The following is a 222,027-nucleotide window of genomic DNA, read 5'->3' as shown; positions in this document are numbered from 1 at the left end:
AGGACTGGAAGCGGGCGTTGGCATCCCTGGCGATGCCTTTGACCGTCATGAGCGTGATGTTGGGGGGCAAGGTGTGGCAAAGGCGCGCCGGGGCCCTGCCCAAGGCGGCAGACGAACTGATGATCCATTTCCGCCGAAGCGCGACGGCTTGGTCATTCCGGGTTTCGCTGGCGTCCGTGGCTGTCCTCTATGTCGCCGGTCTTTTTCAGCCGCCCCTGACGGTCGCGGGGATGCCCGCTGTTTTCGAGGTCGCGGCGATGACCGCCGCGCTGCGTTACTGGTGGCTGGACCGGCAGGCTTCGCGTGGCTGAGCCCCGGCTGGCCGTGCGGTTGAAGGAGGTGCGGACGGCCGCCGGTCTGACGCAGCAGGAGCTGGCGGACCGGGCCGGGCTGTCGCGCAAGACGGTGAACACGATTGAAAACCGGGTCTTCACCCCGTCCGTGGTGGTGGCCCTGGCCCTGGCGAAGGCCTTGAATGTCCCGCTGGGCGATCTGTTCGAGCTGATCGACTGAACAATCCGCTTGCGCCCGTCCCCCATCGGCCTACATTGGTTCTGCTTATGCTAACTTTGAGCATAAGGGTCGATAGGAGAGGATCATGGCCGACGGCGCCTTTGGTCTGACGCAGGAACTGGAGCGGGAGACCGCCGGGGTGTGGGCGAAGGTCAAGGACCACGTCACGCCGCTGGAGTGGCCCGAACAGGCGCGGTTGATCAGCGCGATCAACCGGCTGAAGCGCGAGCGCGACGCCGTGATCCTGGCCCACAACTATATGACGCCCGAGATCTTCCATGGGGTCGGCGACTATGTCGGCGACAGCCTGGGCCTGGCCAAGGAGGCCGCGCGGTCGGATGCGAAGGTGATCGTCCAGGCGGGCGTGCACTTCATGGCCGAGACGTCCAAGATCCTGTCGCCTGAGAAGACCGTGCTGATCCCCGACCTGCGGGCGGGATGTTCGCTGGCCTCGTCGATCACGGGGGCGGACGTGCGGCTGATCAAGCAGCGCTATCCGGGCCTGCCGGTCATCACCTATGTGAACACCACGGCCGAGGTGAAGGCCGAGACCGACATCTGCTGCACGTCCGCCAACGCCGTTCAGGTGGTGGAATGGGCGGCGAAGGAATGGGGCGTGGACCGGGTCATACTGATCCCCGACGAATTCCTGGCGCGCAATGTGGCGGCCCAGACGACGGTGGGGATCATCGCCTGGAAGGGCCACTGCGAGGTGCACAAGCGCTTCACCGCCCAGGACATCGCCGACATGCGCGACGCCTGGCCCGACGCCGAGGTTCTGGCCCACCCCGAATGCCCGGAAGAGATACTGGCCGCCTCGGACTTCGCCGGATCGACGGCGGCCATGACCGACTATGTCGAACAGCGCCGGCCCAAGCGGGTGGTGCTGATCACCGAATGTTCGATGGCCTCCAACATCAAGGGCGATGTGCCGAGCGTCGAGTTCGTGGGCCCCTGCAACCTGTGCCCGCACATGAAGCGGATCACGCTTCAGAACATCCACGACTGCCTGCTGAACATGCAGTTCGAAGTGACAGTGCCCGAAGAGATGATCGAACGCGGGCGGATGGCCGTGCAGCGGATGATCGACCTGCCGCCGCCGACGATCCCGGCGCGCTATGACATCGTCAAGGCGCGGCATCACGTCGATGTGGAGCTGATCTGAGCGACGCGGCGATCGGTCCCCTCGCCGGGGCAGGGCGCCGCGCCCATCTGGACGCCATGAGCAAGACAGACACACCCGCCCCCGCGCCCGACCGTCCCCTGGGGCCCTGGGACATCAAGCCCGAAACGGCGGGCGCGCGACCGGCCCAGACCGAGGCGGTCGCCGAAGAACCGGTCGAGAAGGATCAGAGCCTGGTCTGGTCCGTGCTGTCCACGGCCCTGATGGCGGGCTTCCTGTGGTGGGTCACCGGCAGCGTCATCGTGGCGGGGGCGGTTCTGATCGGCCTGTTCGTGCATGAGGCGGGGCACGCCCTGGCGATGAACCGGCTGGGCATGGGTCCGGCGCGCATCTACATCATTCCCTTCCTGGGCGGACTGGCCAAGGGACGGCGCGCGCCCCGAAGCGAGTGGGACGGGGTGCTGGTGTCGCTGGCCGGGCCGGCCTTCGGTCTTCTGGCCATGATCCCCTTCGTCGCCGTCGGCATGGCGACGGGCCAGGGCGAATGGCTGGCCGGCGCCTTCTTCATCGCCATGCTGAATCTGGTGAACCTGGTTCCCGCCCCGCCGCTGGACGGGTCCAAGGCCCTGGGGCCGGTGCTGACGCGGGTTCATCCGCGGCTTGAGCAGATCGTCCTGCTGGTCATCGGCGTGGCAGTGGTGTGGTGGGGTCTTTCCACGGGCCGGTTCATCCTGGCCGCCTTCCTGGCCCTGTCGGTGTTCAGCCATCTGAAGCGCGGCGTCTGGCGCGCGGCGTGGGGCACGCTGAGCTGGCCCGAGGCGGGCAGGAGCCTGGGGCTTTATCTGCTGACCCTGGCCCTCTGCGCGGCGGCGGCGGTCGGCGCCCTGATGCCCGTGACCGAGGGTGATCCGGCCGGCGCCGTTCGGCTGGGCCTGAACTATCTGGGGATCGGACGATGAGCCGCGTGCGACATGAGGGGCCGGTGATCTTCGGCGCCGGACTGGCGGGGCTGTCGGCCGCGCTGGAGGCCGCGCAGGCTGGGGCGAGGGTTCTGGTCCTGACGCCGGAGCCGCTGCTGAGCGGCTGTTCGTCCGCCTGGGCTCAAGGCGGGATGGCGGCGGCCCTGACGGCTGTGGACTCGGCCGAGCTGCACGCTCGCGACACCGAGGCGGCCGGGGCGGGTCTGGTCGATCCGGGCGCGGCCCAGGCCTTGACCGAGGCCGGGCGCGAAACCGTCGAATGGCTGGCGGCCCTGGGGGCGCCGTTCGACCGGTATGGGGACGGCAGCTTCGTCGTCAGTCTGGAGGCGGCCCATTCCGTGGCGCGCGTGGCGCGGGTCGGCGGCGACGGCGCCGGACGCGCCATTCTGTCGGCCGTTGTCGCAGCCGTGCGGGCCGAGGCCCGGATCGAGGTCTGGGAAGACGCCCGGCTGAAGGGGCTGATGCAGGATGAGACCGGCCGGGTGGTCGGGGCGGTCGCCGCCCGCGGCGAACGGCTGGTCGAGGTTACGGCCTCGGCCGTGGTTCTGGCGACCGGGGGCGCCGGGGGGCTGTTCGCCGCCACCACCACCCCCGCCGCCTTGAAAGGCGAGGGCATGGCCCTGGCGGCGCGGGCGGGGGCGGAGATTCTTGACCCTGAGTTCGTGCAGTTTCACCCCACGGCTATCGACGTCGGCCTGGACCCCGCGCCCCTGGCGACCGAAGCCTTGCGCGGCGAGGGGGCGCGGCTGATCGACGGCGCGGGCGCCTTCCTGCTGGGTGAGGAGGCCGACGCCGATCTGAAGCCCCGCGACGTGGTGGCCCGGGCCGTCCATGCCGCGCGAATCGAGGGCCGGGGCGCCTTTCTGGATGCGCGCGCGGCTGTGGGGGAGGCCTTTCCGCACGAGTTTCCGGCCGTCTTCGCCGCATGCATGCGGGCCGGGCTGGACCCGCGCGTCAGCCCCATTCCGGTGATGGCGGCCTGCCACTATCACATGGGCGGGGTCGCCGCCGACGCCGACGGGCGCACGACGGTTCCGGGCCTGTACGCCGTCGGCGAATGCGCGGCGACGGGGGTGCACGGCGCCAATCGCCTGGCGTCCAACTCCCTGCTTGAGGCCGCAGCCTTCGGACGGCGGGCCGGGCGGGCCGCGTCGAGCGAGACGGGGGGCGGACGGCCGGTCCCGACGCCCCTGGCGCCCGATCTGCCCGAGGCGGCCCTGGCGGAGCTGAGGACGGCGATGACGGCCCAGGCGGGGGTGGTGCGCGATGAGGCCGGTCTGACGGCCCTGATCGCCCTGATCGACCGGCTGGAGGCACTGCACGGGCCGGCGGCCTGTCTTCTGGCGGCGCGGCTGATCGCCCAGGCGGCGCTGGATCGGCATGAGAGCCGGGGTGGCCATTACCGCGCGGATTATCCGCAGACGGCGGCGAACGCTGCGCATACGCGGATCAGACTGGCCGGAGACCTCGCCCTGGCGGCGGAATGACGGCCTCTATGGAGACTCCCCGAGACATGGCCCTGAACCGATCCCTGCCGGACGTCCTGATCGAACCGGTGGTGCGGATGGCCCTGGCGGAAGATCTGGGGCGGGGGGGCGACGTCACGGCCCTGGCCTGCATTCCCCCAGGGGCGCGGATGAAGGCGGCCTTCACGGCGCGCAAGGCCGGCGTTCTGGCCGGAATTCAGGCCGTGCGGCTGGCCGTGCAGGCGATGGACCCGACGGCCGACGTTGAGCTTCGGCTGGCCGACGGGGCGGCGTTCGAGACGGGGGCCGTGCTGGCGGTGGTCGAGGCCGACGCGCGCGCCTTCCTGTCCGCCGAGCGGACGGCCCTGAACCTGGTCGGACGGCTGAGCGGGGTGGCGACCCTGACGCGGGCCTATGTTCAAGCCGTCGCCGGGACCAGGGCGCGGATCGCCGATACCCGCAAGACGACGCCGGGCCTGCGGGCGCTGGAGAAACATGCGGTGGCCTGCGGCGGCGGGGTGAACCACCGGTTCGGCCTGGATGACGCCATCCTGATCAAGGACAACCACGTCGCCGTCTGCGGCGGGGTGGGCGAGGCCGTGCGGCGCGCCAAGGCCTTCGCCCCTCACCTGATGAAGGTGGAGGTCGAGGTGGATGGGCTGGATCAGCTGAGCGAAGTCCTGGCCCTGATCAATGAGGACCTGGCGCCGGACGTGATCATGCTGGACAATTTCAGCCTGGCGGACCTGAGGCGGGCGGTGGCCTGGACCGGGGGGCGCATCCGGCTGGAGGCGTCGGGCGGGGTGGATTTGACGACGGTGCGGCCGATCGCGGAGACCGGGGTCGATGTGATCTCGGTCGGGGCCCTGACCCATTCGGCGCCCGTGCTGGACATCGGCCTGGACGCCCTGTGAGGCCAGGGGAACAGCCCGCCGCGCGCGACGTTCAGACGATGAACCGCGCGAGGAGCGACCGATGTCCCAGACGCCCCAGACGCCCCAGACCCTGCGGGTGCGGCGGGCGCCCGCTCAACCGCTCAGCGTCGGCTACGATCGGCTGAGCATGATCGAGGTCGGTCGGGAGCAGACCTCAAGCCCGGACAAGCCCGGCCGTCGGTTCGGCGAATTCGATCAGAACCGGACGACACGGGGGCCTTTCGGCCAGGACTGAAGCGCCTTTGCGATCAGACGGGGTTGGAGGCGTCCGCCGTTTCCGTCCTGGCGTCCGCCCGGGGCGCAGCGGCGCGCGGCGCCGAGGCCCCCGTGGGCCGGGCGGCGGGCGGGGGGGAAGCCTGGCCGGACGCCTGGGTGGCGACGGCCGCATCCGCAGGCTTGGCGGCGGGGCGGGCGTTCGTCGTCGGCGCAGCCTGGGGCTCGGCGCCGCCCTCCTGGGCCAGGATCAGGGAATAGGCCACGGCCTGTCCGGCCTGGCGGGCCGCTTCGACGGGATTGAGACCCGCCTGGATCAGACGGGGCTGATCGTCGGCCTGAGACGGACGGGCGGCGTAGGTGAAGGCCCCGCCTGAGCCGGCGCGACCGCCGAACCGATAGAAGAGATGGCTGCCCACCTGGTTCACCCGGATCAGGGTGTTGCGCCAGTCGGGCGACACGCCGGTGGTGTGGAAATGGGTGGCGTTGCCGACGCCCGCATAGACCGATCCGGACAGGGCCGAGGAGGCGATGCCGCGCGCTCGGTTCCAGGCGGCCTGATTGATCCGGCCGCGCATCACGCCGTTGCAGGTGAAGGAGAACTGGCAGCCGGTGCGGCGCGCGGCGCCCTGATAGACGACGGCGCAGATGCTCTTGGGGAAGGCGGGGTGGCGGACGCGGTTCAGGACGACCTGGGCCACGGCCCGCATGCCGTCGCGGCCCTCGCCCCGCGCTTCATAATAGACGACCTGGGTCAGGCAATCGAGGTCGCGGCTGGCGTCAAGGGCGTGATCCAGGCGGAAGGGCTTGGCGCCGACGGGGGTGGAGAGATTGGCGTGGCGCAGCTTGGGATCGCGGTTGGCGTCCAACTGATCCAGACGGGCCGCCAGAAGTTCGGCCTGGCGATCGCGCTCGGCGGCGCCGGCGCTGGTGTAGGGGTCGTGCCGACGAGCGATCGACAGGGCGCTGGCGTCCAGACCGCCGGCGGCGGCGGACAGGGCTTCTTCGGTGAAGCCGGCGGCGGTGGCGCCCTGGATCCGTTCGGCCTGGGCCCGCAGCGTCGCATTGCGCGCCATGGTCCCGCCCAGATAGGCGCCGCCGATCGCCAGTCCCACCAGACAGCCGAAGGCCGCGGCCGCCGTCACGGGCTTGATCTTCGCCACATGATCGGTGCGGGCGGGGCCGCGCGTCTGCGAGGAATGCGACAACGAGTTCATCCTGTTCAGCAGGGCGAGAAACGCTGCCCCCGGGTAGTCTCGCCGGCGGGGCGACCCGAAACGGTCGCCAGCCCAGCCGGCATTCGGCGCGCGGCACATACAGCCCGTGCGTCGAGGACGGGCCTATATAGCGAAGTTTGTGACCTGAATGTGGCTGATTCGCAAGCGGCTGGTTAAGGCGACGAAAGGATTAGGTATTTTTACGATATTGCCCCGGCGGCATGACAATATGGGCCGGATTGCGACAGTGGATAGAGCGAATACTGTATTGGGTTGCACGGCGTCTCGGCTGTAGATTGTCACATTTCCCCGTATCTGCTGAATGGCGCGCGGATTGTGTTGTCCGTTGGTCCGTTTTCCGTATTCGCCAGTTCTGGATCGCGCTGGGAACCTCAAGCGCGGCGCGGCGTTCAAGCGTGACCTTTTTGGAGAGACGCCATGTCGCGCATGATCATCACGACCTGCATCGCCGCCGGCGCCCTGGCGCTGACGGCTTGCGGGACCACAATCGAGCAAAAGGCCGCCAGCGGCGCGGTGGCGGGGGCTGTGGTGGGCGGACCCGTGGGCGCCGCCGTCGGTGGAGCGGCCGGAACCGCCGTCGGCCAGGCGCAGAAGCCCAACTGACGAACCCGCCGTTGCGCCTGCTCTTGTAACGGGGCGGGCGCGACCTATCTGCATCACTGGAGCAGGTAAGGGCGCCTTAAGCGCGCCATTTCGTGCGCGCGGCCGATTTCGTGGCGGCGAACCTTGCTTTTGGTCCCTGCATAGGCTTTGTGCGCCCCGCTTCGGGACGCGCGCGTTCTCCGCCGCCCGACCCCCGATGGCCGCTGGCCGATCACAAGGAACCCTGACGCTTTCGCATGAAAGATTTGAAGACCGGATTTACCGACCGCCTGACCGCCCAGCAGGAAGCCAAGAAGGCTCTGCTCGCCAAGTTCAAGCCCAAGCCCGCCGCCCCCGATCCCGAATTCGAGCGCCTGGCTGAGAAGCGCGCCGCCGAAAAGGAAGCCCTGCGCCAGCAGCACGAACTGGCCAAGGCGGAACAGCGCCGCGAGAAGGCCGAGAAGGAGGCTGCGCGCCTGGCCGCCGAAATGGCCGCTCAGGAAGCGATCGAGGCCGAGAAGCGGGCCGACCGCAAGGCGCGCAAGCAACTGACCAAGGAAGAGCAGAAGGCCCGGCGCGACGCGCGCTACGCCGCCCGCAAGGCGCGCCGCTGAGGCGGCCTTGGAACTGACGAAGAAAAACGCGCCGCAGCCTCTGCGGCGCGTTTTTCTTGGATCTAATGGTTTGGCCGCGGCCCCGCCGTCGAAAGAACGGCGCGCAATTGTTCGGGCGAATAGGGTTTGCGCAGGAAGGGCCAGGGCGTGTCGGCCAGAACCTGATCCACATCGTCGCCCACATAGCCCGAGGTCAGGACGATCCGCATCTGAGGCCGGTCCCGCGCCGCCTGACGCGCCAGGTCCACGCCGCTCATGCCCCCCGGCATGACCACATCGGTCAACATGACGTCGAAGCGCGCCCGTTCCAGGGCCTCCAGCGCCTCGGGACCGGTCTCGACCCATTCGACGTGCAGGCCGAAACTTTCCAACTGATCAAGGGCGATGGCCGCGACATCCGCGTCGTCCTCCACCAGCAGCAGGCGGTGGCCGTTCGGCAGGGCGGCGCCGACGCCGCCCGGTTCGGGTGACGGGGCGGCCTTGTCCGCGATCAGCGGCGGCAGATAGAGGCGGATTTCCGAGCCGCGGCCGGGGCTGGAAGCGATGTGGACCCCGCCGCCCGACTGTCGCGCGAAGCCGTAGACCTGGCTGAGGCCCAGGCCCGTGCCCTTGCCGATCGGCTTGGTGGTGAAGAAGGGTTCGAAGACGCGGTCGATGACCTCGGCCGACATGCCCGATCCGTTGTCGGACACGGCGACGCAGACATAGTCGCCCGCCGCCAGTTCCGGGATCTGCCCCGCCGCGACGGAACAGGCCTGGGTTTGGATCGTGATGCGGGCGCCGGCGCGGACGGGGCCGTCTCGACCCGATCGAGGCGGGCCGCCGGCCTCTTTCGTCGCATCGGCTGATGCGGCGTCGCGCCCGGTCACGTCGCCCAGGGCGTCGCGGGCGTTGACGACCAGGTTCAGCAGGGCGGCCTCGAACTGAGCGGGATCGACGTTGACGCGAACGCCGCCGCGCTTCAGCCGGATCTTGAAGTCCACGGCCTCGCCGACGGCCCGGCGCAGCAAGGGCTCGCCCTCGCGGATCAGGCCGTTCAGATCGACCGCCTCGGGACGCAGGGCCTGACGGCGCGAGAAGGCCAGAAGCTGGTGGGTCAGGCTCTCTCCCCGACGGGCGGCGGCCAGGGCGGCCTCGCCCAGCTTCTTGCGTTTTGCGGCGTCGTCGGAGCGCAGGATGATGTCCAGCGCCCCGATCACCACCGTCAGCAGATTGTTGAAATCGTGGGCGACACCGCCGGTGAGACGGCCGACCGCCTCCATCCGCTGGGCGTGCATCAGATGGGCCTCTGCGGCGGCCTTTTCGGTCAGGGCCTCCGCGACCCGTTCCTCCAGCAGCTCATTGATGTGCTTCAGGTCGTCCTCGGCGCGTTTGGCGTCGGTGACGTCGATGGTGGCGCCCACATAACCCTGGAAGGCGCCGGCCGCATCGAAGCGGGGCACGCCCTCGGTCCGGAGCCAGCGCAGCCCCAGGGTCGGATGATTGGCCCGGCTGAGCGCCTCGAACCGATCCCGCGCCTGGAAGGCCCGCAGGAAGGCGGCGTCGAACACCGTCTCATCGTCCGGATGCATCAGCCTGCGCCAGCCGTCCAGCAGTTGGCGCTGCGAGCGGATGTCGCAGAACAGACGATAGCGCTTGTTGGCGAAGACGATCCGGGGCGTCGCATCCGTCATCCAGATCATGGCCGGAGCGCTGTCCGCGACGGTGCGGAAGCGGCTTTCGGATTCGGTCAGGCGGGCTTGGGCTTCGCGCATGTCGGTGACGTCGAAGGCGACGCCGACGAAGCCGATCAACTCGCTTCCGGCCATGCGCGGACGAGAGAAGGATTTCAGCCAGCGCCACTCGCCGTCATGACGCCGATATCGTGCCTCTAGAGAAAACGGTTCTCTCGTCGCCTCTCCGGCCAGGGACTCTCGAAGGATGCGGTCCTGGTCGTCCGGGTGCAGTCGGGCGCGCCAGTCCGCCGCAAGGGCCGTCTCATAGTCCGCGCCGAAGAAGTCCGCATAGGCCTGGTTGATGAAGGCGCGGCGGCGATCCTGGCGCGTGACCCAGATCAGGACCGGCGCGGTGTCGGCGATGGCGCGGAAGCGCTGTTCGCTCTCGCGGGTCTCGGTCTCGGCGCGGGCGCGTTCGATCTCGACCCAGGTGCGGGCGGCGACCTCCTCGACCAGCTGGACCTCCGCGTCAGTCCAGCGTCGGGGGGCGGCGGCGTGGACATAGAGGAAGGCGCGCAATCGGCCGTTGCGGATCAGCGGCGCTCGGATCACGGCGCGGGTCTGGATCTCGGCGAATGCGCCGGCGATGGGGGCCGACCGGGGGTCGTCGCGGACGTCGTCGATGCGGATGGTCCGACCGTCCAACAGGTCGGCGACGAGGGCGGGATTGAAGACGCTCGGCGCGCGCCCGTGAACGCTGGCGACGCCCTGAATCCAGTCGCGGCTCAAGGAGACGACTTCGCCCGTCTCGTCCACCTCGCCGTAGCCGACGCGGTTCGCGCTCAGCAGGCCGCCCAGGGACGCCTCGACCTCGGCCATCATCCGCTCCGGGTCGGACAGGTCGCGCAGGCGGTCGCTGAGGTTCAGAAGGAAATGCTGGCGGCGCTCGGCGCGGGCGGCCTTCTCCAGAGGTTCGCGCGCCCCGTCCACGTTCAGGTTGATCCCGGCATAGCCCAGAAAGGCGCCGGTCTTGTCAAACCGCGCGTTGGACAGGGACAGGGCCGAGACGACGGAATCCAGCCGGATCAGGGTCTGGCGCAAGGAGGCGCCCAGCCAGGTGCAGAACAGGCCCACCAAGACGAAGTTGGAGGTGGCGACCACGCCCAGATGCGGGGTCGTCGGGCCGGGGTTCAAGGCGACCAGCGCCCAGCCGCCCAGCAGAGACCCCGCAACCGCCGTCAGACCCGCCAGACGTCCGCCGGCCAAGGCCGCCAGAATGACGCCCGGCAGAAGGATCATGAAGCCGGTGATCCCGCCGTAAAAGCCGGCGCTGGCCGCCCGCACCGCCAGTCCTGCGCCGGCGCCGGCCAGTCCGACTAGAATTCTCCGCCAGGCGGGACCGGACTTCAGACGGGCGAGAACGAGGAGACCGGCTTCGGCGTTCAGAAATCGGCGGAAGACCGCGCCTGGCGTCATACTGTGCCTATCCCCTCAACGTCGTTCGATGCGACGTTATGTGATGCAACGCTTGTTGCGGTTTTGCGTTCCTGCCTGCCGGATTCCGTCTAGATTGCCGGCGACGACCTCACACCCACGGAGCGTATTATGACCGCAACCATTGACACCGGATTGTCCCAGAGCGAGCGCGGCGACGTGGTTGAGCAGCTGACCCGGGTTCTGGCGGACGCCTACGCCGTCTATCTGAAGACCCACGGCTATCATTGGAACGTGCGGGGGCCTGAATTCTTCTCCCTGCACAATATGCTGGAGCAGCAGTATCGCGACCAGTGGGCGGCCCTGGATGACATCGCCGAACGTATCCGCGCCCTGGGCGAGTTGGCGCCGCAGGGCTACGGCGCCTTCGCCAACCTGACCAGTATTCGCGACGGCGAACCGGAAAAGGACGCGCCCGACATGCTGCGTGAGCTGATGCGCGATCATGAGACCCTGATCGCCACCATGCGCTCCGCCCTGGACGTGGCGGACGGCGACGGCGACGATGTGACCGTGGATCTGCTGACCCAGCGTCTGGCGGCGCACGAGAAGTTCGCCTGGATGTTGCGGGCCAGCCTGGGCGGTCGGTAAGGCGGATCGGCGGTCCGCCTGAAAACGGCCCCGAAATGCGGGCACGGTCCGGGCCTCCTGCGTCCATGACCTGGTCGCGCCTGCTGTGGAACAGAATGGTCCTTACCCATTGGAACCGGATTTGGGCGGCGGTCAGGCGCTCGGCTGCGGCCTTGCCCGCCGCCGCCGCCGTGCTGGGCGTCGCCCTGTCGGCCGGCTCGGCCGTGCGGCCGGACGCGGATCGGACGGCGGAGGCCGTGGCGCGGATCACCCGGGGCGATCTGGGGCCCCACGGCCTGGCCGCTCTTGAGGGGCGGCTGAGCGCCTCGCAGCTGGCCCTGGCGCAGCGGCACGATCCGGCCCTGACCCGGGCGGCCTTCACCCCAGGTGCGACCCTGGCGACGGCCGGAGCCCTGCGTCCGGCGCGGCCCTTCGTCTTCAAGGGCGGGGCCGAGGATCGCCGTCGCGCCCTGCGGTGCCTGACCCAGGCGGTCTATTACGAGGCGGCGCTGGAGTCCGACGAGGGCCAGGCGGCGGTGGCTCAGGTGGTGCTGAACCGCGTGCGCGATCCCAACTACGCCGACACGGTGTGCGGCGTTGTGTTTGAAGGCGCCGAGCGTACGACCGGGTGCCAGTTCAGCTTCACCTGCGACGGCGCCCTGTCCCAGGCGCCGGTTCCCTGGGCGTGGGAGCGGGCGCGCAAGGCGGCCGAAAAGGCCTTGAACGGCTATGTGGCCCAGACGGTGGGGACCGCCACCCACTATCACGCCGACTATGTGGACCCCTGGTGGGCGCCGACCGTCTCGCGCGTCAACAAGATCGGGACGCACGTCTTCTATCGCTGGAAGGGTCTTTACGGGGAGACGGCCGCCTTCCGCGCCGTTTACAAGGGACGCGAGCCCCTGATCGATGAAGCGCGGTTCGCCCGCCCCCGACCCGGCGTTCAGCCCGGCCAAGGGACCGGAGGCCCGGACCCGGACGCGGTCCCCGCCGAGGCAGGGCAGGCGGCCCCGCTTAAGACCGTCGAGGTCGATGGACGTCAAAGGGTGGTGGGCGTGGTCAGCCTGGGCGGGCGTCGTCTGCCCACCCAGGAAGAGGTCGCCGCCATCAATGCGCGGCTTCAGGCCCTGGAGGCCAAGCCGGAGCCGGAGCCCGCTCCGGCAGGCGTCGCCGTGATGGCGGTGGAAGAGGTCGGACGCCCCGCCAAGTGAAGCGACGGGCCGCTCTAATGCAACGCTTGTGTGGGTCGAGCATTGAAGCTGCTGATCCCGCTTACGGCCTCGAAAGGACGCCTGTTTGACCGACCCCATTGCTGAACCTGCACGGTGGGATGAGTCCGAGCGTCTGGCGGCCCTGAGAGACTACGGCATTCTTGATACGGCGCGCGAGGCCGCCTTTGACGACGTGGTGGCCTTGATCGCCCGCATCTGCGAGACCCCGATCGCGGTCGTCAATCTGATCGACTCCGGACGGCAGTGGTTCAAGGCCGAGGTCGGGCTGGGCGTGCGCGAGACGCCGCTGGCGACCTCCTTCTGCGCCCACGCCCTGTTGAATGAGGACGGGCTGGTGGTGCCGGATGCGACAAGGGACGCCCGGTTCGACGGCAATCCTCTGGTTCATCAGGAGCCGGGGCTGCGCTTCTATGCGGGGCGGTTGCTGAAGACGCCCAGCGGCCTGCCCTTGGGCACCCTGTGCGTTCTGGACACCCAGCCCCGGCCTGAAGGTCTGACTGAGCTGCAGGAGACGGCGCTCAAGACCCTGGCCGGTCAGGTGATGTCGCAGATGGAACTGCGCCGCGCCCTGCGTCAGAGAGACGAGGGCCGGGACGCGCTTGAACGGGCCTTGGAGGCGTCCGACGACGTCGCCGCCCGGCTGAGGGCCAGCGAGGCCCAGTTCCGCGTCTTGGCCGACGCCATGCCCCAGATGGTCTGGTCGACGCGCCCCGACGGCTTCCACGACTACTACAATGCACGCTGGTACGAGTTCACCGGCGTGCCAGCCGGATCGACGGACGGGGAAGGCTGGAACGACATGTTCCATCCTGACGATCAGCAGCGGGCCTGGGCCCGCTGGAGCCGGTCGCTGGAGACGGGCGAACCCTATGAGATCGAATATCGGCTGAAGCACCATTCGGGGGTCTATCGCTGGACCTTGGGGCGGGCGGTGGCGATCCGCAACGAGGATGGCGAGATCACCCGCTGGTTCGGCACCTGCACCGACATCGACGAGCTGAAACGGCTGGAGCAGGGTCGCGAACTGGTCAGCCAGGAGCTGAGCCACCGGATCAAGAACATCTTCGCCGTGGTCACGGCGCTGGTGGCCCTGTCGGCCCGTCAGTATCCTGAGGCCCGGGCCTTTGCTTCGTCTCTGCGGACCCGTATCGCCGCCCTGGCCCGCGCCCATGAGTTCGTCCGACCGCACACGGAGGCGTCTCAGCCGACGGTTGGGGCCACCACCCTGCACACCTTCCTGGCGGATCTGTTCAGGGCGTACAGCGATGACACGGGCGCCCCGCGCGTTCACATCAGCGGCGACGACGCCGTGTTCGACGACCAGGCGGCGACCTCCGTCGCCCTGCTGTTCCACGAACTGGCCACCAATGCGGCCAAGTACGGCGCCCTGGCGGCGACGGCGGGTCGGGTGGAGCTGGCCACGCGCCGCGACGACGACCGGTTCATCCTGACCTGGACCGAGATCGGCGGCCCGGCGATCGAAGGGCCGCCCGAGCGCCAGGGGTTCGGCTCCTCTCTGGCCAATCTGTCGGTGGAGGGCCAACTCGGCGGGCGGCTGCACCGCGAATGGGCGGCCGACGGTTTAAGGATTGTTGTGGATTTGCCCGCTACGGCGCTCTCGCGCCGCAGGGCGGCGGAAAAGGACCGCCTTCAGCCACTCTGACGGAAACCGATCGCCTGTCCCCGCGTTGTGTCCGCCACAGAACATAAAACCGCCGCCCATGACCGCCCGCATCCTGATCATTGAAGACGAAGCGCTCGTCGCTATGGAGCTGCGTTTCGTCCTGGAAGACCTGGGCCATAAGGTCGTGGGGGTGGCGTCGACGTCGAAGTCGGCCCAGAATCTGGCGCGTGAAAATGAGGTCGATCTGGCCCTGGTCGACATCCACCTGTCCGACGGCCCCACGGGCATAAGCCTAGGGCGCGAGCTGGGCCAGGAGATGGGCGTGACCGTCCTGTTCATGACCGCCAATCCGGGCATGGTGCGCGACGGCGTCGCGGGCGCCATTGGCGTCCTGTCCAAGCCGACCGACGAACAGGCGGTGCAGACGGCGGTCGATTACGCCCTGCGCCGCCGCACAGGCCAGCCGGTCCAATATGCGCCGCCGGGTCTGCAGCTGTTCGCCTGACTCCGCCCGTCCGGACGTTCACCAGACGCCGATCTTCTCGGCTTCCTTATGGCTGATGGGATGGTTGGCCTTGGCGTGGTCTTCCTCGGCCAGGAAACGGCTGGCTTCGAGCGCGGCCATACAGCCCATGCCCGCCGCAGTCACAGCCTGGCGATAGACGTCGTCGGTCACGTCGCCGGCCGCCCACACGCCCTCGATTGCGGTCTGGGCCGTGCCGGGTTTGACGCGGATATAGCCGCCCGAATTGGTCTCGAGCTGACCCTTGAACAGGTCCGACGACGGGGCGTGGCCGATGGCGATGAAGACGCCGTCGGCGGGGATCTCCTGGGTCGAGCCGTCCTGGACGTTCTTCAGCCGAACGCCGGTGACGTTGCGGGCGACGCCGTCCACGACCCCCAGCACCTCTTCGACCGCCACATTCCAGATCACCTCGACCTTGGGGTGGGCGAACAGGCGGTCCTGCAGGATCTTTTCGGCGCGGAACTCGTCGCGACGGTGGACCACCGTGACCTTGGCGGCGAAGTTGGTGAGGAACAGCGCTTCCTCTACGGCCGTGTTGCCGCCGCCGACCACGACCACGTTCTTGCCGCGATAGAAGAAGCCGTCGCAGGTGGCGCAGGCGGAGACGCCGAAGCCCTGATAGGCCGCCTCGGACTCCAGACCCAGCCACTTGGCCTGGGCGCCCGTGGAGATGATGACCGTCTCGGCCAGGATTTCCTCGCCGCCGTCCAGCTTCAGCCGGAACGGGCGCTGCGACAGATCGGCGGAGACGACGATGTCGTGGATGACTTCCGTGCCGACGTGCAGGGCCTGGGCCTGCATCTGCTCCATCAGCCAGGGGCCCTGAATGGTCTCGGCGAAGCCGGGATAGTTCTCGACGTCGGTGGTGATGGTCAACTGGCCGCCGGGCTGGAGACCGGCGATGACGACGGGGTTCAGCGAGGCGCGGGCGGCGTAGATGGCGGCGGTCCAGCCGGCGGGGCCGGAGCCGATGATGGCGACGCGGACGGTACGAGCTTGGGTCATGCGCCTATTTAGGGGCTGATTCCCGTTTGCGCGATGATAGTCTCGCCGAAGATGAAGGGGAGATGAGAATGACCAACAAGAACGCGGCCTTCCTGCCGATCGGGATCGGCATGGGTCTGTCGATCGGCGTGGCCCTGGGCGTCGCGATGGACAATGTCGGCCTGGGGCTCGCCCTGGGCACGGCCATCGGATCGGGCCTCGGCGTGGCCTTGATGGGCGCGGCGAACGCCAAGGCCAAGAAGGGCGACGGTTCGGACGGCGGCGCCGTCCCGCCGACGTCGGACACGTCAGGCTGCGCCGACTCCAGCGCGGACGGCGGCTGTGACAGTGGCGGCGGAGGGGGCGGCGACTAAAGGCCACTCCAAATTTTTTAGTGCACTTTCGTGCAGATTTTTGCGAGCGGTTCTTAGTTTTCCTCCTGACGCCAGCGGGTGGCTTGCACCACGGCTGCGTCAGAATCGGACGCAGAAGATTATCTCTGTTGCGCTCATGCCGGCGAAAGCCGGGATAAGCGGAGTGAGTGGCTTAGCGCGCCCCCATCGCCTCCAGCACCGCCCGCGCCGCGCGCTGGGTTTCGGCCAGGGGGGCGTAGGTCCATCCGTCCAGCGTTCCGTCGAACGGCCGGGTCGCGCCGCGTTCGGCCAGATCGTCGTGCAGTCGGGCGAACTTGTCGCCGGACCTGAGCGCGACCATGGGCAGGATGTGGACCGGCTTGCCGGTCGAGGCGGCCTCGGCGGCCATGTTGGCGCTGTCCTCGGTGACCAGGATGTGGTCGGCGAAATGCAGGAAGCCGAACAGGGGGTTGTCGCCGGCCCCGTCCCAGATCCAGCCGGGCAGGCCGGACAGGCGTTCGGTCATCACGGCCTTGGCGGCGTCCGGCGTCCGGCGCGAGAAGGTCAGCAGCAGGGAACCGCCCGAGGCGTGAACGGCGGCGGCGATCCGGTCGGCCAGGTCCGCCGCATGGGCCTGGGTCAGGTCGAAAGCCTTGGACCGGCCGCCGATCAGGACGGCGACGCGGGGATGGGGCAGGGGGGCGATCCGGTCGGCGAAGGCCGGAGCGGCCTGGGCGATCCGCTCCGGCGTGACGCGATGAGGGGAGCCGGTGATTTCAAAGACATTGTCGCCCGACAGGTCGTCATGGGCCGGGGCGACGATCAGGTCGTAGCGGTCATTCGCCCAGCGCGGGTCCTGGGTCTGAACCACGAAGGTCTTGCCGCCGCTCCAGCGCTTGATGCGGGTCGAGAGGGGCAGGGTCGCACGACCGGTGGCGATCCAGAGATCGGGCCAGGGCGCCGCGAGCGGGGCGGACGCCAGCATGGCCGGGGTCTTCAGCGCCGACGGCAGGCGGTCGAACAGCGGCCGCCAGCGGATCTGTTTGACCGTGATCTCGGCGGGGGTCAGGCGCTGGACGGCCTCGGCGAGGCCCAGGGCCTGGTTCTCGATACCCGCACGTCCGTCCGAGACAACCCAGATGGAGAGGCGATGGGGCGGCGGCTCCCCGGTCACGCGGGCGTCGCGTCGACCCAAGCCAACGCCTCGACCTTATTGCCGTCCGGATCGCGCAGGAAGGCGCCGTAGTAGCCGGGTGCGTATTCCAGACGAAAACCCGGCGCTCCTGCGTCGGCGCCCCCCGTTGCCAAGCCGGCAGCGTGAAAGGCGTCAACCGCCTGTCGGTTCTGGGCGGCGAAACAGACGTGGACGCCGTTGCCGGCCGAGGCGGGGGCGCCGTCGTGCGGAACCGAAGCCCAGAACTCAGGAAACCCACGGCCCCAGCTCACACCCAGCGCATGTTCCATGGTCCGGCCGACGCCCAGCGGCGCCAAGGCGGCGTCATAAAATGCAGCGGCCCGATGCAGATCAGAGACGCCGACCGAAACGTGCGACACTAGGCGCGGCGGCGTTTCGGCGGCGTTCGTCACGATCCTATTTCCACTCGACCTTCAGGATCTCATAGGCCTTGACCCCGCCGGGGGTGTTGACCTCGACCACGTCGCCGACCTCCTTGGAGATCATCGCGCGGGCGATCGGCGAGGCGATGGAGATCTTGCCCTTCTTCACATCGGCCTCGTGTTCGCCGACGATCTGATAGCAAGCCTCTTCTTCCGTGTCCTCGTCGACCACGGTGACGGTGGCGCCGAACTTGACCTGATTGCCCGACAGTTTCGACACGTCGATGACCTGGGCGCGGCTGATCTTGTCCTCGATCTCGGCGATCTGGCCCTCGATCCAGCCCTGACGCTCCTTGGCGGCGTGGTATTCGGCGTTTTCGGACAGGTCGCCGTGCTCGCGGGCCTCGGATATGGCCGCGATGACGGCCGGCCGCTCGACCGACTTCAATTGCTTCAGTTGATCGTCGAGGACACGGTAGCCCTCGCCCGTCATCGGCACTTTTTCCATTGGTGTCGTGATTTTTCTGGTTCGCCCGGAGACTGGAAAGACGCGAAATAGGCAGACAAAAGGCCGCGGGGCGGGCGCGGCCGGGCATAGACAATAGGGCTTATCGCGCCGCAATTCAAGGGCGCGCCTCCACGCCCGATCGAGATCAGGCGCGGGCGGGGGGTTTGGTCTTGCCGCTGCGGTGGGTGACGCTCTTGATGAGGCTGTAGGCCAGCCAGGCGACAGCGGCTAGGCCCATCAGCATGAACAGGCTCGACGCCACCGCGGCGCCGGCCGCCATGAAGGCCAGGATGAAGGCGACGGCCGCGACGAGTCCGGCCACGATCTGAATGGTTTGAAGGCGCATGAGACCTTAACGCCTTCATCCCCTTCGGGTTGCGCGGCGCGTCCCCGCGACGCCATCACGCATAGGTGTAGGGGCCGCCCCGTTCCAGCGCCCGCTGATAGGCGGGACGGGCGTGGATGCGTTGCAGGAAGGCGGCCAGGCGCGGCTTGGTCGCTATGTCGAAGGCCCGGTCCGCCCCGGCCTCGACCGGGAAACTCATCATGATGTCGGCGGCGGTGAACTGATCCCCGGCGAACCATTCGGACCGGCCCAGCTCGTCCTCCCAGAAGCCGATATGGGTGCGAAGCTGCGGATCGACGAAGCCGCTCTGGGCCTTGGCGGCGATTCCGTTGACGAGGGGTTTGAGCAGGGCGGGGGCGCGGCGGGGCAGCAGGCCGAACACCAGTTTCAGCAGCAGGGGCGGCATGGCCGACCCTTCCGCATAGTGAAGCCAATAGGTGAAGCGCCGCGCCTCTTCCGTGCCGGGAGGCGGGCGCAGCCGGCCCCGGCCGTGGGCGTCCAGCAGATATTCGACGACGGCGCCGGTCTCGGCGACCTTGATCGCCCCGTCCTCGATGACGGGGGACTTGCCCAGCGGATGGACGGCGATCAGTTCGGGCGGGGCCAGCCGGGTCTTGGCGTCGCGTTCGTAGCGCACGACCTCATAATCCAGCTCCAGCTCCTCCAGCAGCCAAAGGATGCGCTGGGACCGGCTGTCGTTCAGATGGTGGACCTTGATCATCGGGCGGCTCCTGATGCGGCGGAACGGACTATTCCGCCTCACCGTCGGGGAAGTCCAGACCTATCGCGGGGACCGGCCGCTCCATCGCGATCGCGGCCGGGGGCGCGGCTCGGACGTCGTCTGATCCTGGGTCTGACCCGCCTTCTGACGGCGGTTGCGCCAGACCTCCAGCGCCAGTGTGGCCAGGGCCAGTTTGCTGGCGTGACGTCCGGCCAGACGACGGCCGCCGCGCGACAGCAGCAGGCTGCCGACCAGGGGGACGATGGAGTTCAGACGCGGCATGGAAGCCTCCTTTGTTTCCGGCTCAACGCGCGGCGGCGCCGGCGTTTCCACCTGCGACGACATGGGCTGACGACGGGCGATAGAAGGTTTGACGCGCGCGCGGACGAAACCGGTGCTAGCCGTGGCGTATGCGCTCTTCCCGACTCGCCGCCTTCTTCACCTCGCTCAGCTTCGCTGTGATCGCCGCCCTGGTCGCCGGGGTGGTCGTCGGCGCCTTGGCGCAAGGCGCCGACGCGCCCCTGCTGACCGGAGGGTTGGGCGTGATCGAGAGCCTGGGCCAAGTCTGGCTGAACGCCCTTCGAATGACCGTCATCCCACTGGTCTTCAGCCTTCTGGTGACGGGGATCGTCTCCATCGCCGATGCGGCGGCGACGGGGCGGATCGCGGCGCGGGCCCTCATGGTGTTCGGCGTCCTGCTGGTCGGGGCGACGGTTTACGCCATCCTGGCGGGCCTGGGGCTGCTGGCCCTGTGGCCCATTGACCCTGAGGCGGGCCGCGCCCTGCTGGCCGGGGTCTCCCCCGACGTGGCCCAGACGGTGGGCGAGGCGGCCCGGACCGACGGGTTCCGCGCCTTCCTGGCCAGTCTGGCGCCGGCCAATCTGATCAAGGCGGCGGCCGACGACGGGGTTCTGGCGGTCGTGGTCTTCGCCGTGGCCTTCGGCTTCGCCGCGACCCGGATCAAGCCCGAGCTGCGCCGCCCCCTGGCCGGCTTCTTCGAGGCGGTGGCCGAGACCCTGGTGGTGATCGTGCACTGGGTGCTGCTGGCCGCGCCTTTCGGGGTCTTCGCCCTGGCGCTCGGCGTGGGCTTGCGGGCCGGCCTGGGGGTGGCGGGCACTCTGGCCCACTATGTCGCCGTCGTCTGCCTGAGCCAGATCGGCCTGATCCTGATCCTCTATGTCGTGGCGACTTTGTGGGGGCGGATGTCGCTGGGCCGGTTCGCCCGCGCCGTGGCCCCGGCCCAGGTGGTGGCCGTCTCGACCCAGTCTTCGCTGGCCAGCCTGCCGGTGATGATCGAGCGGGCGCGCGACTGGCTGGGCGTGCCCCAGACCTCGGCGGGCCTGGTGCTGCCCCTGGCGGTGGCGGTGTTCCGCATCACCAGCCCGGTCGCCAATCTGGCCGTCTGCCTCTATGTTGCCCAGCTGAACGGGGTGGATCTGAGCCTGTCCGCCCTGGTCGCCGGCGGACTGACGGCCATCGCCGTCTCGATCGCCTCGGTCGGCCTGCCGGGGCAGGTCAGCTTCTTCGCCGCCATCGGCCCCATCTGTCTGGCCATGGGCCTGCCGCTCGGCGTCCTGCCCCTGCTGCTGGCGGTCGAGGTCATCCCCGACATCTTCCGCACCGTCGGCAACGTTACCGCCGACCTGGCCGCGACGCGGATCGTGGCCGGCGAAGATGGGGCGGGGGAGGACGCCGCGCCGGAGACCGACCCGGCGTCCTGACGCCCTTCAGGCGTATTCCTGGATCGCCTTGACGTCCAGGTCGCCGGCCTTGATGGCGCCGATGGCCTGGGCGGCGGCCAGGGCGCCGGCGGTGGTGGTGTAGTAGGGGATCTTCATCATCAGGGCGGTGCGGCGCAGGCTGAAGCTGTCCTGCAGCGACTGCTTGCCCGAGGTGGTGTTGAAGACCAGCTGGACCTCGCCGTTCTTCATGGCGTCGACGATGTGGGGACGGCCTTCCAGCACCTTTCTGACCAGGCCGACCTCAAGCCCCTGGGCGGCCAGATAGTCGCGGGTGCCGCTGGTGGCGATGATGGAGAAGCCCTGGGCCAGCAGTGTCTTCACCGCCTCGACGATGAAGGGCTTGTCGTCCTCCTTGACCGAGACGAAGGCGCAGCCGGAGGTCGGCAGATGAGTGCCGCCGCCGATCTGGGACTTGGCGAAGGCGCGGGCGAAGGCGGGGGCCATGTCGGCCTCGCCCTCGCGCTTCCAGTCCAGGCCCATGACCTCGCCGGTCGAACGCATTTCCGGGCCCAGGATGGTGTCCACCCCGGCGAAGCGGGCGAAGGGGAAGACGGCTTCCTTGACCGCGATGTGGTCATAGGGGGCGTCGGTCAGGCCGAAGGAGGCCAGGGGCGCGCCCGCCATGACCTTGGCGGCGATCGAGGCGATGGGCCGGCCGATGGTCTTGGCCACAAAGGGGGCCGTGCGGCTGGCGCGCGGGTTGACCTCCAGCACGAAGATGCGCGGGTTATCGCCGTGCGGCTCTTCGATCGCAAACTGGACGTTCATCAGGCCGCGCACCTTCAGGGCCTTGGCCATTTCGGTGGTCTGGCGCTTCAGCTCGGCCACCGTCTCGGGGCGCAGGGACCAGGGCGGCATGGAGCAGGCGCTGTCGCCCGAGTGGACGCCGGCTTCTTCGATATGCTCCAGCACCCCGGCGACGAAGACGGTCTCGTCGTCGCACAGGGCGTCCACGTCCACCTCGGTGGCGCGGTTCAGATAGTGGTCGATCAGGACGGGATCATCGCCCGAGACCCGCATGGCCTCGTGGACGTAGCGGTCCAGCTGCTCGCGGTCATGGACGATCATCATGCCGCGGCCGCCCAGGACGTAGGAGGGGCGCAGGACGACGGGATAGCCGACGTCCTCGGCCTTCTGCGCGGCTTCTTCGGCGCTGCGGGCCAGGGCGTTGGGGGGCTGACGCAGGCCGATGGCCTCCAGCATCTGCTGGAAGCGCTCACGGTCCTCGGCCAGGTCGATCGAGTCGACGCTGGTGCCCAGGACGGGGATGTCGTCCTCCTGAAGCGCATGGGCCAGTTTCAGCGGGGTCTGGCCCCCGAACTGGACGACGACGCCGATCAGCTCGCCCTTGGAGCGTTCGACCTCGATCAGCTCCAGCACGTCCTCGGCCGTCAGGGGCTCGAAATACAGGCGGTCGGAGGTGTCGTAGTCGGTCGAGACGGTCTCGGGGTTGCAGTTGACCATGATCGACTCGACGCCGATGTCGTCGAAGGCGAAGGCCGCGTGGCAGCAGCAGTAGTCGAACTCGATCCCCTGGCCGATCCGGTTCGGGCCGCCGCCCAGGATGACGGCCTTCTTCTTGTCCGACGGTTCGGATTCGCACTCGGGAACCTGGCCCAGGGCGCCGGTCTCATAGGTCGAGTACATATAGGCGGTGGCGCTGGCGAACTCGGCCGCGCAGGTGTCGATCCGCTTGAAGACGGGGCGGACGTTCAGGCCGCGACGGGCGGCGCGGACCTCTTTCTCGGTCTTGCCGGTCAGGGCGGCCAGACGGGCGTCGGAGAAGCCCTTGGCCTTCAGGCGGCGGAACTCGGTCGGGTCGGTCGGCAGACCCTTGACCCGCACATGGCCCTCCTCGCGCACGATGTCGGCGATCTGGCGCAGGAACCAGGGCTCGTAGGCGCAGGCGGCGTTGACCTCTTCCACCGTCAGACCGTGGCGGAAGGCCTGGGCGATGACGCGGATCCGGTCGGGCGTCGGAACGCCCAGGGCGCGGACCACGGCGGCGCGGGCGGCGCCGGCGTCCTCGACATCGGCGACGCCGTCGATCTCGATCTCGTCGAAGCCGGACAGGCCGGTCTCAAGCCCGCGAAGGGCCTTCTGCATCGATTCCTGGAAGGTGCGGCCGATGGCCATGACCTCGCCGACCGACTTCATCGAGGTGCCCAAGAGGGGCTCCGAACCGGGGTATTTCTCGAAGGCGAAGCGGGGGATCTTGGTGACGACATAGTCGATCGACGGCTCAAAGCTGGCCGGGGTGACCTGGGTGATGTCGTTCTGCAGCTCGTCCAGGGTGTAGCCGACGGCCAGACGCGCGGCGACCTTGGCGATGGGGAAGCCGGTGGCCTTGGACGCCAGGGCGGACGAGCGCGACACGCGCGGGTTCATCTCGATCACGACCATGCGGCCGTCCTTGGGGTTGATCGCCCACTGGACGTTCGACCCGCCGGTCTCGACGCCGATCTCGCGCAGGACGTTGATCGAGCCGGTCCGCATCCGCTGATATTCCTTGTCGGTCAGCGTAAGCGCAGGGGCGACGGTGATGCTGTCGCCCGTATGGACGCCCATCGGATCGACGTTCTCGATCGAGCAGATGATGATGCAGTTGTCCGCCGTGTCGCGGACGACCTCCATCTCGTATTCCTTCCAGCCCAGCACCGATTCCTCGATCAGCACCTCGGTGGTCGGCGACAGGTCCAGGCCGCGCAGGACGATCTCCTCGAACTCTTCGCGGTTGAAGGCGATGCCGCCGCCGGTGCCGGCCAGGGTGAAGGAGGGACGAATGACGGCGGGCAGGCCGACGTACTCCAGCCCTTCCAGCGCCTCTTCCATCGAATGGGCGGCCTTGGAGCGGGGGCTCTCCAGCCCCAGCTTGTCCATGGCGTCGCGGAACTTCTGGCGGTCCTCGGCCTTGTCGATGACCTCGGCTTTCGCGCCGATCATCTCGACCCCATACTTCTTCAGCGCGCCCGAGGCGTCCAGGGCCAGGGCGGTGTTCAGCGCGGTCTGGCCGCCCATGGTGGGCAGAAGGGCGTCGGGGCGTTCCTTGGCGATGATCTTCTCGACCATCTGCGGGGTGATCGGCTCGATATAGGTGGCGTCGGCCACCTCCGGGTCGGTCATGATGGTGGCGGGGTTGGAGTTGACCAGGATGACCCGGTACCCCTCGGCCTTCAGCGCCTTGCACGCCTGGACGCCCGAATAGTCGAACTCGCACGCCTGACCGATGACGATGGGGCCGGCGCCGATGATGAGGATCGACTGGATGTCTGTGCGTTTGGGCATGGGGAGGGCCTCTTCTTTTTGTTCTAGTGGGTCACGACCGCGCATTCCCAGCCGTCGTACTCCAGCTGGAAGGCCGCGGCCCAGGTCTGCATCATGGCCGAGACGGGCGCAAAGCTCGCCGCATCGACCGCCATGGTGGTTTCGAGAATCGTCATGTCGCCCTCGCCGCGCGCGATGAAGCCGGCGCGCCGCGGCACCTCGCACAGATCGCCGTGGGCGTCCTCGTCGCCGAGGAAGAAGAACAGCGTATGGCGCGGCGTCACGCCGCTGTCGCCCTGTTCGGCCAGCGCCGCACGCACCATGGCGTCGCGTTCGTCATGACTGATGTCCGAGGCGTGCACGGGGCGAGGGGATCCTTGGTTCTTTGCGCGCGCGTAGCCGCCGCAGGGCGTCGCCATGCGGAGCTTGCGTTGGGTTGTCGGTTAAGCGGCCCGTTTAGAGAGGGAGGGGCGGGGGGGCAAGAGCTTATGCGTCGCCGATCGCCGCGATCCAGTCGGGCAGTTCGGCGATGCGCGAGAGGGAGACGTAGCGCGGCTCGTTCACCGGGGCGTCGGCTAGCTCATGGGCCCAGGTGACATGGTAGGGGATGTGGACGCCGAAGGCGCCGGCGGCGATGGCGGGCAGGACGTCGGACTTCATCGAATTGCCGGCCATGACGGCTTCGGCCGGGCCTGTGCCGTGGCGGGTGAAGACCCGTTCATAGGTGGCCCGGTCCTTTTCCGAGACGATCTCGACCGCCGCGAACCGGTCGCCCAGGCCAGAGGCGGCCAGCTTGCGTTCCTGGTCCAAGAGGTCGCCCTTGGTGATCAGGACCAGGCGGTAGTTTTCGGCCAGTTCGGCGACCACCTCGTCCACGCCGGGCAGGGTCTCGACCGGATGGGCCAGCATTTCGCGGCCGGCGGCCAGGATCTCGCGCACCACCTCGGGCGGGGCGCCGCCGTCGCACAGCTCCATGGCCGTCTCGATCATCGACAGGGTGAAGCCCTTCACGCCGTAGCCGTAGAGGCGCAGGTTGCGCTGTTCGGTCTCGGCCAGGCGCGCCTCGATCGTCTCGGCGTCGCCGTGGTCGTCCAGCAGGTCGACGAAGCGGGCGTGGGTCAGACGAAAGATCGTCTCATTGTGCCAGAGGGTGTCGTCGGCATCGAGGCCGACCGTGGTGATGCTCATGACGCGCCCCTATCATGAGCCGCGTCGGCATGGGAGATGAAGATGAGCGGATCGGCGGTGGTGATCGGCGCCTCGGGCGGGATCGGGCGGGCCCTGACGCAGCGTCTCGTCGCCGAGGGCGGGTTCGAGGCCGTCTGGGCGGTGTCGCGTTCGGCGGCGGCGGTTCCCGGCGCCCAGGCCCTGGCGGCCGATCTGGAGGACGAGGACAGTCTGGCCCAGGCGGCGGCGCGGATCGCGCAAGGCGCCGCGCCGACCCTGGTGCTGGTCGCGACCGGCGTCCTGCACGACGGTTTCCAGCCCGAGCGGTCCCTGCGTCAGCTTGAGGCCGAGCATCTGCTCAGGGACTATCGGATCAATACGGTGGGGCCGGCCCTGGTCGCCAAACATCTCCTGCCCCTGCTGCCGCGCGACCGGCGGGCGGTGTTCGCGGCCCTGTCGGCGCGGGTCGGTTCGATCGGGGACAATCGGCTGGGCGGCTGGCACGCCTATCGGGCGTCCAAGGCGGCGCTGAACATGATCCTGCGCAATCTGGCGATCGAGACGGCGCGGACCCACCCCCTGGCGGTGGTCGCCGGGCTTCATCCCGGCACGGTGGACACGGGGCTGAGCGCGCCGTTTCAGAAGGGGGTGGGGGAGGGACGGCTGTTCAGCCCGGACCATTCGGCCGAACGGCTGCTGGCGGTGGCGGCGGGGTTGACGCCGGGGGACAGCGGCGGGGTCTTCGCCTGGGACGGGGTGCGGATTCCGGAATGAGGACGGCCGAAGGCCGGGCCGTCAGCTCAGCAGCATTTGAAGCCGCCGGCGCCGCCGAAACGGCGCTGCTCGTGCAGGCGGAAGAAGGCGATCTTGTCCAGAGGCGGCTGGTCGGGGTGGGTCGCGGTCGCATGCCGGACATAGGCCTCATAGTCCGGCTGGCCGATCATGGCGCCGGCCGTGCGCCGGACGCCGCGACCCCACCGAACGGCGGCGTCGCGGCACAGGCAGAGCAGATCGTCCTGAACGTCAGGCACGGGCGACGTCCGCCGCATCGTCGGCCGGGGTCAGATCGTGCGCCTCGGGATATTCGCGCACGGTCGGCCGGCTGTTCAGATAGGCCTTGCGGCAGGCCAGGACGCCATAGATCACCATGGTGACGACCACGAACAGGAAGCCCGCCGTCAGGGTGGAGTTGACGTAGTCGTTGACGATGATCCGGTGCATGTCGCCCGCCGCCTTGGCCGGGGCCAGCAGTTCGCCGGCGCCCAGGGCCTCCTGGTATTTGCGGGCGTGGGCCAAAAAGCCGATGCGGACGTCCGGGTGGAACAGCTTCTGGAAGCCGGCCGTCAGGGTGCAGATCAGCAGCCAGGTCGCCGGGACCACCATGACCCAGGCGAACTTCTCGCGCTTCATCTTGAACAGGACGACCGTGCCCAGGATCAGGGCGACGGCGGCCAGCATCTGATTGGCGATGCCGAACAGGGGCCACAGGCTGTTGATGCCCCCCAGCGGATCGACGACGCCGGTGTAGAGGAAATAGCCCCACAGGCCGACCGTAAGCGCCGTGGCGACGACATTGGCGCCCCAGGACTTGGTCTCGCGCATCCTGGGCACGGCGACGCCCAGCAGGTCCTGGATCATGAAGCGGCAGACGCGGGTGCCGGCGTCGACCGTGGTCAGGATGAACAGGGCCTCGAACAGGATGGCGAAATGGTACCAGAAGGCCATCATGGCCTTGCCGCCGATCACGCCCGACAGGATGTGGGCCATGCCCACGGCCAGGGTGGGGGCGCCGCCCGCGCGCGACAGGATCGAATGCTCGCCCACGTCCCGGGCCAGCTGCTCCAGCTCGCCGGGGGTGATGTGGAAGCCCCACTGGGCCACGGCGGCGGCGGCCGAGGCCGCGTCCTTGCCGATGACGGCGGCCGGGCTGTTCATGGCGAAATAGACGGCCGGGTCCAGAACCGTGGCGGCGATCAGGGCCATGACGGCGACGAAGCTTTCGCACAGCATGGCGCCGTAGCCGATCATCGGGATCTGGGCTTCGTTCTCCAGCAGCTTGGGCGTGGTGCCCGACGAGATCAGGGCGTGGAAGCCCGACACCGCGCCGCAGGCGATGGTGATGAACAGGAAGGGGAAGAGGGCGCCGGCGAAGACCGGGCCGGTGCCGTCGATGAAGGGGGTGATCGCGGGCATCTGCAGGTGCGGACGCACGATCAGTATGCCGATGGCCAGGGCGACGATGGCTCCGATCTTCAGGAAGGTCGACAGATAGTCGCGCGGCGCCAGCAGCAGCCAGACCGGGATGACCGAGGCGATGAAGCCGTAGACCATCATCAGTATGGCCAGGGTCGGACCCGTCAGGGTGAAGGCCGGGCCCCAGAACGGGTCAGCCGCCACATGGCCGCCGCCGATGATGGCCAGGATCAGCAGGACCACGCCGATGACCGACACCTCGCCCACGCGGCCCGGCCGCAGGAAGCGGGTGTAAAGGCCCATGAAGACGGCGATGGGGATGGTGGCGGCGACGGTGAAGGTTCCCCACGGGCTCTCGGCCAGGGCCTTGACCACCACCAGGGCCAGGACGGCCAGGATGATGACCATGATCATCAGCACGCCCACCTGGGCGATGACGCCGGGGATATTGCCCATTTCGGTGCGGATCATGTCGCCCAGGGACTTGCCGTCGCGCCGGGTGGACATGAACAGGACCATCATGTCCTGCACCGCTCCCGCCAGCACGGCGCCGACCAGGATCCACAGCACGCCGGGCAGATAGCCCATCTGGGCCGCCAGGACCGGCCCGACCAGAGGCCCCGCGCCGGCGATGGCGGCGAAGTGGTGGCCGAACAGGACGTTTCGGGGCGTCGGCACATAGTCCAGGCCGTCATCGCGCCGCACCGCCGGGGTCGGGCGCGAGGGCTGCAACTGCATGACCTTGTTGGCCAGGTAGCGACTGTAGAAGCGGTAGGCGATCGCATAGGTGCAGACGGCGGCGACCACCATCCAGACCGCGCTGACGCTTTCGCCCTGGTGCAGGGCGATGACGCCCAATGAGACGGCCCCCAGGATCGCGATGACCCCAAATACCAGAGGGGTTCCAAGTTTGCCCACGACCTACTCCTACTCGACCGGACGACTGACGATTTCGCGTCCTGTTTGCACGATAGGCCCGCCGAAGGCCAATCGACTAAAGTCGTAGGCAGGGCCCGGCGTTCCGGCGCGCGATCCGTTCGCGCGGCTTCGAAACTTGGATACACGCCCCCCCGTGCAATCCGCCAAATCTATTGCTAAGCGCATCGGATGATCGCTCGCCTTCGCCCCGTCCCGTTCGACCTCGGTCCCGTCCATTTCGTCGGCATCGGCGGCATCGGCATGAGCGGCATCGCCGAGATCATGCTGAAGATTGGTTATTCGGTTCAGGGCTCTGACGCCAAGGCCAGCGCCAATACTGAACGGCTGGAGAAGCTGGGGGCCCGGATCTTCATCGGTCACGACGCGGCCCATGTCGGCGAGGGCGTCTCGGCCGTGGTCTATTCGACGGCGGTCAAGGCCGACAATCCCGAGATGAAGGCCGCGCGCGAGCGTCGCATCCCCCTGGTGCGCCGGGCCGAGATGCTGGCCGAGCTGATGCGGCTGCAGTTCTCCATCGCGGTCGGGGGCACCCACGGCAAGACCACGACGACCTCCATGGTCGCGGCCCTGCTGGACGCGGCCGGTCTGGACCCGACGGTGGTCAACGGCGGCATCATCAACGCCTACGGCACCAACGCCAAGGTCGGCGACGGCGACTGGATCGTGGTCGAGGCGGACGAGAGCGACGGCAGCTTCCTGCGGCTCAAGTCCACTGTTGCGATCGTCACCAATATCGACCCGGAGCACCTGGACCACTACGGCGACTTCGACGCGGTGCGGAAGGCCTTCGTCGATTTCGTCGAAAACATCCCCTTCTACGGCTTCGCCGCCGTCTGCCTGGACCATCCCGAGGTGCAGAAGCTGGTCGCCTCGATCGATAACCGGCGGCTGGTGACCTATGGGACCAATCCCCAGGCCATGGTGCGGGCCGAGGGTTGCCAGATGGGGCCGGACGGCGCCCGGTTCGACGTGGTGATCCAGAACGGCGAAACGCACCGGATCGACAATCTGCACCTGCCGATGGCGGGCTGGCACAATGTCTCCAACGCCCTGGCCGCCATCGCCGTGGCGCGCGAGCTGGACGTATCCGACGAGGCGATCCGCGAGGGCCTGGCCGGGTTCGGCGGCGTCAAGCGTCGCTTCACCACGACGGGCGTGGTGAACGGGGTGCGGATCGTCGATGACTATGGCCACCACCCGGTCGAAATCGCCGCCGTGCTGAAGGCGGCGCGTCAGGTTAGCGAGGGCCGGGTCATCGCCGTGGTCCAGCCGCACCGCTACACCCGTCTGCGCGACCTGATGGACGAGTTCTCGACCAGTTTCTCCGACGCCGACAGCGTGATCGTCGCCGACGTCTATCCGGCGGGCGAACAGCCGATCGAGGGGGTGGACAAACACGCCCTGACCGACGGCATCCGCCGCTACGGCCACCGCCATGTCCAGGCGCTGGAGAACGCCGCCGTCCTGCCGCGCCTGATCAAGGAAGAGGCCCGGTCGGGCGACGTGGTCGTGCTGCTGGGCGCCGGCGACATCACCAGCTGGGCCTATGGCCTGCCGGCGCAGCTGGAGGCGCTGGGCTGACGCCCGGCTTGTCCGGCGGGGTCTGGAAAGTATATACTTCGGCGTGACGGTATATCCTTGGAGGATGCCATGGCCCTTTATGTGAAGGACCCCGAAGTCGATCGGATGGCCGAACGCCTCAGCCGCATCGGAGGCATCAGCAAGACCGAGGTCGTTCGCCGCGCCCTCCGCCGCCAGCTGGAGCAGGTTGAAGAGCCCGGCGATCTGGTGAAACGTATTGAGGCGTTCGTTAGCGATCTGCAGGCGCGGGCCCCGCGCGAACGCGGCGAGCCGATCGACAAGGCGTGGATCGACAGCCTGTATGAGCGCGATTGATGTTCATCGACGCCTCGGCGCTGACGGCCATTCTGATCGATGAACCAGACGCAGGCGACTTGCGTGTGCGCCTCGCCGCGAGGGTCCCAAGATCGACGTCGCCCATGGCGGTTTGGGAGACGGTGTTGGCGGTGTCGCGCCGCAGAGTGATGGAAATCGAAGACGCCGAAGGCGTGGTCGAGGATTTCCTCCGTCTCGCAAAGATCGAGGTGGTCGCCATTCCCGCCGAGGCGCGGCGCGAGGCGATCCGCGCTCACGCCCGATACGGCAAGGGCCGTCACCCCGCGGCATTGAACTTCGGCGACTGTTTCGCCTATGCCTGCGCCCGCCACGCGCGGTCGCCCCTGCTGTACAAGGGCGACGACTTTTCCCGGACCGACATCGAAGCCGCATGACCGAGATCACCCTTCCCCCCGTTCGCGGCAAGCTGCTGCGGGACGAGCCGCTCGGCCCCTACACCTGGTTCCGCGTCGGCGGCGCGGCCGAGGCCCTGTTCATTCCGGCGGACGCGGAAGACCTGGCTGATTTCCTCAAAGCCCTGGACCCGTCCGTGCCCGTGACCGTGCTGGGCGTCGGATCGAACGTCATCGTCCGCGACGGCGGGGTCGAGGGGGTGGTGATCCGCCTGGCCGGCCGGCCCTGGGCCCAGGTGACGACGGACGGCGACACGATCACGGCCGGCGCCGGGGCGCTGGACTCCATGGTGGCCAAGGCCGGCGCCAAGGCCGGGATCGCCGGGCTGGAATTCTACGCCGGCATTCCGGGTACGGTCGGCGGCGCCCTGACCATGAACGCCGGCTGCTATGGCTCGGAGACCAAGGATGTGCTGGTCTCGGCCTGGGGGCTGAACCGCAAGGGCGAGCGGGTCGATTACGCCCTGGCCGATTTCGGCTACACCTATCGCCATTCGCGGGCGCCGGCCGAGATCCTCTGGGTCGAGGCCGTCTATCGCGGAACGCCGGACGCGCCCGAGGCGGTGCAGGCCCGGATCGACGAGATCACCAGCCGCCGCGAAACCACCCAGCCGATCCGCGAAAAGACCGGGGGATCGACCTTCAAGAACCCGCCCGGTCACTCGTCCTGGAAGCTGGTGGACGAGGCGGGCTGGCGCGGCAAGCTGCACGTGGAGACCGGGGGAGGGGCCATGTTCAGCGAGCTGCACTCCAACTTCATGATCAACCCCGGCGAGGCGACGGCGGCCGACATCGAGGGCCTGGGCGAGGCGGTGCGGGCGGACGTCCTGAAGAAGACCGGCGTTCAGCTGGAGTGGGAGATCAAGCGGATCGGGCGTCGCCTCTGATCACCGGCGTTTGACGCACAAATTTCACCTCGCGCGGGCGACAAGGTTGACGGCCTGTTAAACATCTCGGCCGCAATCGGAGAGCCCATGACCCGCGCATTCGAAGACCTTCATGTCGCCGTCCTGATGGGCGGCCTGTCCGCCGAGCGGGAGGTGTCGCTGACCTCCGGCGAACAGTGCGCCCAGGCGCTGGAGCGGCAGGGGGTGCGCGTCAGCCGCGTGGATGCGGGGCGCGATCTGGCGAACGTCTTGTCGGGCCTGATCAAGCCGGACGTGGTGCTGAACTGCCTGCACGGCGCCTGGGGCGAGGACGGCTGCGTCCAGGGCGTTCTGGAGACCCTGCGGATTCCCTATACCCATTCCGGCGTCCTGGCCTCGGCCCTGGCGATGGACAAGAACAAGTCCAAGGCCGTGCTGAGGGCGGCGGGGATCAAGGTTCCGGGCGGCGGCCTGTACAACCGGCATGAGGTGGCGGCGCGTCATGTGATCGAGCCCCCCTATGTGGTCAAGCCCAACGCCGAGGGCTCGTCCGTCGGCGTCTATCTGGTGCGCGAGGGGGCCAATCGACCGGTCGCCGAGGTGGGCGAGCCCGGCTGGGCCTATGGTGAACAGGTGATGGTCGAGCCCTATATCGCCGGCAAGGAGCTGGCCGTCGCCGTGATCGGCTATGCGGACGGGCCGCGCGCCCTGACCGTGACCGACATCACCCCGACCAAGGGCTTCTATGACTACGAGGCCAAATATGCGCCGGGCGGTTCGGTTCACGTCCTGCCCGCCGTCCTGCCGCCCGCCGTTTTCGAGGCGGCCCTGCGCCAGGCGGAGGCGGCCCATGTCGCCATGGGTTGCAAAGGCGTGTCCAGAAGCGACTTCCGTTATGACGATGTTAAGGACGATCTGGTTCTGCTGGAGGTCAACACTCAGCCGGGCATGACGCCGACCTCGCTCGTCCCCGAGCAGGCCGCCTATGCCGGAATGAGCTACGAAGATCTGGTTCGGTGGATGGTGGAGGACGCCTCATGCCCGCGGTAGTTCGCGGCGGTCGGCGACAGAGTACGGGTTCCTCGCGTGGCGCAGCCCCCAAGAAGGGAGGGCGTTCGCGCGGCGGCGCGCCCCGGCCTGCGTCCCCCATTCCCGGCAAGATGGCCGCCATCGGCCGGATCGACGTCTCCCCCCGCACCGTTATGATCGCCCTGGGCGCCGGCGCCCTTCTGGTCGTCGGCATTCTGGCGACGGGCGCGCGGGCCGAAAGGATCGGCCAGTCCGTCTCCCACGGGATCGACGGGATGACGGCCGGCATGGGACTGTCGCTGAAACGCGTTCACATCACCGGCGCCTCGGCCGAGGCCGAGCCGGCCATTCAGCAGGCCCTGGGTCTTTATTCGGGCCAGCCGATCACCAGTCTGGATTTGGACGCCATTCGCGACCGGGTGCAGGGCGTGGGCTGGGTCAAGTCCGCGCGCGTCGTGCGCCTGTTGCCCGACACCCTGATCATCGAGGTCAAGGAGCATGACCGCCTCGCCGTCTGGCAAGAGGCCGGTCAGATCAAGGTCATCGACACCCGGGGCCAGGTGATCAAGGGCGCCGACGCCCGCCGCTATCCCACCTTGCCGCTGGTCGTGGGCAAGGGCGCCGATCAGGCCGCCGCCGAAATCCTGCCTCTGCTGGCTCAACGGCCGCGTCTGATGAGCCGGGTGGATGCGGTGGTGCGGGTCGATGAACGCCGCTGGGATCTGCGCCTGAAGGACGGCAGCCTGATCCAGCTGCCCGCCACGGAACAGGAGGCGGCCCTGATCCGCCTGGATGCGCTGGATCAGCGCGAACGCCTGCTCGACCTGGGCTTCGCCCGGGTCGATCTGAGAACGCCGGACGAGATTGCGGTGCGCCCCGCCGCCGACGCTTAACAGGGACCAGTAGAGAGTATGGCGGGAATGCAGCGTGGATCGGCGAACGACCAGGGCCGGGTGATGGACCCCCGCGCCGGCCGCGCGCCGGTGATCGCCGCCCTGGACATCGGCCAGTCCAAGGTCTCGTGCTTCATCATGAAGCCGGACGGCGTGCGCCATGCCGACCGCACCATCCGTGTCGCCGGCGCCAGCCACGTCCAGTCCAAGGGCGTCAGGGGCGGGGCCATCATCAATATGGATGAGGCGGCCCAGGCCATCGGCCACGCCGTCGAGCGGGCCGAGCGCGCGGCCCAGAGCCCGGTCTCGGGCGTGGTCGTCACCACCGCCATCGGCCAGATGGCCAGCCACAGGGTCCAGGCCCGGGTGTCCCTGGGCGCCAATCCCGTCGGCGACGCCGATCTGGCCCGCGCCATCGGCATGGCCCTGGCCCAGATCCGTCTGCCTAACCGCCGGCCGATCCACGTCCTGCCCATCGCCTGGTCGGTGGACGGGGCGCGCGGCGTTCATGATCCGCGCGCCATGCGCGGCGGCTCCCTAGGGCTGGACCTGCTGGTCGTCTCCATGGCCGAGAATGTGTTCACGACTCTCAGCCACTGTCTGGAACTGGCGCATCTGGATCTCCAGGGGGTGGCCGCTGCCCCCGTCGTTTCGTCGCTCGCCGCCTTGGAAGAGGACGAGATGGACCTGGGCGCCGTCTGTATCGACATGGGCGGCGGCTCGACCAGCGCCGCCGTCTGGGGCGGGCGATCACTGTTGCATGTCGAAAGCCTGAACGTCGGCGGAGACCATGTGACCTCCGACATCGCGCGGGGTCTGTCCACGTCCAAGGCGGGCGCCGAGCGGCTGAAGACCCTGCACGGTTCGGCCATGGCCAGCGCCAATGAGGACCGCGAAATGCTGGAGGCGCCGCCGCGCGGCGAAGACGCCTCGGCCGGCCCGGTGATCGTGCCGCGCGCCATGCTGAAGACGGTGATCGCCCCGCGCGTGGAAGAGACGCTGGAACTGCTGCGCGACCGGCTGAAGGCGGCGGGGGTCGGCCTTGAGCCCGGCGCCGGCCTGGTCCTGACCGGCGGCGCCAGCCAGCTGAACGGCGTGCGGGAACTGGCCGTGCGCGTCTTCGACCGCCCGGTCCGCCTTGGAAAACCCCAACGGGCGCCACATTTGGCCGACGCGGCGTCAGGACCGGCCTTCTGCGCCACCGCCGGGGTGCTGTTGCGGGCGGCCTATGGGCCCCGCGAGGCGGTGTCCGCCAGGAAGCTGATGGCGCGCCAGATCACCGCTGCGGATGCGCCCAAGGTGCACCGCGGCAATGTGGTGGGCCGTGTGGCGGGGTGGCTGCGGGATAATTTGTAGATCGTAGGTCTGCGGAATGAGGCCATATTGTCGCATTCTCGCTGCAATCCCGCCATGACGTATTGCCGCGCTGATACAATTCCGTAAACGTCCTCGAAACAGTGCCGCCCGTGGGGGGCGGACATGCTGCCTCGGGGCTATTTATGCGACACAAACCATACTTGTTGAGCACTTCGGTTTTGGCTGGAGTCCTAATCGTAGCCTCGGCTGCGGTGGCTCAAACGGCTCCGCAGACGCCCGCTGATGACGGCGCGACCAGCGAAGTCGAAGAGATTGTCGTCACCGGGAGCCGCATTCGCCGCCCCCAATACGAGGGAACCATCCCTGGCGCCCAGGTCGATCGTCAGGCGATCGAAGATCGCGGCTTCACCAACGCAATCCAGATTCTGAACGACATTCCGCTCGTAGGCCCGCCCGTTTCCGCGGTGTCGACCGGCACGGCTCAACCGGCCAACCTTGGCGCGCAGTATGTGGACCTTCTGGATATCGGGTCTTCGCGCACCCTGACGCTGGTCAACGGCCGTCGAATGGTTTCGAACAACGGCGGCACCATCTTCGTGGCGGGCAACGAACCTGGCAATCAGGTGGATGCGGGGACGATTCCTGCGGCCCTTATCGACCGCGTTGATGTTCTGACTGTGGGCGGCGCTGCCGCCTATGGCTCGGACGCCATCGCCGGCGTGGTCAACTATATCCTGCGTGACGACTTTGAAGGTCTGGACGTCCGCACTTCGATCCGTGGTTATGAAGGCGGGCAGGGTGAAACCTACTCCTTCGGCGTCACCACCGGCCGAAACTTCTTGGACAATAAGCTCAACGTCACCGTCGCGGCCGACATCTCCGAGACTGATGCGCTGTACTCAAAGGATTTCGACTTCCTGGGTAGAAACTCGGGCCTGTTCACCCAGCCCTATGGCGTGCGCAACCCCGCCTATACTCTGGGCGTGAGGCCATCGACGGCTCTAGGGGTCTTCCTTCCGGCCAATGCGGACGGGCTCTTCCCCAGCGTCTTCATTGACAGCTTCCGCTCGCACACGGCGCTGCCCGGCGGAACGATTTTCCGTGCGAACCCCGTGCGGACGCTGCAGCCCGGAGCGACGGCGCAAGTCTACGAAAATCCCTCCGCCGGCGGCGGCTTCAACAGCAACACGTCTCTGGGCTCGTTGGATGCGGCCGGATATTATTCCGGGAGCTATTTCCCTTCGGTCCCGAGCCTTTGTAATGCCGGCGCCTTCTCGGCGGCCCAAGCCCAGGCGGCGGCGGCCTCGAACGCCAGGATCTGTAACTTTGCTCCAGCCTCACTGCCGGGGACCACGGCGGCGCAACAGAATGCAAATGCGGCGCGGGTTTTCGCGGCGTATGGCGTGACGCCTCCCGCCGGCGCCACCCAGTCCGATTTGAACCGACTGGCGCTGGACATTTTGCAATCGCGGCTGCCGACGGCGCGGGAATACTTCCTTGCGAATCCCAACCTCGATCCGAATCTCTTCATCGGATCGTTCATTCAAGGTTATCCGGGCGTAGCCAGCGGCAACCCGCTGCTGCCGATCATCGCTCAGCCGCTGCGCTTCGACGCCAACGGCAATGTGGTGCAGTTCGCAGTTGGAGACCTGAGCTCGACCTCGCCGGGCAGCTTCGGCAGCGCCCCCGGCAGCAATCCTGATCTCTACAACGCATCCGACCGTAACGTTCAGCGCTTCAAGCAGCAGCGCTCGATCTTCAACGTCAACGCACGTTACGACATCACCGACAACATCACCTTCTTCACCGAAAACCTGTATTCGGAAATCACCAGCATCAACCCGGTGAACCAGCAGTCCGCCTTCAATTCTGTCGGCTCTGCGGGTATTGAGAACGGCGGTATCATTGTCAGTGTCAACAACCCCTTCCTGACGGCGCAAAATCGCGCTGATCTGGCCGCGCGTGGGATAACCTCTACTTTCGCTCTCTCCACCGATTTCTACGACATCTTCGGTGAAAACAACGAGGCGCGCGGCAAGTCGAAGACCTGGCGCTCGGTCAACGGCCTGCGGGGCGATTTCCGCGCCTTCAACCGCAACTTCAACTGGGACTTCGCCTATTCGACCGGCGGATCGGACTTCCGTTACGAAACCAAGTTCATCAAGGATGTGGAGTTCCTGCTCGCCATCGACGCCGTTGATGTCGGGGGCGTGACGCGGTGCCGCAGCCAAACGGCTCTCGGCGCCGGCATCGTCGGCACCAGCCCTCCCGGTCTGACCAACAACGTTGTGCGCGTCCCCTACGCCGTCAACGCCAATCCGACCGTGCCGGTCGTGGGCGATGTGCCCCAGGATCAGAACTATCAGCCGGTCGTGACCCAAGCCCAGGTCGATGCTTGCCAGCCGCTGAACCTCTTTGGCGTCGGCCGCTCCTCGCAAGCTGCGCGCGACTACATTCTGGCGGATACCTTCATCACCAATGAAGCCCGTCAGGATTACTTCCAAGGCACCTTCGGTGGTGAGATCATCCAACTGCCCGCCGGCGCCTTGGCGTTCGCAGTCTCGGGCGAGCATCGCAATGAAAGCCTCGTCTATAGCGGCGATACGCTCGGCCAGCTTGGGCGGTCACGTTCCGCGCCGACCGCATTGACGGACGCCGAGATCAAGACGACCGAATACGGCGTCGAGTTGAACGTGCCCTTCGTCAGCCCGGACATGAATATTCCCTTCATTCACCGACTGGATGTGAACCCCGCATGGCGCTGGGTGAAGCAGGAGGGGTCGGCCGCCGCGTTCCGTAACGCCAACGGCGTGTTGAATTCGCCGAAGTATGACGGTGACGTTCAGGACATCTATTCGATCGCCGTCAGCTATGCGCCCATTCAAGACATCACGTTCCGCGGCAACATTTCCCGCTCCGTGCGTCAGCCGGGCATTGTCGACCTGTTCCTCGGCAGCCAGCCGGCGTTCCTGAACAACTCGACCGACGTCTGCGGATCGACGAACATCGACTCGGGCCCGAACCCTGCAAAGCGCCGCGCGAACTGTGAAGCTCTGGTTCGGCAGCTCAACCCGGTTTCGAACGTCTATCAGAACGGCGTGATCGATCCGACCCTGTCGGACGCGGACAATACGGCGCGGGTCAAGAACTTCCTGTCTACCTTCGCGTCGGGCGTGCCGTCGTTCCAAACGATCGTCGCGGGCGAGCCGGGGCTGCAGCCGGAAATCGGCAACAGCTACACCTGGGGCTTCGTCGCTCAGCCACGCTTCATCCCGGGCCTGGTGTTCTCGGCTGACTATGTGAAGATAACCGTCAAGGGCCTGATCTCCAACCTGTTCGCCACGACCGCCAACCAGTTCTGCATGGACAGCAACACCTATCCGGACACGCGCCCTGACGTGAATGGTCTGGATCTGTGCCCCTATGTCGTTCGTGACTCGCAGTTCACGATCACGAACGGCTCCATCTCCGGCTTCTGGAACCAGGGTGGTATTCGCGTCCAATCTTTGAACCTTAACGCCGCCTACAACTTCGAGATCGGTGATCTGCTCGGCAACGGCCAGACCGATTTCGGCCGTATGGGTCTTCGTGCGTCGGCCTATCACCTGATCAAGTATCAGAGCTCGCCGAACGGTGAGTTCGACGGCACGACGACCTATTCTCAGGGCACTCTCGCTCGTCCGGATTGGGAGGTGCAACTGGGCGCCAACTACACCAAGGGCGATCTGCGCATGTCATGGACCGGCAACTGGCAAGATACGACCAAGGTGTATGCCGGTAACGGCACGCTGTTCCCGACGATCGACCAAGCGACCGTTCGGCAGTATCGTTCCTACTGGATCCATTCCGCCACGGTCGCCTATGACGTGACGAAGGAGGCGCGGGTCCAGCTGACGGTCGATAACCTGTTCGACACCGTCTATCCGGGCACCCAGTACGAGATCGGCGGGCAGCCGCAGAGCCTCGGCCGCACCTTCCTGGGGCAGTTGATCTATCGCTTCTGATCTAACGCCAGGAACCTCGACACGAGGGGTCAGCTTCGGCTGGCCCCTTTTGTTTTGAGCGTTGCCGCAATTGGGGCGTTGATCCAATCCCGACTCACATTATCGCCGTAACCATCTCTTAACCCTCGTGGGTGCAATCCTTAACGCGCTCATAACCAAGGTGATTCGGCGGGGTGTTCGCCTTGGGACGAGGGGCAGGGTCGGAAGGTCGGAAAACAGAATGTCGCTCTCATTGGTCAAGCCGCAACACACTGAACTGAAGCCCCGCATCGTCGTGTTCGGCGTCGGCGGAGCCGGCGGCAACGCCGTGAACAATATGATCGACGCCGGCCTGGAAGGGGTCGAGTTCGTCGTGGCCAACACCGACGCGCAGCACCTCAGCTTCGCCAAGACGGATCGCCGCATCCAGCTGGGCGAGACCATCACCCAAGGCCTGGGCGCCGGCGCCCACCCCGAGGTCGGCATGAACGCCGCCGAGGAATCCGCCGACGAGATCCATCAGCACCTCGAAGGTGCCCATATGGTGTTCATCACCTGCGGCATGGGCGGCGGCACCGGCACGGGCGCGGCGCCTGTCATCGCCAAATGCGCGCGCGATCGCGGCATTCTGACGGTCGGCGTGGTGACCAAGCCCTTCACCTTCGAAGGCCGCCACCGGATGCGCCTGGCCGATGCGGGCGTCGCCGAGCTGCAACGCTATGTCGACACCCTGATCGTCATTCCGAACCAGAACCTGTTCCGCGTCGCCAATGAACGCACCACCTTCGCCGACGCCTTCGGCATGGCCGACCAGGTTCTGCACTCGGGCGTGCGCTCGATCACCGACCTGATGATCCTGCCGGGCCTGATCAATCTGGACTTCGCCGACGTGCGCGCCGTCATGTCCGAAATGGGCAAGGCGATGATGGGCACCGGCGAGGCGTCGGGCGATGATCGCGCGCTGATGGCCGCCCAGAACGCCATCGCCAATCCGCTGCTGGACGAGACCAGCCTGAAGGGCGCCAAGGCCGTGCTGGTCAACATCACCGGCGGTCTGGACATGACCCTGCTGGAAGTGGACGAGGCCGCCAACGCCATTTCCGCCGAGGTGGACGGCGACGCCAACATCATCTTCGGCGCCGCCTTCGACCCCGCGCTGGACGGCAAGATCCGCGTCTCGGTCGTCGCCACCGGCATGGACGAGAGCGTGGTGCAGCGCGCCGAGCCCTCGGCGCCGACGGCCCCCCTGGCCGATCACAGCGCCCGCCGCTCGGCCGGCGGCCTGTACGGCGCCCAAACGTCGCGGGCCGCCCCTGAGCCCGCCCGTGAGACCTATCGCGAGCCGGTCCGCGCCGAACGCGCCCCGGAGCCGCGCGTCGAGGCCCGACCCGAACCCCGTATCGAAGCCGCCCCCGTCGTCCCCAGCTTTCAGGCCCCGGCTGCGGCCGAACCCCGTCCCGAACCGGTGATCCGCGTCGCTGAACCGGCGCCGCGCACCCTGGAGCCGATCGTCGATCCGTGGGTCGAGGAGTATGAGACGCGCGCCCCGGCGGCCTCCGCCCAGCCGAGCCGCGCCCCGGTCGAACCCCAGGGGGATCTCTACGCCGCGCGTTCGCCCGAGCCGACCGCCGACGACTATGACGACCGCGACCATCGCCGCAGCGGCTGGAGCCTGTTCGGTCGGGGCAAGCGCGCCCAGCCGCAGCCCGAGCCGGTCTACAGCCGCACCCAACCCCAGATGCGCCAGTCGGCCCAGCCGCAGTCGACGCCGGAGCCGGAAGCGGGCCAGGCCGACGACGATCTGGAGATTCCCTCTTTTCTCCGCCGTCTCGCCAACTGACCGCCGGAAAAACTGACGACGACGCCCCGAAGCCCGGCTTCGGGGCGTTTTTCGTTCCGTCCGTATCAGAACGAAACAATCCGAAACCCGACTTTCATTTTCCTGTTGCCGGCCAGCCGTTAGACCGGGCCTGTGCCGCAGTCCGTCCCCATGGGCTGTGGCGGTAACCAAGCGAGTTTGCCTTTGCCGGTCCGGAACGACCATCAGGAACGCACCCTCATCGCGCCGGCGATCATCGCCGGCGTGGGCGTGCACACGGGCCGCCGGGTGCGGCTGGCGGTGCGGCCTGCGCCTGCGGGGACGGGGATCGTCTTCGTGCGCACGGACGTCGCCGACCGCGACAACCGTATCCCCGTTTCGGGCGAGGCGGTCGTGGACGCCCGGCTGAACACCATGATCGAGAATGCGGCGGGCGTGCGCCTGTCGACCATCGAACATCTAATGGCGGCCTTCTGTGCGCTCGGCGTATCGAACGCCGTGGTCGAGGTGGACGGTCCGGAGTTGCCGATCCTGGACGGGTCGGCGCTGGAGTTCGTGCGGCTGCTGGACCGGGCCGGCTTCCGGCCCCAGGCGCTGCCGCAGCGCTATATCGAGATCCTGGAGACGGTTCATGTCGTCGAGGGCGACAAACACGCCGCCCTTCTGCCGTGCGACCGCTATGAGATGCGGTTCGAGATCGACTTCCCCTCGGCCGCCATCGGCAATCAGGTGATCGACTTCGTCGTGGACGAGGCGACCTTCCGCCAGGAGATCATGGCCTGCCGCACCTTCGGCTTCGCCCATGAGGTCGAGGCCCTGCGCCAGGCGGGTTTGGCCCGCGGCGGTTCGCTGGAGAACGCCGTGGTCATCGACGGTGACGAGATTCTGAACCCCGGCGGTCTGCGCATGGAACGCGAGTTCGTGCGGCACAAGGCGCTGGACGCGATCGGCGACCTTTACGTCCTGGGCGCGCCCCTGCTGGGCCGATACGAGGGTTACAAGGCCGGCCACGCGGTCAACAACAAGCTGGTCCGCGCCCTGCTGGCTGCGCCGCATGCGTGGCGGGAAGTGACGCGCGTACCGGAGTTGGCCCAGGCGGGGTGATACACCCTCTCCCTCCCCGGACGGGGAGGGAGAGGGTAAGCGGATTAAGTCAGACCCCGATCACGGAAATCAAGCGCCCGAAATCCGGCTCTCCGCGTTGGAACGCCCTGCGGTTGGAATAGAAGCGGTCCGCGTCGGCGCAGGTGTCGTGGCCGGTCCAGACGGCCTGGCCGACCCTGGCCTGTTGCAGACGCCACAGGACGAAGCCGGGCAGGTCGAACAGGCGCTTGTCATCCGCCGCGCCGGGCTTGAAGAAGCGTTCGCTGCCGGGGTCGTGGTGGACGAACCGCTCCTGGAAATCGACGCCGACCTCATAGCTGGCCTGGGCGATGCACGGGCCGACGACGGCCAGGATGCGGCGCGGCGAGGCGCCCAGGGCCTCCATGGCCGAGACGGCGGAATGGACCACCCCGCCCAGGGCGCCCTTCCAGCCGGCGTGGACGGCGGCGACGATCCGGGTCTCAGGGTCCGCCATCAGAACGGGCGCGCAGTCGGCGGTCAGGACCGAACACAGCAGGCCGGGCTCGGCCGACACGACCGCATCGCCCTCGGGGCGGTCGCCGCGCCACGGACCATCGGCGACCCGGGCGACGGCCGAGTGGATCTGATAGCAGCCGTTCAGATGATCGGCGTCAGCCCCGAAATGGGCCGCCACGCGGCGGCGGTTCTCGGCCACGGCGGCCGGGTCGTCCTTGGAGCCGACGCCGGTGTTCAGGCCCTTGTATATGCCGGTCGAAACGCCGCCCGCGCGGGTGAAGAAGCCGTGGTCGAAGCCGGCGGCGGTCAGCAGCGGATGGGTGATGGGGGCCAGGCTGGTCATCGGGTCGCTCATTGATCCCATCCCGGCACGATCAGCGAGCGGGGGGAGAAGATTGCGGCGGCCTTGAACAGGCGTCCCATCTGGTCCTCGGCGGTCAGGCGGTGCAGTTGGCGCTCGATGACGGGGGCCGCATCGGGGCGCCCCGCTTTCAACCGTTCCGCGCGGGCTTCGATCCCCAGACGGCGCAGGAAGTCGCCCTGTCCCAGGCAGCCGGTGACGTCGGCGCCGGCGCGGACGGCGGCCTCCAGCACGCGCGGGAAGTCGGCCCACTGGGTCAGGTCGGCCTCGCCGGGACTGTCCAGCGGATCGACCTTCTGGTGGCGGCGCAGGGCCTGCAGAGTATCGCCGGCCTCGGGCCGGGCGCGGCCGTAGTCGATCAGCAGGGCGGCGCCCGAGGCGGCCTTCATCAGCAGGGCCAGGTCGCGGCCGAAGATCGCCTGCTGTTCGGAAATCTCGAAAGTCTGACCCGGCGTCATGTCGAAGCCGGGCTTTTCGAAGCCGCCGGTGATCGCGGTCAGGCCGAAGATCAGGTCGTTGTCGTCGGTGACGCCGATCCGCCGCTCGGCCCAGCCGTCCTCGGTGCGGACGAACTGGCGGGCGGGCATACAGTCCAGCACCTCGTTGGCGATCAGGACGACCGGAGCGTCGGTCTCGATCTGGGTCAGGTCGCGCACCCAGCGCGGCGACAGGTCTGCGCCGGCCAGGGCCCTGGCCTGCAGATCACGCAAAGGTCCGCTGGGCTCGATCAGGATCAGGTCGCAGGCTTCCAGAAAGCCGGGAACCAGGCGGGCGGCCCTCAGGGCGTCGCTGATCAATGTCCCGTCGCCCGGCCCGACCTCGACCAGACGGAACCGCTCGGGCGCGCCCAGCCGGTTCCAGGTCTCGACCGCCCACAGGCCGATCAGTTCGCCGAACATCTGGCTGATTAGGGGGGCGGTGATGAAGTCGCCGCCCTCTCCGAGGGCCGGGCGCGAGGCGTAGTAGCCGCCCTTGGGATCATGCAGGCAGCGGGTCACATAGTCGGCGACCGTCATCGGCCCTGTCAGGGCGATCTCGCGCGCCAGACGGGTCTTCAGGCTCTCGGCTTCGCTCATGCGGCGACGGGCGGCCGGTTCCAGGCGCGCCAAACCAGCCAGGCGCCGACCAGGATCATCGGGATGGACAGCATCATCCCCATGGTCAGGCCCAGGGGGAAGTCGGGCATGCCGTAGTCGGGTTCACGCACATTCTCCAGCGCCGCGCGGCAGACGCCGTAGCCGACCAGGAACAGGCCGGTGATATAGCCCCGCTTCTTCAGCAGGTCGAACTTCCAGACGCCCAGCGACAGGATGGACAGCAGGACGATCCCCTCCAGACCGGCCTCATAGAGCTGGCTGGGATGGCGCGGCGCGTCGCCGGCGGGACAGAAGCCGTACATCTGCTGGATACGGGCGTTGCAGAAGCGGATGGCCCAGGGAACGGTCGTCTCGCGGCCCCAGAGTTCGCCGTTGATGAAGTTGGCCAGACGGCCGAACATCAGGCCGATCGGCACCACCGGCGCGACGACGTCGCCCAGACGCAGCATGTCGATCTTCTGGCCGCGCGAATAGAGGACGATGGCCAGGCAGACGCCCAGGAAGCCCCCGTGGAAGCTCATGCCGCCGGTCCAGAGCTGGAACAGCTCGAACCGTTCGCCCAGGGTCTGGCCCGTGAACAGCTGGGCGTACATGACCGGCTTGTAGAAGAGGGCGTAGCCCAGGCGGCCGCCCAGGATGATACCCAGCACGATCCACAGCACCAGATCGTCCAACTGGGTCGTGCTGATCGGCGGCTTGCCCGGCGCCCACAGGCGTTCGGTCTTGATCAGTCGGGCGGCGTACCACCAGCCCAGGACGATGCCGGCCACATAGGCCAAGGCGTACCAGCGGATCGGAAGCGGTCCGAGATGGATCAGGACCGGATCGAATTCGGGAAAGGGCAAGGGGATTTCCTGTGCTGGCCGTTCTCTTGACGGGCGGTTTAGCAAGCGTCGCCGCCTACGTCGCCTGTGAAGACGCATCACGACGCCTTGATGGCGCCGCCGAAGCAGCAGAAAGAAAGGTTTCGTTCACCATAGTCGGTGACCCTCCGTTAACGACGTTCGAGTCGGAGCCTTTCGATGCAGACCCGCAATCCCCTTCTGGATGAGTTCGCCAAACTGACGACGGGCGCCATGGGCCTGGCCCAGGCCGCCGGCGAAGAGGCCAAGACCGCCTGGCGCGCCCAGACCGACCGGATCGTCGCCGAGATGGACCTGGTCCGGCGCGACGAGTTCGATGTGCTGAAGGACGAGATCGCCGCCCTGCGGGCCGAGATCGCCGAGCTGAAGGCCGGGAAGAAGCCCGCCGCCAAGGCTTCGACCAAGCCCGCTGCGGGAACGTCCACAGATGGAACTCAACCCGGGGACGCAGCCGGTTGAGCCGAATCCGCGAACAGGCTTACCACTCTGTTAACGGCCGTGATTCTGGCGGCCGCAGCCCGAACTGAGAGACTTGATGGACATCGCCCGGCCCGAGGAAACGGACGTGCCCTTCGACCCGCTGGAGGTCGTGGAGCATGTTCTTACGGCCGAGAACCTGCCGTTCGACCGCACCGACGACGGTGATCTGGCCTTTGCGCTCGCAGGGGACTGGAAGGATTACGAGCTTTGGTTCGCCTGGCGACCGGAGGGCGACTGCCTGCAACTGTGCTGCGCCCTTGATCTGAAGGTGGCCAAGAGCCGCAAGACGGCCGCCCACGAACTGGTCGGCCTGATCAATCAGCGCACCTGGATGGGCCATTTCGAGGTCTGGGCCGAGGACGGCGAGATCGTCTTCCGCCATTCCCTGGCCCTGCCCATGGGCGAGCGGCCGACCCTGGCCCAGGCGGCCTCGATGATTGATGCGGCGATCGAGGCGGCGGACCGCTATTACCCCGCCTTCGACTTCATGGTGCGCGGAAACAAGAAGCCCCAGGAGGCCATAGAGGCCTGCCTGTTCGAGACGGTCGGCAACGCCTGATGCCTGATCGCCAGCCGGTGGAAGGCCCCCTTGTCCTGGTCGGTTGCGGCCGGCTGGGCTCGGCCATTCTGGAAGGCTGGCTGCTGAGCCAGACGGTCGCAGCCTCCGATCTGATCATCCTCACGCCCTCGCAAAAGCCCGCCGCAGAAGCCGCCCGGGGTCGAGGCGCACGGATCAATCCGCCCCTGGAGGCCCTGGCCGAGGCGCGCGTGATCGTTCTGGCGGTCAAGCCCGCCCTGTGGCGCGACGTCATGACGCCGCTTCTGCCCTTCCTGGGCGATCAGGCGGTGATCCTGTCGGTCATGGCGGGCGTCACGGCGCCGACCCTGGCCGAAGGGATCGGCGGCTGGCCCATCGTGCGGGTGATGCCGACCACCGGCGTCTCGCGCGGACGCGGGGTCGCCTCGGTCTGGTCGGCCGATGATCGGGCGCGCGCCCTGGGCCGCGCCCTGTTCCAACGGATGGCGGAGACGGTCGATCTGGCGGACGAAGCCCTGATGGACGCGGCGACGGCCGTGGCCGGATCGGGCGCGGCCTATTTTTACGCCTTCACAGAGGCCCTGGCGCGCGCCGGGGAGGCGGCGGGACTGGACGCGGGCACGGCTGACGTTCTGGCCCGCGCCACCCTGCGATCCGCCGCAGAGTCGATGGGCGATGATCCCTTGGACGCCCTTATCGGCCGGATCGCCTCGCCCGGGGGCTCGACCCGCGCGGGGCTGGAGGCCATGGCGCGGGACGGCCGTGTGACGGAGATGCTGAACGACACGGTCGCGGCGGCGGTGCGCCGCAACCGCGAAATGGGCGCCTGAGACCCTTTAGAAGCGGCCGCGTTCGATCTGGTCGCCGAACCGCTCGAACGCCCGGTCGGCGTCGCGCCAGACGCTGTAGCCCCAGACGTCGCGGATGTTCGGCGAGAAGTAGGAGAAGTCCACCGGCCGCGACTGGCCGTCGGCGGTGACGATTTCGCCCTTGATCGCGGCGCCGCCGATCGAGACGCTGCGGATGGGGTCCAGGCTCGGGTTCTGGCGGATCTGCTCCATGGTCGGCCGGTTCGGCTTCAGATCGTTCAGGACCAGATTGGCCTTGGCGCCGGGATAGCGTTGCTCCAGCGCCTTGCCCACCTCGGCCTGAAGGGCGGCGATCTGTTCATTGACTTCGCGATCGCCCAGTTTTTCGACCTGGCGCTGCAGGTCGGGGCCGATCGTGACGTTGACGTTCGGGTTCTGCGCCTGAGCCATGGCGGCGACGGCCAAGGTCGCGGCAAGCGGCGCAAGAAAGGCGAGTTTACGCATCGTGTTCATCTCCATGCCCTGTCCGAACTGAAGATGCGCCCTGGCCCCCCGTTTCGCTAGAGGGGGCGACGATGGAGGCCTGTCCGGGCAGGCGGATGATCGCCTTCAGTCCGCCCATGTCGCTGCGGTCCAGGGTGACGTCGCCGCCGTGTCCCCGCGCGACGTCCCTGGCGATGGCCAGGCCCAGGCCGACACCCTTGCGGTTCTGATTGCGGGATTCGTCCAGGCGCGAGAAGGGTCGGAAGGCTTCCTCATACATGTCTTCGGGAATGCCGGGCCCGTCGTCCTCCACCGCGATCTCCAGCCCGCCCGAGGCCAGGGCGCGGGCGGACAGCCGCACCCTTTCGCCGTGCGAAGCGGCGTTGCCCGCCAGATTGACCAGGGCCCGCTTGAAGGCCAGGGGGCGCAGCGAGGCCGTCAGCCCCTCCGGCGCCGCCAGCTCGACTTCGGCGCCGGCGCGTTTCGCGTCCTCGCCGGCCGTCTTCAGCAGATCGCGGATGGACACCGGCTTCGGCGGCTCGCCGGCTTCGCCGCGGGCGAAGTCCAGATATTCGTCGATCATATGCTCCATCTCGTCCAGGTCGCCGCGCATGGCGGACTGACGCTTGAACGGCGGGGCCAGGGCCAACTCTAGTCGAAGCCGGGTCAAGGGCGTGCGCAGATCGTGGCTGACCGAGGCGAGCAGGGCGGTGCGCTGGTCGATATGACGCTGGATGCGGTCGCGCATGGACAGGAAGGCGGTCGCGGCGGCCCGCACCTCGCGCGCGCCGTGCGGCTTGAACCGGGGCACGGTCTCGCCTCGACCGAAGGCTTCGGCCGCGTCGGCCAGACGTTCGATGGCGCGGACCTGGTTGCGGATGAACAGGATCGCCACCCCCATCAGCAGGATGGTGGCGACGGCCAGCCACAGGACGAAGATGTGGGCTTGGGTCGCCACCGCGCGCTCACGCGGGGCGATGATCCGCAGCACCCCTTGCGGCTCCTGCACCTGAATGTCGACATAGGCGGGGTAGCGGGTGGTGTCGAACCAGTAGGGACGGTCCAGGCGGGCGTCGAGGGCCCGGTCCAGCACCCGGTCCACCACCCCGATCGGCCCGCGTCGCGTTTCGGTCGGCAGGGTGCGCCCCTCCTGCAAGGCGATCGACAGGGACATGGAGCGTTCGGCCCGGCTGGCCAGCCGCTCCAGATTGCGGGGGCTGGGGTCGTCCTCATAGCTTTCGACGGCCCAGGCGATGTCGCCCGCCAGCCCCTCCGACAGGCGCGCCGTGACCGTCTGCCAGTGGGCGTCGAAGAAGATCCAGGTCACCACCACCTGCATCACCAGCACGGGCAGGACGATGATCAGCAGGGACCGCCCCCAGAGGGAGGTCGGCAGGCGCCGCTTCAGAAAGCGCGGCCACAAAGGGGCGGGCAGCAGCCGCATGGGCGGGTCTCGGCCTCAGTCGGGGGCGAGCATATAGCCCACGCCGCGCACCGTCTGAAGATAGCGGGGGTTCTTGGGGTCCGCCTCCAGCTTGCGGCGCAGGCGGGTGACCTGAACATCGACGGCGCGGCCGGTGATGTCGGCGGTGTCGGGCGACAGGCTCATCCGCTCGACCGGCGCATGGGCGTGAAGGGCCAAGGTCTTCAGAAGTTGGGCCTCGGCCTCAGTCAGGCGCTGGGGCGCGCCGTCGCGGATCAGCTCCAGCCGCTCCATGTCGAAGATCGCCGTCCCCAGCTTGATCTCGCGGGGACCGATGGGCTTGCCGCCCGTGCGCCGCAGGATGGCCTCGATCCGCAGCACCAGTTCGCGCGGTTCGAACGGCTTGGACATATAGTCGTCGGCGCCGCGCGACAGACCCTCGATCCGGTCCTCAGGGTCGCCCCGCGCCGTCAGCAGCAGGACCGGCGTCTTCGAGGTCTCGGCCTTGGCGCGAACCCAGGAGGTCAGGTCCAGGCCGCTTTCGCCCGGCATCATCACGTCCAGCACGACCAGGTCGAACTCGATCAGCTCCATCATCCGCTTGGCCGCCGCCGCGTGGGCCGCCCCGGTGACGCGGTAGCCCTCGCGCGACAGATACTCCTTCAGCAGTTCGCGGATGCGGTCGTCGTCATCGACGATCAGCAGATGGCGGCCCACCCCCGGTCCCGCGATCGGCCCCGAGCGGCCGTAAGAGCGGGTTTCGGCCAGGCTCATGCGCGATTCTCCCGATCCCAGCCGTTGACCTGAGCGATTCGGGGAGCTCTAACAGGCAGACTTCTGTAGGAGACGTGTTTCAATGGCCTTCGTTCCTTTCGACGATCGTGATGGATGGATCTGGTTTGACGGCGAATTCGTGCCCTGGCGGGAAACGAAAACGCATATTTTGACCCATGCCCTCCACTATGGCTCGTCGGTATTCGAGGGTGAGCGTATGTACGGCGGCGAAATCTTCAAGCTGACGCCGCATTCGGAGCGCCTGAAGCGGTCCGCGAACCTGCTCGATTTCGAGATACCCTACAGCGTCGCTGAAATCGACGCCATCTGTAACGAAACCTGCGCCAAGAACGGTCTGACCGACTGTTACGTGCGTCCGGTCGCCTATCTGGGGCCGGAACAGACCAGCGTCTCGGCCCTGAACAACAAGGTCCATCTGGCGGTCGCCGTCTGGGATTGGCCCAGCTATTTCGATCCCGAGGTCAAGGCGCGCGGTCTGAAGCTGGAATGGGCCAAGTGGCGCCGCCCCGACCCGGCGACGGCCCCGACCACGGCCAAGGCCGCCGGCCTCTACATGATCTGCACCATGTCCAAGAACACGGCTGAGCGGAACGGTTTCGCCGACGCCCTGATGCTGGACTGGCGCGGCTATGTGGCCGAGGCCACCGGCGCCAACGTCTTCTTCGTCAAGGACGGCGTGCTGCACACCCCCAGCGTCGAGCACATTCTGGACGGCATTACCCGTCAGACGGTGATCGAGATCGCCAAGGCCAAGGGGATCGAGGTCGTGGTGCGCGACATCCGCCCCGAAGAGCTGTCGGACTTCTCCGAATGCTTCCTGACCGGCACCGCCGTCGAGGTGACCCCGGTGGCCGAGGTGGGCGACTACCGCTTCACCCCCGGCGCCCTGTCGCTGGACCTGATGGAGACCTACGGCAAGCTGGTGCGCCGCCAGCTCTGAGGGCGGCTCACCAACGCAGGGCGAAGCGGCCGACGGCGGCGCCGATCAGGCCGGCGGCCGCGATCCCCAGCGTGTACCAGGTGGCGACGAAGGCGGCGGTCGCCTCGCCGCAGTGAAGCAGGCCGTAGGCGGTGGCGGCGAGGCCGCCGGTCGCCAGGCCCAGCGCCAGACCCGCCGTCGCCGGCCGCGTCGGGGCCAGTTTCCGCGCCGAGAGAAAGACAAACGGCGCGGCGAAGGCCGAGACCAGCACGATGTTACGGCCGCAGATGGTCCAGGTTCCGCCCAGCCAGTCGTCCATGCGCTGCTCAGGCGAAGTCAGGCTCATCTCAATCAGGCCCCACAGTCCCGCCGCCGCCACAACGGCGAGCAGGGCGAAGACCGCCGGGCGCGGATCGACGCCGGGGCGCCCCAGCCGTATCGCCAGCCAGATCCCGGTCCCCGCAAGGGCGGCGGTGTAAATCCCTTTCAGCCAGGGGATCGGCCCCTGAAGCGCCTGGCCCAGATCAGGCCGGAAGCCCAAGAACAGGCCGACCGCCGCCACGGCCGCCACGGCGGCGGCGGCCAGCAGGACAGGGCTGGGCATGGCGGGCTTGGCCGGCTCCAGCCCGGCGGCGAGGGCGTCGATCAGGTCGTCAGTCTTCATCGGGCGATACGCTGGCGACCAGCGTCTTCATGCTGCGGTGGACGCTGACCTTGGCCGCGCCCTCGGTAAAGCCGTTGCGCTTGGCCGCTTCGGCCAAGGAGAAGCCGCCGATCCGAACGTCCTCGATGAGGCGGCGCTGACGCGGCGGCAGAATGGACAGGACCTTCTTCAGATCGCGGCGCACGACGCCGTCCTCGACCGTGTGTTCGGCCAAAAGGACCGACGCCTCCTCCAGCGGCACGTCGGCGCGTCGTCCCAGGCGGCGGAAATGGTCGATCAGCTTGTAGCGCGCGATCGCGTAGGCCCAGGCCGTGAAGGGCAGCGACCGGTCGTAGGTCGCCCGCTTGGCGTGGATGGCGATCAGACAGTCCTGCACGAGATCCTCCGCGTCGGCCTCGCAGCCGGTCAGGCGACGTTTGAAAAAGGGGGTCAGGGCGCCGCGCATTTCGGACAGCAGGGCGCGCCAGGCCACGGGGTCGCCGTCGAGACCCCGCAACATCAGACGTTTGAGCTCGGCTTCCTTGTCGACCACGCCCCAACCCATTCGCGTCGGACAGGGCGGAGGTTACACGGCGGACGACAATCGGCGAGAATTCTTTTTCTGATGGCGCCGGTAACCTTCGCCGTGCGGGCGTCGAAACCCTTCCTGTCAAGCGGGTCCGCTCCGGGCCGCTGTCACACAGGAAATGATCCCATGACTATCTCCGCCAAGATCCTGGTCGGCGCCGGCGCCCTGCTGGCCCTGGGCGCCAACGCCGCCGCTGCACAGAACCGCCCGACCGCCCAGCAGGAAGCCGCCATGGAGAAGTGCTACGGCGTGGCCAAGGCGGGCAAGAACGACTGCGCCGCCGGCCCCGGCACCACCTGCGCCGGCACCTCGGTGCGCGACTATCAGGGCAATGCCTGGAAACTGGTCGCCAAGGGCACCTGCACCTCTATCGAGACGCCCAGGGGCAAGGGTTCGCTGAGCCCGATCCCGAACCGCTGATGTCCCCCGTTCCGACCGCTGGACTGGGCCTGAAGCCCCAGCACTATTCGGAGGCTGCGGCCTGTCCGGCGGCCGGAGCCCAGCGCGGCCTGTGGTTCGAGGTTCATCCCGAGAACTATATGGTCGCGGGCGGGCCGCGCCTGTCCTGGCTGGAGACGATCCGCGCCGCCCGACCGTTGTCGCTGCACGGGGTCGGCCTGTCCCTGGCCGGTGACGAGCGGCCGGACCGCGAACATCTGGCCCGTTTTCGCGCCCTGATCGATCGGTTCGAACCCTTTTTGGTGTCCGAACATCTGGCCTGGTCGCGACGCGGCGGGGTCTATCACCCCGATCTGTTGCCTGTCCCGCGCAGCCGCGAGATCCTGAACCTGGTGTGCGACCATGTCGACGAGGCGCAGCAGGCCCTGGGACGGCGGCTGCTGATCGAAAATCCGTCCGCCTATCTGGCCCTGGCCGGACATGACTGGGACGAGGTGGATTTCCTGGTCGAGATGGCCCGGCGGACCGGCTGCGGCCTGCTGATCGACGTCAACAACGTCCATGTCAGCGCCTCCAACATGGGGTTTTCGGCCCAGGCCTGGCTGGACGCCGTGCCCGGCGGGCTGGTGGGCGAGGTGCATCTGGCGGGCCATAGCCCCGATCCCGTCTGGGGCGAGGCCCTGCTGATCGACAGCCACGACACGCCGGTTTCCGAGACCGTCTGGGCGCTCTACGACCGTCTGATCGCGCGCATCGGTTCCCGGCCGACCCTGGTCGAACGCGACGGCGATGTTCCGGAATTTTCGGTCCTGCTGGATGAGCAGGCGCGCGCCGCTGCGGCGCTGACCGCTGCGGAGGCGGTGGCGTGACCGGGTTTCACGCGGCTTTCGACAGGGCGCTGACCGGCGATCTGGAGTCTCTGCGGCCTCACCTGGAGCCGGGCGACCGGACGCTGGGTGCGCTGGCCGTCTATCGCAACACGACGATCAAGGGCCGTATCGACGCCCTGGAAGCCAACTATCCCACCGTGTTGCAGATGGTTGGCGAAGATTGGTTTCGCGCGGCCGCCGCCGCCTTTGTCGCCGACCAGCCGGGCGACACCCCGGTGCTGGTCGATTACGGCGAAGGCTTCCCCGATTGGCTGGCGCGTTTCCAGCCGGCGACGGACATGGCCTATCTGGCGCCCTGCGCCCGGCTGGATCGGGCCTGGACCCAAGCTCATCTGGCCAAGGACGCAGCGCCGTTCGAGCCGCGCGAGGCCGCCGCGCTCGGCCCCGCCTTGGCGGGCGTAACGGCCAATCTGCACCCGTCGGTTCAGTTGTTCTGGTTCGAGTGGACGGCGCCCTCGCTCTGGCTGGCGCATCGTTATCCGTCCCCGGACGCGTCTCTCGAGTGGCGGGCCGAGGCGGAAGGCTTGCTGGTGCACCGGCCGGGCGCCGAGGTGCAGGCGCGGCGGTTGAGCCGCGCGGAATGGGTCTTCCTGGACGCCTGTCGCCTTCATCGACCGTTCGGCGTCGCTGCGGCGGCGGCCCAGGCCGCTGCGCCCCACTTGGATCTGTCCGCCCTGTTCGCCGGCCTGATCTCGCTCGGCGTCTTCCTCTCACCCTCGATCCCGAAGGACCAACCATGAACCGTATCGCGGACATTCATCGACGCATCACCGCCGCCGCGCCCGAGGCCGCCCTGGCCCTGCTGCTGCGCGTCGGGATCGCCACGCCCTTCTTCCTGTCGGGACGGACCAAGGTCGAGGGGCTGCTGACGATCACCCCCTCGACGCGCTATCTGTTCGCCGAGGAATACCGCGTGCCCCTGCTGCCCGCTGACCTGGCGGCGAATCTGGCGACCTATTCGGAACATCTGCTGCCGATCCTGCTGGTGCTGGGTCTGGCCACGCGGTCGGCGGCGGCGGGCCTGCTGTTCATGACCCTGGTGATCCAGGTCTTCGTCGAGCCGGGTGGTTGGCCCGTCCATCTGCTTTGGGCCGGGCCGCTGGCCTATCTGATCGCGCGCGGACCGGGCGCCGTCAGTCTGGACCGTGTGCTGAAGATCGACTGATACGCGCACGCCTCTTGTCAGCCGCGTCACTTTGTCCTTGAAGCGGATGAAGCCGGCGCGGGCCGGGCAGGGATCGCCGTTTCATGTTCAGCCTTCTGAACCTCCAGAGCCTGTTCGGCCTGGTCGTCATCATCGCCGTCTGCTGGGCGATCTCGGAGAACCGGCGGGTCTTCCCCTGGAAGCTGGCGATCGGCGCCGTCGCCGTTCAGGCGGCGCTGGTGCTGGCCCTGTTCGCCATTCCGGGGTCGCGAACGGTGCTGGCCGCCGTCACGGGGGCGATCGACGGCCTGGCCGTGGCGACGGCGCAGGGCACGCGATTCGTCTTCGGCTATCTGGGCGGGGGCGATCAGCCCTATGCGGTTCAGAACGAAGGCGCCCTGTTCACCTTCGCCTTCAACGTCCTGCCGCTGATCATGGTGATTTCCGCCCTGTCGGCCCTGTTGTGGCACTGGAAGATCCTGAAGTGGCTGATCCGGGGCTTCGGCTTTCTGTTTCAGCGCACCATGGGGCTGGGCGGCGCCTCGGCCCTGGCGGTGGCGGCCAACATCTTCCTGGGCACGATCGAAAGCCCGATCGTCATCAAGGCCTATCTGGACAAGCTGAGCCGGTCCGAAATCTTCCTGATGATGACCGTCGGTCTGGCGACGGTGGCGGGATCGACCATGGTGGCCTACGCCAGCATCCTGTCCCAGACCCTGCCGAACGCGGCCGGCCACGTGCTGGTCGCCTCCATCGTCTCGGCCCCGGCCGGGGTGCTGCTGGCGCGGATCATCGTGCCCGAGCCCGACAAACAGGCGGCTCAGGCCATCAGCTATGACTCGGCCCTGAAGTACGACAGCGCCATCGACGCCATTTCCAAGGGCACCTCGGACGGGCTGATGGTGGTGCTGAACATTTCGGCCGTGCTGATTGTGTTCGTCGCCCTGGTCGCCCTGGTCAACATCATGCTGGGCGGTTTGATCGTCTTCGGCGAGCCGCTGACGGTCGAGCGGATTCTGGGCGTCCTGTTCACCCCCCTGGCCTGGCTGATCGGGGTGGATGCGCGCGAGGCGGGCCTGGGCGGCTGGCTGCTGGGCGTCAAACTGGCCCTGACCGAATTCGTCGCCTTCATCGACCTGGGCAAGATACCGGCCGAGGCGATGAGCGAGCGGACGCGGATGCTGATGACCTATGCGCTGTGCGGCTTCGCCAACATCGGTTCGGTGGGCATTACGGTGACCGGCCTGTCGGTCCTGATGCCCGAGCGTCGTCATGAGGTTCTGGGGCTGATCTGGAAGGCCCTGTTCGCCGGCTTCATGGCCACGCTGATGAGCGCCGCCATCGTCGGCGCCTTGCCAGCGGCGGTGTTCGGGCAGTAGCGTTTCTCAAAACAACGGAGGCGTTCCGATGAAGCTCTACACCTCACACCGCGCGCCCAATCCCCGCCGGGTCCGATGGGTCCTGGCGGAGAAGGGGGTCGAGGACGTCGAACTGGTCGAAATCGACATCATGACCGGCGAGCACCGCAAGCCGGACTATCGCGACAAGGTCGGGGTGCCGCATCTGCCGGCGCTGGAGCTGGACGACGGCACGACCATTTCCGAATCCGTGGCTATCGGCCGCTATCTGGAGGCCCTGTATCCAGAGCCGAACCTGTTCGGCCGCGACGCCCGCGAACAGGCGGTGGTCGAGATGTGGACGCGCCGGTGCGAGTTCTATCTGTCCAATCCGCTGATGCTGAACGTGCGCCATTCCCACCCGGCCCTGGCCGCGCTGGAGGCGGTGCAGATCCCACAGGTGGCTGAGTACAATCGGGTTTCGGCCGAGCGGTTCATGAAGACCCTGGACCGGCATCTGGCGGAGCGGGAATTCATCGCCCTGGAACGGTTCACCATCGCCGACATCGTCGCCGTGGTCGGTTTGGACTTCGCCCGGCTGGTCCGCTACCGCCCGCCCGCCGAGTTCGAGAACCTGCACCGCTGGTTCGACGCCTGCCGCGAGCGCCCGGCCGCCAAGGCGGGGGTCTGAGCCGCCTTGCGGTCGCTGACGCGATCGGATCGCTGGCTGGCCCTGCTGCTGGCGGGTCTGGCCGGCTATGTCGACGCCCTCGGCTTTCTGCACCTGGGCGGCGTGTTCGTCTCCTTCATGAGCGGCAATTCCACCCGGTTGGCCGCCAGCCTCGCCGAAGGGCAATGGCCGGCGGCCGCCCATCTGGCGGCCATATTGGCCTTGTTCGTCCTGGGCTCGTTTCTCGGCGCCCTGGTCGCCGGCGGCGAGGACGCTCCTTCGCGCAGCCGGGTCCTGATGTTCGAGGGGCTGCTGCTGGCCTTGGCAGCTGCTCTTGCGGGCGCGGGGCTGACGCCTGCGGCCGTCGGCCTGATGGTCATGGCCATGGGCGCCGAGAACTCGGTCTTCCTGAGGAACGGAGAGGTCGGGGTCAGCCTGACCTATATGACCGGAACCCTGGTCAAGCTGGGTCAGGCCCTGGCGGGCGCTGTAAAGGGCGGAGACCGGCACGCCTACAAGGCCTATCTGACCCTGTGGGCGGGGCTGAGCGTCGGGGCGGTGCTGGGCGCCCTGACCTTCGGCCGTCTGGGACTGGCGGCCCTCTGGCCCGCCGCCGGTTTCGCCCTCTTGATGGCTCTGATCGTGCGGTTCAGCCGCGCGGCGTGAACTTGCGGATCACGCCCGAGAAGGTCATCAGCAGCCGTTCGCCGGTGTTGATCTGGCCCCGCACGAAGATCAGGCTCTTGCCCGCCTTGGTGACCTGACCGGTCGCCTCGATCAGTTCGCCGACATAGGCGCCGTCGATGAAGGTGGAATCGAGCTGGACCGTCACGCCCGAGGCGCCCTCCATCTCCTGATAGGCGATCTGGAACATGGCGATGTCGGCGAAGGTCATCAGACAGCCGCCGTGCATCCGGCCGCCCGCATTCATATGCTTTTGCTCGGCGCGGAAGGCGCAGCGCATGTGGCCGTCGGGATCGAGCTTGCCGTAAAAGGGGCCGACCACGACGTCGAAGGTGTCGTGCAGGTCATAGGTCTGCCAACCGGCGAACTCGCCCTCGGTGACGGTGATTTTCTTCGGCATGACGACTCGGCCTTACTTCTGGTCTCGCGGTGCAGCATATAGGCGCAATGAGCGATCCGATCGAAACCGCAATCTTGAATAAACTCGCCGGGCTTGAGCCGGGCAAGAGCATCGAGCCGGCCGAGGTGGCCAAGGCGCTGCAGCCGGAGCAGTGGCAGCGCATGCTGCCCAAGGTGCGGGCGACGGCCCTGGGGCTGATGCGGCAGGGCAGGCTGACCATCACCAAGAAGGGCAAGCCGGTCGATCCGGACAATTTCCGCGGCGTGACGCGCCTGCGCCTGCCGACCGAGGAGGAAACGGCCCTGGCGCTCAGCCGCCGTCCGCCGGTCGCCGAGGACGACGTCGAAGATTGACCACTCCGCTCATCCCCGCGAAGGCGGGGCCCCAGTCCTTTTCTTGAGGCAAGGCTTTTGGGATCGGCATCGCTGAAAATCGGCGAGAGGAAAGCCCCCAATGATCTGGGTCCCCGCCTTCGCGGGGATGAGCGGGGCGTGGGAAGTCTCGACGCCCTTCTGAGCGACATCCGCGCCTGTCGCGCCTGCGCGGGCGTGCTGCCGCATACGCCGCGCCCGGTCGTTCGGGTCTTTCCCGAGACGCGGCTCTTGATCTGCGGCCAGGCGCCGGGGCGGCGGGTGCATGAAAGCGGCCTGCCCTTCACCGATCCGTCTGGCGACCGGCTGCGCGACTGGATGGGGGTGGACTATGAGACCTTCTACGCCGACCGCCGCATCGGGGTGGCGGCCCAGGCCTTCTGCTATCCCGGCACGGCGCCGAAAGGGGGCGACTATCCGCCGCCCGCGCACTGCGCCGACCTGTGGCGGCCGTCGCTGATGCAGGCCCTGCCGCAGATGGAGCTGACGCTTCTGGTCGGCGGCTACGCCCAGGCCTGGGCCCTGGGCGCACGGACCCGACGCAATATGACCGAGACGGTGCGAGCCTGGCGAGACTACGCCCCCGACCATCTGGTGCTTCCGCACCCGTCCTGGCGCAATACCGCCTGGCTGAGACGGAATCCGTGGTTCGAGGAAGAGGTGATCCCCTATCTGCGGATGCGGGTCGCCTCGATCCTGGCGTCGATGAGGATGTGCACATGACCTCCAGAGGGCTGATCGCGGCCGCAGGACTGGTCTTGGGCCTGACCGGTTGCGTCGCGCCCCACATCCAGCCGCCGATGACGCCGCCGGCGGGCTTCGCCGGACCCCATGTGGAGGATCGCGCCCTGGTCATGTCGGACGGAGCGCGGTTGCCTCTGATGCGCTGGGGGCCGACCGACCGTGAGCCCTGGGCGGTCATCGTCGCCCTGCACGGCATGAACGACCACGCCGCCAGCTTCCGACTGGCCGGACCCTGGTGGGCCGAACAGGGAATCGAGACCTGGGCCTATGACCAGCGCGGCTTCGGCGCCGCGCCGGGGCGGGGCGTCTGGGCGGGGACCGCCAAGATGACCCAGGACCTGCGCGAGGCGACGGCCCTGGCCCGCGCGCGCCATCCCCATGCCGTCATCGCCGTGGTCGGCGAGAGCATGGGGGGATCGGTGGCCGCCGCCGCCTTCGGATCGGACGATCCGCCCGACGCCGACCGGGTGGTGCTGCTGGCGCCCGGCGTCTGGGGCTGGTCGACCCAGGGGCCGTTGAACAGCGCCGTCCTGAACATCGCCGCGCGTCTGGCGGGCGGCGTGGCCCTGGAGCCGCCCAGCTTCATCACGCGCGACATCCACGCCTCCAGCAACACGCTGGAGCTGGTCCGCAACGGCCGCGACCCGCAAAGCATCCTGGCCACCCGGTTCGACACCATCTACGGCCTGGTCGATCTGATGGAGACGGCGTCGCGCAGCCTGGGCCGCATCCGCGGCGACGCCCTTCTGATGTACGGCGCGCACGATCAGATCGTGAAAAGGGATCAGATGAAGAAGGCCCTGCAAAGGGCCGTGGCCGAGGGCGGCGGCTTGAAGACGGCCTGGTATCCCGACAGCTGGCACCTGCTGGACCGCGATCTGGACGCCGAGATCGTCTATCGCGACATCGCCGCCTGGCTGAAGGATCCCAGGGCGGCCCTGCCGTCCGGCGCGCCACCGGTCCTGACTGAGCTGGAAGCGGCGGTTCGCCCGTAAAGGTCTCTTAACGGCCCATTTACCATCGACACGGCATTTTCTGCCTAGCGGGGCGTCGGTGTCTCCCGTGAGTTTGGGGCGTGGGCGCGTGGGCGGCTTTACGGCGGCGTTGCAGAAGTTCGGGATCGGTCGTCTGGCCGCCGTCCTCGGCGTCGCCGCGGGCGTGACCGCCGTCCTGGTCGCCGTCATGCTGCGCGTGGGCCAGGCGCCGGACGCCTTGCTCTATTCCAACCTCGATCTGCGCGAAGCCGGCGAAATCACCGCCGCCCTGCAGCAGGCCGGCATCAAATACGCCTCCAAGGGCGACGGCTCGACCGTCATGGTCAATCGCGACGACGTGGGCACGGCGCGGATGCTGATCGCCGAAAAGGGGCTCGTGACCTCCGGCTCGGTCGGCTACGAAATCTTCGACAATCAGTCGGTCCTGGGCCAGACCGAGTTCCAGCAGCAGCTGAACGAACAGCGCGCCCTGCAAGGCGAACTGGCCCGCACCATCATGTCGATGCGCGGCATCACCGCCGCCCGCGTCCACATCACCATGCCGCGTCGCGAGATGTTCACCGCTGCTGCGGGCGAACCCACCGCCGCCGTGCTGGTCGGCCTGGGCGGGCGGGATCTGACGGCGGATCAGGTGCGGGCCATCCGCAATCTGGTGGCCTCGTCCGTGCCCAATCTGAAGCCGGACCGGGTCACGGTGGCCGATCAGAACAACCGCACCCTGGCGGCCGGCGACGACGGCGGCTTCACCTCGGCCTCTGCGGCCGAAACCAAGGGCAATACCGAGGCCCAGCTTCAGGCGCGCATCAAGGACATCGTCGAGGGCGTCGTCGGCGTCGGCTCGGCGCGGGTCCAGGTGACGGCCGACATCGACCAAAGCCGCTCCACCACCCAGGAACAGAAGTTCGATCCCGACGGCCAGGTCGTGCGTTCGACCACGGCCAACGGCTCGCAGTCCTCGGACACGACCGGCCAGAACGACGGCGGCGTGACGGCGGCGAACAACATCCCGGGCGGCGCCCCGCCCGCGACCACGCCGGCCGGCTCGACCACCGCCGAGAACGCCGAGACGACAAACTACGAAATCTCCAACACCACCACCACGACCACCAAGGAGCCGGGCGAGGTCAAGAAGCTGGCCGTCGCCGTCGCCGTGGACGGCAAATGGACCCCGGCCGCCGACGGCAAGGGAGAGCCGACCTATGCGCCGCGCTCGGCCGAGGAGATCGCTCAGATCAAGTCCCTGGTCGCGGCGGCGGCCGGCATAGACGAGGCCCGCGGCGACAAGATCGAGGTCATCAACGTCCGCTTCAACCGCGACACCGGCCTGCCCGGGGGGCTGGACGACAAGCCTTCGCTGCTGGACTTCTCCAAGACCGACGTCATGCGCCTGATTGAATTGGGCATTCTGGCGGTGGTGGCGCTGCTGCTGATCTTCTTCGTCCTGCGGCCCCTGCTGAAGACGGCCGGCTCGGGCGGGGCGGCCGGTCCTGGAGCGCCGGCTCTGGCCGCCCCGGACGGCACGCCGGTCGCCACCTTGACCACGACCGTCATCGGCCCGGACGGCCAGCCCCAGCTGGTGCAACTGCCTGCGCCGAACGAAATGGACCAGAAGATCGACATTGCCCGTATCGAAGGGCAGGTGAAGGCGTCTTCGGTCAAGAAGGTCGCCGACTTCGTCCAGGCCCATCCTGACGAGGCCGCCAACATCCTGCGCAACTGGGTGGCGGAAGGCTGATGGCCAAGCTGGTTTCGAAAAAGCCGGTCATCGAGGACCCCAATCGGCTGACCGGCCCCGAGAAGGCGGCCGTCATCCTGCTGGCCCTGGGCGAAGACCACACCGCCCTGTGGGAGAGGCTGGACGACGAGGAGGTCAAGGAGATCTCCCAGGCCATGGCGACCCTGGGCAATGTGACGGCCGAGGCGGTCGAGGCCCTGATGCTGGAGTTCGTGTCCGGCCTGTCGGGCACGGGCGCCGTCATGGGCAGTTTCGAACAGACCCAGAAGCTGCTCAGCGCCTTCCTGCCCAAGGATCGCGTCGACGGCTTGATGGAGGAAATCCGCGGTCCGGCCGGCCGGACCATGTGGGACAAGCTGGGCAATGTGAACGAGGCGGTTCTCGCCAACTATCTGAAGAACGAATATCCCCAGACCGTCGCCGTCATCCTGTCCAAGGTGAAGTCCGACCACGCCGCCCGGGTGCTGACGGCCCTGCCGGAGGATTTTGCCCTGGAATGCGTCCAGCGGATGCTGCGAATGGAGCCTGTCCAGCGCGAAATCCTGGACAAGATCGAGGCGACCCTTCGCACCGAATTCATGTCGAACCTGGCGCGCACCTCCAAGCGCGACAGCCACGAAATGATGGCCGACATCTTCAACAGTTTCGACCGACAGACCGAGGCGCGCTTCATCGGCGCCCTGGAAGAGCGCAACCGCGAATCCGCCGAACGCATCCGCGCCCTGATGTTCGTCTTCGAAGACCTGTCCAAGCTGGATCCGGGCGGGGTTCAGACCCTTCTGCGGGCCGTGGACAAGGACTCGCTGGGCCTGGCGATGAAGGGGGCCTCCGAAGGGCTGCGGGAGATGTTCTTCTCCAACATGTCCGAACGCGCCGCCAAGATCCTGCGCGAAGACATGGAGTCCATGGGGCCGGTGCGGCTGAAGGACGTGGATGGGGCCCAGATGGCCATGGTCCAGGTCGCCAAGGATCTGGCCGCGCGCGGCGAGATCATGCTGGCCGGCCAAGGCTCCGACGACGAGTTGATCTACTGACATGAGCACCCCCTTCGCCTTTGACACCGAGTTCGACGCCGACGGCGCGGTGGTGCGCGCAAGCGCCTGGAAGCCGGTCAAACGCAGCTACATGCCCGCAGAGGTCGAGGCCCTGGTCGCCACCGCCCGGCTGGAGGCGCGCCAGGAGGCCCTCGCCGAGGTCGAAAACATCCGGGCCATGGCCCTGACCAACATCGCCCAGGCCGCCGCCGCCGCCCTGCCGTCGCTGCGAACCGTCGCCCAGACCCATCGCGAACAGTCCGCCGACCTGGCCCTGGCGGCGGCGCGGGCCATCGCCGACGCCGCCCTGCACCGCTTCCCCCAGGCGCCGTTGCGCGCCGCCCTGGAGTCCCTGGCTCAAGAGATCGACGCCTCGCCGCGCCTGGTGATCCGGGCCTCGGGCCTGGACGAGGTGGTGCGCGGACAGATCGAACAGGCCTGCGCCGACAGCGGCTTCACCGGCGTCGTCGCCTTCCGCGACGAACCCGGCATGGCGGTCGCCGCCTTCCAGCTGGAGTGGGCCGACGGTCGCGCCGATCACGATCCCGAAGGTTCCGCCGCCCGCGTCGCGGAGGCCCTGAGCGCCGCCCTGGCGGCCGAGACGGGACACGCCGAACCCCCAATCCACACCGACCGGAGTGAGTTCTGATGGCCTCCGACGATCTATCGCTCGAGGAATTTCCCGACTCCACCGCCCTGGCCGTCGCCGACGACGCGGGCGAAAAAACCGCCGCCGATCTGGCGACGGTGTTCGAGGTTCCGGTCAATATCTCGGCCGTGCTGGGCAAGTCGCACATGTCGGTCGCCCAGTTGCTGAAGCTGAACAAGGGTTCGGTGCTGGAGCTGGACCGCAAGGTCGGCGAGGCGATCGACATTTTCGTCAACAACCGTCTGATCGCACGCGGCGAGGTCGTCGTGGTCGAGGATCGGCTGGGCGTGACCATGACGGAAATCATCAAGACTGAGGACTCGGGCGGCTGACGCGCGCTGCGCGTCGGACCGGGTGAAGGATTAGAGGAGAAGAACGATGCGTCTTCTGGTGGTAGGCAGACTGAGCGGACAGCTCGCTTCGGCGGTGAAGATGGCCATGGCGCACGGCGCCAAGGTCAGTCACGTCGAGCGCGCGGATCAGGCGACAGAACAGCTTCGACGGGGGCAGGGCGCCGACCTGCTGATGGTCGATTATCAGCTCGACATCGCCGCCTTGATCGCCGCGAACGAGGCCGAGCGGATCACTGTGCCGGTGGTGGCCTTCGGGGTCGACGCCGACGCCCGCGAGGCGGCCGCCGCCATCAAGGCCGGGGCCAAGGAGTTCATCCCCCTGCCGCCCGATGCGGAGATGATAGCGGCGGTCCTGGCCGCCGTCGCCGACGACGAAAAGCCGATGATCTCGGCCGATCCGGCGATGAAGGCGGTGCTGCAACTGGCCGATCAGGTGGCGCGCTCCGAAGCCTCCATCCTGATCACCGGCGAAAGCGGCGTCGGCAAGGAGGTGATGGCGCGCTACATGCACGACCATTCGCGCCGGTCCGAAAAGCCCTTCATCAGCGTCAACTGCGCGGCCATTCCCGATAATCTGCTGGAATCGGAACTGTTCGGTCACGAGAAGGGCGCCTTCACGGGCGCCGTCGCCCGCCGGATCGGCAAGTTCGAAGAGGCCGACGGCGGCACCCTGCTGCTGGACGAAATCTCCGAGATGGACGCCCGGCTCCAGGCCAAGCTGCTGCGCGCCATCCAGGAGCGGGTGATCGACCGGGTGGGCGGCTCCAAGCCCGTGCCGGTGAATATCCGCATCATCGCCACCTCCAACCGCGATCTGGCCAAGGCCGTCGCGGAAGGCACGTTCCGCGAAGACCTTCTGTACCGGCTGAACGTCGTCAATCTGCGCCTGCCGGCCCTGCGCGAACGGCCGGGCGACATCGGGGTGCTGGCCGATCACTTCATCAAGAAATATGCGGCGGCCAACGGCGTGCCCGAGCGGCCGATGTCGGCGCGGGCGCGTCAGGCGATCAGCGCCCACCGCTGGCCCGGCAACGTCCGTGAGCTGGAAAACGCCATGCACCGGGCCGTGCTGCTGGCGACCGGACCCGAGATCGATGTGGACGCCATCCGCCTGCCGGACGGCCAGCCGCTGACGGCGGAAGGCGGCGGCATGATGGGAACGGCGGCCGTGGGGAACCCCTATGGCGGCGGCGTTGCGGCCCGGGCGGCCCAGGCGGCCGACGCCGTGACCCGCAGCTTCGTCGGCCAGACGGTGGCGGCGATGGAGAAGACCCTGATCCTGGACACCCTGACCCACTGTCTGGGCAATCGCACCCATGCGGCCAACATCCTGGGCATCTCCATCCGGACCCTGCGCAACAAGCTGAACGAATACGCCGAGGAGGGGACGGTCATTCCCGCCCCGCAATCCGGCGTCTCGGCCTCGGGCTACGCCGCCTGAGCATGGGGCGCGGTCTGGACAGGCGGAGGCTGATGGCCGGCGCAGGCGCGCTGGGCCTGGCCGCCTGCACGCCGCGCAGCCAGACCAAGGTCAAGGCCGAGGCGGCCCCGGACCTGTTCCTGAACGATCTGGAGACGCGTTGGGGCGGGCGGCTGGGCGTCGCCGCCCTGGACGTCGGCAGCGGGGTGCGGGCGCTGTGGCGCAGCCAGGAGCGGTTTCCCTTCTGCTCGACCTTCAAACCCTTTCTGGCGGCGGCCATCCTGCAAAGGGTGCAGCGGGACGAGGAAAGGCTGGACCGGCCGGTCCGCATCACCTCGGCCGACATCATTCCCCATGCGCCCGTGACCGAAAAGGCGGTGGGGCGGACGCTCACCATCCGCGAACTGATGCAGGCGGCGGTGGAGGTCAGCGACAATCCGGCCGCCAATATCCTGATCCGCGAGATGGGCGGAATCGGCGTATGGCGTTCGTGGTGGCCGACCTTCGGCGACACGACGACCGTCATCTCTCGGCTGGAGCCGGACTTGAACACCGCCCTGCCTGACGATCCGCGCGACACCTGCCTGCCGGAACAGACCGTCGCCAACATCCGCGAAATGGCCTTCAGCGATCGACTGACGCCGGCGCACGACGCCCTGCTGCACGGCTGGCTGACCGCCTCCCCGACCGGCCCCAACCGGATCAAGGCGGGCGCGCCCGAGGGTTGGAGCGTCGCGCACAAGACCGGCTCGGGCGCCCGCGGCACGACGAACGACGTGGGCATGCTGACCCCGCTCAGCGGTTCGCCGGTCATCATCGCCGCCTATTTCACCGGCGCCGCCTCGGCGACGGAGGATCAGCGCGACGCCGTGATCGCCGAGGCCACCCGCCGCGCCTTGAAGGCCCTGGGCCGTGACTGATGCGCCGATCATGATGAAGGACGGCATGGCGCGCCCCACCGGTCGCGACGTGCTGAGCTGGATCAACCGCGGCGAAGTGCTGATGGCGGTCGGCGTGATCGGGGTGATCATGCTGCTGATCCTGCCGGTTCCGAAGATGCTTCTGGACCTGCTGCTGGCGATCTCGCTGGTCTCGTCCGTGCTGATCCTGATGACCGCCGTGATGATGAAGAAGCCGCTGGACTTCGCCATCTTCCCGACGGTTCTGCTGGTCTCGACCCTGTTCCGCCTGGGCCTGAACCTGGCCTCGACGCGGCTGATCCTGACCCACGGTCAGGAAGGGCACGACAGCGCCGGCCAGGTGATCAACGCCTTCGGCGAGCTGATGATGGGCGGCAACTTCATCATCGGTGTGATCATCTTCGCCATCATCCTGGTGGTGAACTTCGTCGTCATCACCAAGGGTTCGACCCGGATCGCCGAAGTCTCGGCCCGCTTCACCCTGGACTCCATGCCGGGCAAGCAGATGGCGATCGACGCCGACCTGTCGTCGGGCCTGATCACCGAGGACCAGGCCAAGCTGCGCCGCAAGGAGCTGGAGCAGGAATCGACCTTCTTCGGGGCCATGGACGGCGCCTCGAAGTTCGTGCGCGGCGACGCCGTCGCCGGCCTGATCATCACCTTCATCAACGCCATCGGCGGCATATTGATCGGCACCCTGCAGCACGGCATGCCGGCCATGGACGCCGCCAACACCTATGTGCAGCTGACCATCGGCGACGGTCTGGTCACCCAGGTGCCGGCCATCATCATCTCGATCGCCGCCGGCTTCCTGGTGTCCAAGGCCGGCGTCGAGGGCACGGCGGACAAGGCCCTGGTGACCCAGCTGGCCACCAACCCCGTGTCTCTGGGCGTGGTGTCGGGGGCGGCGGGTCTGATCGGCCTGATCCCCGGCATGCCGCTGATCCCCTTTGCCGCCCTGGCCATCGGTTCGGGCTTCATGGCCTGGCGCCTGGGCCGCCAACGGCTCAAGCCCCAGCCGACGGAGGCCGAGGTCGCCGCTGCGGCCGCCCCCAAGGAGGAGGTCGAAGAGCCGATCTCGAACGTGCTGACGATCGACGAGGTCAAGATCGAGCTGGGCTATTCGCTGCTCAGCCTGATCAATGATCTGGAAGGGCGGCGTCTGACCGACCAGATCAAGGCGCTCCGTCGATCGCTGGCCCAGGAATACGGCTTCGTCATGCCGCAGGTCCGCATTCTGGACAATATGCGCCTGCCGACCCAGGGCTACGCCATCCGCATCAAGGAGATGGAGGCTGGGGCGGGCGAGGTGCGTCTAGGGCATCTGATGGCGATGGACCCGGCGGGGGGCCAGGTGGATCTGCCGGGCGAACATATGCGCGAGCCCGCCTTCGGCCTGCCCGCCACCTGGATCAGCGAAACCCTGCGCGAAGAAGCGACCTTCCACGGCTATACGCTGGTCGATCCCTCCACGGTCCTGACGACGCACCTGACCGAGATCCTGAAGGAGAATATGGCGGACCTGCTGTCCTACGGCGAGGTGCAGAAGCTGCTGAAGGAGTTGGGAACCGAAGAGAAGAAGCTGGTCGAGGAGCTGATCCCCAGCGTCGTCAGCGTCACCACCCTGCAAAGGGTGCTTCAGGCCCTGCTGCGCGAGAAGGTGTCGATCCGCGATCTGCCCGCCATTCTGGAAGGGCTGGCCGAGGCCGCGCCCCACAGCACCAGCGTCACCACCCTGGTCGAACACGTCCGCGCCCGCCTGGCCCGTCAGCTGTGCTGGCAGCACCAGGGCGGCGACGGCGCCCTGCCGATCGTCACCCTGTCGCCCGAATGGGAGAACGCCTTCGCCGAAAGCCTGATCGGCGGCGGCGAGGACAAGCAGCTGGCCATGGCGCCGTCGCGGCTGCAGGACTTCATCCGCGCCGTCCGCGACACCTTCGAACGGATCGCCATGTCCGGCGAGAATCCCGTCCTGCTGACCGGGCCCCAGACTCGCCCCTATGTCCGCTCGATCATCGAGCGGTTCCGGGGCCAGACGGTGGTCATGAGCCAGAACGAAATCCACCCCCGCGCCAAGCTTCGGACCCTGGGCCAGGTCTAGTCGGCGACCGTCCAGCCGCCGGCGGAGGCGGCGCGCGCGGCCTCATTGACCGGGCGGGCGATCAGGCCGGACTGGGTGATCCAGACCTCATAGCGCGCGCCCTCGGCCATCGGCATATAGGCGGCCGAGCCGTAGAGGGTATCGGCGGCGTCGATGTAGCGCCGGTAACGCCGGATCGCGTCCCAGGCCTCGACCTTATAGGGCAGGGCGCCGTTGCGGGCGTTTTCCTCGATGGCCGCCAGATCATAGGCGCTGCGTTCGGCGGTCAACTCCTGTTCGACCGTGCGATAGCGACCCGACAGGCGTTCCAGCCGATATTGGGAATCCAGACCCAGCACATTGGCCCAAGGTTTCCACTTCAGCACCTGGGCGTCGATCCGCCAGTCGTCGCCGTGGACAGGATAGAGGGTCGCTGCGGCCGGCCTGTCCTGCGACAGGGGCGTCAGCTCGATCTCATAATACTGCGGCCCGAGGCGCCTCAGTTCCAGGCTCGCCACCGGACGTTCATAGGTCAGCCGGTCGTAGGTCTGAAGGTTCAGGCCGAACAGGGTCGCCAGGGACGCCAGCCAGAGGACGCCGCCGCCGAGCGCCGCGCCCGCCACGCCCCGCACCGCCCTGCCGCCGAACAGGGCGCGCAAGCCGCGGACCAGCAGAACCAGGCCGATCAGGGCCGCCGCCGCCGGTAAAATCCACCACCACCAGATCATCGCTCTTCCCCCCGTTTTCCGCCCGCCGCAGACCGGCAAGCCAGACCATACGCATCAGAAGACGCGAAAGGCCCAAGAGTTTCGTGTGACTGCCGTTTGACGCAGCCTCGGTCGCCGCTAATGCTGCGCCGCATGAAACTTCCCTCGAGCCAAAGCTGGTCGCGGTTCAGCGAATTTGTGCGCACGCCCTCCCTGGCGCGGTCCGTCACCGGCCTGCTGGTCCTGGCCTTCGTCCTGCTGCTGACGGTCAACATCTCGACCTTCGTGATGATCCAGCGCACGGCGGCGGTGAACGATGCGATCGAACACGCCCAGCAGATGCGGCGCCAGTCCCGCTCGGTCCTGATCGCCATGTTGAACGCCGAAACCGCTCAGCGCGGCTTTCTGCTGACCGGCCGCAGCGATTTCCTGACGCCCTTTGAGGAGGCGCGGGCCGCGCGCGAGCCCGCCCTGGCGTTTCTCGAAGAAGGCGCGGCGGCCGACCCGACGCTCCGGGCGCCGGTGGCCCAAATTCGTCGGCTCTCCGACGCCAAGCTGAGGGAGATGGAGGCGACCCTGGCCCTGGCGCGTGAGGGCCGCATCGGCCAGGCGATCCAGACGGTGCGGTCCGGCGAAGGCAAACGCTATATGGACGAGCTGCGCCAGACCATCGACGATTTCGACGCCTTCAAGTCCGCGCGCATCGCCGAACGGACCCGCGTGTCCGAGCGCGCCGCCATGATGACCGTGGTGATGAACGCCATCACCGGCCTGCTGGTCCTGGTCCTTGCGCTGCTCTCGGCCTGGATGGTGCGGCGCTATGTCGGCGAGATTCAGCACGCGCGCGAGGAGGTGGCCGCCATCAACGCCGGCCTGGAGGACATGGTGCGCGACCGCACCGCCGCCCTGACCCGCGCCAATGAGGAAATCCAGCGCTTCGCCTATATCGTCAGCCACGATCTGCGCGCGCCCCTGGTCAATGTGATGGGCTACACGTCCGAACTGGAGCAGGCCGGGAAGATCATCGAGCGCGGCGTGACGGAGGCCGAGGCGGAGGGCGAGGTGCCGGCCGACATCGTCACCGCCGTGCGTGAAGACATGCCCGAGGCCCTGGGCTTCATCCGCGCCTCGACCGAGAAGATGGACCGGCTCATCAACGCCATCCTGCGCCTGTCGCGCGAGGGGCGTCGCAATCTCCTGCCGGAGACCCTGGACATGACGGCCATGGCCCGCAACATCGCCGACAGCGTCCACCATCAGACCGAGGCCGCCGGCGCCCAGATCCGGGTGGAGGCCCTGCCGTCGATCGAAAGCGACCGCCTGTCGATGGAGCAGATTCTGGGCAATCTGGTCGACAATGCTGTCAAATATCTGGACGCCGGCCGCCCTGGCGAAATCGTCATATCGGGCGAAGACCTGCCCGGGGGCTGGGTCGTCTATCGGGTCGCGGACAACGGGCGAGGAATCGCCGCGCGGGACCACGAACGCATCTTCGAACTGTTCCGGCGCTCCGGGAAACAGGACCGAAGAGGCGAGGGCCTGGGCCTGGCCTTCGTCCGCAACAGCGTTCGGCGCATCGGCGGCACGATCGATATCGAGTCCGAGCTTGGCAAGGGCTCGACTTTCCTCCTGAAATTCCCCAAACGACTGATCCTGTCGGAACCTGGAGGCGTACTGTGACGCAAGCCGTCAAAATCATCATGGTCGAGGATGACCACGGTCACGCCAAACTGATCGAAAAGAACATCCGTCGCGCCAACATCAGCAACGAGATCAAGCATTTCGACGAGGGCGGCGCGGCTCTGGACTATCTGTTCAGCGCGGAAATCCTGGCCAACGGCCCGCTGCTGATCCTGCTGGACCTGAACCTGCCTGACATGTCGGGCACGGACATTCTGGAAAAGGTGAAGGCCGACGACCGTTTGAAGCGGGCGCCCGTCGTGGTTCTGACCACCACTGACGACAAGGTCGAAATCCAGCGCTGCTACGACCTGGGCTGCAACGTCTACATCACCAAGCCTGTCGATTATGAGTCCTTCGCCGGCGCGATCCGTCAGCTGGGTCTCTTCCTTTCGGTCATGCAGGCGCCGGAGATTTAACGATCGGACTGTCCGGCCCCATTCGTCTGCTCTACATCGACGACGACCGCGGCCTGTCGCGGCTGGTCGAGAAGGAACTGACCCGCCACGGCTACGCCGTCACCTGCGCCCCGGACGGCGACGCGGGGTTGGAGCTGCTCGCCGCCAACCAGTACGACATCTGCGCCCTGGACCACTATATGCCCAGCCGGGACGGTCTGGACGTCCTGCCGGACATCCTGGCCCTGCCGGCCCCGCCGCCCGTGGTCTATGTGACGGGGGCTCAGGACGGGCGGATCGCCGTCGCCGCCCTGCGCGCCGGGGCCGCGGACTATGTCATCAAGGACGTGTCCGAGGACTTCACCTCCCTGCTGCGCTCGGCCCTGGAGGACGCCCTGCTGCGTCGGCGGCTTCAGCGCGAGAACGAGATCGCCCAGGAAGAGATCCGTCTGGCCCGCGACCGCGCCGAGGCCATGCTGCGCGAGGTCAATCACCGCGTCGGCAATTCGCTGCAACTGGTGTCCAGCTTCATGTCCCTGCAGATGCGCCACATCAGCGACGAGGGCGCGCGCGAGGCTCTGCGTGAATCCCAGGCCCGGATCGAGGCCGTGGCCCACGTCCATCGCCGCCTCTACACCTCCGGCGACATGAGCCGGGTGGCGATGGACGAATATCTGCAGGGCCTGATGGACGAGCTGTCCAAGTCGCTCGGGCCCGGCGAAGGTTCGCCGCGTCTGGTCGTCGACGCCGCTCCCCTTTGGGTCACGACGGATCAGGCCGTGTCCCTGGGCGTCGTCGTCGCCGAACTGGTCACCAATGCGGTGAAATACGCCTATCAGCCTGGGCAGGGCGGGGAGATCCGCATCAGTCTGAAGCCGGACGGCGAGCATCGCGCCCTGTTGACGGTCGAAGACGACGGTCCGGGTCTGGGAGACGGAACACCCAAGGGCACCGGCCTGGGCGGCAAGATCATTTCGGCCATGGCCTCGGGCCTGCGCTCAGCCGTCGAGTTCGACGCGGCGCACAAGGGCGTGCGCGCCAAGTTGGCGTTCGACCTCTAAGGTCGGATCTGCATCATGCTTCAGTTCGGCCTTCGTAATCCCGCGCTCGACTATCGCCACCGCGCCACGGCCTTCGGCGTGGTGGAGCGCGACGGCCTGATCGCCTGCGTCCGGGTCGAACGACCGGCCGGCGCCTATTTCGATCTTCCCGGCGGGGCGGTGGACGGCGAGGAGACCGAGGTCGAGGCCCTGGTGCGCGAGTTCGTCGAGGAGACCGGCCTGTCTGTGACGCCTCTGAACCGCATCGCCGAGGCGGGCCAGTATCATCTGAAAAGCACCGGCGAGCCCCTCTGCAACGTCGGCGGCTTCTGGACCGCGACGGTCACGGCCGAGAACCCCCAGGCCAAGTGCGAGGATGATCACACCCTGGTCTGGCTGGACCCGACCGTGGCTCTGTCGCGCCTCCGCCACGACTCCCACGCCTGGGCGGTCGCGGTGTGGCTGCGCCGGGCAAGCTGAGCCTTACGGAACGGCCCGGACCCGCTCCCGTTTCTCCTTCACCTTGCAGCGCCATCGCGGCGTCGCTCGAAACAGGAGAATTCCCATGGCAGATCATGACCGTATTGAAGGCTCCGCCAAGAATGTCGGCGGCAAGATCAAGGAAGGCGTCGGCAAGATGACCGGCGATTCCAAGCTTCAGGCTGAGGGGAAGGCGGACCAGGTCGAAGGCAAGGTCCAAAACGCGGTCGGCGGCGTGAAGGACAGCCTGCGCGACAATCGCAACTGACGCGACCGACTATTTAAAGACGTTCAACGCCGTCCGCAGTCGCGGGCGGCGTTTTCGTTCGGGTCAGTCACCCCATAGCTTCAGCGTCAGCCCCTTGTCCTGGGGCGCCCCAACCGGTCGGCATTCCGAGCTGAAGCCGCCCCGTTCGGGACGGGGGCGGCAATCCACCTCCTTGGGCCGGGGAGAGTCGGTCGGCGCCCGCGACTGGGGGCCGCACTGCAGGCCGTAGGACGAGCCGCCCTGGGCCGCCTGGGCCATCTGGCAGTCGCCCGCCATCCCCTCAGGGCGCAGGGCGTCGGGCAGATCCGGCCCCAGAGCCAGGGCCAGCTGGGCGCGAACCTCGGCCTGACAGACTTCCAGCGATCTCGCGCCGCGCAGCTGCGGGCTGCACCGCGCCCGCTCATAGCCGAACGGATCGGCGAGACCCCATTCCGGAACATTGTGGGCGGGACGCGGCGGCGGGGCTTCGGCGGCGGGCGGCGCCTCCCACACCACGGTCGGGGCGGCCTGTTGGGCCAGAAGAAGCAGGGCGAAGGCGGCGAGCATGTCTCTGGCCTCTTTCACAATCCACGGGACGGCTCGCCCCGCAGGCGAACCTACCTTGTCAGCGCCCGCATCGCCTTGTCGAGCCCTTCCAGCGTCAGGGGGAACATTCGGTCGTCCATCAGCTCCCGCAACAGGCCGACCGAGGCGGTGTAGCTCCAATACCGTTCCTGCACCGGGTTCAGCCAGACCGACTTGTCCCACTGCTGACGGGCCCGCTTCATCCACACCGCCCCGGCCTCCTCGTTCCAGTGTTCGACCGAACCACCGGGCATGGTGATCTCATAGGGGCTCATGGTCGCATCGCCGACGAAGATGGCGCGCCAGTCGCCGGGGTATTTGTGCAGCAGGTCCCAGGTGGCGATCCGCTCGGTGTGACGCCGCCGGTTGTCTTTCCAGACGCCTTCGTACAGGCAGTTGTGGAAATAGAAGAATTCCAGGTTCTTGAACTCGGTCCGGGCGGCCGAGAACAGCTCCTCCACCAGCTTGATGTGGCCGTCCATCGAACCGCCGATGTCCAGGAACAGCAGCACCTTGATCGTGTTGCGTCGCTCTGGCCGCATCTGGATGTCCAGCCAGCCCTGGCGCGCCGTGCCGTCGATGGTGCCGTCGATGTCCAGCTCTTCCGCCGCCCCTTCGCGCGCGAACCGGCGCAGGCGACGCAAGGCAACCTTGATGTTGCGCGTGCCCAGTTCGACCGTGTCGTCCAGGTTCTTGAACTCGCGCTTCTCCCAGACCTTGACGGCCCGGCCATGTCGTCCGGGTCCGCCAATCCGCACGCCTTCCGGATTATAGCCGCCGTGACCGAAGGGGCTGGTCCCGCCTGTGCCGATCCATTTCGAGCCGCCGGAATGGCGTTCCTTCTGCTCCTCCAGCCGCTGTTTCAGCGTCTCCATCAGCCTGTCGAACCCACCGAGCGCCTCGATCTGGGCCTTTTCGTCGTCGGTCAGATATTTCTCGTTGAGCAGCCGCAGCCATTCCTCGGGGATGTCGGTCGTCAGATCTTCGCCCGCGCCGACAGATTCGACGCCCTTGAACACGGTCCCGAACACCTGGTCGAACCGGTCATAGTGTTTCTCGTCCTTGACCAGCACCGCGCGCGACAGGTGGTAGAAGGTCTCGACCTCGCGGCCCGCCAGATCGTGATCCATGGCCTCCATCAGATGGAGCCATTCCTTCATCGACACCGGAATCTTGGCGTCGCGGAGGGCGGTGAAGAAGGGCAGGAGCATGGGCTCTTAATGCCGCAAAGCCGAAGCTTTAGGGAGCGACTTTCTCTGTCGGGAGGCTGCGCGAGAACATGATCGCGCCCACGAGGTTTGTGGGCGTATCGCCTTCTGACGGTCCCGTCACACGCCCCTTGAAACTCCATTCGCCTTGATGGGTCACCAGAACGAGTGTGAGCATGGGACGACCGTCGATCTTGATATCATAGCCGGCGACGCGCTGGGCCGGGGCATCGTTGATGGTAGCGGTAATCAGCCCCTCGGCGTGGGGCTTTGCATCCGGCCATCGCTGCACAATCGCGTTCATTGTGTCTTGAATTATGGCTTCCTCGCTGAAGTATCGCGCATAGCGTGTGGCGTAGCTAGTGAAGTTAACTTCCAGCAGGCGCGTGTTGCATCCCACGTCCTCACCTTCCCCAATCGAGGCTGCAGCGGGGTAGATGGTGATCTTGTCGTATTCCGGGTCTGAGAAGGCGCACACCATGCCGCTGGCTTTGTGACGGACCGTGGGGGTAGCGTCGGTGGTGATATTCTCGAAATAGCGTGCCGCATTGGCCGAGGCGATCAACTGGTCGGCGTAGGATCGGGCGGTGGCGATCTCCTCAACATTCGGCGGTTTGTTGTCAGGCGCCGTGTCTTGAGTATGGGCTGCTGTAGAATAGGCAGCCAGCAATAGCGCAATTGCAGCGACGCGGTTTGACACCGTGAACTCCTCCCTTTTTTTAAGAAAAGCACGCAGCTCGCCGAACGTCTATCCGCGCCGCAAGATGAACTCGTGGTCGCGCCAGGCGCCGACCGGGTATTCATACTCGCCCGCCTTCTTGAACCCATAGGCGGCGTACAGGCGCTGGGCCTTTTCGTTGCCGCTCCAGACGCCGATCCAGAGCGGCCCCTGGGTGTGGGCCTCCATCCAGTCCAGCGACAGGGTCAGCAGCTTCGTGCCCAGGCCCAGACCCTGGGCGGCCTTGGATACATACAGGCGGCGCAGCTCCATATGCTCCGGGCGCGCCTCCGGATGGGGCAGGCCGTTGGGGCCGGCGTTGGCGAAGGCCAGCAGTTCGCCGTCCCGCTCGGCCACCCACCAGGCTGCGTTGGGTTCGGCGAGCTTTTTCCGCGTCGGCTCGGGATCGAAACTGGCGTCCAGAAAGGCCGCCAGGTCCGCCTCGGGATAGGGAATGCCGAAGCCGGTCACGAAGGTCTCGACGAAGGTCCGCCGACCCAGGGCGCCCAGGGCTTCGGCGTCTTCAGGGCGGGGGGAGCGGATCAGGATTTCGGTCATGATCCGCCCCTTAGCCTCAGAAGCCGTCCAGCGCGACCTTGCCGATCGTCGAGCCGCTTTCCAACTGACGATGCCCGTCCAGAAGGGTCTCGACCGAAAGCCGGCCCAGGTTGCGGGTCAGGGTGGTGCGGATGGCGCCGGCGTCGACCGCCTCCGACACGGCGTTCAGGATTTCGTGCTGCCGGATCATGTCGGGGGTCTGGTGGACCGGCCGGGTGAACATGAACTCCCACACGAAACCGGCCGCCTTCTGCTTCAGCAGTTCGACCGGCAGACCCTTGAAGTCGTCAATGGCGCCGATGACCCCCTGGGGCGCCACGGCGCGGGCTAGGGCCTCGAAATGGCCGGCCGTGTGGGTCAGGGATGCGATATATTTCGGCGCCCGTTCGCCGGCTTCCGTCAGGGCTTCGTCGATGGGGCGGGAATGGTCGATGACGGCGTCCGCCCCCTGGTCCAGGCACCATTGACGGGTCTCAGGGCGAGACGCGGTGGCGACGACACGCAGTTTCGTCATGGCCTTGGCGATCTGGATCAGGATGGACCCGACCCCGCCGGCGCCGCCGACGATCAACAGGCTCTCGTCCTCGTCCCGGTCGGCCTTCATCCGGTCGAACAGCAGTTCCCAAGCGGTGACGGCGGTCAGGGGCAGGGCGGCGGCCTCGGCATAGGTCAGGGACTGCGGCTTGCGACCCACGATCCGTTCGTCCACCGCCTGACGCTCCGCGTTCGAGCCGGGGCGGTCGATCTGACCGGCGTAGAAGACCTCGTCTCCGACCTTGAACAGGCTGACCTCCGCCCCGACGCCGATCACCACGCCTGCGGCGTCATAGCCCAGGATGCTGGGCTGGTCCGGCTGCCGACTGCTGCGCACCTTTGTATCCACGGGGTTCAGGCTGACGGCCTTGACCGCAACAAGCAGATCCCGCGGGCGCAGGTCCGGCTCGGCGGCCTCGAACGCGATCAGGGCGGCGGGATCGGAAACGGGGCGGGGGCCGGTCGTGCCGATGGCCTTCATGGGGAAGCTCCTGGGTTCGTGTCGTCGCGTCCCACATCGGCGCCGATACGGTTCGGCACAAGGCGGGGGCTGCGTCTTCCTCGCCGGGCCCGTCTGGCGCGACGCCGTCGACCGTGCAAAGTCAGGGGGATGATCTCGTTGCCGATCTTCACCCATCCGTCGATGCTGGCCCATGCGCCGGGAGCCGGTCATCCCGAAAGTCCGGCCCGCCTCAAGGCGGTTCTGGACGCCCTGGACGACGCGGTTCGGGCGGTGGCGCGGGGCGAGACCGCCCGCGCCTTCGCCGCCGTGCGCCCGCCCGGCCACCATGCTGAGCCGGACCGGGCCATGGGTTTCTGCCTCTTCTCCTCCGTCGCGGTCGCGGCGCGCGCAGCCCAGGCGGAAGGGATGGCGCGGGTGGCGGTGGTCGATTTCGACGTCCACCACGGCAACGGCACCCAGGCGGCGTTCGAGCGGGACGAAAGCCTGTTCCTGGCCTCGATCCATCAAATGCCCCTCTATCCGGGCACGGGCGCGGCGGATGAGGTCGGGGTCGGCAATATCGTCAATGCGCCGGTCGGGCCCCATACGCTGCGTGAAACCTGGCGCGCGACCTTCGCCGGCGGACTGATGCCGGCGCTGGAGGCCTTCCGGCCCGACCTGATTCTGATCTCGGCCGGCTTCGACGCCCATCGGCGCGATCCCCTGGCGCATCAGTCTCTGGAGGCCGAGGATTTCGCCTGGGCGACTCGCGCCGTTCTGGAGGTCGCGCGCCGGACCTGCTCAGGCAAGGTTGTGTCGGCGCTCGAGGGGGGGTACGACCTTGAAGGACTAGGCCGCTCCGCGGTCGCACACGTCGCCGCGCTCGGGGAGGAATAGGACGTATAACGCCTTGAAAGCTAAGGCCCGTCCGCTCGCCATGCCAGTCCCCGCCCTGTCTCTCGATTCGACTGAAGTCGCCGATTCCGGCCCGACCGAGGCGGTTGCGCCGCGCGCCCTGACCGGTCGGCCGGGCTCCATCACCCTGACCCGTCATGGCGAACCCGCCCTGTCGCGCAAATGCCTGATCACGGCGCGCCAGTACGGTGACTGGTGGGCGAAGTATGAGGTCGGCGGTCTGCTGGCGGGCCAGACGCCCCCGCCCGAACTGGTCGCCGCCGCCCAGGGCGCCGGCGCCATCTACGCCTCCACCCGCCAGCGGGCCCAGGAGACGGCCGCCGCCGTCGTCGCCGGGCGGGAAGTGATGTCGGACGTCATGTTCATCGAGGCGCCCCTGCCGCCGCCGCCGATCCCCGACTGGATCAAGCTGTCGCCGAAATGGTGGGGGGTGGTGTCGCGCTTCTGGTGGCACGCCTTCGATCATCACGGCGGCCAGGAGACCCGGGCCCAGGCCGAGGTTCGCGCCGAACAGGCGGCCCGCAAGCTGATCGCCCGCGCCGAGACCGGCCAGGACGTCCTGGTCTTCGCCCACGGCTATTTCAACCATATGGTCGGCGCGCGTCTGAAGGCCGACGGGTGGAAACTGGTGCATAACCAGGGCTTCAAATACTGGTCGCAGCGCCGTTACGAAAAACGCTAGCCGCATAACCGTTGATGCGGGGCGACCGGGTCTTTAGGGTCGCGCGCCATGACCGACGCCGCACCCGCCATTCCCGCCGACCTCAGCTTCGAAGACGCGCTGCAGCGTCTGGAGACCATCGTCTCGCGCCTGGAATCCGGCCAGGCGCCGCTGGAGGAATCCATCGCCCTGTACGAAGAGGGCGCCCGGCTGAAGGCCCATTGCGAGGCGCGTCTGAAGGCGGCCCAACTGCGGGTCGAAAAGATCGTGGTCGGGCCGGACGGCCAGGCCAAGGGCGTTGAGGCGGCGTCGTTCGAATGAGGCCGCATCGTCCTCTTGCGGCCAAGGGCGGTCGATCGTCTTGAACCGGGTCATCGCCGCCAATTCGCCCGAGCAGGCCGTGATCGACCGGGTCGCCGAGGTCGCCGATCTGGTGACGGTGGCGCTGGATGAGCTGTTGCCGCGCGCCGAAGGGCCGGAATCCCGCCTGACCGAGGCCATGCGCTATGCGGCCCTGGGACCGGGGAAACGGCTGCGGCCCTTTTTCGCCCTTGAGGCGGCGCGGCTGTTCGACATCGACGCGCGGTCGGTGCTGCGCGCCGCCTGCGCCCTGGAATGCGTCCATGCCTACAGCCTGGTCCACGACGACCTGCCCTGTATGGACGACGACGACATGCGGCGCGGCCGCCCGACCGTCCACCGCGCCTATGACGAGGCCACGGCGGTCCTGGCCGGCGACGCGCTTCAGACGGCGGCCTTCGACATCATTCTGCACGAGGACACCCACGACGATCCCGCCGTCCGCTGCGAGCTGGCGGCGCGGCTGTCGCTGGCCTCGGGCGCGCGGGGCATGGCGGGCGGCCAGATGATCGACCTCCTGGGGGTTCGCGACGACCTGGGCGGGGTCGCCCGGATGCAGCGGCTCAAGACGGGCGCCCTGTTCGCCTACGCCTTCGAAATTCCGCTGATCATCGCCGAGGCTTCGGCCCAGCATCAGCACGCCCTGATCAGCTTCGCCCACGACGTCGGCCTGGCCTATCAGATCGTCGACGATATTCTGGACGCCGAGGGTTCGGCCGAAGAAATGGGCAAGGCCGCCGGCGGCAAGGACGCGGCCTTGGGCAAGACCAATTTCGTCACCCTGCTGGGGCTGGACGAGGCGCGACAGAGGGTCGCGCTGTTGTCCGATCAGGCCCGCGCCCATCTGGAGTCCTTTGGCGATGAGGCGGAAATCCTCAAGGCGAGCGTGGACTTTGTGCTAAGGCGCCGGTCCTGATACGAAACGTCGACCGCCCTCGCGGGTTGATTGATCAGACTTCCAAGGTTTTCCCGGCTGATGCCCGACACCCCGCTCCTCGACACCGTCAAGTTTCCCGCCGACATGCGGGGCTTCGACATCGCCCAGCTCAAGCAACTGGCGGAAGAAGTGCGGGCGGAAACCATCGACGCGGTTTCGGTCACGGGCGGCCACCTGGGCGCGGGCCTTGGGGTGGTCGAGCTGACCACGGCGCTTCACCATGTGTTCGAGACGCCGAAGGACATTCTGATCTGGGACGTCGGTCATCAGTGCTATCCGCACAAGATCCTGACCGGACGTCGCGACCGGATCCGCACCCTACGCCAGGGCGGCGGCCTGTCCGGCTTCACCAAGCGCAGCGAGAGCGAATACGATCCCTTCGGCGCCGCCCACGCCTCGACCTCGATCAGCGCCGCCCTCGGCTACGCCGCCGCGCGCGACCAGAAGGGCGAGAAGAACAAGGTGGTCGCCGTCATCGGCGACGGCTCCATGTCCGCCGGCATGGCCTATGAGGCGATGAACAATGCGGCCGAGGCCACCAGCGGCCAGCTGATGGTCATACTGAACGACAACGACATGTCGATCGCCCCGCCGGTGGGCGGCATGAGCGCCTATCTGGCTGGCCTAGTGTCCGGCGGCGCCTATCAGAACGTTCGCCGCCTGGGCCGTTCGTTCGCCCAGCACCTGCCGCGTCCGTTCCGCAACGCCGCCAAGAAGGCCGAGGAATACGCCCGTGGGATGGTGACGGGCGGCACATTCTTCGAAGAGCTGGGTTTCTACTATGTCGGCCCCATTGACGGCCACGACATGGAGAACCTGGTCCCGATCCTGAAGAAGGCGGCGGCGATCGAGGACCGGCCGGTTCTGGTCCATGTCGTGACGCAGAAGGGCAAGGGCTACGCCCCCGCCGAGAGCAGCGCCGACAAACTCCATGCCGTGGTCAAGTTCGACGTGGTCTCGGGCAAACAGACCAAGGCCGTCTCCAACGCGCCCAGCTACACCAAGGTGTTCGGGACCGAACTGATCAAACACGCCAAGGCCGATCCGTCGATCGTCGCCATCACCGCCGCCATGCCCTCGGGCACGGGGCTGGACCTGTTCGGCCAGGCCTTCCCCGACCGCACCTATGACGTCGGCATCGCCGAACAGCACGCCGTCACCTTCGCCGCCGGCCTGGCCGCCAACGGGATGAAGCCGGTCTGCGCCATCTATTCCACCTTCCTCCAGCGCGGCTACGACCAGGTGGTCCATGACGTGGCGATCCAGTCGCTGCCGGTGCGGTTCGCCATGGACCGGGCCGGACTGGTCGGCGCCGACGGGGCGACCCACGCCGGATCGTTCGACATCGGCTTCATGGGGGCCCTGCCTGGCATGGTGCTGATGGCCGCCGCAGACGAGGCCGAACTGGCGGGCATGATCTCGACCAGCCTGGCCATCGACGACCGCCCCAGCGCCTTCCGCTATCCGCGCGGCGACGGCGTGGGCGTGGAGATTCCGGAACTGGCCGCCCCGTTCGAGATCGGCCGCGGCCGGATCGTGCGCGAGGGGACCACCGTCGCCATCCTGTCCCTGGGCACCCGACTTCAGGAATCGCTGAAGGCGGCCGATCTGCTGGCGGCGCGGGGCGTGTCCGCCACCGTCGCCGACGCCCGCTTCGCCAAGCCGCTGGACGCCGATCTGATCCTGCGCCTGGCCCGCGAGCACGAGGCCCTGATCACGGTGGAGGAGGGGGCCATGGGCGGCTTCGGCGCCTTCGTCCTGCAACTTCTGGCGGAGAAGGGCGCTCTGGATCGCGGGCTGAAGATCCGCACCCTGAACCTGCCCGACGTCTTCCAGGACCAGGACACGCCGGCGGCGATGTACGCCCAGGCCGGGCTGAACGCCGACCATATCGCCGCCGCCGCCGTCCAGGCGCTGGGGCTTGCGGCGGCGCGGGCCGTTCGCGCCTGACGCCCGCGCCCGTGGCCGCCGGCATTCCAACCCGGCCGGCCGGGCCGGCCTTCCTCTTCGGCTACGCCGTCGCCTATATCGGCGGCTTCATCGGCGTGGCGCCCCTGCTTCAGGTGCTTGCGCCTCTCCACGCCGAGCTTATCGGCGGCGAGGCCAAAGGCCCCCTGCTCAGTCAGGCCCTGTTCTGGGGCTGTATGGCGGCCGGGGTCGGCAACATCATCGGCGGCGCCCTCAGCGACCGCACCCGGTCCAGGCACGGGCGCAGACGGCCTTGGATCATCATCGGCGCGGTGCTGACGATCGCCAGCTACGCCGGCCTTCATCGCGCATCGACACCCGTCGGCTTCGTTCTGGCGCTCGTCGGGTTTCAACTGGCGTTCAACATCCTGCTGGCGCCGCTCCTGGCCCTCTTCGCTGATCGGGTGCCGGAAAACCGGCGCAGCGCCATGTCGGCCGTCATGGGCATGGGCTATCCTCTGGCCGCCATGATCGGGTCGGTGGTCATGGCCTGGGGACCGCAGGGCGAGGCGGCGCGGCTGGCGGTCCTGGCCGCCGTCGTCGCGGCGGCCACCGTGCCCTTCGCCCTGCTGTCGCGCGAAGATCCGCCGCCGTCGGCGCAGGTCCGCCCGGTGTTTTCGCGCTTCTCCCTAGCGAGCCTGCTTAGGCCCTTTGCAACCCGCGACTTCAGCCTGGCCTGGTCCTATCGTTTCCTGGTCGTCACCGGCTATTCGCTGGTGGCCTTTTATCTGCTCTTCTACATCGCCGACGCCATCGGCTTTGCTCGGCTGTTCCCCGGCCGGACGGCTGAGGCGGGTCATTCCCTTGTCACCGCCATCGCCGTGGTCGGGGTGGTCGCGGTCAGCGCCGTGGTCGCCGTCAACGGGTCGCGTGTGACGCGGCGAAAGCCCCTGGGGGTGACGGGGGCGGTCCTGTTGACGATCGCAGCGGCCGTCATGGCGGCGACCCCGGACTGGACCCTGGTCCTGATCGCCTTCGCCCTCTATGGCCTGGGCCAAGGCTGCTACGGCGCCGTCGATATCGCCTTGATGACTGACGTCCTTCCCTCGGCTCAGGATCGGGGCAAGGATCTGGGGCTGATCAACCTGGCCGTGACCCTGCCCCAGGCGATCGCCCCCTTGATCGCCCTGGTCCTGTTGGAGCGGCTGGATCTGGGCTTGCGCAGCCTGTTCGTGGCCGCCGCCCTGTGTTTCTTGGGAGCTGCCCTTGCGGTGGCGGCGATCAGGCGGGTGCGGTGACGTCTTCCAACGGCCCCAGGCCCGTCTCAGTCCGCGCCAGACGATAGCGTTTCAGCGTCCGGTTCTCATACGGCTTGGCCAGGATGGTGGAGACGGTGCGCAGTTCGCCGACGGCCTGATCCCGCTCCAGGGTCAGCAGCACATAGCCCTTGGCCGACTGGTCGCAGAACTTGACCTCGGGATTGGCGGCTTGCAGCGCCAGGCCCAGGGGCAGGCCGCCGACATGGTCGCCGGGCGAGGGGCTGGAAATGGCCGAGGTTCCGAACTCGACCGCCCGGCGCTCTCCGCCGTTGTCATACAGTTCATTGACCCAGAAGGCGTGGCTGTCGCCGGCCAGGACGATGGGCTCGACCCCCGCCTGTTTCAGGGTCTCGTACAGACGCTCGCGTCCGGCCGGATAGCCGTCCCAGCTGTCCAGGTTGAACGGCAGGCCCAGTCTGAACAGCTGGATGGCGGTCTCGACCTGGGGGCGGACGTCGTCGGGCAGGCCGGAGACCATCTGGGCCAGCTGGGCGGGGGGCACCATCTGTTCGATGTTCGGCCCCTTGACCCGGGCCATAATGACCTGATTACCCAGGATCTGCCACGGCCGGCCGGCGGCCTTGGACTGGCGCATGGCCTCGCCCAGCCAGCGGCGCTGGGGCTCGCCCAGCAGATCGCGCGACGGGTCCTGGCGCTGGGCCTCGAAGGCGTCGAGGTCCGGCCGCCCGTCGGCGGTCTTGGGAATGTCGGCGAACTCCATCTGTTCGACGCGGGCCAGCAGCCGGGTCTCGACCATATGCAGGCTGGCCAGGTCGCCGAAGTGGAAGCTGCGGTTGATCGCCTCCTTCATGGTCCCGGCGCGAGCTTCGCGGATCGGCATCCATTCGAAATAGGCCCGTAGAGCCGCCGCCTTGCGCGCGGCGAAGTCGCCTTCGGTCGCGGGCTGATGGTTCTCGGCGCCTCGCATCCAGGTGTCGTTGGCGACCTCGTGGTCGTCCCAGACGCAGATGAAGGCGGCGCGGGCGTGGGCGGCCTGAAGGTCGGGATCGGTCTTGTACTGGGCGTGGCGCGTTCGATAGTCGGCCAGGCTGACGATCTCATGCGGCGGCAGGGGCGACCGGCCCAGCGGCGCACCGGTATTCATGCCGTAGTCGTTCGGAGCGGCGCCGTATTCATAGATGTAGTCGCCGAGGTGGACGACGGCGTCCAGTCGATCCAACTGGGAGATGGCCTCATAGGCGTTGAACAGGCCGCCCGGATACAGCTGGCACGACACCACGGCGAGGTTCACCTGGGGCGTGGCGCCCAGAGGAAGGGTGCGGACCCGACCGACGGGCGAGGTCACGCCGCGGGCGATGAATCGGTAGAAATACTCATGGCCGGGCTCCAGGCCGCGCCCATGCAGATCGTGTTTGACGGTGAAGTCGCGCTCGGCCCGGGCCGTCAGGTCGGCGGTGCGGCGCACCATGTCGGTGAATTCGGCGTCCTTGGCCACTTCCAGAACGACCGGGATTTCCCCGGCCGACGGATCGGCCGGGGTGACGCGGGTCCAGAAGACGGCCGAATGATGATCGGGATCGCCGCTCGCCACGCCGTGCAGGAAGGCGACCTGACCGCCATCGGCGGCCTGGGCGACGGCGGGCGTCGCCGCCCCCGCGCCCAACAGACCTAGAAGGCTGCGGCGATCCAGTTTCATCGTTCGATCCTTACAGCTTCAGCTTGAACACCAGACCATAGGCCGCCGGACGACCGGCGATGAAGGTCGGCATGCCCAGGGCGTCGCCGGTGTTGCCGGCGTCCTTGATGTACTTCTCGTCCAGGACGTTTTCGCCGAAGGCTTCGAGGCCCCAGTTTCCGCCTTCCGGCGTATAGCGGACCCGAATGTTCAGCAGGCCGTAGGCGTCCTGATATTCGTCCTGGATCAGGTCCGCGACGAAGTTCTGCGTTTGCAGGGCGGGGATGTCGTTGTCGTCGCTGAAGAAGACCTTGGACTGCCAGGTGTAGGTCGGCTCAACCTCGATCTCGCCGCCCGTCGTCGGCAGGCGCCAGGTCGCGCCGATCGAGGCGGCGTGGTCAGGCGACAGGCGGAACTGGTTGCCGTCGTAGATGCCGTTCTCGAAGCGCGAGTGGTTGTAGGCGTAGGTGGCGAACAGGTCCAAGGTCGAGGCCACGGCGAAGTTCGCCTGACCCTCGAAGCCGTAGGACTTGGCCTCGCCGGCGTTGGTGGTGATGAACTGCGTGCCTTGCTGAATCGTCGTTTGGAAGTTTTCGTAGTTGTACAGGAAGACCGCGCCGTCGACGCGCAGGCGGCCGTCCAGCAGGGCCGACTTGGCGCCGACCTCATAGCTGTCCACGGTTTCCGCATCGACCGGGGTGAAGCGCGCCGCGCCGCTGGGCGCGGACGGCCCCGAGGCGCTGATGACTTCCGGGCGACGACCGCGGGCGTAGTTGGCGTACAGATTGGTCTCGTCGGTCAGTTCATAGCGGGCCGTGAGGCGCCAGGTCAGGCCGTCGTCTTCCGAGTCGAAGTAGGAGAAGTCGCCGTTGTTGGTCGTCGGCTGGGCGGTCAGACCGAACAGCGGGAAGAGGCCGGCGGGCAGGACGGCGAAGCTCGGATTGGCCAGGGCCGCCAGGAAGCTGGGAACCTGGGCGGCGGGAACGGCGCCGGTCTGAAGACCCAGAAGAGCGCCCAGGGCTGAACGGCGCTCCACCGAACTGGCGTAGCCGGTGGTCTTGTCGTCGCGGGTGTAACGCAGGCCCGCCGACATCTCGAACCGGTCGGTGAAGGCGTAGGTGACGTCGCCGAAGACGTCATAGGAGGTCAGCTCCGACCGGTTGGTCGAGGTCTCGATATGGGCCGGGTCAAGATTGGCGGCGATCGGCGTGGCCAGGGCGCCCGCGCCCAGGGGCGTCAACAGGGCGGCCAGGGCGCCGCGCGCCACGGTGGGATAGGCGGCGAGCGGCAGGGTGCGGTCGCCGACCGTCGTCGGCGAACCGTCCAGCAGACCGGCCAGCTGGGCCAGGGCCAGGCGTTCGTCGAACTGGGCCGGGGTGCGCTGATAGCCTTCTTCGTGGAACCAGCCGGCGCCGACAAAGCCGGTCAGGCGACCGCCGTTGTCGAAGCCGAGGCGCAGATCCTGGCTCCATTGTTCGCCATGGGTCTCTTCCGCCGCCGTCAGGACGGGCAGGGAGACGCCGTCGGCGTCGAAGGTTTCGTAGTTGTCGAACTCACGATAGGCGGTGGTCGAATTCAGGGTCCAGGCGGCGTTCAGATTGATCCGGGCCAGACCGGTCACGCCCCAGACTTCACGATCCAGACCCAGGTCCTTGCCGCCGTCGAAGGCGCCGCCGCGCGTCAGGGCCGCGCCTTCCCAGGGCTCCTTGCCGCCCAGGACGGCGCCCGTGTCAGGGTCGGCCGGCGCATAGGCGATCGACTTGAACGAAGTGCCCGAGGCGTGGTCGTTCTGATAGTTGCCGATCACGTCGAAACGCAGGGCGTCCGACGGGGCCCAGGCGCCGGACAGGCGAACGGCCTTGGTTTCGATGCCGTTGAAATCGTCGCCGCCCCGCAGGTTCTCGACCGAACCGCCGCGGGTCTTCAGCCGGGTCGCCAGGCGTAGGCCGGCGGTCTCGCCGACCGGCAGGTTCAGCGCGCCTTCGACCATGCGATAGTCTTCATTGCCCGCCTCGATATTGGCGTAGGCTTCGGTCTGGCCGGGCTCGGCGCGGTTCTGCACCAGATTGACCGCCCCGATCAGGGCGCCGCGGCCGTACAGGGTCGATTGCGGGCCCTTGGCGACTTCGACGCGCGCCAGGTCGAACAGTTCGACATAGGAGCCGCGCGACTTGGAGATCGACACGCCGTCCTGGAACACCGAGACGCGGGGCTCGGCCGTGGCGGCGCCCGAGTCGGATGTGATGCCGCGCATCACGAAGCCGGGGTTGTTCGGCGACTGGTTCTGCACCAGGAAGCCCGGCACGAAGGCCGACAGCTGTTCGAACTCCTGGATGCCCAGGTCTTCCAAGAACTGGCCGGAATAGGCGGTCAGGGCGAACGGAACCTCGATGGTCTTCTGTTCGCGCAGCTGGGCCGTGACGACGATCTCGTCCAGATCCGTCGGTCCGGCCTCTTGGCTTTGCGCCTGAGCGGCCTGGGCCATGGCCAGGACGCCGCTCAGGGCGGCCGCGGCCATCAGCCGCGTCTTCAGTTCGTTCGCCATCTTTATCCCCAACTTGGCTGAATGGCGCTCAGTAGCGGGGGGCGATGTCGTATGGACGACGAAAGCGTGCCGTCTGCATGACGCTAGGCTTGAAGATTGACGACAAATCCGCCGTATGCGGAGGCTTTCACGCCGTTTGTCAGCCGCCGCGGCCCGCGGCGATGAAGGCGGCGATTGTCGGCCAGGTGTCGCCCCTGGGCCGCATGCTGTCGCAGGCGAAGCTTTTCAGGGCGCCGTAGATGCCGCCGGCCGGGGACGGCTCCCACGGCGTCTCCTCGGAATAGCGGTCGGTCTCCGCCCCGTCGGCCCCGATGGTCACATTCGTCGTCGTGCGCGACTGGCCGTCCGAACAGCGGATCGAAACTTCTTCGATCTCATGGCTTTGATCCGCCGCATCGCCCTGAGACGGCACGCGGGCGAAGCGGGCGGCGACCACGCCGTCCACGGCGTTCAACTGGTCCAGATCGACCAGATAGGCGATCCGATCCGTCGCCGAAAAACGGCTCCAGCTTTCGGCCGCAGCGGATTGGGCCGTCAGAGTCAGGCCGGCGATCAGTGCAAATGTGGCGATTCCGCGCATCATATCCTCCCCAAGAAGAGGCGATTTGATACCCGTGATCGTCCAATTTCAAGCGGCCGCGACGTCGCGTCAGGGGCGGACCCGTTCAGGCAGGGCCTCGACCTCCGCCTCGGTCAGGGAACGGGTGATGAAGGCGCGGCAGGTCCGGTTGCCCGGCGTGCCGCTGGGGACCAGAATCTGGACCGGATCGCCGACGCAGACGTTTTCGGACGCCCCGGCCGTGGGCGTGATGGCGATGGAGATCGCCGAATCCAGATCCCAGCAGCCGCCGCTGGTGTTGATCTGGAACACGTCGCCGCGCGCCGAGCGTACATAGAGGTCCCCCGGCCGCTCGGCCCGGAAGTTGCGGACCTGATCGGTGCGGAAACACCGCGCCGCCTCGGACCCGGTCTCGGCGAGGGTCTTCTGCGGGGCAGGGGCGGCGCAACCCGTCAGGGCGGCGCCGGTCAGCAGGCAGGCGAGGGCGGGGGCGATCGGCGTAAAGCGCATGGCGTATCCTTTCAGCTTGGCGCCAGGATACACGATCTCTCTCGTTAAGTCCGTCGGCAGGCGCGGTTCAGAAGCGATCCGGCGACACCCGTTCCGCCAGGCTTGCGGGGAGGGGCGAGGGCTGGCCGGCGATCAAGGCCGCGACATGTTCGCCCAGCAGGGGCGCGATGCAGAAGCCGCGCGATCCCAGGCCAGAGAGAATATAGACGCCGTCGCGCCTGCGACCTGCAACGGGCAGGCGGTCGCGGGTGGTGGCGCGCACGGCGACGCGCCGCCCGCCCTCTTCCGACAGTCGCGCGGCCAGTTGCGGCAGGCGGGCCTTCAATGTCTCAAGATTCTGGCGGCTGTCCGCGTCGCGCGGGGTCAGGTCCACGTCTCCGCGCGTGTGGGTCGCGCCGTACAGCAGGCCGGCGCCGGTGGGGGCGACATAGCCGCCCCAGGCCGCCCCTTCGACCGAGGCGCCGTCGCGCCAGTCCGCCTGACCCCGGACGGGCGACAGGGCGGCGCCGGTCTCCAGCAGGGCCTCGACCCCCCAGCCGGCCGCCGCCACGACGGCGTCGGCCGTAACGATGACCCGACCCTGGGCGTCCAGCAGGTCCCAACGGTCGCCCGCGCGCCGGATGCTTGCCACGGCGGCGGACAGGACGGGGGTCCCTTCCAGCCAGGCCTCCAGAATGGCGGCGGGGCGAACCACATGGGCGTCGGCCATCATCAGACCGCCGTCGGCCTGGGCCTCGCCCAGACGGTGTTCGGCCGCAGCGGCGTCGATCACCGTCATGGCCCCCTCGCGCCACACGGGCTGGTCGGCGATCTTGGCGAAGCGGGCCCGGTCTCTCTCCGCCCGGTCTCTCTCGGCCTGGGGCAGTTGCAGCACCCCTCGGCCCAGGACGGCGCCCGGCGTGGCGTCGTACAGATGTCGCGCCCGTTCCAGCGCCTGGGCGTAGAGGCCGGCGATGGCCGCGTCTCCCGCATCCAGGCGCGGCGTCGCCAGGCCGGCGGGGAAGCCCGAACCGCCTGCGCCCGGCCGGTCGGCCTCGATCACCACCGCCGTCAGCCCCGCGGCCGCCAGGGCGCGCGCGACCGAGGCGCCGGCTATGCCCGCCCCGACGATCGCGACCTGGGGTCGGTGTTCGGCCTGTGGCGGCCCCGGCCGTCGCGCCTCCAGCCGTTCGCGCTTGCGCCCATGCCCCGGCCGCTTGTCGACCACAAAGCCCCGCTCGCTCAATCCCCGTCGCACGGCGCCGGCGACCGTGAAGGTGGCGAGACGGGCGTCCGGCGCGGATTTCTCGGCGATCCGGTCCAGAACCTGCGGCGACCACATTTCGGGGTTCAAGGCGGGAGAGAAGCCGTCCAGGAACCAGGCGTCGGCGGTCCCGCTCCATTGATCCAGCGCCCAGCCTACGTCGCCGACGGCGAGATCAAGAACGGCGTCAAACCCCGGCAGATCGACCCGGTGGAAGCCGGGCGTCGCCTCCGGCCAGGCCTCAAGCAGGGCCTCGGCCGGCTCGGCCAGTTCCGGCCAGTTGCTCAGGGCGCGACGGGCTTCCTCGACGGCCAGGGGAAAACCCTCGACGGAGAAGACGTTCAGCCGTGCGCCCTCAGGCCGCGTCCGTCGCCACAGGTCCAGCAGGGCGGCGATGTTCAACCCCGTTCCGAACCCCAGTTCCGCCACGGTGAAGCCCTGACGGCCCGCCCAGGCCCCCGGCAGATCGCAGCCCTGCAGAAAGACCGCTCGGCTTTCCGCCAGACCGTCGTCGCGCGAGAAATAGACGTCGCCGAACCGGCCCGAGCGCGGCTCGCCCTCTTCGGTCCAGGTCAGTCGGGGGGAGGCGTCTTGGGAACTCATGGCGCGGCTGTACACCCGGACGGCCGCAACGAAAAAGGCCGCCCCGAACGGAGCGGCCTTTCAGACGGGGTCTGGACCTTAGTGGCCGGCGTCATGACCGGCGTCGTGCGCCGGCTCGGCCGGCTTGGCCGCTTCCGAATGGGCGGCGTCGACGGGCGGAGTTTCGGTCGGCGTCGTGGCCGCGTTCGCGGCGTCGGCGTCTTGGGCCGCCTCATTGGCGGCTGCGGCGGCTGCGGCGGCGGCCTGGTCCGCGGTCAGGGCGGCGTCGGCTGCGGTCCCGGCGGCTTCGACCGCGTCGCTGGCGGCCTCGTCGGCCTTTTCCTCGGGGGCCTTGGAACAGGCGGCGATGGCGAGGGCGGCGGCCGAGGCGGCGATGAGGGCGGTGATGCGCATGACAATCCTCCAGAAGGCGGTTCGCAAGGTTTGAGGCCTTGCCCGAAACGATAGCGCCGCCGCAAAGGCCGGGGCAAGCGGCGATCGCGACGGCGCAGATCAGGACGAAAACACCCCGGCCTGGGGCGTGTTCCGGTTCAGTCGTTCGACACGTTGTTCAGCGTTTCTTCCATCTCGCTGAAGGACGGCTGGAGGGAGGAGGGGATGTCGCCCCGGCCGATCTCGGCCGAGATCTGGGCCGCATTGCCGTGAAGGTGGGCCACCAGGACCGACTGGATGATCTTATAATAGGCCGCTTCTTCGTTGATGATGGCCGTCAGGCGCGCGGCGAACGGACCGACAAGACCATAGGCCAGGAACACGCCCATGAAGGTGCCGACCAGGGCCCCGCCGATCATGGTGCCCAGCACCTCGGGCGGTTCGGTGATCGAACCCATGGTCTTGATGACGCCCAGCACGGCGGCCACGATTCCGAGGGCGGGCAGGCCGTCGGCTAGGTTCTGCAGGGCGTGGGCGTTTTCCAGATGCTCGTGGTGGTGCTTCTCGAGCTGTTTTTCCATCGCGTCTTCGACCTGGTGCGGATCTTCCAGGTTCATCGTCATCATCCGCAGGGTGTCGCAGATGAAGTCGACGGCGAAGTGATCCTTCAGCACCTTGGGGTACTTTTGGAAAATCGTCGATTCCTTGGGCTTTTCGATGTGGCTTTCCAGGGCCACCACGCCCTTGGACTTCATCGTCTTGGTCAGCTGGAACAGCAGGGACAAGAGGTCCTTATAGTCCTGCTTCTTCCATTTCGGTCCGGCGAAGGTCTTGCCCAGGCCGCCCATCGACCCCTTGATCACGGGCAGGGAGTTGGAGATCAGGAAGGCGGCGATGCCGGCCCCCCCGATGGCCATCAGTTCGTGCGGGGCGGCGTGGATGATGACTTCGAACTTGCCGCCGGAGATGGCGTAGCTGCCGAAGACGAGGCCGAACAGCAGCACAATGCCGATGATCTGAAACATGGGGACGCGACATCCTAGACGGAGAGGCGTCGACCATGGCGGTTATTGATTAAGACGGCGTTTCGCCAAACGCCGTCCAGCCGCAGTCAAAGCCGGCCTTCACCGTTCAGAATGGCCGTGCGCGCCGCCGCCGTCAGCTTCTGATAGCCGCTCTTGCCGCCGCGCACATACAGGGACGCCCCGACCCTTTCGGGATCGAAACCGTCGGCCACAAGGTCGGACTTGCGATATTTGAAGGTGCCGGTGGTCTCGGCTGCCTCGATCATGCGCAGGAAGACGGGTTGGGCGTAGGCTGGCAGTTTGCCATTGATGTGGTCGGCGAAGGTCTTGGGATCGAACTTGCCTTCGATCACCAGGGCGGCCATCCCCGCCTTGCCTTCCTGGCCGGGCACGGGAATGCCGTAAACGATGGCTTCGGCCACGCCCGGCGCATCCATCAGAACCTGTTCGACCTCGGAGGTCGAGACATTCTCGCCCTTCCAGCGGAAGGTGTCGCCCATCCGATCGACGAAATAGAAATAGCCCTCGGCGTCCTGGCGCATCAGGTCGCCGGTGCGGAACCAGCGATCGCCCTTCTTGAACACGTCGGTCAGGATCTTCTTCTGAGAGGCGGCCTTGTCGGCATAGCCCGAGAAGTCGTGACGGATGTCGTTGCCGATCTCGCCGATCGCTTCGCCGATCTCGCCCACGCGGGCCAGGCGGCACAGGCCGTCGGGCCCCCGGACCGGCTGTTCGGTCTCGACGTCGCACTGAACCAGACGGATGTTGATCTGCTTCTTCAGATAGCTGGGGACGCGGCCGATGGCGCCCTGTTTTCCGTCGAAGTTGAACAGGGAGACATTGCCCTCGGTCGAGCCGTAGAACTCCAGCACCTCTGGAATGTTGAACCGGCTCTGGAACTCAGGCCAGACGTCGCCGCGCATGCCGTTGCCGAAGGCGAAGCGCAGCTTGTGCTTCTTCTCATAGGCCTGGGGCGGACAGTTCACCAGATAACGGCACAGTTCGCCGATATAGACGAACATGGTGGCGCCCGACGCCACGACGTCCGGCCAGAAGCTGCTGGCTGAAAACTTCTTGCGGATCACCAGGCGCGCGCCGTTCAGCAGGGCCGCGCCCACGCCCACCAGACCTCCGGTCGAATGGTAAAGCGGCAGGACGTTGAAGATGCGGTCCTTGGGGGTTGAACGGGTCGCCCCGGCGAAGGCGCGCATATAGGTGCGGGCGCGCGAATGCGGAATGCGGGCGGCCTTGGGCAGGCCGGTGGTGCCGGAGGTGTAGATGTAAAGGGCCGTGTCGCGGTTCGTCAGACCCTCGCGTCCGCTGCGGGCGGGGCGCACCGAAGAGCCGCCGCGCACCGGCTTGTCCAGGCCCCGGCGTTCGCTGTTCTCGTCCTCGTCGTCCAGGCCCAGAACCCACAGCATCAGATTGTGGCCGACCAGAGGGCGGGCGTCCTCGATCTGGCGCCAGCAGTCCTCGTCCGCGACGACCTGGAAGGCATTGGAAATGGTCAGGCAGTGGGCCAGGCCCTGGCCCGTCAGATTGGTGTTGATCAGGGCGGTGGCCACCCCGACCTTCGAAAAGCCGATCCAGGCCGCCAGATATTCGACCCGGTTGGTCATCATCAGGGCGATGGTGTCGCTGCGGCGCAGGCCCCGGCTCTTGGCCCAGTGGGCGAAGCGGTTCGCCATGGCGTCCAGGTCGCGATAGGTCAGGCTGCGGCGCTCGTCCTCGACGGCGATGTTGTCGGCGAACTTGTCGACGGCCTCTTCGAAGTCGTCGCACAGCAGGACGTCGCTATCCAGCTCGATCGGCTTGATGCGCTTGAGCAGACGGAACAGGCCCCGCGCGAACCTCACGTCCCTGCGAATATTCGCTACCAAACCCATGCTCGCCGATTCTCCGGTCTGTGCGTTTCCACCCGTCTTCGTGATGAACGAAGCCGGTCCGTCGGGTCAACCGTGTGGCGGTCAATCACCTGCGAAAGCGCCACGATTGCCGACGGGCGTGTCCCAATTGTTCGCGTGACGTGACGTAAATCTAGACCCAAAAACGCGACAGCGACCTTATGCGTCGCCGACCCTGATCCTCAGCGGGCCGGAAGGGCAGGGTATTCCAGGCGGCTCACGTCATAGCCCAGGGCGCGCGCGCGATCCGTCAGGGCCTTGATCTCGGCCGCGCTCGGCACGTCCCGCGTGTAGATGAAGAGGCGGTGGAAGGTGGGATCGGTGGAGATGAACCAGCTGTAGTCGTCGGCGCGGTCCAGCACCCAAAAGTCCCAGGTGACGAAGCCGTGCAGATAACGCACGCGCAGCTTGGCGTTCGTTCCGGGGTCCAGGATGCGTCCGTCGCCGCTGATCGCCTTCTCCCTGCCCTCCGGCGTGCCGATCTGACAGGTGTCGCGCACCGCGATCCGGTCGCCGCCCAGCGGGCGATAGGCCGAGGCGCCGGCGACGCAGCCGTCGGTCAGCCGGTCCGGCAGGCGCGCGACCTCATGCCAACGCCCGGACCAGAGTCGATCGATTTCGACCGTCTTCAGCGGCTGCGGAGCCCGATATTCGGACGGAGAGGGGGCGGTGACACAGGCGGCCAAGGCGCCGCAAAGACTCAGAGACAGGGCGAGGCGGGCGAGCGTTTTCATGATGGAAATCCCCTTTCGGCCATAAAGCCGCCACATGCGGCTCAGGTTCCGCCCAGGCTTGGCCGTTCGTCCGTCAGGTGCAAATCTCTCGACGGGCGACAGTATCATTCGCTTGCGACCCATTGCATGCTGGGCTTTCACGTCAGGGTTCGATGGAGACCTGACCTGGTGGACGCCGCCATTCTGACTGAACAGCCGACCCCGATCCGACCCTTGGCGATCAGCCCTTCGCGGCTGACCCATCTTCAGCGCCTGGAGGCCGAGAGCATCCATATCATGCGGGAGGTGGCGGCCGAGGCCGAGCGCCCGGTCATGCTGTATTCGATCGGCAAGGATTCGGCGGTGATGCTGCATCTGGCCAGGAAGGCCTTCTATCCGTCCAAACCGCCCTTCCCCCTGCTGCACGTCGACACGACCTGGAAGTTCCGCGCCATGTACGCCATGCGCGAACAGGCCGCCGCAGACCTGGGCGTCGAACTGCTGGTGCACCAGAACCCGGAAGCCCTCGCGCGCGGCATCAATCCGTTCGACCACGGCTCGGCCCTGCACACCGACCTGTGGAAGACCGAGGGACTGAAACAGGCTCTGACCCGGTACGGCTTCGACGCGGCCTTCGGCGGCGCCCGGCGCGACGAGGAGAAGTCGCGGGCCAAGGAGCGGATCTTCTCCTTCCGCACCGCTGAACACCGCTGGGATCCCAAGAACCAGCGGCCCGAGCTCTGGCGGCTTTACAACACCCGCAAACGGCCGGGCGAGAGCATCCGCGTCTTCCCCATCTCCAACTGGACCGAACTGGACGTCTGGCAATACATCCATCTGGAGAACATCCCCATCGTGCCTCTGTACCTCGCCGCTGAACGGCCGGTGGTGGAGCGCGACGGCGCCCTGATCATGGTCGATGACGACCGTTTCCGCCTGCGTCCCGGCGAGACGCCGCAGATGAAGTCCGTCCGTTTCCGCACCCTGGGCTGCTACCCCCTGACCGGGGCGGTCGAGAGCACGGCTGCGACCCTGCCCGAGGTGATTCAGGAAATGCTGCTGACCACCACATCCGAGCGCCAGGGCCGGATGATCGACCACGACCAGTCCGCCTCGATGGAGAAGAAGAAGCAGGAGGGCTATTTCTGATGGCTCACCAGTCCGACCTCATCGCCCGCGACATCGACGCCTATCTGGACGCCCACCAGCACAAGAGCCTGCTGCGCTTCATCACCTGCGGCAGCGTGGACGACGGCAAGTCCACCCTGATCGGCCGGCTGCTCTATGATTCCAAGATGATCTTCGAGGATCAGATGGCGGCGCTGGAGGCGGACAGCCGCCGCGTCGGCACCCAGGGCGGCGACATCGACTTCGCCCTTCTGGTCGACGGCCTGGCCGCCGAGCGCGAGCAGGGCATCACCATCGACGTCGCCTATCGCTTCTTCTCGACCGAAAAGCGCAAATTCATCGTCGCCGATACGCCGGGCCACGAGCAGTACACCCGCAACATGGTCACCGGCGCCTCGACCGCCGACGCGGCCGTCATCCTGATCGACGCCCGGCGCGGCGTCCTGACCCAGACGCGGCGGCACGCCTATCTGGTCAGCCTGCTGGGCATTCGCCATGTCATCCTGGCGGTGAACAAGATGGACCTGATGGGCTGGTCGCAGTCCGTGTTCGACGCCATCGTCGCCGACTTCTCCGCCTTCGCCGACCAGATCGGGCTGAAGCGCTTCGACGCCGTCCCGATGTCCGCCCTGCGCGGCGACAACATCACCGAAGCCAGCAATCATTCGCCCTGGTACGCCGGCCCGCCGCTGATGAGCCTCTTGGAAACGCTGGAGGTCGGGGACGATCTTCAGGCCGACCCCTTCCGCCTGCCGGTGCAATGGGTCAACCGGCCCAATCTCGACTTCCGCGGCTTCTCCGGCCAGATCGCCGCCGGGACCGTGCGTCCGGGCGATCCGGTGCGCGTCCTGCCGTCGGGAAAGACCTCCACCGTCGCCCGCATCGTCACCGCCGACGGCGACCTGGCCCAGGCGGTCGCCGGCCAGTCGATCACCCTGACCCTGGCCGACGAGATCGACGTCTCGCGCGGCGACGTCCTGGCCGGCGCCGACGCCCCGCCGGAGGCCGCCGACCAGTTCGAGGCCACGGTCGTCTGGATGGACGACGAACCCTTGCTGCCGGGGCGGCCTTACTTGCTGAAGATCGGCGCCAAGCTGGTCGGGGCGACCATCACCGAGCCCAAGCACAAGGTGAACGTCAACACCCTGGAGCAGCAGCCGGCCAAACGGCTTGAGCTGAACGAGATCGGCGTCTGCAACCTGTCGCTGGACGCCCCCGTCGCCTTCGCCCCCTACGCTCAGAACAAGGATCTGGGCGGCTTCATCCTGATCGACCGGATTTCGAACCGGACGGTCGGGGCGGGCCTGCTGCACTTCGCCCTGCGTCGCGCCCACAACATCCATTGGCAGGCCCTGTCGGTGGACAAGAGTTCGCGCGCGGCCATCAAGAACCAGAAGGGCAGGGTCATCTGGCTGACCGGCCTGTCCGGCGCCGGCAAGTCCACCATCGCCGACCTGGTCGAGAAGCGGCTGCACGCCGACGGTCGCCACACCTATCTGCTGGACGGCGACAACGTCCGCCACGGCCTGAACCGCGACCTTGGCTTCACCGAGGAGGACCGGGTCGAGAACATTCGCCGCGTCGCCGAGGTGTCGAAACTGATGGTGGACGCCGGGCTGATCGTCCTGGTCAGCTTCATCTCCCCCTTCCGCGCCGAACGCCGCATGGCCCGTGAGCTGCTGGGGCCGGGCGAGTTCGTCGAGGTCCATGTCGACACGCCCCTGGCCGTCGCCGAGCAACGCGACGTCAAGGGCCTCTACAAGAAGGCCCGCGCCGGCGAACTGAAGAATTTCACCGGCATCGACAGCCCCTATGAAGCGCCCGAGGCGCCCGAGATCGTCGTCGACACCACGACCATGTCGGCCGAAGATGCGGCGGAACGGATCGTGGCCTGGCTGGACGGCCGGTTCTCGACCGAGGACTTCAGCATCTGAGGCGGGACTGCATCGCCGGGAGGAGCCAATATGGAACTGATCATCGGCCCCCGGACCTATTCGACCTGGTCCCTGCGGGGGTGGCTGGTGATGAAGCGCACGGGCGCTGACTTCACCACCGTGGACGTCCGCTATGAGACCCAGGCCCAGAAGGCGGCGCTGCGTCAGGTCTCGCCGTCCGGCTTCGTCCCGGTGCTGAGGCACGGCGATACGCTCATCTGGGATACGCTGGCGATCGCGGAATGGGCGGCCGAGACCTATCCCGAGGCGCGGCTGTGGCCTGCGGACCCGATGGCCCGCGCCCTGGCCCGATCGGCGACGGCGGAGATGCATTCCGGTTTTTCGGCCCTGCGGACCTTTTGCGGCACGGGGCCGGACCGGCCCATGGTCGGCGAGGCCCGGTCCGAGACCCCGTCGGACCCGGCCCTGGACCGCGATCTGGCCCGGCTGGTCGATCTGTTTCGCCAGATGCGCGGCCGGTTCGGGCAGACGGGGCCCTGGCTGTTCGGCGACTGGTCGATCGCGGACGCCTTCTTCACCCCGGTCGCGGCGCGCATCCGACACTTCCAGATCGACCTCAGCGCCCATGGCGACGACGGCGCAGCCGCAACCTATGTCGCCGCCCTCCTGGCCCAACCGGCTTTCAGGCAGTGGGAGACTGAGGCCCTGGCTTAAGCGTTTCGCAACCTTGGCCGCAGACGGCCCGTTAAGATGACGTCGTTATCTTGATCCGGCGTGGGACCGCCCGTTCCACCCGGAGGACGAGATGCCGCTTCACACCCCCGCGCCGACCAAGGCCGCCGTTCAGATCAAGCCCTCGTCCGAAGGCCTCAGTCCGCTAGCCGGCTACGGCCTGGCGGCCCTGGTGGGAGCGGCCTTCTGGGCTCTTCTGCTGGCGGCGGTGTTCTGAAACCCTATTGGGCGCCGGCGATCGGGCTGGCCTGGGCCACCATCAGGGGCTGTTCCGCCGGCGGCGTATAGTCCAGGGCCAGCGGCACGAGCCGGGCGCCCGAAGCGACCGCATCCAGGGTCTTCAGCGGGCCGCCGAACAGACGCTGATAGATCCAATAGGCGGCGACGACCTTTTCCACATATTCGCGGGCCTGGGGCACGTCGATCGTCTCGATCAGCAGCAGGGGATCGGCGTCCGGCCCCAGTTTTCTCAGGGCCGCCAGCATCGGGCCAGGGCCGGCGTTGTAGGAGGCGACCGCGCGCAACAGATCGCCCTGGAAGGCCGGCAGGTTCAGCATCCGGCTGACATAGGCCTGACCCAGCCGCATATTGGTCGCCGGGACCAGAAGCTTGGTCGGGTCGGTCACGAAGGTGCGGTCGCCCGTCATCTCTGCCGCCGTCGTCGGCATGACCTGCATCAGCCCATAGGCGCCGGCGCCGGACCGGGCGTCGGGATTGAAGTCGGTCTCCTTGCGCGCCAGGGCGTAGACCAGGGCCTTCTCGATGACGAAGCCGCCCTCCGGCTCCAGCACCGGCATGGGGAAGCGGGTCGCGTCGATCCGGGCGACGTCGGCGCCGCTGCTGGGCATCATCACCCGCGCCAGGGCCATCCACATCCGCGCGGCGTCGCCCACCGCGGTGCGAAGCCCGGCGCGCAGCTCGTTCTCGCCCTCGGTGCGACGGCCGACCTCATAATAGGCGACGGTGCGCCGGGCGCGGGCGTCGCTCTGGACGAAGGCGTTCAGCTCATCGGCCCCGACGCGGCCGTCCTGGGGCACATAGACGGCGCGCTGCAGCCGGGGTTGGGCCTCATAGGGGCGGGGCCCCAGGTTTTCGATCGCCGGCTCTTCACCCAGCTGACGCAGGGCGATCTGGCCGTAGAAGGTCGCCGGCCACTGACCCGCCAGACGCAGATAGTCGTTGACCCGGTCCTGGCGGCCGGACTGGGAGGCCGCCCGGGCGGTCCAATAGGCGGCGCCGGCGCGGACCCACGGGTCTTCGGTCGGATCATTGGCGACGCGCTCAAAGGCGGCGAAGGCCTGATGGAACTGACCCAGCCGCCATTCGGCCAGGCCGACCGTCCACCAGTCGCCGATCTCGCGGCCGACGGCCGAGGCGCCGGTCAGGTCGTCGTTGTTGTATGCGACGCGCGCCGCCTTCATCGGATCGACGGCCGGTCCGCCCGAGACGGCGGCGACGACGCTGTTCCAGGTCCGTCCCAGAAGACCGCCCGGCTTGACCGGTTCCGGCGCCCCGTCGGGCCGACGCCGCATCGCCAGGGCGTAAACCCGGTCCGCACAGGGCAGGTCTGAATAGGATTCAAGCCAGGCCGTCAGCTCTTCATAGGTGGCGACATGGTCGGGGTGGAACAGGCTTTCGAACTCGACCTGACCCAGCAGGACGCGGTCCTGAGCCTGACGCGCCGACAGGCGGGCCGCCTCGATGTCGCCGCGCCGCAGGGCGTCGAAGGCGGTGGTGTAGGACAGGCGATCAGATGAACTCAGGGCCGTGGGGCGGACGGAACCGGAACTGACGTCAGCCATTCCCTCTGCAGGCGCCTCGGCCTGCACCGCGCCGGCGAAGGCGAGCGAAAGCACCAGAGTCGGGGCGATCAGCGCCCGGCGGAACATCAACATACGCGGCGGCCCCGTTGGCGTCGCCCTGCCCGTTCTCGTCAGGCGGGGATCGTGTGGCGTTGGTCGTCAAACGATCATGATGCCTTAAAGCGGCGGTAACCTCAACCTGCGCCGTCCAGCCGAGCCGAAAGCGCCAACAGATCGCCCCAGACCAGCCGCTTGGCCTGGGGCTGACGCAGAAGGAAGGCGGGGTGCAGGGTCGGCACGACCGGCGCGGACACGGCGCCCTCGTTCAGGCGCCACTCCCGCCACTGGCCGCGGATTTTCATGATGCCCTCCTCGGTCTGAAGCACCGACTTGGCCGAGGCCGCGCCCAGCAACAGCACCGCCCTGGGCTGCAACAGCGCAAAGGCGCGCTCGACGAAGGGGGCGCAGACGGCCTGCTCCTGCGGGGTCGGGGTGCGGTTGCCCGGCGGGCGCCAGAAGACGGTGTTGGTGATGAAGACCTTGCCGGTCAGACCCGCCGCCGCCAGCATTCGGTCCAGCAGCTTTCCGGCCTTGCCGACGAAGGGCTGGCCCATCCGGTCCTCTTCGGCGCCGGGACCTTCGCCGATGATCAGGACGGGCGCGTTCGGGTCGCCACGCCCGAAGACCGACTGGGTCGCCCCCATGGCGCGCAGCGGACAGCCTTCAAACGCCGCCACCGCCGCCGCCAGATCCTGGAGCGTGGCGGCCCCCGCCGCCAGATGTCTCGCCTCGGCGATCGCCTCGGCTGCGCCGGGTCCGGCAAGGGGCGCGGCCACCGAGGCCGTGGCCTTCTGCACCGCCTTCAGGGCGGGGGGCGGGGCCAGATGGGTGTGATCGACCGGCGCCTCGCCGTAGCAGGCGTCCACCCCCGCATCCCGCCAAAAGGCGAGCAGGCTTTCGATTGCAGCGATCTCGTGAGGTTGCGCGTTCATGTCTCAACACACCGATAAGCCTTGACCGCCCTCGCGTCACCTTCCGATAAGCGGCATAACCACACGAACAAGCAGGATTTCAGGGGAAGACATGGCCGAAGAAGCCATCGAGGGCGGCGCGGAAAACGCCCGCCAGGAAGCCATCATCGACAATCTGCCGCCGCTGGAGGCTCTTCAGGGCGTCGAGCGCGAGGTCATGGAGTATGACGTCGTCATCGTCGGCGGCGGCCCCGCCGGTCTGTCGGCGGCCATCCGTCTGAAACAGCGGGCGGAAAAGGACGGCAAGGAAATCAGCGTCGCCGTGCTGGAAAAGGGCGCCGAGGTCGGCGGCCACATCCTGTCGGGCGCGGTCATCGACCCCAAGGCGCTGAACGAACTCTTCCCCGACTGGAAGGAGCGCGGCGCCCCGCTGGAGACGCCGGTCACCCAGGACCGTTTCCTGCTGCTGGGCCCGCAAGGGTCTGCCGCCCTGCCGATGGGGCTGATGCCCCCCTTCATGCACAATGACGGCTGCTACATCGCCTCCCTGGGCAATGTGGCGCGCTGGCTGGGCGAACAGGCCGAGGCCCTGGGCGTCGAGGTCTATCCCGGCATGGCCGCCAGCCACGTCGTCTGGGAAGAAGAGACGGGTCGGGTGAAGGGCGTCGTCGCCGGCGTCTTCGGCATCGACCGCGAGGGCAAGCCGACCGGCGACTTCCAGCCGGGCATCGAACTGCACGGCAAATATGTCTTCATCGCCGAGGGCGTGCGCGGCTCCCTGGCCAAGACCATCATCGCCAAGCACAGGCTTCAGGACGGCAGGTCGCCTCAGAAATACGGCATCGGCCTGAAGGAGCTGTGGCAGGTGCCGGCGGATAAGCACCAGCCCGGCCTGGCCCAGCATACCACCGGCTGGCCGCTGGACGAGCACACCGGCGGCGGCAGCTTCCTGTACCATTTCGGCGACCGCTATGTGGCGATCGGCTATGTCGTCCACCTGAACTACAAGAACCCGCATCTGTCGCCGTTCGACGAGTTCCAGCGCTTCAAGCACCACCCGGCCATCGCCTCGCACCTGGAAGGCGGCACGCGCATCTCCTACGGCGCACGGGCCATCACCGAGGGCGGTCTTCAGTCCATTCCGAAGCTCAGCTTCCCCGGCGGCGTCCTGATCGGCTGCTCGGCCGGCTTTGTGAACGTGCCCCGCATCAAGGGCAGCCATAACGCCATGAAGACCGGCATGCTGGCCGCCGACGCCGCCTATGACGCGGTTCAGGCCGGACGCGGCGGCGACGAACTGGTCGAGTATGAGGCCGCCTTCAAGAAGAGCTGGGTCTATAAGGAGCTGTCGGTCGTCCGGAACGCCAAGCCCCTGCTGTCGAAGTTCGGCACCACCCTGGGCGGGGCTCTGGGCATGTTCGACATGTGGTGCCGCACCCTGCTGGGCGGCTGGTCGCCGATCCCGACCCTGCAACACGGCAAGACCGACGCCGCCTCGACCGAGCCGGCGGCCAATCACAAGCCGATCGCCTATCCCAAGCCGGACGGCAAACTGTCGTTCGACAAGCTGTCGTCGGTCTTCATCTCCAACACCAACCATGCGGAAGAGCAGCCGGCCCACCTGAAACTGCTGGACCCGTCCAAGCCGATCCAGGTCAACCTGCCCAAATACGGCGAACCGGCCCGTCTCTACTGCCCGGCGGGGGTGTACGAGGTCGTCTATGCGGACGAGGTCGCCAAGACCGATCCCCGTTTCGTCATCAACGCCCAGAACTGCGTCCACTGCAAAACCTGCGACATCAAGGATCCGTCGCAGAACATCGTCTGGACCACGCCCGAGGGCGGCGGCGGCCCGAACTATCCGAACATGTGAGGCAATCCCGGCGCTGGGGTCATAGCCAGCGCCGGATCGTCTCCATGACGACAGCCAGTCGCGCCTCGTCCAACGCCCCGATCCGTTCCGCCGCCGACGCTTCAATGGTGGCGATCTTGGAGGGGCGCACGACCGAGGGGGCGGGCAGGCCGGATTCGCCATAACGGTTACCCAGGTCCAGATCATCGGGCCAGCGCCGGTTGGCGGCGCTGGTGATCATCACCACCCAGATCAAGGCGGCCTGATCCCCGATCCCGCCTGCGGACACCACCAATCCTGGCCGATGCTGGCGGGTGTTGCGGTCGGTATAGGGAAAGGGGATGCGGACGACGTCGCCGCGCTTAAAGGTCGGCATAGGCTTTGCGGTCTGCTTCGCCGTCCCATTCCTCGAAGGTCGCAAAGGGGTCGTCGGCGACCGGTTTGCGGGCCTTTTTCAACAGAACCCGATTCCCCTCGATCTCGTAGATCAGCTCGTCGCCGTCCTGCAGTTTCAGAGCGGCGCGCACGGGCTGGGGAATGGTCGTCTGGGCTTTGGACGTCAGGCGGCTGGTGATCATCATCGCCTCCGTAAGGATTATCCTTACGGTACGCCCTTATCGGCCGTCGTCAACCATCCGCCCACTTGCAGGGGCAGAGGAAAGCGTGAAGGGTCGGCGCATGATCGCCTCCCATTCGCGCCTGTTCGCCGCCTCCCTGACCGTCCTCGCACTGGCCATAGCCCAGGGGGCGGTAGCGCAGGAGACAAGGCCGGCGTCGCCGTCCGTCAATCCGTCCCAGGACCATCCGCCCGCCATAATCCTCGAGCCGGGTCAGACGCCTGAAGCCGCGCCCGCCGAAGACGAACCCGAGGACGGCGCGCCCCAGGAAAAGACGCCCGGCGGCGATCCGGCGATCGACGTCGCGGGCGATGACGAACCGGCCGCCCCGCCCATCCCCGAAATCTGGTCGCCGATTCCGACCGACGCCCAGGGCCGCAGCGCCTATGGCCTGTATCTCGCCGGAAAACTGGCCCTGATGACGGGAGAGGGCGAACGCGGCGCCGATCTTCTGGCCCAGGCCGAGGCCCTGACGCCGGAACAGCCGCGCCTGCGCGAACAGGCCTTCACCTCGGCCCTGCTCAGCGGCGATCTGGACGTGGCGGCCCGGCTGGCGCCGACCGCCGACGCCTCGCCGGCCTTCACCGAGGGCGGGCGTCTGATCGCAGCGGTCCAGACCTTCGTGCACGGCGACGCCCGCGCCGCCGACGCCGCATTGGCCGCCCGGTCCATCGCCGCCCCGCACGCCCGCGCCGGGCTGATGGTCGCGCCCTGGATCGCGGGGGCGGCCGGCGACTGGACCCGCGCCCTGGCCGCGCCTCCGGCCCAGGGCGATCCCGTCACCCTGGCCTTTGCGCGTCAGAACCGCGCCCTTCTCTTGGAAAAGCGTCGCAAATACGCTGAGGCGGAGGCCGAGCTGAAGGCCCTGTCCGATCTGCCGACCCTGGGCGCCCTGTTCCACCGGCCCTATGGCGAGTTTCTGGAGCGGCGCGGCAAGCGGGATCAGGCCCTGGCCGTCTATCAGGCGGCGATGCAGGGACAGACCGATCTGGCGACCGCCCGCGCCCTGGCGCGCCTCCAGGCCGGCGATCCGCCTCCGCCCGCTCCGAACTTCCGCCAGGGCGCGGCCCAGGCCCTGGCCACGGCCGCCGCCCAGGCCGTGGCCGAACGCGGCAATGAGTTTGCGGTGGTCTATCTGCGCCTTGCGCTGAACCTGCACGAGGACGCGGCGACCCAGATTCAGCTGGCCCAGGTGCTGGACCGGGTGGGGCTGAAGGCGGCCGCCCGCACCGCCCTGTCGCGCGTCGGGCCGGAGGACCCGGTTCTCTACGCCAGCGCCCGCGCCCAGCTGGCGATCAATCTGGAGGAGGACGGCCAGTCCGAGGCCGCCCTGACCGAACTGCGCGCCGCCGCCGCCGCCCAGCCGGACGATCCGCGCATCGCCCTGGTCCTGGCGGGCCAGCTGATCCAGGCGCAACAGTTCGAGGCGGCCCTGACCCTGTTGAACGGTCCCTTGCTGAACACGGCGGACCAGGGCGCCCACATCCACTTCCTGCGCGGCGCGGCGCTGGAATCGCTGGACCGCATCCCCGAGGCCGAGGCCGAACTGTGGGCCGCGCATCAGGCAGACCCGAACAACGCCGACGTGCTGAACTATCTCGGCTATCTGTGGGTGGATCGGGGCCTGCGTGTCGATCAGGGCGCCGGCCTGTTGGCCCAGGCCCACGCCGCTGCGCCCGACAACGGCAATATTCAGGACTCCCTGGGCTGGGCCCAGTTCAAGCAGGGCTATTACGACACCGCCGTCGTCACCCTGGAGCAGGCGGTCGAGAAGGAACCGGCCAACGCCGAAATCAACGACCACCTGGGCGACGCCTATTGGAAGGTGGGACGTCGGCGCGAGGCGGTCTGGCTGTGGAACCGCGTCCTGAGCCTGGACCCGGAGCCCGAACGCAAGGTCGAGGTCGAACGCAAGATCGCCAACGGCCTGGACGACGCCGGCCCCGCGACCGGCGTGCCGCAATAGGGGGCGCGCCACCGCACGCTCAGCCCCCGCGCTGCCACACCCACGCCCGTCATCCTCGCCCTTGTGGGGGGGATCCAGACTCCCGGTGTGTCCGCAGACGTGCGCCCGCTCGAACACCGGGAGTCTGGATCCTAGGGACAAGCGCTAGGATGACGACCGGGAAGGGAGAGGGGCGCCGTATTCCCCGTTCCGACCCAGCCCCCAAGTCGCTAAGACCTACTCCATGCCACCACTCACGGCCCTGGCCCCGGCCAAGATCAATCTGTTCCTGCACGTCGGCCCGGTGGACGCCGACGGCTATCATCCCCTGTCCAGTCTGGTCGCCTTCGCCGAGGTCGGGGACCGGGTGACGGTCGAGCCCGCCGACCGCCTGTCGCTGAGCGTGAGTGGCCCGTTCGGCGCGGGTCTGGCGGCCGAGCCCGACAATCTGATCCTGCGCGCCCTTCGCGCCCTGGGCCAGGCGACCGGAACCGGCGAGCCGCCGCTGAGGGTGACGCTGGACAAGCGCCTGCCCATCGCCGCCGGCCTGGGCGGGGGGTCTTCCGACGCCGGCGCCGCCCTGAAACTGGCGCGTCAGGCCCTGGGGCTGGACATAGACGATGTGGAACTGGAGGCCGTGGCGGGGGTCATAGGCGCCGACGGCCCCATGTGCCTGCGCATGCGCACCGCCTGGGCCGAGGGGCGAGGCGAGCGGCTGACCGACGAGCCGCGCCTGCCGCCGCTCCACGCCGTCCTGTTCAATCCGGGCGTCCCTTCGCCCACCGGCGCCGTCTACCGGGCCTATGACGCCGGTCCGCCGCGCGCCGCTGCCCACGCCCTTGCCTGGCCCGCGCCGCCCGCCGACTGGAGCCCGGCGGTCGTGATCGACTGGCTGGCGGGTCTTCGCAACGATCTTCAGCCGCCCGCGGAGGCCCTGACCCCGACCATAGCCGGCGCCGTTTCGGCCGTGGCGACGACGCCCGGCGTGGCCCTGGCGCGCATGTCCGGCTCGGGCGCCACCGTCTTCGGCCTGTGCCGGTCCAGCGAGGACGCCGCCGCCGCCGCCGCCGCCCTGTCGGCCGCCCATCCCACGGCCTGGGTCGCCCCGACCCGCCTCGCCGCCGCCTGAGCCATAAATCCCCCGCGCGTGTTGAAGCGCGCGGCGCCGGGCCCTATGGTCCGCCGTCCTTTTTTCCAGCCCCTCCCGAGCCCGATTTGACCACCTCGACCGAGCCGCTCGCCTTCCAGGACCTGATCCTGACCCTGCATCGCTATTGGGGCGACCAGGGCTGCGCCATCCTCCAGCCCTATGACATCGAGGTCGGGGCCGGCACGCTCCACCCCGCCACCGTCCTGCGCGCGCTCGGCTCAAAGCCGTGGAAGGCCGCCTATGTCCAGCCCAGCCGCCGCCCCGGCGACGGCCGCTATGGCGAAAACCCGAACCGTCTCCAGCACTATTATCAATACCAGGTCATTCTGAAGCCGAACCCGGACAATCTTCAGGAGCTCTATCTCGGCTCGCTGGCGGCGATCGGGATTGATCCGAAACTGCACGACATCCGCTTCGTCGAGGACGACTGGGAGAACCCGACGGTCGGGGCCTGGGGCCTGGGCTGGGAGGTCTGGTGTGACGGGATGGAGGTGACCCAGTTCACCTATTTCCAGGGCGTCGGCGGCATCGAGGTCGATGTGGTTTCGGGCGAGCTGACCTACGGGCTGGAGCGTCTGGCCATGTACGTCCAGGGCGTGGACAACGTCTATGACCTCAAATTCACCAAGGAGGGGCTGACATACGGCGAGGTCTTCCTGGAGAACGAGCGCCAGCAGTCGGAAGCCAACTTCCACGGCTATGACGTGGACGGTCTGAAGCGCCGGTTCGAGGATATGGTGGCCGAGGTCTCGCGCCTTCTGGCCCTGACCGGACCCCAGGGCCAGCCCCTGGTCCTGCCGGCCTATGATCAGGTGCTGAAGGCCAGCCACCTGTTCAACCTGATGGACGCCCGCGGCGCCATCGCCGTCGCCGAACGCCAGAGCTACATCGGCCGCATCCGCGAACTCTGCAAAGCCTGCGCGACGGCCTATGTAGAGCGGGAACGGGCCGAGGCATGAGAGATGATACCGTCATCTCTCTGGCTGACCGCCGCCCAAAGCTGATCAAGCCGGTCGGCGGTGGAGCGATCGTAGCCAACGAAGCGCTGTATGTCCCGATGACCAAAGTCGCGTCGCAGGAAGTGCAATGGGCGTTTCAGACGACCTTTGAACTGGACGGCGAAAAGGACTGCCCCTTGCAGGGTTCGTTTCTCGCGGTTCCGCTAGAAGACGATGAGCCCCTTGGTCATGTGTTTGAACACGAACATGGCGTCAGTGCTCAGTTCGTGGTCGGCCAGCAGTTCGCAGATATAATCAGCGGCGCGGCGCTCAGCCCTGTGCCCTTTGAAATTTTGGTCGGTTTCCATGCCGACGAGACAGGTGTGGTGCGCGACCTCAACCTGTCGATCCAACGCAGACAAGCTGACTGATGCCCCAACTCCTCCTCGAAATCTTCTCTGAAGAAATCCCCGCCCGGATGCAGCAGGGCGCCGCGCGCGACCTCGACCGCATGGTCTCCGACCGGCTGAAGGCCGCCGGCCTGACCTGGGAGGCCCTGACGACCTACGCCGGCCCGCGCCGTCTGACCCTGGTGATCGACGGCCTGCCCGCCGCCACGCCCGACCGCGAGGAGGAGATCAAGGGGCCCAAGGCCTCGGCCCCGGAACAGGCGCTTGAAGGCTTCCTGCGCAAGACCGGCCTGACCCGCGATCAACTGACCGAGCGCGACGGCGTCCTCTACGCCGTCCTGTCGTCCAAGGGCCGGGCCACGACCGATCTGATCGCCGAGACGGTGGACCAGGTCATCCGCGCCTTCCCCTGGCCCAAGTCGATGCGCTGGGGCTCGGGAAGCCTGCGCTGGGTCCGCCCGATCAAGCGCATCCTGTGCCTCTTCGACGGCAAGGTGGTCCCGTTCGAGATCGACGGCATCCCGTCCGACGCCGTCACCGAGGGCCACCGTTTCCTCGGCTCGGGCCAACTGTTGAAGGTCAGCGACTTCGTCGACTACCGCACCCAGCTGGAGCGGGAGTTCGTCCTGATCGACGTGGCCGATCGTAAGCTGCGCATCCTGGAACAGGCCAAGGCCGCCTGCGCCGCGCGCGGCCTCGTCTTGGTCGACGACGACGGCCTGCTGGACGAGGTGGCGGGGCTCGCCGAATGGCCGACCCCGATCCTGGGCGACATGGACCCCCAGTTCCTGGCCCTGCCGCCCGAGGTCGTGCGCCTGTCGATGAAGGTGCACCAGAAGTATTTCGCCGTGCGGGACCCCGCCCGGCGCGCGCCCCGCCCCCAACGTCCTGGTCGTCGCCAATGTCGAGGCCCGACGGCGGCAAGGCCCTGGCCGCCGGCAACAGCCGCGTCCTGTCCGCCCGCCTGAACGACGCCCGCTTCTTCTGGGATGAGGACCAGAAGGTCGGCTTCGACGCCTGGAACGAAAAGCTGAAGGGCGTCACCTTCCACGCCAAACTGGGCACATTGGCCGAGCGGGTCGAGCGCATCGCCGCTCTGGCCCGCGAGATCGCCCCCCTGGTCGGCGCCGATGCGGACGAGGCCGAGATGGCCGCCCGCCTGTGCAAGGCCGATCTGGCCAGCGGCATGGTCGGCGAATTCCCGGAACTGCAGGGGATCATGGGCGGCTATTACGCGCGCGCTGAGCGCGCCCCCCTCGACCGCTTCGCGGCCACTCCCCCCCGAGGGGGGGAGATCGCACGGATCAATCCTCCCCCCTTGGGGGAGGGGGGACCGCGGAGCGGTGGAGGGGGCTGGACGCCTCAAGTGCGCGACCGCATCGCCGACGCCATCCGCGACCACTACAAGCCCCAAGGCCCCGCCGACACGGTCCCGACCGCACCCGTCACGGTCGCCGTCGCCCTGGCCGACAAGCTGGACACCTTGGTCGGCTTCTTCGCCATCGACGAAAAGCCCACGGGGTCGAAGGATCCGTTCGCGCTGCGGCGTGCAACGCTTGGGTTCACGCGGCTCGTTCTTGAAACGGGTTCGAGGTTATCGCTGGATCATTTTGTTTGGCGAGCTGCCGCAAATTTGATCAGCCAAATGGCTGAAAAACCCGTCTTCCTAGCGACTGAAAAACTTTCAGCGGAGCGAACGCAAGAGCTACGAGATGAAGCTCTTACGCGAGGCTACGGCTTTGCCAATGAACTGGCTGGCAGTGAGGCGGTTAAGTCAGTTTGCTTCGATTTGGACAACTGGCGACAAGGTCGCGCAAGCGTCTGGCTCACGGTCGATCCCTTGCCCATTGGGAAAGAGTGGCTCGTCACAGATATTGAGCAGCAATTCGAGGTATCTTTCTCTCGCTGGCAAGCGCTGACGGGGTCATTGCTGCCCTTCTTCGCCGACCGCCTGACCGTCCTCCTCCGCGATCAGGGCCAGCGCCACGACCTCGTCGCCGCCGTCTTCGCCCTAGGCGACGACGACCTCGTCCTCATCGTGCGCCGGGTCGAGGCCCTGGCCGCCTTCCTCGCCACCGACGACGGCGCCAATCTGCTGGCCGGCTACAAGCGCGCCTCCAACATCCTGCGCGCCGAGGAGAAGAAGGGGCCCGTCCCGACCGGCATGGTCCAGACCGGCCTGGCGAACCAGCCCGAGGCCGAGACCGTCCTGGCCTTCGCCGTCGGCGCCGCCCGCACCGCCGTCGAGACCGCGCTGGAGACCGAGGATTTCGCCGCCGCCATGACGGCCCTGGCGGCCCTGCGCGCGCCGGTCGACGCCTTCTTCGAGGCGGTGATGGTCAACTCCGACGTTCCCGAGGAACGCGACAACCGTCTGAAACTGCTGGGCCAGGTGCGCGACGTGATGGGCCAGGTGGCGGACTTCGGCCAGATCGCGGGGTAGGTGCTGAAGACCCTCTCCCGCTTGCGGGAGAGGTGGCCCGGCGTCCGGCGTAGCCGGACCAGGGTCGGAGAGGGGAGGCTTGTTTCGACAAGAAGACTTCCCCCATCGTCAGGCGTGTCGCTGCGCGCCACGGCCTGACACTTCCCCCGCAAGCGAGGGAAGATCAGCGCACTCTAGCCCGACGCCCCCAACCGCCCTAAACCTCGCGCTCAATCCGTCGGACCCGCCTTGACCCCAACCTCGGACATCGCCGCCAAAACCCCCGCCTGGGTCTGCGCGCCCGGCGTGCTGAAGGTCCCCTTTCTAGACGTCTTCCTGAACGACTACGATCTGCGCCGCCTGCCGGGCGATCAGGTTCAGGCCGTGCTCGGCTGGGGCCTGAAGCCCACCGCCGCCGCCGGTCGCCGTTGGGCGGACGCGAACAACCGCCCCTATGTGGCGCTGGAAGACGGCTTCCTCCGTTCGGTCGGCCTGGGGGAGGCGGGGGCGGCCAGCCTCAGCCTGATCGTCGATGATCTGGGCGTCTATTATGACGCCACCCGGCCCAGCCGCCTCGAACATCTGATCCAGACCGCCGACGCCTGGTGCGACGCCGCCATGGCCGCCCGCGCCCGCGCCCTGATCGACCGGATCGTCGCCTCGGGCGTGTCCAAGACCAATATGGGCGGGCCGCTGGACCCCGGCCTGCTGCGGCCCGGCCGCCGCGTCCTGATCGTGGACCAGACCTTCGGCGACGCCTCCATCGGCTATGGGCTGGCGACGCAAGACAGTTTCGACGCCATGGTCGCCGCCGCCCGGCGCGACGAGCCCGAGGCGCAGCTGATCGTCAAACGCCACCCGGCCGTGGCGGCAGGCAAGAAGAGGGGCTGCATCACCGATCTGTCCGGCGTCACCCTGGTGGACGCCGATGTGCGGCCCGCCGACCTGCTGGCGGCGGTGGACGCCGTCTATTGCGTCACGTCTGCGCTCGGATTCGAGGCCCTGTTGCGCGGTCTGCCGGTGCGCTGTTTCGGGGCGCCCTTCTATTCCGGCTGGGGCCTGACGACCGACGCCGTGGCCACCGGCCGACGCGGCGCGGCGCGCTCGGTGGAACAGGTCGCCGCCGCCGCCCTGATCGCCTACAGCCGCTATGTCGATCCCGTCACCGGCGAACGGTGCGAGGCCGAACAGGCGCTGGAGCGGTTGATCGCCCTGCGGGACCGCGCCGACCGTCTGGCGGGCGCCTGGTCCGCCGTCGGCTTCGCCCCGGCCAAACGCCCGCCGGTGCGCCGCCTGCTGAACTCGCCCAAGGCGCGGATGCGCTATTTCATGTCGCCGTCGCGCGCCGCCGCCCACGCCGCCGCGACCAACGGCCGGCTGATCTGGTGGGCGGGCAAGGAGAGCGAGGCCGTGCGCCGGGCCGCCGCCGACTTCAGCGGCCCGACCGTCCGCATGGAGGACGGCTTCATCCGCTCTCGCGGCCTGGGCTCGGACTTCGTCGGCGCCCTGTCGGTCGCCCTGGACGATCAGGGCGTCTATTACGACCCCTCGCGCCCGTCGCGGCTGGAAACCCTGATCGAGACGACCGCCGCCACGCCGGAGCAGCTGGCCCGCGCCGCTGCGCTTCGGACCCGCATCGTCGAGGCCGGCCTGTCGAAATACAATCTGAAGGGCCAGGCGCCGGCGGACTGGCCCAAAGACAGGAGTGGCGATCGCGAAGTGCTGCTGGTCGTCGGCCAGGTGGAGAACGACAAGTCGATCCTGCTGGGCTGCGAACCGGACCTGAACACCAACTCCGCCCTGGTCGAGGCCGCGCGGGCCGATCACCCGGACGCCTTTCTGGTCTATCGCAACCACCCCGACGTTCTGGCGGGCAACCGGCCCGGACGGCTGGACGCCTCGGCCCTGGCCTCGGTCGATGCGGTTGCGGACGGGCTGGACATCATCGACTGCCTGAACGCCTGCCGCCGGGTCGCGACCCTGACCTCCCTGACCGGATTCGAGGCCCTGATGCGGGGTCGGGCGGTGTCAGTCTATGGCCGGCCCTTCTACGCCGGCTGGGGCCTGACCGACGACCGGCTGGGCTTCGAGCGCCGCACCCGGCGCGCCACGGTCGATCATCTGATCCTGGCCGCCCTGATCCACTATCCGATCTATGTCACGCCGACGGGCTGGCCCTGCGAGGCCGAGGATCTGGTCCAGGCCCTGATCGCGGCCCGCGATCTGCCGCCGCCCCCGGCGCCGCGTGGCCAGGTTCAGCGCTGGGCCGCCGGGATCATCGCCTCTCTCGACCGCAGGCCGCCGCCGTCCTATTGAAGGCGTCTTCAAAGGAAACGCGCTTCCTCAAGCAGCGAGGCCCGCGGGCCGCGCGATAGGACAAGAAACTAAGTGACCCACGCCGTCATCGCCGCCACCGGCCTCTTCACCCCCGAACAGTCCGTCTCCAACGCCGAACTGGTCGACAGCTACAACGCCTGGGCCGACGGCTGGAACGCCCGCCACGCGGCCCAGATCGAGGCCGGCGAGCTGGAGGCTAAGCCCCATTCCTCGCCCGAGTTCATCGAAAAGGCCTCCGGCATCAAGCAGCGGTTCGTGATGGACAAGGCCGGGGTGATCGACCCCGCCCGCATGGCGCCCAACCTGCCCGAACGCAGCAATGAGGAGCTGTCGATCCTGGCCGAGATGGCGGTCAAGGCCGCGCGCCAGGCCATCGAGGCCTGGGGCAAGCCGGTCAGCGAGATCGGCGCGGTGCTCTGCGCCGCCTCCAACATGCAACGCCCCTATCCGGCCATGGCCATCGAGGTGCAGCAGGCCCTGGGGATCGAGGGCTTCGCCTTCGACATGAATGTCGCCTGTTCCTCGGCCACCTTCGGGATCAAGACGGCGGCGGACTTCATCGCCGGCGGCTCGGTCAAGGCGGTGCTGATGGTCAATCCGGAGATCTGCTCGGCCCACCTGAACTTCACCGACCGCGACAGCCATTTCATCTTCGGCGACGTGGCGACCGCCGTGATCGTGGAATCCTCGGACACCGCCGGGCCGGGCGGCTGGGACGTGCTGGGCTCGCGGCTGAAGACCGTCTTCTCGAACAATATCCGCAACAATTTCGGCTTCCTGAACCGCAACGCGCGCGACACCGCCCATCTGGATTCGCCGGTCGCCGACGACAGCGTTCAGAACGACAAGCTGTTCATCCAGCAGGGCCGCAAGGTGTTCAAGGACGTGGTGCCGATGGTCTCGGACATGATCGTCGATCATGCCGGCGAACTGGGCCTGGATCCGCGCGAATTGAAGCGGCTGTGGCTGCACCAGGCCAACATCAACATGAACCAGCTGATCGGCAAGAAGGTGCTGGGTCGCGAACCGACCGAGGCCGAGAACGTCATCATCCTGGACGACTACGCCAACACCTCCTCGGCCGGCTCGATCATCGCCTTCCACCTGCACAACGACGGTTTCGCCCCCGGCGAGACCGGCCTGATCTGCAGCTTCGGCGCGGGCTACTCGGCCGGGACGGTGTTCGTGCGAAAGCGCGGCTAGGGGTTCGAAACAAAAAGTTTCGACCGGCGTTACGGCAGGTTAATCCCGATCTGCGACGATAATTTCTGAGGCCACGCTTGAATCCGGCGGCGGATTTTGCGAGGCGTTCGATTGTCGAGAACAGGGGAGTTCCCAGATGGCTCAGACGACGCCGAAGACAGTGCTGGAAAGCCTGGCTCAGGATATCGCCGCCGTGCTGAAGAGCATGGGCGGCTCGGCTCATCAGAATTTGGTCGTTGACTGCGTTGCGGCCCTCAGGCGCCAGCGCGGCGAGGCGGTGGACGCCCAGGCCCTGCGTCAGAAGATCATCGAGGCCTTCGAACAGTACCGCGACTGGTTCGTGCGTCCGTTCGGCGAAGGCTCGCAGCGCTGGGCCTTGGCCGGCGACTTCGCCTGAAGTCCTGAAAGAAAAAAGGCGCGCCCCTTTCGGAGCGCGCCTTCTTCAATCCGCCTGATCGCCGGGATCAGAAGCGACGGATGTAGCTGAGCGAATAGGCGTCCGCCTCGCCCGCGTCGTCGCGGTAGTCGCGGCGGGTCCAGTCGGCGCGCAGGCCGTTAACGCCGTCCAGATAGTAGTTGGCGCCGGCGCCGTAGTTCCAGCTGTCGCCGCCCACGTCGGTATTGGCGCCGGGGAACTCCTGCTTCAGCTCGGTGTGGCCGTAACCGCCGCGGGCGAACAGCTCCAGCTTGTCGGAAACCGGCACCTTGCCGACCACATAGCCCGCCGCGTCCCACTCGTGCTTGGTCGTCCCGTCCACGCCGGCGACGGTGAAGTCGTCGTCCTTGACGCCGACCGAAGCCTCGGTCTCCAGCGCCAGATAGCGGTTCAGATTGACGCCCAGGCGGCCGGTCACGGCGCCGGTGGTGGCGTTGTCGCCTTCAAGATGAGTATAGCCCAGTGATCCGTAACCACGCGGTTCAGGATTGGTTTGAGCAAAGGCCGGAGCGGCGATTGCGGAAACGGCGACAGCAGCGAGAAGAATGTTGCGCATTGTTTCTTATTAACTCCTAGATGTGATGACCGGTTGGATCATCAGCCCCATCCAGCGAGTGCTTAAATAGGTGAGGGCGTTCTCTGTTCCAGAGGCCGCCAGAACGGTCTGTCGTCTGTGGACGGAGAGACACACACTGCGTTCTGTCAAGGTCGGCGACTTTGTGGCGATGCAACAAAAAGGGCGGCCTCGTCAGAGACCGCCCTCTAATCTTTCACCCCGTCATCCTCGGGCTCGACCTGAGGACCAGACGTTGATCGGGCTGTGCGTCAAAGTCTTCGCACAAGCGGCGTCGCGTCCGATCCTCGGGTCAAGCCCGAGGATGACGGAGAATGTCTAACCTCAGCGGTCCTTTTCGCGCTCACCGCTCAGGGCCGCCTGGGCCGCCGCCAGGCGGGCGATCGGCACGCGGTAGGGCGAGCAGGAGACATAGTCCAGGCCGGCCTTTTCGCAGAAGGCGATCGACGACGGATCCCCGCCGTGCTCGCCGCAGATGCCCAGCTTGACCTCGGGGCGAACCGCACGGCCGCGTTCGGTCGCGATCTCGATCAGGCCGCCGACGCCGTCCTGGTCCAGACGCACGAAGGGGTCCGTCTCGAAGATGCCCTTGTCCAGATAGGCCTGCAGGAACCGCCCCGAGTCGTCGCGGCTGATGCCGAAGGTGGTCTGGGTCAGGTCATTGGTGCCGAAGCTGAAGAACTGGGCGTGCTCGGCCAGATCGCCCGCGCGGATGGCGGCGCGGGGCAGTTCGATCATGGTGCCGACCAGATAGTCGACGCTGTCGCCGGCCTCGTCGAACACCGCCTTGGCCGTGCGGTCGGTCAGTTCGCGCAGATATTTCATCTCCAGACCCAGGGCGACCAGCGGGTGCATGATCTCCGGGATCGGCGCCTGGCCCGAGCTCTTCTTCACCTCCAGCGCCGCCTCCAGCACGGCCCGCACCTGCATCTCGTAGATCTCGGGATAGGCCACGCCCAGGCGGCAGCCGCGGTGGCCCAGCATGGGGTTGGTCTCGTGCAACTCCTTGGCCCGGCGCTTCAGCTTCTCGGCGTCGATGCCCGACGAGGCGGCCAGGGCGTCGATGTCCTCGTCCGTATGCGGGATGAACTCGTGCAGCGGCGGGTCCAGCAGGCGAACGGTCACAGGCAACCCGGCCATGATCTCGAACAGTTCGACGAAGTCCGACTTCTGGAACGGTGCGATCTTGGCCAGGGCCGTGCGGCGCCCGGCCTCGTCGTCGGCCAGGATCATCTCGCGCACGGCGGCGATCCGGGTGTCGTCGAAGAACATATGCTCGGTCCGGCACAGGCCGATCCCCTCGGCGCCGAAGCCGCGTGCGGTCTTGGCGTCCAGCGGGGTCTCGGCGTTGGCGCGGACCTTCAGGCGGCGCACCTGGTCGGCCCAGCCCATCAGGGTCTGGAAGTCGCCGGTCAGCTCGGGCTCGATCATCGGCACGGCGCCGTCCAGCACCTCGCCCTTGGAGCCGTCGATGGTGATGATGTCGCCGGTCTTGAAGGTGCGGCCGCGGGCGTTGAAGACGCCCTTGGCCTCGTCGATGTGGATCTCGCCGGCGCCGGAGACGCAGGCCCGGCCCATGCCGCGCGCCACCACGGCCGCGTGGCTGGTCATGCCGCCGCGCGCCGTGACGATGCCGCGCGCCGCATGCATGCCGTGGATATCCTCAGGGCTGGTCTCCTCGCGCACCAGGATGACGGCCTCGCCTAGGCCGGCCAGACGCTCGGCCTCGTCGGCGTCGAACACGATCTTGCCGGTCGCGGCGCCGGGCGAGGCGGGCAGGCCGGCGGCGATGACGGTGCGGGGCGCCTCCGGGTCCAGGGTCGGGTGCAGCAGCTGATCCAGCGCCGAGGGCTCGACCCGGCTCACGGCCTCTTCCTGGCTGATTACGCCTTCCGCCGCCAGATCGACCGCCACCTTCAGCGCCGACTTGGCGGTGCGCTTGCCGTTGCGGGTCTGCAGCATCCAGAGCCGGCCCTGTTCAACCGTGAACTCGATGTCCTGCATGTCGCGATAATGGCTCTCCAGCTTGTTCACCACCTCGACGAACTGGCCGAACACCTCGGGCATGGCCTCTTCCATCGAGGGAGCGGTTTCGCCCATCTCCTCACGGCCGATCCTGGTCAGGGACTGGGGCGTGCGGATGCCCGCCACCACATCCTCGCCCTGGGCGTTGATCAGGAACTCGCCGTACAGCCGCGCCTCGCCGGTCGAGGGGTTGCGGGTGAAGGCCACGCCGGTGGCCGAGGTCTCGCCCATATTGCCGAACACCATCGACTGGACGTTGACGGCGGTGCCCCAGCTCTCGGGGATGTCATGCATGCGGCGATAGAATTTCGCCCGGTCGTTCATCCAGCTTTCGAACACGGCGCCGACGGCGCCCCACAGCTGGTCCTTCGGATCCTGGGGGAAGGGGTGGCCCAGTTCGCGCTCGACCACGGCCTTGTAGTCTTCGACGACCCGCTCCCAGTCCTCGGCCTTCAGATCGGTGTCGACGCTGACGCCCAGCCGGTCCTTGTGGGCGTCCAGCACCTCTTCGAAATCGTCGTGGCTGAGGCCCAGGACCACGTTGGAATACATGGTGATGAAGCGGCGATAGGAATCGAAGGCGAATCGCCGGTCGCCTGACAGCCTGGCCAGGCCCTCGACCGTCTGGTCGTTCAGGCCCAGGTTCAGCACCGTGTCCATCATGCCCGGCATCGAGGCCCGCGCGCCCGAACGCACCGAGACCAGCAGGGGATTGTCCACGTCGCCGAAGGTCTTGCCGACCACGCCCTCGACCTTGGCCAGGGCCGTCTTCACCTGGTCTTCCAGATCGGCCGGATAGGTCTCGCCGTGGGCGTAATAGTAGGTGCAGACCTCGGTGGTGATGGTGAAGCCGGGCGGGACGGGCAGGCCCAGGGCGGACATTTCCGCCAGGTTCGCCCCCTTGCCGCCGAGAAGGTTCTTCATCGACGCGTCGCCGTCGGCGGAGCCTCCGCCGAAGCCGTACACCCACTGAGTCATCTTAAGCCCCTGAGCTTTGTCTTAAGGTTCGGCGGGTTGACCCGCTCGCACATGCGGCCTGCTCTAGCGCGGCGAAACCGGCTTGACCATGGCGTTTGTAACAAAGCGTGAGCCTGAAACCGGTTTCCGAGCCTCGGTTTTTCGGATCCCTTCGAACCGACGGACTGCGCCGTACAGGGACGATTACCAGCCGCGCCCGCCGCGACTCCAACGATCATCGCCATAGTAGCGGTTGTCCGGCACATAGCGGCCGTCCCGATCATACCAGCCGTAGCCCTGCTGGTACCGATCATAGCCGTCCAGCGGATAGCCGTAGTCATAGTACTGACCGTCTTCGGCCTCCCACCAGTCGCGGGGATAGGGGCTGTATTGGCAGTCATAGCCGCGGTCGCCGCCGCCCCATGAAGGCGCATAACGGTCGCGATAGCGGTTTTCGAAACGGGGGCGGCACAGGTCGCGCGACCACACCCGATTGTCGCGGGCCTCGATGCTGGCGCGCGGCTCGCCATAGATGGCGTCGCGAACGCCGGCGAAACTGTTGCCGGTGATCACGGCCCGGCCCGAGGCGGCGGCGACCCCGACCTGATCCACCCGGACGCGGTTCTGATCGAACAGCAGTTCGCCGTTATAGAGGACCGCGCCCTTGTCGCCCTTGCAGATCCGGCTGTTGGAGACCGAGACCGAGGCGCCCTCCACCGCCACCCCTTCGACATAGCCGCAGATCTTGGCGTTGCTGATCTCGACCCGGCCGTAATCGCGGGCGGAGCGAACGATCACTCCGATGGCGCGCGGGCCGAAGCTGTTCGGCTGTTCCGATCCGATCAGGGTGACCGAGGTCAGGCTGGAGGGGGCGGCGGAGCCCGGCGTCAGATCCACGCCCGACACGGCCCCGGTGACGGCGGTTTCGTACAGGGTGACGGCGGCGCCGTCGGCCACCACGGCGGCCGAGACGGTGCGGGCGTCGATCAGGGCGTCGCGCAGGTCCAGAAGCCCGCCGTCGACATAGATCGCCGCTTCGTCCCCGGCGTGGCGGAAGCCGACCCGGCTCATGACGATTTCAGCCCCATAGCCGATGACGCAGGCGGCGTCGCCGGCGTGGGGTGAGGCGAAGACCAGGTCGCGGACCTCGACCCGGACGCCGGGGGCGGCGGTCAGGCAGGGCAGGCCGTCCGGCGCCTGAAGGGTGGGCGTCGCCGCATCCCAGCGGCGCGGATCAAAGCCGCTGTCGCCGATGATGGTCATCGGCTTGTCGATGTTCAGCCAGCCGACGCAGGCGCCGGCCCTGGCCCGGATGATCAAGGTCCCGCCGGGACGCACGCGCTGGACCGCGCTCTCGATCGCGCCCGAGCCGGGATTGCCGCCGCAATCGACCAGGACGATCTCTTCCTGGTGCGGGGGGCGGGGCAGGGGACGCCAGTCGGGACCACGATACCGGCCGTAGTCGTAGCGGCGATGGGCGCGGGGCCGGGCGCGGGTCGGCGGGTCCAGCAGGACGCCGAAATTGGGCCGGGTCTGGGCCTCGACCTTGGCGGCGACCTGGGCCTGGACCGGGCCGGGCAGGGTCGCCAGGGCGGACAGGGCGAAGGCCACGAGGAGCGAGACTTTCGCGAGCGAGCGGATGTTCATGCGACCAGACCCTCCCTTTTAGCGGCGCTGTTGTTGGGCGCGGGACACCTGGGACAACAGGGCCTGCAGACGCGAGGCCGAGGGGCCGAAGCCCGACAGCGCGGATTCGATGCGGAAGGCGACGGCCTCGGCCTTGTCCTGGTCCGCCACCCCGGCGACGCCGAGGGCGAAATAGGTGGACATGGCGAACTTGGCCTCGGGGCTGCCCTGGCGGGCCGCCTCCTCGAACCATTTGAACGACCGGGCGTAGTCGGGGGGCAGGCCGATGCCCTCGGCGTACATGACGGCCAAGACAAGCTGGGCCTCCGACGAGCCGTTGACGGCGGCCAGCTGGATGGCGCGGACCCGCTCCAGCGGCGACAGCCGGCTCTCGGTCGCATGGCCGAGCATGGCTTCAAAGGCCTCGATCTGCTGGCGGGACAGTTGCTCGGGCGCGGTGACGGCCTCGGGCGTCACGCCCAGATAGCGCAGGGCGCGGCCCACATGGACGAAGGGCAGCTCGTTCTGCAGCCGCGACAGGGCGTATTCATAGGCGTCGCCGCGCGGGCGGCTCTCGTCCGAGAAGGGGACGCCCGAGGCCGGGGCCTCCAGCGGATAGAATTCGAACGGCGGGGTCCACTGACGCGCCTTGGCCTCGACGAAGCCCGCGTACTGGGCGCGGCCGGGCGAGGAGCGTTCGAAGTCCTTCATCAGCACATAGGCGCCGACGTCGCCGGTCTGAACCGCCAGATAGTTGTAGAGATAGGCGTCGACGTCGTTCCTCTGGAACAGATTGACCGCCGCCCAGTAGCCGCCGCGCGAACGGGGCTGGCCCAGGGCGCCGCCCTCGGGCTTGCGGCCCAGCGCCTCGCGGGCCTCGCGATTGTCGGCAGGCTCGCCGAAGGGGCCGTAGAGACCGTCGTGGAGGCGGGCCAGGGTGCGATAGCCCTCGGCGTCCTGGGTGGAGAGGACGTAGATGACGCGGTCGCGCACCGCCTCCTGCTCCTGCCGGCTCATCCGCGACAACTGGCGGTCCAGCACCTGATAGGCGCGGTGGCGTTCGAAGGCGCGGCAGTCGTCGTATTTCGACAGGCGGCGCAGACCCCCGCCGAACAGGCCGCCGCCCTGGGGTTCGACCCCGTTGATCGGGGCGTAGCCCTCGTCATTGGCCAGGGCCATGGCGTACCAGACCGAGCTTTCGATCGGATCCTCGATATTCTTGTCGGTGGCGCGGACGGCGGCGTAGCGCGAGCCCAGCTCCAGCTGGGCGAAGACGTCGCCACGGAAGGCGGCGCGGCGCAGGTGGCGCAGGCTCGCCTCCTGGGCGTTGAACTCGGACCCTGTGACCGAGGCTGGGCGGGGGCAGGACAGGGCGGCCTCGTTCTGGGCCCCTCGGCGCCAGAAGCCGGGGGCGCCGTCGCCGCAGCTGGCCAGAAGCAGGACGGCGATCAGCAGGACCAGAACCGCCACGGCGCCGCCGGCCAGGGGCATGCGATGCCGCTGGAGCTGGGATGGACCGTGACCGGCGTTGTCGTACTCGCCCATACCTTCCTGTCGCTCCCGCAATCCCACTGGCCGACGCGACGCAGGACGGCGCGCCGGCGCCGACGGGTCAGACCGCCAAACATGGTTAACAATGTTTTGCGACAAAGCGGCGCCACAGCAAGCGGCAAATTTCGACACGACGAACCTTGTTGTGCGATTTCCGGTATTTAAGAAATTGAACCCTGTGGACGAAGGCTCGCTTCCGGGGATGGGGCCTCCTATATCGACTGCGAATCGAAGGAGCGCCCATGTCCTATGTCCCCCGCGACGACCGCCCCGCCGACAAGGCGAACCGCTATGCCGAGGTCGAGGCCGAGATCCTGGCGGTGCTGGACGGGGAGCCGAATCTGACCGCGCGAATGGCCACCGTGGCCTCGATGCTGGCCGACGCCTTCGACCACTTCTTCTGGACCGGCTTCTACGTCGTCGCGCCGGACAAGACGCCGGATGGGGCGGACGAACTGGTGGTCGGACCCTATCAGGGGACGCTGGGCTGTCTGCGGATCGCCTTCGGGCGCGGGGTGTGCGGGACGGCGGCGGCGACACGCCAGACCCAGCTGGTCGAGGACGTCCACGCCTTCCCCGGCCATATCGCCTGCGACAGCCGCTCGGCCAGCGAGATCGTGGTGCCGGTGCTTGACGTTTCGGGCGAACTGATCGCCGTCTTCGACGTGGATGCGACGACCCCGGCGGCCTTCGACGCCGTGGACCAGGCGGGGCTGGAACGCCTGATGGCCAAGGTCTTCGCCGCAGGCTGAGCCGACAGACGAGAGGGGCAAAGGGATGGAGGACGAGATGAAACGGGTGATCGCGATCACGGGCGGGCACGGGGTGCTGGGCCGGGCCGTGCTGGAGGCTGCCCTGGCGGCGGGGCTGGCGGTCGCCGTCATCGACCACGCCGAAGGCCATCCGGTTCCCGCCGGAGTGCTGGAGGTCGGCGGCGTCGATCTGACCGACCCGGCCCAGGCCGAGGAGGCCGTGGCCTCTGTCATCAGCCGCTACGGCCGGCTGGACGTCCTGGCCAATATCGCCGGCGGCTTCGTCTGGCAGACGACGGACGACGCGCAGCCGGCCTGGGACCGGATGCAGGCCCTGAACCTGACCACCGCCCTGAACGCCAGCCGGGCGGCTCTGCCCTATCTGAAGGCGGCTTCGGACGGGCGGATCGTCAATGTCGGTTCGGCTGCGGCGCTGAAGCCGGGCGCGGGCATGGGGGCTTACGGCGCCGCCAAGCTGGGCGTCCACGCCCTGACCCAGGCCCTGGCGGAGGAGCTGAAAACCACGTCCGTAACGGTCAATGCGGTGTTGCCGTCAATCATTGATACGCCCGCCAACCGCAAGGACATGCCCGACGCCGATCCGGCCGCCTGGGTCGCCCCCGCGGATCTGGCGGCGGTGATCCTGTTCCTGGCCTCGCCCGATAGCCGAGCCATGACCGGCGCCCTGGTTCCTGTCACCGGGCGGGTCTGATGTCGGGCGAACTGGCTCGCAGCGTCCTCTATCTGCCGGCCTCCAACGCCCGGGCGATCGAAAAGGCCCGGAACGTGGACTGCGATGTCGCCGTACTTGATCTGGAAGACGCCGTGGCGCCCGAGGCCAAGATCGAGGCGCGGGCGGCCGCCGTGGCGGCGGTGAAGGCGGGCGGCTTTCGTCCCCGTCTGGGCGTGCGGATCAACGCCCTGGACACCGACTGGGGCGAGGACGATTTGGACGCTCTGGCTCAGGCGGGCGCCGGCCTGATCGTCGCGCCCAAGGTGGAGACGGTCGAGACCGTCCACGCCCTGTCGGCCCGCGCGCCGGATGCGGCCCTGTGGGCCATGATCGAGACGCCGCGCGGCCTGATCGCCCTGAATGAGATTGCGGCGGCGGGCGGGGGGCTTCAAGGGTTGATGCTGGGGGTCAACGACCTGGCCAAGGCCCTGGGGACGGGCGCGTCGCCGGATCGCGAACCGTTCAAGCCCTGGCTGGCGGCCCTGGTGGTCGCGGCGCGGTCGCACGGACTGCTGGCCATCGACGGGGTGTTCAACCGGATCGAGGACGTCGACGGCCTGGCGGCCGAGGCGGCGCAGGGCCGGCTGTACGGCTTTGACGGCAAGAGCCTGATCCACCCGTCCCAGATCGCCGCCGCCAACGCCGCCTTCGCCCCGTCCGAGGCTGAGGTCCAGGCGGCGCAGGCGGTGGTGGCGGCCTTCGCCGCGCCGGAAGCCGAGGGGCGAGGCGCGATCCGGGTGGGGGGCGCCATGGTCGAACGTCTGCACCTGGGCCAGGCCGAGGCCTTGCTGGCGCGACACGCCGAGGCGACGAACCGCCGGTAGAGCCGCGATCCGGCGTTTCCTAATCCGCCGGGACACTGTAGGAAGCCCGCCCTTCGAGGAGCCGGGTCATGACCACGCCGCAGCCGATCACGATCGGCATAGACTTCGGCACGACCAATTCGGTCGTGGCCCTGGCCGATCCTGCGACCGGCGCCGAGCTGGTCCGTTTCACGGTTGACGGGGCGGGCGGCGTCTCCACCTTCCGCTCGGCCCTCAGCTTCCAGTTCCACCCGGCCGAGGACGGCGGCCGTCCCGAACGGGTGGTCGAGGCCGGGCCCTGGGCCATCGACGCCTATGTGGACGACCCGATGGACACGCGCTTCATTCAGTCGTTCAAGACCTTCGCCGCCAGCGCCGCCTTCACCGAGACCCGCATCCACGACCGGCGCTATACGTTCGAGGATCTGCTGTCGGCCTTCCTGCTGAAGCTGCGCCACCATGCGGGGGCCGCCATGGCCGATCTGCCGCCCCGCGTCATCGTCGGCCGCCCCGTGACCTTCGCCGGCAATCGGCCCGACGAGGCCCTGGCCCTGTCGCGCTACGAGACGGCGTTCAAGCGGCTGGGGTTCCAGGACGTCCGCTACGCCTATGAACCCGTCGGCGCCGCCTTCTATTTCGCCCGCACCCTGAAACAGGACGCCACCGTCCTGGTCGCCGACTTCGGCGGCGGCACCAGCGACTTCTCCATCGTCCGGTTCGAACGCACGCCCGAGGGGCTGAAATCCACGCCCCTGGCCCAATCCGGCGTCGGAGTGGCCGGCGACGCCTTCGACTATCGGATCATCGACCATCTGGTCTCGCCCGAACTGGGCAAGGGCAGTTTCTACACCAGCCTGGGCAAGACCCTGCCGGCGCCCCAGCGCTACTATTCCGCCTTCGCCCGCTGGGACCAGCTGGCCCTGCTGCGGGCGTCGCGCGACATGCGCGACATCCGCGCCCTGGCGACCACCTCGCTTGAGCCCGAGAAGATCGAGCGGCTGATCGAGGTGCTGGACGACAACCACGGCCACGCCCTGTACCGCGCCGTCTCCAGCCTGAAACAGGATCTGTCGCGGGACGAGACGGCCGATTTCCGCTTCGTCGCGGGCGGGGTGCGGATCGAGGCGACGGTCACGCGGGCCCAGTTCGACGCCTGGATCGCCCCCGAACTGGCCGAGATGGAGGCGGCGCTGGACCAAGCCATCGACCGCTCCGGCCTGGCCCCCTCCACCATCGACCGCGTCTTCCTGACCGGCGGCACCTCCTTGACCCCCGCCGTCCGCACCCTGTTCACCCGCCGCTTCGGCCCCGACCGGATCGAGACCGGCGGAGAGTTCGAATCCATCGCCGCCGGCCTGGCCCTGATCGGACTGGAGCCCGACGTCGAACGCTGGACCCAGGGCGGCTGATCCGCAGCAGCCTCAGTTTTCCGCCGCCGTCATCAGGCGGCGCAGCACCGTCTCCGCCTCCCGTCTCTGGGTCGGGTCCAGCGGGGCCAGCGCGCGTTCGGCCATGGCGAAACGCGGGTCTATGAAACCCTCGACCAGGGTCAGACCTTCCGGCGTCAGCTGCGCCAACAGGCGTCGGCGGTCTTCCTTCACACTGTGGCGCGACACCAGGCCTCGCGTCTCCAGACGCCGCAGGCAGGCCGTCAGGCCGCCGGAGCTGAGCAGGACACGCTTAGCCAGATCCGTCGGCGACAGTTCGAACGGGGCGCCGGCCCGGCGCAGGGTCGCCAGCACGTCATAGTCGGAATAGGACAGCCCATGTTCGGCCAGCATCTGGGCGACGGCCTCTTCGTATCGTCGCCCGAGCCACAGGATGCGCCCGACAATATTCAGGGCGTCGGCCTGGGTTTGAGGCCGCGCGTTTCGCCAATCGGCCAGGACGGCGTCGATCACGTCCGGCGAGGAAGAGGTCTGAATCATCGCTGCACGATAGGCGTCGGACGCTCTCGGCACAAATCTTTGCGAAAAATATCTTGACATAAAATATCTTGATGAAAAGATATTGGCGTGATCGAGAGGGCTTGGATGTGGCTTTGAGAATCCTTTGGAAGGCTGCTGCGGCCGCCTCCGTCTTTCTGACCGGTGCGTGCGCGACGCCGCTACAGGCCGCACCGCGCCAGACGCTTCAGGATCCAGCAACCTCTGCCCCCGCAACCTCCGCCCTTGCGGTCTCGCCCGATCTGAGCGCGGCCTTAGACGCCTATATGAAGGCGGCGGTGCGTAACGCGGCCTTCAGCGGGACCGTCCTGGTCGCCGCCCACGGGAGACCTGTCTTCCGTGGAAGCTATGGACTGGCGAACCGGGCCTTCGACGTCCCCAATGACACCGACACCGTCTATCAACTGGCCTCGGTCACCAAGCCCTTCACCGCCCTTCTGATCATGATGCTGCAGGAGGAGGGGCGGCTCAGCGTCGATGACCTGGCCTGCGACCACCTCGCCGACTGTCCCCCGGCTTGGCGGGCCGTCACCGTGCGGCAACTGCTGACCCACACCTCCGGAATCCCCAACTACACCAGCCTGCCGGACTGGGACGAAGCCCTGGACAGCCGAACCTACGGCCCCGGCGGCGTCGTGGCCCTGGTGCGGGATCGGCCGCTCGAATTCGCGCCGGGCCAGGGCTATCGGTACAGCAACACCGGCTACAACCTGTTGGGGACGATCATCGAACGGGTCGCCGGCAAACCCTATCCGGAGGTCCTTCGTGAGCGGATTCTGGCGCCGCTCCACATGGATCATACGGTCTTCAACGCTTCACGCCGGATCATCCCTCATCTGGCGACCGGCTACTATTCGATCGGCTCCACCTTCATCGAGGCGACGCCGCAGTCGATGACCGGCGTCTACGGCGAGGCGGGGCTCAGCAGCACCGTGGACGATCTGTCGACCTGGGCCCAGGCGGTCGGCGCCGGGCGGCTGGTCTCTCCCGCCTCCCTGGCCCAGATGACCGACGGGGCGCGCAACAACTACGGCTTCGGCTGGGAGATCCGCTCCTGGCATGGTCGTCGTATGGTCGGCCATGCGGGCAGTGGGCCGGGATTTTCGAACATGGTCGCCCGCTTTCCTGACGACGACCTGACCATCGTGGTCCTCAGCAACAGCGACGAGGCCAGCGGCGGCGGGACGGCCCGGGCTCTCGCCGGCCTCTACTTCGGCGAGGCGACGTCCTTGCCGGATGTTCAGCCCAAGACGGTGATCCTGGACGCGGTGATGGCGGGCGGGGCCGAGGCTGGAATCCGCCAGTATCAGGCCATGAAGGCGGCCCAGCCCTCGGCCGAAGCCTTCGCCACCGATGAACTTTTGGTCGAGATCGGCTATGAACTGTCCGGCCTGCCCGCGATGGAGGAGGCGCGCCGCCTGTTCGCCTTCACCCTCGAACAGTTTCCGCAATCGGCCTTCAGCCATGACGGCCTCGCCGACATTTCGGTGGCCGAGGGCGATTTTGCGGCGGCGATCGCCCATTTCGAAACGTCGCTGCGGCTTGATCCGGACAACCAGTACGCCCGTGAGGGGCTGAAGCGCCTAAAAGGCCTCCCTGAAAGCTGACGGCGAGCGCTGTCGGACCGAGTCTTCCGCGAGTTCGAATCCATCCCCGCCGGCCTGGCCCTGATCGGACTGGAGCCGGACGTCGAACGCTGGACCCAGGGCGGCTGAGGCTCGCGCTGCGCGTTCGGCGCGACGTCTCATTTCTTCGCAGGCTTCTCCGCGGTCGGGGCTTGCGGCTGAGACGGCTTGTCCGCCGTCGGCTGCCGCTCCTTCCAAGCGAACAGGTTCCGATTGTTCCAGGCGACGCGGATCGTCGCGGATTTGAACTCTCGCACCGCCACCTCATAGGTGGTGAAGGCGCCCTCATGGCAAGGCGGCAAGGCCAGCCGCATCGCCAGATTGTCCTTGATCAGGAAGGCGGAGATGTCTTCTGGAGACGGCGCGGTTTCAGAATGGAAAAGGAACCTCAGTTTTACGTTCGTCACCGGATATCGCATCGAAGATATGGAGTAGAACGGTTCTTTTGCGTTGTATTCATCGACCAGATGAATGACAGTCGTTCTCTTGACGATCACATTGAAGAATGCGCCGAAATTCTTGTAAATCGAATGTACTACCTGGTTGGGCAGTATGGTTATGAGCGGATTTCGAGGCAGGGATTCGTTGTAGATCTCGATCACATTGATCGATTTTTCGTTGCCCTGCTTTATGATTTCCCCCTTGATCGAGCGATGTCCGACCTGGGCGTCAAAGACTTGGTGGTCGGGGTCTATCGACGCCTTTTCCCCATCCACCTTGGTGGTCGAATGATAGGCGCCCACGTCGGGTTGGTTGGCGTGGAAGAATTGCTTCCTCGTCAAAATTGCCCGCTTCATGTCGGGCTCGGCGAAGCTTAGGGTGACGTCGGTCTCCAAAACCGACAGTGGGACGCGCGCATTGTCCCAGTATTCGATCGCCTGTCGAACCCAGATGCCCAGCACCACCAAGGGTATGACGCTCGCCGCCAAGAACAGATAGCCGCCGATCGGCACGTCTGGATAGATCGGCGTCGGGATTTGCAGGAGGGCGATGAAGGTGTCGACGGCGTCGTGGGTGCAGACCTTGGGCAGTTCGCCTGCTTGGCCCGCCGCAACAGCGTTCAGCCGGTGGGCCAAGGCAGGATCGCTGATCGCCACGCATTTTCCATACTCTCGGATCGGCGGCCAAAAGATCGCCGCCCAGCCCGCGATCCAGGTTATGGCGCCCGCCAACCAACCCAGCCTGTCCCACCACCTGCCTTTGAACATCACGCGCCTCCCGGTGGCATAAAGCTCGTTTTCAGCGAACGCGGCAATCCAAAAAGGAAGGGCCAAAAAGCAAAAAGGACAGGGCTGGTGAGGCCCTGTCCCTTTCACTCGCCGTTCGGCGAAAAACCAGCAGCCCGCTGGCGGGGCTTAGATCGTTTCGGTCGCACGCATACTCATTGCCTCGCTTCCAGAGTCGGAAAATACCGACGTTCAGAGCCTAACGGCCCATGATTAAGAAAATCCCTTCGCCGCCGCCGTGTTCCCGACGGTTGGAAGAGAGAGAAGTGGGTGTTCGACATCGACCGCACAAGCGATCTGCTGTTTGACTACTTGTGTTCGGCCGTTTCGGCTAGACCCCTGAGGGCTGAGAAATTCAGAGAAAGAAGTCCCGTGGTAGGCCCGGAGGGACTCGAACCCCCAACCAGACCGTTATGAGCGGTCGGCTCTAACCATTGAGCTACAGGCCCCCAGGGACGCGGCCGAGAGGCGCGGCGCGGCGGGAGGAACGGCCTAGCAGGGGAGGGCGCGGCTTGCCAAGGGCCTGATCTTCGCCGCGTCCGTTTCGGCGAATTCATCAAGATGAACGGAAACCGACATCGACGACCGGACGTTCGTTCAGGCGTAAAAGGCCAAGGTTACGGCCATGGATCGACGACCCCGTCGGTCGGGATCTTCCACGGAGACATCTTCATGAAACGCGCCTTCCAATCCCTGATGCTGGGCGGGGCCCTGACGGCCGCTGCGGTGATGGGCGCCGTCGCGCCGGCTGCGGCCCAGACGGTCCAGCCGGGCGTCCAAATGATGCAGCCTCCGCCCTCGCTGAACCTGTCGGCCTATGGCGAGGTCAAGGCCGCGCCGGACATGGCGACCATCAGTTTCGGCGTCCAGACCGAGGCGGCGACGGCCCAGGAGGCGATGCGCGACAATGCGACCCGCATGACCCAGGTCATGGCCGCCCTGCGCCGCGCCGGGATCGCCGAGCGCGATGTCCAGACCTCGGGCCTGAACCTGTCGGCGCAATATGACTATCAGCAGAACGAACCGCCCAAGCTGCGCGGCTATCAGGCCGTGAATCGGGTGACGGTGACGATCAACGACCTGACCAAGGTCGGGACCACCGCCGACGCCGTGGTGGCCGCCGGGGTCAATCAGATCGACGGCATCAGCTTCGGCCTGAAGGATCCCTCGGCGGCCGAGGACCAGGCGCGCCGACTGGCCGTGCAGGCGCTTCAGGCCAAGGCCCAGCTGTACGCCCAGGCCCTGAACGTCCAGCTGGCGGGCATCCGCAACCTGAGCGAAGGCGGCGGCTATGCGCCCCAGCCGCCGCAGCCGATGTTCGCCTCCCGCGCCGTGGCGCTGGAAAGCCGCGACAGCACGCCGGTGGCCGCCGGCGAACTGATGGTGCGGATCGACATCACCGGCGTCTACGACATCGCCCGCTGATCCCGGGTGCAGAATGAGAAAGGCCCGCCGTCGCCGGCGGGCCTTTTTTGCATCGGCGACGATCTCGGCTCAGGCCGGGCGCTTGATCTCGTTATCATCGTCCAGCAGCACGACATTGGGCGTCCACTGGCGGGCTTCTTCCTGGGGCAGCTGGCCGTAGGTGACGACGATCACCTTGTCGTTCTTCTGGACCAGGCGCGCGGCGGCGCCGTTGACGCCGATGACCCTGGAGCCGCGCGGGGCCTCTATGGCGTAGGTGGTGAAACGGGCGCCGTTGGTGATGTTCAGCACATCGACCTGTTCGTTAGGATAGATTCCGGCCGCGTCCAGCAGGTCCATGTCGATGGCGATCGACCCCTCGTAATCGAGGTCGGCCTGGGTCACCGTGGCCCGGTGCAGCTTGGACTTCATCAGGGTGACCAGCATGGACGGCGGTCTCCGAAATAGGACACGGGGCGATAGGCCCCCGCTCGCAGGCGGCTCATATAGGGATTTCCGCCCTCCGCATCAATCGCGGCGCCGCATCGCAACCGCGGCCGTGTGCGGCGCCGAACTGCGCCCGCACGTTGCACGACGTTCATTTGACGGTGACCGTTCCCGCTCTATGGTGCGGCTGAGCCATTCCGGCCTCTTGCGAGCGCGCCTTTTCCCATGAAGCAATTCTTTCTGACGGTTCTGGGTGTCTTCACCGGACTGATCCTGTTCGTCGTCGTGGTCCCGGTCGTTCTGCTGACGGTCGCCATCGCCGGCGCCTCCAAGCCGACGACGCCCGCGACCATGGTGCTGGAACTGGACCTGCGCGAGGGGATCAGCGACCAGCCCTCGACCAATCCGTTCGCGGCCTTCGGGGGATCGGGCCTGTCGGTGACCCAGGTGGTGGACGGTCTGGCCCAGGCCCAGGAGGACGCCGGCGTCAAGGCCGTGCTGGTCCGCCTGCCGGAAAGCGGCATGACCCCGGCCTCGGCGGATGAGCTGCGCCAGGCGATCCGCCGCTTCCGCGCCTCGGGCAAGCCGGTCATCGCTCACAGCCAGGGCTTCGCCCCTGCGGGCGCGGTGATGTCCACCTATATGGTCGGCGCCTCGGCGTCTGAACTGTGGATGCAGAACACCGCCGGCTTCCAGGCCACCGGCTTCTCGGCCGACAGTCTGTTCCTGGGCCGGGCGTTCGACAAATACGGCGTCCGCGCCGATTTCGAGCAGCGCTACGAATACAAGAACGCCGTCAACGAATATACCCAGAGCGACTACACCCCCGCCCACCGCGAGGCCATGACGGCCTGGATGACGTCGCTGTACGACAGCGCCCTGGCCAACGCCGCCCAGGACCGCAAGACGACCTCGGCCGCCCTGAAGACGGTGATCGAGGCCGGCCCCTATTCGGCGGAACAGGCCCTTTCGAACAAGCTGGTCGACAAGATCGGCCAGGTCGAGGAGGCCGAGGCCGAGATCAAGCGCCGCGCCGGCAAGGGCGCCGAGATCGTCGAATTCGGCAAATACGTCTCTGAAAAGGGCGAACGGACCGGATCGGGCCGCAACGCCATAGCCATCGTCGGCGGGGAAGGGGCGATCGTGACCGGCCGCAGCGACGGCGGCGGCTTCGGCGGCGGCTCCTCCATCCATTCGGACGATACGGCCGAAGCCATCTATGACGCCATTGAGGACAAGAGCGTGAAGGCCATCGTCTTCCGTGTCTCCTCGCCCGGCGGCTCGCCCGAGGCGTCGGAACAGATCCTGGCGGCGGTGCGCGCGGCCAAGGCCGCCGGCAAGCCGGTGGTGGTCTCCATGGGCGCCTACGCCGCCTCCGGCGGCTATTGGATCAGCTCTGAAGCCGACTGGATCGTGGCCCAGCCCTCGACCCTGACCGGCTCCATCGGCGTGTTCGGCGGCAAGTTCGTGATCGCCGACGCCCTGGGCCGGTTCGGCGTGGACATGCGCGAGCTGACCGTGGGTGGTTCCTACGCCGACGCCTTCTCCCCGACCCAGCCCTTCACCAACAGCCAGCGCGCGGCCTTTGCGGCCTCGATGGACCGGATCTACGACGACTTCATCACGCGCGTCGCCACCGGCCGCAAGCTGGAGCCGGCGCGGGTGCGCGAGATCGCCAGGGGCCGGGTCTGGACCGGCGCCCAGGCCCTGCCTCTGGGTCTGGTCGATCAGCTGGGCGGGCTGAACGAGGCGGTGGCCAAGGCCAAGGCCCTGGCCAAGATTCCGGCCGGCGAGTCGGTCCGCTTCAAACATTTCCCCAAGCAGAAGTCGCCGTGGGAGGCCCTGTCGGAAATGTTCGGGGTCCAGAGCGAGGCGGCCCAGGCCCTGGTCATGCTGGGCGGGGTCATGGCCGACCCTCAGGCCCAGGCCGTCATGCGCCGCATCGAAGGCGAGCGGATGCGCAGCGAGGGCGCGGTCGTCCTGGCCGATCAGCCGGTCTTCTGAAGGAGGCGTGACGATCCATCGCACACAGGCGTGAGGGGGCGCTCCATTGACCGCACGGCTCAATGGACCGACATTGAGGCTTGGGCGTTCTGCGGAACGTCTGAAAGGATGATCCATGTTCCAGTCTGAACGTCTCGCCTCCCTGGGCGTCGCGGCCCGTCGCCGGCCCAACGGCCTGGTGGCCTCCATCCTGTGGGTCGCCAGCCTGATCGCCGCCGTCGCCGCCATGGCGGTGGGCGCGGTTCTGGCCGTCTTCACCGCCGCCGCGGTGGCCGTGATCGCCCTGTTCGCCGGCGTGCTGGTCTTTCTGGCGGGTCTGGCCATGCGGGCGCGCCGCAACCTGACACCGCGCCGCTGCGCCGGAGACCCCGAGCTGATCGAGGCGCACAAGGTCAACGGCACTTGGGTCGCCTACGGCTGGGACCGCCACGGCCGCTGAGGCCCCCTGAACCATGGTTGAGCTGATCGCGGCGCCCTCGCCGAACTTCGATGCGCGCCGCGCGCCGCCCGATATGCTGGTGCTGCACTATACCGGGATGGAGACCGGCGAGGCCGCCATGGCCCGTCTGCGCGACCCGGAGGCCAAGGTCTCGGCCCATTATCTGGTCGAGGAGGACGGTCGCATCTTCCAACTCGTGCCCGAGGAACGGCGCGCCTGGCACGCCGGTCGGGGCGTCTGGCGGGGCGAGGACGACTGCAACGCCGTCTCCATCGGCATAGAGATCGTCAATCCGGGCCATGAGTTCGGCTATCGCCCCTTTCCCGAGGCCCAGATCGCCGCGGTGATCGCCCTGATCGGCGAGATTCGCCAGCGCTGGACCATTCCGGACAACCGCATCATCGGCCATTCCGACCTGGCGCCGGATCGCAAGGCCGATCCCGGCGAACTCTTTCCGTGGAAGCGGCTGGCCGAGGCCGGACACGGCCTGTGGTTCGAACCGGCGCCCGAACGGATCAAGGCCCTGGGCGGCCTACTGCAGAAGGGAGACCAGGGGATCGGGGTCGTGGTCCTGCGCGCCGGCCTGCACCGGCTGGGCTATGGGCTGGCGCCCGGCGGCGACTATGACGCCGAGACCGAGACCACCGTCCGCGCCTTCCAGCGCCACTGGCGGCCCGGGCGCGTCGACGGCGTCGCCGACGGCGAGACCCGCGCCCGTCTGGTCGGCCTGCTGCAGCTGGCCAGCGTCGAGAGCGTCACGGGCGTGCTGGATTAGTAGGTTCGCGCGCGCGCCGTCGCCGCCAGCAGTCCGACCCCCAGCCAGGCGCCCAGGATCGGGCTCATGCCCACCCCGACCAAGGGAACCGGAAAGGCGCCGAACAAGGGCGTGACCGCCCAGGCGGCCAGACACAGGCTCAGTGCGGCGCCGGCCAGCTTCAGTCTGGCGTCAGGCCGGGTCAGGGTGGCCGGAACCGCTGCGAAGACGGCCAGAAGGATCAGGGCCAGACTGCCGATCAGGGGCGAGATCTGGAAGGCCAGGCCGACGATCTCCTCAACCTCCGCGACCGGCTGCAACGGATCAGGCCGCATCCAGGCCGCCGCAGCCGCAAGTCCGGCGAACAGGATCAAGCCGGCCTTCACTCCGCGGCCGGGCGCGCGAACGGCGGCGACCAGGATCAGAACCGCCGCCAGTGTCGTGGTCTGAGAAGCGTCCGGCTGGGCGACCAGCAGGATCAGGGCTGCGACGGCGGCGCCCCAGATCGCCCGACGATCCTCGGCCGCCGCCAGCACGACCGACAGGGACGGCAGGACGACCATGGCGATATTGACGTGCAGCGGCCCGGCGTCGATCCAGCGATGCACCCCTTCCTGGGCTGGATTGAAGAAGCTGGCCGCCAGCCCCGCCACGGCCAGTCCGGCGACCGCCAGCGCCGCCCCCGGCGAGACGATGCGCCGCCCCGCCGCCGCCAGGGCAGCGGCGATCACCGCCCCGACCAGCCAGGCCGCCAGGTTCCGTCCCCAGGAGGCCGCCGATACGCCGCTGAGGGCGCAGACGGCGGCGCCCAATCCCACAGCGGCCAGGGACGCCAGGCCGAATACCGCCATCAGCCGCACGCTCTTGTTCGTCGCCGTCTTCGTCATGGTCTCGCCCCTCCAGCCACGCCCAGCAGTCACGGCGCCCCCGGTCTCGTCAAGCCGCGAATGATCCGCCCGCTGTTGACCTGGGCGCCCAGGCGGCGCATCTAGCCCCCGCCAGACGGCCGGGCGGTCGCGGCGGACTCCGCGTCCGTCGAGGAAAGTCCGGGCTCCACGGTGAAAAGGCGGCGGATAACTTCCGCCCGGGGCGACCCGAGGGATAGCGCCACAGAAAGCAAACCGCCTCCCGTTCGCGGGCGGCAAGGGTGAAAGGGTGGGGTAAGAGCCCACCGCGGACCTGGCGACAGGGACGGCATGGCAAGCCCCGCCTGGAGCAAGACCAAATAGGGACATCGTGCGGGGTTCGCCTCGCGGGGCTCACCGCCCTGGATGTCCGGGTAGGTCGCGAGAACCGTTCAGCAATGGACGGTCCAGAGGAATGATCGTCGCCGTCCTTTCGGGGCGGAACAAAACCCGGCTTACAGGCCGTCTGGCATATCTTTTTTGAGGGCCTATCGGCCTTCGGCCTGCTTGAGGCGGTTCTTTGGCCTACCGGCCTTCGGCCTGATTGAGGCCGGTCATTCGGCGCCGGTTTGCGCTTCCATCCCCATCTTTCGCCGCCGGATCGGACCGTCCACAGGGCGGGGCCCGTTAACCTCTTGTGGGCGCTGGACTGCCTAGACTGATCCACAGCCTGTGAATACTTTGCAAGTTCCGCTTATGTTCTCTCCGTCGGAGCGACTTCAAGTCCAATCGCGTGAAAACATGGTTAAGTAACACTGCTGATCCCATTGAGACCCATTTCATCCCATGCTATCCCACTCTCATGAGATGGGGCTGAGAGGCGGGCGCGGCGGGCGTTCGTCAGGCATCTAAGGGACGGGCCGAAGGGTTCGATTGGGCAGGGCGTGTTTCTCTCGACCTACGAGAAGCAGCTGGACGGCAAACGCCGTCTCCTGATCCCCAATGATTTCCGCACGGCCGAAAACGGCGCGGCCGGCGGCGTCTTCATCTTTCCCTCCATCGAGGCCGACTGTCTGGAAGCGGGCGGCGACCGTCTGTTCGCTGTCTATGCCGAGATGATCGAATCCCTGCCGTTCGGCTCCGAGGAACGTTCGGCCCTGGAATGGCAGGTGATGGGCGAACAGGTCCGCCTGGCCTATGACGCGGGCGGCCGCATCACCCTGCCCGAATCCCTGTGCGCCGAGGCGGGTCTGGAGGACACGGTCGTCATCGTCGGCTTGAACGACCGGTTCCAGATCTGGTCGCGCGAGAAGTGGGCGGCCCGTCGCGCCGAACAGCGCGCCCTGGCCAAGGCCGGCATGGCCCAGATCGGCGCCCTGAAACTGGCGGCCCAGATGAAGCTGGCGGGAGGCGGTTCGTGACTGAAGCGCCCCACGCCCCCGTCCTGCTCGCCGAGGTGATCGAGGCCCTTAAGCCCGCGCCCGGCGAGGTCGTGATCGACGCCACCTTCGGCGCCGGCGGCTATACGCGCGCCATTCTGGCGACCGGCGCCGCGGTGATCGCCCTGGATCGCGATCCGACGGTTCAGCCCCACGCCGACGCCGTGGCCGCCGACTTCCCCGACCGGTTTCAACTGGTCCGCACTCCCTTCTCGGGCCTGGCCCAAGCCTTTGCCGACAGCGGCAAGGCCCGGCTGGACGGCGCCGTCTTCGATATCGGCGTCTCGTCGATGCAGCTGGATCAGGCCGAGCGCGGCTTCTCCTTCATGCGCGACGGGCCGCTGGACATGCGGATGTCCGATGAGGGCGAGACCGCCGCCGACATCGTCAACGGCTGGGACCACGGCCCCCTGGCCCACATCTTTAAACTGTACGGCGAAGAGCGTCAGTCGGGGCGGGTCGCCACCGCCATCCTGCGTCGCCGGGCCGAGCAGCCCTTCACCCGCACCCTGGACCTGGCCGAGGTGGTCGAAAAGGCTTTGGGCGGCCGTCGCGGCGCGCCCATCCATCCGGCGACGCGGGTCTTCCAGGCCCTGCGCATCGCCGTGAACGACGAACTGGGCGAGCTGGAGCGTGGGCTGGAGGCGGCCGAAGCGAGCCTGGCCCCCGGCGGCCGTCTGGCCGTCGTCACCTTCCATTCTCTGGAAGACCGGATCGTGAAGGCCTTCCTGACCGAGCGGACGGGCAATACGCCGGCCGGATCGCGTCACGCCCCCATGGCCGTCGACCCGCGCAAGCCCAGCTTCACCCTTCAATTCAAGGGCGCGCGCGAAGCGGGCGAGGCCGAGCGCGCCGCCAATCCGCGCGCCCGTTCGGCCAAGCTGCGGGCGGCGATCCGCACCGAGGCCCCGGCCTGGGCGCCCGAAAAGACGAGGATGGCGGCATGACCACGGCGCCCTTCTTCGGCTACTCCCGCAACGCCCTGCAGCGGCTGTTCGACTGGAAGATCCGCGGCGTCCGCTGGATCGAGATCATCGGCGTGGCCCTGGTCGCGGTGATGATCGTCTCGGTCTATGCGGCCAAGGCCGCCGCCGCGCGCGAAAGCAGCCGCATCGCCCAGCTGGAACAGGATATCCGCGAAAACCGCCAGCGGGTCCGCCTGCTGCGCGCCGAAGTGGCCCGCCTGGAACAGCCCGCCCGGCTGGAAAATCTGTCGCGCCAGATCGGCATGGCTCCGGTCGACGTTCGTCGCCAGGCCTATGAAGCCCAGTTGCCGCACCTGAAGTCGGCCGCCGCGCCCGCGTCCCCGGCTCAGCCTCAGGCCGCCGCCCCGTCCGCCGACGCCCCATCCGATGAGGCGGCGCAATGACGGTTCAGGATCATCGCTATCACCGGCCGGCGCCGGGCGTGGATCTGCAAGGCCGGTTGTCGCCCTTCTGGCGCTGGCTGTCGGAACTGGTCTGGCGGCTGGAGCACGGCTTCGAACGCGCCCGCGCCGACGCCCGCCCGGAAGAGGACACCCGCGTCCGCATCTTCCTGATCCTGATCGTCTTCTCCTGCGTCTTCGCCGGTCTGGCGCTGGGGGCCTCCTACCGGGCCCTGTTGGCCCCGGCCGGCGCTCGCGGGTCCGGCGCCAGCCCCGACGCCCTGGTGCGCGGCGACCTGACGGACCGCAACGGCGAGCTGCTGGCGATCAACATCGTCCACTATGGCCTCTATATCGACCCGGCGGAGATCTGGGACCGCGGCCTGGCCTATCGCCAGCTGCGCCGCGCCCTGCCGCGCATTCCGGCCGAGCGGCTTCGGCGGGTGCTGGACGGCGACCGCCGCCTGATCGTGCTGACCGGTCTGACGCCCCAGGAGAAGGCCGCCGTCCACGATCTGGCCCTGGGCGGCGTCACCTTCGAGCCCGAAGATCGCCGCGCCTATCCGCTGGGAACCTCGGCCGTTCACCTGATCGGCGACGCCGATACGGGCGGGCAGGGGATCTCCGGCGCCGAACTGGCCTTCAACGACGAGATCCGGGCGGCAGGCCAGCGCGGCGAAAGCTTCCCCCTGTCGATCGACCTGCGGGTGCAGGGGGTGGTCGAGAACGAACTGGCCGCCGCAGCGATCAAGAACCAGGCCAAGGGCGCCGTCGCCATCGTCACCGACGTCCAGACCGGCGAGGTCCTGGCCATGGCCAGCTGGCCCAACTTCAGCCAGTCGAACCGCGGCGCGGCGCCCGACGGCGCGACCCTGAACCGGGCGGTGTCGGGCCACTATGAAATGGGCTCGGTCTTCAAGACCTTCACCGTCGCCGCCGGTCTCGACACCGGCCGGGCCGACATGGGCACCCTGTTCGACGCCTCCGAGGCCTTCCAGATCGGCGACCGCAAGATCAAGGACTTCCATGCCCAGAACCGGGTGATGACGCTGGAAGAGGTCTATCTGCACTCGTCCAACATCGGCACGTCCCAGCTGGCGGTGCAGATGGGGCCGGACACGATGCGCGACTATTTCCGGCGCCTGGGGCTGCTGGACGCCTCCACCATCGAGCTGAAGGAATCGGCCCGACCGGTCCTGCCGCGCCGCTGGGACAACTCGACCCTGGCCTCGCTCTCCTTCGGCTACGGCATCATGATCACCCCGGCCCAAATGGTTCAGGCCATGGGCGCCCTGACCAACGGCGGGCGGATGGTGCCCCTGTCCCTGCGTCGCGGCGGCGCGCGCGGCGCCAAGCCGCAGCAGATCGTCACCGAGGACACCTCGCGCGCCATCCTGGAGCTGATGCGCGCCAATGTGGTCAAGGGCTCGGGAGGCTTCGCCGACGCGCCGGGCCTGCGGGTCGGGGGCAAGACGGGCTCGGCCAACAAGCTGGTCAACGGCCGCTATGACCCCAGCCACGCCCTGGGCTCCTTCGCCGCCGTCTTCCCCGTGGACGGGCCTCTGACCGCCAAACGCTACGCCGTCTTCGTCCTGATGGACGAGCCGGGAACCTATCCCAAGACCGGCGCCTATGTGGCCGCGCCCGCCGTGCGCAACATCGCCGACCGGATCGCCGGCTTCCTGGGCATCGAACGCCGCGCCGACCGCTGGCGCACGGCCTCGGGCGAGAAGATCCCGCAATATCAGGACGTTGAGGGAGACGGGCTGTGAGCGCGCTGCACCTGTCCGACCTGCTGCGCCGTGACCTGGCGTCCGATCCGATCATCACCGGCGTGACCGCCGACAGCCGCAAGGTCGCGCCCGGCGCCCTGTTCGTCGCCCTGCCGGGCACGACGGCCGACGGCCGCGCCTTCATCCCCCAGGCCCTGGCCCAGGGCGCCGCCGCCGTCTTGGCGCCGGCCGATACGCCCGACGGCGTCGCGCCGGTCCTGGTCACCTCGGGCGACGTGCGCCGGACCTACGCCATCGCCGCGCGCGGCTTCTACGGCGCCCAGCCCAAGACCTGCGTGGCGGTGACGGGCACCAACGGCAAGACCTCGGTCGCCGCCTTCTGCCGCCAAATCTGGGCGGGCCTGGGCCACAAGTCGGCCAGCATGGGCACCCTGGGCGTCGTCGGTCAGAAGGGCGACAAGACCTACGCCCTGACCGGGCCCGGCCTGACCAGTCCCGACGCCGCCGAGGCCGCCCGCCTGATGGCCGAACTGGCCGCCAAGAACGTGACCCATGTGGCGGTCGAGGCCTCGTCTCACGGCATCGACCAGCGGCGTCTGGACGGGGTGGCGCTGAAGGCGGCGGCCTTCACCAACCTGACCCAGGACCATCTCGACTATCACGGCACGATGGACGCCTATCGCGCCGCCAAGCTGCGCCTGTTCGAGGCCCTGCTGCCGCGCGGCCGCACGGCGGTGCTGAACGCCGATTCCGACGCCTATTCCGCCTTCGCCGCCGCCTCCATCATGGCGGGCCTGGGGGTCATGGGTGTGGGCGAACGCGGGCGCGACCTGACCCTGATCGGCCGCCAGGCGACGCCGGAGGGCCAGCGCCTGACCCTGGACGTGCAGGGCGAGGTGCGTGACATCCTGTTGCCCCTGGCCGGCGCCTTCCAGGCCTCGAACGCCCTGGTGGCGGCGGGCCTGTGCATCGCCGCCGGCGACCGCCCCGACGCCGTCATCGGCGCCCTGGAAGGCCTGACCGGCGCGCAAGGCCGGCTGCAACGGATCGGCGCCGAGACGGGACGCGGCGAGGTCTATGTCGACTACGCCCATACGCCGGACGGGCTGGAGACGGTGCTGACCGCCCTGCGCCCCCATGCGACCGGCCGTCTGATCGTGGTCTTCGGCGCCGGCGGCGACCGGGATCGCGGCAAACGGCCCCTGATGGGCGAGATCGCGGCGCGTCTGGCCGACGTCGCCATCGTCACCGACGACAATCCCCGCTCGGAAGACCCCGCCTCCATCCGCGCCCAGGTCCGCACCGGCTGCCCCGATGCGCTGGAGATCGGCGACCGCCGCGCGGCCATTGAAGCCGCCATCGAAATGATGCGCGACGGGGATGTGGTGGTGATCGCCGGAAAAGGGCATGAACAGGGCCAGATCGTCGGCGGGACGACTCATCCCTTCGACGACGCCACCGTCGCGTCCGAGGCCCTGTCTTTGTATGCCTGATACACCCGCCCGCCCGCTCTGGACGGCCGCCGAGATCGCCGCCGCCACGGGCGGCGTGCTGCACGGCGACGACCGCCCCGTCACGGGCCTGACCTACAACAGCCGCGAGATCGTCCCCGGCGACCTTTTCCTGGCCCTGAAGGGCGCGCGCGACGGGCATGAGTTCGCAGCCTCCGCCTTCGCCGCCGGCGCGGCGGCCGCCCTGGTCGACCGACCGGTCGAGGGCGGACCCTATGTCGTGGTCCCCGACACCCTGCACGGGCTGGAGGCCCTGGGCGTCGCCGCCCGCGAGCGTGCGCCCCAGGTCAAGCGCGGCGCCGTCACCGGCAGCGTCGGCAAGACCAGCGTGACCCAGGCGATCAAGGCGGGGCTTGATCTGGCCGGCCCCGCCCACGGCTCGATCAAGAGCTACAACAACCATATCGGCGTGCCCCTGACCCTGGCGCGGATGCCGGTCGAGACCCGGCGCGCCGTCTTCGAGATTGGCATGAACGCCCCCGGCGAGATCGCGCCCCTGTCGCGCTTCGTCGCCCCCCACGCGGCCTGCGTCACCACGGTCGGTCCGGTCCATATCGAGGCCTTCTCGGATGGAGAGGCGGGGGTGGCGCGCGAAAAGGCCTCCATCTTCCAGGGTCTGATCCCCGGCGGGACGGCGGTGGCCAACGGCGACGTCGCCTTTTCCGGCCTGCTGTGTGACGCGGCCCGGGCGGCCGGGGCGCGGCTCGTGACCTTCGGGACCGATCCGGGCCATGACGCCCGCCTCAAGGACTTCCGCCCGGACGCCGAGGGGGCGACGGTCTTGGCAGACCTGTTCGGCAAGCCGCTGGAGTATCGTCTGGCCCAGTCCGGCGCCCATTGGGGGCTGAACAGCCTGTGCGTCCTTCTGATGCTGAACGCCCTGGACGTCGAACTGGAGACGGGGCTCCAGGCCCTGGCCGGCTTCCAGCCCCTGGCGGGACGCGGCCAGACCCGCGCCGTCGCCGTCCCCGGCGGCGCCTTCACCCTGATCGACGAGAGCTACAACGCCAATCCCCTGTCGATGACGGCGGGCTTCAAGAGCCTGGGCGCCCGCCCCGCCGCCGGCCGCCGCATCGTGGTCCTGACCGACATGCTGGAGCTGGGCGACCAGAGCCGCGCCCTGCACGAGGGCCTGGCCCAGCCGATCGAGGCGGCGGGCCTGGATCTGGTCCACGCCGCCGGGCCTCAGATGCGCTGGCTCTACGAGGCCCTGCCGACCTCGCGCCGTGGCCTGTGGCGCGAAACCGCCGCCGAACTCGCCGCCGAGGCGTCCGTGCTGGCGGGCCCCGGCGATATCGTCATGGTCAAGGGATCGAACGGGTCCAGGGCGTCCCTGGTCGCCAAGGCCCTGGCCGATCTTCAAACCGCCCCTTCAAGCCCTGACACGCCCCCGGCGCCCCGATAGAGACCCCGCATGTTCTATCTTCTGTACCTCTATTACGCCGACGTCGCGCACCAGTATCCGCTGCTGAACCTGATCCAGTATCAGACCGTCCGCACGGCCCTGGCCCTGGCGACGGCGGCCATCGTCGCCGTGGCCATGGGCAGCCGCTTCATCAACTGGATCCGCGCCAAACAGGGCCGGGGCCAGCCGATCCGCGACGACGGTCCGGTCTCCCACCTGTCCAAGGTCGGCACCCCCACCATGGGCGGGCTGATGATCCTGGCGGGCATCGGCGTGGCCGTCTTCCTGTGGGGCGACCTGACCAATCCCTATATCTGGATCGTCAGCTTCGTGACGGCGGCCTTTGGCGTGTTGGGCTTCATCGACGACTACGCCAAGGTGACCAAACAGACCTCGGCGGGCCTGACTTCGAAACAGAAGCTGGTCGCCCAGACGGCGGTGGCCGTGATCGCCGGCGTCCTGACCGTGCTTTGGATGACCGCCTCGCCGACCTCGCCGGGACTTGAGACCTCGATCGCCTTCCCCTTCTTCAAGGCGGTCCTGCTCAATATCGGCTGGTTCTATGTGGCCTTCGCCGCCTTCACCATCGTCGGCTTCTCCAATGCGGTGAACCTGACCGACGGTCTGGACGGGCTGGCGACCGTGCCGGTGATGATGGCGGCCGGCGCCTTTGGCCTGATCTCCTATCTGGCCGGCAACTTCGTCTTCTCCCAGTATCTGCAGATCCACCACGTCCCGGGCGCCGGCGAACTGGCCATCTTCTGCGCCGCCATGATCGGCGGGGGCGCGGGCTTCCTCTGGTACAACGCCCCCCCGGCCAAGATCTTCATGGGCGACACCGGCTCCCTGGCCCTGGGCGGGGCGCTGGGCGCCATCGCCGTCACCACCAAGCACGAACTGGTGCTGGGCATCGTCGGCGGCCTGTTCGTGATGGAGGCCGCCTCGGTCATGATCCAGGTCGGCTATTACAAGCTGACCAAGAAGCGCATCTTCCTGATGGCCCCGATCCACCACCATTTCGAAAAGATGGGCTGGCCGGAATCCACCGTGGTCATCCGTTTCTGGATCATCGCCGGGGCCCTGGCCCTGCTCGGCCTGTCCACGCTGAAACTGCGTTGACGCCATGATCCCGGTTCCCGGCTATGAGGGCAGGCGGGTCGCGGTCTTCGGCCTGGGACGGTCGGGGATCACGGCGGCGCGCGCCCTGAAGGCCGGGGGCGCGATCCCCGTCCTGTGGGACGACGGCGTCTCGGGCCGGCTTCAGGCCCAGGCCGAGGGCTTCGTGGTCGAGGATCTGACGACCGCCGACTGGTCCGGCTTCGCCGCCCTGGTCCTGTCGCCCGGCGCCCCCCTGACCCATCCCAAGCCGCACTGGACGGTGGACCGCGCACGAGACGCGGGCGTGCCCGTGATCGGCGACGTCGAACTATTCGCCCGCGCGCTGGAGGCCTTGCCTCAGGGGCGGCGGCCGAAAGTCGTCGCCATCACCGGCACCAACGGCAAGTCCACCACCACCGCCCTGATCGGCTGGGTGCTGCAGCAGGCGGGCCTGACCGTCTATGTCGGCGGCAATATCGGCATCGGCGTCCTGGCCCTGCCGGAGTCGACGCCGGGCGCCGTCTATGTGATCGAGGTCTCCAGCTATCAGTTGGACCTGACCACGCGCTTCGCGCCGGACGTGGCGATCCTGACCAATGTCTCGCCCGACCATCTGGACCGCCACGGCGGGATGGAGGGCTATGTCGCGGCCAAGCGGCGGATATTCCAAGCGCAGGGACCGGAGGCGGTGGCGTTGGTGGGGGTCGACGAGGAATGGGGGCAGGGGATCGTCCGCGACCTGGCCTCGCGTGTTCTAACCATTTCTTCCGCTCATCCCGGCGAAAGCCGGGACCCAGTGCTTTCGTCAGGACACGATGCCGGGGATCAGCGTGCTGCCGCATCGCACCCGTCGGAGCGCCCACAGGACTGGGTCCCGGCTTTCGCCGGGATGAGCGGAATAGAGGTGCGATCAACCTCGATAGAGTCGGACGGCGCGATCCTCGCCGACCTCTCCGCCGCCCGCTCGCTGCCCGGCCGTCACAACGCCCAGAACGCCGCCTTCGCCTATGCCGCCGCCCGCGCCCTGGGCGTGTCGCATGAGGCCGCCGTCAAAGGCCTGCTGACCTTCCCCGGCCTGGCCCACCGGATGGAGGCCGTCGGCCATATCGGCCCGGTCCGCTTCATCAACGATTCCAAGGCCACTAACGCCGACGCTGCGCGTCAGGCCCTGTCGAGCTATCCCAAGGTCTTCTGGATCGCGGGCGGCAAGCCCAAGGACGGCGGCATCGACGACCTGACCGACCTCTTCCCGCGCGTGGCCAAGGCCTATCTGATCGGCGAGGCGGCCCAGGCCTTCGCCGACACCCTGGGCGACACGCCCCATGTCATCTCGAAGACCATGGACGCCGCCGTGGCCGCCGCCGCCGCAGACGCCCAGGCTGCGGCGGGCGACCAGATCGTGCTCTTGTCGCCCGCCTGCGCCAGTTTCGACCAGTTCCCCGACTTCGAGGCGCGGGGCGAGGCCTTCCGCGCCGCCGTCCTGGCCCTCGGCGCAACCCCGGAGACAGCCCGATGAGCGCCTCCTACACCCCCGCCTTTTCCCGAAACGACCAGAGCCCGATCGCCCAGTGGTTCTGGACCGTGGACCGCGGCCTCTTGGGCGCGGCGCTTGCCCTGATGGGCCTGGGCGTGGCCCTCAGCTTCGCCTCCAGCCCGGCCGCCATCCTGGCCGATGAATCCATCACCGATCCCTTCCACTATTCCTGGCGGATGATCGTCTTTTCCGGGGTCAGCCTGACCCTGATGCTGACCACCTCGCTGATGTCGCCGCGCGGGGTGCGGCGGATCGCCGTCCTGGCTTTGCTGGGGGCCATCGTCGTGATGATGGCCCTGCCCTTCATCGGCGACACGGTGAAGGGGGCGGCGCGCTGGGTGAATTTCGGCCCCTTCAGCCTGCAGCCCAGCGAGTTCGCCAAACCCGGCCTGATCGTCTTCGCCGCCTGGATGTTCGCCGAGGCGCAGAAGGGCCAGGGGGTGCCGGGCGTCACCATTGCGTTCGGCTTCTACGCCCTGACGGTCTGCCTGCTGCTGATCCAGCCGGACATCGGCCAGACCCTGCTGATCACCACCACCTTCATGGCCGTCTTCTTCATGGCCGGGGTGCCGTTCAAATGGATGGCGGTCCTGGCCAGCGCCGGCATGGCGGGCCTAGTCTCCCTGTATTTCGTCTTCGGCCACATGCGCGACCGCCTCAGCCGCTTCTTCTCGCCCGAGACCACCGACACCCACCAGATCGACGCCGCCGCCGAGGCCATCCGCGCGGGCGGCCTCCTGGGCCGCGGGGTGGGCGAGGGGGTGATGAAGCGCCGGGTGCCGGACCTGCACACCGACTTCATCTATTCCGTCGGCGCCGAAGAGTTCGGCCTGATCCTCAGCCTGATCATCATCGGCCTTTACGCCTTCATCGTCGTCCGGGGCATGCGCCGGGCCATGAAGCTGACCGATCCGTTCGAACAGACGGCCTCGGCGGGCCTCTTCATGCTGATCGGGCTTCAGGCCTGCATCAATGTGGCGGTGAACCTGAACCTGATCCCAACCAAGGGCATGACCCTGCCCTTCGTCAGCTACGGCGGCTCCTCCATGATCGCCATGGGCCTGACCATGGGCTTCGCCCTGGCCCTGACCCGGCGTCGGCCGGGCGCCTATGAGCCGGGCGCCAGCCTGTCGCGGCCGGGGCGGCGGCTGCTTTAGGGCGGCGGCGCGTGAAGGCCCACAACCTGGGTCGTAAACCGCCGTCTTATCAAGGCGCTGACCTCGACCGACCGCCTTCTCCTCATCGCGCCGGAAAACCGTGGCATTCTATGGGACGAAGGGCTCGAACGGCCCAACCGGACAGTCCGGACACATCGGACACATCGGACACATCGGACACTCTTTTTTCCGCCCGCCGTCCTCAGACCGGACAAATCGGACTATTCAGACACTGTTTTTTCCGGAGGCCCCATGTCCAAACTCTGCGTCGTCGCCGCCGGCGGCACCGGCGGCCACATGTTCCCCGCCGAGGCGCTGGCGCGGGAGCTGGCCGGGCGCGGCTGGCGCGTGGTCCTGGCGACCGATCATCGGGGCGAGCAGTACGCCCACGCCTTTCCGGCCGAGGAACGGCTGGCCCTGGACGCCGCGACCGGCGCCGGCCCCCTGGGCCTGATCAAGGCCGGGGTGCAAATCTTCAAGGGCGTCATGCAGGCGCGGGCCGCCTTCGACCGGCTGGGCGCCGACGTCGTGGTGGGCTTCGGCGGCTATCCTTCGGCCCCGGCCCTGGTCGCGGCGGTGACGTCGCAGCGGCCGACCGTCATCCATGAGCAGAACGCCGTCCTGGGCCGAACCAACCGCATACTGGCCCCCTATGTGGGACAGGTGGCCTCGTCCTTCCCGACCCTGGAACGGGCGCCGGCCCAGGTTCAGGGACGGTCCCACGTCGTCGGCTCGCCCGTGCGCGCCGACATCCGCGCCCTGTTCGATCGCCCCTATGTCGCCCCCGCCGAAGGCGGCCCCATCCAGGTTCTGGTGACGGGCGGCAGCCAGGGCGCCCGCATCCTGTCGGAGACCACCCCCCGGGCGCTTGCGGCCCTGCCCGAGGCGCTGCGGCGGCGGCTGAAGGTTCAGCAGCAGTCGCGGCCAGAGACCCTGGAAACCGCCCGCCAAATCTACCTGGAGGCCGGGATCGAGGCCGAGGTCGCCCCCTTCTTCCGCGACATGGCTGAACGGCTGTACAAGGCCCATCTGGTGGTCGGCCGCTCCGGCGCCTCGACCTGCGCCGAACTGGCGATCGCGGCCCTGCCTTCGGTCCTGATCCCGCTCAAGATCGCCACCGACGACCACCAGCGCCTGAACGCCAAGGCCCTGACCGAAGCCGGGGCGGCGGAGGTCATTCTGGAGGACGCGCTGACCGTCGAGAGCTTGACCGCAGCCCTGGATCGCGTCCTGTCCGATTCAGCCCGCCTGGCCGCCATGTCCGCCGCCGCTCGCTCGGTCGCCATCCCCGACGCCGCCGAACGCCTGGCGGACTTGGTCGAGGCGACGGCGGGGGCCGCCTAAGACCGACAACCGTCTCGCTTGTCGCGCGTTTAGGAGCCCATGCCCCCCGAAATCATCGCCCTGACCCGTCAAGTCCGCGCATTGTGGCGTCAGTTCGACTGGCTTCCCGAATGGGCGGTGATCGGCCTCGTCCTGCTGGTCTTCGTCGGCGGCGGCTGGCTGACGCACAAGGTCGTCTTTGCGGTCCTGCGCCGCATGGTCAGGAACAAGGACGTCTTCTGGCGCGGGATCGTCGAGCGGGCGCGGGTCAAGCTGCGGGTGCTGATCATCATCATCGGCGTCGGCATCGGCGTGACCGTGTCGCCGATGCATCCCGAACCCTCGGCCGACATCCGTGCGGTGCTGCTGTTCCTCTCCATCCTGACGCTGGGCTGGATGGCCTCGGGGGTGCTCGACATGTGGTCGGTCATGCATCTGAAGCGGTACAATATCGCCGTCGAGGACAATCTGCTCGCCCGCAAACACCTGACCCAGACCCGCATCCTTCAGCGGGTCGCCAAGGTGATCCTGTTCATCGTCACCGTGGGCCTGGCCCTGATGACCATCTCCGGCTTCCGCCAGTGGGGCGTCAGCCTGCTGGCCTCGGCCGGCGTCGTCGGCATCATCGCCGGTCTGGCCCTCCAGCCGATCCTGACGAACATGGTCGCCGGCATCCAGATCGCCCTGACCCAGCCGATCCGCCTGGACGACGCCGTCATCGTCGAGAACGAGTGGGGTAATGTGGAGGAGATCACCGCCACCTATGTGGTGGTCAAGCTGTGGGACTGGCGGCGTATGGTCCTGCCCCTGTCCTATTTCATCACCAAGCCCTTCCAGAACTGGACGCGCGAGAACGCCCGCCTGATCGGCACGGCCTTCTTCTACGTCGATTACGAGGCCCCGATTGATAAGCTGCGCGAGGCTTTCGAGGGGATCGTCAAGAACTCTAAGCTCTGGGACGGCGACGTCCAGGTCATGCAGGTGACCGACATCACCGAACGGGTGCTTCAGGTCCGCTGCCTGGCCAGCGCCCGCTCGGCCCCGGTCGCCTTCGACCTGCGCTGCGAGATTCGCGAGAAACTGATGGCCTTCATGCGCGACCAATGCCGCGAAGCCCTGCCGCGCGACCGCCTGGAATGGCCGCAGGGGGAAGAGCGGCCCCCTAATCTCCCTCCCCGCTCCGGGGAGGGTGGCCGCGCAGCGGCCGGGTGGGGCGGCGTCAGTCCTTCAACGCCGCCTGGCCCCGAGCGATCGCCTGATCCAGCGTGAGGATCTCCCGCGCCGGAGCGCCCCCGCACGCCACGGCCAGCAGCTCCGCCGCATCCCCGCCGGGCGCGGCCTGATAGGCGGGCGCGGGGTCGGGCGTGGCCGGCCCCTCTGTTCCGTCTTCGCGCAGGGAGGCGAAATCCAGCCGGTCCGCCGTCTGCGCCCGGCAATCGAAAACCCAGCGCGACCAGCCGCCGACATAGGTCACGTCCCCCACCTTGAAGCCCGCCTCGGTGACCTGAAGCTCGCGCATCCGGGCCAGGTCTCCGTGCCGCTCGATTGAGGCGACATCGGCGTAGACGGCGAACCGGCCGACGCCGGTCTCGACCAGTTGGGGATCGGCGAATGCGAGCAGCAGGGCGATCATGCGACCAGCGTCTCCGCCTGTTTCAGATCCACGCTGACCAGCTGGCTCATGCCGCGCTCGGGCATGGTGACGCCGTACAGCCGATCCATCCGGCTCATGGTCACCGGGTTGTGGGTGATGACGATGAAGCGGGTGTCGGTCCGCGACCGCATCTCGTGCAGCATCTTGCAGAACCGGTCCACGTTCGCATCGTCCAGCGGGGCGTCCACCTCGTCCAGCACGCAGACGGGGGCGGGGTTGGCCAGGAAGACGCCGAAGATCAGGGCCGCCGCCGTCAGGGCCTGTTCGCCCCCCGACATCAGGCTCATGACCGACAGCCGCTTGCCGGGCGGGCAGGCGTAAATCTCCAGCCCCGCCTCCAGCGGATCGTCGCTCTCCACCAGTTTCAGCTCGGCCTGGCCGCCGTCGAACAGGGCTTCGAACAGGGCCTTGAAGTTGGCGTTGATCACGTCGAAGGCGGCGATCAGCCGTTCGCGCCCCTCGGCGTTCAACTCATCGATCCCGTCGCGCAGCTTGGCGATGGCCTGGGTCAGGTCGATCCGCTCCGACCTCATGCTGTTCAGCCGCTCGCCGTATTCGGTCGCCTCGTCCTCGGCGCGCAGGTTGACGGCGCCCAGGGCCTCGCGCTCGCGCTCCAGCCCGTACAGCAGGCTCTCGGCGCCGGCGGCGTCCGGCGGCCGGGCCACGGCCTCGTCGGTCAGCTTGCGGGCCAGGTCTTCGGGCGACATCTGGGCGGTCTCGCGCAAGGTCGTCTCGGCTTCGGTCAGTTTCTCGGCCGCAGCCTCGGCTCGGGCGGCCAGACCGGCGCGGGCTTCGCGCGCTTGGGAGGCGGCGGTTTCGGCGGCGCGGGCGGCGCGGTCAGCCTCGGCCGCGGCGCTCTCGGCTACAGCCATGGCGTCGGAGGAAGCCTGTTTGCGCTGTTCGGCGGCGGTCAGCGTGTCCAGCAGCTTGCCGCGTTGTTCGGCGAACCCCTGGGGCGCGACCTCGGCCTGTTTCAGCAAGGCGGCCGTCTTTTCAGCGTCCTTCTCCAGCGTGGCCAGCCGGCCGCCGCTGTCCTTGGATCGGGCGATCCAGCCGTCGCGCGCGCGGGTCAGGCCGCCCAGACGTTGCTCGCGTCCCTGGCGGTCGCGGGCCTCGGCGTCACGGTCCGACCGGGCGGTCTGGGCGGCGACGCGGGCGGCTTCCGCGGCGGCGCGGGCGGCGGTCAGATCGTCGCGCAGGCCGGCCAGGGTTTCCGACGGGGCCTCGACCGTCTGTGCGGCCGCCAAAGCGGCTTCAGCCTCGGCCACTTCGGCCGCCAGCCGCGCCAGGGCCTCATCCAGCGCCTGGGCGCGGGCTTCGCGGCGGGTCTGGTCCCGCGTCAGGCTTTCGACGCGGTCGCGGGCGGCGGTCACGGCCTTGTCGAGGGCGAAGGGTTGCAGGCGGGCGGTCTTCACCGCCTCCTCGGCCGCACGGAAGGCTTCGGCCGCCGCCTTCTGCTGGGCCTGAGCCTGCTCAAGGGCCGGCTTGCCCTTGTCGATCTCGGTTTCCAGCTCGGCCAGCCGGGTCCGTTGCGCCAGACGCACGGCGGCGGGACGCGGCGCCTCGGCCCGGCTGACGAAGCCGTCCCAGCGGTACAGGTCGCCCTCGGGCGTCGTCAGACGGGCGCCGACCGGCAGGGTGCGGGCCAGTTCGGCCGCCTGGGCGCGGGAGGCGACGCCGCACTGGGCCAGACGCGCCGCCAACTGGTCGGGAGCCTGGACATGATCCGAAAGCGGTTCGACGCCTGTGGGCCAGACCGGCGGGCGGGGTTCCGCCCCGCCCCAGTAGGCGGCGGCGCGGGCGTCCAGGGCCGCGTCCAGGTCTTCGCCCAAGGCGGCGGCCAGGGCGGCCTCATAGCCTCGGTTTGCGCGGACCTTGTCGAGCGCCGGCGGATGGTCGCGCTTGCCGCCGACCAGCAGCTGGGCCAGGCCGCGCGCCTCGGTCTGTAGCCGGCCCAGCCGGTCCTCGGCGGCGCGGGCGGCGGTGCGGGCCTCCTGCTCGGCGCGGGCCAGGTCGCTGCGGTTGGCCTCGGCCGCCTCGACGGCCTCGCGGGCGGCGGTCAGTTCGGCCTGGGCGGTCTCCAGCGCCTGACGGGCGGCCTCCAGTTCCGGCGTCTCCAGCGGGCCCAGGGTCTCGCGTTCGCGCCTCTCCTGTTCCAGCTGTGCGGCGACGCGGGACAGGCGGGCTTCGGCGTCGCGGCGGCGGGCGGCCTCGGCATTGGCGCGGGCCTCGACGGCCGCGAGGGCGGCGGCCAGGCGTTCGACCTCGGCGTCGGCGGTCTTGCGGGCCTCCTCGGCGGCGGCCAGGGCCTTGTCCAGTTCGGGGCCGCGAGCGGGGGCGGCGGCGATCTCGGCCTGGAGGCGGGCCAGTTCGTGATCCAGCCGGTCCAGCTCGCGCCTGGCGTCGGCGGCCATATTGGTCTCGCGCTCCTTATCGGCGGCGATGCGGGCGGCCTCGGCCTTCAGGCGATCCACCTCGGCGCGGGCGGTCTGTTCGGCCATGTCGAGCCGGTCGCGCTCCAGACTGGCCCGGTGCAGCAGGGCGGAGGCGACGGCGTCCTCTTCCCGCGCCGGCTTCAGCGCCTCCTGGGCGGCGAGGGCGGCGGTCTGGGCGGCGGCGGCGGCGGTCGTCGTCTCGGCCACGGCGCGGTCGGCGGCGCGCAGCTCCAGGGCTGCGGCCTCGGCGGCGATCTGGGCGTCGTTCCAGCGGGCGTAGAGCAGGGCGGCCTGGAGGGCGCGGATCTCGGCGGAGATCTTCTTGTACTTCTCGGCCTGACGGGCTTCGCGCTTCAGCCGATTCAGCGCCGTCTCCAGCTCGCGGCCGATGTCGTCCAGCCGCTCCAGATTGGCCTCGGCCGCCTTCAGGCGAAGCTCCGCCTCGTGACGGCGGGTGTGCAGGCCGGCGACGCCGCCCGCTTCCTCAAGGATCCGGCGGCGGTTCTGGGGCTTGGCGGCGATCAACTCGCTGATCTGGCCCTGGCGGACCAGGGCGGGGGAGTTGGCGCCGGTCGAGGCGTCGGCGAACAGCAGCTGAACGTCGCGGGCGCGCACCTCCTTGCCGTTGATCCGATAGGTCGAACCCTGGCCCCGGTCGATACGGCGCGACACCTCCAGCACCGGGCTGTCGGTGAAGGGCTGGGGCGCGCGACGTTGCGCATTGTCGATGGTCAGCTGGACTTCGGCGTGGCTGCGCGGGGGGCGGCCCGCTGCGCCGGCGAAGATGACGTCGTCCATCCCCTGACCGCGCATGGCCTTGGCCGAGTTGGCGCCCATGACCCAGCGCAGGCTCTCAAGGACGTTGGACTTGCCGCAGCCGTTGGGTCCGACGATGCCGGTCAGGCCGGATTCGATGTGCACCTCCGCCGGATCGACGAACGACTTGAAGCCGACGAGCCGGAGGCGCTGGAACTGCATCGGTCCTGGCGCTTACCGGCGCAGCAGCGGATCGACGGCGGCCGACAGGGCTTCCAGCGAGTAACCGGCGACAGGCTTGCCGTTGACGAACAGGGTCGGTGTGCCCTCGACCCCGGCCGCCTCGGCGCCGGCGATCTGGGCCTGAAGCGCGGCGCGGGTGGCGGGGTCGTTCAGGCAGGTTTCGACCTGTTCGCGCGTCTTGCCGGTGGCGGCGAGGCCGGCGTCGAACCAGGGCTTGGCGCCGGTGGTGCGCAGATTGGCCTGGTCACGCATGAAGACCTCGGCCACGTCGAAATAGCGGCCCGGCGCGGCGCAGATGGCCACGGCGGCGGCGGCGGCGGCGACATTGGCGGGCGGGGTCGGCAGGTTGCGATGCACCAGCCGGACCTTGCCCGTGTCGATGTAGCGGGCCTTGAAGGCCGGCAGGACGTCGTTGTGGAAGACGGCGCAGTGCGCGCAGGTGAAGCTGGCGTATTCGATCACCGTGACCGGCGCGTCGGCCTGACCCAGAACATGGTCCTGGGCCGTGACCGGCGGCGGGGGCTCGGCGGCCGAGGCCGGACCCGCCAGGGCGGCGGTCAGAGCAAAGGCGAGGACGGCGCGCCGGACCATGGCTTACTTCGCCAGCTCGGCGTCGATGGCGGCCGACAGGTCGGCCAGGCTGGCGCCTTCGCCGCCGGGGGTGATGACCTGGGTGTCGTTCACGTAGAAGGCCGGAGTGCCCGTCACGCCTTGGGCTTGGGCGGCCTGGACGCGCTTCTCCATGGCGGCGACGGCCGCCTTGTCGGTGACGCAGTCGTTGAACTGCTGCTCGGACAGGCCGGCGGCCTGGGCCGTGCGCAGCAGCCAGTCGCGCGGCGAGGAGGTCAGCATCTCCTGCTGGGTCGCCATCAGCTGGTGGACGACGTCGAAATACTTGTCCGGCCCGGCGCAGCGCGCGACCAGGAAGCCGGCGGTGGCGGCGTCGACCGGCGGGGTCGGCAGTTCGCGGAAGACGTAGCGCACCTTGTTGGTGTCGACGTACTTGGCCTTGAACGCTGGCCAGGTGTTCTTCTGCCACAGGGCGCAGTGGGGGCAGGTGACCGAGGCGTATTCGACCACGGTGACCTTGGCGCCTTCCGGCGCGCCCAGGCCCATGTCGCCCTCGACGGCGCCCTTGGAGCCGCCGCCGCAGGCGGCCAGGGCCATGGTCGCCATGGCGGCGCCGGTGATGGCCGCACGGCGGCTCATGCGGGCGAAGCGGGATTCGGTCGGGGCCATGGGACTTCCTCAGTCGGATCGTTGGCGATCGGCGGCGTGATTCCGGGTGAACCGCGCAACCTTGATCATTCGAGAACAGGTGCGGCGAAGATTTGTCAATCGCGGTCGTTCGAACGCGATATCGCCGCTCGGCCCAGTTTGGCCAGGGCCGCCTTCAGTTCCTCGGGTGCGGCGGCCAGGGAGGCCGCCAATTCCGCCTCGGCCGAGGCGGGCAGGGGCGGTGGAACAGCGGCGCGTTTGGGGCGGGCGGCCGGCTCGGTCAGGGGCTTGATCGGTCCCTGGGCGATGCGAAGCCGATCGACCGAACCGGCGCCCAGAAACAGGTTCACCCGCGCCAGGATGTCCTCGGACTGATGCTGGACCAGCAGGGCGGCGGCGCCGGCGACGCGCAGCTCCAGCACGCCGGGCTGGCCGCCCTTGCCCTTGGTCAGCTTCTGGGGCCGGGTGACGCGGGCCAGGCGGTCTCCGACGATCTCGCGCCAGCGCGGCTCAAGGGCGCCGGCGCCGCGGCCGAATTGTTCGTCCAGCTTCTTGATCAGGGGCGTCAGGGCCTGGCCCGCGCGCGGCGCCGGGCGCGGCGCCGGGCGGGTGCGGCGGCGCGACAGGATCTCGCGGACCTCGGCGTCTGTGGGCAGCGGGCGGCGCATGGGCTTATATAGACCGATCCCATGACTGACGTCTCTCCCGACATCGCCCTGATCCGCGCCCGTCTGCTGGACTGGTACGACCGCCATGCACGCAGCCTGGCCTGGCGCGCTCCGCCGGGGACGCGGCAGAGGCCCGACCCCTATCGCGTCTGGTTGTCGGAGGTCATGCTGCAACAGACCACCACCCCGCACGCCACCCCCTATTTCCAGACCTTCACCAGCCGCTGGCCGACGGTGTCGGACCTGGCGGCGGCCCAGGACGCCGAGGTCATGGCCGCCTGGGCGGGACTGGGCTATTACGCCCGCGCTCGCAATCTGCTGGCCTGCGCCAGGGCGGTGGCGGGCGAACATGGCGGGGTGTTTCCCGATACGGAGGCGGGGCTTTCAGCCTTGCCCGGCGTGGGCGCCTATACGGCCGCAGCGGTGGCGGCCATCGCCTTTGGCCGCCCCGCTAATGTGGTCGACGGCAATGTCGAACGGGTCATGGCGCGGCTGTTCGCCGTCGAGACGCCGGTCCCCCAGGCGCGGCCCGAACTCCGGCGGCTGGCGGGCCTCTTCGTCAATGATCAAAGGCCCGGCGACTGGGCCCAGGGCCTGATGGACCTGGGCGCGACCGTGTGCCGGCCCAAGTCGCCGCTGTGTGGGACCTGCCCGATCGCAGATCACTGCTCGGGTCTGATGACAGGCGAGCCTGAACGCTATCCGTTCAAGACCAAGAAGGCGGACCGGCCGCAGCGGAAGGGCGTCGCCTGGGTTCTGTTCGACGACCAAGGTCGAGTGGCGGTGGAGACAAGGCCGGAGAGAGGGCTGCTGGGCGGAATGCTGGGCCTGCCGACCAGTGACTGGACGACGGGCGAACCATTGACGCCGCCGCCGATCGACGCCGACTGGCGAGACGTCGGATCGGTCGAGCATGTTTTCACCCATTTCAGCCTGACCTTGACGGTGATGACGGCGCGAGGCGAGGCGAGGGCGGGTTGGCGATGGATGCCTTTCGAAGCGGCGCGCGCGGCCCTGCCCACCGTATTCGCCAAGGCGCTGGATCGGGCGACCGTTGAATCTGACCTATTTTTGTAGTAACAAAAATCTGTGCGCATCACCTTCGATCCCAGCAAGCGTGATCGCACGTGGATTGAGCGTGGACTGGATTTCGCCCAGGCGTCGGCTGTGTTCGACGGTGATCATCTGACGTTTGACGATGATCGTCGGGACTATGGAGAAAGACGTCTGATCACCATTGGGCGTTTGACCGACCGTATGGTGGTTCTGGTGTGGACGCCGCGTGGCGAGGCGCGCCACATCATTTCGATGAGGAAGGCGAATGACCGTGAACAGCGACGCTACGAAGACCGATTGGGTCGATCCTGACGACGCGCCGGAACTTGACGACGTCTGGTTCGACAAGGCGGATCACTATCGAGGAGAGACGCTGGTCCAACGCGGACGCCCCAAGGGCGCGGATAAGATCTCGACCACCATAAGGTTCGACGCCGACGTGCTGGCCGCCTTCAAACAGGACGGGCCGGGATGGCAGACGCGCATGAACCAGGCGCTGCGTGACTGGCTGAAACGGAAGTCGGACGCCGCCTGATCACCGCAGGGTGCGGATGGCGATCCCGCCCTGTTTGCGACGAGGCACCACCACGGCGCGGCCGTCCACATGCTGGATGTCCAGATCGACCGAGGCGTCTCCGACTTGAAGACCCTGAATCTTCAGCGTCTGCAACCCGGCGGGCAGAACCGGGTCGATCAGATCGACCGTTCCGCTCCAGGCGTCGATCGACAGGCCCAGCGACGCCTGAAGCATTAGAAAGACCGACCCCGCCGCCCAGGCCTGGGGCAGACAGGCGACCGGATAGGCGATCGGCGGTTCGCCCGGCGCGCGCGGGAAGCCGCAGAACAGCTCGGGCAGACGCAGATGGAAATGGGCGGCGGCGGCGTAAATCTCGGCCAAGATTTCGGCCACCGCCTGGCGTTCGCCATAGGCGGCCATGCCGGCGGCGGCCATGGCGGTGTCGTGCGGCCAGACCGAGCCGTTATGATAGCTCATCGGATTGAACCGAGCCTGGCCCAGCTCCAGCGTCCGCACGCCCCAGCCGGTGCGGAACCGTGACGACAACAGGCGTCGGGTCACGCGCCGCGCCCGTTCGGGCGACGGCAGGCCGGTGAAGAGCAGATGGCCGGCGTTGGAGGCGATGGCGCGGCACGGCTCCCCGTCTCCGTCCAGGGCGACGGCGTAGAAGCCCTCGTCCTCCATCCAGTATTTGTCCTCGACCAGGGCGCGGACCTGTTCGGCGCGGATGCGCCATTCCACCGCTCGGTCGTCGTGCAGCCGCTCGCCCAGATCCGCCAGGGCGCGCCAGGCGGCGAAGGCGTAGCCTTGAACTTCTAAGAGTGCGATCGGCCCCTTGGGAAAGCGGCCGTCGGCGTGGAAGATGGAATCCTCGGAATCCTTCCAGCCCTGATTGGATAGACCGGTATCGGCGCCGCGCTGATAGTCGATCAGGCCGTCCCCGTTGGAATCCCCATAGTCGCGCATCCAGTCGGCGGCGGCGATCAGATTGGGCCATAGTTTGCGGATCAGCTCCAGATCGCCGGTGCGCCCGGCATAGGCGCCGGCCAGGGCGATGAACAAACAGGTGGTGTCGACCCCGCCGTAATAGAGGCCGAAGGGCACCTCGCCCAGGGCGCTCATCTCGCCGCCGCGCGTCTCGTGCAGGATCTTGCCCGGCTGGCTGTCCTGGAACAGCGACGTCTCCGTCGCCTGGCGCGAGGCCAGATAGGTCAGGACGCCCTTGGCCAGGGACGGGTCCAGCCACAGCATCTGCCAGGCGGCGATGATGCCGTCCCGCCCGAACGGGGTCGAGAACCAGGGCGTGCCGGCATAGGGGTAGGGGCCGGTCGGCAGGTCGGTGGTCAACAGGGCCATGTCCGCCCGCGACTGGTCCAGCCAGTCGTTGAACCGCGGGCTGCGGGGGCCGCGCACCGAGGCGCCGCGCCGCCGCTTGGCCCGCATCGCCAGACGGGCCTGGATGGCGTTCAGCCGCCAGCGGCGGGCGTCCGGCGCCTCGCAGGAATCGACGCCGCATTCGATGAACAGCTCCATCGACCGGCCCTTGGGCAGGCTGAACATGAACTCGGCGCGGTTATGGGTCAGGCGGGCGGGCGGTTCGGAAAAGGCCAGGCAGCTGGCGCGGTCCACCCCGTCCAGGCCGGTGTAGCGGAAGGTGACGCGGCGCCCGTCGGTGGTGGGGGCGTGGATCGTGCCGCGCTTGACCCGCGGCGTCCCCCGGACCTGGAAGATGTCGGCGAAGTCGGCGCCGAAGTCGAAGGCGAGGGGCAGAAGTATGTCCTCGACCCCGTGGTTGACCATCTGGATGCGTTCGAACATGCGCCGGTCCCACAGGAAGCGCCGCCGTTCGATATGCATCACCCCGGCCGGGGCCGAGCGTCCGCCCATCGGCGGCAGGGGACGATTGGTCGTGTGGCAGGAAAAGAAGACGTTGTCCTGGCTGACGCCGGAAGACAGCCGCGACGGCTTCAACAGGCCCACGGTCATCGTCCAGCGCGATAGAACCCGCGTGTCCCCGGCGAACAGGCCGTCGGCCCCGCCCTTCATGTCGCCCCAGCCGTCGGCGACCAGGAAGGCGTCCCCCGCCTTCAGCGCCATCAACTGTTCCAGGCCCGAAGCCTCGACGGACTCACCGGCGGTCAGCTGGGTGGAATAGGCGTCGTCCATGCGGTATCTGTCCCCGTCGCTGTTGCAGCCTGCGCGAAACGTCTCATTGGAATGCGGCGCTCAAGGGCCGCTCCGATGATGAAATGAAGCCGGCGGCGGAGGGTTTCACCCTCCGCCGCTGAACCTCGACAATAAGACGGGGATCAGGCTATGGCCGCGAAGCTGCGATCTTCCAAGGGGCGCAGGGGCGTCACCACGTCCGCCAGCGGGGCCTCGGCGAACGGACGGCGCGCCAGAAGGTCGCCGTAGACGTCCAGATAACGGCGCGCCATGGCGGCGGCCGAGAAGCGCAGTTCGAACCGGGCGCGGATGGCCTCGCGGTCCAGGAGGCGGGCACGGTCGGCGGCGGCGACGGCCTGTTCCATGGTGTCCACCAGGAAGCCGGTGGCGCCGTCCTCGATGATTTCCGGCGTCGATCCGCAGCGGAAGGCCACCACCGGCGTGCCGCAGGCCATGGCCTCGATCATCACCAGGCCGAAGGGTTCGGGCCAGTCGATCGGGAACAACAGGGCCTCGGCGCCGCCCAGGAAGGCTGATTTCTGATGGTCGCCGATCTCGCCGATGAACTCGATCAGGGGATTGGCCTCGACCATGGGACGGATGGTCTCCTCCCAATAGATCTTGTCTGCGGCGTCCACCTTGGCGGCCATCTTCAGCGGGCGGCCCAGTTTGGTGGCGATCTCAATCGCGCGGTCGGGTCGTTTCTCGGGCGAGATGCGGCCCAGGAAGGCCAGATAGCCCTCTGACTTCGGCGAGAAGACATATTGGTCGCCGGGCATGCCGTGATGCACGGTCGCCTTCCAATTCGCATGGGGCAGGGGGCGGCGCTGGTCGTCCGAGATGGAAATCAGGCCGAAGTCGCTCCAGCGATCGTAAACGCCGGGCAGATCCTTCAGATCGAGCCGTCCATGCAATGTGGTGATGGTCCGGTCCGCATAGGGCCGGAACAGGGGGAAGTGGATCATGTCGGTGTGGAAGTGGATGACGTCGAACTGATCGACGCGATCCAGGACCTCGCTCAGCATGGTCATATGGGCGGCGAGATCGGACTTCAGCGGGGCGGGGTCCAGGCGGATGGCCTGGTCGCGGACGGGGACCAGCCGCGCCCGCGTCTGTGCGTCTGCGGAGGCGAACAGAGTGACCTCATGGCCCAGATCGACCAGGGCGTCTGTGAGATGGGCGACGACCCTTTCGGTGCCGCCATACAATTTGGGAGGCACAGCCTCATAAAGCGGTGTGACCTGCGCGATCTTCATCGATGTGCTTGCTCCAGCCCGGCGCTGCGGGGCTGTTCACATCAATGTTCACGCGGGTGCGCGGTTCCGTCGCGGAGACGAAATTTCCGTCGCAAATCCGGCGAGTTACAGAGCTTTACCGTAGGGCGGCTACTGCATCCCCGCCCGGACTTCCGCACGCAGGGCGTCGATCGACTTCAGCCCCTGGTCGGTCTTGAAGCGCCAGTAGGTCCAGCCGTTGCAGGCGGGGGCGTTTTCGAGCAGGGCGCCCAGCTTGTGGATCGAGCCGGTCAGCGAGCCCGACACAAGGGAGCCGTCGGCGCGGACCCGGGCCTCGCGCTCGCCCTTGGGGCAGTACAGACGGTCGCCGGGGTTCAGCAGGCCGGCCTCGACCAGGGCGCCGAAGGGCACCTTGGGCTCGGCGCGCTTGGAGCCCATGACGGCCAGGTCTTCGGGACTGGCGGGAATGACCGAGGCGATGCGGGTCTCGGCGACGGCCGCATAGGTCTCGTCCCGCTCGATGCCGATGTAGTGGCGACCGAGGCGTTTGGCGGCGGCGCCGGTGGTGCCGGTGCCGAAGAAGGGGTCCAGGACCACGTCGCCGGGGCGGGTGGCCGACAGCAGCACGCGGTGCAGCAGGGCCTCGGGCTTCTGGGTCGGATGGGCCTTCTTGCCGTCGGCGTCCTTGATCCGCTCCTCGCCGGTGCACAGGGCGAAGGTCCAGTCGGACCGCATCTGGGTGTCTTCGTTGAAGGCCTTCAGGGCGTCGTAGTTGAAGGTGTAGCGCTTCTGGTCGCGCGAGCGGGCGGCCCAGATCAGGGTCTCGTGGGCGTTGGTGAACCGGGTGCCCTTGAAGTTCGGCATTGGGTTGGACTTGCGCCAGATGATGTCGTTCAGCACCCAGAAGCCCAGATCCTGGATCGCCGCGCCCAGGCGGAAGACGTTGTGATAGGAGCCGATCACCCAGATCGAGCCCTCGGGCTTCAGCACCCGGCGGCACTCGGTCAGCCAGGCGCGGGTGAAGGCGTCGTATTCGGCGAAGCTGCCGAACTTGTCCCAGTCGTCGTCAACCGCATCGACCTTGGAATTGTCGGGCCTCAGCAGGTCGCCGCCCAGCTGAAGATTATAGGGCGGGTCGGCGAAGACCATATCGACCGAGGCGTCGGGCAGGCTTTTCAGAATCTCGATGCAGTCGCCACGGTGAATGACGTCGGTCTGGAATTGGGACATGGAACGCGGCCTCGGAACGATGAGACCGGCATGGTGAATCCTTACGGTTAAGGCAGTGTTGATTCCGCCCTGTTCGGCGTCAGCCCGGGACCACCTTTACCCGACCCGCCGCCTCCCGCGCCCGTTCGCGGGCTTCGTCCACATCGGCGCCGCGCGCGGTCGCCACGCCCATGCGGCGGCGTTCATAGGCTTCGGGCTTGCCGAACAGGCGCAGGTCGGCAGTGGGGACGGACAAGGCCTCGGCGACGCCCTCGAAGGCGACGCCTTGGGCATCCATGCCGCCGTAGATGACGGCGCTCGCGGCGGGTTCGCGCTGGGTCGCGTCGACGGGCAGGCCCAGGATGGCGCGGGCGTGGAGGGCGAACTCGCTCATGGTCTGGCTAGCCAGGGTGACCAGGCCGGTGTCGTGGGGGCGGGGCGAGACCTCGGAGAACCAGACCTGGTCGCCCTTGACGAACAGTTCGACCCCGAACACGCCGAAACCGCCGAGGGCGTCGGTGACCTTGCCGGCGATGTCCTGCGAGGCGGCGAGGGCAGCGGGGCTCATGGCCTGGGGCTGCCAGCTCTCGACATAGTCGCCCTTGACCTGACGGTGGCCGATGGGGGCGCAGAAATCCGTGCGGGTCGAGCCGTCGGCGGCGCGCGAGCGGACGGTCAGCAGGGTGATCTCGAAATCGAAGTCGATCCGGCCCTCGACGATCACACGGGCGCCGGCGACGCGGCCGCTGTCCTGCGCATAGGTCCAGGCGTCGGCGATTTCATCGGGGCTTTCGACAAAGGACTGGCCCTTGCCGGACGAGGACATGACCGGCTTGACGAAACAAGGGTAGCCGACGGTTTCGGCGCCGGCGGCCAGTTCCTGGGCGCTGCCCGCGAAGGCGTAGGGGCTGGTGGGCAGGCCCAGCTCTTCGGCGGCGAGACGGCGGATGCCCTCGCGGTTCATGGTCAGTTGGACGGCGCGGGCGGTGGGAATGACGCGAGCCATGCCGGCGGCCTCGATGTCGGCCAGGACCTCGGTGGCGATGGCCTCGATCTCGGGCACGATGATGTGCGGGGCCTCGGCCATGATCAGGCCGTTCAGCACCTGGGGATCGGTCATCGGGATGACGTGGCTGCGGTGCGCGACCTGCATGGCTGGGGCGTTCGGATAACGGTCGACGGCGACCACCTCGACGCCCAGGCGCTGAAGCTCGATGGCGACCTCCTTGCCCAGTTCGCCGGAGCCCAGCAGCATGACGCGGACGGCGGTGTCGGAAAGCGGGGTGCCGAGTTTCATGGGGGGCTCCGGGGTTTGGATCAGGGCGTGGGGACGGCGTAGAGCTTGCGGAAGGCGTCCAAGGCCGCGCCGTGGTAGATGGTGGCGTGGGTCTCGGTCGGGCGGGGGGTGAAGCTCCAGCTCAGGCCGGGCAGGGCGTGGTCGCGCAGATTGGCGGTCAGGACGTCCATCGGGGCCTGCATCTCGGGGCCCTCGTCGCCCAGGGTCAGGATCAGGGTGCGCGGGTCGTTCGACTGGTCACGCAGACGGGCGCCGGACTGACGCGCCAGTTCGCCCCCGTCCCACCACAGGCTGGGGCTGACGGCGACATAGGCGTCGAACATCTGGGGTTCCTTGAGGAAGGTCTCGACCACGAACAGGCCGGCCAGGGATTCGCCCATCAGGGCGGTCTCGCCGCTGGTGCGGAAGCGCGTCTCGACGAAAGGCTGGACCTCTTCGGCCAGGAAGCGGCGGAAGCGGTAGGAATGGCCCTGGGTCGGATAGCGGGCGATCAGTTCGGGGTCTTGCGTCGGCAGGGCCAGTTCGTTGCGGCGGTCGACCGAAGCGATCCCGACCACGATCACGTCGCGGGTCGTGCCGACGACGGTTCCCAGCTGGGCGAGGCCCGAGATGTGGTGGAAGTCCTGATCCTGGCCGCCGTCGAGGACATAGAGGACGGGATAGGTCTTGCCGCTGCCCGCATAGCCGGGCGGCAGCCAGACACTGATCTCGCGCGTCGCGCCCATGACGGCGGAGGGGAGGGCGTAGGACCGGCCAATGACGATGGGGGTTTCGGCGGGGGCGGGCGTCTGGGCGTGGGCGACGGGGGCCGACAGGGCGAGGGTCAGAAGAAGGGCGAGGGCGCCCGATTTCATCGTCTGCTCCTGCTGATCCTTCTCCGCTTGCGGGAGAAGGCGGCCCGAAGGGCCGGATGAGGGGTTGGATGATGCGAAACGGCTCGGCCGGCGTGACCCCTCGCCCGACCGCGCCAGGACGACGGCTGCGCCGCCGTGCGCGGTCTCCCTCTCCCGCAGGGGGAGAGGGAGATGAAGAGAGATTACAGCCGCGCCTTCACCGCCGCGACGACGGCGTCGGCGGTGACGCCGAACTTGTCGTAGAGCACTTCCGCCGGGGCCGAGGCGCCGAAGCCGGTCATGCCGATGAAGGCGCCGTCTTCGCCGATGAACCGCTCCCAGCCTTGCTTGATCGCGGCCTCGACGGCGACACGCACCGTGCCGCGGCCGATGACCGAGGCCCGGTAGGCGGCGTCCTGCTGCTCGAACAGTTCGAAGCAGGGGACGGAGACGACGCGGGTCGGCACGCCTTCGGCCTCAAGCGTCTCCGCCGCCTTCAGGGCCAGGGCCAGTTCCGTGCCCGTGCCGAACAGGGTGGCCCTGGCCTCGCCCGAGGCCGCCTTGATCTCATAGGCGCCCCTGGCGGAAAGGTTTTCCGTCGCGGCGACGGTGCGGACTGCGGGGGTCTTCTGGCGCGACAGGGCCATGGCCGAAGGGGTGGTCTTGGACTGCAGGGCGATCTGCCAGCACTCCATGGCCTCGACCGTGTCGGCGGGGCGGAAGACGTTCAGGTTCGGGATGGCGCGAAGCGCCGCCAGATGTTCGACCGGCTGGTGGGTCGGGCCGTCCTCGCCCAGGCCGATCGAGTCGTGCGTCAGGACGTGGATGGCGCGGACCCCCATCAGGGCGCCCAGACGGATGGCCGGGCGGCTGTAGTCGGAGAAGACCATGAAGGTGCCGCCGTATGGGATGATCCCGCCGTGCAGGGCCAGGCCGTTCATGGCCGCCGCCATGCCGAACTCGCGGATGCCCCAGTTGACGTAACGGCCTTCATAGTTCGGCGCGTCGAGGATGGGGGTGCCCTTGACGAAGGTGTTGTTCGAGCCGGTCAGGTCGGCCGAGCCGCCGACAAGTTCGGGGATGGCGGCGAAGACCTGGTCCAGGGCGGCGCCCGAGGACTGGCGCGTGGCCTGGGCGGGCTGGGTTTCGATCAGTTCGGCGATCTTGGCGTTCAGGGCGTCGAAGGCGCCCTCGGGCAGGTCGCCCTTCATGGCGCGGGTGAAATCGGCGGCCTGGGGCGAGGCGGCGAGGCGGGCCTCCCACTTCTTGCGGTCCTTGGCGCCGCGACGGCCGACCTTGGCCCAGGCGTCGGCGATGGTCTGGGGCATTTCGAAGGGTTCGTGATCCCAGGCCAGGCCCAGGCGGGTGGCGGCGATCTCGGCGGCGCCCAGGGCGGCGCCGTGGGTCTTGTGGCTGCCTTCCATGGTGGCGGCGCCCTTGCCGATCTTGGTCTTGCAGGCGATCAGGGTGGGCTTGTCCTGGCGCGTCGCCCACTTCAGGGCGGCCTTGATGGCGTTCATGTCATGGCCGTCGATGGCCTTGACCGCCCAGCCGGCGGCCTTGAAGCGGGCCTTCTGGTCGGTGGCGTCCGACAGGGAGACCTTGCCGTCGATGGTGATCTCATTGTCGTCCCACAGGACGGTGAGCTTGTTCAGACGGTAGCGGCCGGCCAGGGCGATGGCCTCCTGGGACACGCCTTCCATCAGGCAGCCGTCGCCGGCGATGACCCAGGTGCGGTGATCGACCAGGTCCTCGCCGTATTTGGCGGCGAGGTGACGCTCGGCCATGGCGAAACCGACCGAGGTGGCCAGGCCCTGGCCGAGGGGGCCGGTGGTGACCTCGACGCCCGGCATATGGCCGTACTCGGGGTGGCCGGCGGTCTTGGAGCCCCACTGACGGAAGTTCGACAGCTCTTCCTTGGTCGCGGCCTTGTAGCCGGTCAGGTGCAGAAGCGCGTAGATCAGCATCGAGCCGTGGCCGGCCGACAGGATGAAACGGTCGCGGTCGGCCCAGTCGGGGCGGCTCGCGTCGAACTTCAGAAACTTCGAAAACAGCACCGTGGCGACATCGGCCATGCCCATCGGCATGCCGGGGTGGCCCGACTTGGCCTTTTCGACTCCGTCCATGGCGAGGACGCGGATGGCGTTGGCCATCTGCTGGGGCGTGGCCTTGGGGGCGGATTTGACGTCGTTCACGAGGCGAGACCTTTCGGCGGGAACGGAAATTCAGAGGCGCGCCGCTTTACCCCGGCGCGTCCTCGGGTTCTATACGCAATTTGAAGGAGCGACCGATGGCAGACGCCACCACGGCCGCACGGGCCCGTATCGACCGGGCCCTGGCCGAACTGGAACGCAAGATCCTGGCGCTGAAGGCCCGACCGGCTTCGGCGCCGCCGATCGCCGACGACGATCTGTTCGCGCCCCGCAGCGATGCGAACGGGGCGGCGGACGCCGCACGCCTGGCCGAACTCGAGGCTGCGGGGCGCGAGGCGTCTGAAGCCTTGGGGCGGGCGGCCGAGGCCGTGCGAGAGGTGCTGGTCCAGGGCGAACGTCAGGCTCGCGATGAAATCGAAGGCGAGGCCGACTGATGGCGACGGTGACGGTGGAGGTGAACGGTCGCCCCTATGCGGTGGGCTGCGCCGACGGACAGGAGGAGCGGGTCCGCATCCTGGCCAAACAGTTCGACAACCAGGTGCGCCAGGTGGCCCAGGACGTCGGCCATGTGGGGGATCTGCGGCTTTTCCTGATGTCGGCTCTGATCCTGGCGGATGAGCTGCATGAGGCCCGACTGAACGGCGGCGGAGCGCCGGCCCCGACGGGCGACCCGGCGCCCACCCGTGACGGCGTCGCTGAGGCGCTGAATGCGGTTGCAGCCCGGATCGAGAAGATCGCCCAATCCATCTGAAGGCGGCTGATCGGATTACACCGCTTGAGAAGGCGGGGCGCAGGCCCTATCTTGTGCGACGGCGGGTCCTGCTGCGGCTCACGTCGGAGGCAACATTTCCTCGCGACCTTAATTCACTCGAAGGGATCTGTCCCTGTCCGGGCTCGAGGGCCTGGGCATATGGAGCCCACCTGGCTACCCAGGTCGAGAGGATTTAAACCGCTCTTCACGGTTCACGCGGCGCCGCCAACCCTTCCCCTTCTTCGCCCTGCGCGTGAGACGCGCGCCAGCTGAGCGCACCCATGTTCGACAAGCATGAACTCCGGTCCGCCGCCCGCGCGCGGCGCAAGGCCCTGGCCGGCGCCGACCCGACCGCCGCCCAACGCGCCGCCGACCACATCGACGCGCTGCCGCGGGGGTCGGTCGTCGCCCTCTATCGCGCCATGGGGTCCGAGCTGGACACCGGAGCCCTGGCTGTGGCGCTGGAGGCGGCGGGGCGGCGGCTGTGCCTTCCGGTGGTGCTGGAGCGGGACGCGCCCATGGTCTTTCGCGCCTGGTCGCCGGGCGAGCCGCTGGAGCTGGACGCCGCCGGCTGTCCCGCGCCCCTGCCGCTGGCCGAGTTGGTGGAGCCGGACCTGATCATTACGCCGCTACTGGCCTTCGATGCGTCCGGCGGCCGGCTGGGGCAGGGCGGCGGCTTCTACGACCGCACCTTCGCGGCCCGGCCCGAGGTGATCCGGGTGGGTTTCGCCTATGCGGGGCAGGCGGTGGAGGCGCTGCGCCTGGAGGCGCACGACATGCGGCTGCACGGGGTGCTGACCGAGGCGGGGTATCGGGCGTTCTGAGGGATATGTCATTGACATATACCTCGCCTCGGCCCATCCTTTCGAAATGAACGCCCCGTGGAAAGCGCCGCTGAAGGCTTCGATCTTCATGTCCAATCGCTCGCAGGCGGTGCGGTTGCCCAAGGCCGTGGCCTTTCCGGATGACGTGAAGGAGTTGCGCGTCATACAGGAGGGGCGCAGCCTGTTGCTGGTGCCTGCGGACGCGGTCTGGACCGATTTTCTGGCCGAGCCCGGCATAGATATCTGCGAGCCTGAAGATCCGATCGACGATTCCGTCGTGGAATTCTGATGCTGCGCTACAGCCTGGACACCAATGTCTGTGTCCGAATTCTGAGAAACAGGCCGTTTTTGAACGGGCCCCTGGCGGATCGGCTGAACGATGCGGCCGACTCCATTGCGGCTTCGACCATTGTGGCGATGGAGCTTCTGTATGGCGCGGCCGTATCGGATCGGCCCGGGCAGCGGCGAGAACAGGCCAAAAGACTGCTGGCGCGGATGACCGTGCTTGATTTCGATGCGGCGGCGGCCGAACACGCGGCCGACATCAAGGCCAATTTGAAAAGGCGCGGCGAATTGATCGGTTCAAACGACATTCTGATTGCGGGGCACGCCCGTAGTCGGGGTCTGATCCTGGTGACGGGTAATCTGCGCGAGTTCGAACGCGTCGAAGGCTTGCGGGTCGAAGACTGGCCTGCGGGTCCGAACGCGCCGGGCGTCAAATGAGACTGGCGTTTTTCGGCGACGTTATCGGCAAGTCCGGCCGTGACGGGATCAGCGATCATCTTCCGGGCCTGAAGCGCGACCTGAAGCTGGACTTCGTGGTGGTGAACGCCGAGAACGCCGCGGGCGGCTTCGGCATTACCGAGAATACGGCGCGTGAGCTGTTCATGGCGGGGGCGGACTGCCTGACCCTGGGCAATCACTCGTGGGACCAGCGCGAGGCCCTGACCTATATCGTGCGCGAGCCGCGCCTGATCCGGCCGGCCAACTATCCGCGGCTGATGGATGCGCCGGGCGCCGGGGCCAATCTGTTCGAGACCGACACGGGCCGCACCGTCCTGGTGATGAACGTGCTGGGCCGGGTGCATATGGACCCGATGGACGATCCGTTCGGGGCGGTGGAGCGCGAGCTGGCGGCCGCGCCCCTGGGCGCCGTGGCCGATGCGGTGATCGTCGACATGCACTGCGAGGCGACCAGCGAGAAGATGGCCATGGGCCATTTCTGCGACGGGCGAGCGTCGCTGGTGGTCGGCACCCATACCCACGTCCCGACCGCCGACTGCCAGATCCTGCCCGGCGGTACGGCCTATCAGACCGACGCCGGCGGCTGCTGCGACTATGACAGCGTGATAGGCAACGAGAAGGAAGAGCCGCTGCGCCGTTTCACCACCCGGATTTCGGGCGGGCGCTATACGCCGGCGTCCGGGCCGGCCACCGTGTGCGGCGTCTTCGTGGAGACGGACGACCGGACGGGGCTGGCGACGCGGGTCGAGCCGATCCGGGTCGGCGGGCGGCTGAGCCAGGCGGTGCCGGTTCTCTGATCCGCACGGGAGAAGTCGCCGCGCTCTCCTGGCCGAGGCGGATCCTATCTCAGTGGCTGATGTCGCCCATGCCCGTGAGGTGAAGGACGCCCTTTCCGGGCAGTTCGACGCGCAGTTCAAGGGTGCCGCCGGCCGCCTCGACGAACCGGCGCAGAGTGGACAGGTAGAGATCGGCCTGGCGTTCCATCTTGAGCACCGAAGGCTGCTTTACTCCAAGCGCCTGGGCGATCTGCTCCTGGCTGCGTTCGGCGAGCTCGCGCAACGCCTTCAGGCCTTCCACTTCGCCCACGAGTTCGGCGGCGCGGGCGTCGATGCGCGTCCGCCGGGCCTCCGGCAGCGCAGCCATGATCTCTTCGCGCGTGCGACCCATCTTATGTCTCCTTCAACGCCCTCAAGTGGCTGGTGAACCGGCTGTCCGCCTTGGCGATAAGGCCTTTGTAGAATCGCTTCTGGGCCGCGCCTGCCTTGTCGCCGGCGACCAGCAGGATGGCCTGCCGCTCCGGATCAAATGCGAACGCAACCCGCCAGACCCCGTCGGCCGCCTTGAACCGAAGTTCCTTCATGTTGGCGTGCCTTGACCCTGCCAGGGTGTCGGCATGGGGGCGGCCCAGCCGGGGCCCATAGACTTCCAACAGCGCCGTCATCGCCAATAGCTCGTCCTGGACTTCGACTGGGAGGGCGTCGAACTCTGGGTCGAACTCATCATGGTTGCTGACGGCCCATGGCATGTCGCTATATAGCTGAGAGGCTATATCCTGTCCATAGGCTCCAGCCTATGTGAGGTCATCACGCCGGCGTCAGCGTGTTCGATCCCGCCTCGATCGCGAAGGTCTGGCGGGTCGTCAGCACGCCCGAGCGGTCCGACACCTTGTCCAAAACCTTGAATTGAGTGGTCCAGACGGTCGGCGTGGCTTCACAGACCACATAGCCGCGCTGGGAGTTGCGGAACTTCAGCTGGGGATTGACGGCCATAAACCGGTCGTAGTCGGCGCCGCGGTCCGATCCGTCGCCGCGCGAGCTGATCGAGGTGCCGACGAATTCGACGGCGATAGGGGCACCCTCGGGCTGGCTGCCGTCAAGCCACAGACCGCCCGCATAGTTCTGATGCTCGTCGCCGGTCAGGACCACGACATTGTCGATGCGGCGGTCGCGGATGTGGCTCAGCAGCCGGTTGCGCGGCACACGATAGCCGGCCCAGCTGTCGGTGTTGACCCCCTGGCCGCCGGAGGTGTTGCGGTTCAGGTCCATCATCATGACCTGTTGAGCCAGGGCCTTCCATCGGGCCTTGGACCGGTCGAGGTTGGTCAGCAGCCAAGCTTCCTGAGCGTCGCCCAGAACCTGAGCCGTCGTCGCTTCTATGCCGGGGCAGGCGGCGTTGAAGCGGCCACTGCAGGGCTGGTCCGTGCGATACTGGCGTGTGTCCAGGAAGGCGACGTCCAGCAGATCGCCGTACTGGCCCCGGCGATAGGCCTGCATGCCCGCGCCGCGCGGGAAGGCCGACTTCCGCATCGGCATGAATTCGTAGAAAGCCTGCATGGCGGCGGCGCGACGCAGCAGGAAGACTTCGGGCGGCGTATCGTCCTGATCAATGTCGCCGACCCAGTTGTTGTCCACCTCGTGGTCGTCATAGGTGCAGAACCAGGCGGCCGAGGCGCGCGAGGCCTGAAGGTCGGCGTCCATGGTGTACTGGGAATAGCGGCGGCGATAGTCGTCCAGGCTGTAGACCTCGCCGCCCAGGTGGACGCGGGTGTTGTCCTGCGGACCGGCGCCCGACTGGTAGATGGGATTGCCGCGGCCCTCATAGATGTAGTCGCCGTAGCAGAAGATGAAATCCAGCTCCTCGTCCGCCATCTTGCGGTGAGCGGTGTAATAGCCCTGCTCATAGTCTTGGCAGCCGGCGACGCCGAAGCGGACGGCCGAGACGGAGGCGCCGGCCAGGGGGGCGGTCTTGGCGCGGCCGACGCCGCTGCGCTCGGTCCCGCACTGGAAGCGGTAGAAATAGGGACGGGCGGGCTCCAGCCCCTCGACCTCGACATGGACGGAATGGCCCAGCTCGGGCCGGGCGATCGCCTCGCCGGAACGGACGACGGTGTTGAAGCCACGGTCGGCGGCGACCTCCCACTTCACGGCGACGGGCGCCTTGGGCATGCCGGAACCGTAGGCGAGCGGGTCGGGGGCCAGGCGCGTCCAGATGACGAAGCCGTCCGGGAGCGGGTCGCCCGCCGTCACGCCCAGCCGGAAGGGGTTCACATCGAACACGGCCTCGGCCAGGGCGGGGCCGGTCGGCGACAGGGCCAGGCCGCCGCCGAAAGCCGCAAGCATGGAACGGCGGGAAAGAGCGAGGCGGGTCATCGGCGCATCCTGAGTTTTCGTCGCCCTTATCCCTACAATGTGACAGGTCTTCCGACTGCGGGGGGCGTCAGGCCGCGTCTCGGCGTTTCCGGCTTTCGACCAACTGGCGGCGCACCTGGGCCAGTTCAGCGGCGCGCCTTTCGGGCGTGTGGGTCTTGAGCACATAGTGCTGGGCCGCGCGGGCCAGGGCCAGGCGGCGGTTCGGCTCCCGGATCAAGGCGTCCAACGCCGCGACCAGATGCCGGGGGGTCACGGCCTCCAGATAGTGGGCGTGGTCGCCGCTGGCTTCGCGAAGGCCGCCGCGCCCCGATGATATAAGGGCGGCGCCCGCCGCATGGGCTTCCACCGCCGTCAAACCGAAGGGCTCGTCCCAGGTCGAGGGCGTCACGGCGATGGCGGCGGATTTCATCTGTTCGCGCACCTGGTCCAGCGGGGCGGACCGCAGGACGGCGACCCGGGGGCCAAACCGCTGAAGCGGCGTGAGGTGCGGGGCGGCCCAGTCCGCGTGCGCGGCCCAGTCGTTCAACATCAGGACCGCGCGCCAGCTCGGGTGGCTGTCCAGCACGGCCGGCAAGGCGGCGCACAGGACGTCCAATCCCTTTTCCGGCATGGCCCGTCCGGCGAAGGCGATGATCGGCTGGCGATCTTCGGGCGGCGCCAGCCAGGCGCCGGCGTCGATGGGATTGGGCACGGCGTGGGCGCGATCGGCCAGCTGCGGATAGGTCCGGGCGAAGGCCGTCTTCTCCGCCTGGCTGACGAAGATGAAGCCGTCCATCCGGCTGTAGCGCAAGGCGTAGCGCCACCGATCAAACCACCGGCGCGCGGGCTTCAATGCATTGTGTCGATAAAGGACATGCACCGCCTGGGGGAAACGCGCCGACACGGCCAGGGCCTGTTTCACCTGCTGATGGTGTTCGATCAGTTCCGGCTGAAGCGCGCGCAGGGCGTCGAACAGACTCTGTTGGGTGTTGCGTCGTGGAAGGGCGATCACGCGGGAGGCGTTGTGGTCCTGGGCGCCCTCCTGGCAGAGAATTCGGGTGTCTGGATCATGATCGCAGCGGGCGAGCGTCCGCACGACCGTCTCCATGGAGTTGGGGCGCGCTTCGGAGAAGAGCGAACCCGGCGGCAGCAGAATGGCGGTTCGCAGCGCGGTCGTCCTGAAGCTGATGGCAAGCTGAACAATGGCGCCCGGTCGGCGACACCTGTGTTTAACGCGCCGGGCGGCGAATTCCGTCGCGTGAATTCTTCAGCCTCGGCGCATCCGCAGCCGAAGTCGCATCGGTTCGCGACTGCGCAGGGTGATCTGGTGCACGGGGCGGGGTTCGATCGTCGTGATCGGCTCGATCTCGGCGGCGCGCAGGATGGAGGCCAGGGCGATCACCGCCTCCTGAATGGCGAAGGCGGCGCCGATGCAGACGCGGGGACCGGCGCTGAAGGGGATGTAGGCATAGCGGTCGATGGACTTGCGGTTCTGGGGCAGGAAGCGTTCGGGCTTGAAGGCGTCCGGGTCTTCCCACAGCAGGCTGTGGCGTTGCAGGATCCACGGGGAGATGATGACGGTGGCGCCGGCCTTGATCGGCTGGCCGCCGATCTCGTCGTCGGCCAGGGCCTTGCGGGCCATGGTCGGGGCGGGCGGGAACAGGCGCATGGTCTCGTCCAGCACGGCGCGGGTCCAGGGCAGGGCCTCGGCCCATTGCGGATCGGAGACGTCGAAGGCGTCGGCCTCGGCCTGGAGCCGGGCCATGTACTCAGGCTGGCGCGACAGCAGGTGCAGGGTCCAGCCCAGGGCGCGGGCCGTGGTCTCATGCCCCGCCAGAATGAAGGTCAGGATGTTGGCGGCGACTTCTTCGTCAGACAGGCCGGGTCCGCCGTTCTCGTCGCGGGCCAGCAGCAGGGCGCTGAGCAGGTCTTGGGGCGGCATGTCCCCAGCCTCGATGCGGGCGCGGCGGGCCTCGACCAAGCGGGTGACGCGCTGTTCGAAGAAGCGGGCCGAACCGAAACTGGCCAGACGACCCAGACGGGGCGCCCAGTCCGGCGCGCCCAGCACGTCCAGCGGATCGATGCGGGCGCCGTTGGCCAGGAACTGATTCAGGGCGCGTTCGAAGCCGCGGGCCTCGCCGCCCAGGTCGTCGGAGAACATGGTGGCCGACAGGATGTCGAAGGTCAGACCCGACATTTCGGAATCGATGTCCAGCACCCGGCCGCGCGCAGACAGGGACCAGCCGGCGACGCGCGCCTGACATACCTCGGCCATGCGGGCGTTCAGGGTGGTCATTTTTGCGGGGGTGAACAGGGGGGCCAGGATGCGGCGGGCGCGGCGCCATTTGTCGCCCTCGGTCAGCAGCAGGCCCTCGGCCAGCATGGGGCCCAGGACGCGGCGTTGCAGGTCGCCCTTCACATAGTTGGCCGCGTTCTCGGTCAGGACGTGGCGGACGCCCTCGGGGTGGCTGACCACCAGGATCTCGCCGAAGGCGCTGTTTCCGTACAGCTGCGGCTCGGTGAAATGCCGCTCGGACCACATGCGGATCGGATCGCGCCAGCTGATCCACAGGAAGGGCAACAGGGACAGCGGGCCGCCCGTGCGACGGGGCGGAATGGCGGGGCGGAAGACGGCGTCGGCAGCCAGGGTCATGTCCATGCCTCCAGTAAGGCCCTAGACTTGGGGTCCGGTCGAGGCTGAACAAGGGCCGCCGTGCGACAGTGCGTATCGACGTGTGACTGGCTTAGGGCCGATCGCTCAGGCTGCGGCGTTCGGTCGGTGCGTCATGTCCCCGCGACCGGCGATCAGGCCTTCGACGGAGATGTCCTCGTCGATTTCGTCCCAGTGCAGGCCGGCGGGGCTCAGCCAGACGGCGGCGCGCTGCTCGGGGGTGGCGTGGAGCAGGCGGGGGAACCAGGCGAGGGGAACCCCCAGCTGCCGCCCGTCGGACAGATCGACGAACAATCGCTGCTCATCGAACCACACGCGCTCAGGACTAGGGGGTAAAGAAGTCATTCCAACGTTGCTCTATCAGGTCGCGGTTCGCCTCGACGAGGCGAATGAGTTCCCTGATCTCGCGATCACTATACCCGTTTTGAACGCGAGGCGAACGGCTGGGAAAAGCCAGAATTCGGCCTCCTTGCCTGGCTCGGACACATGGATGTGGATGGGCTCGCGCGGCGAGCCCTCGTCCGAATAGAAATGGAACCGTCTTCCACGATTTCGGAAGACGACCGGCATTCGATCAGGCTTCCAGCCAGCCCGGCATCCAGCCCTCGTGCCACTCGCGCAGGTGGGCGACGGGGATGCTGAACAGTTCACCCTTGTCGCCGCGAGAGGCGAAGGCGTCGCCACCGGCGTGGCCGACGACGGAGGCGTGCAGGCCGGCGGCCTGGGCCTTGGCGATCAGGGGGTCGGCGTCGGGGACGGCGACCAGATAACGGGCCTGGTCCTCTCCGAACAGGAAGATGTGGGCGTGGGCGGCGCTGGAGGCGTCCAGGGTCACGCCGACGTCGGAGGCCAGAACCAGATCGGCGGCGGCGCCGATCAGGCCGCCGTCGGACAGGTCGTGGACCACGGTCAGGTCGCCGGCCTCGATCAGGTCGCGGACGAAGTCGCCGGTCTTCTTCTCCAGCTTCAGATCGACGGGCGGCGGGGCGCCGTCCTCGCGGCCCAGCACCTCGCGCAGATAGAGGGACGCGCCCAGTTCGCCGACGGTCTGGCCGATCAGGACGAGCGCATCGCCCTCGGCCATGCCGGAGAAGCCCGTCACCACGTCATAGTTGGGCAGCAGGCCCACGGCGCCCACGGTCGGGGTGGGCGGAATGGCGACGCCGTTGGTCTCGTTATAGAGGCTGACATTGCCCGAGACGACGGGGAAGGACAGTTCGCGGCAGGCCTCGGCCATGCCGTCGATGGCGCGGACGATCTGGCCCATGATCTCGGGGCGCTGGGGGTTGCCGAAGTTCAGATTGTCGGTGATGGCGATGGGGCGCGAGCCGACGGCGGTCAGGTTGCGCCAAGCCTCGGCCACCGCCTGTTTGCCGCCCTCGTAGGGGTCGTTCTGGACGTAGCGGGGGGTGCAGTCCGAGGTGACGGCCAGGCCCTTGTCGGTGCCGTGGACGCGGACCACGCCGGCGTCGGCGCCGGTGGCCGAGTCCTGAAGCGTGTCGGCCATGACATGGCGGTCGTACTGTTCCCAGATCCAGCGCTTGGAGGCCATGTCGGGGCAGGCGACGACCTTCATCACCGCATCGGCCCAGTTCTCGGGGGCTGGGATGTCGGCGTGGTTCAGCTTCGGCTGAAGCGCGGGCTGGACCCACGGGCGGTCGTACAGGGGGGCGTCGTCGAACAGGGGGGCGAGCGGCACGTCGCAGACCGTTTCGCCGTGATGCTTCAGCACCAGTCGGCCGGTGTCGGTGGTGATCCCGATCACGGCGGCGTCCAGGCCCCACTTTTTGAAGATGCGATAGCCGTCTTCCTCGCGGCCCGGCTTCAGGACCGCCAGCATCCGCTCCTGGCTTTCCGACAGCATCATCTCATAGGCGGTCATGCCCTCTTCGCGCTGGGGCACGGCGTCCATGTTCAGCTCGATGCCGACGCCGCCCTTGCCGGCCATTTCGACCGAGGACGAGGTCAGGCCGGCCGCGCCCATGTCCTGGATGGCGGCGACGGCGCCTGAGGCCATCAGCTCCAGCGTCGCCTCGATCAGCAGCTTCTCGGCGAAGGGGTCGCCAACCTGGACGGTGGGGCGTTTCGATTCCGACTCATCGTCGAACTCGGCCGAGGACATGGTGGCGCCGTGGATGCCGTCGCGGCCGGTCTTGGAGCCGAAATAGACGACCGACAGGCCCGCCGAGGGGGCGGCCGAATAGAAGATGCTGTCGGCCTTGGCCAGGCCGACGCACATGGCGTTGACCAGGATGTTGCCGTTGTAGCCGGCGTGGAAGTTGGTCTCGCCCGCCACGGTCGGCACGCCGACGCAGTTGCCGTAGCCGCCGATGCCGGAGACCACGCCCTTGACCAGGCGTTTGGTCTTTTCATGCGACGGATCGCCGAAGCGCAGGGCGTTCAGCAGGGCCACCGGGCGGGCGCCCATGGTGAAGACGTCGCGCATGATGCCGCCCACGCCCGTCGCCGCGCCCTGATAGGGTTCGATATAGGAGGGGTGGTTGTGGCTCTCCATCTTGAAGATGCAGGCGTCGCCGTCGTCGATGTCGATCACGCCCGCGTTCTCGCCCGGACCGCAGATGACGCGCTCGCCGGTGGTGGGGAACTTGCCCAGGTGGATCTTGGAGGATTTGTAGGAGCAGTGCTCGGACCACATGACCGAGAAGACGCCCAGTTCCACCTGATTGGGCTCGCGGCCCAGCCGGTCGAGGACGACCTGATATTCGTTCGGGGCCAGGCCGTATTCGGCGGCCAGTTCGGCCATGGTCTTCTGGGGAGCGCTCATGGCCGCGCCTTCTAACGGCAGACGGGCCGATAAGCTACATTCCAGACAGCATTTTGGGCGTTCTGGCCTGAGACTCGGCGCCGACCTGTGATGTCGCGGCCGTGATCTGAGCCAGGGACGGACGGACGGAACGGGTCGGGCGCCGCGCCATTGTCTCCTGGCGACAAAGGAGCATCCGCATGACCGACACCCCCAACGACCCTGCCGCCGCCCCGGAAGAGGACGACCGCGCCGAGATCGCCGCCGACGACGCCGGCGCCTCCGCCATGGCCGAAGAGGCGCAAAAGGAGGTCGAGGAGACCGAGGAAGACGGGGAGGGCATCTGATGGCCTCCCACGATCTGACCAAGCCCAGCCCCGCCGAGCACCAGCAGATGGACCGGTCCAGCGATCCCGACACGACGCGGAAGATGGACGCGGCGGCGCCGGAGGCGGCCCTGGCCAGCCGCCGCCAGCGGATGACTGGAGAGGCGACCGGCGTCGGCAGCGTCGGCTATGACGAGGAGGGCGCCTTTGACGTGGGGGCGGGCGAGGCGGTTCCGCCCTCGACCTCGACCTCGACCTCGACCTAGACGGCGCGTTCGACCCCAGGCTTGAGGCGGAACACCAGAAGGACGCCGCCGACCAGCAGAATCACGGCGCCGGCCAGGGCCGTGAAGGCCACCGCCGGCTTTTCCGCCTGTTCCGCGACGAAGGCGCCCAGGAGGCCCCAGGCCGTCGGGAGGGGATAGGCCAGGGTCCGCAGCGCCGCCGTCACCGCCAGGGCGACCCCTGTCGTGGCGACGACGGCCAGCACGGCCCATGCCGTCGGCGACAGGGCGGCGGGCAGGGCGTCGAAGGCGGTGAGGGTGGTGATCAGGTTCAGCGGCGCCGCCACCGTCAGCCAGCCGGCCAGGGCGGCGAGGGGCCAGACCAGCAGCAGCCGGTCGCGATCGAAGCGGGCGAGCCGCCGCACCTCGCCCGACACGGCCAGCAGCGGCGCCAAGAGGGCGATCAGGGTGGCGAAGATGATGACGACGCTGGCCGCCTTCAGGTTCAGGGCCGCCACGATGATCCAGAGACCCAGGCCGAAGAAGGCCACGGCGGAGGGCCAGCCCATCCGGTTGATCAGGACGCTCTCGCCCGTCTGGGGCAAGACCTGACGCACGGCGTAGGCCAGAAGCCCCAGATAGATCAGGCCCCAGATCGATAAGGCGTAGCCGGCGACCCGCAGGGTCTGGTTCCCTTCAGCGGCGAACTCGGCTTGGGTCAGGCCCAGCCCGGCCAGGTTCTGAACCAGGGGGACGACCACGGCGAAGACGGCGGCGGCCAGGACGACCAGGCGACGGGTGCGCTGGGCGGGCGTGGGGCGAAGGATCGAAGACATGGGGTTCCACTTCACGGTTCAGCGCTCTGTACGCCCCACAAGGACGGAAGGTTCACCGGCCTGGGTTGAAAATGTGAAGCTTGCGGCGGAGCGACGGCCCATGCTGGTGTCGGCGGATGATCCGTTTCCGCCTTTTCGCCTGCGCTGGTTTGGCCGTTCTGTTTCTCGGGGCGTGGGGCAGCGATCCGGCCCTGGGCCAGACGCAGACCCAGGCCCAGGCCCAGACCGCGCCCGCGCCCGCGCTGGTTCTGAACGCCTCGGCCGAGGCGGCCTGGGCCGAGGTGCGCGCGGCCCTGACGCCGTCGCAGCAGGCCCTGGCCGTGCGGCGCTTCATGGCCGCCCTGGCGAACGCCAACGGGCGACCGGTCGTCCCGCCGATGGACGCGCGCGAGATCGCCTCCGGCCGGGCGGCGGCGGCGGACGATCCCGCCCTGCTGCAAAGGCCCCAGGCCTATGAGGCGACCTTGAGCGTGGGGGGGCGGTTCCTGACCTTCCGGCCCCTGTCCCGCGCCAGTCTGGAGCCCTTGACGCGGCGGAGCGCGCCCTAAAACACTGTCCGATGTGTCCGATGTGTCCGATGTGTCCGATGTGTCCGATGTGTCCGAAACCGGCGCCGACTCCGTCAAAGACCCCCTGAACCATACGCCCGCTTGCCGCAGCGGCGGGTCGTTTGGGTTGGGGCTTCTGCAAGCCGTTGAAGCGCCGAGGGTTCCATCTGAGAATTGCACCGACGTCAGGAACCGGCGGCCGTGCGGCCGGTTGTCAGTCCAGTTCCAACTGGAGAGGCGACATGGCCGATCAGACCGAAACCCCGCATTTCGAAACCGATGAAGTCGCCGCCAACCGCGCCATCGAAAACGGTCAGGGCGTCGGCGCCCGCGAACTGGCCGCCCAGCGCGAGCCAGGCGGCGTCGACACCGCCGATGAAGACCCCCAACTCGAGAACGGCGTCTCGGTGATCGAGGACGGCGACGATGCTTTGGATGAGAACCTGGCGGTTCAGGGCGTGGACGACGCGGGCTGATCCCACCTTGCCGAGGATGAACGCGGGGCGCGCGGGCGCCGCCCTCTCTCACGCCTAAGGCGCGGATGTTCCAGGTCGCCATCAGCAGACTGTCGCCGGCCGTCTTGGACGCCACGGCGTCCCAGGGCGTTCAGCCGCTGGAGGTCGTCCAGCACCGCCTGGGGGCGGTGGATCGAGAATAGTCGCCATGATCACCCCCGAGACGCTGATGCACCTTCAGGTTAGCCAAGAACGCGATCATCACGGGTCACGAGCGCGAGAGAACCGTGGTTTTCCTACGTCCCAGCCTTCGAAGGGGGCTGGCGACCGTGAGTCTCAATCCATCCTGAAGCTGACGGAGAAGACGATTATTCCGTCTTCAAGACGCCTTCCAGCGCTTGCAGCCTCGTCGCTGAGGCGGAGCCGCGCCCGATCCACCGAGCGCAAGGCTTCTCGCCCCAGGCCGTAACCGCGCGGCCATTCGCTTTCGATCTGGCAGTTCACCAGCCGACCGTCGTTTTCAGCGCCGCAGGACAGGACGGCGTAACCCTCCGTCGGCGATCGGCCGCCGACAGGGGCCGGGAACCGGGGTCGGGGAACGATTTCCCATCGCGCGAGCGCAGGAAGCGTTTCTCGCCCGTCGCCCTCCGTGTCCTTGTCGCGGGGATCGATCAGAGGCCGACCGCAGGCGGTCAAGGTCTGCTCAAGGGCGGTGCTGGACGGGTTGAGGGCCATGATGAAGCGGTAGCGTCGGTGGTCGGGGCCTTGGGCGACGATCTGGAGTTCGCCGCCTTCCGCCAGTTGGCGCGCCACCATGGCCGGCAGACGGCTGAAAGCCGTCGTGCGATCCTCTCCCACGGTCCAGACGGTGGTTTTAAGAGCCGCATCTTCTCCGACCGAAAGCCCAAGATCGCGCGTCGTGGCGCGTAAGGGGGCCTCGGGCAGGCCGGTGATGAAAAGGTCGTAGGCCCCGTCGATGCATCGGGCGACCAGGGTGACGCCCGAAGTGAATTCAGCAAGGGCCAGGGTAGCCTTACGCTCGGGGATGGAGGTCAACACCCAGTCTTCTTGGGGCGGCGGCGCGTCCTGCGCCTTCGCGGAGACGGCGCCGGCCAAGAGGGCGGAAACGGCGAGGGCGGGGAGGAAGGCTTTCATAACCCCACTCCGCCTCAACGCATGATTGCCGTCAAGCCGCCGCGTAGATGCTTTGGAACAGAACCGCGCCGTCGGCGGAGCCCAGTTCGGCTTCGAAGGCGCGGTCGGGGTGGGGCATCATGCCGAGCACATTGCCGCGGGCGTTCTGGATGCCGGCGATGTCGTTGACCGAGCCGTTGGGGTTGTCGACGTAGCGGAAGACCACCTGGCCCTCGCCCTCGATCCGGGCCAGGGTCTCGGCGTCGGCGAAGAAGTTTCCGTCGCCGTTGCCCTGGGTCATGACCACTTCGCGCTGCCCCTGATAGCCGGCGGTGAAGCGGGTCTGGCCGTTGGCGACGGTCAGGGCGATGGGCTTGCAGACGTATTTCAGGCCCTTGTTGCGCAAGAGGGCGCCGGGCAGCAGGCCGGCCTCGCACAGGATCTGGAAGCCGTTGCAGATGCCGACCACGGCGACGCCGTCGTCCGCCGCCTTCTTCACGGCCTGCATCACCGGCGACTGGGCCGCCATGGCGCCGCAGCGCAGATAGTCGCCGTAGGAGAAGCCGCCGGGAATGACGATCAGGTCCAGGCCCTGGGGCAGTTCGGTCTCGGCGTGCCAGACCATCGAGACGGGCTCGCCGGTGGAGCGTTCGACGGCGACCTTGCAGTCGCGATCACAGTTGGAACCGGGGAAGACGATGACGGCTGCGCTCATGGCGCGGGCCTCTAGCACCGTTTTCAGCAAATGTCAGTGCGCGGGTTCAAGAAGTCCGAGGCGGGTCTCGATCCGGCCGAGACGGGCGTCCTGACGATCAACGATCTGATAGAGGTTGGAGACGTCTTGGTTCAGGCCGTTGAGGTGGAGGCGCATGGCCTGAAGTTCGCCCTTCACGTCGGCGATGTTGCCGTCGATCCGATCCAGGCGCGTCTGCATCGACTTCAGCACTTCGTAGATGAGGTCATTGGTGACGTCCGCCATACGCCCATACTACCATAAACTGTGGTTACGCCAAACGCTCGGACGCAGCACGTTTGCGCCCCGCCAACCAGGCGATCACGAAGATTGCAAACCCGCCCAGGGACAGGCCCATGCCGACCCAGCCGGTCGAGGTCCAGCCGTAGCCGGCGGCGATGGCCAGACCGCCGAGAAGCGGGCCCAGCGCGTTGGCGGTGTTGAAGGCCGAGTGGTTCAAGGCCGCAGCCAGGGTCTGGGCGTCGCCGGCGACGTCCATCAGACGGGTCTGAAGCACCGAGCCCAGGCCGCCGCCGCCGCCGATCAGAAAGACCACGACCATGACGGCCCACAGGTGCGGTGCGGCGAAGGGATAGAGGGCCAGGGCGGCGGCGCTCCACAGCAGCAGGCCGCCCGCCGCCGGAAAGCCGATCCGGTCGGCCGCCCAGGCCCCCAGGATATTGCCCAGGAACATGCCGACGCCGAAGACGGCGAAGACCCAAGGCAGGATCTCCGGCCCCACGCCGGTCACCGCCTGAAGCGTCGAGGCCAGATAGGCGTAGACGCAGAACATGCCGCCGAAGCCGATCGCGCCGACGCCGAGCGTCAGCCAGACCTGGCTGCGCTTCAGGGCGCCCAGTTCGCGCAAGGGGCTGGCGTCGGCATGGGCCGGGTCGCGCGGGGCGAACAGGGCGACCAACCCCATGGTGATCACGGCCAGGACGCTGACGATGGCGAAGGTCCAGCGCCAGCCGAAGGCGTGGCTGACCAGATTGGCGAAGGGGACGCCGATGACGGTGGCGACCGTCAGCCCCATCAGAATGGTCGAGACGGCGCGGGTGCGCAGGTGAAGCGGCACGATGGAGGCGGCGACCAGGGCCGCCACGCCGAAATAGGCGCCGTGCGGCACGCCGCTGAGGAAGCGGAAGACCAACATCCATTCATAGGTGGGCGCCATGGCCGACAGGCCGTTGCCGACGGCGAACAGGGCCATGAAGCCGATAAGCAGCAGCCAGCGGGGGCTGCGCGCGCCCAGCACCGCCAGGATGGGCGCCCCGACCACCACGCCGGCCGCATAGGCGCTGATCACATGGCCCGCCGTCGGGGCGTCGACGCCCAGGCCGGCGGCGAAGTCCGGCAGGATGCTCATGGCCGCGAACTCGGTCACACCGATGGCGAAACCGCCCATGGCCAGGGCGATCAGAACCAGGGCCACACGGCCCGCAGCCATGGGTCTTACGGCGACGTCAGTGTCGGCCACGGCGCCGGAGACGGCCATGCGAAAATCCTGGGGCGAGAACGGAGGGGTGTTGCGCTGCAACATAGGGGGCCCCTCGCGGGCTTCAACCCGCCAGAAATGATCGTCGATCACATAAGGTTGCGGCGCGGCCGCCGAGGGGCGGGCTCAGCCCAGGTTCTCATAGGTCGCGGTGATCGAGGCCTTGGCCAGGGTGTGGAAATGCAGGTTGAAGCCGAACACCGCGCCGGAATCGTCGGCGGTGACGTCCAGCCGCTCCACGTCCACGGCGAAGACGGTGAAGACATAGCGGTGCGGGCCGTGGCCGGGCGGCGGGGCGGCGCCGCCGAAGCCGGCCTTGCCGTAGTCGGTGCGGCCCTGGACGGCGCTGGTCGGCAACTGACCGCCGGGCGAGCCGGCGCCGGTCGCCAGTTCGGTCACATCGGCCGGGATGTTCGCGACCGTCCAGTGCCAGAAGCCGGAGCCGGTGGGGGCGTCGGGATCATAGCAGGTGACGGCGTAGCTCTTCGTCCCCTCCGGCGCGCCCGACCAGGCGAGGTGGGGCGAGGTGTTGCCCTTGGCGTGAACCTGGGCGTCGGGCAGGACGCCGCCGTCCTGAATGTCGGTGGAGGTGAGGGTGAAGGGCATAGGTGCTCCGTCGTTCAAGCCGTTAGCTTAACTAGGAGTCCGCTGTATGGATGCAAGCGCCTCTTCCGCACCTTCGCGCGGAAGAGGCCGAATGCTTCAAGCCGCCTCGATACGGTAGCCTTCGATCACCGTATTGGCGAGCAGCTGCTCGCACATCTTCTTGGCCTCGCCTTGCGGATCCTCGACGCCGTCGAGGTCGAACTCGATCAGCTTGCCGACGCGGGCGTTCGATACGCCCGACCAGCCCAGACCCTGAAGGGCGCCTTCAACGGCCTTGCCCTGGACGTCCAGCACGCCGGTCTTGAGGAAGACGTGAACCTTGATTTTGGCCATCAGCCGTTGCCTTTCATGAAGGGAGTGAAGTCGGACCAGTTCTCGACGCGGAAGCCGCGAACGTCCTTCACGCATTGGGGGAACCAGGGCAGAGCCTTGAGGGCGGTCATGGCCAGAGTCAGATTAGCGAGGTCCGGGATTTCAGTGAGATAGACGCTCTGTTGGACGCGGTGGAAATCATAGCGTTTCAGGGTCCGTTCGATCTCGCGATACGCCTGCCTCACCCCGGCGGGATGGATAGCGGTCGTCTCGTTGAGGTCCAGATCGAAGGAAATGGCGAACATCAGGCCAGGGGGTCGTTTTCGGCGTCGGCCAGCGGATAGTCGAAGGCTTCGTCGCTGTCGATTAGACAGGCCCTGATGAGGTCCCCGACAATGGCGGTCACTTCATAGACCGGCCCGACGCCCGCGATGCGGCGAAAGCGGCTGGTTCCGGCCAGGTCAATGGACCGTCGGAACTCGCCGCCCTCTTCCGCTACGTCAATCATCAGTGCAGCCCGCCCTGAATCACCGTCGGCATGCCCTTCATGATGCCCAGGCGACGCGCGACTTCGGTGTAGCTTTCGATGACGTTGCCCAGGTCGCGGCGGAAGCGGTCCTTGTCCATCTTCTCGCCGGTCGAGGAGTCCCACAGGCGGCAGGAATCGGGGCTGATCTCGTCGGCCAGGATGACGCGGCTAAAGTCGTTCTCCCAGATTCGGCCGAACTCGATCTTGAAATCGACCAGGGTGATTCCGACCGCGCTGAACAGGCCCGACAGATAGTCGTTGACCCGAACCGTCATCGCCAGGATGTCGTCCAGTTCCTGGGTCGAGGCCCAGTTGAAGGCGGTGATGTGCTCTTCGGTGACCATCGGGTCGTTGAGCTCATCCTTCTTGTAGTAGAATTCGATGATCGAGCGTGGCAGGGGCGTGCCTTCCTCGATGCCCAGGCGCTGGCTCATGGAGCCGGCGACGATGTTGCGGCAGACGACTTCCAGCGGAATGATCTCGACTTCGCGGATCAGCTGCTCGCGCAGGTTCAGGCGTTTGATGAAGTGATTGGTCACGCCGATGCCGTTCAGGCGCGACATGATGAATTCGCTGATCTGGTTGTTGACCACGCCCTTGCCTTCGAGAACGGCCTTCTTCTGGGCGTTGAAGGCGGTGGCGTCGTCCTTGAAGTACTGGATCAGGGTGCCGGGCTCGGGCCCTTCGTACAGGATCTTGGCCTTGCCCTCGTAGATCTTCTTGCGTTTGCTGTTCATATTCCGGTCCCGGCTTACGGGCGCCCTCCAGAAACAAAAATCGCGCGGCCATGGTGGAAAGGGAAGACCCGGTCCTGGCGGCGCGTTTTGGAATCGTTCGGGCAGTCAATCTCGTTCGGCGTCTCCTTAGCGGAAGGCGGCCCTCGACACAAATGAACGCCGCGTGCGACGCCGCAACAGGACCAAGGTCTATGCAAGCCATGTTGCGTTCGGGCGCGGGCGGGCTATAGACGGCGCTTGCCCCGAGGTCAGGGGTGTGCGGAGCTTGCTGAGCGACATGACGACGTTCGACGATCGGGAAAAGGGCTTTGAGGCCAAGTTCGCCCTCGATCAGGAGCAGGAATTCAAGGCCATCGCCCGGCGCAACAAGATGCTGGGCCTATGGGCGGCCGAGAAGATGGGCCTGTCGGCCGACAGCGCGGACCAGTACGCCGCCGCCATCGTGCGCGCCGACATGGAGCAGCCGGGCGACGAAGACGTGTTCCGCAAGGTCGCCGGCGACTTCAAGGCCTCGGGCCTGACGGTCTCGGAGGGCGAAATCCGCTCCAAGATCGACGAACTGGCCTCGATCGCCCGCGAACAGATTCGCGCCGGCGAATAGGACTTTCGGCCTTCGGGCCTTCAGACGTCGAAAGGGCCGCACCCGGGGGAAAGTGCGGCCCTTTCTTTTTGCCGGGGACGTTGGGGGATGTCTCACCCGGCTTACTGTGCGTCTCGCGCCCCCTAAGAACACGGGGGGCGGGATTTGGTTTCCGCCGGTTCCGGGCGGATCGTAAATATTTTTACGGCATCAGAACCGTATCTACGACATGGACCATGCCGTTCGATTGAGCCACGTCCGCCTGGGTGATGGTGGACTTTCCGCCCTTGGCGTCGGTGATGACCCAGGTATCGTTCGGGCCCGCCGAAACCTTCAGTTCCTCGCCCTGAACGGTCTTCAGGGTCGCGGTTCCGCCGTTCGCCTGGGCCTGGGCGGCGATGTCGGCGGCCGTCAGACGCCCGGCGACGACGTGATAGGTCAGGATCTTGGTCAGATCGGCCTTCATGTCAGGCTGCATCAAGGCGGTGCGGGTGGCTTCGGGAATCTTGTCGAAGGCGGCGTTGTCGGGGGCGAAGACGGTGAAGGGGCCGGGGCCTTGCAGGGTTTCGACCAGGCCGGCGGCCTGAACGGCGGCGACCAGGGTCGACAGGTTCGAGGCCTTGGAGGCGTTGGCGACGATGGTCTCGTTCGAGCTCATGGCGGCGCCGCCGACCATGGGTTCGGCCGCCATAGGCGCCATGGCGGTCCCTTCCGCCGGCGCCATGGCCGTCGATTCGGCCGGGGCGGTCTCGTTGTTGTTGCAAGCGCCGAGCGCCATCAAGGCGCCGCCGGAGGCGGCGACGAGCATAAGTGTCCGAAGATTTGGCATGGTTGTTCCTTCCCTGTTGGTCCGCACTGCGGCGTTGACGGAAAGGTTACGGCTTGAGGCGGGTAAAGGATGCCTGCGGCGTGACAAGAGGACGCAGCTTGGCCGTTAGTCCTCGAAGACGACCGTCTTGGCGCCATGCAGCAAAACCCGGTCTTCCAGGTGCCGACGGACTGCGCGGGCCAGGACGCGGCGCTCGATGTCGCGGCCTTTTCTGATCAAATCTTCGGGCGTGTCGCGGTGGCTGATTCGCTCCACGTCCTGTTCGATGATCGGACCTTCATCCAGGTCGGCGGTGACATAGTGGGCCGTGGCGCCGATCACCTTCACCCCGCGCGCATGGGCCTGGTGATAGGGGCGGGCGCCCTTGAAACCGGGCAGGAAGGAGTGGTGGATGTTGATGCAGCGGCCCGCCAGTCGCGCGCTGAGATCGTCGGACAGAATCTGCATGTAGCGCGCCAGAACGACCAGTTCCGTGCCGGTCTCCTCGATCAGACGCAGAAGCTGGGCCTCCTGGGCCGGCTTGTCGGCGGCGCTGACGGGCAGGTGATGGAAGGGCAGGTCGCCCAGATCGACATGGCCGATCATCTCGCGCGGATGGTTGGAGACGACCGCCGTCACATCCATGGGCAGTTCGTCGATACGCCAGCGGTACAGCAGGTCCGCCAGACAGTGGTCGAAGCGCGAAGTCAGAATCATCACCTTGCGCGGTTCCGGCCCCCTCAGGGTCCAGTCCATGTCGAATCGCCCAGCCAGAGGGGCGAAGGCGGCGCGGATCGCGGCCGGGTCGTCGCCTTGGCGCGGTTCGAACACCACACGCATGAAGAAGGTGGCGCTGGCGGCGTCGCCGAACTGCTGGGCGTCGGAGATGTTGGCGTCCCGCTCCAGCAGGAAGGCGGACACGGCCGCCACTATGCCGTGGCGGTCGGGGCAGGAAAGGGTCAGGATCATCAGGCGGCGGGCTTATCCGGGAGAAACTTTCCGAGTATGGCCCAGTTTTCCGCCTTTGCCGACAAGGATATTGCATGGGCCGGGCTGGATGACGGCAGGTCGACCAGGGCGAGGCCGGCGAGGTCGGCCAGGATCCGCCTGCCCAGCTTGGCCGCCAGACCGCCGTTGAAGGCGACGGCGCGCAGTTCGGGGAGGTCCTGGATCAGACCGCGCAGATCGGCGGCCTCGGGCGACCTGATCGCCGCGTCCAGACTGCCGGATCGCTGGGCCGAGGCGATCACGTCCCACAGGCCGACGCCGCGCGCCTTCAACCGCTCCAGGCGGTCGGGGTAGGGCAGGGCGGCCAGGGGTTCGTCCAGCACGCCGCCGATCAAAGGCCAGAAGCCGTTGCGCGGGTGGGCGTAATATTGCGCCGCCTTCAGCGAGGCGTCGCCGGGCAGGCTGCCGAGGATCAGCAGGCGGGTGTTCGCATCGACGACGGGGGGGAACTGGCTCTTGGTCATTCCCGACGCGCCGCGTCCCGATACACCTGGCTGCGGTCGCGTCTGCCCACCGCGACGACGGTCACCGTTATGATTGCGTCCTCGACCCGATAGACCAGCCGATATCCGGCGTAGCGCAGCTTGATCTTGTAGTGATCGCGCATCCCGTGAAGCGCATCCTTCGGAACACGCGGACTCTCCAGTCGTTCGGCCAGCTTTTCCTTGAACTGGACCCGGACCGGCGCGCCCAGCTTCTCCCACTCCTTCAGCGCGGAGGGGAGGAACTGAAGATCAAAGGGCATCGAGCGAGACGCGCACCGGCGTCTCGTCCTGCCGCTGGCGGACAGTCTCGATCAAGGCCAGATCATCCAGGCGTTCGACCATCGCCTCATAGACGGCGGCGGGGACCATATAGGCCATGACCCGATTATGATTCAGCACGGCCACGGTCTGGCCCGCCGCGTCGTCCATGACGGCGCTGGGGCTCTTCTTCAGGTCAGAGACGCTGACCGCGACAGAGGCTTCGACGCGTTGCATGGTGATAGAGTACGAAAATCGGTACAATTTTCAATACTGAAGATCACCCCTCGCCGAACACCCGCCTGAACACCACGTCCACATTCTTGGTGTGATAGCCGAGGTCGAACAGGGCCTCGAGCTGGTCGTGGGGCAGGGTGACGCGGTCGTCGGCCTTGAGGAAGTCCAGGAAGGCGCCCTCGCCGCGCCAGACCTTCATGGCGTTCTCCTGCACGGCGGCATAGGCCGCCTCGCGCGAGACGCCGGCCTGGGTCAGGGCCAGCATGACCCGTTGCGAGTGCACCAGACCGCCCAGGCGGTCGAGGTTCTTCTGCATGTTCTCGGGATAGATGTTCAGCCGCTCGATCACGCCGGCCAGGCGTTGCAGGGCGAAGTCAAGATGGATGGTGGCGTCGGGACCGATGCCGCGTTCGACCGAGGAATGGCTGATGTCCCGCTCGTGCCACAGGGCGACGTTTTCCATCGCCGGGGTCACGGCTGAGCGGACCAGACGGGCCAGGCCGGTCAGGTTTTCGGTCAGGATGGGGTTGCGCTTGTGCGGCATGGCCGACGAGCCCTTCTGACCCTTGTCGAAGAATTCCTCGGCCTCCAGCACCTCGGTGCGTTGCAGGTGGCGGATCTCGACCGCCAGACGCTCGACCGAAGAGGCGACCACGCCCAGGGCGGCGAAGAAGGCGGCGTGGCGGTCGCGCGGGATGACCTGGGTCGAGACCGGCTCGACCTGGAGCCCCATCTGTTCGGCCACATAGGCTTCGACGGCGGGGTCGACATTGGCGAAGGTGCCGACGGCGCCGGAAATGGCGCAGGTGGCGATCTCTTCCTTGGCCGTGATCAGGCGGCGTTTGGCGCGCTGGAACTCGGCGTGATAGCCGGCGAGCTTCAGGCCGAAGGTCACGGGCTCGGCGTGGATGCCGTGGCTGCGGCCGACGGTCGGGGTGTACTTATGCTCCTTGGCGCGGGTTTCCAGCGCGGCCAGGACGCGATCGACGCCTTCGATCAGCAGGTCCGACGACCGGGCCAGCTGGACCGCGAAACAGGTGTCCAGCACGTCCGACGAGGTCATGCCCTGGTGCAGGAAACGCGCCTCTTCGCCGACGATCTCGGCGACGTGGGTCAGGAAGGCGATGACGTCGTGTTTGGTGGTGCGCTCGATCTCGTCGATGCGGTCGGCGTCAAAGGTCGCGTCCTTGCCCTTGGCCCAGATGGCGTCGGCGGCCTGCTGGGGGATGACGCCCAGTTCGGCCATCTTGGTCGCCGCATGGGCCTCGATCTCGAACCAGATCTTGTACTTGGTCTCTTGCGACCAGATGGCGGCGGCGTCGGGGCGGGAATAGCGCGTGATCATGGGGCGGTCGTGTCGGTCCGGCCGCCGTCGGAGTCAAGGTTTGCGGTGCTCTAAAGCTGTCCCATCGTATTGTCGTGATCGACGGCCTGCCGCTTCAGCCAGGCGACGAAGGCGGTGGCGCTGGGCGAGGGCGGGCGGTCGCGGGGCTGGACGACGTAATAGGCGAAGCCGACCGCTTCCGAGCCGTCGGGGAAGGGGGCGACCAGACGGCCCGAGGCCAGGTCGGCCTGGGCCAGGGTGCGTTTGGCCAGGGCGACGCCGCGGCCGGAAGCGGCGGCCTCGATCAGCAGGCTGGACTGGTTGAAGCGCGAGCCCCGGCGCGGGTCGGGGTGGCGCACGCCGCGCGCCTTCAGCCACATGGCCCAGTCGGGGCGGCTGGGGTCGCCGTCGTTGGACATGTCGTGCAGCAGGGTGTGGCGCATCAGATCGGCGGGTTTGCGGATCGGATGTTCGCCGTTCATCAGAGACGGGGCGCAGACGGGCAGGACCGTCTCGGTCATCAGCCGGTCCACGGTCAGGCCGGGGTAGTCGCCGGGGCCGTAGCGGACGGCGAGATCGACCTTGCCCTCGGTCAGGTCGGCAGTCTCCATGTCGGCCGAGATCCAAAGCTCGATCTCGGGATGGGCGGCGTGGAAGTCGTCCATGCGCGGCATCAGCCATTTGGAGGCGAAGCCGGGGGCGATGCTGATCGACACCTGTTTGCGGCGCGGCGGCTCGCGCAGCAGGGCCGAGGCGTCCATCAGCCGCTCGAACCCCTCGCGCAGCAGGGGGACCGAGGATCGGCCGAGGTCGGTCAGCTGGAGACCGCGCGCCTCGCGCACGAACAGGGGGCCGCCGACAATGTCCTCCAGCAGGCGGATCTGCTGGCTGACGGCGCCGGGCGTCACCGCCAGTTCGTCGGCGGCGCGCGAGAAGTTCAGGTGACGCGCGGCGGCCTCGAACGCGCGCAGGGCGTTGAGCGGGAGCAGGGAACGGGCCATCGCCGTTAGAAATCCTATCAGCGTGCCAAAGGCAATCTGGTTTGCGGGTCTGGACGGGGAGGCCGATGGTTCGGGCTCCGCCGCCGTCCTCCTTCCCCGACGCCGGCCCTGAAAGCAAGACGATGCGTGTATTTCTCGCCTCCATTCCGCTTGAGGCCGCCAAGATCGTGATCATCGGCGGCGGTGAGCCCGCCCTGGCCAAGCTGCGACTGTTCCTGAACACGCCGGCCCAGCTGCTGTGGTTCGCGCCTGACGGCGCCCCGCCCCGGATGGAAATCCCGCTGAGCGCGCCGGAGCCGGTGCTGCGCGCGCCCCAGGCCCAGGATCTGGCGGGGGCGCGTCTGGTCTTTATGGCCTTGGACGACGCGGACGAACTGACGCGGCTGGGCGCCCTGGCGCGGGCGGCGGGGGCCCAGGTCAATGTGGTGGACAAGCCCCATCTGAGCGACTTCCAGACCCCGGCCCTGATCGACCGGGACGAGGTGGTGATCGGGGTCGCCACCGGGGGATCGGCGCCCATACTGGCCCGCGACGTGCGCTCGCGGATCGAAGGGGTTCTGCCGGCCGGCCTGGCCAATGTGGCCCGAATGGCGCGCGAACTGCGCGACACCGTCAAGGCCAGCGTGCCGGACTTCATGGCCCGGCGGCGGTTCTGGGAGAAGGCCTTCCGGGGTCCGGCGGCCGATCTGGCGGCGGCGGGCCGCACGGCCGAGGCGCGGCGCGAGATGCTGCGGCTGCTGAACGTCGCCGCGCCCGAACAGGGGGTGGTCCATATCGTCGGGGCGGGGCCGGGCGATCCTGAGCTGCTGACCCTGAAGGCGCTGCGGGTGTTGCAGGACGCCGACGTGATCATTCACGACCGGCTGGTGCCCGAGGCCGTGCTGGAACGGGCGCGGCGCGACGCCAAGCGGCTGTATGTCGGCAAGGCGCGCGGCGAACATTCCGTGCCCCAGGATCAGATCGAGGCCCTGATGATCGAGGAGGCCAAGGCCGGTCACCGGGTGGTGCGGTTGAAGGGCGGCGATCCCTTCGTCTTCGGGCGCGGCGGCGAGGAGCTGGAGGCGATACGGGCGGCGGGGGTTCCGGTCTTTGTGGTGCCGGGGGTGACGGCGGCCCTGGCCTGCGCGGCTTCGGCCGGGATCCCTCTGACGCACCGCGAGCACGCCCAGGCGGTGACCTTCGTGACGGCCCAGGCCAAGCCGGGCGGCGTCGACGCCGACTGGACCCGGCTGGCGGCGCCGAACCATACGCTGGCCATCTATATGGGCGTGGACCGGGCCGAGGAGACGGCGGCCAGGCTGATGGCGGCGGGCCGCGCGGGCGCGACGCCGGTGGCCGTCGTCGAAAACGGCAGTCGGCCGGACGAGCGGGTGCTGACCGGCCGGCTCGACGGGCTGGGCGCCCTGGTGCGCGGCGCGAACCTGACCGGTCCGGCCCTGCTGTTCGTGGGCGAGACGGCGGCGTTTTCGGCGGCCCAGCCGGACGTGCGGACGGAGGCGGCGGCATGAAGATCGTCACCGCAAACCGCCTGTCGGACGGGCGCGTCATCTATGCGGGCGTGGACAATCAGCCGGTCGAGCGCCTGGACCAGGCCTCGACCCTGGACGACGCGGCGGCCGAGATCGTGCTGGCCGAGGTCGCGGCGCGGCCGGACGTGTTCGTCAATCCCTATCTGGTCGAGGTTCAGGATCGCGCGCCCTCGGGCCGGGATCGGCTGAAGGAGCGGATTCGCGCCGCCGGTCCGACCGTCGGCCACAGCGTCGCGGGAGGCGTGGGCTGATGTATCGCTATGACGAGTTCGACCACGCCCTGGTGCGTGAGCGGGTGGCGGAGTTTTCCGACCAGGTGGCGCGCCGCGCCTCCGGCGCCCTGACCGAGGACGAGTTCAAGCCGCTGCGGCTGATGAACGGGGTCTATCTGCAGCTTCACGCCTATATGCTGCGGGTCGCCATTCCCTATGGAACGTTCAACAGTCGGCAGATGCGCCGGCTGGCCCATATCGCCCGCACCTATGACAAGGGCTACGGCCATTTCACCACGCGGACGAACATCCAGTACAACTGGCCGGCCCTGACGGACCTGCCGGCGATCCTGAGCGATCTGGCCGATGTCGAGATGCACGCCATCCAGACCTCGGGCAACTGCATCCGCAACACCACGACCGACGTCTTCGCCGGGGCGGCGGAGGACGAGATCGAGGATCCGCGGCCCTGGTGCGAGATCATCCGACAGTGGTCGACGATCCACCCGGAGTTCAGCTTCCTGCCGCGCAAGTTCAAGATCGCGGTCATCGGCGCCGAGAAGGATAGGGCGGCGATCCGCACCCATGACGTGGGGCTGCAGATCGTGCGCGGCGAAGACGGCGGGACCGCCTTCCGCGTCTTCGTCGGCGGCGGGCAGGGGCGGTTGCCCCATATCGGCCAGGAGATCGCCTCGGCGGTTCCGGCTGCGGACCTGCTGGCCTATCTGACCGCCATATTGCGGGCGTGGAACCTGTTGGGACGGCGCGACAATATCCATAAGGCGCGGATCAAGATCCTGGTCGCCTCGGTCGGGCTGGAGGCCTTCCGCGAGGAGGTGGACAAACACTACGCCACCCTGCGCCTGGAAGACCTGCGGATCCCCGAGGACGAGGCCGAGCGGATCAAGGCCTATTTCGCCCCGCCGCCGTTCGAGGATCTGCCCAAGGCCAGCGCTCCGTTCGAGCGCGCCCTGCTGGCCGATCCGGACTTTGCGCGGTTTGCGCGGAACAATGTGCGGCGTCACCGGCAGGCGGGCTATGCCTCGGTGGTGGTGTCGCTGAAGCCGGTCGGCGGCGTGCCGGGCGACATCACGGCGGACCAGATGGACGCGGTTGCTGATCTAGCCGAGCGATACGCCTTCGACGAACTGCGGGCCGCCTATGAGCAGAACCTGGTCCTGCCCCATGTGAAGCTGGACGACGTGCCGACGGTCTGGCGGGCGCTGCTGGAGGCGGGGCTGGCGACGGCCAACGCCGACCTGGCGACCGACGTCATCGCCTGCCCGGGTCTGGACTATTGCAGCCTGGCCAACGCCCGGTCGATCCCGGTGGCCCAGGCCCTGTCGAAACGGCTGGCGGACCTGGACTATCAGGAGAAGCTGGGGCCGGTGCGTATCAATATGAGCGGGTGCATCAACGCCTGCGGCCACCATCACGTCGGCCACATCGGGGTGCTGGGCGTCGACCGGAAGGGCGAGGAATACTACCAGATCACGGTCGGCGGTTCGCCCGACGAACAGGCGGCGCTGGGCGACATCGTCGGCAAGAGCCTGCCGGCCGACGAGGTGGCGCCCGCCATCCAGCGGACCCTGGACCGCTATCTGCAAATCCGCGCCGAGGGCGAGCGGTTCATCGACACGGTGCGCCGTGTCGGACCCGATCCCTTCCGCGACGCCATCTATGAGACGCTCGATGCTGCAAACGCTTGAGGGAGTTCAGAACGGGCCGCGCCTGTCGGTGACGACCCCGCTGGAAGAGGTCGAGGCGGCCGCCGCCGCAACCGACGTCCTGGTGCTGGAGTTCGACGCCTTTCGCGACGGGCGCGGCTTCTCGCTGGCGGCGGTGCTGCGCGAGCGGGGCTATGCCGGGCGGCTGATCGCGGCGGGCAAGGTCCTGCCGGACCAGGCGCGCCATCTGCGGCGGTCGGGATTCGACGCGGTGGAGCTGGCGCCGGGCGCCGACACGGCGGCCTGGGCGCGGATGGACCAGGCCTTCAGCGGCTCCTATCAGCCGGCCGTCGATCCGGCCCCGACCATCTGGCAGAGACGGCGGGCGGCGTCGAACGATCGGGATCTGCAGGCCCTGGCCGACCGTCTGAACCGCGAGACCGAGGGCAAGGCCGCGTCGGACATCCTGAAGGCGGCGCTGGATCCGGCCCTGGGCCTGCGGATCGGGACCATATCCTCGTTCGGGGCGGAATCGGCGGCCCTGCTGCACATTGTGGCCCAGACCAATCCGGACGTGCCGGTCGTCTTCCTGGAGACCGGCCAGCATTTCCTGCAGACCCTGTCCTATCGCACCCAGCTGACCAAGGCTCTGGGGCTGACCGACGTGCGGCTGGTCACGCCGGATGCGAACGAGAAGGCGGCCCTGGACGCCCGCGACGACCTGTGGAAGACCGACGCCGACGCCTGCTGCGACCTGCGGAAGGTGCGGCCCCTGGCGCGGGCGACGGTCGGGTTCAACGCCCTGATCACCGGGCGCAAACGCTATCAGGCCGCGACCCGCGCGGCGTTGAAACCGTTCGAGGTGCTGGACGGGGTGCTGCGGATCAATCCGCTGGCGGACTGGGACGCCGACGCCGTCGAGGCCTGGCTGGAGGCGCACGACCTGCCCCGTCATCCCTTGGTCGAGCAGGGCTACCGCTCCATCGGCTGCTGGCCCTGCACCCGCGCCGTCGAAGACGACGAAGACGCGCGGGCCGGACGCTGGTCGGGGATGGACAAGGTCGAATGCGGCATCCACCTAGGCAGGCGTCAGGTCGCCGCCTGATCGTCCTCCCGTTCGACCTCGCCTGAAAGCTGAAACGTGTCCGCCACACCGTCTGTCATCGACCTGATCGGTCATACGCCGCTGGTCCGCCTGAATCGCCTGTCCGACGAGACGGGCTGCGAAATCCTGGGCAAGGCCGAGTTCATGAACCCCGGCGGCTCGATCAAGGACCGCGCCGCCCTGTCCATCGTTCAGGTCGCGCGGGCGTCGGGCGCGCTGAAGCCCGGCGGGACCATCGTCGAGGGCACGGCGGGCAATACCGGCATCGGCCTGGCCCTGGTCGGGGCGGCCCTGGGCCATCCGGTGGTCATCGTCATGCCCCGCACCCAGTCGGAGGAGAAGAAGTCGGCCATCCGGTCGCTGGGCGCGCGCCTGGTCGAGGTGGACGCCGCCCCCTTCTCCAGCCCCAACCATTTCGTCCATTATTCGGGCCGTCTGGCGACCGAGCTGAACGAGAGCGAGGAGGCGGGCGCTATCTGGGCGAACCAGTTCGACAACACCGCCAACCGAGACGCCCATTATACGACGACAGCGCCGGAAATCTGGGAACAGACGGGCGGCCAGATCGACGCCTTCGTCTCGGCCGTGGGGTCGGGCGGCACCATCTCGGGCGTCGCCGCCTATCTGCGAGAGAAGAAGCCCGAGGTGACCATCGCCCTGGCCGATCCCGCCGGCGCGGCCCTGTTCAACTGGTTCACCAAGGGCGAGATGACGGGCGAGGGCTCGTCGATCACCGAGGGGATCGGGGTGGCGCGGATCACCGGCAATCTGGAGGGGTTCAAGCCGGATTACGCCTACCGGATCGAGGATGCGGAGTTTCTGCCGATCCTGTTCGATCTGGTGAAGCACGAAGGTCTGTCGCTGGGCGGATCGGCCGGGGTCAACATCGCCGGGGCCGTGCGGCTGGCGCGCGAGATCGGGCCGGGCAAGACCATCGTCACCTGCCTGTGCGATCCGGGGTCGCGCTATGCGTCCAAGCTGTTCAACCCGGAATTCCTGACGTCGAAGGGCCTGCCGGTTCCGGCGTGGGCTTAAGACCCTCTCCCGCTCGCGGGAGAGGTGGCCCGGCGTCCGCGCAGCGGACCAGGGTCGGAGAGGGGAGTCTCGTTTGAACAGAAGACTTCCCCCATCGTCAGGCGTGTCGCTGCGCGCCACGGCCTGACACTTCCCCCGCAAGCGGGGGAAGGTCCTATTTCTCCGCCGCGATCCAGGCGTCCATCCGCTGGTCCAGCAGGGCCAGCGGCAGCGGGCCCTCCGTCAGCAGGGCGTCGTGGAAGGTGCGGATGTTGAACTTCGGCCCCAGTTCGCGTTCCGCCCGGGCGCGGATTTCGCGCAGGCGGATCTCGCCGATCTTGTAGGCCGTGGCCTGGCCCGGCCAGCCGATGTAGCGCTGAAGCTCGGTCTCGATATTGTGGGACGCCAGGGCCGAGTTGTCGCGGAAACAGGCGCGGGCCTCTTCCTCTGTCCAGCCCATCCAGTGCAGGCCGGTGTCGGCCACCAGGCGGCAGGCGCGCCACATCTCGTAGGACAGGCGGCCGAACCGCTCATAGGGCGTGCGGTAGAAGCCCATCTCCTCGCCCAGGTATTCGGCGTACAGGCCCCAGCCCTCGGTGAAGGCGGTCACATTGGCCTGGCGTCGGAAATAGGGTTGGTCCTCGGCCTCCTGCTGCAGGGCGATCTGGAGGTGGTGGCCGGGCACGGCCTCGTGCAGGGTCAAGGCCGGCAGTTCGTACAGGGGGCGCTGGTCCAGCTTGGATGTGTTGACCACATAATGGCCAGGGACGCCGTTCTGCATCGAGCCGGGATTGTAGCGGCCGGTGGTGTAGTTCGCCTCGATCTGCGGCGGGACCGGCTGCACGTCATAGGGCAGGCGAGGCAGGGTGGCGAACAGGGCGGGCAGGCCGCCGTCCGCGCGCTTGGCCATCTCCGACGCCTTCTCCAGCAGGTCCTCGCGCGTCTTGGCGTAGAACTGGGGTTCGGTGCGCAGGAAGTTCAAAAAGCCGGCGAAGTCGCCGGTCCAGCCGGCGGCCTTCATCTCGACCTCCATCCGGGCGCGGATGCGGGCGACCTCGGACAGGCCGATCTGGTGGATCTGGTCCGGCGTCAGGTCCGTGGTGGTGTGGCCGCGCACCAGATAGGCGTAGAGGGCCTTGCCGCCGGGGCGGTTGCCCAGGCCGGGCTCGATCGGAGCCTTGGGCAGGTATTCGGTCTCCAGGAAGGCCAGCCAGTCCTGGCGTGCGGGGACGATGACTGCGGCGACCGCAGCGGCGGCCTGGGCCCTCAGCCGGTCGCGGTCGGCGGGGGCGATGGTGGTCGGCAGGGTGGCGAAGGGTTTGAGCAGGGGCTCGTCCTCGGGCGTGATCGCCACGTCGTTGCGCGCCCCGGCCAGGGCGCTTTCGGTGACGGAGCGGGGCTGGACCATGCCGGTGGCGAGACCCCGCCGGGCGTTGTCGGTGGTCTGGGCGTAGATGTCGCCAAAGCCCCGTATGCGCCGGATATAGGCCTGGGCCTCCGCCACCGTGTTCAGTCGGGTGCTCTGGCCGACATAGAGGGCCCAGGTTCCCGGCCCGCCTTCGCTGTCGAAGGCCAGGCGAGAGGCGTCGTAATCCAGACCCTCGACGCCGCGCTTCAGGCTGTACAGCAGAAAGGCGTGATTGATCCGCGCCGCCTGGGAAAGACTTGCCGGGTCGATGGTCTCGAGCCGGGCGACGAAGGCTTCCAGCGGCGCGCGCTGGGCCAGTTCGAAGGCGCGCGACAGGTCGGGAACCCGGCCCATGGCCTCCACATCGCCCTCTCCGCCCGCAGCGAAGGGGTCGATCGCCTTCAGATAGGTTTCGTAGTCCGCGATCAGGGCGTTCAGCGCCGCCTCAGCCGGGCGGGCCGTCGCCGGCGCCGTCACGGGGACCCCCGTCTGCGCAGCCTCCGGGGCCGCAGCCGCGCCGGTCGCCGCCGTCGCCAAACCGGCCGCAACGGCCAAACCGATGATCTTCATGACGCCCTCCGCTTTCAGCCGCCACGCAAGCGGAGCGGACGGGGGGCGTCAAGCCGTCATCCGCAGGCGGCGAAGAAGCGTTCGATCTCGGCCAGGGCGGCGGGGCGGGCGGCGTAGGCGTGACGTTCGTCCCCGTCCCAGACGGCGATCCAGCCCAGCCGGCGGAACCGCTGGAAGACGGGGTCCTTGGTGCTGGCGCGGGCCTGGGCGTAGTAGCCGTCGCTGATCGCCGCCTCTTCAGAAGTGGCGCGATAGGTTTCGGTGTCGCCGCCGGACTCCAGCCGCAGCTGGCGCGCCGGCTTGTCGAGTATGGCGGCCAGATCCAGGGTGTCGGAACCGGGACGGCAGAAGAGCTGAAGCTTGACTTCGTCGCTGTGGGCCATGCCGTAGACCAGAGCCTGTTGCGGCGGCTCGTCCGTGTTGCGGATCCAGTCGTAGCCCGGCGTCGGGGCGGGGGCGGATGCGGCCGGGGACAGGTCGGCCGTCGGCGGCTGGGTCGCGCAGGCGGCCAGGGCCGCGACGGACAGAAGGGGCGGGATCAGCTTAAGCCGGGACATCGTCGGTCTCCTCAACCGGCGCAACGGTCCGCCAAACGGCGCAGCTTGGCAAGATGGGCGCGGGGGATGGCCACCCGGTCTGTTCGATCGCCCGTCTGAATGGTCAGATCGCCCGAGCCGACGAAGGCGGCGAACAGCGGATGGTCGGTGCGGACCGTCACCTGCAGCCGTCCCCGCCGTCCGAACCGGGCCGGACTGGTCGCGGCGACGTCGCCGGAGCTCAGGCGCGCGAAGGCGGCGCCGGGCGCCGGGGCGTCTTCCTTGTATACCGTAAGGTCCACGACGCCTGAGCGCGGATCACATTCCACGGTGGCGCGAAGATTGGGCGTGTCGGGCGCCTCATTGGCCAGAACGACCGGACCCTCGTTCTCATAAAGGGTCCAGGTCCAGACCGGGGCGGCGCGCGGAGCTCCCGCCTGGCCGAAAGCCAGGAGGGCGGCGAGAATGAGGTTCATCGGTCGGCCCTGCTGGCGGTGGAACTCAAGCCTGCGTCAGCCGCGTATTTTGTCAAGCGCGCGAAGACCCGCAATAGGCCAGAAAGTCCGCGATCATTCGCCGCTCGGCCCTGTCAGCGGTCAGGTCGAACTGGCCTGCATCGCCCTGAACCCGCATCACGCCGCGGTCGGCGAGACCCTTCAGACTGGCGTCCTGCAAGGACAGGCGCGACTCCGTAGCGTCGCCGCCGGTCAAGGGATCGATCAGGCTGGGACCGTGCGAGGCGTTGATCAGGCGAGGCGTGTCCGGCTGAACGTCGCCATAGACCACGGCCGTCCGGTCGCCGGGCGAGCAGGTGACCATCAGGGCCAACTGATCGGAGTTGGCTACGCCGTAGGCCAGCTTGGCCATGGCGCCCTCGTGGCTCAGATGCCAGGCCATGGCCGGCGTTTCCGCCGACATATGGGCCGAGGGCTCGGTCGCCTGCGGCTTGGCGGCGAAGGCGACCAAGGCGATGGCAGCGGCGGCGGGGATCAGAACCTTGAACATTTGATTAACTCGCGTCTGACGGTCAAACGCGGGTATCCGTCAACAGTTCACGGCTCCGCTTGCGCGGTTGATGGTTGTGGCTTTCGCGCCGCAGCGGATCAGAACGGGCTGAAGCGCTCCACCAGGCTCTGCGCGGCGGGGGTGGCCTGCATCCGGCTGATGTCGCCCCGACCGCCGTAGGAGATGCGGGCCTCGGCGATTTGGGTGTGGTTGATCGAATTGGCCGAGGAGATGTCTTCCGGCCGCACGATGCCGGCGACGGTCAGTTCGCGAACCTCACGATTGGTGCGGACCTCCTGGCGGCCCTGGATGACCATATTGCCGTTGGCCAGAACCTCGGTGACGACGGCGGCGATGGTCAGAGAGACCTTTTCGGACCGGTTGACCGAGCCCGAGCCCGAGGCGTTCGTTTCGCCTTCCAGCCCGACCATCTTGGCCGGATCGAAACCGCCGGGGAAGGCGCGGCCCAGGCTGCTCTCTAGGCCGAAGAAGTTGGACACTCCGGTCGAGGCGTCGTTGGACCGCGACCGCTGGGTCGTGTTCTGGGTCTGGGCGCGGTCGTCGATGTCGATGCGGACGGTCAGGATGTCGCCGACGTGACGGGCGCGCTGGTCGCCGAAGAAGGTGCGGGCGCCGACCCGCCACAGGCTGTTGGCGCTGGCGGGGGTCGATTCAGTCCGCATCGCCGGGGCGGCCATATAGGCCTGCTGGGTGGGAACCAGGGCGGCGGGATAGCCGATGGGCGCCAGTTGGGGGCCGCGCACCGCCTCGACGGCGGTGGAGCAGGCGCCCAGGGAGGCGGCGGAGACGGCGGCGGCGAGGACGAGCTTGCGCATGACGGACTTCCCTAGCGGGCGGCGAATTGTTGAGGATTGGCGCGGACCATGTCGGCGGCGGGACCGGCAAGGGCCTGGCCGGGACCGGAGGCCACGGCGTCGATGATGCGGTTGGAGGAGGTGTTCATGACCGCCACGGGCTCGCCCAGGGCGGCGTTGCGCAGCGCCTTGCCCATGACGCTGAGATTGACGCCCCCGACCTGATAGGTGACGCGCACCATGTCGTTGCGGGCGATGACCTGGGCGCCGGCGGAGACAAAGGCGGGGCGGGCCGTCTGGCCGGCCGAGGCGGCGGCGGTCTGAACCGGGACGGCGGCGGCGCGACGCACGGCGACTCGACGCAGGCCCGTCGGATTGTCCCAGTCAAGACCCGCCTGACGCGCCTGGGCCTGGAGGGCGCCGGCTTCCAGAACGACGGACGGGCCAACGCGCTGGGCCACCACCACCTCAGAGGCGGCGCCCGCGCCCTCGAACAGGTCGCCCAGCGTCACCCGGCCGTCGTCGTCGACAGGGTTGGACTTCAGGACCACCGAGCCGGCTGAGGCGGCGCCGGCGATCGCGGCGAAGACGGCGGTCAGGGCCAGGGCGTTACGAACGATCTTCATGGCTCAGCCCTTCACCTGGGAGGTGACCGACATCATCTGGTCCGCCGTCGATATGACCTTGGAGTTCATCTCATAGGCGCGCTGGGCGATGATCAGGGCGCTGATCTCGGACACCGCATCGACGTTCGAGGCTTCGGTATAGGCCTGCAGGATCTGGCCGAAACCGACGTCGCCGGGCGAGCCGATGTTGGCGGCGCCCGAGGCGGCCGTCTCCAGCAAAAGATTGTCGCCGATCGCTTCCAGCCCCGCCTCGTTGAAGAAGGTCGCCAACTGGATCTGGCCCACGGTGGTCGGCGCCGTCTGACCCTGCTGCGTCGCCTGGACCAGGCCGGTCTTGGAGATGGTCAGCTTGACCGTGTCCTGCGGGATCGAGATCGCCGGTTCCAGAGGATAGCCGTCGTCGGTGACGATCTGGCCTTCGGGGCTGAGCTGCAGATTGCCCGCGCGAGTGTAGCCGATCTCGCCCGAGGGCAGGGTCACCTGGAAATAGCCGCGGCCGTCGATCGCCATGTCATAGGGATTGCCGGTCTGCTGGGGCGTGCCCTGTTCGGTCACGCGATAGACCGCCCCGGCCTTGACGCCGGCGCCGATCTGAATGCCTGTCGGGACGACCGTGCCCTGGCTGGAGGACTGGGCCCCCATCCGTTCGACGTTCTGATAGAGCAGATCCTGGAACTCGGCGCGCTGCTTCTTGAAGCCCACCGTGTTCATGTTGGCGATGTTGTTGGAGATGACCTCCACGTTCAGCTGCTGGGCGGCCATGCCCGAGGCGGCGGTGCGAAGTGCGCGCATGTCCAGGGTTCCTTATGCGACCTTGCCGAGGCGCTCGACGGCGCGACGGCTCAGGTCGGTGGTGTTCTCGATCATCCGGGTGACGCTCTCATAGGCGCGGCTGATCTCGACCAGGTTGGTGATCTCGACGAGGGAGTTGACGTTGGAGGCTTCCAGAGCGCCCTGATGGACCTGGGCGTCGTTCGCCTCGACCGGCTGGGTGTTCGAGCTGTTGCGGTAGAGGCCGTCGCCGCCCTTCTCCAGAACGCCGAGGGTGTCAAAGCGGACGACGGAGAGGCGGCCGGTGATCTGGCCCGCCTGGGTGATGGTCCCGTCCGCGCCGACCGATATGGCGCCCAGCGCAGGGTCCAGCACGATCTCGGCGCCGCCGCTCAGCACAGGCGCGCCCTGTTTGGTCGTCAACCGGCCCTCGGGGTCCAGGGTGAAGGCGCCGTCGCGGGTATAGGCCTCGCCGTTGGCGCCGTCGCGGACGGTGAAGAAGGCGCCTTCTCCGGCGATGGCGAAGTCCAGCGTGCGGCCCGTCTCGGACATGGCGCCCTGGCCGAAGTCCCGGCCGACGCCGTTGTCCAGCACGAAGCTGGCGGACGGCCGGATGGCGTCGTTGCGCGCCCGCTGGCCGATTTCCGTCCCGACCATCAGCTGCTCCACCTTGAAGCCGGTGGTGTCGGCGTTGGCGATGTTGTTGGCCACGATGTCCAGCTCGCGGCGCAGCGTCATCTGACGGGACAGTCCGATATAGGCGGCGTTTTCCACGACGAGGCTCCTTCGAAATCCCTTACGCAATGACCGTGCCAACAGGGTTAATTCAGGCGCGGCGGGGCTTTGCGGGGGAGGAGGGCCGGGTTCGCCCGGCAAAAACTGCCGTTTGTAAACGTCGCATTAACCAAGCCGGGCCGATCTTCCCCTGTAGATTCTCCGGGGCGAGCGCATGTTGAAACTTGGCAAGAAGAAGGGCGACCCCAGCGCCGACGCGGCCGAGGCCGAGGCGGGCGCCGAGGGCGAAGAAGGCGCGCCCAAGAAAAAGAAGCTGCCGATCCTGTTCATCATCGCGCCGGTCGCCCTGCTGGTCCTGGGCGGCGGCGGCGCGGCGGCCTTCTTCCTGATGAAGCCCAAGCCGGCCGAGGCGCATGGCGAGGAAGCCGCCGCAGCGGAAGGCGGCCACGGCGAAGCCAAGGCCGAGGAAAAGGGCGGTCACGGCAAGGAAGAGAAGAAGGGCGAGGAAAAGGGCGGCGGCCACGGCGGGGGCGGCAAGGAGGGCGAGGCCGATCCGTCGCTGGGCAAGATTTCGGAAGGGCCGGACGGCGTCACCTTCTACACCCTGCCGGACATGGTGATGAACATCCAGTCGCCGGACGGACGCCCCACCTTCCTGAAGCTCAAGCTGACGCTGGAGATGCATGACGCCGAGGTGGCGACGCATCTGCAGGAAGAAATGCCGCGCCTGCAGGACATGTTCACGGGCTTCGTGCGGGAGCTTCGCCCCGAGGATCTGAGCGGTTCCGCCGGCACCTATCAGCTGCGCGCCGAGCTTCTGCGCCGCATCAATCTGGTCGCCGCGCCGGGCAAGGTCGACGCCGTTCTGATCGAAGAAATGCTGGTGCAATAGGCGATGACCGACGCGCCGATCGATTCCCTGGCCGGACTGGGCGATCCTGCGGACGCCCTGTCCGAGCGCGTCCTGAACCAGGACGAGATCGACAGCCTGCTGGGCTTCGATCTCGGCGACGACGACGGGTCGGAAAAGTCCGGCATTCGCGCCATCATCAACTCGGCGCTCGTCTCATACGAACGCCTGCCGATGCTGGAAATCGTGTTCGACCGCCTGGTGCGGTTGATGACGACCAGCTTGCGCAACTTCACCTCGGACAACGTCGAGGTGTCGCTGGACAACATCTCGTCGATCCGGTTCGGCGACTATCTGAACTCCATCCCTCTGCCGGCCATCCTGGCGGTGTTTCGGGCCGAGGAACTGGACAACTACGGTCTGCTGACCGTCGATTCCAACCTGATCTATTCGATCGTCGACGTGCTGCTGGGCGGCCGTCGCGGCACGGCGGCCCTGCGGATCGAGGGGCGGCCCTACACCACCATCGAACGGGTGCTGGTGCAGCGGATGGTGGAGGTGGTGCTGAACGACGCCCGCCAGGCGTTCGAGCCCTTGACCCCGGTCACCTTCAATCTGGACCGGCTGGAGACCAATCCGCGCTTCGCCGCCATTGCGCGCCCGGCCAACGCCGCCATCCTGATCAAGCTGCGGATCGACATGGAGGATCGCGGCGGACGGATCGAACTGCTCCTGCCCTATGCGACGCTGGAGCCGATCCGCAAGATGCTGCTGCAGCAGTTCATGGGTGAGAAGTTCGGCCGCGACAACATCTGGGAAGGCCACTTGGCCACCGAAATCTGGACCACCGAAACCGAGGTGCGGGCGGTGCTGGACGAGCAGGTCATGCCCCTGTCCAGCGTCTTGAACCTGAAGGTCGGGGACACGATGATGCTGAACGCCACGCCGGATTCGGAGGTTTCGATCCGTGCGGGCTCCATCCCCCTGACGACCGGCCGCATGGGCCGAAAGGGACAACATATCGCCGTGCGCGTCGAAGGGCCGATCAGCCCGGAATCCGCGGCGAGAATAAAGGGCGCGCGCTGATGGCTGGAATGATCATGGACGCCGTCCTGATGCTGCTGCTGGTCGCGGCGGTCGGCTACGGGATCAAGCTGGAGCGCAAGCTGGCGGCCCTTCGCACCGGGCAGATCGCCTTCGCCCAGGCGGTGACCGAGCTGAACGCCGCCGCCGGCCGCGCCGAGGCGGCCCTGGCCAATCTGCGCGCTTCGGGCCAGGAGACGGATCTGCTGCACGACCGGATCATCAAGGCGCGCGAGGTCAAGCAGCAGCTGGAGGTTCTGATCGCGCGGGCCCCGACCGCGACGAGCCGGAGCCGGGAAGAGGAGGCGGTCGCCCGTCCCGAACCGGTTCGTTCGGCCGCGATCGCCCCTTCGCCGGCCGCCCTGGTCAATGACGACGACGAGCGCGCCCGCCGCATGGCCGCCCTGGCCGAACGCATCCAGGGCATGACCCCGACCGTCGCGAGCGCCGCGACGGGCCGGGCGCCGGCCGGGCGCGACAATGTCGCCGCCATCGTCCAGGCCCTGACCGCCGTCGGCTCCGCTAACCAAACCGCAAAACAAAGCCTCAACGCCGCGCGTCGTAATCTGGACGACGACCTGTTCGCCGCCTGAGTTCGGAACCTTCTTTCATGGCCCGCATCCCCCGCCTTCTCCCCCTGATCGCCGTCGCCATCGGCGGGGTCGTCGCCGTGCGCGCCGTCGGCGTCGCGCCGGGCCTGTTCGAAGGCGCCAAGGCCTGGGCCGAGGAGGCTGCGCCGGCCGCCGCCGCTGCGGCGCCCAAGCCCGCCCCGGCCGGCACCTGCGCGCTCTCGCCCGAACAGCTGGCGCAGCAGGCCGGCATTTCTCCGGCCGAGCTGAAGATCATCCAGTCCCTGTCGGCGCGCCGAACCGAGCTGGACGCGCGGGATCAGGACTTCGCCACCACCCTGCCGCTGATGGTCGCCGCCGAGCAGAAGCTGGACGCCAAGGTCAAGGCGCTGGAGGCGCTGAAGGCCGAGATGAAGCAGATGCTGGGCCAGGTCGACGAGCGCGAAAAGGCCGAGATCGACCGGCTGGTTCAGGTCTATTCGGCCATGCGGCCCAAGGACGCCGCCCCCGTCATGGCTTCGCTGGAGGATCGGGTTCGTCTGCCGGTCGCGGCGGCCATGCGGCCGCGCACCCTGGCGGCCGTCATGGCCCAGATGACGCCGGCCCAGGCCAAGGAGCTGACGGAGAAGATGGCCGCCCGCTTCCAGGCGCAGCAGATGGCGGCCCGCGCCGCCGCCGCCGAAGCGACCCCCGCCCCGGCCGCCGCCGCGCCCGCGACGCCGGGTTCTGGTCCGACGGCTGCGTCCCCGGCGCCGACGCCTGCTGCGGCGACCCCGGCGCGTCAGACCCCGCGTCCGGCCGCCCGCCGCCCGGCGAACCGTCCAGCCGCCCGCCCGACCGCGACCCCCGCCGCCGCTCCGGCCAGCGGTCCCCAAGCCTATCAGCCCTCGGCCGCCGACGCCCAGCCGCGCCAGACGGTGCAGTGACGTCCCTTGCGGATTCATCCTTAGTGGGATGACGGCGATCCGCTAACCCATTTGGGCGCATCCTCCCTTCACGCCCGATTTGGGGGCGAGGCATTGAGGATGGTCCGCCATGCTCGGGGAAGTCTTGTATATTGCGCACCGCCTTCGGCGCCCGCTGGCGCGCGGCCTGCTGACGGCGCCCCTGTGGCTGGCCATACCGCTGGCGCGGCTCTGGCTCGGGTTCTGAGCGGCGGTTTCGGTTGGCAGGGCGGCCGGGCGCGGCTATCACCGCGCCTTTCCGACCTACGAGCCCGCTGACCGACCATGTCCGACACGCCTCCCGACCGCCTCTCCGTCGACCCGTCCAGCCCCTATCACGACGCCGAGGCGTTGCAGCGCGGCGTCGGCGTCCGGTTCAAGGGCGAGGAAAAGACCAATGTCGAGGAATATTGCGTCTCCGAGGGCTGGGTGCGGCTGGCTCTGGGCAATCGCGTGGACCGCAAGGGCAAGGCCCTGACCGTCAAGTTGCAGGGGACGGTGGAACCCTATTTCCAGAACGGCTGACTCTTTCTAGGGTCGCGGCTTTCCAAGTGGAGCCGCGCCCATGTCCCTTCGTCTGCTGACCGCCAGCGCCCTTGCGCTGGGCCTTGTCGCCTTTGCGCCCCTGGCGTCGGCCCAGGACGCCGCGACGGTGGAGCGGGCGATCGCCATTCGCGACGCGGCCCTGCGCTCCAACATCGCCCTGGACTACGTCACCCAGCTGACGACCCGGTTCGGCGCGCGCCCGGCGGGATCGAAAGCCGAACAGGACGCCGCCGCCTGGGCCGCCGACTATCTGCGCGCCCACGGCTTCCAGAACGTCCGGATCGAAGAGTTTCCTCTGGTCGGGTGGGAGCGGGGCGAAAGCTCCGCCGCCATTGTCGGCGACCACGCCCAGGCCCTGGTCGCCGCCGCGCTGGGCCATTCGCCAGCCACCCCCACAGGCGGAGTCGAGGCCGAGATCGTCCGTTTCGCCTCGATGGAAGACCTTCAGGCCGCGCCGGACGCCGCTGTGCGGGGCAAGATCGTCTATGTCGATTTGGGCCAGATGCATCCGATGCAGGACGGCTCGGGCTATGGTCCCCAGACCCGCGTGCGCGGGGCCGGGCCGGGCGTCGCCGCGGCCAAGGGGGCGGCGGCCTTCGTGATGCGCTCGGTCGGGTCCGACGAGGACCGGATGCCGCACACCGGCACCACCCGCTATGTGGACGGCAAGCCGACGATCCCCGCCTTCGCCCTGTCGGCGCCGGACGCCGACCAGGTCAGCCGCCTGGTCGCCCTGGGCGAGCCGGTGCGGATGCGCCTGACCTCGACGGCCCATACCTATGAGACCCACAGCCAGAACGTGATCGGCGACCTGCCCGGCGCCAGCCGTCCGGACGAGATCATCGTCCTGGGCTCGCACATGGACAGCTGGGACCTGGGCACCGGCGCGATCGACGACGGAGCGGGCGGCGCCATTACGGTGGCCGCAGCCAAGGCCATCGCCGACAGCGGCCGTCGCCCGGCGCGCACCCTGCGCGTCATCTTCTATGGTTCCGAAGAGGTGGCCCAGCCGACGCCCCGGACCGGCAACGGCGGCGGCGTCTACGCCCGCAACCAAGGCGCCGCCCTGGACAAGCACATCATCGCCGGCGAGAGCGACTTCGGCGCCGACCGGGTCTATGCCCTGCGGCTGCCGGCCGGCGCGCAAGGCTCCGACTTCCAGAAGGCCGCCACGCGCGTCCTCTATCCGATCGGCGTCCTGGCCTCGGACCGCGTCGAGACCGAGGGCGGGGTCGATGTCGGGCCTATGGGGCCGTTGGGCGTGCCCTTCTTCGGCCTGGCCCAGGACGGAACCCGCTATTTCGACCTGCACCACACGGCCAACGACACCCTGGACAAGATCGACCCGGCCCAACTGAGCCAGAACGTCGCCGCCTGGGCGGGGCTGCTGTGGCTGATCGCCGATTCGGACGTCGATTTCCGCGCCATGCGCCCCGCCGCCCCGGCCACGCCTGCGCGCTGAGCCGCTTGGCCCCGGCCGCCGGTTCTGGCTATAGAGCCGGACCGGCTCGCGGGCGTGGCGAAACTGGTAGACGCAGCAGACTTAAAATCTGCCGGGCGAAAGCCCTTGCCGGTTCGATCCCGGCCGCCCGCACCAGCAGCCCCGTCCGCGCCGCTGGATCAGATGACCCGATGCAGCACGGCGCCTTCGGCGATATGGCGTATCACGGCGTCGCGTCCTGGCGCGTCCAGGCCCGCCGACAGGCCTATGGCCTTGCAGTTCTGCCGGGCCAGGTCGCATGCGGCGTCGATCAGGCCCTGGACGAGCCGCTCGGGCCTCAAGAGATCGAAGGCGACCAGGGCGTCGACGATGAATTGACGCTCGCCCTCCGTCGTGGTGGCGATCGTATAGGCCAGGACCGCGCGCACGACCCCTCCCGCCACGGCCGCCATCACTCCGCCGGCCGCAGGCGCCGCCGCGACGCGGGCGCGCCAGGCGTCCATCGTCAGGGTCGAATCAGCCATGCGCGCGATGACATAGGCCTGGTCGGCCTCGTCGCCGCTCAGGCGTCGGTATTGGAGTGCGCTCATTGTCGGACGTCTAGGGCTTGGACGAAAGGACCGCCTTGATCCGCGTCAAAAGAATTGCGTCTTAGGCGGACAAGAGCATAATCGCGCCATCATGCTGGAACTTCGCGCCCTGCCGACCGACTGCGCACAGCGCCGACAGGAATCGGTCTGCGTCGGCTGCGGCGCGCGCGCCTTCAGCGTCTGCAGCAGCCTGGATCCGGCGGACCTGGCCGGCCTGGACGCCATCGCCGAAAGGGTGTCGCTGAAGGCGGGCGAGGCCCTGATCCGCGAGGGCGATCCGGCCATCCATCTGTTCAACATCACCTCGGGATCGGTGCGGATCTACAAGCTGTTGCCCGACGGGCGGCGCCAGATCACGGGCTTCCTGTTCGCCGGCGACTTCGTGGGCCTGGCGACCGGCGAGGACTACGCCTTTTCAGGCGAGGCGATCGAGGATTCGACCCTGTGCCGGTTCCGCAAGAGCGAATACCGCGCTCTGGTGCGTGAGCGGCCCCGGCTGGAAGAGGCTCTGCTGGATCGGGCGACCCACGAACTGGCCGCCGCCCAGAACCAGATGCTGCTCCTGGGCCGCAAGACGGCGCAGGAACGAATCGCCTCCTTCCTGCTGGAGCTGCCCAGCCGCGATCCCTTGCGGCCGCAGGCCGAGGATCAGGTGCGGCTGCCGATGACCCGATCCGAGATCGCCGACTATCTGGGCCTGACCATAGAGACGGTGAGCCGGGTCCTGACCAAGTTCAAGACCACAGGGGTGATCCGTCTGCTGTCGCTCAGCGAACTGCGGATCGAAGAACCCGAGCGGCTGCGCGACATCGCCGAGGGCGAGGCTTAGAGCCTGATCGGTTGAAGTGGAATCGCTTCGCGCTTCCGCTGAAGCCGTGAATCAGGCTCCAGATTAAAACGAGAGCATGATTCACGCTTCTGTCGGAACCGCGAAGCGGTTCCGTCCGAAACGATTATGCTCTAGGCGGGCGTGAGCCGGCGGGCGGGCGCCAGGCCGACCCGGCCGTCTTCCCCCACGCCCTCGACCCGGATCGTCCGGTCGCACAACTGAGTTGGGGCGGAGCGGTGGCTGACCAGGATCAGGCCCTGACCGGCCTGTTTCAGCCGTCGATCCAGGGCCTTCAGCACCTGGGCCTCGGTCGCCGGGTCCAGCCCCTCGGTCGGTTCGTCCAACACCAGCCAGGCGGCGGGCCGCAGATAGGCGCGCGCCAGACCCAGCCGACGCCGTTCGCCCCCGGACAGCCGTTCGCCGTTGGGGCCGATGCGGGCGTCCAGACCCGCCGGGTCGGCGCGCAGACGTTCGGCCAGGGCCGCGTCGTCCAGGGCGCGCCACAGGGCGTCGTCGTCGGCCGGGCCGGCCAGCAGCAGGTTCTCGCGGACGGTGCCGTCGATCAGCCGCACGTCCTGGGCGGCATAGGCGAACAGCGGCCGTCGGTCCTCGGGGGTCAGGTCGGCGACGTCGATGTCGCCCAGGCGAGCTTCGCCCGGCTGGGCGTCCCGCAGGCCGATCAGGCGTTCGATCAGCGTGGTCTTGCCGGCACCGGAGGGGCCGATCAGGCCCAGGCGCGCCGGCGGATGAAGGGCCGCGCCGTCGGCCTGGAGCACCAGGGTCGGGGCGACCGAAACCGGCGCCCGATTCGGGTGAAGAGCCGAGGGCAGGGCCTCCAGGCGGCGGGCGGCTTCCTCGGCGGCGCCGTTCTGTTGCAGGGCGCCGACCAGGCCGGCGACCGATTCGACGCCCATCACCGCCGCCAAGGCGGCCAGGGCGGTCAGAGGCAGGGACGCGCCCAGGGTGGCGGGGACCACCGCCGCGACCGCCGCCCCCGTGACGACCGCCTGCCAGGCGGCCATCCAGCCTCCGGCCTGGGTCAGGGCGACTTGGGCCTGGTCCAGGTCGGCGGCGGCCTCGGCCGCTTGGGTCGCCGCCCAACGGTCCAGCCCATAGGCTTTCAATTCGGGCGATACGGCCTCGAGGGCGGCCAGCCGGTCTTTCAGTCGGCCGACGGCGATCTGAACCGCCTGCCCGGCGGGGGCGGCCAGACGTCGCGCGATCAGAAGGGCGCCGGCTGCGCAGAGGGCCATTGAGGCCAGCAGGAGCGCGCCCGCCCATGGACTGGCCAGGCCGGCGAGGAGGGCGGCGGACGCGGCGCCGGCTCCCAGGGCCCAAGGCGCCGACAGCCGCACGAACAGGGTCTGAACCGCGTCCACATCCTGGACCAGCCGCGCCGAGGCTTCCCCCGAAGCGAGAGCCAGGGCGCGGCTTGGCGGCGCCGAAGCCAGGGCGTCGAACAGTTGCGGACGCATCCGCGCCAGGGCCTTCAGCGCCGCCTCATGGCCGGAGACCCGCTCGATATAGCGGGCGCCGGTCCGCAGGATCGCCAGCAGACGGATGGTGGCGCTGGGCACCATATAGTTGAAGGCCTGGACCGCCGCCGATCCGGCGATCCCCGCGAGGGCGGCGCTGGTGATGAACCAGCCCGACAGCCCCAGAAGACAGGTCGCCGCCACGGCGACGATCGCGCCGGTCGTAGCGGCGATACGGAGACGCAGCCGCTGGGCGCGACGCTGGGCGGCGATCAGGGCGCCGATGCGGGAGGCCGAGGGACGGTTCATCACAGGCGCACCACGCGGTCGGCCATGGCCGCGACGGCGGCGGAATGGGTGGCGATCAAGGTCGTGCGACCGCGCGTCGCCTGGCGGATCAGATCCAGCATGGCCTCTTCCGCAGCCGGGTCCAGATTGGCCGTGGGCTCGTCCAGCAGCAGGATGGGGGCGCGCTTCAGAATGGCGCGGGCCAGGCCCAGGCGGCGCCGTTCGCCGCCCGAAAGGCCGCCGCCGCGTTCGTCGATGGGCCGGTCCAGATCGCCGAACAGGCCCGCCTCTCCGGCGGCGACCAGGATCCGGCCGGGGCAGGCGGACGGATCGGCGATGCGGATGTTGTCGCCCAGACTGCCCGGCACGACGACGGGGTTCTGGCTGGCCCAGGCGATCTGACCGGCGAAGTCGCCCGCCTGACTGAGGTGCGCGCCGCCCACCTCGACCTCTCCGGCGGTCAGGGGCGACAGGCCCAGGAACAGGTGCAGCAGGCTGGACTTGCCCGAGCCGCTGGCGCCGACCAGGGCGACGATCTGGCCGGGGCGGACCTCCAGGTCGAAATCGGAAATCACCGGGGCGGCGTCTCCGTAAGCGATAGAGACGCTAGAAAAGCGGATCGCCGGGGCGTCTTCCGGCAGGATATGTCGGTCGCGCGCGACGGGCTCGGGCGTGATCAGGGCGGGGACGGCGGCCTCGGCCGCCTGGCGGTCATGATAGGCGGCGGCAAGGCGACGCAGGGGCTGATACACCTCGGGCGCCAGGGCCAGCACGAAGAAGGCGCGCGGCAGGTCCAGCTGCTCGGGCGCGGGGAAGGGCAGGAGCTTCAACAGGTTGAAGCCGCAATAGACGGCGATCAGCGCCACCGACAGGGCCGAGAAGAACTCCAGCACCCCGGAGGATAGGAAGGCGATGCGCATGACCCGATTGGTGCGCCGCTCCAGTTCGTCGGAGGCGCGGGCGATTTCGACGGTGGTGCGGGCGCGGGCGTCAAAGGCCAGGACGGCGGGCAGGGCGCGCACCCGATCGACGAACAGGCCCGACAGCCGTTCCAGCGCCTGGAATTGACGGCGGCTTTCACCGGCGGCGGCGGTTCCGGCCAGGATCATGCCGAAGACGAAGGGCAGGAGGGTGAACAGGAGTATGCCGGCGGAAAAGGGGCTGGCGACGGCGGCGACGGCGATGATCAACAGGGGCGAAAGGCCGGCGGCCGTCTTCAGGGGGGTGAAGCGGGACATATAGCCGTCCAGCGCGCCGACCCCTTCGACCACGGCGGTCAAACGGTCGCCGGACCGGGCGCCCCGGCCGAAAAGGTCGACCAGCAGCCGGTCGCGCACGCTGGTCTTGACCGACCGACCCAGGCGCGCGCCCACCACCACCGTCGCCTGACCGATCAGGCCGCGGGCGATCAGGCTGACGACCGCCAGCAGCAGCCAGGGCAGGGCGGCCAGGGGCGAGGCGCCGAAGGCGGCCACCGTCATGGCCAGACCGCCGGCGAAACCGACCGCCGGAACCACGTCCGCCACCGCCAGAAGACCCGCCAGGGCGGTCAGACGCCGCCAGGGCGCGGCGGACCGTTTCAGCCAGACGGCGGGAGGGGCGGCGGGAGAGGAGGCCGAAATCGGCGCAGAGGTCATTCGAACACTCCAGCCTCGGGACAGGGCCGAAAGCCATTGGACAAACCGTCGTTGGGCGAAATGTCCAAGGACGATCAGTCCACTACGATCCCGAGGGCAAGGGGGCTTTGATCGAAATCAAGGCGACCGCCCCGCCTTGGTTCTAGGGCGGGACGAACGTCGGTCGTCGGGGCCGGCTACAAGGAGCCTAGAGCCATGATCGACCTCGCGGTCGTCGACCTATCCAGGCTGCAGTTCGCGCTGACAGCCCTTTACCATTTCCTGTTCGTGCCCCTGACCCTGGGGCTGTCGTTCATGCTGGTCATCATGGAGTCCATCTATGTGATGACCCGTCGGCCGATCTGGCGGACGATCACGCGCTTCTGGGGCACGCTGTTCGGCATCAACTTCGTGCTGGGCGTCGCCACCGGTATCACCATGGAGTTTCAGTTCGGCATGAACTGGAGCTATTACAGCCACTATGTCGGCGACATCTTCGGGGCGCCTCTGGCCATTGAGGGCTTGATGGCCTTCTTCCTGGAGGCCACCTTCGTCGGTCTGATGTTCTTCGGCTGGGACAAGCTGAAGCCGTCGGCCCACCTGCTGGTCACCTTCATGGTGGCGCTGGGTACGAACCTGTCGGCCGTGTGGATCCTGATCGCCAACGGCTGGATGCAGAACCCGGTCGGCGCCGCCTTCAATCCGGACTCGATGCGGATGGAGGTGACGGACTTCATGGCCGTGATCTTCAACCCGGTGGCCCAGGCCAAGTTCGTCCACACCGTCAGCGCCGGCTATGTCTGCGCCTCGGTGTTCGTGCTGGGGGTCTCGGCCTTCTATCTGCTGCGCGGCAAGCATGTCGGCTTCGCCAAGCGGTCGATGACGGTGGCCTCGGCCTTCGGCCTGGCGGCCTCTCTGTCCGTCGTCGTCCTGGGCGACCAGTCCGGCTACGCCCTGACCGACAACCAGAAGATGAAGCTCGCCGCCCTGGAAGCCATGTGGCACACCGAGCCCGCGCCTGCCGGTTTGACCCTGATCGGCATCCCCAGCATGAAGGACCGCGAGACCCACTACGGCGTCCACGTGCCGTGGATCATGGGTCTGATCGCCACCCGCACCATCGACAAGCCGGTCCAGGGCATCTTCGAACTGGTCGCCACCGCTGAGGACCGCATCGAATCCGGCGTCATCGCCTATGACGCCCTGGAGAAGGTCAAGGCCAATCCGGCCGATCCCGTCGCCCGCGGCGTGTTCGAGACCCATCGTCGCGACCTGGGCTACGGCCTGCTGCTGAAGCGCCACGTCGCCGATCCGCGCATGGCTTCGCCCGAGCTGATCAAACAGACGGCCTGGGAGACGGTGCCGAACGTGCCGGCCCTGTTCTGGAGCTTCCGCATCATGGCCGGCATCGGGATGTTCATGATCCTGTTCTTCGCCACGGCCTTCTTCCTGTGCACCGTGCGCAAGCATGACACCCGCTGGTTCCTGCGTCTGGCGGTGCTGATGATCCCGCTGCCGTGGGTCGCGATCGAGTTCGGCTGGATCCTGGCCGAGTTCGGGCGTCAGCCCTGGGCAGTCGAAGGCGTGCTGCCGACCTTCCTGGGCGCCTCGACCCTGACCGTGCCCCAGCTGTGGGGCACCATCATCGGCTTCACCGCCCTGTACGGCGCCCTGGCCGTCGTCGAGGTCAGGCTGATCCTCTACGCCATCAAGAAGGGGCCCTTCCACGAGCAGGAAACCTTCGGCGCCCCCGCCCCCGAGGCGCCCGCGACCCCCGTCGCCGCCCCGGCCGTGGCCTGAACCAGACAGACTGAGGACATCCGACCATGGATCTTCCAATCGACTTCGCAACCCTTCGCCTGATCTGGTGGGCCCTCTTGGGCGTGCTGCTGATCGGCTTCTCCCTGACCGACGGTTTCGACCTGGGGGTCGGGGCCCTGCTGCCCTTCGTCGCCAAGACGGACGAGGAGCGCCGGATGGTGATCAACACCGTCGGCGCCACCTGGGAAGGCAACCAGGTGTGGTTCATCCTGGGCGGCGGCGCCATCTTCGCCGCCTGGCCCTTCGTCTACGCCGTCAGCTTCTCGGGCTTCTACCTGGCCATGTTCCTGGTCCTGTCGGCCCTGATCCTGCGGCCGGTGTCGTTCAAGTACCGCTCCAAGCGGCCCTCGCCCAAGTGGCGGTCCTTCTGGGACTGGTGCCTGTTCATCGGCGGCTTCGTGCCGGCCCTGGTGTTCGGCGTCGCCGTCGGCAACGTCCTCTTGGGCGCCCCCTTCCGTCTGGATAGCGACCTGCGCTCCTTCTACGACGGCAATCTGCTGGGCCTTTTCACCCCGTTCAGCCTGATCGCCGGCCTGCTGTCGGTGGCCATGCTGGTGCTGCACGGCGCGGCCTGGCTGTCGGTCAAGGCGGAAAAGGGACCGGTGCTGGAACGCGCCCGTCTGTACGGCACGATCGCCGGCCTTCTGGCCCTCGTCCTGTTCGCTGCGGGCGGCCTGTATATGGCCTTCGGCAACGTCGGCTACCGGATCGTGGGCGACCTGGACATCCAGGGCTTCTCCAACCCGCTGCGCACCACGGTCGAGGCCGCGCCCGGCGCCTGGCTGGACAACTACAAGCTCTATCCGTGGATGATGATCGCGCCCACCCTGGGCTTCGTCGGGGCGGTGGTCGGCCTGTCGGGCATGTGGCTGCGGTCCGCGCCCCTGGCCTTCGGCGGGTCGTCGATCTCGACCGTCGGCATCATCTCGACCGTCGGCCTGTCGATGTTCCCCTTCATCCTGCCCAGCTCGATCGACCCGCAGTCCAGCCTGACGGTCTGGAACGCCTCGTCCAGCCACGTGACCCTGTTCATCATGCTGATCTGCACCCTGGTCTTCCTGCCCATCGTGCTGGCCTACACCAGCTGGGTCTACAAGGTGCTGTGGGGCCGGACCTCGACCGCCGCACTCAAGACCAACCCCGACCTGTACTGAACCCGAGGAGCATCAAGCCATGTGGTATTTTTCCTGGATCCTGGGTGTCGGGCTGGCGGTCGGTTTCGGCGTGCTGAACGGCCTGTGGCACGAGTTCCACCTGTTCGACGAAGGCGACCAAGGCCTGTCGGTCGATGCGGCGAAAGAAGGCGATGTCCCTCTCTAGCCCGGCCGGCGCCGACGTGCGGACGACGCGCGAGCTGATCGCCCGCTACGACGCCCACGCGCCGCGCTACACCTCCTATCCGACGGCGGCGCAGTTCACCCCCGCCGTCGGGGCCGCCGATTGGGGGGCGTGGCTGTCGGCCGCGCCCCTCGACCGCGCGGTGTCGCTGTATCTGCACATCCCCTTCTGCAAGCGGCTGTGCTGGTACTGCGGCTGCAACACCCGGGCGATGAACCGGGTCGCCCCCATGAGCAGCTATGTCGATCTGCTGCTGAAGGAGGCCGATCTGGTCCTGGCCCGGATGGGCGGGCTGAACGGCCGACGCCTGAGGGTCGGTTCGATCCATCTGGGCGGCGGCACGCCCAACATGTTGCCGCCGCAAGAGCTGGAACGGCTGTTCGCGGGCCTGGCGGCCCGGTTCGACCTGGGCGACTGTTTCGAGATCGCCGCCGAACTGGACCCCGAAGTCCTGACCCAGGACTGGATCGAGGCCGCCGGCCGCATCGGCCTGAGCCGCGCCAGCCTGGGGGTGCAGGATCTGTCGCCCGTGGTTCAGGCGGCGGTGAACCGGCCGGAATCCTTCGAGACCATCCGCTGGGCGGCCCAGGCGCTGCGGGCGCAGGGCGTGACCTCGCTGAACCTCGACCTGATGTACGGCCTGCCGCTTCAGGCGGTCGAGAACGTCGTCAATACGGTGGCCCAGGTCGCGACCCTGCGGCCCGACCGGATCGCCCTCTTCGGCTACGCCCATGTGCCGTGGATGAAGCCGCATCAGAAGCTGATCAAGGAGGCCGACCTGCCTGGGGCCGAGGCGCGCTTCGCCCAGAGCCAGGCGGCGGCGCGCTATCTGGTGCAGAAGGGCTGGCAGGCGATCGGACTGGATCATTTCGCCTTGCCGCACGATTCCATGGCCGCCGCCGCGCGGGCCGGCCGGCTGCGTCGCAACTTCCAGGGCTATACGACCGACGAGGCGCCGGTGCTGATCGGCCTGGGGGCGTCGTCGATCAGCCGCACGCCGCTGGGCTTTGTTCAGAACCACGCCCAGGAGCGTGACTGGCGCGCCGCGGTGGAAGCCGGAGACCTGCCGGTCGCACGAGGCGTGGCCCTGAATCCGCGCGACGCCTTCGTGGGCGAGATCATCGAACGGCTGATGTGCGACTTCGCCGTCGATGTGGCGGATCTGGCGCGCCGACACGGGCGCGCTCTGGCCGAGGTGGACGCCGCCTGGCCCCGGCTGCTGCCGTTCCAGCTGGACGGGCTGGCCGAAGTCAGCGGGTCTGTGGTGACGGTCACGGACCTGGGGCGTCCGTTCGTGCGGGCGGTCTGCGCCGCCTTTGATCCCGCCGCCGTCGACATCGAGAAGCGGCACGCCCGGGTGGTTTGACTGGACAGATTGTCCAACCCCTGCATGGGTTTGCGCTGGATCAAGGCCGAACCTTTGCAGGGGGCGCACATCCCTCTCAAGACGCTCGGAACAGGTCGCATGAGGCGGCAGCGGGCGTCGGGGATGAGCAAGATGAAACTGAAAACCCTGATCCTCTCAGCCGTCGCCGCCGCCGCCTTCGCCGCGCCGGCCATGGCCCAGACCGCCGTCTGGGAAGCGCCCAAGAAGGGCGACTGGGTCATCACCGGCCGCGTGACGGACGTCTTTTCCGAAGCCGACAACGCCATCACGACCGCCGCCGGCGCCGACTCCGGCCTGCACGTCGATGTGGGCGACAGCGTGATGCCGACCCTGGGCTTCACCTATTTCCTGACCGACCATCTGGCGGTCGAGGCGATCCTGGGCACGACCAAGCATGAGATCCGCGCCCAGGGCGGAACGACCGACGTCGCCGTTCATGAGACCTGGGTCCTGCCGCCGGTCGTCACCCTTCAGTATCGCCCGCTGACCGAGGGCCGGTTCAGCCCCTATGTCGGCGCGGGCGTCAACTACATGCTGTTCTACAGCGGCGAGGACAAGAACGGCTTCAAAGTCGATCTGGACGACAACTTTGGCTACGCCCTGCAGGCGGGCGCCGACATCGGCATCCAGGGACCGTGGAGCCTGAACGTCGACGTCAAGAAGGTGTGGGTCAATATCGACGCCGACGTCAACGACGGCGCTCTGAAGAGCGATGTGGATCTGGACCCGTGGGTCGTTTCTGTGGGGGTTGGCCGTAAGTTCTAAAAAAAACCGACATCGGAAATGCGTTCGAATGGAAGTCCCGCCGGTTCGCCGGCGGGGCTTTCGTCGTCGTGCGGATGCGCTCGACAAATCCGGCGGCGCGCCCTAGGGCCGGGAGCGACCGCCTATTGCGGCGCAACTTGGGGATTCTCGCATGCCTTCCGGTTTGATCGCCTTGCTCGACGACGTGGCGGGCATCGCCAAGATGGCGGCGGCTTCGATCGACGATGTCGGGGCGGCGGCGGGCAAGGCCTCGACCAAGGCCGCCGGGGTGGTGGTGGACGATGCGGCCGTGACGCCGCGCTATGTCACCGGCCTGTCGCCCAGCCGCGAACTGCCGATCATCGGCAAGATCGCCCTGGGGTCGTTTCGCAACAAACTGCTGCTGATCCTGCCTGCGGCGCTGTTGCTGAGCGCCTTCGCCCCCTGGGCCATAACCCCGATCCTGATGTGCGGCGGGGCCTATCTGTGTTTCGAGGGCGCCGAGAAGCTGATGGAGGTCTTCGGCGGCCATGGTCCTGACGAAGAGGTCGCCGCCGAGGACGATCCCGCGTCGCTGGAGAAGGCGACCGTGGCCGGGGCCGTGCGGACCGACCTGATCCTGTCGGGCGAGATCATGGCCATCGCCCTGGCCGATGTGGCGGCCCAGCCGATCCTGACCCAGGCGGCCATTCTGGCGGTGGTCGGCATCGCCATGACGGTCGCCGTCTATGGGGTCGTGGGCCTGATCGTGAAGATGGACGACATCGGCCTGCATCTGGCCGAGCGCCCCAACGGCGGGGTTCGCGTCCTGGGGCGCGGCCTGGTCAAGGGCATGCCGGTGGTGATGAGCGCCCTGTCGATCATCGGGACCGCCGCCATGCTGTGGGTCGGCGGCGGCATTCTGGTGCACGGAACCCATACGCTGGGCCTGCACTGGCCGGCCGAGCCGCTGGAGCATCTGGCCCATGCGGTCGGCGCCGCGACGGGTCCGCTGCACGGCGTGATCAGCTGGGCGGTGACGGCGCTGGGCTCGGCCATTATCGGGGTGATGGTCGGCGGGGCTATCGCCGTCGCCGTGCATCAGCTGGGACGGCTGCGGTCCCGACCGGCCCACTGATCCGCTGTCACGCCATCGCCATCGGCGGCCTTTAAGACGCTGAGCCACGCTGTTTCGGAGTAAGCCCATGTCCCTGTCGCGCATCACGCTGGCGGCCCTGGCCGCCCTGTCGCTGGGGGCGGCCGGTCCGGTCCTGGCCCAGACCGCCCAGACGGCGGCGCCGCAGACCGCCCGCGCGGCCCTGACGCCGCCGAAGCTGATCGTGACCATCGTGGTGGACCAGTTCAGCGCCAATCTGTTCGACCAGTATCGCAGCCGTTACTCCGGCGGCCTGCGGCGGATGGCGGACCAGGGACTGGTGTCGATCAACGGCTATCAGACCCACGGCCTGACCGAGACCTGCCCCGGCCACTCGACGATCCTGACGGGCCTGCATCCGTCCGAGACCGGCATCCCCGCCAACGACTGGATCGACGCCAAGACAGGCAAGGAGGTCTATTGCCTGGCCGCGCCGCAGAACCACCTGGCCCACGGACGGGACGACACCGACAACGGCCCGGTGGGGCCCGAGCAGCTGCGCGCCACGACCCTGGGCGACTGGCTGAAGGCGGTGAGCCCTGAGAGCAAGGTCGTCGCCGTCTCGGGCAAGGATCGGGGCGCGATCAATCTGGCGGGCCATCAGGGCCAGGCCTTCTGGTTCACCGGCGACTTCGGCCTGACCACCTATGTCGAGCCCGGCGAGACGGCGCAGGCCAAGCTGGCGCCGGTGGCGGATTACAACCGCGCCTTCCGCCAGGGGATGAGCCTTGCGCCGGTGACCTGGGACTACGCCCATGATCAGTGCCGGGCCCTGGCCGGGGACTGGACCATTCGCGGCCAGACCTTCCATTCGACCCTGCCGCCGGCGGGCCTGAAGTTCGACACCTCGCCCCTGCTGGACGAGGCGACGCTGGAGGCCGCCGAATATCTGCTGGACAGCCAGAAGCTGGGGCAGGGGCCGGCGACCGACATGCTGGGCGTCAGCCTGTCGGCCACGGACCGGATCGGCCATTTGTACGGCACCCAGGGACCGGAGATGTGCGAGCAGATGCTGCGGCTGGACGCGGCCCTGGGCGAGTTCCTGGATCGGCTGGCCCAGGTTCCGGGCGGGGTCCTGGTGGTGCTGACGGCCGACCACGGCGGGTCCGACTTCGTCGAGCGGCTGCACGACCACGGCTATCCCCACGCCCGCCGCGCCGACATGGCGGCGATCCAGGGGGTGAACGACGCGCTGAAGGCGCGTTTCAACCTCAGCGCCGATCCGCTTCAGGTCGGGGGCAGCGGCCTGATGGTCGCCGACGCCCAGCACCGGTCTTTGCCTGATCCGCTGCGGACCCAGGTGGCCGAGGCGGCGGTCGAGATGCTGCGCGCCCTGCCGGACGTGGCCTTCGCCGAAACGCGGGATCGGCTGCTGGCCGAGCCCTTGCCGGACAGCCGCGAGCCGGAGATGATGAGCCTGCGCGAGCGGATGCGCCTGTCGACGGTGGCCGAACGCTCGCCCGACATCCAGTTCGCCTGGGCCCAGAACGTCACCGCCGGCGGGCGGGTCGGCTCGACCCTGGCCGGGCACGGCACGCCGTGGGAATATGATCGCCGGGTGCCGATCCTGTTCTGGTGGCCCGGCGCGACGGGCGAGGAGCGGTTCCTGCCCATCCGCACCATCGACATCGCCCCCACCCTGGCCCACGTCATCGGGGTGGCGACGCCCAAGGTCGAGGGCCGCTGCATCGACCTGAACGGGTTCGCGGTGGCCGACTGCCCGGCGACGGAGACGACGCCGGCGCGATAAACTCCTGTTTCGGGGCCGTAAACTCGTGTTTCCCGAAGGGAAGCCGGGCTTACGCCCTTGACGTTTCCTAGGCAGAAGAGGGCAAATCGTCCCGGATCGGCGCCGCCGTGCGCCGCCGGGCGGCCCAGAAACCAGCAGGAAACGCCGTCATGAACAGAGCCCGCCGCGCCCGCATCGTCGCGACCCTGGGGCCCGCCAGCCGCGCGCCCGGCATGGTCAAGGCCCTGGCCCAGGCGGGGGTGGACGTCTTTCGGCTGAACTTCAGCCACGGCTCGCACGAGGACCACGCCGCCGCCCTGAAGGCCGTGCGGGGCGCCGAGATGGCGCTGCAACGGCCGCTGGGGGTTCTGGCCGATCTGCAAGGGCCCAAGCTGCGGCTGGGCCGGTTCAAGGACGTCGAGATCGCGGTCAAGCCGGGCCACAAGATGCGGTTCGACCTGGACCCGACGCCGGGCGACGAGACCCGGGTGCAGATGCCGCACCCCGAAATCTTCAAGGCCCTGCGCCCCGGCATGCTGCTGTTGCTGGACGACGGCCGGGTGCGGCTGCGGGTCGGCGACCGGACCGACGACTGGGCCGATGTGACGGTCGAGAGCGGCACGAAACTGTCGGACCGAAAGGGGGTGGCCGTGCCGGACGCGGTGATCCCGGTCTCGGCCCTGACGCCCAAGGATCGTGAGGACCTGGCCTTCGCCCTGCGCCAGGGGGTGGACTGGGTGGCGCTGAGCTTCGTGCAGAAGCCCGAGGACATGGCCGAGCTGAAGCGGATCGTGAACGGCCAGGCGGCCTGCCTGGCCAAGATCGAAAAGCCCGCCGCCGTGGCCGATCTGGAGGCCATTCTGGACTATTGCGACGGGGTGATGGTGGCGCGCGGCGACCTGGGGGTCGAGCTGGACCCCGAAGACGTGCCGGTGGCGCAAAAGCAGATCGTGCGGGCGGCGCGCAATCGCGGGGTGCCGGTGATCGTGGCCACCCAGATGCTGGAATCCATGACCAGCGCCCCGGCCCCGACCCGCGCCGAGGCGACCGACGTCGCCAACGCCGTTTACGAAGGCGCCGACGCCCTGATGCTGTCGGCCGAGACGGCGTCGGGCGACTATCCGCTGGAATCGGTCGGCATCATGAGCCGGATCATCGAGCGGGTCGAGCGCGACCCGATGTGGCCCAAGCTGATGGGCGCCGAACACGCTGGCATGGACGAACATGACGTGGACGCCCTGGTGGCGGCGGCGGGCATGGCGGCCAGCGCCCCCTCGACCGGCTGTCTGGTGGTCTTCACCACCCTGGGTGGCACGGCCCGGCGGATGGCGCGCGAGCGGCCGCTGAAGCCGATCCTGGTCCTGACCCCCAATCCGAACACGGCGCGGCGGCTGGCCTTGGTCTGGGGTCTGGAGCCCCGGCTGGGGGATCAGCCGGACTCGCTGGAGGCCGTGACCGACGATGCGGTCAACAGCGCGGTCCGCTATGGGCTGGCCGAGCCGGGCCAGCGCATTCTGATCCTGGCCGGCACGCCGTTCGGCGCGCCGGGGGCGGCCAATCTGCTGCGCCTGGCCCATGCGCCCGCCAAGGCCAAGGGGCGCAAGAAGGGCTGAGGATCAGGCGCCGTCGGACTGAGAAAAAACAGTCCGATGAGTCCATTGAGTCCGGTCAACGGGCCGCAGACGGCGGGATCGGACACGAAAAAAAACAGCGTCCGATGTGTCCGATCTGTCCGATTGAGCCGGGCCAGGACGGCCGCGAAGGCCGCTGAACGCGCCGAAGGCGGCCCGGTCGGACACGAAAAAGAGGTGTCCGATGTGTCCGATCTGTCCGATCTGTCCGATTGAGCCGGGCGCTGGACGGGGGCGAAAGATGTCAAAGACCTGAGACGTCCTATAGGGCGCCGTCGGACCCAGGGGCGTCGAAAGCGGGTCGATCCGTCCAAGGCCTTGACGGCCTTGTCTGATTTTCGCTCCGTGGTGCGGATCGGCGGCGACGGCGATGGCGGCGATGGAGCCGGGGCGCTACCGTGGCGGTATGAGTCGGCGGCCCGGATGATCAAATATATCGGCTCCAAACGCGCCCTCTTGGGCCATGTGAGCGCCGCCGTGGCGAGCGTCCTGCCCCAGGGCGGGCGGGTGTGCGACCTGTTTTCAGGGACGGCCCGGGTCGGCCATGCGCTGAAGGCCAAGGGGTTTCAGCTCTGGTCGAACGACCACAACGCCTATGCCCACGCCCTGGCGACGGCCTATGTCCAGGCCGATCGAGAGGTCTGGATCGACCGGGCCGAGGCGGTGCTGGCGGAACTGCGGGCCGTGAAACCCGAGGCGGGCTGGTTCACCCAGACCTTCTGCCGGGACGCCCGCTACTTCCATCCCGACAACGGCGCCCGGATCGACGCGGTGCGCGACCGGATCGAGGCGATGGAGCTGGAGCCCGAGTTGAAGGCCGTGGTCCTGGTCAGTCTGATGGAGGCGGCGGATCGGGTGGACAGCACCGCCGGGGTGCAGATGGCCTATATGAAACAGTGGGCGCCGCGCGCGCTGAAGCCGCTGGAGCTGCGCCTGCCCGACCTCCTGCCGGGCGTCGGGGCGCCGTGCCGGGCGACCCAAGGCGATGCGGTCGAGATGGCCGATCAGGTGGAGGCGGACCTGGTCTATCTGGACCCGCCCTATAACCAGCATTCCTATCTGGCCAACTATCACTGCTGGGAAAGCCTGGTGCTGTGGGACCGGCCCGAGACCTATGGGATCGCCAACAAGCGGGTGGATGTGAAGACGCGCAAGAGCGCCTTCAACAGCCGCCCCGGCATCGGCCCGGCCCTGAAGTCGGTGATCGAGCGCGTCCGGGCGCCGAACCTGATCGTCAGCTTCAATGACGAAGGCTATCTGAGCCGTCAGGACCTGGTCGAGATGTTGTCGGCGCGGGGACGGGTCCAGGTGGTGGAGATCGCCCACCCCCGCTACGTCGGCGCCCGGATCGGCATCCACAATCCCAAGGGGGAAAAGGTGGGTCAGGTCGGGCGGCTGAGGAACGTCGAACATCTGTTCGTCGTCACCGACCCGCCGGTGGCCCTGTCCTTCGCGGCCTGAGCCGACGGGAACCCGACTCGGGCGGACGCCGTTCAGGGTCCATGCAACCGCCCGTCACACACACTGGAACCCCCGCTCGCGAAGACGATTATCGCCTGCGCCCGGCCGCCGAGCCCAAGTCCTGGGTGACGGATCAGCCCATTTCCGATTTTCCGGCGGATCGCATGACGTCGCGCCTCTATACCCACAACGCCGAGCGGTTCGGCCGCCGCGAGCCCGAGCCGGTCGAGACCGTCGAACCGGAGGCGGAACCGGCCCTGAACCCGCCGCCGCACTGGATGATGATGATCGCCGGCGCCGCGGTGGCCGCCCTGATGGGCGCCCTCCTGGGCGGCTTCATGCACATCTGAGGTCAGGCCTCTTCGAGCAAGGCCTTGATCGGTCCCCAGCTGCGGCGATGGGCGGGGCAGGGGCCGAGGGTCTTCAGCGCGGCCTGATGGACGGGGGCGTTATAGCCCTTGTGCCCCGCAAAGCCGTAGCCGGGATATTGGGCGTCCAGTTCGATCATCAGCCGGTCCCGCGCCGTCTTGGCCAGGATCGAGGCCGCCGCGATGGACAGGGACAGGCCGTCGCCGCCGACCACGGTCTGGATTTCGCACGGCAGTTTGAACCGATAGTTGCCGTCCACCAGGGCGGCGATCGGCTGGACCGACAGGGCCTCGATGGCGCGGCACATGGCCAGGCCGGTGGCGTGCAGGATGTTCAGCGCCTCGATCTCCTCTACCGAGGCGAAGCCGACGCCCCAAGCGACGGCGCGGGCCTTGATCTCGGGCTCCAGCGCGGCGCGGCGCCTTTCGGTCAGGGCCTTGGAATCGTCGATGCCCGGCGGCAGGTCGTCGGGGTTCAGGATCACCGCCGCCGCCGACACCGGCCCCGCCCACGGCCCGCGCCCCGCCTCGTCCACGCCGCAGACGGGGCCGTTGACGCGCTGGATCAGCAGGGTCTCCAGCGCGAGCGTGGGAAAGGCCTTCGGATTCGCGGGGGCTTTAGCCATGGCCCGCCATCGCACGAACCTGGGCGTGACGGAAGCAGGTCGTCTGGTGATCATTGACCATGCCGACCGCCTGCATAAAGGCGTAGACGATCACCGGGCCGCAGAAGTTGAAGCCGCGTTTCTTCAGGGCCTTGGCCATGGCGACGGACTGTTCGGTCTGGGTCGGGGCTTGGCGATAGTCGGCGAAGGGGGTGTGGATTGGTTCGCCGCCGACGAAGGACCAGAGCCACGCTGAGAAATCCTCTCCGTTGTCGCGCATCTCAAGCCAGATCTGGGCGCCGCGGATGGCGGCCTTGATCTTGGCGCGCGAGCGGATGATGCGGGGGTCGCCCAGCAGGCGCTGGATGTCGGCCTCGTCATAGCGGGCGACGATTTCGGGGTCGAAGCCGTCGAAGGCGTCGCGTATGCCCTCGCGCTTTCGCAGGATGGTGATCCAGGCGAGGCCGGCCTGGAAGCCGTCGAGGACCAGCTTCTCCCACAGGGCGCGGGGGTCGCGTTCGGGCACGCCCCATTCGGTGT

226 protein-coding genes, 2 tRNA genes, 2 other RNA genes and 2 pseudogenes (2 of these 232 only partly in view) are annotated in these 222,027 nt (G+C 68.1%); 131 read left to right on the top strand and 101 right to left on the bottom strand.

What is annotated here, in order from left to right:
* The 7 genes from BSP_RS15235 to BSP_RS15205 all read left to right on the top strand — a co-directional run.
* Positions 1-311, top strand: the end of a protein-coding gene (locus BSP_RS15235; protein ID WP_227975988.1) for a hypothetical protein. Its footprint begins 337 nt before the window's first position; only the last 311 of its 648 coding nucleotides appear in the window; its start codon lies beyond the left edge, outside the window; its stop codon occupies positions 309-311.
* Entirely contained in the window at positions 304-513 is a 210-nt protein-coding gene (locus BSP_RS15230) for a helix-turn-helix transcriptional regulator (RefSeq protein ID WP_152950884.1), read from the top strand. The genes BSP_RS15235 and BSP_RS15230 overlap by 8 nt, the downstream gene beginning before the upstream one ends.
* A gap of 85 nt (positions 514-598) precedes the next feature.
* Positions 599-1,678 (top strand): quinolinate synthase NadA, encoded by a 1,080-nt coding sequence (gene nadA / locus BSP_RS15225; RefSeq protein ID WP_152950883.1) that lies wholly within the window; start codon positions 599-601, stop codon positions 1,676-1,678.
* Positions 1,679-1,734: 56 nt separating this feature from the next.
* Positions 1,735-2,595 carry a metalloprotease gene (locus tag BSP_RS15220; RefSeq protein WP_152950882.1) on the top strand — a complete coding sequence of 287 codons (861 nt, stop codon included), beginning with the start codon at positions 1,735-1,737 and terminating at the stop codon, positions 2,593-2,595.
* The gene (locus BSP_RS15215) at positions 2,592-4,103 is read left to right on the top strand and encodes an L-aspartate oxidase (protein ID WP_152950881.1); all 1,512 of its coding nucleotides are present in this window, start codon (positions 2,592-2,594) and stop codon (positions 4,101-4,103) included. Before BSP_RS15220 ends, BSP_RS15215 begins: the two co-directional genes overlap by 4 nt.
* Positions 4,104-4,129: 26 nt before the next feature.
* Positions 4,130-4,996 carry a carboxylating nicotinate-nucleotide diphosphorylase gene (gene nadC / locus BSP_RS15210; RefSeq protein ID WP_152951176.1) on the top strand — a complete coding sequence of 289 codons (867 nt, stop codon included), beginning with the start codon at positions 4,130-4,132 and terminating at the stop codon, positions 4,994-4,996.
* A 61-nt stretch (positions 4,997-5,057) separates the two neighbouring features.
* Positions 5,058-5,252, top strand: a complete 195-nt coding sequence (locus tag BSP_RS15205) for a hypothetical protein (protein WP_152950880.1) — start codon at positions 5,058-5,060, stop codon at positions 5,250-5,252.
* Positions 5,253-5,265: 13 nt separating this feature from the next.
* Here the strand turns inward: BSP_RS15205 and BSP_RS15200 are convergent, their stop codons facing one another.
* Positions 5,266-6,438, bottom strand: coding sequence for a cell wall hydrolase (locus BSP_RS15200; protein ID WP_227975987.1), 1,173 nt, complete (start codon positions 6,436-6,438; stop codon positions 5,266-5,268).
* Positions 6,439-6,885: 447 nt separating this feature from the next.
* Here BSP_RS15200 and BSP_RS15195 point away from each other — a divergent pair, with 447 nt between their 5' ends.
* Both BSP_RS15195 and BSP_RS15190 read left to right on the top strand, forming a co-directional pair.
* The gene (locus BSP_RS15195) at positions 6,886-7,071 is read left to right on the top strand and encodes a hypothetical protein (RefSeq protein ID WP_007442649.1); all 186 of its coding nucleotides are present in this window, start codon (positions 6,886-6,888) and stop codon (positions 7,069-7,071) included.
* A gap of 236 nt (positions 7,072-7,307) precedes the next feature.
* Positions 7,308-7,664, top strand: a complete 357-nt coding sequence (locus tag BSP_RS15190; protein ID WP_054766543.1) for a DUF6481 family protein — start codon at positions 7,308-7,310, stop codon at positions 7,662-7,664.
* Between the two features lie 62 nt (positions 7,665-7,726).
* On the opposite strand, the gene BSP_RS15185 is transcribed toward BSP_RS15190, so the two are convergent.
* Positions 7,727-10,795, bottom strand: a complete 3,069-nt coding sequence (locus tag BSP_RS15185; protein ID WP_152950879.1) for a PAS domain S-box protein — start codon at positions 10,793-10,795, stop codon at positions 7,727-7,729.
* 129 nt (positions 10,796-10,924) lie between these two features.
* Here BSP_RS15185 and BSP_RS15180 point away from each other — a divergent pair, with 129 nt between their 5' ends.
* From BSP_RS15180 to BSP_RS15165, 4 genes are all read left to right on the top strand, one after another.
* A complete protein-coding gene (locus tag BSP_RS15180; protein WP_054766541.1) occupies positions 10,925-11,404 on the top strand; it encodes a Dps family protein in 480 nt (159 codons plus the stop codon).
* 95 nt (positions 11,405-11,499) lie between these two features.
* A complete protein-coding gene (locus tag BSP_RS15175; protein ID WP_152950878.1) occupies positions 11,500-12,594 on the top strand; it encodes a cell wall hydrolase in 1,095 nt (364 codons plus the stop codon).
* Between the two features lie 85 nt (positions 12,595-12,679).
* Positions 12,680-14,278, top strand: coding sequence for a sensor histidine kinase (locus tag BSP_RS15170; RefSeq protein ID WP_227975986.1), 1,599 nt, complete (start codon positions 12,680-12,682; stop codon positions 14,276-14,278).
* Between the two features lie 58 nt (positions 14,279-14,336).
* Entirely contained in the window at positions 14,337-14,744 is a 408-nt protein-coding gene (locus BSP_RS15165; protein WP_054766540.1) for a response regulator, read from the top strand.
* 18 nt (positions 14,745-14,762) lie between these two features.
* On the opposite strand, the gene trxB is transcribed toward BSP_RS15165, so the two are convergent.
* Positions 14,763-15,770, bottom strand: a complete 1,008-nt coding sequence (gene trxB, locus BSP_RS15160; protein WP_152950877.1) for a thioredoxin-disulfide reductase — start codon at positions 15,768-15,770, stop codon at positions 14,763-14,765.
* A gap of 68 nt (positions 15,771-15,838) precedes the next feature.
* Between trxB and BSP_RS15155 the strand changes: the two genes are divergently transcribed.
* Positions 15,839-16,123: a hypothetical protein gene (locus BSP_RS15155; RefSeq protein ID WP_201463047.1), complete on the top strand. Its 285-nt coding sequence runs from the start codon at positions 15,839-15,841 to the stop codon at positions 16,121-16,123.
* A 172-nt stretch (positions 16,124-16,295) separates the two neighbouring features.
* Here the strand turns inward: BSP_RS15155 and BSP_RS15150 are convergent, their stop codons facing one another.
* From BSP_RS15150 to BSP_RS15125, 6 genes are all read right to left on the bottom strand, one after another.
* A complete protein-coding gene (locus tag BSP_RS15150; protein ID WP_152950875.1) occupies positions 16,296-17,297 on the bottom strand; it encodes a mitochondrial fission ELM1 family protein in 1,002 nt (333 codons plus the stop codon).
* Entirely contained in the window at positions 17,273-17,689 is a 417-nt protein-coding gene (locus BSP_RS15145) for a VOC family protein (protein ID WP_152950874.1), read from the bottom strand. Before BSP_RS15145 ends, BSP_RS15150 begins: the two co-directional genes overlap by 25 nt.
* 4 nt (positions 17,690-17,693) lie before the next feature.
* The gene (gene greA, locus BSP_RS15140) at positions 17,694-18,167 is read right to left on the bottom strand and encodes a transcription elongation factor GreA (RefSeq protein ID WP_152950873.1); all 474 of its coding nucleotides are present in this window, start codon (positions 18,165-18,167) and stop codon (positions 17,694-17,696) included.
* A 145-nt stretch (positions 18,168-18,312) separates the two neighbouring features.
* Positions 18,313-18,513, bottom strand: coding sequence for a hypothetical protein (locus BSP_RS15135; protein WP_152950872.1), 201 nt, complete (start codon positions 18,511-18,513; stop codon positions 18,313-18,315).
* A 55-nt stretch (positions 18,514-18,568) separates the two neighbouring features.
* On the bottom strand, positions 18,569-19,234 hold the full coding sequence (locus BSP_RS15130) for a glutathione S-transferase (protein WP_152950871.1): 666 nt from the start codon (positions 19,232-19,234) through the stop codon (positions 18,569-18,571).
* Positions 19,235-19,294: 60 nt separating this feature from the next.
* The gene (locus BSP_RS15125) at positions 19,295-19,516 is read right to left on the bottom strand and encodes a cysteine protease (protein WP_152950870.1); all 222 of its coding nucleotides are present in this window, start codon (positions 19,514-19,516) and stop codon (positions 19,295-19,297) included.
* A gap of 128 nt (positions 19,517-19,644) precedes the next feature.
* On the opposite strand from BSP_RS15125, the gene BSP_RS15120 reads away from it, so the two are divergent.
* Positions 19,645-20,955 (top strand): dicarboxylate/amino acid:cation symporter, encoded by a 1,311-nt coding sequence (locus BSP_RS15120; protein ID WP_152950869.1) that lies wholly within the window; start codon positions 19,645-19,647, stop codon positions 20,953-20,955.
* Between the two features lie 6 nt (positions 20,956-20,961).
* On the opposite strand, the gene carB is transcribed toward BSP_RS15120, so the two are convergent.
* The 3 genes from carB to BSP_RS15105 all read right to left on the bottom strand — a co-directional run bounded on the left by carB (position 20,962) and on the right by BSP_RS15105 (position 25,428).
* On the bottom strand, positions 20,962-24,261 hold the full coding sequence (gene carB, locus BSP_RS15115) for a carbamoyl-phosphate synthase large subunit (protein ID WP_152950868.1): 3,300 nt from the start codon (positions 24,259-24,261) through the stop codon (positions 20,962-20,964).
* Positions 24,262-24,284: 23 nt separating this feature from the next.
* The gene (locus tag BSP_RS15110; protein ID WP_227975985.1) at positions 24,285-24,602 is read right to left on the bottom strand and encodes a hypothetical protein; all 318 of its coding nucleotides are present in this window, start codon (positions 24,600-24,602) and stop codon (positions 24,285-24,287) included.
* Positions 24,603-24,726: 124 nt separating this feature from the next.
* A complete protein-coding gene (locus BSP_RS15105; protein ID WP_152950867.1) occupies positions 24,727-25,428 on the bottom strand; it encodes an HAD family hydrolase in 702 nt (233 codons plus the stop codon).
* 42 nt (positions 25,429-25,470) lie between these two features.
* Between BSP_RS15105 and BSP_RS15100 the strand changes: the two genes are divergently transcribed.
* Positions 25,471-26,181: an SDR family NAD(P)-dependent oxidoreductase gene (locus BSP_RS15100; RefSeq protein WP_152950866.1), complete on the top strand. Its 711-nt coding sequence runs from the start codon at positions 25,471-25,473 to the stop codon at positions 26,179-26,181.
* Positions 26,182-26,207: 26 nt separating this feature from the next.
* Here BSP_RS15100 and BSP_RS15095 read toward each other — a convergent pair whose 3' ends face one another.
* Both BSP_RS15095 and BSP_RS15090 read right to left on the bottom strand, forming a co-directional pair.
* Entirely contained in the window at positions 26,208-26,438 is a 231-nt protein-coding gene (locus BSP_RS15095) for a YbdD/YjiX family protein (protein ID WP_224762067.1), read from the bottom strand.
* Positions 26,431-28,518, bottom strand: a complete 2,088-nt coding sequence (locus BSP_RS15090) for a carbon starvation CstA family protein (RefSeq protein WP_152950865.1) — start codon at positions 28,516-28,518, stop codon at positions 26,431-26,433. The genes BSP_RS15095 and BSP_RS15090 overlap by 8 nt, the downstream gene beginning before the upstream one ends.
* 189 nt (positions 28,519-28,707) lie before the next feature.
* On the opposite strand from BSP_RS15090, the gene murC reads away from it, so the two are divergent.
* The 10 genes from murC to lpxC all read left to right on the top strand — a co-directional run bounded on the left by murC (position 28,708) and on the right by lpxC (position 41,859).
* The gene (gene murC, locus BSP_RS15085; RefSeq protein WP_152950864.1) at positions 28,708-30,120 is read left to right on the top strand and encodes a UDP-N-acetylmuramate--L-alanine ligase; all 1,413 of its coding nucleotides are present in this window, start codon (positions 28,708-28,710) and stop codon (positions 30,118-30,120) included.
* Between the two features lie 69 nt (positions 30,121-30,189).
* Positions 30,190-30,435 (top strand): type II toxin-antitoxin system VapB family antitoxin, encoded by a 246-nt coding sequence (locus BSP_RS15080; protein ID WP_007389869.1) that lies wholly within the window; start codon positions 30,190-30,192, stop codon positions 30,433-30,435.
* The gene (locus tag BSP_RS15075) at positions 30,435-30,830 is read left to right on the top strand and encodes a type II toxin-antitoxin system VapC family toxin (RefSeq protein ID WP_152950863.1); all 396 of its coding nucleotides are present in this window, start codon (positions 30,435-30,437) and stop codon (positions 30,828-30,830) included. The genes BSP_RS15080 and BSP_RS15075 overlap by 1 nt, the downstream gene beginning before the upstream one ends.
* Positions 30,827-31,735, top strand: coding sequence for a UDP-N-acetylmuramate dehydrogenase (murB, locus tag BSP_RS15070; protein WP_054766524.1), 909 nt, complete (start codon positions 30,827-30,829; stop codon positions 31,733-31,735). Before BSP_RS15075 ends, murB begins: the two co-directional genes overlap by 4 nt.
* A gap of 87 nt (positions 31,736-31,822) precedes the next feature.
* A complete protein-coding gene (locus tag BSP_RS15065) occupies positions 31,823-32,764 on the top strand; it encodes a D-alanine--D-alanine ligase (RefSeq protein WP_054766523.1) in 942 nt (313 codons plus the stop codon).
* The gene (locus BSP_RS15060) at positions 32,752-33,636 is read left to right on the top strand and encodes a cell division protein FtsQ/DivIB (RefSeq protein ID WP_054766522.1); all 885 of its coding nucleotides are present in this window, start codon (positions 32,752-32,754) and stop codon (positions 33,634-33,636) included. Before BSP_RS15065 ends, BSP_RS15060 begins: the two co-directional genes overlap by 13 nt.
* 27 nt (positions 33,637-33,663) lie before the next feature.
* A complete protein-coding gene (gene ftsA, locus BSP_RS15055; RefSeq protein WP_054766521.1) occupies positions 33,664-34,992 on the top strand; it encodes a cell division protein FtsA in 1,329 nt (442 codons plus the stop codon).
* A 164-nt stretch (positions 34,993-35,156) separates the two neighbouring features.
* On the top strand, positions 35,157-38,957 hold the full coding sequence (locus BSP_RS15050) for a TonB-dependent receptor domain-containing protein (protein ID WP_194166977.1): 3,801 nt from the start codon (positions 35,157-35,159) through the stop codon (positions 38,955-38,957).
* A gap of 220 nt (positions 38,958-39,177) precedes the next feature.
* The gene (gene ftsZ, locus BSP_RS15045; RefSeq protein WP_152950861.1) at positions 39,178-40,776 is read left to right on the top strand and encodes a cell division protein FtsZ; all 1,599 of its coding nucleotides are present in this window, start codon (positions 39,178-39,180) and stop codon (positions 40,774-40,776) included.
* A gap of 183 nt (positions 40,777-40,959) precedes the next feature.
* Positions 40,960-41,859 carry a UDP-3-O-acyl-N-acetylglucosamine deacetylase gene (lpxC, locus tag BSP_RS15040; protein WP_152950860.1) on the top strand — a complete coding sequence of 300 codons (900 nt, stop codon included), beginning with the start codon at positions 40,960-40,962 and terminating at the stop codon, positions 41,857-41,859.
* A 49-nt stretch (positions 41,860-41,908) separates the two neighbouring features.
* On the opposite strand, the gene pgeF is transcribed toward lpxC, so the two are convergent.
* The 3 genes from pgeF to lgt are packed head-to-tail and all read right to left on the bottom strand — an operon-like array spanning position 41,909 to position 44,639.
* On the bottom strand, positions 41,909-42,679 hold the full coding sequence (pgeF, locus tag BSP_RS15035; protein WP_152951171.1) for a peptidoglycan editing factor PgeF: 771 nt from the start codon (positions 42,677-42,679) through the stop codon (positions 41,909-41,911).
* 8 nt (positions 42,680-42,687) lie between these two features.
* Entirely contained in the window at positions 42,688-43,773 is a 1,086-nt protein-coding gene (locus BSP_RS15030) for a class I SAM-dependent methyltransferase (protein ID WP_152951170.1), read from the bottom strand.
* Positions 43,770-44,639, bottom strand: a complete 870-nt coding sequence (gene lgt, locus BSP_RS15025; protein ID WP_152950859.1) for a prolipoprotein diacylglyceryl transferase — start codon at positions 44,637-44,639, stop codon at positions 43,770-43,772. Before lgt ends, BSP_RS15030 begins: the two co-directional genes overlap by 4 nt.
* Before the next feature lie 177 nt (positions 44,640-44,816).
* Here lgt and BSP_RS15020 point away from each other — a divergent pair, with 177 nt between their 5' ends.
* From BSP_RS15020 to BSP_RS15010, 3 genes are all read left to right on the top strand, one after another.
* Complete coding sequence (locus BSP_RS15020; protein ID WP_054766515.1) at positions 44,817-45,116, top strand: accessory factor UbiK family protein; 300 nt, start codon at positions 44,817-44,819, stop codon at positions 45,114-45,116.
* 76 nt (positions 45,117-45,192) lie between these two features.
* Positions 45,193-45,696 (top strand): YbjN domain-containing protein, encoded by a 504-nt coding sequence (locus tag BSP_RS15015; protein WP_054766514.1) that lies wholly within the window; start codon positions 45,193-45,195, stop codon positions 45,694-45,696.
* The gene (locus BSP_RS15010) at positions 45,696-46,505 is read left to right on the top strand and encodes a pyrroline-5-carboxylate reductase (protein WP_152950858.1); all 810 of its coding nucleotides are present in this window, start codon (positions 45,696-45,698) and stop codon (positions 46,503-46,505) included. The genes BSP_RS15015 and BSP_RS15010 overlap by 1 nt, the downstream gene beginning before the upstream one ends.
* Positions 46,506-46,511: 6 nt before the next feature.
* On the opposite strand, the gene BSP_RS15005 is transcribed toward BSP_RS15010, so the two are convergent.
* From BSP_RS15005 to BSP_RS14995, 3 genes are read right to left on the bottom strand one after another with little or no spacing between them, the layout of a single operon-like run.
* Positions 46,512-46,988 (bottom strand): hypothetical protein, encoded by a 477-nt coding sequence (locus BSP_RS15005; RefSeq protein WP_054767037.1) that lies wholly within the window; start codon positions 46,986-46,988, stop codon positions 46,512-46,514.
* Complete coding sequence (locus BSP_RS15000) at positions 46,981-48,411, bottom strand: ATP-binding protein (RefSeq protein ID WP_227975984.1); 1,431 nt, start codon at positions 48,409-48,411, stop codon at positions 46,981-46,983. The genes BSP_RS15005 and BSP_RS15000 overlap by 8 nt, the downstream gene beginning before the upstream one ends.
* Before the next feature lie 15 nt (positions 48,412-48,426).
* Positions 48,427-49,164, bottom strand: a complete 738-nt coding sequence (locus BSP_RS14995) for a response regulator (protein WP_054766512.1) — start codon at positions 49,162-49,164, stop codon at positions 48,427-48,429.
* An 82-nt stretch (positions 49,165-49,246) separates the two neighbouring features.
* On the opposite strand from BSP_RS14995, the gene BSP_RS14990 reads away from it, so the two are divergent.
* Positions 49,247-50,125 carry a branched-chain amino acid aminotransferase gene (locus BSP_RS14990; protein WP_054766511.1) on the top strand — a complete coding sequence of 293 codons (879 nt, stop codon included), beginning with the start codon at positions 49,247-49,249 and terminating at the stop codon, positions 50,123-50,125.
* 7 nt (positions 50,126-50,132) lie between these two features.
* On the opposite strand, the gene BSP_RS14985 is transcribed toward BSP_RS14990, so the two are convergent.
* Positions 50,133-50,768 carry an NrsF family protein gene (locus BSP_RS14985; RefSeq protein WP_054766510.1) on the bottom strand — a complete coding sequence of 212 codons (636 nt, stop codon included), beginning with the start codon at positions 50,766-50,768 and terminating at the stop codon, positions 50,133-50,135.
* Positions 50,758-51,300, bottom strand: coding sequence for a sigma-70 family RNA polymerase sigma factor (locus BSP_RS14980; protein WP_152950857.1), 543 nt, complete (start codon positions 51,298-51,300; stop codon positions 50,758-50,760). The genes BSP_RS14985 and BSP_RS14980 overlap by 11 nt, the downstream gene beginning before the upstream one ends.
* 162 nt (positions 51,301-51,462) lie before the next feature.
* On the opposite strand from BSP_RS14980, the gene BSP_RS14975 reads away from it, so the two are divergent.
* The 7 genes from BSP_RS14975 (at position 51,463) to BSP_RS14945 (ending at position 56,442) form a co-directional block, all read left to right on the top strand.
* The gene (locus BSP_RS14975; RefSeq protein ID WP_054766509.1) at positions 51,463-51,756 is read left to right on the top strand and encodes a DUF2282 domain-containing protein; all 294 of its coding nucleotides are present in this window, start codon (positions 51,463-51,465) and stop codon (positions 51,754-51,756) included.
* Positions 51,756-52,604, top strand: a complete 849-nt coding sequence (locus BSP_RS14970; protein ID WP_152950856.1) for a DUF692 domain-containing protein — start codon at positions 51,756-51,758, stop codon at positions 52,602-52,604. Before BSP_RS14975 ends, BSP_RS14970 begins: the two co-directional genes overlap by 1 nt.
* Positions 52,601-53,365, top strand: a complete 765-nt coding sequence (locus tag BSP_RS14965; protein WP_054766507.1) for a DNA-binding domain-containing protein — start codon at positions 52,601-52,603, stop codon at positions 53,363-53,365. The genes BSP_RS14970 and BSP_RS14965 overlap by 4 nt, the downstream gene beginning before the upstream one ends.
* Positions 53,362-53,790: a DoxX family protein gene (locus BSP_RS14960; RefSeq protein ID WP_054766506.1), complete on the top strand. Its 429-nt coding sequence runs from the start codon at positions 53,362-53,364 to the stop codon at positions 53,788-53,790. The genes BSP_RS14965 and BSP_RS14960 overlap by 4 nt, the downstream gene beginning before the upstream one ends.
* 83 nt (positions 53,791-53,873) lie before the next feature.
* Positions 53,874-55,148 carry a NupC/NupG family nucleoside CNT transporter gene (locus BSP_RS14955; RefSeq protein ID WP_152950855.1) on the top strand — a complete coding sequence of 425 codons (1,275 nt, stop codon included), beginning with the start codon at positions 53,874-53,876 and terminating at the stop codon, positions 55,146-55,148.
* Between the two features lie 28 nt (positions 55,149-55,176).
* A complete protein-coding gene (locus BSP_RS14950) occupies positions 55,177-55,797 on the top strand; it encodes a glutathione S-transferase family protein (RefSeq protein WP_054766504.1) in 621 nt (206 codons plus the stop codon).
* 6 nt (positions 55,798-55,803) lie between these two features.
* Positions 55,804-56,442 (top strand): YoaK family protein, encoded by a 639-nt coding sequence (locus BSP_RS14945; protein WP_152950854.1) that lies wholly within the window; start codon positions 55,804-55,806, stop codon positions 56,440-56,442.
* Here the strand turns inward: BSP_RS14945 and BSP_RS14940 are convergent.
* Positions 56,426-56,860: a PaaI family thioesterase gene (locus BSP_RS14940; protein WP_008262173.1), complete on the bottom strand. Its 435-nt coding sequence runs from the start codon at positions 56,858-56,860 to the stop codon at positions 56,426-56,428. The genes BSP_RS14945 and BSP_RS14940 overlap by 17 nt on opposite strands.
* Positions 56,861-56,907: 47 nt before the next feature.
* Between BSP_RS14940 and BSP_RS14935 the strand changes: the two genes are divergently transcribed.
* The 10 genes from BSP_RS14935 to flhA all read left to right on the top strand — a co-directional run bounded on the left by BSP_RS14935 (position 56,908) and on the right by flhA (position 67,182).
* Positions 56,908-57,213: a DUF3253 domain-containing protein gene (locus BSP_RS14935; RefSeq protein WP_152950853.1), complete on the top strand. Its 306-nt coding sequence runs from the start codon at positions 56,908-56,910 to the stop codon at positions 57,211-57,213.
* A gap of 138 nt (positions 57,214-57,351) precedes the next feature.
* The gene (locus BSP_RS14930; protein ID WP_152950852.1) at positions 57,352-57,954 is read left to right on the top strand and encodes a uracil-DNA glycosylase family protein; all 603 of its coding nucleotides are present in this window, start codon (positions 57,352-57,354) and stop codon (positions 57,952-57,954) included.
* Entirely contained in the window at positions 57,951-58,970 is a 1,020-nt protein-coding gene (locus BSP_RS14925; protein WP_152950851.1) for an alpha/beta fold hydrolase, read from the top strand. Before BSP_RS14930 ends, BSP_RS14925 begins: the two co-directional genes overlap by 4 nt.
* A gap of 88 nt (positions 58,971-59,058) precedes the next feature.
* The gene (gene fliF, locus BSP_RS14920; protein ID WP_152951169.1) at positions 59,059-60,705 is read left to right on the top strand and encodes a flagellar basal-body MS-ring/collar protein FliF; all 1,647 of its coding nucleotides are present in this window, start codon (positions 59,059-59,061) and stop codon (positions 60,703-60,705) included.
* Positions 60,705-61,739: a flagellar motor switch protein FliG gene (fliG, locus tag BSP_RS14915; protein ID WP_054766498.1), complete on the top strand. Its 1,035-nt coding sequence runs from the start codon at positions 60,705-60,707 to the stop codon at positions 61,737-61,739. Before fliF ends, fliG begins: the two co-directional genes overlap by 1 nt.
* 1 nt (position 61,740) lies before the next feature.
* Positions 61,741-62,388 carry a flagellar assembly protein FlbE gene (locus BSP_RS14910; RefSeq protein ID WP_152950850.1) on the top strand — a complete coding sequence of 216 codons (648 nt, stop codon included), beginning with the start codon at positions 61,741-61,743 and terminating at the stop codon, positions 62,386-62,388.
* Entirely contained in the window at positions 62,388-62,720 is a 333-nt protein-coding gene (fliN, locus tag BSP_RS14905) for a flagellar motor switch protein FliN (protein WP_054766496.1), read from the top strand. Before BSP_RS14910 ends, fliN begins: the two co-directional genes overlap by 1 nt.
* A 46-nt stretch (positions 62,721-62,766) precedes the next feature.
* Entirely contained in the window at positions 62,767-64,182 is a 1,416-nt protein-coding gene (locus BSP_RS14900; protein WP_054766495.1) for a sigma-54-dependent Fis family transcriptional regulator, read from the top strand.
* A gap of 2 nt (positions 64,183-64,184) precedes the next feature.
* A complete protein-coding gene (gene bla / locus BSP_RS14895) occupies positions 64,185-65,081 on the top strand; it encodes a class A beta-lactamase (protein WP_370513363.1) in 897 nt (298 codons plus the stop codon).
* Between the two features lie 10 nt (positions 65,082-65,091).
* Positions 65,092-67,182 (top strand): flagellar biosynthesis protein FlhA, encoded by a 2,091-nt coding sequence (flhA, locus tag BSP_RS14890; protein WP_152951167.1) that lies wholly within the window; start codon positions 65,092-65,094, stop codon positions 67,180-67,182.
* Here flhA and BSP_RS14885 read toward each other — a convergent pair.
* Complete coding sequence (locus BSP_RS14885; protein ID WP_054766493.1) at positions 67,179-67,889, bottom strand: hypothetical protein; 711 nt, start codon at positions 67,887-67,889, stop codon at positions 67,179-67,181. The genes flhA and BSP_RS14885 overlap by 4 nt on opposite strands.
* Positions 67,890-68,021: 132 nt before the next feature.
* On the opposite strand from BSP_RS14885, the gene BSP_RS14880 reads away from it, so the two are divergent.
* The 5 genes from BSP_RS14880 to BSP_RS14860 all read left to right on the top strand — a co-directional run bounded on the left by BSP_RS14880 (position 68,022) and on the right by BSP_RS14860 (position 71,734).
* Complete coding sequence (locus BSP_RS14880; RefSeq protein ID WP_227975983.1) at positions 68,022-69,548, top strand: CHASE3 domain-containing protein; 1,527 nt, start codon at positions 68,022-68,024, stop codon at positions 69,546-69,548.
* Positions 69,545-69,967, top strand: a complete 423-nt coding sequence (locus BSP_RS14875; RefSeq protein WP_224761032.1) for a response regulator — start codon at positions 69,545-69,547, stop codon at positions 69,965-69,967. The genes BSP_RS14880 and BSP_RS14875 overlap by 4 nt, the downstream gene beginning before the upstream one ends.
* A 2-nt stretch (positions 69,968-69,969) precedes the next feature.
* A complete protein-coding gene (locus BSP_RS14870; RefSeq protein ID WP_152950848.1) occupies positions 69,970-71,007 on the top strand; it encodes a histidine kinase dimerization/phosphoacceptor domain -containing protein in 1,038 nt (345 codons plus the stop codon).
* A 15-nt stretch (positions 71,008-71,022) separates the two neighbouring features.
* Positions 71,023-71,466, top strand: a complete 444-nt coding sequence (locus tag BSP_RS14865; protein ID WP_152950847.1) for an NUDIX domain-containing protein — start codon at positions 71,023-71,025, stop codon at positions 71,464-71,466.
* Positions 71,467-71,551: 85 nt separating this feature from the next.
* The gene (locus tag BSP_RS14860) at positions 71,552-71,734 is read left to right on the top strand and encodes a CsbD family protein (RefSeq protein WP_054766490.1); all 183 of its coding nucleotides are present in this window, start codon (positions 71,552-71,554) and stop codon (positions 71,732-71,734) included.
* A 63-nt stretch (positions 71,735-71,797) separates the two neighbouring features.
* On the opposite strand, the gene BSP_RS14855 is transcribed toward BSP_RS14860, so the two are convergent.
* Genes BSP_RS14855 through BSP_RS14835 form a run of 5 tightly spaced genes read right to left on the bottom strand, consistent with a single transcriptional unit; the run spans position 71,798 to position 75,797 of the window.
* Positions 71,798-72,280 carry a hypothetical protein gene (locus BSP_RS14855; protein WP_054766489.1) on the bottom strand — a complete coding sequence of 161 codons (483 nt, stop codon included), beginning with the start codon at positions 72,278-72,280 and terminating at the stop codon, positions 71,798-71,800.
* A 50-nt stretch (positions 72,281-72,330) separates the two neighbouring features.
* Positions 72,331-73,509 (bottom strand): VWA domain-containing protein, encoded by a 1,179-nt coding sequence (locus tag BSP_RS14850; protein WP_152950846.1) that lies wholly within the window; start codon positions 73,507-73,509, stop codon positions 72,331-72,333.
* Positions 73,510-73,537: 28 nt separating this feature from the next.
* Complete coding sequence (locus tag BSP_RS14845; protein WP_152950845.1) at positions 73,538-74,206, bottom strand: hypothetical protein; 669 nt, start codon at positions 74,204-74,206, stop codon at positions 73,538-73,540.
* A 48-nt stretch (positions 74,207-74,254) separates the two neighbouring features.
* The gene (locus BSP_RS14840; RefSeq protein ID WP_152950844.1) at positions 74,255-74,782 is read right to left on the bottom strand and encodes a GNAT family N-acetyltransferase; all 528 of its coding nucleotides are present in this window, start codon (positions 74,780-74,782) and stop codon (positions 74,255-74,257) included.
* 16 nt (positions 74,783-74,798) lie between these two features.
* Positions 74,799-75,797: a zinc-binding alcohol dehydrogenase family protein gene (locus BSP_RS14835; protein ID WP_152950843.1), complete on the bottom strand. Its 999-nt coding sequence runs from the start codon at positions 75,795-75,797 to the stop codon at positions 74,799-74,801.
* Between the two features lie 132 nt (positions 75,798-75,929).
* On the opposite strand from BSP_RS14835, the gene BSP_RS14830 reads away from it, so the two are divergent.
* From BSP_RS14830 to BSP_RS14805, 6 genes are all read left to right on the top strand, one after another.
* A complete protein-coding gene (locus BSP_RS14830; protein ID WP_194167035.1) occupies positions 75,930-76,655 on the top strand; it encodes a histone deacetylase family protein in 726 nt (241 codons plus the stop codon).
* Positions 76,656-76,695: 40 nt separating this feature from the next.
* Positions 76,696-77,355, top strand: a complete 660-nt coding sequence (locus BSP_RS14825; RefSeq protein WP_152950842.1) for a histidine phosphatase family protein — start codon at positions 76,696-76,698, stop codon at positions 77,353-77,355.
* Between the two features lie 48 nt (positions 77,356-77,403).
* The gene (locus BSP_RS14820) at positions 77,404-77,655 is read left to right on the top strand and encodes an exodeoxyribonuclease VII small subunit (protein WP_054766482.1); all 252 of its coding nucleotides are present in this window, start codon (positions 77,404-77,406) and stop codon (positions 77,653-77,655) included.
* Between the two features lie 79 nt (positions 77,656-77,734).
* Positions 77,735-78,610 (top strand): polyprenyl synthetase family protein, encoded by an 876-nt coding sequence (locus tag BSP_RS14815; protein ID WP_152951165.1) that lies wholly within the window; start codon positions 77,735-77,737, stop codon positions 78,608-78,610.
* Positions 78,611-78,670: 60 nt separating this feature from the next.
* Complete coding sequence (gene dxs, locus BSP_RS14810; RefSeq protein WP_370513362.1) at positions 78,671-80,581, top strand: 1-deoxy-D-xylulose-5-phosphate synthase; 1,911 nt, start codon at positions 78,671-78,673, stop codon at positions 80,579-80,581.
* A gap of 11 nt (positions 80,582-80,592) precedes the next feature.
* Positions 80,593-81,837 (top strand): MFS transporter, encoded by a 1,245-nt coding sequence (locus BSP_RS14805; RefSeq protein ID WP_152950841.1) that lies wholly within the window; start codon positions 80,593-80,595, stop codon positions 81,835-81,837.
* Here the strand turns inward: BSP_RS14805 and BSP_RS14800 are convergent.
* The 9 genes from BSP_RS14800 to BSP_RS14760 form a co-directional block, all read right to left on the bottom strand.
* On the bottom strand, positions 81,821-83,515 hold the full coding sequence (locus tag BSP_RS14800; RefSeq protein WP_152950840.1) for an alkaline phosphatase: 1,695 nt from the start codon (positions 83,513-83,515) through the stop codon (positions 81,821-81,823). The two genes, BSP_RS14805 and BSP_RS14800, sit on opposite strands and share 17 nt — an antisense overlap.
* 10 nt (positions 83,516-83,525) lie before the next feature.
* Positions 83,526-86,039, bottom strand: coding sequence for a TonB-dependent receptor (locus tag BSP_RS14795; RefSeq protein WP_152950839.1), 2,514 nt, complete (start codon positions 86,037-86,039; stop codon positions 83,526-83,528).
* Positions 86,040-86,178: 139 nt separating this feature from the next.
* The gene (locus tag BSP_RS14790; protein WP_227975982.1) at positions 86,179-86,622 is read right to left on the bottom strand and encodes a hypothetical protein; all 444 of its coding nucleotides are present in this window, start codon (positions 86,620-86,622) and stop codon (positions 86,179-86,181) included.
* Between the two features lie 66 nt (positions 86,623-86,688).
* Entirely contained in the window at positions 86,689-87,108 is a 420-nt protein-coding gene (locus tag BSP_RS14785; RefSeq protein ID WP_152950838.1) for a DUF6491 family protein, read from the bottom strand.
* Between the two features lie 67 nt (positions 87,109-87,175).
* Positions 87,176-88,954 (bottom strand): tRNA (5-methylaminomethyl-2-thiouridine)(34)-methyltransferase MnmD, encoded by a 1,779-nt coding sequence (gene mnmD, locus BSP_RS14780; RefSeq protein ID WP_152950837.1) that lies wholly within the window; start codon positions 88,952-88,954, stop codon positions 87,176-87,178.
* A 78-nt stretch (positions 88,955-89,032) separates the two neighbouring features.
* Complete coding sequence (locus BSP_RS14775; RefSeq protein WP_152950836.1) at positions 89,033-89,347, bottom strand: hypothetical protein; 315 nt, start codon at positions 89,345-89,347, stop codon at positions 89,033-89,035.
* 137 nt (positions 89,348-89,484) lie between these two features.
* Positions 89,485-90,351 (bottom strand): flagellar motor stator protein MotA, encoded by an 867-nt coding sequence (motA, locus tag BSP_RS14770; RefSeq protein ID WP_054766474.1) that lies wholly within the window; start codon positions 90,349-90,351, stop codon positions 89,485-89,487.
* Between the two features lie 86 nt (positions 90,352-90,437).
* Positions 90,438-92,237 (bottom strand): long-chain-acyl-CoA synthetase, encoded by a 1,800-nt coding sequence (locus BSP_RS14765; RefSeq protein ID WP_152950835.1) that lies wholly within the window; start codon positions 92,235-92,237, stop codon positions 90,438-90,440.
* 200 nt (positions 92,238-92,437) lie between these two features.
* Complete coding sequence (locus BSP_RS14760; protein ID WP_152950834.1) at positions 92,438-92,989, bottom strand: lipocalin family protein; 552 nt, start codon at positions 92,987-92,989, stop codon at positions 92,438-92,440.
* 168 nt (positions 92,990-93,157) lie between these two features.
* Here BSP_RS14760 and cysD point away from each other — a divergent pair, with 168 nt between their 5' ends.
* The 4 genes from cysD (at position 93,158) to BSP_RS14740 (ending at position 96,940) form a co-directional block, all read left to right on the top strand.
* The gene (gene cysD / locus BSP_RS14755; protein WP_194166976.1) at positions 93,158-94,117 is read left to right on the top strand and encodes a sulfate adenylyltransferase subunit CysD; all 960 of its coding nucleotides are present in this window, start codon (positions 93,158-93,160) and stop codon (positions 94,115-94,117) included.
* Positions 94,117-96,030, top strand: coding sequence for a sulfate adenylyltransferase subunit CysN (cysN, locus tag BSP_RS14750; RefSeq protein WP_152950833.1), 1,914 nt, complete (start codon positions 94,117-94,119; stop codon positions 96,028-96,030). Before cysD ends, cysN begins: the two co-directional genes overlap by 1 nt.
* 30 nt (positions 96,031-96,060) lie before the next feature.
* Positions 96,061-96,705 carry a glutathione S-transferase gene (locus BSP_RS14745; protein ID WP_152950832.1) on the top strand — a complete coding sequence of 215 codons (645 nt, stop codon included), beginning with the start codon at positions 96,061-96,063 and terminating at the stop codon, positions 96,703-96,705.
* Positions 96,706-96,796: 91 nt separating this feature from the next.
* Entirely contained in the window at positions 96,797-96,940 is a 144-nt protein-coding gene (locus BSP_RS14740) for a hypothetical protein (RefSeq protein ID WP_152950831.1), read from the top strand.
* Positions 96,941-96,944: 4 nt separating this feature from the next.
* Here BSP_RS14740 and BSP_RS14735 read toward each other — a convergent pair whose 3' ends face one another.
* Complete coding sequence (locus BSP_RS14735; protein ID WP_152950830.1) at positions 96,945-98,618, bottom strand: lytic transglycosylase domain-containing protein; 1,674 nt, start codon at positions 98,616-98,618, stop codon at positions 96,945-96,947.
* Positions 98,619-98,719: 101 nt separating this feature from the next.
* Positions 98,720-99,517 carry a uracil-DNA glycosylase family protein gene (locus BSP_RS14730; protein ID WP_152950829.1) on the bottom strand — a complete coding sequence of 266 codons (798 nt, stop codon included), beginning with the start codon at positions 99,515-99,517 and terminating at the stop codon, positions 98,720-98,722.
* 196 nt (positions 99,518-99,713) lie between these two features.
* Between BSP_RS14730 and BSP_RS14725 the strand changes: the two genes are divergently transcribed.
* Positions 99,714-101,369: an electron transfer flavoprotein-ubiquinone oxidoreductase gene (locus tag BSP_RS14725; protein WP_194167034.1), complete on the top strand. Its 1,656-nt coding sequence runs from the start codon at positions 99,714-99,716 to the stop codon at positions 101,367-101,369.
* Positions 101,370-101,388: 19 nt separating this feature from the next.
* Here BSP_RS14725 and BSP_RS14720 read toward each other — a convergent pair whose 3' ends face one another.
* Positions 101,389-101,724: a type II toxin-antitoxin system PemK/MazF family toxin gene (locus tag BSP_RS14720; protein WP_152950827.1), complete on the bottom strand. Its 336-nt coding sequence runs from the start codon at positions 101,722-101,724 to the stop codon at positions 101,389-101,391.
* Positions 101,711-101,929, bottom strand: a complete 219-nt coding sequence (locus BSP_RS14715) for a type II toxin-antitoxin system PrlF family antitoxin (protein ID WP_227975981.1) — start codon at positions 101,927-101,929, stop codon at positions 101,711-101,713. Before BSP_RS14715 ends, BSP_RS14720 begins: the two co-directional genes overlap by 14 nt.
* A 97-nt stretch (positions 101,930-102,026) precedes the next feature.
* Between BSP_RS14715 and BSP_RS14710 the strand changes: the two genes are divergently transcribed.
* The 9 genes and pseudogenes from BSP_RS14710 to BSP_RS14675 all read left to right on the top strand — a co-directional run bounded on the left by BSP_RS14710 (position 102,027) and on the right by BSP_RS14675 (position 112,767).
* Positions 102,027-103,931 carry a tetratricopeptide repeat protein gene (locus BSP_RS14710; RefSeq protein ID WP_152950826.1) on the top strand — a complete coding sequence of 635 codons (1,905 nt, stop codon included), beginning with the start codon at positions 102,027-102,029 and terminating at the stop codon, positions 103,929-103,931.
* Between the two features lie 223 nt (positions 103,932-104,154).
* Positions 104,155-105,039 (top strand): 4-(cytidine 5'-diphospho)-2-C-methyl-D-erythritol kinase, encoded by an 885-nt coding sequence (locus tag BSP_RS14705; protein ID WP_152950825.1) that lies wholly within the window; start codon positions 104,155-104,157, stop codon positions 105,037-105,039.
* An 86-nt stretch (positions 105,040-105,125) separates the two neighbouring features.
* Positions 105,126-106,019: a glycine--tRNA ligase subunit alpha gene (locus tag BSP_RS14700; protein WP_152950824.1), complete on the top strand. Its 894-nt coding sequence runs from the start codon at positions 105,126-105,128 to the stop codon at positions 106,017-106,019.
* Complete coding sequence (locus BSP_RS14695) at positions 106,016-106,429, top strand: hypothetical protein (protein ID WP_152950823.1); 414 nt, start codon at positions 106,016-106,018, stop codon at positions 106,427-106,429. Before BSP_RS14700 ends, BSP_RS14695 begins: the two co-directional genes overlap by 4 nt.
* Positions 106,429-108,104 (top strand): annotated as a pseudogene (gene glyS, locus BSP_RS16680) (glycine--tRNA ligase subunit beta); the annotation flags it as partial. The gene BSP_RS14695 and the pseudogene glyS, both read left to right, overlap by 1 nt.
* Positions 108,105-108,335: 231 nt before the next feature.
* Positions 108,336-108,851 (top strand): annotated as a pseudogene (locus BSP_RS16675) (DALR anticodon-binding domain-containing protein); the annotation flags it as partial.
* Between the two features lie 228 nt (positions 108,852-109,079).
* Entirely contained in the window at positions 109,080-111,146 is a 2,067-nt protein-coding gene (locus BSP_RS14685) for a capsular polysaccharide biosynthesis protein (RefSeq protein ID WP_227975980.1), read from the top strand.
* A gap of 72 nt (positions 111,147-111,218) precedes the next feature.
* On the top strand, positions 111,219-112,370 hold the full coding sequence (locus BSP_RS14680) for a beta-ketoacyl-ACP synthase III (protein ID WP_152950822.1): 1,152 nt from the start codon (positions 111,219-111,221) through the stop codon (positions 112,368-112,370).
* A gap of 136 nt (positions 112,371-112,506) precedes the next feature.
* Positions 112,507-112,767 (top strand): hypothetical protein, encoded by a 261-nt coding sequence (locus BSP_RS14675; protein ID WP_054766463.1) that lies wholly within the window; start codon positions 112,507-112,509, stop codon positions 112,765-112,767.
* A 67-nt stretch (positions 112,768-112,834) separates the two neighbouring features.
* On the opposite strand, the gene BSP_RS14670 is transcribed toward BSP_RS14675, so the two are convergent.
* The 4 genes from BSP_RS14670 to BSP_RS14655 form a co-directional block, all read right to left on the bottom strand.
* On the bottom strand, positions 112,835-113,362 hold the full coding sequence (locus tag BSP_RS14670) for a porin family protein (protein ID WP_054766462.1): 528 nt from the start codon (positions 113,360-113,362) through the stop codon (positions 112,835-112,837).
* A 342-nt stretch (positions 113,363-113,704) separates the two neighbouring features.
* Entirely contained in the window at positions 113,705-116,383 is a 2,679-nt protein-coding gene (ppdK, locus tag BSP_RS14665) for a pyruvate, phosphate dikinase (protein ID WP_152950821.1), read from the bottom strand.
* A 183-nt stretch (positions 116,384-116,566) separates the two neighbouring features.
* Positions 116,567-118,009, bottom strand: a complete 1,443-nt coding sequence (locus tag BSP_RS14660; protein WP_152950820.1) for a hypothetical protein — start codon at positions 118,007-118,009, stop codon at positions 116,567-116,569.
* A gap of 18 nt (positions 118,010-118,027) precedes the next feature.
* Positions 118,028-119,533, bottom strand: a complete 1,506-nt coding sequence (locus tag BSP_RS14655; RefSeq protein WP_152950819.1) for a tetratricopeptide repeat protein — start codon at positions 119,531-119,533, stop codon at positions 118,028-118,030.
* A 248-nt stretch (positions 119,534-119,781) separates the two neighbouring features.
* Here BSP_RS14655 and BSP_RS14650 point away from each other — a divergent pair, with 248 nt between their 5' ends.
* From BSP_RS14650 to BSP_RS14635, 4 genes are all read left to right on the top strand, one after another.
* A complete protein-coding gene (locus tag BSP_RS14650; protein WP_152950818.1) occupies positions 119,782-120,291 on the top strand; it encodes a GAF domain-containing protein in 510 nt (169 codons plus the stop codon).
* 37 nt (positions 120,292-120,328) lie between these two features.
* Positions 120,329-121,003, top strand: a complete 675-nt coding sequence (locus BSP_RS14645) for an SDR family NAD(P)-dependent oxidoreductase (protein WP_227975979.1) — start codon at positions 120,329-120,331, stop codon at positions 121,001-121,003.
* A complete protein-coding gene (locus BSP_RS14640) occupies positions 121,003-121,848 on the top strand; it encodes a CoA ester lyase (protein WP_152950816.1) in 846 nt (281 codons plus the stop codon). The genes BSP_RS14645 and BSP_RS14640 overlap by 1 nt, the downstream gene beginning before the upstream one ends.
* Before the next feature lie 68 nt (positions 121,849-121,916).
* Positions 121,917-123,236: an Hsp70 family protein gene (locus tag BSP_RS14635; RefSeq protein WP_152950815.1), complete on the top strand. Its 1,320-nt coding sequence runs from the start codon at positions 121,917-121,919 to the stop codon at positions 123,234-123,236.
* A 12-nt stretch (positions 123,237-123,248) separates the two neighbouring features.
* On the opposite strand, the gene BSP_RS14630 is transcribed toward BSP_RS14635, so the two are convergent.
* The gene (locus tag BSP_RS14630; protein WP_194166975.1) at positions 123,249-123,755 is read right to left on the bottom strand and encodes a MarR family winged helix-turn-helix transcriptional regulator; all 507 of its coding nucleotides are present in this window, start codon (positions 123,753-123,755) and stop codon (positions 123,249-123,251) included.
* A gap of 113 nt (positions 123,756-123,868) precedes the next feature.
* Here BSP_RS14630 and BSP_RS14625 point away from each other — a divergent pair, with 113 nt between their 5' ends.
* Complete coding sequence (locus BSP_RS14625) at positions 123,869-125,380, top strand: serine hydrolase domain-containing protein (RefSeq protein ID WP_194166974.1); 1,512 nt, start codon at positions 123,869-123,871, stop codon at positions 125,378-125,380.
* Between the two features lie 137 nt (positions 125,381-125,517).
* On the opposite strand, the gene BSP_RS14620 is transcribed toward BSP_RS14625, so the two are convergent.
* Both BSP_RS14620 and BSP_RS14615 read right to left on the bottom strand, forming a co-directional pair.
* Entirely contained in the window at positions 125,518-126,606 is a 1,089-nt protein-coding gene (locus BSP_RS14620) for a hypothetical protein (RefSeq protein ID WP_054766452.1), read from the bottom strand.
* A 391-nt stretch (positions 126,607-126,997) separates the two neighbouring features.
* Positions 126,998-127,073, bottom strand: a tRNA-Ile gene (locus BSP_RS14615).
* Positions 127,074-127,296: 223 nt separating this feature from the next.
* Between BSP_RS14615 and BSP_RS14610 the strand changes: the two genes are divergently transcribed.
* Positions 127,297-128,049, top strand: coding sequence for an SIMPL domain-containing protein (locus BSP_RS14610; protein WP_152950812.1), 753 nt, complete (start codon positions 127,297-127,299; stop codon positions 128,047-128,049).
* A 69-nt stretch (positions 128,050-128,118) separates the two neighbouring features.
* Here the strand turns inward: BSP_RS14610 and panD are convergent, their stop codons facing one another.
* Positions 128,119-128,475 (bottom strand): aspartate 1-decarboxylase, encoded by a 357-nt coding sequence (gene panD, locus BSP_RS14605; protein ID WP_152950811.1) that lies wholly within the window; start codon positions 128,473-128,475, stop codon positions 128,119-128,121.
* A 225-nt stretch (positions 128,476-128,700) separates the two neighbouring features.
* Here panD and sppA point away from each other — a divergent pair, with 225 nt between their 5' ends.
* From sppA to BSP_RS14590, 3 genes are all read left to right on the top strand, one after another.
* A complete protein-coding gene (gene sppA / locus BSP_RS14600; RefSeq protein WP_152950810.1) occupies positions 128,701-130,479 on the top strand; it encodes a signal peptide peptidase SppA in 1,779 nt (592 codons plus the stop codon).
* Between the two features lie 115 nt (positions 130,480-130,594).
* Positions 130,595-130,918: a hypothetical protein gene (locus BSP_RS14595; protein WP_152950809.1), complete on the top strand. Its 324-nt coding sequence runs from the start codon at positions 130,595-130,597 to the stop codon at positions 130,916-130,918.
* A gap of 13 nt (positions 130,919-130,931) precedes the next feature.
* Positions 130,932-131,693 (top strand): N-acetylmuramoyl-L-alanine amidase, encoded by a 762-nt coding sequence (locus tag BSP_RS14590; RefSeq protein WP_152950808.1) that lies wholly within the window; start codon positions 130,932-130,934, stop codon positions 131,691-131,693.
* Here BSP_RS14590 and BSP_RS14585 read toward each other — a convergent pair.
* A complete protein-coding gene (locus tag BSP_RS14585; protein ID WP_152950807.1) occupies positions 131,690-132,559 on the bottom strand; it encodes a hypothetical protein in 870 nt (289 codons plus the stop codon). The genes BSP_RS14590 and BSP_RS14585 overlap by 4 nt on opposite strands.
* A 111-nt stretch (positions 132,560-132,670) precedes the next feature.
* Between BSP_RS14585 and rnpB the strand changes: the two genes are divergently transcribed.
* Positions 132,671-133,051, top strand: an RNA gene (rnpB, locus tag BSP_RS14580) — RNase P RNA component class A.
* 571 nt (positions 133,052-133,622) lie between these two features.
* Here rnpB and BSP_RS16670 read toward each other — a convergent pair.
* Positions 133,623-133,691, bottom strand: a complete 69-nt coding sequence (locus BSP_RS16670) for a hypothetical protein (RefSeq protein ID WP_353781517.1) — start codon at positions 133,689-133,691, stop codon at positions 133,623-133,625.
* Between BSP_RS16670 and BSP_RS16665 the strand changes: the two genes are divergently transcribed.
* The 11 genes from BSP_RS16665 (at position 133,690) to BSP_RS14525 (ending at position 146,352) form a co-directional block, all read left to right on the top strand.
* Complete coding sequence (locus tag BSP_RS16665; RefSeq protein WP_353781515.1) at positions 133,690-133,938, top strand: division/cell wall cluster transcriptional repressor MraZ; 249 nt, start codon at positions 133,690-133,692, stop codon at positions 133,936-133,938. The genes BSP_RS16670 and BSP_RS16665 overlap by 2 nt on opposite strands.
* Positions 133,935-134,903 carry a 16S rRNA (cytosine(1402)-N(4))-methyltransferase RsmH gene (gene rsmH / locus BSP_RS14570; protein ID WP_152950806.1) on the top strand — a complete coding sequence of 323 codons (969 nt, stop codon included), beginning with the start codon at positions 133,935-133,937 and terminating at the stop codon, positions 134,901-134,903. The genes BSP_RS16665 and rsmH overlap by 4 nt, the downstream gene beginning before the upstream one ends.
* Complete coding sequence (locus BSP_RS14565) at positions 134,900-135,325, top strand: cell division protein (RefSeq protein ID WP_152950805.1); 426 nt, start codon at positions 134,900-134,902, stop codon at positions 135,323-135,325. The genes rsmH and BSP_RS14565 overlap by 4 nt, the downstream gene beginning before the upstream one ends.
* Positions 135,322-137,094, top strand: a complete 1,773-nt coding sequence (locus tag BSP_RS14560) for a penicillin-binding protein 2 (RefSeq protein ID WP_152950804.1) — start codon at positions 135,322-135,324, stop codon at positions 137,092-137,094. Before BSP_RS14565 ends, BSP_RS14560 begins: the two co-directional genes overlap by 4 nt.
* Positions 137,091-138,548, top strand: coding sequence for a UDP-N-acetylmuramoyl-L-alanyl-D-glutamate--2,6-diaminopimelate ligase (locus tag BSP_RS14555; RefSeq protein ID WP_152950803.1), 1,458 nt, complete (start codon positions 137,091-137,093; stop codon positions 138,546-138,548). Before BSP_RS14560 ends, BSP_RS14555 begins: the two co-directional genes overlap by 4 nt.
* Positions 138,541-139,971, top strand: coding sequence for a UDP-N-acetylmuramoyl-tripeptide--D-alanyl-D-alanine ligase (murF, locus tag BSP_RS14550; protein WP_152950802.1), 1,431 nt, complete (start codon positions 138,541-138,543; stop codon positions 139,969-139,971). Before BSP_RS14555 ends, murF begins: the two co-directional genes overlap by 8 nt.
* A gap of 9 nt (positions 139,972-139,980) precedes the next feature.
* The gene (gene mraY, locus BSP_RS14545; protein ID WP_152950801.1) at positions 139,981-141,090 is read left to right on the top strand and encodes a phospho-N-acetylmuramoyl-pentapeptide-transferase; all 1,110 of its coding nucleotides are present in this window, start codon (positions 139,981-139,983) and stop codon (positions 141,088-141,090) included.
* A gap of 4 nt (positions 141,091-141,094) precedes the next feature.
* Positions 141,095-142,585, top strand: a complete 1,491-nt coding sequence (gene murD, locus BSP_RS14540) for a UDP-N-acetylmuramoyl-L-alanine--D-glutamate ligase (protein WP_152950800.1) — start codon at positions 141,095-141,097, stop codon at positions 142,583-142,585.
* Positions 142,582-143,760: a putative peptidoglycan glycosyltransferase FtsW gene (locus BSP_RS14535; RefSeq protein ID WP_152950799.1), complete on the top strand. Its 1,179-nt coding sequence runs from the start codon at positions 142,582-142,584 to the stop codon at positions 143,758-143,760. The genes murD and BSP_RS14535 overlap by 4 nt, the downstream gene beginning before the upstream one ends.
* A gap of 252 nt (positions 143,761-144,012) precedes the next feature.
* Positions 144,013-145,104, top strand: a complete 1,092-nt coding sequence (gene murG, locus BSP_RS14530) for an undecaprenyldiphospho-muramoylpentapeptide beta-N-acetylglucosaminyltransferase (protein WP_152950798.1) — start codon at positions 144,013-144,015, stop codon at positions 145,102-145,104.
* Between the two features lie 39 nt (positions 145,105-145,143).
* Positions 145,144-146,352, top strand: a complete 1,209-nt coding sequence (locus tag BSP_RS14525; protein ID WP_227975978.1) for a mechanosensitive ion channel family protein — start codon at positions 145,144-145,146, stop codon at positions 146,350-146,352.
* Here the strand turns inward: BSP_RS14525 and BSP_RS14520 are convergent.
* The 5 genes from BSP_RS14520 to BSP_RS14500 form a co-directional block, all read right to left on the bottom strand.
* Positions 146,303-146,716, bottom strand: a complete 414-nt coding sequence (locus BSP_RS14520) for a surface-adhesin E family protein (protein ID WP_152950797.1) — start codon at positions 146,714-146,716, stop codon at positions 146,303-146,305. The genes BSP_RS14525 and BSP_RS14520 overlap by 50 nt on opposite strands.
* Positions 146,713-150,150: an AAA family ATPase gene (locus BSP_RS14515; protein WP_152950796.1), complete on the bottom strand. Its 3,438-nt coding sequence runs from the start codon at positions 150,148-150,150 to the stop codon at positions 146,713-146,715. The genes BSP_RS14520 and BSP_RS14515 overlap by 4 nt, the downstream gene beginning before the upstream one ends.
* A 12-nt stretch (positions 150,151-150,162) precedes the next feature.
* Positions 150,163-150,762, bottom strand: a complete 600-nt coding sequence (locus tag BSP_RS14510; protein WP_054766433.1) for a thioredoxin domain-containing protein — start codon at positions 150,760-150,762, stop codon at positions 150,163-150,165.
* A gap of 3 nt (positions 150,763-150,765) precedes the next feature.
* Positions 150,766-151,410 carry a DsbA family protein gene (locus tag BSP_RS14505; RefSeq protein ID WP_054766432.1) on the bottom strand — a complete coding sequence of 215 codons (645 nt, stop codon included), beginning with the start codon at positions 151,408-151,410 and terminating at the stop codon, positions 150,766-150,768.
* A 95-nt stretch (positions 151,411-151,505) separates the two neighbouring features.
* The gene (locus BSP_RS14500) at positions 151,506-152,057 is read right to left on the bottom strand and encodes a DUF721 domain-containing protein (RefSeq protein ID WP_054766431.1); all 552 of its coding nucleotides are present in this window, start codon (positions 152,055-152,057) and stop codon (positions 151,506-151,508) included.
* A 21-nt stretch (positions 152,058-152,078) separates the two neighbouring features.
* Between BSP_RS14500 and mutY the strand changes: the two genes are divergently transcribed.
* The 3 genes from mutY to BSP_RS14485 are packed head-to-tail and all read left to right on the top strand — an operon-like array spanning position 152,079 to position 153,648.
* Positions 152,079-153,134 carry an A/G-specific adenine glycosylase gene (gene mutY / locus BSP_RS14495; RefSeq protein ID WP_152950795.1) on the top strand — a complete coding sequence of 352 codons (1,056 nt, stop codon included), beginning with the start codon at positions 152,079-152,081 and terminating at the stop codon, positions 153,132-153,134.
* A 12-nt stretch (positions 153,135-153,146) separates the two neighbouring features.
* Positions 153,147-153,425 carry a BrnT family toxin gene (locus BSP_RS14490; RefSeq protein ID WP_152950794.1) on the top strand — a complete coding sequence of 93 codons (279 nt, stop codon included), beginning with the start codon at positions 153,147-153,149 and terminating at the stop codon, positions 153,423-153,425.
* Positions 153,379-153,648 carry a BrnA antitoxin family protein gene (locus BSP_RS14485; protein WP_152950793.1) on the top strand — a complete coding sequence of 90 codons (270 nt, stop codon included), beginning with the start codon at positions 153,379-153,381 and terminating at the stop codon, positions 153,646-153,648. The genes BSP_RS14490 and BSP_RS14485 overlap by 47 nt, the downstream gene beginning before the upstream one ends.
* Here the strand turns inward: BSP_RS14485 and BSP_RS14480 are convergent, their stop codons facing one another.
* The 6 genes from BSP_RS14480 to tkt form a co-directional block, all read right to left on the bottom strand.
* The gene (locus tag BSP_RS14480; RefSeq protein ID WP_152950792.1) at positions 153,649-155,796 is read right to left on the bottom strand and encodes an amylo-alpha-1,6-glucosidase; all 2,148 of its coding nucleotides are present in this window, start codon (positions 155,794-155,796) and stop codon (positions 153,649-153,651) included. It lies immediately after the preceding gene.
* A gap of 143 nt (positions 155,797-155,939) precedes the next feature.
* Entirely contained in the window at positions 155,940-157,052 is a 1,113-nt protein-coding gene (locus tag BSP_RS14475) for a glycosyltransferase family 4 protein (protein ID WP_152950791.1), read from the bottom strand.
* Positions 157,053-157,181: 129 nt separating this feature from the next.
* A complete protein-coding gene (locus tag BSP_RS14470) occupies positions 157,182-158,261 on the bottom strand; it encodes a site-specific DNA-methyltransferase (RefSeq protein ID WP_152950790.1) in 1,080 nt (359 codons plus the stop codon).
* A 79-nt stretch (positions 158,262-158,340) separates the two neighbouring features.
* On the bottom strand, positions 158,341-159,537 hold the full coding sequence (gene purT / locus BSP_RS14465; protein ID WP_152950789.1) for a formate-dependent phosphoribosylglycinamide formyltransferase: 1,197 nt from the start codon (positions 159,535-159,537) through the stop codon (positions 158,341-158,343).
* Between the two features lie 20 nt (positions 159,538-159,557).
* Positions 159,558-160,391 carry an alpha/beta hydrolase gene (locus BSP_RS14460; RefSeq protein WP_152950788.1) on the bottom strand — a complete coding sequence of 278 codons (834 nt, stop codon included), beginning with the start codon at positions 160,389-160,391 and terminating at the stop codon, positions 159,558-159,560.
* A gap of 182 nt (positions 160,392-160,573) precedes the next feature.
* Positions 160,574-162,565 carry a transketolase gene (gene tkt / locus BSP_RS14455; RefSeq protein ID WP_152950787.1) on the bottom strand — a complete coding sequence of 664 codons (1,992 nt, stop codon included), beginning with the start codon at positions 162,563-162,565 and terminating at the stop codon, positions 160,574-160,576.
* Between the two features lie 95 nt (positions 162,566-162,660).
* Between tkt and BSP_RS14450 the strand changes: the two genes are divergently transcribed.
* From BSP_RS14450 to BSP_RS14420, 7 genes are all read left to right on the top strand, one after another.
* A complete protein-coding gene (locus tag BSP_RS14450) occupies positions 162,661-162,957 on the top strand; it encodes a hypothetical protein (RefSeq protein ID WP_054766424.1) in 297 nt (98 codons plus the stop codon).
* The gene (locus BSP_RS14445) at positions 162,957-163,274 is read left to right on the top strand and encodes a cell division protein ZapA (RefSeq protein ID WP_054766423.1); all 318 of its coding nucleotides are present in this window, start codon (positions 162,957-162,959) and stop codon (positions 163,272-163,274) included. Before BSP_RS14450 ends, BSP_RS14445 begins: the two co-directional genes overlap by 1 nt.
* A gap of 65 nt (positions 163,275-163,339) precedes the next feature.
* A non-coding RNA gene (gene ssrS, locus BSP_RS14440) (6S RNA) lies at positions 163,340-163,501 on the top strand.
* A 54-nt stretch (positions 163,502-163,555) separates the two neighbouring features.
* Positions 163,556-164,098 (top strand): 5-formyltetrahydrofolate cyclo-ligase, encoded by a 543-nt coding sequence (locus tag BSP_RS14435; protein ID WP_054766422.1) that lies wholly within the window; start codon positions 163,556-163,558, stop codon positions 164,096-164,098.
* A gap of 46 nt (positions 164,099-164,144) precedes the next feature.
* Entirely contained in the window at positions 164,145-164,387 is a 243-nt protein-coding gene (vapB, locus tag BSP_RS14430) for a type II toxin-antitoxin system VapB family antitoxin (protein ID WP_054766421.1), read from the top strand.
* Positions 164,387-164,821, top strand: coding sequence for a PIN domain-containing protein (locus tag BSP_RS14425; protein ID WP_054766420.1), 435 nt, complete (start codon positions 164,387-164,389; stop codon positions 164,819-164,821). The genes vapB and BSP_RS14425 overlap by 1 nt, the downstream gene beginning before the upstream one ends.
* Complete coding sequence (locus BSP_RS14420; RefSeq protein WP_054766419.1) at positions 164,818-165,639, top strand: TIGR00282 family metallophosphoesterase; 822 nt, start codon at positions 164,818-164,820, stop codon at positions 165,637-165,639. Before BSP_RS14425 ends, BSP_RS14420 begins: the two co-directional genes overlap by 4 nt.
* A gap of 49 nt (positions 165,640-165,688) precedes the next feature.
* Here the strand turns inward: BSP_RS14420 and BSP_RS14415 are convergent, their stop codons facing one another.
* The 8 genes from BSP_RS14415 to purL form a co-directional block, all read right to left on the bottom strand.
* On the bottom strand, positions 165,689-166,009 hold the full coding sequence (locus BSP_RS14415) for an XRE family transcriptional regulator (protein ID WP_054766418.1): 321 nt from the start codon (positions 166,007-166,009) through the stop codon (positions 165,689-165,691).
* A gap of 1 nt (position 166,010) precedes the next feature.
* The gene (locus BSP_RS14410; RefSeq protein WP_054766417.1) at positions 166,011-166,367 is read right to left on the bottom strand and encodes a type II toxin-antitoxin system RelE/ParE family toxin; all 357 of its coding nucleotides are present in this window, start codon (positions 166,365-166,367) and stop codon (positions 166,011-166,013) included.
* 58 nt (positions 166,368-166,425) lie between these two features.
* The gene (locus tag BSP_RS14405; protein ID WP_152950786.1) at positions 166,426-167,991 is read right to left on the bottom strand and encodes an alkaline phosphatase; all 1,566 of its coding nucleotides are present in this window, start codon (positions 167,989-167,991) and stop codon (positions 166,426-166,428) included.
* Between the two features lie 67 nt (positions 167,992-168,058).
* Positions 168,059-169,066, bottom strand: coding sequence for a glycosyltransferase family 4 protein (locus BSP_RS14400; protein WP_227975977.1), 1,008 nt, complete (start codon positions 169,064-169,066; stop codon positions 168,059-168,061).
* Between the two features lie 171 nt (positions 169,067-169,237).
* On the bottom strand, positions 169,238-170,623 hold the full coding sequence (locus tag BSP_RS14395) for a cytochrome P450 (protein ID WP_227975976.1): 1,386 nt from the start codon (positions 170,621-170,623) through the stop codon (positions 169,238-169,240).
* Between the two features lie 105 nt (positions 170,624-170,728).
* Positions 170,729-170,986 (bottom strand): DUF2442 domain-containing protein, encoded by a 258-nt coding sequence (locus BSP_RS14390; RefSeq protein ID WP_152950783.1) that lies wholly within the window; start codon positions 170,984-170,986, stop codon positions 170,729-170,731.
* A 15-nt stretch (positions 170,987-171,001) separates the two neighbouring features.
* Positions 171,002-171,211, bottom strand: coding sequence for a DUF4160 domain-containing protein (locus BSP_RS16660; protein WP_224764394.1), 210 nt, complete (start codon positions 171,209-171,211; stop codon positions 171,002-171,004).
* A gap of 4 nt (positions 171,212-171,215) precedes the next feature.
* Positions 171,216-173,426, bottom strand: coding sequence for a phosphoribosylformylglycinamidine synthase subunit PurL (purL, locus tag BSP_RS14380; RefSeq protein WP_152950782.1), 2,211 nt, complete (start codon positions 173,424-173,426; stop codon positions 171,216-171,218).
* Positions 173,427-173,605: 179 nt separating this feature from the next.
* On the opposite strand from purL, the gene BSP_RS14375 reads away from it, so the two are divergent.
* On the top strand, positions 173,606-173,752 hold the full coding sequence (locus BSP_RS14375) for a hypothetical protein (protein WP_152950781.1): 147 nt from the start codon (positions 173,606-173,608) through the stop codon (positions 173,750-173,752).
* Complete coding sequence (locus BSP_RS14370; RefSeq protein WP_152950780.1) at positions 173,752-173,997, top strand: Tat pathway signal protein; 246 nt, start codon at positions 173,752-173,754, stop codon at positions 173,995-173,997. Before BSP_RS14375 ends, BSP_RS14370 begins: the two co-directional genes overlap by 1 nt.
* Here BSP_RS14370 and BSP_RS14365 read toward each other — a convergent pair.
* On the bottom strand, positions 173,994-174,791 hold the full coding sequence (locus BSP_RS14365) for a hypothetical protein (RefSeq protein WP_152950779.1): 798 nt from the start codon (positions 174,789-174,791) through the stop codon (positions 173,994-173,996). The two genes, BSP_RS14370 and BSP_RS14365, sit on opposite strands and share 4 nt — an antisense overlap.
* Positions 174,792-174,907: 116 nt before the next feature.
* On the opposite strand from BSP_RS14365, the gene BSP_RS14360 reads away from it, so the two are divergent.
* On the top strand, positions 174,908-175,339 hold the full coding sequence (locus BSP_RS14360) for a hypothetical protein (protein WP_152950778.1): 432 nt from the start codon (positions 174,908-174,910) through the stop codon (positions 175,337-175,339).
* Positions 175,340-175,581: 242 nt separating this feature from the next.
* Positions 175,582-175,815 carry a hypothetical protein gene (locus BSP_RS14355; RefSeq protein WP_054766407.1) on the top strand — a complete coding sequence of 78 codons (234 nt, stop codon included), beginning with the start codon at positions 175,582-175,584 and terminating at the stop codon, positions 175,813-175,815.
* Positions 175,816-176,130: 315 nt separating this feature from the next.
* On the opposite strand, the gene BSP_RS14350 is transcribed toward BSP_RS14355, so the two are convergent.
* The 9 genes from BSP_RS14350 to purC all read right to left on the bottom strand — a co-directional run bounded on the left by BSP_RS14350 (position 176,131) and on the right by purC (position 181,343).
* Positions 176,131-176,949, bottom strand: a complete 819-nt coding sequence (locus BSP_RS14350; protein WP_227975975.1) for a hypothetical protein — start codon at positions 176,947-176,949, stop codon at positions 176,131-176,133.
* A gap of 31 nt (positions 176,950-176,980) precedes the next feature.
* The gene (gene purQ, locus BSP_RS14345; protein WP_054766406.1) at positions 176,981-177,643 is read right to left on the bottom strand and encodes a phosphoribosylformylglycinamidine synthase subunit PurQ; all 663 of its coding nucleotides are present in this window, start codon (positions 177,641-177,643) and stop codon (positions 176,981-176,983) included.
* A gap of 33 nt (positions 177,644-177,676) precedes the next feature.
* The gene (locus tag BSP_RS14340; RefSeq protein WP_054766405.1) at positions 177,677-177,907 is read right to left on the bottom strand and encodes a hypothetical protein; all 231 of its coding nucleotides are present in this window, start codon (positions 177,905-177,907) and stop codon (positions 177,677-177,679) included.
* Positions 177,908-177,932: 25 nt separating this feature from the next.
* On the bottom strand, positions 177,933-179,204 hold the full coding sequence (locus tag BSP_RS14335; RefSeq protein ID WP_227975974.1) for an MFS transporter: 1,272 nt from the start codon (positions 179,202-179,204) through the stop codon (positions 177,933-177,935).
* An 81-nt stretch (positions 179,205-179,285) separates the two neighbouring features.
* Positions 179,286-179,765: a YbhB/YbcL family Raf kinase inhibitor-like protein gene (locus BSP_RS14330; protein ID WP_054766404.1), complete on the bottom strand. Its 480-nt coding sequence runs from the start codon at positions 179,763-179,765 to the stop codon at positions 179,286-179,288.
* Between the two features lie 96 nt (positions 179,766-179,861).
* Entirely contained in the window at positions 179,862-180,098 is a 237-nt protein-coding gene (purS, locus tag BSP_RS14325) for a phosphoribosylformylglycinamidine synthase subunit PurS (protein WP_152950776.1), read from the bottom strand.
* Positions 180,098-180,382: a hypothetical protein gene (locus BSP_RS14320; RefSeq protein ID WP_054766402.1), complete on the bottom strand. Its 285-nt coding sequence runs from the start codon at positions 180,380-180,382 to the stop codon at positions 180,098-180,100. Before BSP_RS14320 ends, purS begins: the two co-directional genes overlap by 1 nt.
* The gene (locus tag BSP_RS14315) at positions 180,382-180,585 is read right to left on the bottom strand and encodes a hypothetical protein (protein WP_152950775.1); all 204 of its coding nucleotides are present in this window, start codon (positions 180,583-180,585) and stop codon (positions 180,382-180,384) included. Before BSP_RS14315 ends, BSP_RS14320 begins: the two co-directional genes overlap by 1 nt.
* A complete protein-coding gene (gene purC / locus BSP_RS14310; protein WP_054766400.1) occupies positions 180,585-181,343 on the bottom strand; it encodes a phosphoribosylaminoimidazolesuccinocarboxamide synthase in 759 nt (252 codons plus the stop codon). Before purC ends, BSP_RS14315 begins: the two co-directional genes overlap by 1 nt.
* A gap of 277 nt (positions 181,344-181,620) precedes the next feature.
* On the opposite strand from purC, the gene BSP_RS14305 reads away from it, so the two are divergent.
* Positions 181,621-181,944: a DUF1476 domain-containing protein gene (locus BSP_RS14305; protein ID WP_054767022.1), complete on the top strand. Its 324-nt coding sequence runs from the start codon at positions 181,621-181,623 to the stop codon at positions 181,942-181,944.
* A 181-nt stretch (positions 181,945-182,125) separates the two neighbouring features.
* Here the strand turns inward: BSP_RS14305 and BSP_RS14300 are convergent, their stop codons facing one another.
* The 7 genes from BSP_RS14300 to gcvA all read right to left on the bottom strand — a co-directional run bounded on the left by BSP_RS14300 (position 182,126) and on the right by gcvA (position 187,044).
* Positions 182,126-182,731, bottom strand: coding sequence for a fasciclin domain-containing protein (locus BSP_RS14300; protein WP_227975973.1), 606 nt, complete (start codon positions 182,729-182,731; stop codon positions 182,126-182,128).
* Between the two features lie 126 nt (positions 182,732-182,857).
* Positions 182,858-183,700: a formyltetrahydrofolate deformylase gene (purU, locus tag BSP_RS14295; protein WP_152950774.1), complete on the bottom strand. Its 843-nt coding sequence runs from the start codon at positions 183,698-183,700 to the stop codon at positions 182,858-182,860.
* Positions 183,700-184,203 (bottom strand): DNA-deoxyinosine glycosylase, encoded by a 504-nt coding sequence (locus BSP_RS14290; protein WP_152950773.1) that lies wholly within the window; start codon positions 184,201-184,203, stop codon positions 183,700-183,702. Before BSP_RS14290 ends, purU begins: the two co-directional genes overlap by 1 nt.
* On the bottom strand, positions 184,200-184,484 hold the full coding sequence (locus BSP_RS14285) for a type II toxin-antitoxin system RelE/ParE family toxin (protein WP_152950772.1): 285 nt from the start codon (positions 184,482-184,484) through the stop codon (positions 184,200-184,202). Before BSP_RS14285 ends, BSP_RS14290 begins: the two co-directional genes overlap by 4 nt.
* Complete coding sequence (locus BSP_RS14280) at positions 184,474-184,719, bottom strand: type II toxin-antitoxin system Phd/YefM family antitoxin (protein WP_152950771.1); 246 nt, start codon at positions 184,717-184,719, stop codon at positions 184,474-184,476. The genes BSP_RS14285 and BSP_RS14280 overlap by 11 nt, the downstream gene beginning before the upstream one ends.
* 43 nt (positions 184,720-184,762) lie before the next feature.
* Positions 184,763-186,064, bottom strand: coding sequence for an adenylosuccinate lyase (gene purB, locus BSP_RS14275; protein ID WP_152950770.1), 1,302 nt, complete (start codon positions 186,062-186,064; stop codon positions 184,763-184,765).
* A 50-nt stretch (positions 186,065-186,114) separates the two neighbouring features.
* Entirely contained in the window at positions 186,115-187,044 is a 930-nt protein-coding gene (gene gcvA, locus BSP_RS14270; protein ID WP_152950769.1) for a transcriptional regulator GcvA, read from the bottom strand.
* Between the two features lie 122 nt (positions 187,045-187,166).
* Between gcvA and cysG the strand changes: the two genes are divergently transcribed.
* From cysG to BSP_RS14245, 5 genes are read left to right on the top strand one after another with little or no spacing between them, the layout of a single operon-like run.
* Positions 187,167-188,552, top strand: coding sequence for a siroheme synthase CysG (gene cysG / locus BSP_RS14265; RefSeq protein ID WP_152950768.1), 1,386 nt, complete (start codon positions 187,167-187,169; stop codon positions 188,550-188,552).
* Positions 188,549-188,824 (top strand): DUF2849 domain-containing protein, encoded by a 276-nt coding sequence (locus BSP_RS14260; RefSeq protein ID WP_152950767.1) that lies wholly within the window; start codon positions 188,549-188,551, stop codon positions 188,822-188,824. Before cysG ends, BSP_RS14260 begins: the two co-directional genes overlap by 4 nt.
* Entirely contained in the window at positions 188,824-190,494 is a 1,671-nt protein-coding gene (locus tag BSP_RS14255; protein WP_152950766.1) for a nitrite/sulfite reductase, read from the top strand. The genes BSP_RS14260 and BSP_RS14255 overlap by 1 nt, the downstream gene beginning before the upstream one ends.
* Complete coding sequence (locus BSP_RS14250; protein WP_152950765.1) at positions 190,478-191,557, top strand: phosphoadenylyl-sulfate reductase; 1,080 nt, start codon at positions 190,478-190,480, stop codon at positions 191,555-191,557. Before BSP_RS14255 ends, BSP_RS14250 begins: the two co-directional genes overlap by 17 nt.
* A 36-nt stretch (positions 191,558-191,593) precedes the next feature.
* Positions 191,594-192,592: a cysteine synthase A gene (locus BSP_RS14245; protein ID WP_152950764.1), complete on the top strand. Its 999-nt coding sequence runs from the start codon at positions 191,594-191,596 to the stop codon at positions 192,590-192,592.
* A gap of 154 nt (positions 192,593-192,746) precedes the next feature.
* On the opposite strand, the gene BSP_RS14240 is transcribed toward BSP_RS14245, so the two are convergent.
* From BSP_RS14240 to flgF, 8 genes are all read right to left on the bottom strand, one after another.
* Positions 192,747-194,549: a DUF885 family protein gene (locus tag BSP_RS14240; protein ID WP_152950763.1), complete on the bottom strand. Its 1,803-nt coding sequence runs from the start codon at positions 194,547-194,549 to the stop codon at positions 192,747-192,749.
* Between the two features lie 56 nt (positions 194,550-194,605).
* Positions 194,606-195,106, bottom strand: a complete 501-nt coding sequence (locus BSP_RS14235; protein ID WP_054766389.1) for a hypothetical protein — start codon at positions 195,104-195,106, stop codon at positions 194,606-194,608.
* An 11-nt stretch (positions 195,107-195,117) separates the two neighbouring features.
* Entirely contained in the window at positions 195,118-195,561 is a 444-nt protein-coding gene (locus BSP_RS14230) for a hypothetical protein (protein ID WP_152950762.1), read from the bottom strand.
* 52 nt (positions 195,562-195,613) lie between these two features.
* Complete coding sequence (locus tag BSP_RS14225; protein ID WP_152950761.1) at positions 195,614-196,090, bottom strand: hypothetical protein; 477 nt, start codon at positions 196,088-196,090, stop codon at positions 195,614-195,616.
* Positions 196,091-196,188: 98 nt separating this feature from the next.
* Entirely contained in the window at positions 196,189-196,926 is a 738-nt protein-coding gene (gene flgH / locus BSP_RS14220) for a flagellar basal body L-ring protein FlgH (protein ID WP_152950760.1), read from the bottom strand.
* Between the two features lie 11 nt (positions 196,927-196,937).
* Positions 196,938-197,531 (bottom strand): flagella basal body P-ring formation protein FlgA, encoded by a 594-nt coding sequence (locus tag BSP_RS16545; RefSeq protein WP_152950759.1) that lies wholly within the window; start codon positions 197,529-197,531, stop codon positions 196,938-196,940.
* Between the two features lie 3 nt (positions 197,532-197,534).
* Positions 197,535-198,323 carry a flagellar basal-body rod protein FlgG gene (gene flgG / locus BSP_RS14210; protein WP_054766384.1) on the bottom strand — a complete coding sequence of 263 codons (789 nt, stop codon included), beginning with the start codon at positions 198,321-198,323 and terminating at the stop codon, positions 197,535-197,537.
* A 12-nt stretch (positions 198,324-198,335) separates the two neighbouring features.
* Positions 198,336-199,076 carry a flagellar basal-body rod protein FlgF gene (flgF, locus tag BSP_RS14205; protein WP_152950758.1) on the bottom strand — a complete coding sequence of 247 codons (741 nt, stop codon included), beginning with the start codon at positions 199,074-199,076 and terminating at the stop codon, positions 198,336-198,338.
* 175 nt (positions 199,077-199,251) lie between these two features.
* Here flgF and BSP_RS14200 point away from each other — a divergent pair, with 175 nt between their 5' ends.
* The 7 genes from BSP_RS14200 to BSP_RS14170 all read left to right on the top strand — a co-directional run bounded on the left by BSP_RS14200 (position 199,252) and on the right by BSP_RS14170 (position 204,626).
* Positions 199,252-199,929 (top strand): flagellar basal body-associated FliL family protein, encoded by a 678-nt coding sequence (locus BSP_RS14200; protein WP_152950757.1) that lies wholly within the window; start codon positions 199,252-199,254, stop codon positions 199,927-199,929.
* 3 nt (positions 199,930-199,932) lie between these two features.
* Positions 199,933-200,973, top strand: coding sequence for a flagellar motor switch protein FliM (gene fliM, locus BSP_RS14195; protein ID WP_054766381.1), 1,041 nt, complete (start codon positions 199,933-199,935; stop codon positions 200,971-200,973).
* Complete coding sequence (locus BSP_RS14190) at positions 200,973-201,563, top strand: DUF6468 domain-containing protein (RefSeq protein WP_054766380.1); 591 nt, start codon at positions 200,973-200,975, stop codon at positions 201,561-201,563. The genes fliM and BSP_RS14190 overlap by 1 nt, the downstream gene beginning before the upstream one ends.
* 17 nt (positions 201,564-201,580) lie before the next feature.
* Positions 201,581-202,465, top strand: coding sequence for a MotE family protein (locus tag BSP_RS14185; protein ID WP_054766379.1), 885 nt, complete (start codon positions 201,581-201,583; stop codon positions 202,463-202,465).
* Positions 202,466-202,768: 303 nt separating this feature from the next.
* Positions 202,769-203,008: a DUF3297 family protein gene (locus BSP_RS14180; RefSeq protein WP_054766378.1), complete on the top strand. Its 240-nt coding sequence runs from the start codon at positions 202,769-202,771 to the stop codon at positions 203,006-203,008.
* A gap of 40 nt (positions 203,009-203,048) precedes the next feature.
* A complete protein-coding gene (locus tag BSP_RS14175; RefSeq protein ID WP_054766377.1) occupies positions 203,049-204,491 on the top strand; it encodes a M20/M25/M40 family metallo-hydrolase in 1,443 nt (480 codons plus the stop codon).
* 48 nt (positions 204,492-204,539) lie between these two features.
* Positions 204,540-204,626 (top strand) — tRNA-Leu (locus tag BSP_RS14170).
* 23 nt (positions 204,627-204,649) lie between these two features.
* Here the strand turns inward: BSP_RS14170 and BSP_RS14165 are convergent.
* The gene (locus BSP_RS14165; RefSeq protein ID WP_054766303.1) at positions 204,650-205,060 is read right to left on the bottom strand and encodes a hypothetical protein; all 411 of its coding nucleotides are present in this window, start codon (positions 205,058-205,060) and stop codon (positions 204,650-204,652) included.
* Between the two features lie 91 nt (positions 205,061-205,151).
* Here BSP_RS14165 and BSP_RS14160 point away from each other — a divergent pair, with 91 nt between their 5' ends.
* Positions 205,152-205,889, top strand: a complete 738-nt coding sequence (locus tag BSP_RS14160; RefSeq protein ID WP_224760992.1) for a helix-turn-helix domain-containing protein — start codon at positions 205,152-205,154, stop codon at positions 205,887-205,889.
* 131 nt (positions 205,890-206,020) lie between these two features.
* Here BSP_RS14160 and BSP_RS14155 read toward each other — a convergent pair whose 3' ends face one another.
* Both BSP_RS14155 and cydD read right to left on the bottom strand, forming a co-directional pair.
* Entirely contained in the window at positions 206,021-207,673 is a 1,653-nt protein-coding gene (locus BSP_RS14155) for an amino acid ABC transporter ATP-binding/permease protein (RefSeq protein ID WP_152950756.1), read from the bottom strand.
* On the bottom strand, positions 207,673-209,289 hold the full coding sequence (gene cydD, locus BSP_RS14150) for a thiol reductant ABC exporter subunit CydD (protein ID WP_054766301.1): 1,617 nt from the start codon (positions 209,287-209,289) through the stop codon (positions 207,673-207,675). The genes BSP_RS14155 and cydD overlap by 1 nt, the downstream gene beginning before the upstream one ends.
* 198 nt (positions 209,290-209,487) lie before the next feature.
* On the opposite strand from cydD, the gene BSP_RS14145 reads away from it, so the two are divergent.
* From BSP_RS14145 to BSP_RS14100, 10 genes are all read left to right on the top strand, one after another.
* Entirely contained in the window at positions 209,488-211,068 is a 1,581-nt protein-coding gene (locus tag BSP_RS14145; protein ID WP_152951159.1) for a cytochrome ubiquinol oxidase subunit I, read from the top strand.
* A gap of 26 nt (positions 211,069-211,094) precedes the next feature.
* Complete coding sequence (gene cydB, locus BSP_RS14140) at positions 211,095-212,243, top strand: cytochrome d ubiquinol oxidase subunit II (RefSeq protein WP_152950755.1); 1,149 nt, start codon at positions 211,095-211,097, stop codon at positions 212,241-212,243.
* 19 nt (positions 212,244-212,262) lie between these two features.
* Complete coding sequence (cydX, locus tag BSP_RS14135; RefSeq protein WP_054766299.1) at positions 212,263-212,409, top strand: cytochrome bd-I oxidase subunit CydX; 147 nt, start codon at positions 212,263-212,265, stop codon at positions 212,407-212,409.
* Positions 212,396-213,793: an oxygen-independent coproporphyrinogen III oxidase gene (gene hemN, locus BSP_RS14130; protein ID WP_152950754.1), complete on the top strand. Its 1,398-nt coding sequence runs from the start codon at positions 212,396-212,398 to the stop codon at positions 213,791-213,793. The genes cydX and hemN overlap by 14 nt, the downstream gene beginning before the upstream one ends.
* Positions 213,794-213,916: 123 nt before the next feature.
* Positions 213,917-214,579, top strand: coding sequence for an OmpW family protein (locus BSP_RS14125; protein WP_152950753.1), 663 nt, complete (start codon positions 213,917-213,919; stop codon positions 214,577-214,579).
* A 151-nt stretch (positions 214,580-214,730) separates the two neighbouring features.
* A complete protein-coding gene (locus BSP_RS14120) occupies positions 214,731-215,675 on the top strand; it encodes a DUF808 domain-containing protein (RefSeq protein WP_152950752.1) in 945 nt (314 codons plus the stop codon).
* Between the two features lie 67 nt (positions 215,676-215,742).
* Positions 215,743-217,443, top strand: coding sequence for an alkaline phosphatase family protein (locus BSP_RS14115; RefSeq protein WP_152950751.1), 1,701 nt, complete (start codon positions 215,743-215,745; stop codon positions 217,441-217,443).
* A 149-nt stretch (positions 217,444-217,592) separates the two neighbouring features.
* Positions 217,593-219,035: a pyruvate kinase gene (gene pyk, locus BSP_RS14110; protein WP_152950750.1), complete on the top strand. Its 1,443-nt coding sequence runs from the start codon at positions 217,593-217,595 to the stop codon at positions 219,033-219,035.
* A gap of 441 nt (positions 219,036-219,476) precedes the next feature.
* Complete coding sequence (locus BSP_RS14105) at positions 219,477-220,514, top strand: DNA adenine methylase (protein WP_152951158.1); 1,038 nt, start codon at positions 219,477-219,479, stop codon at positions 220,512-220,514.
* A 41-nt stretch (positions 220,515-220,555) separates the two neighbouring features.
* Positions 220,556-220,864, top strand: coding sequence for a hypothetical protein (locus BSP_RS14100; protein ID WP_152950749.1), 309 nt, complete (start codon positions 220,556-220,558; stop codon positions 220,862-220,864).
* Positions 220,865-220,866: 2 nt separating this feature from the next.
* Here BSP_RS14100 and BSP_RS14095 read toward each other — a convergent pair whose 3' ends face one another.
* Positions 220,867-221,508, bottom strand: coding sequence for a ribonuclease HII (locus BSP_RS14095; RefSeq protein ID WP_152950748.1), 642 nt, complete (start codon positions 221,506-221,508; stop codon positions 220,867-220,869).
* Positions 221,501-222,027, bottom strand: the 3' portion of a protein-coding gene (locus BSP_RS14090) for a DNA-3-methyladenine glycosylase I (RefSeq protein WP_152950747.1). Its footprint extends 73 nt past the window's final position; the window shows 527 of its 600 coding nt (coding positions 74-600); the start codon falls outside the window, past its right edge — the gene reads right to left on this strand; the stop codon is at positions 221,501-221,503. The genes BSP_RS14095 and BSP_RS14090 overlap by 8 nt, the downstream gene beginning before the upstream one ends.

Origin of the sequence: Brevundimonas sp. Bb-A (assembly GCF_009394735.1) — a bacterium.
Lineage (GTDB): Bacteria > Pseudomonadota > Alphaproteobacteria > Caulobacterales > Caulobacteraceae > Brevundimonas > Brevundimonas aurantiaca.
Note: the sequence above shows the minus strand (reverse complement) of the source record. Positions and strands in the feature narration are given on the sequence as shown.

Coding starts and splice junctions, on each gene's coding strand:
- BSP_RS14165 (WP_054766303.1), bottom strand. CDS start 205,060: ATGAGCGCACTCCAATACCGACGCCTGAGCGGCGACGAGGCCGACCAG.
- BSP_RS14970 (WP_152950856.1), top strand. CDS start 51,756: ATGTCCCCCGTTCCGACCGCTGGACTGGGCCTGAAGCCCCAGCACTAT.
- BSP_RS14960 (WP_054766506.1), top strand. CDS start 53,362: ATGAACCGTATCGCGGACATTCATCGACGCATCACCGCCGCCGCGCCC.
- BSP_RS14395 (WP_227975976.1), bottom strand. CDS start 170,623: ATGACCCTGGCTGCCGACGCCGTCTTCCGCCCCGCCATTCCGCCCCGT.
- BSP_RS15205 (WP_152950880.1), top strand. CDS start 5,058: ATGTCCCAGACGCCCCAGACGCCCCAGACCCTGCGGGTGCGGCGGGCG.
- BSP_RS14710 (WP_152950826.1), top strand. CDS start 102,027: ATGATCGCCTCCCATTCGCGCCTGTTCGCCGCCTCCCTGACCGTCCTC.
- BSP_RS14705 (WP_152950825.1), top strand. CDS start 104,155: ATGCCACCACTCACGGCCCTGGCCCCGGCCAAGATCAATCTGTTCCTG.
- BSP_RS14335 (WP_227975974.1), bottom strand. CDS start 179,204: ATGTTGCAGCGCAACACCCCTCCGTTCTCGCCCCAGGATTTTCGCATG.
- cydX (WP_054766299.1), top strand. CDS start 212,263: ATGTGGTATTTTTCCTGGATCCTGGGTGTCGGGCTGGCGGTCGGTTTC.
- BSP_RS14765 (WP_152950835.1), bottom strand. CDS start 92,237: ATGGGTTTGGTAGCGAATATTCGCAGGGACGTGAGGTTCGCGCGGGGC.
- BSP_RS15175 (WP_152950878.1), top strand. CDS start 11,500: ATGGTCCTTACCCATTGGAACCGGATTTGGGCGGCGGTCAGGCGCTCG.
- BSP_RS14475 (WP_152950791.1), bottom strand. CDS start 157,052: ATGAAGATCGCGCAGGTCACACCGCTTTATGAGGCTGTGCCTCCCAAA.
- BSP_RS14635 (WP_152950815.1), top strand. CDS start 121,917: ATGACCACGCCGCAGCCGATCACGATCGGCATAGACTTCGGCACGACC.
- cysN (WP_152950833.1), top strand. CDS start 94,117: ATGGCTCACCAGTCCGACCTCATCGCCCGCGACATCGACGCCTATCTG.
- BSP_RS14185 (WP_054766379.1), top strand. CDS start 201,581: ATGGCCCGCATCCCCCGCCTTCTCCCCCTGATCGCCGTCGCCATCGGC.
- ftsZ (WP_152950861.1), top strand. CDS start 39,178: ATGTCGCTCTCATTGGTCAAGCCGCAACACACTGAACTGAAGCCCCGC.
- purC (WP_054766400.1), bottom strand. CDS start 181,343: ATGAACAGCAAACGCAAGAAGATCTACGAGGGCAAGGCCAAGATCCTG.
- BSP_RS14820 (WP_054766482.1), top strand. CDS start 77,404: ATGACCGACGCCGCACCCGCCATTCCCGCCGACCTCAGCTTCGAAGAC.
- BSP_RS15065 (WP_054766523.1), top strand. CDS start 31,823: ATGACCCGCGCATTCGAAGACCTTCATGTCGCCGTCCTGATGGGCGGC.
- BSP_RS14990 (WP_054766511.1), top strand. CDS start 49,247: ATGGCCTTCGTTCCTTTCGACGATCGTGATGGATGGATCTGGTTTGAC.
- BSP_RS14100 (WP_152950749.1), top strand. CDS start 220,556: ATGCAACCGCCCGTCACACACACTGGAACCCCCGCTCGCGAAGACGAT.
- BSP_RS14565 (WP_152950805.1), top strand. CDS start 134,900: ATGACCACGGCGCCCTTCTTCGGCTACTCCCGCAACGCCCTGCAGCGG.
- BSP_RS14865 (WP_152950847.1), top strand. CDS start 71,023: ATGCTTCAGTTCGGCCTTCGTAATCCCGCGCTCGACTATCGCCACCGC.
- dxs (WP_370513362.1), top strand. CDS start 78,671: ATGCCCGACACCCCGCTCCTCGACACCGTCAAGTTTCCCGCCGACATG.
- BSP_RS14370 (WP_152950780.1), top strand. CDS start 173,752: ATGGCCTCCCACGATCTGACCAAGCCCAGCCCCGCCGAGCACCAGCAG.
- BSP_RS14730 (WP_152950829.1), bottom strand. CDS start 99,517: ATGAACGCGCAACCTCACGAGATCGCTGCAATCGAAAGCCTGCTCGCC.
- BSP_RS14120 (WP_152950752.1), top strand. CDS start 214,731: ATGCCTTCCGGTTTGATCGCCTTGCTCGACGACGTGGCGGGCATCGCC.
- pyk (WP_152950750.1), top strand. CDS start 217,593: ATGAACAGAGCCCGCCGCGCCCGCATCGTCGCGACCCTGGGGCCCGCC.
- BSP_RS14375 (WP_152950781.1), top strand. CDS start 173,606: ATGACCGACACCCCCAACGACCCTGCCGCCGCCCCGGAAGAGGACGAC.
- BSP_RS14360 (WP_152950778.1), top strand. CDS start 174,908: ATGATCCGTTTCCGCCTTTTCGCCTGCGCTGGTTTGGCCGTTCTGTTT.
- murD (WP_152950800.1), top strand. CDS start 141,095: ATGATCCCGGTTCCCGGCTATGAGGGCAGGCGGGTCGCGGTCTTCGGC.
- BSP_RS14535 (WP_152950799.1), top strand. CDS start 142,582: ATGAGCGCCTCCTACACCCCCGCCTTTTCCCGAAACGACCAGAGCCCG.
- BSP_RS14825 (WP_152950842.1), top strand. CDS start 76,696: ATGCCAGTCCCCGCCCTGTCTCTCGATTCGACTGAAGTCGCCGATTCC.
- BSP_RS14315 (WP_152950775.1), bottom strand. CDS start 180,585: ATGATTGACGTAGCGGAAGAGGGCGGCGAGTTCCGACGGTCCATTGAC.
- BSP_RS14795 (WP_152950839.1), bottom strand. CDS start 86,039: ATGGCGAACGAACTGAAGACGCGGCTGATGGCCGCGGCCGCCCTGAGC.
- BSP_RS15015 (WP_054766514.1), top strand. CDS start 45,193: ATGGACATCGCCCGGCCCGAGGAAACGGACGTGCCCTTCGACCCGCTG.
- BSP_RS14405 (WP_152950786.1), bottom strand. CDS start 167,991: ATGACCCGCCTCGCTCTTTCCCGCCGTTCCATGCTTGCGGCTTTCGGC.
- BSP_RS14290 (WP_152950773.1), bottom strand. CDS start 184,203: ATGACCAAGAGCCAGTTCCCCCCCGTCGTCGATGCGAACACCCGCCTG.
- BSP_RS14445 (WP_054766423.1), top strand. CDS start 162,957: ATGGCGACGGTGACGGTGGAGGTGAACGGTCGCCCCTATGCGGTGGGC.
- mutY (WP_152950795.1), top strand. CDS start 152,079: ATGACTGACGTCTCTCCCGACATCGCCCTGATCCGCGCCCGTCTGCTG.
- BSP_RS14450 (WP_054766424.1), top strand. CDS start 162,661: ATGGCAGACGCCACCACGGCCGCACGGGCCCGTATCGACCGGGCCCTG.
- BSP_RS14720 (WP_152950827.1), bottom strand. CDS start 101,724: ATGCCGACCTTTAAGCGCGGCGACGTCGTCCGCATCCCCTTTCCCTAT.
- mraY (WP_152950801.1), top strand. CDS start 139,981: ATGTTCTATCTTCTGTACCTCTATTACGCCGACGTCGCGCACCAGTAT.
- BSP_RS15010 (WP_152950858.1), top strand. CDS start 45,696: ATGCCTGATCGCCAGCCGGTGGAAGGCCCCCTTGTCCTGGTCGGTTGC.
- BSP_RS15020 (WP_054766515.1), top strand. CDS start 44,817: ATGCAGACCCGCAATCCCCTTCTGGATGAGTTCGCCAAACTGACGACG.
- BSP_RS14155 (WP_152950756.1), bottom strand. CDS start 207,673: ATGAACCGTCCCTCGGCCTCCCGCATCGGCGCCCTGATCGCCGCCCAG.
- trxB (WP_152950877.1), bottom strand. CDS start 15,770: ATGACCCAAGCTCGTACCGTCCGCGTCGCCATCATCGGCTCCGGCCCC.
- BSP_RS14585 (WP_152950807.1), bottom strand. CDS start 132,559: ATGACGAAGACGGCGACGAACAAGAGCGTGCGGCTGATGGCGGTATTC.
- flhA (WP_152951167.1), top strand. CDS start 65,092: ATGATGAAGGACGGCATGGCGCGCCCCACCGGTCGCGACGTGCTGAGC.
- vapB (WP_054766421.1), top strand. CDS start 164,145: ATGAACGCCCCGTGGAAAGCGCCGCTGAAGGCTTCGATCTTCATGTCC.
- BSP_RS14350 (WP_227975975.1), bottom strand. CDS start 176,949: ATGAAAGCCTTCCTCCCCGCCCTCGCCGTTTCCGCCCTCTTGGCCGGC.
- bla (WP_370513363.1), top strand. CDS start 64,185: ATGGGGCGCGGTCTGGACAGGCGGAGGCTGATGGCCGGCGCAGGCGCG.
- BSP_RS14285 (WP_152950772.1), bottom strand. CDS start 184,484: ATGCCCTTTGATCTTCAGTTCCTCCCCTCCGCGCTGAAGGAGTGGGAG.
- BSP_RS14200 (WP_152950757.1), top strand. CDS start 199,252: ATGTTGAAACTTGGCAAGAAGAAGGGCGACCCCAGCGCCGACGCGGCC.
- BSP_RS14260 (WP_152950767.1), top strand. CDS start 188,549: ATGAAGATCGTCACCGCAAACCGCCTGTCGGACGGGCGCGTCATCTAT.
- BSP_RS14850 (WP_152950846.1), bottom strand. CDS start 73,509: ATGCTCCTGCCCTTCTTCACCGCCCTCCGCGACGCCAAGATTCCGGTG.
- BSP_RS15155 (WP_201463047.1), top strand. CDS start 15,839: ATGACCAACAAGAACGCGGCCTTCCTGCCGATCGGGATCGGCATGGGT.
- BSP_RS14095 (WP_152950748.1), bottom strand. CDS start 221,508: ATGGCTAAAGCCCCCGCGAATCCGAAGGCCTTTCCCACGCTCGCGCTG.
- BSP_RS14500 (WP_054766431.1), bottom strand. CDS start 152,057: ATGCGCCGCCCGCTGCCCACAGACGCCGAGGTCCGCGAGATCCTGTCG.
- BSP_RS14675 (WP_054766463.1), top strand. CDS start 112,507: ATGGCTCAGACGACGCCGAAGACAGTGCTGGAAAGCCTGGCTCAGGAT.
- BSP_RS14610 (WP_152950812.1), top strand. CDS start 127,297: ATGAAACGCGCCTTCCAATCCCTGATGCTGGGCGGGGCCCTGACGGCC.
- BSP_RS15000 (WP_227975984.1), bottom strand. CDS start 48,411: ATGCGGCTGCTGCCCGCCCCTTTGTGGCCGCGCTTTCTGAAGCGGCGC.
- BSP_RS14480 (WP_152950792.1), bottom strand. CDS start 155,796: ATGGACGACGCCTATTCCACCCAGCTGACCGCCGGTGAGTCCGTCGAG.
- BSP_RS14645 (WP_227975979.1), top strand. CDS start 120,329: ATGAAACGGGTGATCGCGATCACGGGCGGGCACGGGGTGCTGGGCCGG.
- BSP_RS14560 (WP_152950804.1), top strand. CDS start 135,322: ATGACGGTTCAGGATCATCGCTATCACCGGCCGGCGCCGGGCGTGGAT.
- panD (WP_152950811.1), bottom strand. CDS start 128,475: ATGCTGGTCACCCTGATGAAGTCCAAGCTGCACCGGGCCACGGTGACC.
- murC (WP_152950864.1), top strand. CDS start 28,708: ATGATCGCTCGCCTTCGCCCCGTCCCGTTCGACCTCGGTCCCGTCCAT.
- nadC (WP_152951176.1), top strand. CDS start 4,130: ATGGCCCTGAACCGATCCCTGCCGGACGTCCTGATCGAACCGGTGGTG.
- BSP_RS14940 (WP_008262173.1), bottom strand. CDS start 56,860: ATGCCGAAGAAAATCACCGTCACCGAGGGCGAGTTCGCCGGTTGGCAG.
- BSP_RS15060 (WP_054766522.1), top strand. CDS start 32,752: ATGCCCGCGGTAGTTCGCGGCGGTCGGCGACAGAGTACGGGTTCCTCG.
- BSP_RS14595 (WP_152950809.1), top strand. CDS start 130,595: ATGTTCCAGTCTGAACGTCTCGCCTCCCTGGGCGTCGCGGCCCGTCGC.
- BSP_RS14340 (WP_054766405.1), bottom strand. CDS start 177,907: ATGGCGGACGTCACCAATGACCTCATCTACGAAGTGCTGAAGTCGATG.
- BSP_RS14880 (WP_227975983.1), top strand. CDS start 68,022: ATGAAACTTCCCTCGAGCCAAAGCTGGTCGCGGTTCAGCGAATTTGTG.
- BSP_RS14855 (WP_054766489.1), bottom strand. CDS start 72,280: ATGCTCGCCGCCTTCGCCCTGCTTCTTCTGGCCCAACAGGCCGCCCCG.
- BSP_RS14250 (WP_152950765.1), top strand. CDS start 190,478: ATGCTGCAAACGCTTGAGGGAGTTCAGAACGGGCCGCGCCTGTCGGTG.
- BSP_RS14190 (WP_054766380.1), top strand. CDS start 200,973: ATGGCTGGAATGATCATGGACGCCGTCCTGATGCTGCTGCTGGTCGCG.
- BSP_RS14365 (WP_152950779.1), bottom strand. CDS start 174,791: ATGTCTTCGATCCTTCGCCCCACGCCCGCCCAGCGCACCCGTCGCCTG.
- BSP_RS15005 (WP_054767037.1), bottom strand. CDS start 46,988: ATGCGTAAACTCGCCTTTCTTGCGCCGCTTGCCGCGACCTTGGCCGTC.
- murG (WP_152950798.1), top strand. CDS start 144,013: ATGTCCAAACTCTGCGTCGTCGCCGCCGGCGGCACCGGCGGCCACATG.
- BSP_RS14415 (WP_054766418.1), bottom strand. CDS start 166,009: ATGGGTCGCACGCGCGAAGAGATCATGGCTGCGCTGCCGGAGGCCCGG.
- fliN (WP_054766496.1), top strand. CDS start 62,388: ATGGCCTCCGACGATCTATCGCTCGAGGAATTTCCCGACTCCACCGCC.
- BSP_RS15075 (WP_152950863.1), top strand. CDS start 30,435: ATGTTCATCGACGCCTCGGCGCTGACGGCCATTCTGATCGATGAACCA.
- BSP_RS14640 (WP_152950816.1), top strand. CDS start 121,003: ATGTCGGGCGAACTGGCTCGCAGCGTCCTCTATCTGCCGGCCTCCAAC.
- BSP_RS14745 (WP_152950832.1), top strand. CDS start 96,061: ATGGAACTGATCATCGGCCCCCGGACCTATTCGACCTGGTCCCTGCGG.
- BSP_RS14975 (WP_054766509.1), top strand. CDS start 51,463: ATGACTATCTCCGCCAAGATCCTGGTCGGCGCCGGCGCCCTGCTGGCC.
- BSP_RS14910 (WP_152950850.1), top strand. CDS start 61,741: ATGAGCACCCCCTTCGCCTTTGACACCGAGTTCGACGCCGACGGCGCG.
- BSP_RS15180 (WP_054766541.1), top strand. CDS start 10,925: ATGACCGCAACCATTGACACCGGATTGTCCCAGAGCGAGCGCGGCGAC.
- BSP_RS14460 (WP_152950788.1), bottom strand. CDS start 160,391: ATGAAATCGGGCGCCCTCGCCCTTCTTCTGACCCTCGCCCTGTCGGCC.
- BSP_RS15030 (WP_152951170.1), bottom strand. CDS start 43,773: ATGAGCGAAGCCGAGAGCCTGAAGACCCGTCTGGCGCGCGAGATCGCC.
- BSP_RS14670 (WP_054766462.1), bottom strand. CDS start 113,362: ATGCGCAACATTCTTCTCGCTGCTGTCGCCGTTTCCGCAATCGCCGCT.
- BSP_RS14620 (WP_054766452.1), bottom strand. CDS start 126,606: ATGTTCAAAGGCAGGTGGTGGGACAGGCTGGGTTGGTTGGCGGGCGCC.
- BSP_RS14840 (WP_152950844.1), bottom strand. CDS start 74,782: ATGACCGAAATCCTGATCCGCTCCCCCCGCCCTGAAGACGCCGAAGCC.
- BSP_RS14955 (WP_152950855.1), top strand. CDS start 53,874: ATGTTCAGCCTTCTGAACCTCCAGAGCCTGTTCGGCCTGGTCGTCATC.
- BSP_RS14510 (WP_054766433.1), bottom strand. CDS start 150,762: ATGGTCCGGCGCGCCGTCCTCGCCTTTGCTCTGACCGCCGCCCTGGCG.
- sppA (WP_152950810.1), top strand. CDS start 128,701: ATGAAGCAATTCTTTCTGACGGTTCTGGGTGTCTTCACCGGACTGATC.
- fliM (WP_054766381.1), top strand. CDS start 199,933: ATGACCGACGCGCCGATCGATTCCCTGGCCGGACTGGGCGATCCTGCG.
- BSP_RS14180 (WP_054766378.1), top strand. CDS start 202,769: ATGTCCGACACGCCTCCCGACCGCCTCTCCGTCGACCCGTCCAGCCCC.
- BSP_RS14280 (WP_152950771.1), bottom strand. CDS start 184,719: ATGCAACGCGTCGAAGCCTCTGTCGCGGTCAGCGTCTCTGACCTGAAG.
- BSP_RS14935 (WP_152950853.1), top strand. CDS start 56,908: ATGAGCGATCCGATCGAAACCGCAATCTTGAATAAACTCGCCGGGCTT.
- purU (WP_152950774.1), bottom strand. CDS start 183,700: ATGATCCTGACCCTTTCCTGCCCCGACCGCCACGGCATAGTGGCGGCC.
- BSP_RS14175 (WP_054766377.1), top strand. CDS start 203,049: ATGTCCCTTCGTCTGCTGACCGCCAGCGCCCTTGCGCTGGGCCTTGTC.
- BSP_RS14160 (WP_224760992.1), top strand. CDS start 205,152: ATGCTGGAACTTCGCGCCCTGCCGACCGACTGCGCACAGCGCCGACAG.
- pgeF (WP_152951171.1), bottom strand. CDS start 42,679: ATGACCAGCCTGGCCCCCATCACCCATCCGCTGCTGACCGCCGCCGGC.
- BSP_RS15130 (WP_152950871.1), bottom strand. CDS start 19,234: ATGATCAAGGTCCACCATCTGAACGACAGCCGGTCCCAGCGCATCCTT.
- ppdK (WP_152950821.1), bottom strand. CDS start 116,383: ATGACTCAGTGGGTGTACGGCTTCGGCGGAGGCTCCGCCGACGGCGAC.
- BSP_RS15080 (WP_007389869.1), top strand. CDS start 30,190: ATGGCCCTTTATGTGAAGGACCCCGAAGTCGATCGGATGGCCGAACGC.
- BSP_RS14410 (WP_054766417.1), bottom strand. CDS start 166,367: ATGCCATGGGCCGTCAGCAACCATGATGAGTTCGACCCAGAGTTCGAC.
- BSP_RS14520 (WP_152950797.1), bottom strand. CDS start 146,716: ATGATCGCCCTGCTGCTCGCATTCGCCGATCCCCAACTGGTCGAGACC.
- cydB (WP_152950755.1), top strand. CDS start 211,095: ATGGATCTTCCAATCGACTTCGCAACCCTTCGCCTGATCTGGTGGGCC.
- BSP_RS15185 (WP_152950879.1), bottom strand. CDS start 10,795: ATGACGCCAGGCGCGGTCTTCCGCCGATTTCTGAACGCCGAAGCCGGT.
- BSP_RS14390 (WP_152950783.1), bottom strand. CDS start 170,986: ATGACTTCTTTACCCCCTAGTCCTGAGCGCGTGTGGTTCGATGAGCAG.
- ftsA (WP_054766521.1), top strand. CDS start 33,664: ATGCAGCGTGGATCGGCGAACGACCAGGGCCGGGTGATGGACCCCCGC.
- murF (WP_152950802.1), top strand. CDS start 138,541: ATGCCTGATACACCCGCCCGCCCGCTCTGGACGGCCGCCGAGATCGCC.
- BSP_RS14695 (WP_152950823.1), top strand. CDS start 106,016: ATGAGAGATGATACCGTCATCTCTCTGGCTGACCGCCGCCCAAAGCTG.
- BSP_RS14735 (WP_152950830.1), bottom strand. CDS start 98,618: ATGTTGATGTTCCGCCGGGCGCTGATCGCCCCGACTCTGGTGCTTTCG.
- flgG (WP_054766384.1), bottom strand. CDS start 198,323: ATGCGCGCACTTCGCACCGCCGCCTCGGGCATGGCCGCCCAGCAGCTG.
- BSP_RS16660 (WP_224764394.1), bottom strand. CDS start 171,211: ATGCCGGTCGTCTTCCGAAATCGTGGAAGACGGTTCCATTTCTATTCG.
- BSP_RS14230 (WP_152950762.1), bottom strand. CDS start 195,561: ATGAACCTCATTCTCGCCGCCCTCCTGGCTTTCGGCCAGGCGGGAGCT.
- BSP_RS14515 (WP_152950796.1), bottom strand. CDS start 150,150: ATGCAGTTCCAGCGCCTCCGGCTCGTCGGCTTCAAGTCGTTCGTCGAT.
- murB (WP_054766524.1), top strand. CDS start 30,827: ATGACCGAGATCACCCTTCCCCCCGTTCGCGGCAAGCTGCTGCGGGAC.
- motA (WP_054766474.1), bottom strand. CDS start 90,351: ATGTTTCAGATCATCGGCATTGTGCTGCTGTTCGGCCTCGTCTTCGGC.
- BSP_RS14860 (WP_054766490.1), top strand. CDS start 71,552: ATGGCAGATCATGACCGTATTGAAGGCTCCGCCAAGAATGTCGGCGGC.
- BSP_RS14505 (WP_054766432.1), bottom strand. CDS start 151,410: ATGGCCCCGACCGAATCCCGCTTCGCCCGCATGAGCCGCCGTGCGGCC.
- BSP_RS14790 (WP_227975982.1), bottom strand. CDS start 86,622: ATGATGCGCGGAATCGCCACATTTGCACTGATCGCCGGCCTGACTCTG.
- cysG (WP_152950768.1), top strand. CDS start 187,167: ATGCGTGTATTTCTCGCCTCCATTCCGCTTGAGGCCGCCAAGATCGTG.
- BSP_RS14305 (WP_054767022.1), top strand. CDS start 181,621: ATGACGACGTTCGACGATCGGGAAAAGGGCTTTGAGGCCAAGTTCGCC.
- BSP_RS15105 (WP_152950867.1), bottom strand. CDS start 25,428: ATGAGCATCACCACGGTCGGCCTCGATGCCGACGACACCCTCTGGCAC.
- carB (WP_152950868.1), bottom strand. CDS start 24,261: ATGCCCAAACGCACAGACATCCAGTCGATCCTCATCATCGGCGCCGGC.
- BSP_RS14255 (WP_152950766.1), top strand. CDS start 188,824: ATGTATCGCTATGACGAGTTCGACCACGCCCTGGTGCGTGAGCGGGTG.
- BSP_RS15165 (WP_054766540.1), top strand. CDS start 14,337: ATGACCGCCCGCATCCTGATCATTGAAGACGAAGCGCTCGTCGCTATG.
- BSP_RS14650 (WP_152950818.1), top strand. CDS start 119,782: ATGTCCTATGTCCCCCGCGACGACCGCCCCGCCGACAAGGCGAACCGC.
- BSP_RS14995 (WP_054766512.1), bottom strand. CDS start 49,164: ATGAGCCTGGCCGAAACCCGCTCTTACGGCCGCTCGGGGCCGATCGCG.
- BSP_RS14355 (WP_054766407.1), top strand. CDS start 175,582: ATGGCCGATCAGACCGAAACCCCGCATTTCGAAACCGATGAAGTCGCC.
- BSP_RS14470 (WP_152950790.1), bottom strand. CDS start 158,261: ATGTCCCAATTCCAGACCGACGTCATTCACCGTGGCGACTGCATCGAG.
- BSP_RS16665 (WP_353781515.1), top strand. CDS start 133,690: ATGGGCGAACAGGTCCGCCTGGCCTATGACGCGGGCGGCCGCATCACC.
- purT (WP_152950789.1), bottom strand. CDS start 159,537: ATGAAACTCGGCACCCCGCTTTCCGACACCGCCGTCCGCGTCATGCTG.
- BSP_RS14320 (WP_054766402.1), bottom strand. CDS start 180,382: ATGTTCGCCATTTCCTTCGATCTGGACCTCAACGAGACGACCGCTATC.
- cydD (WP_054766301.1), bottom strand. CDS start 209,289: ATGACCTCTGCGCCGATTTCGGCCTCCTCTCCCGCCGCCCCTCCCGCC.
- BSP_RS14630 (WP_194166975.1), bottom strand. CDS start 123,755: ATGATTCAGACCTCTTCCTCGCCGGACGTGATCGACGCCGTCCTGGCC.
- purS (WP_152950776.1), bottom strand. CDS start 180,098: ATGGCCAAAATCAAGGTTCACGTCTTCCTCAAGACCGGCGTGCTGGAC.
- mnmD (WP_152950837.1), bottom strand. CDS start 88,954: ATGAGTTCCCAAGACGCCTCCCCCCGACTGACCTGGACCGAAGAGGGC.
- BSP_RS14525 (WP_227975978.1), top strand. CDS start 145,144: ATGCCCCCCGAAATCATCGCCCTGACCCGTCAAGTCCGCGCATTGTGG.
- BSP_RS14900 (WP_054766495.1), top strand. CDS start 62,767: ATGCGTCTTCTGGTGGTAGGCAGACTGAGCGGACAGCTCGCTTCGGCG.
- BSP_RS14300 (WP_227975973.1), bottom strand. CDS start 182,731: ATGCTCGTCGCCGCCTCCGGCGGCGCCTTGATGGCGCTCGGCGCTTGC.
- BSP_RS14240 (WP_152950763.1), bottom strand. CDS start 194,549: ATGAAGATCATCGGTTTGGCCGTTGCGGCCGGTTTGGCGACGGCGGCG.
- greA (WP_152950873.1), bottom strand. CDS start 18,167: ATGGAAAAAGTGCCGATGACGGGCGAGGGCTACCGTGTCCTCGACGAT.
- BSP_RS14655 (WP_152950819.1), bottom strand. CDS start 119,533: ATGGGCGAGTACGACAACGCCGGTCACGGTCCATCCCAGCTCCAGCGG.
- BSP_RS14800 (WP_152950840.1), bottom strand. CDS start 83,515: ATGAAACTGGATCGCCGCAGCCTTCTAGGTCTGTTGGGCGCGGGGGCG.
- purB (WP_152950770.1), bottom strand. CDS start 186,064: ATGATCACGCGCTATTCCCGCCCCGACGCCGCCGCCATCTGGTCGCAA.
- BSP_RS14425 (WP_054766420.1), top strand. CDS start 164,387: ATGCTGCGCTACAGCCTGGACACCAATGTCTGTGTCCGAATTCTGAGA.
- nadA (WP_152950883.1), top strand. CDS start 599: ATGGCCGACGGCGCCTTTGGTCTGACGCAGGAACTGGAGCGGGAGACC.
- fliG (WP_054766498.1), top strand. CDS start 60,705: ATGGCCAAGCTGGTTTCGAAAAAGCCGGTCATCGAGGACCCCAATCGG.
- BSP_RS14330 (WP_054766404.1), bottom strand. CDS start 179,765: ATGCCCTTCACCCTCACCTCCACCGACATTCAGGACGGCGGCGTCCTG.
- BSP_RS14235 (WP_054766389.1), bottom strand. CDS start 195,106: ATGTCCCGGCTTAAGCTGATCCCGCCCCTTCTGTCCGTCGCGGCCCTG.
- BSP_RS14485 (WP_152950793.1), top strand. CDS start 153,379: ATGACCGTGAACAGCGACGCTACGAAGACCGATTGGGTCGATCCTGAC.
- BSP_RS15120 (WP_152950869.1), top strand. CDS start 19,645: ATGCGCTCTTCCCGACTCGCCGCCTTCTTCACCTCGCTCAGCTTCGCT.
- BSP_RS14590 (WP_152950808.1), top strand. CDS start 130,932: ATGGTTGAGCTGATCGCGGCGCCCTCGCCGAACTTCGATGCGCGCCGC.
- BSP_RS16545 (WP_152950759.1), bottom strand. CDS start 197,531: ATGAAGATCGTTCGTAACGCCCTGGCCCTGACCGCCGTCTTCGCCGCG.
- BSP_RS14950 (WP_054766504.1), top strand. CDS start 55,177: ATGAAGCTCTACACCTCACACCGCGCGCCCAATCCCCGCCGGGTCCGA.
- BSP_RS15135 (WP_152950872.1), bottom strand. CDS start 18,513: ATGCGCCTTCAAACCATTCAGATCGTGGCCGGACTCGTCGCGGCCGTC.
- BSP_RS15195 (WP_007442649.1), top strand. CDS start 6,886: ATGTCGCGCATGATCATCACGACCTGCATCGCCGCCGGCGCCCTGGCG.
- BSP_RS14105 (WP_152951158.1), top strand. CDS start 219,477: ATGATCAAATATATCGGCTCCAAACGCGCCCTCTTGGGCCATGTGAGC.
- BSP_RS15125 (WP_152950870.1), bottom strand. CDS start 19,516: ATGCCGCGTCTGAACTCCATCGTCCCCCTGGTCGGCAGCCTGCTGCTG.
- purL (WP_152950782.1), bottom strand. CDS start 173,426: ATGAGCGCTCCCCAGAAGACCATGGCCGAACTGGCCGCCGAATACGGC.
- BSP_RS15190 (WP_054766543.1), top strand. CDS start 7,308: ATGAAAGATTTGAAGACCGGATTTACCGACCGCCTGACCGCCCAGCAG.
- flgH (WP_152950760.1), bottom strand. CDS start 196,926: ATGCGCAAGCTCGTCCTCGCCGCCGCCGTCTCCGCCGCCTCCCTGGGC.
- BSP_RS14115 (WP_152950751.1), top strand. CDS start 215,743: ATGTCCCTGTCGCGCATCACGCTGGCGGCCCTGGCCGCCCTGTCGCTG.
- gcvA (WP_152950769.1), bottom strand. CDS start 187,044: ATGGCCCGTTCCCTGCTCCCGCTCAACGCCCTGCGCGCGTTCGAGGCC.
- BSP_RS14985 (WP_054766510.1), bottom strand. CDS start 50,768: ATGAAGACTGACGACCTGATCGACGCCCTCGCCGCCGGGCTGGAGCCG.
- BSP_RS14925 (WP_152950851.1), top strand. CDS start 57,951: ATGACCTCCAGAGGGCTGATCGCGGCCGCAGGACTGGTCTTGGGCCTG.
- BSP_RS14125 (WP_152950753.1), top strand. CDS start 213,917: ATGAGCAAGATGAAACTGAAAACCCTGATCCTCTCAGCCGTCGCCGCC.
- purQ (WP_054766406.1), bottom strand. CDS start 177,643: ATGAGCGCAGCCGTCATCGTCTTCCCCGGTTCCAACTGTGATCGCGAC.
- BSP_RS14715 (WP_227975981.1), bottom strand. CDS start 101,929: ATGATGATCACCAGCCGCCTGACGTCCAAAGCCCAGACGACCATTCCC.
- BSP_RS14420 (WP_054766419.1), top strand. CDS start 164,818: ATGAGACTGGCGTTTTTCGGCGACGTTATCGGCAAGTCCGGCCGTGAC.
- BSP_RS14835 (WP_152950843.1), bottom strand. CDS start 75,797: ATGAAGGCCATCGGCACGACCGGCCCCCGCCCCGTTTCCGATCCCGCC.
- BSP_RS14435 (WP_054766422.1), top strand. CDS start 163,556: ATGTTCGACAAGCATGAACTCCGGTCCGCCGCCCGCGCGCGGCGCAAG.
- BSP_RS14885 (WP_054766493.1), bottom strand. CDS start 67,889: ATGATCTGGTGGTGGTGGATTTTACCGGCGGCGGCGGCCCTGATCGGC.
- BSP_RS14740 (WP_152950831.1), top strand. CDS start 96,797: ATGCCGCTTCACACCCCCGCGCCGACCAAGGCCGCCGTTCAGATCAAG.
- hemN (WP_152950754.1), top strand. CDS start 212,396: ATGTCCCTCTCTAGCCCGGCCGGCGCCGACGTGCGGACGACGCGCGAG.
- BSP_RS14225 (WP_152950761.1), bottom strand. CDS start 196,090: ATGTTCAAGGTTCTGATCCCCGCCGCCGCTGCCATCGCCTTGGTCGCC.
- BSP_RS15100 (WP_152950866.1), top strand. CDS start 25,471: ATGAGCGGATCGGCGGTGGTGATCGGCGCCTCGGGCGGGATCGGGCGG.
- BSP_RS14725 (WP_194167034.1), top strand. CDS start 99,714: ATGGAGTATGACGTCGTCATCGTCGGCGGCGGCCCCGCCGGTCTGTCG.
- BSP_RS14660 (WP_152950820.1), bottom strand. CDS start 118,009: ATGAACATCCGCTCGCTCGCGAAAGTCTCGCTCCTCGTGGCCTTCGCC.
- BSP_RS15215 (WP_152950881.1), top strand. CDS start 2,592: ATGAGCCGCGTGCGACATGAGGGGCCGGTGATCTTCGGCGCCGGACTG.
- BSP_RS14760 (WP_152950834.1), bottom strand. CDS start 92,989: ATGAAAACGCTCGCCCGCCTCGCCCTGTCTCTGAGTCTTTGCGGCGCC.
- BSP_RS14785 (WP_152950838.1), bottom strand. CDS start 87,108: ATGCGCTTTACGCCGATCGCCCCCGCCCTCGCCTGCCTGCTGACCGGC.
- BSP_RS15220 (WP_152950882.1), top strand. CDS start 1,735: ATGAGCAAGACAGACACACCCGCCCCCGCGCCCGACCGTCCCCTGGGG.
- BSP_RS14775 (WP_152950836.1), bottom strand. CDS start 89,347: ATGCGCATCACCGCCCTCATCGCCGCCTCGGCCGCCGCCCTCGCCATC.